Here is a 230,686-nt window from a genome sequence, read left to right on the forward strand (position 1 = left end):
ACAGCCTGCGTACCGCCTTCGGGCTCGGGCGCACCTTCAAGGCGAAGATCTTCCCGTGGCTGATCGTCGGGGTGGTCGGGGTGGTCGCCGCGGTGCTGACCGCCGTCCGGGCCCAGATCGGCGAGTCGCCGTTGAGCTACGCGGAGTTCCCCGAGACGCTCAGCGTGCTGATCATCTTCTTCTGCGCCATCGTCGCCCCGGAACTCGCCTCCCGGGACCTGCACAGCGGGGTACTGCCGCTCTACTTCGCCCGCCCGCTGCACCGCTCGGACTACGCGCTGGTCAAGCTGGCCGCGCTGATCTCGGCGACCTTCCTGACCATCGGCGTACCGCTGACCGTGATGTTCGCCGGCGCCGCGTTCATGGTCGACGGCATCGGGGCGGTCTGGGACGAACTCGGCGACTTCCTGCCGGCGCTCGGCTATGTCGCCGTACACGCGGTCGTCTACTCGGCGCTCGCGCTGCTGGTCGCCTCCCTGGTCCGGCGCCGCGCGGTCGCGGCCGGTGCGATCGTCGGCGCGTTCCTGCTGACCACCCCGGTGGTCGCGGTGCTGTCGGTGATGCCGTACGAGGCGGCGAACCAGCTCGCCGGGCTGGCCAGCCCGGTCACCCTGGTCGCCGGGATCGGTGACTGGGCGGTCGATGCGAGTAGTGACCTCGACGTCGGCCCGTACGGCCCGCTCTACGGCCTGGTCGCCGTCGGGTTCGTCGTCGCCGGCACCCTGCTGCTGCTCGCCCGTTACCGGAAGGTCGCCGCCCGATGAGCAACCTGGAACTGACCGGGGTCTCCCGCTGGTACGGCAACGTGGTGGCCGTCAACGACGTGTCGATGAATCTCGGCCCCGGGGTCACCGGGCTGCTCGGGCCGAACGGCGCCGGCAAGACCACCGTGCTGCACATGATGGCCGGGTTCCTGGCCCCCTCGAAGGGCACGGTGACGCTCGACGGGGAACCCACCTGGAAGAACCCGGAGGTCTACCGGCGGCTCGGCCTGGTCACCGAGCGGGAGTCGGTCTACGACTTCCTCAGCGCGTACGAGTTCGCGCTGGCCAGCGCCCGGCTGCACCGGATGGCCGAGCCGGAGGCGGCGGCGCGGCGGGCGATCGAGCTGGTCGAGCTGACCGACGCGCAGGACCGCCGGATCGGCACCTACTCCAAGGGCATGCGCCAGCGGGCCCGGGTCGCCGCCGCCCTGGTGCACGACCCGCAGGTACTGCTGCTGGACGAGCCGTTCAACGGGATGGACCCGAGGCAGCGGCTGCACATGATGGAGCTGCTGCACTCGCTCGGCGGGCAGGGCCGGACGATCCTGTTCAGCTCGCACATCCTGGAGGAGGTCGAGCAGGTCTCCGGCACCGTCCAGGTGATCGTCTCGGGCCGGCTGGCCGCCTCCGGCGACTTCCGGACCATCCGGCGGCTGATGACCAACCGGCCGCACGTCTTCGCGGTGCAGTCCAGCGACGACCGGCGGCTCGCCGTGGAGCTGATCGGCCAGCCCTCGGTCACCGGGGTGGACCTCAACCGGGACGGGCTGACCGTCCGGGCCGGTGACTACGGCAGCTTCACCCGGGCCCTGCCGAAGATCGCGCTGGCCTCCGGCATCCGGATACGCCGGCTGCTGCCCTCGGACGAGTCCCTGGAGAGCGTGTTCTCCTACCTGGTAGAGGCGTGAGGATCATGGCGACTGTTTCCTGGATCACCGCGCGTGGGCTGCTCGGCCGGCGCCGGTTCCTGCTGCTCTTTCCGCTGCCGCTGCTGCTGGTCGGGCTGGCCGTGCTGGCCCGGGTGACCGGCATCGCCCCGACCGAGTGGGGTCAGCCGGTCGTCTACGGGCTGGGGCTGGGCGTGGTGCTGCCGGTCACCGCGCTGATCGTCGGTACGGCGGTGCTCGGCTCCGAGATCGACGACGGCACGCTGCTGCACATCCTGACCAAGCCGCTGCCCCGGTGGCAGATCGTGCTGCCGAAGCTGGCCGTGGCGACCGGGGTCACCGCCCTGACCGTCGCCATCCCGCTCTACGTCGCCGGGGTACTGGTCGAGTCCGTACGGTTCGGGCTCGGGCTGGCCGCCGCGAGCGCGGTCGGCGCGCTGGCGTACTCGGCGTTCTTCCTGGCCCTGAGCCTGCTGACCCGCCGCCCGGTGCTGCTCGGCCTGGTCTACGTGCTGATCTGGGAGGGCCTGCTCAGCAGCATCGTCAGCGGTACCCGGGTGCTGTCGGTGCAGCACTACGTGGTGACCCTGACCGACCGGATCGCGCCGACGGCGCTGCTGGACGGTTCGGTGTCACTGCCGGTGGCGATCGTGATGAGCGGGGTCTTCACGGTCGGCTTCACCCTGCTGGCGATCCGCCGGCTGGGCAGGTTCAGCGTGGCCGGCGAGACGAGCTAGCCGGTCGGGTGGCGGCCCGGCGCTGCGGGCCGCCACTCCAGCGCCCGGCGTACCGTGACCGCCATCGCCCCTCCCGCTGCCTGCTCGACGTCCGGGTGACCTGTGGCCGGGACGCCCCGGCCGAGGGAGATCAGCCGGTGTTGCGCATCCCGGCGGCGATCCCGTTGACGGTGGTGAGCAGGGCCCGTTCCAGCGCCGTACCGTCGCCGGGGGCGCGCCGGCCGCCCGGAGCGGTGGCCATGGCCCGGCCGGCGGCACCCGAGTCGCGGTACTGCCGCAGCAGCGCCACCTGGAGGTGGTGCAGCGGCTCCAGATAGGTGTCCCGGACGGCGAGGGTGCGCTGGAGCACCGGAGAGTTCTCCAGCAGCGCGGGGGAGGCGGTGATGGCCAGCACCTCCCGTTTGGTCAGCTCGTACTCCGCCTCGATCATGTGGAAGATCGGGTGCAGCGGCTCCGGTACCAGGGTGTCGACGTACCGGCGGGCGATGTTCAGGTCGGTCTTGCTCAGCATCATCTCGACGTTCGACAGGAACGTGCCGAAGAAGTGCCAGGCCCGGTGCATCTCGGTCAGGATGTCGGCCATCCCGGCCTCGCGGGCGGCGGCCAGCCCGGACCCGACGCCGAACCAGCCGGGGACGATCTGCCGGGTCTGGGTCCAGCCGAAGACCCACGGGATGGCGCGCAGCCCGGCCAGCCCGGCCCCGGTGTTCGGCCGCTTCGCCGGCCGGGAGCCGATGTTGAGCGCGCCGAGCAGCTCGGTCGGGGTGGAGGCCCAGAAGTACGCCGGCAGGTCCGGGTTCTCCACCAGCGACCGGTAGCGCCGGTATGCCGCGCCGGAGACCACGTCCATGGTGGCGTCCCAGCGGTCCAGCGCCTCGGCGGGCTGCCGGGGGGTGGTGTGCAGCAGGGTGCTCTGCAACACCGCCGCCAGGGTGAGTTCCAGGTTCTCCCGGGCCAGCGAGGGGAGCGTGTACTTGTCGGAGATGACCTCGCCCTGCTCGGTCACCTTGATCTCGCCGTCCAGCGTGCCGTACGGCTGGGCGAGGATCGCCTCGTGGGTGGGGCCGCCGCCCCGGCCGACCGTACCGCCCCGGCCGTGGAAGAGCCGCAGCCGTACGTTGTGCCGGGCGGCCACGTCCCGCAGTGCCCGCTGCGCCCGGTGGATGGACCACTGCGAGGTGGTGATCCCGGCCTCCTTGTTGGAGTCGGAGTAGCCGAGCATCACCTCCTGCACGTCGCCCCGGGCCGCCACGATCGCCCGGTACGCCGGCAGCGACAGCATCTCGTCCAGCAGCTCGCCACCGGCGTCCAGCTCGGCCGGGGTCTCCAGCAGCGGCACGAAGCCGACCCGGGCCCGGCCGGTGTGCACGTCGACCAGCCCGGCCTCCCGGGCCAGCACCACGGCGGCGAGTACGTCGTCCACGCCGAGCGTCATCGAGATGATGTACGACTCGATCACCTCGACGCCGAACCGCTCCTGCACCTCGCGGATGGTGCCGAAGACGTCGAAGGTCTTCCGGGCCGGCTCGGTCAGCGGGGTGTCCATGGTGGAGAGCGGACGGCGTCCGGCCAGCTCCTCGGCGAGCAGCTTGGTCCGCTCGGTCCGGCTCAGCGTCGCGTAGTCCGGCACCTCGCCGACCTGGGTGTAGAACTGGGAGAGCACCACGTGGTGCGCCTCGGCGTGCTCCCGGATGTCCATCGTCGCCAGGTGCGGGCCGAAGGCGGCGACGGTGCGGATCGCCGAGGCGAGCCGGCCGACGGCGGTGAGCTGGCCGGAGTTGCGGGCCAGCGAGGCGCGCATCAGCTCCAGGTCGGCGAGGAGGTCGGCCGAGCCCCGGTAGTCCCGCCCCGGCACGTGCGCGGTGCCCTGGTTGAGCCGGCGCCGGGTGTTGGCGAGCTTGGCCCGGACGCAGCGCGCCTTGAGCCGGTACGGTTCCTCGGCGTTGACCCGGCGGAACCGGGGGGCCACCTCGGGGAGCGCGTCCAGGTCCTTGGCGAGGCTGGCGCTCAGGTCGAGGCTGACCCCGCGCAGCCGGCGGGAGACCGAGATCTCGTTGATCAGCGCCTCCATCGCCGCCTCGGTCGCCTGGATGCCGTGCTCGTACTGGATCAGCAGCACGTCCCGGGTGACCTGCGGGGTGACGAACGGGTTGCCGTCGCGGTCGCCGCCGATCCAGGTGCCGAAGGTCAGCGGCCGGGCGGTCGGCGCGGTCTCCACGCCGAGCCCGCGCAGGGTGTCGGCGAGGTCGTCGAGGACCTGCGGCGCCGCCTCGGCGTAGAGGTCGCGCAGGTAGTAGATGGCGTTGCGGGCCTCGTCGGTCGGGTCCGGCCGGTCGAGCCGCAGCTCGTCGGTCTGCCAGAGCAGGTCGAGCAGTTCGGCCAGCCGCCGGCTGGCCGGGCCCTCGTCGCTGGCGCCGTAGAGGATCGCGGCGGCGGCCTCGGCGTCGAGTTCGTCGGCGACGGCGCGCAGCTTGGAGAGGATCGACCGGCGGGCCGCCTCGGTCGGGTGGGCGGTGAAGACCGGCCGGACGGAGAGCCGGCGGGCGACCGAGGCGATCTCCTCCGGCGGCACCCCGCGCTCCCGGATCAGCCGGGCGGCCTGGTCCAGCCAGCCGCCGTGCGCGGCCCGCTGCCGGCGCAGGTCGCGGGAGCGGTGCACCTGTTCGGTGATGTTGGCCAGGTGGAAGTAGGTGGAGAAGGCCCGGGCCAGCTTGGTGCCGGTGGTCACGTCCATAGCGCCGAGCCGCTGGGCGGCCGCCTCCGCGTCGTGCCGGACCAGGGCGCGGACCTCCTCGACCAGGTCGAGCAGGGGCGGGCCCTCCTGGCGGGCGAGGGTCTGGCCGAGGAGCTTGCCGAGCCGGCGGATGTCGGCCCGCAGCGCGGCGTCGGGTCCGTCGTGATCATGCTGGTCGGTCACCGTGCGCTCCTTGATCGAGTACGGAGGACAGCGTTGTCCGACACAGTGGATGCTATCGGCGGCCGGTCCCGGAACGCTAACGAGGCTCGTGCCGTACTGGTTGGCCGCAGGTACTGGTAGAGCCTATCCGGTGCCGACAAAACGTACGTTATGTCGAGTCCCGGGCACCGGTACCCGTGATCGTTAATTTGCTCACGTCCTGCCCGTACGCCGCCGCCCACTAGCCTGGCGGAATGTCCGAGCGGTCCGGTCCGACACCGCGCTACCCGCCGAAGCCCCGCCCCGGCGACCGGGTCGCGGTGGTCTCCCCCTCCGCCGGCCTGCCCGGGCTCTTCCCCGAGGTCCACGAGCTGGGCCTGCGCCGGCTGCGCGACGAGTTCGACCTGGTGCCGGTCGAGTACCCGACCACCCGGGCGGTCGACGCCGACCCCCGGGACCGGGCCCGGGACCTCACCGCCGCCTTCGCGGACCCGTCGGTCACGGCGGTGCTGGCCACCATCGGCGGCGAGGACCAGATCACCGTCGTCCCGCACCTGGACGACGCGGTGCTGCGGGCGAACCCGAAGCCGTTCTACGGCTACTCCGACAACACCAACCTGCTGGCCCACCTCTTCGACCTGGGCATCGTCGGCTACCACGGCGGCTCGGTGATGGTGCACCTCGGCCGGGGCGGCGCGACCCATCCGGTGACGGTGGAGTCGCTGCGTACCGCCCTGTTCGGCGAGGGCTGGCACGAGCTGCTCGAGGTCGCCGAATACACCGACGAGTCCGGCGACTGGCGCGACCCGACCGGGTTGGCCCGGACCCCGACGATGTTCCCGGCCTCCGCCCGGCGCTGGTACGGGCCGGAGCGGCCGGTCGAGGGGCGGATCTGGGGCGGCAACCTGGAGGTGCTCTCCTGGCTGCTCCGGGCCGGCCGGGTCGGCCCGAACGAGGCGTACGCGGGCTGCGTGCTGCTGATCGAGACCTCCGAGGAGCTGCCCCCGGACGCCGAGGTCTACCGGATCCTGCGGGACATGGGGGAGCGGGGCCTGCTCGGCGGCTTTCCCGCCGTGCTGGTCGGCCGGGCCAAGGCCTGGGACCTGGCCCGACGGCACACCCCGGAGGAGAAGCGGGCGTACGCCGACGCCCAGCGGGCCGCCGTACGCCGGGCCTGCGCCGAATACGCCCCCGACGCGGTGGTCGTCTTCGACCTGGAGGTCGGGCACACCGACCCGCAGCTCGTCGTCCCGTACGGCGGCGAGGTCCGGCTCGACGCGGCGGCGAAGCGGATCAGCGTCCGCTACTGACCGGCGGCCTCGACCGCGCGCTGGATGCCGTCGAGCAGCAGGCGCAGCCCGAACCGGTAGGCGTCGGCCATCGCGTCCGGGGTGTCGACGAAGCCGCCCGCCTCCCAGGTGCGGTTCATCGCCGGATAACGCTCGACGTCGAAGTGTTCCGCCCAGAACGAGTCCCGGTCCGACCACCACTCGTCGGTCGACTGCCCGGTGGCCCGCTCCAACTGGTCCGCCTCGGCCTGCTGCCGGGCGGCGGCGTCGACGAAGTTGACGATCGCGTTCCCGGCGGCGACCGTCTGCCGGGCCGGCAGGCCGAGGTCGGCCAGGGCGGCCAGCAGGTACTCCTGCTGGGCGAGCAGGCCCGGCCCGAGCGGCGGGCGGACGGTGGAGACCTCCCGCAGCCACGGGTGGCGCTGGTACATCGTCCGGGTCCGCTCGGCGTACAGCTCGATCCGGGCCCGCCAGTCCGTCGGGCGTACGTCGCCCGGGCCGGGGAGGTCGCGGTCGGCCATCACCCCGTCGACCATCAGGTCGATCAGTTCGGCCTTGCCCGGGACGTACGTGTAGAGCGACATCGTGCCGACGCCGAGTTCCTCGGCGACCCGGGCCATCGACATGGTGGCCAGGCCCTCCCGGTCGGCGACCGTGATCGCGGCCTGCCGGATCTGCCCTACGGTCAGCCGGGGCGGGCGGCCCCGAGCGGGCCGGCCGGCGGCTCCGGGGGTGCCGGGCGGCGGCTGGGCGGTCCAGAGCAGTGCCAGGGTGCGGTCGGGGTCCCCGCCACCGCTGCGCTCCACCGGCATCGTCCGCCTCCTCCCGGGTACGGCCCGATGTTACTTCCCGTACCCGGTACGCGAATGTTGCCGCGCCCGGCGACCACCTGCCGACGGCCCGAGCGAAGTTGTCGGGTTGTCGCCTGATCCTGCCGGAAACGGCAGTCGGCTCCGCCACGGGCCGGACCTGCGGTGCCGGCCGTGCCGCAGGGTTTGTCGGGCTCAGGGGATAGGCTTGACGACGGCGTTGAGGAGGGGCCCTTCCGGCACGGCAACGCCCCGGGTCCTGCCTCACCCGCACCCCCCGCCCGCGTCGGGCGCGGGGCATTTTCCGCGTGCCCATCTGCAAGGTTGTGATCTGCGTGCTCACCGGTCTGCTCACCGCCGCGCTCCGCGATCCCGCGCTGGCCCGGGCCCGCTCGCTGGCCCGCACCGGCGGTCCGGACGTCGACGGGCTCGACCTCACCGCCCCGCCCGCGCTGCGGCCCTTCCTGGTCGCCGCCGTGGCGGCCGGTGAGGAGGCGGGCGGTGCCGGGCGCCCGGTGCTCGCCGTCACCGCCACCACCCGGGAGGCCGACGACCTGGCCGCCGCGCTGGGCAGCCTGCTCCCGCCGGAGCAGGTAGTGGTCTATCCGGCCTGGGAGACCCTGCCGCACGAGCGGCTCTCGCCGCGTTCCGACACCGTCGGCCGGCGGCTCGGTGTGCTCCGCCGGCTGGCCCACCCCGACCTCGCCGAGCACCCCGGCCCGGTCCGGGTCGTCGTCGCCCCGGTCCGCTCGGTGTTGCAGCCCCAGCTCAAAGGGCTGGGCGACCTGGAGCCGGTCCGGCTCGCCGCCGGGGCCGAGGCCGGGCTGGAGGAGACCGCCCGCCGGCTCACCGACCTGGCGTACGCCCGGGTCGACCTGGTCACCAAGCGCGGGGAGTACGCCGTCCGGGGCGGCATCCTGGACGTCTTCCCGCCCACCGACGAGCACCCGTCCCGGGTCGAGTTCTGGGGCGACGAGGTGGAGGAGATCCGCACCTTCGCCGTCGCCGACCAGCGGACCATCGAGGCCGTGCCCGCGCTCTGGGCGCCGCCCTGCCGGGAGCTGCTGCTCACCGACCCGGTCCGGCAGCGGGCCGCCGAACTGGCGGCGGAGCACCCCGAACTGGCCGAGATCCTGGACAAGCTCGCCGAGGGGATCCCGGTCGAGGGGATGGAGTCGCTGGCCCCGGCCCTGATCGGCGCGGACTCGCTCGAACTCGTCCTGCACTGCATGCCGGCCGGCAGCCACGTACTGCTCTGCGACCCGGAGCGGATCCGGACCCGGGCGCACGACCTGGTGCGTACCTCGGCGGAGTTCCTGGAGGCGAGCTGGGCCGCGGCCGCCGTCGGCGGCCAGGCCCCGGTCGACCTCGGCGCCGCCGCCTTCAAGACCCTGGCGGAGGTACGCGCCACCGCCGCGACCCTCGGCCAGCCCTGGTGGTCGGCATCCCCGTTCGGCCTGGTGGAGGCCGCGCCGGGGCCGGCCGCCACGGTCGAGCCGTGGGCGGTGGAGCCGGAGCCCGAGGTGACGGTGGTGCCGGACGTCGGCGAGTCGGTGGCGCTGGCCGCCCAGCCGGTGCCGCTCTACCACGGCGAGACGGCCCGGGTCGTCGACGACCTCAAGCGCTGGGTCGGCGACGGCTGGGCGGTGGCGCTGGTCTTCGAGGGGCACGGGCCGGCGCAGCGCGCCGTCGAGGTGCTCCGGGACGCCGGGCTCGGCGCCGCGCTGACCGAGACCGTGCCGGCACCGCCGGCCGCCGGTGAGCTGGTGGTGACCTGCGGCTCGCTCAACCACGGGTTCCTGGACGGCGCCTCCCGGATCGCGGTCGTCACCGGCAACGACATCACCGGCGGCCGGGGCTCGTCGACCCGGGACATGCGCAAGATGCCGAGCCGGCGGCGCAACACCATCGACCCGCTGGAGCTGCGGGCCGGCGACTACGTCGTGCACGAGCAGCACGGCATCGGCCGGTACGTCGAGCTGGTCCAGCGCACCGTCAACGGCGCCGACCGGGAATACCTGGTCATCGAGTACGCGGCCAGCAAGCGCGGCCAGCCCGGCGACCGGCTCTTCGTCCCCACCGACCAGCTCGACCAGCTCTCCCGCTACGTCGGAGGCGAGCAGCCGACCCTGCACAAGATGGGTGGCGCCGAGTGGCAGAAGGCCAAGGCGCGGGCCCGCAAGGCGGTCAAGGAGATCGCCGCCCAGCTCGTCCAGCTCTACGCCGCCCGCAAGGCGTCCAAGGGGTACGCGTTCGCCCCGGACACCCCGTGGCAGCGGGAGCTGGAGGACGCCTTCCCGTACACCGAGACGCCGGACCAGCTCGCGGCGATCGAGGAGGTCAAGCGGGACATGGAGCAGCCGACTCCGATGGACCGGCTGATCTGTGGCGACGTGGGCTACGGCAAGACCGAGATCGCGGTCCGGGCGGCGTTCAAGGCGGTGCAGGACGGCAAGCAGGTGGCCGTGCTCGTCCCGACCACGCTGCTGGCCCAACAGCACTACAACACCTTCGCCGAGCGGATGGGGCAGTTCCCGGTGCAGATCCGGCAGCTCTCCCGGTTCCAGACGCCGAAGGAGGCCGAGCGGACCCTGGAGGCCGCCGCCGACGGCAGCGCCGACATCGTGATCGGTACCCACCGGCTGCTCCAGTCGGCGACCCGGTTCAAGTCCCTCGGCATGGTGGTGGTGGACGAGGAGCAGCGGTTCGGCGTCGAGCACAAGGAGCACCTGAAGACGCTGCGTACCGCCGTGGACGTGTTGACCATGTCGGCGACGCCGATTCCCCGGACCCTGGAGATGGCGATCACCGGCATCCGGGAGATGTCGACCATCGCCACCCCGCCGGAGGAGCGGCACCCGGTGTTGACCTTCGTCGGGGCGTACGACGACAAGCAGGTCGCCGCGGCGATCCACCGCGAGCTGCTCCGCGACGGCCAGGTCTTCTACCTGCACAACCGGGTCGAGTCGATCGACCGGGCAGCGCGGCGGATCCGGGAGCTGGTGCCGGAGGCCCGGGTCGCGGTGGCGCACGGCCAGATGGGCGAGGACGCCCTGGAGAAGGTCATGGTCGGCTTCTGGGAGAAGGAGTACGACGTCCTGGTCTGCACCACGATCGTCGAGTCCGGCATCGACATCCCGAACGCCAACACGCTGATCGTGGAGCGGGCCGACCTGCTCGGGCTGGCCCAGTTGCACCAGATCCGGGGCCGGGTCGGCCGGGGCCGGGAGCGGGCGTACGCCTATTTCCTCTACCCGCCGGAGAAGCCGCTGACCGAGCACGCGCACGAGCGGCTGGCCACCATCGCCCAGCACACCGAGCTGGGCGCCGGGATGTACGTGGCGATGAAGGACCTGGAGATCCGGGGCGCCGGCAACCTGCTCGGCGGCGAGCAGTCCGGGCACATCGAGGGGGTCGGCTTCGACCTCTACGTCCGGATGGTCGGCGAGGCGGTGCAGGCGTTCAAGGGCGAGGCGCCGGAGGAGGAGGCCGACATCAAGATCGACCTGCCGGTCGATGCGCACCTGCCGCACGACTACATCGGGGTGGAGCGGCTGCGCCTGGAGATGTACCGCAAGCTCGCCGAGGCCCGGGACGCCGGCCGGCTGGCCGAGGTGGTCGCCGAGATGACCGACCGGTACGGCGAGCCGCCGGAGCAGGTCGCCAACCTGGTGGCGGTGGCCCGGTTCCGGCTGCTGGCCCGGGCGTACGGCCTCACCGACGTCTCGGCCCAGGGCCGGCACCTGCGGTTCTCCCCGCTGCCGCTGCCGGACTCGAAGCAGTTGCGGCTCAAGCGCTACCACCCGGACGCGGTCTACAAGTCGGCGACCGACCAGGTGAGCGTGCCGCGCCCGACTACCCGGCGGATCGGCGGCGAGCCGCTGCGTGACCAGGCGCTGCTGGACTGGTGCGCGCAACTGCTCAAGGACGTGCTCGGGGAGCCGGCGCGGGCGGCGACGGGTGAGCCCGCGAGGTGAGCGCCCGGGTGGGCCCGCGAGGTGGGCGCCCCGAGCGGGGGCGGGCCCCGGGTGGGTCCGACCCCGTGCCGCAGGCGGCCGGGCTGCGTGAGAGAGTGTCGAGCATGCAGCGTGCCCGTCGTCTGGCGTCGATCGCGGTCATCGCCGTGCTCGGCAGCACCCTCCTGTCCGCCTGCCGGTCCGACTCCAGCGTCGCCGTCTACCTCGGGGATAAGAAGATCACCGAGGACGAGGTGTCCTCGGTGCTCGACGACGTCCGGAGCAAGGCGGTCTCGCCGGCCCCCACCGAGCCGGGCGCCACGCCCGCCCCGGGCGCCCCCGCGCCCAAGACGCCGAGCCGGGCCGAGGTGGTCGGCACCCTGGTGATGCGGGAGGTCTGCCTCAAGCTCGCCACCGACAAGGGCTTCAAGCCGTCCGAGCAGGCTCCGATCGAGCGGATCGCCGAGGCGACCGGTCTGCCGGCGGACTCCCGCTACGTGCGGCTCTTCTCCGAGCTGGACGCCTGCCGGGCCGGCATTCCGGTCACCCAGCCGGTGGCGCCGACCCAGGAGGAGCTGATGGACGTGGTGGCCCGGGGCCGGGTCGCCGGGGTGATCCCACCGGACGCCAAGGACGGCGAGGCCGGGCAGCAGCTCGACGGTGACGTGCTGCGCCGCGCGCTGGCGATGCGCAACACCCTGACCGAGGCGCTGGAGGGTTCCGACGTCACGGTCAACCCGCGCTACCGGCCGCTGGAGTACCCGGTGCTGACCTTCTCGGACAGCAGCCCCGCGCTGGTCGTGCCGATCGGCCAGTCCGGCTCCGACACCGTGGTCGACGCCCGCTGAACGGCGCCCGAACCGCCAGCCCGCGCCACCGGCCGTGTCACGTGACTCCGCCGCCGACCAGGCCCGCCCGCCGATGACCGGCGTACCGCCCGGCCCGGCCGGCCGGATCGTGCTGCTGGTCACCTCGCCCCGGCTGCCGGCCGGGCTGCTGACCGCGTCCGCCTGGGACGTCGTACGCGGCTGTCCGGTGCTGGCCGGCGCGGAGAGCGAGCTGGCCACGGCGGTACGCGCGGCCGGCGCCGAGGTGAGGGTCACCGCGACTCCGGTCCCGGACCTGCTGGCCACGGTCGCCACGCACGGTACGGCGGTCTGGCTGGCCGGCCCGGCCGGGGACGAGGAACTCGCCCGGGAGCTCGGGCTGCGGCTGGCCCGGCAACCCGGGCTGGCCGAGCTGGAGTTGATGTACGGCTCCTGGGATCCGCCGGGCGCCCGGCTGCTCGACGCGGTCGAGGTGATGGACCGGCTCGCCTCGCCCGGCGGTGACCCGTGGAAGCGGGCCCAGACCCACGCCTCGCTGGCGCAGTACCTGCTCGAAGAGTGCTACGAGGCGTACGACGCCATCGCCGCGAACGATCTCGTGGCGCTCCGCGAGGAGCTGGGCGACGTGTTGTTGCAGGTGGTGCTGCACGCCCGGCTGGCGGAGAACCTGCCCGAGGCGGAGCGCTGGTCGATCGACGACGTCGCCGGCGGGCTGGTGGCGAAGATGGTCCGGCGCAACCCGCACGTCTTCGCCGGCACCGAGGTCGGCGGCATCGACGAGATCATCGAGAACTGGGAACGGATCAAGCGGGCGGAGAAGCCGCGTGCCTCCGTACTCGACGGGGTCGCGCTCTCCCAGCCGGCGCTGGCGCTGGCGGCGAAGGTGCTGCACCGGGTCGCCCGGGCCGGGCTCGACCTGCCGCCTGCGGAGCCGCCGGCCGGGGCGGACGAGACCGTCCGGCTCGGCGCGACCCTGCTGGAGACGGTGGCCCGGGCCCGGACGGCGGGGCTGGACGCCGAGGCGGCGCTGCGCCAGGCGACCCTGGCCTACGCGGCCACGGTGCGCGCGGCCGAACAGGATTCGATACCGCCGTCCTGACGCCGGGGCGGCGCGCGGGCGCGGCAGGTGCGCGGGATGGCATGATGAATCGAAGCCTGTAAATGGGAGTCAGCGTCATGACCATGCCCCGTTCCGGACGCGTAGCCGCCACCCGGGGGCGTACGACCCTCGCCGTCCTCGCCGTACCCGCCCTGCTCGCGGCGGCGCTCGGCGGCGCCGGTCCGGCCGGTGCCGTCAAGCCGCCGCACCTGCTGGGCAACCCGTACACCGGGGCCCGGGTGTACGTCGATCCCGAGTGGTCCGCCCGGGCCGCCGCCGAGCCCGGTGGCGACGCGGTCGCCCAGCAGCCGACCGCCGTCTGGCTGGACCGGATCGCCGCGATCGAGGGCGCGGACGGAGCGATGGGACTGCGCGACCATCTGGACGCCGCCGTGGCGCAGCGGGCCGACCTCGTCCAGTTGACCATCTACGACCTGCCGTCCCGGGACTGTGGCCGGCCCGTCCCGCACGGCGAACTCTCGATCGACGAACTCGACCGGTACCGGACGGAGTTCATCGATCCGATCGTCGAGATCCTCGCCGCCCCCCGCTACGCCGGCCTGCGGATCGTCGCCCTCGTCGAGCCGAACTCGCTGTCCAACCTGGTCGTCAACACGGATCCCCGGAACACCGCCACCCCGGCCTGCAACGAGGTGCGGGCCCGGGGCATCTATCCGGACGGGATCGGGTACGCCCTGTCCCGGCTCGGCGCCCTGCCGAACGTCTACCCGTACCTGGACATCAGCCACCACGGCGAACTCGGCTGGCCGGACAACTCCGGCCCGATGGCGGCGCTGCTGCGCCAGGCCGCGACCAGCGCGGGCAGCACGGTGGCGAACGTGCACGGCTTCGTCGCCAACACCGCCAACTACTCCGCGCTGCACGAGGAGTACTTCCGGGCCGACGACGTCGTCAACGGCCAACCGGTGCACCAGTCGAGATGGGTCGACTGGAACCCGTTCGTCGACGAGGTGCCGTACGCCCGACACATGCGGGAACTGCTGGCCGGGGTGGGCTTCTCGACCCGGGCGAGCCTGCTGGTCGACACCTCGCGCAACGGCTGGGGCGGCCCGAACCGGCCCACCGGACCGGCGCCGGTCACCGGCGACCTGAACGAGTACGTCGACCGAAGCCGGATCGACCGGCGAACGCAGATCACGAACTGGTGCAACCAGACGGGCTCCGGCCTCGGCGAGCGGCCAGCCGCCGACCCGGAGCCCGGCATCGACGCGTACGTGTGGGTCAAACCGCCCGGTGAGTCCGACGGTACCGGTGTCAGCCGGGAGGTGGGCCAGCCGTACGAGCCGATGTGCGATCCCACCTACGACCCGCCGGGCGAGTCCTACCGCAGCACCGGGGCGCTGCCGGACGCCCCGCCGTTGCGGCAGTGGTTCCCGGCGCACTTCCGGCAGTTGCTGGCCAATGCCTGGCCGCCGCTGTGACGGGCGCTCACCGGGATGGCGCGGCGCCCGGGGTCAGCGCTTCGGGCGGAGCGTGTCGACCCGGGCGACCGACTCGTCGATCCGCTGTTCGGTGAGGCGCCCGGAGCGGACCAGCCGGACGACGGTGTCGAGGGTGTGGCCGACGACGTTCGGGTCGTACTCCTGCTGGTTGCCGAAGACCAGCAGGTCGACGCCGGCCTCCAGGGCCAGCGCGACCGCCTCGTCCCGGCCGAACCGGCTGGTGACCGCCACGGCCTGCATGTCGTCGCTGACCACCGGGCCGCGCCAGCCGAGCCGGCCGCGCAGCAGGTCGGTGACGACCGCCCGGGACAGCGAGGCCGGCCGGTCCGGGTCGAGCTTCCGGTTGAGTACGTGGCCGACCAGCACCGAGTCGGCGGCGCCGGACGCGATCAGCCTCTGGAAAGGTTCGAGTTCGGTCTCCCGCCACGAGCCGGTGACGTCGACGGCGGTGAAGTCGGTGTTGCCGGTCGCGCTGCCCAGCCCGGGAAAGTGCTTGAGCGACGTGCGTACCCCGGCGGCCCGGTGCACCCGCACCTCCTCGGCCGCGTTCCGGACCACCACGTCCGGGTTGGCGGAGAAGCTGCGGTCGAGCTTGCCGACGGCGGGACCGTCCGGTCGCAGGTTCAGGTCGACCACCGGCGCGTAGTTGAGGTTGACGCCGATCGAGGTGAGACTCCGGACGAGTCCCTCCGCCCACTGCCGGGTGACCGGGATCGAGTCCGCCCGGCCGATCTCGGCCTCCGAGCGGGTGGCCGGGAAGCCGTTGCCGGGGTTGAGCCGGGCGACCCGGCCACCCTCCTGGTCGATCGAGACGATGAGCCGGCCGGGCGACGCCTGTTTCAGGGCCTTCACCAGCGCGGTCACCTGGCCGGGCGAGCTGATGTTGCGTACGGTGTCGGTCTTCAGGTCGCGGTCGAAGAGGATGACGCCGCCGAGCCCCTGCCGGATCGCCGTCAGCACCCAGCCGGCCTCGGTTGCCTGCTGGCCACGGAAGCCGACCACCAGCAGACTCGCGATCTTGCGGCGCAGGGTGGCCTCGTCGCGCCGGGCCGGTCCGGGCGGCCGGGACGGGGTGGGCGCGAGCCGGGCCGGCGTCCGCCCCGAGCCGCACCCGGCGGTACCCGCCGCCAGCCCGGCCGAGCCGAGCCCGGCGAGCAGCAGTCGGCGGCTGAGACGGGCATCCCTCACCCGATCCACGCTACGGTCGCTGACCGGGGCTGCGCGGCACAATGCGGACACCAGCCCGAGGTCCGGCCGGTCGACGCGGGTGGAGTTTCTGGCCCCCCGCCACAAACCCGGCGTCGCGCTCAGCGGCGTTGTCGAGGCTCCGCCGGACAATCGTGGTCGCAGTTGCCTGCTCCTGTTAGCTCACGCTGGAGTCGGACCGCGTGCGCGCCGCCGATGCGCTGATAGATGTCGTACGCCTGCCACAGAAAGGTCTTCCCGTCCGCGTCCCCCATGGCCAACGCGCACCGGCCGATACCTTCCAGGCTTGCTGCCTCTTCGTTCGGGCTGCGGATCGCCCGTGCCCATTCCAGTGCCTGCTGGTGCTGAGTCAGCCCCTGCGCGGGTTGCCCCGAGACCCGGTACAGCCTGCCGAGGTGGTTCAGAGCTTCGACCTCATGCCGCTGGGCGCCGACGCGCCGGCAGATGGCGAGGGCGCGGTCGAGCGCCCGCGCCGCACCGCCGTAGTCACCAACGGCCTGTCTGACGCCTCCCAGGTTGTTCAGGGAACCGACTTCACCGACGAGGTCACCGAGGTCCCGATAGATGCCCAGTGCCTCGTCGAGCAGTTCGGCGGCGGCAACGTAGTCGCCGGTCTGATGCCGCACGGCACCGAGGTTGCTCAGGGCGTTAACCTCGCCGGGCCGGTTGCCGAGAGCCCGGTGGATGCCGAGCGCCTCCCCGAGCACGTCAGCCGCGCTGGCGTAATCGCCGGTGGAGTACTGCACGCCGCCCAGGTAGTTGAGTGCGTGTGCCACACCCCGCCGGTCCCCCAGCCGCCGGTAGCGGCTCAGCGCCCGCTCCTGGGTCCTTCGGATTGGGGTGAGCGACGAATCTGTCGTCGCATTACTGGATGCGGCGGGCGGATCACGAGCCCGTGCACAGATTTATGTTCGGCGCCCCGGTTGGAAGGAGCAAGGGTAATTGCATCCGGAACCGTACGGGACGGTACGGGACGGGGCCGTACGGGACGGCTTCCGGCTTCGCGGGCGTCTCCGCCGGGACGGCATCGCCGCTACAGACGTTGAAAGGCAGAGGCTGTCGTGGAGTGTGCCCGGCGTGTCGCGCTGACGTGGTCGGGGTTGATCAACGGGACCGGTGGGTGGGGTATGCCGATGCTGGCGGCCCGAACGTCGCTTCCGGCTGCGCCGGGAAGCGGTACGGCGGCAGGCGACCGGAATGTTCGCCCTGGGGGAGACGCCCGCGTAGGTCGCGCAGTGGTTGCGGGTGTCGAAGAGGTCGGTGCGGCAGTGGCGGCGTGCAACGGTCCGCAATAACCGCCCCGCCGCCAGCCCACGGAGCCGAATCACCACCGAGCGCGCGTTCCCGAGACCGAATTGACATGATCGTCAAAGGAGATCCACGATGTGGTCATGCGGAGAATTGTCGTGCTGGACGCGGCGTCGAACCTCGGCCTGGTGCAGCCGAGAGACGGGCATGAGCCCGGCGTGCGCAAGATGCCTGACGCTTTACGGGGTCAAGGAATCGTTGCGCGGTTGTCCGCCGAGGACGGCGGTCGCGTTGTGCCGCCGCCGTACTCGTTCGACCTGGAGCCTGTCACCGGCTATCGGAACGCCCCCGCGATAGCGCAGTTCAGCGTCGATCTGGCGGACCGGCTCGGCGCCCTGCTCGACACCGGCGCGTTTCCCTTCGTGTTGGGGGGTGACTGCAGCATCCTCCTCGGCCCGGCGCTGGCACTGCGCCGTCGAGGGACCTATGGTCTGGCTTTCTTGGACGGACACGACGACTACTCGCCGCCGCGCTACCCGCCGACCGTCCCGGGCCGCTATACGGCGGCTGGCCACGATCTCGGCCTTGCCGCTGGACACGGCCCGAATCTGCTGACCGACCTCGATGGCCTGCGGCCCTACGTCGAGGAACGGCACGTCGTGCACATCGGGTTACAGCGCGAACCCGACAACGAACTGATCCGCACCGAGGACTTCGACGCTTCAGCCATCCGCAGCTACCCCGTCGAGCACATCCGCAGCCACGGCGCGGCCACCACCGCCGCACAAGCCCGCGCCGACCTCGACGCGATGCCGATCGGCGGCTTCTGGATCCACGTCGACGCCGACGTCCTGGACAGGACCGTTATGCCGGCGGTCGACTCCCCCAACTCCAACGGCCTGTCGCTCAGCGAGTTTTCGACGGTGCTGGCTGCCCTGCTGGCATCACCCCGCGCGATCGGTATGCACGTGGCGATCTACGACCCCGAACGCGACCCCACCGGCCAGGCTGCGGCGGCGCTGGTCGACGCCATCGTCAACGCTTTCCAGGATGCGAACGCCCGCCGCTGACCACGCCTCCTTCGTTCCTACGGCTCGCCCCGGGCGAGGACACCTCGCCCCACCGGTCTAGTCGATCGTCCGGCCCCGTCAGCGCGACACGCCGATCAGCCTCGACAACAGACCCCAGCCTTTCAGCCTCTGTAGCCGGCTCGGGCGGCGACGCCCTGCGGCGGGGTCCGGTCGCGGCGTCGACGGCCGGCGCCGAGCCCGACGGCGATGCCGAGCGCCGCCACCAGCACCCCGGTGGTCTGCCCCGGGTCCGGCAGCCGGCCGGCCTGGACGGCGGCGGTCAGCAGGGTGGCGATCGGCATCAACCCGACGAGCACCCCGGCCCGATCCACCCCGAGCTGGCGCAGCCCGGTGAACCAGGCGAGAAAGGCGACCACGGTCATCATCGCCGCCAGATAGCCGAACGCGGCGGCCTCGGTGGGAGTGGGCAGCCGCCACCGGGCCAGCTCACCCGCCGGGATCGCGGCCAGCAGCAACAGCGGTACGGCCAGCCCGCAGCTGTAGGCCGCCACCCGTACCGGCCCGAGCCGGGGCAGTACGGCCGCGGCCAGCAGCGAGAACGCGATCTCGCCGCCGAACGCCCCCAGCGAGGCGACGATGCCGACCGCGTCCGCCCGGCCGCTGCCCTGCACCAGTGCGGTACCGGCGACGACGATTCCGGCCGCCGCGACCAGTCGGGGTGCCGGACGGCGTCCGCCGGTGAGCGGACCGAGCAGGGCGAGCCCGAGCGGGGCGGCGCCGATGAAGGTGCCCACCACGGCCGGGTCGGCGTGCGGCAGCGCGACCAGGATGCAGGCGTTGAACCCGGCCATGCCGGTCAGCGCGAGCGTGGTCAGCACGACCAGTTCCCGCCGGTTCGGGCGGCCGGGCGGGGGCGTGTCACCGGCCAGCAGTCCGGGAAAGCGGCGGACCAGGGCGAAGAGTACGGCGGCGGCCAGCGCGTACCGGGCCGCCTGCCCGGTGAGGTGCGGATAGTCGAGGACCAGTTGGCTGAGCGAGACGGAGCTGCCGACCAGCACCATTCCGCCGACACAGAGCAGCACCGCGACCGGGTTGGAGAGCTTCACCCGATCGACGCTAGGGGCCGTTTGGCTCATGGGGCAGAGCCAAACGAGGGCATCGTGACAGGACCATTCGCTCGGGTACCGCCGGCACCGCGAGTGGTCGGGCCGATGTGCCGGCCGACGGAGGAAGAGCTGATCGTCTAGGTTTTTCCCATGCCACCATTCGTCCCGCTCGCCGAACGGATCGTCGACGCGCTCCTGGCGAGCGACCCCGAACTGGCCTCGTCGGTCGGCGAACACGGTTTCGACGACCAGTTGCCGGACCGTTCCGCCGACGCCGTCGCGGGGCGGGTGGCGATGCTGCGGGACGCCGCGCACGCGCTCTCCGAGGTGGACGCCGAGGAGTTGGACGTACCGGAACAGGTCGACCATGCCGTGCTCACCGCACTGGTGGACCGGGGGATCTTCGAGCTGACCGAGGTGCGGTCGCACGAGTGGAACCCGCTGGTGCACAACCCGGGACCGCTGCTGCACGCGCTCGTCGCCCGGCCCTTCGCCCCGGCCGAGGTACGGCTGACCAGCCTGGCCGGGCGGCTGGCCGCCGTACCGGACGCGTTGGCGACGGCGCGGGCCGTGCTGCACGACGTACCCCGGATCCACGCCGAGACCGCCGTCGGGCAGTTCGAGGGCGCGGCGACCCTGGTCCGGGACCAGGTGCCGGCCCTGCTGGCCGAGGCGCCCGAGCTGCGCGACCTGGTCGAGCCGGTCGCCGGGGCGGCGATCCGTGAGCTGACCGGGTTCGCCGAGCGGCTCCGCGCCGGGCTGCGCGACGACGCCGGGCCGGGCCGGGACCCCCGGCTGGGGCGGCGACTCTGGGAGGCGCGGCTCTGGCACACCCTGGACACCGAGCTGGGGGCCCGGCAGGTCCTCGACTCGGCCTGGGCGAACCTGGAGCGGGTCACCGAGGAGATCCGGGCGGCGGCGGTCGAGCTGGTCGGTGGTCCGGCCTCGGACGAGACGGTACGCCAGGCGCTGGCCCTGCTCGCCGACGAGCACCCGGACAACTCCTCGGTGGTGCCGCTGGCCCGGACCACCCTGGACGAGGTACTCGACTTCGTCGCCGACACCGACCTGGTGTCGCTGGTCGACGACGCCTGCGTGATCAGGGAGATGCCCGAGCACGACCGGGGGGTCGCGGTCGCCTACTGCGACGCGCCGGGTCCGCTGGAGCCGGCGGCGGTGCCGACGTACTACTGCATCGCGCCGACCCCGGCGGACTGGCCGGCGGCCCGGGTGGAGTCCTTCTTCCGGGAGTACAACGACCACATGATCCGCAACCTGACCGTGCACGAGGCGGTGCCGGGACACTTCCTCCAGTTGGCGCACGCCCGCCGCTACCGGGGCAGCAGCCGGGCCCGCGCGCTCGGCCACTCGGGGCCGTTCATCGAGGGTTGGGCGGTCTACTCCGAGGAGGCGATGGTCGAGCGGGGCTTCGGCGGCCTGGCGGTGCGGTTGCAGCAGCTCAAGATGCAGCTCCGGATGACCATCAACGCGATCCTCGACCAGTTGACGCACTGCGAGGAGCTGTCCGAGTCCGACGCGCTGGCGCTGATGACCGGGCGGGGCTTCCAGGAGGAGGGCGAGGCGGCCGGTAAGTGGCGCCGGGCCCTGCTCACCTCGACCCAGCTCTCCACCTATTTCGTCGGCTACCACCAGGTCGCCGGGATCGCCGCGCGCCGGCCGGCCGGGGTGCCGGTCCGGCAGTGGCACGACGCGATGCTGGCGCACGGTTCACCGGCGCCACGGCACCTGCCGGCGCTGCTCGGCCTGGACGAGTACGACCTGGCCTGAGGGTCAGGCGGCCGGTTGCCCCGCCCTGGCCCGCCGGTCGACCAGTCCGGCACCGGCGGGCAGGTCGAACGCGCTCTTCTCGACGGCGTCGCGGTAGCGGCTCAGCGCCACCTCCAGGTCGGTGCCGTCGACCGTACCGGTGAAGCTGCCCAACGCGCCCTCGCTGGTGATGCAGGCGTCGAAACCGGCCGCCGGGGCGTCGCTGAGCTGGTCGACCTCGACACAGGTGGCGTGCCGCCCGGCGACCGTGGTGTCGTACTGCCGGATCGTCGCGTCCGGGTCGAGCGCGGCGGCGGTGAGCAGGCCGACCACCACCGGCGGGCTGACCAGGCCGCGCCTGTTCATGTCGGCGAAGACGGTGACCGACGGCTTGGCGTTCGGGGCCGGCGGTGCGGTGACGGTGCAGGTCGGTTTCCTCGTGCTGGTGTCGCAGGCCGTGGTCGCGTCCGTGGTGACCGTCAACTTGCCACCCGGATAGGTGTACGCCGCGCGCAACGGGTCCTGCGACTGCGCGATGGAGGCGCTCCGGCCGCCCGGGAGCTGGTAGTCGGCCGAGTAGGTCAGCTCGTTGGCCCGGTCCAGTCGGGCGGCCAGGTCGTTGACCAGGTCTGCCCGACCGATCACCCGACCGGCGTCGTCCAGGGTCTGGCACCCGGAGACCGTCAGTACGGAAATGATCGCCCCCGCGAGTACCCGGAGTGAGATCGACACAGCCGGCATGGCCCACAGCCTTCACGATCGGGTCAAGCGCGCGCAAACCGGTTCCCACGTACTGTGAAGGATCTCCTCAAATGTCGGAGGGCCCCGCGCTCGGGCGGCCGGGCCCGGAGGCAGCGCCCGAAGCCCCGGGCCGGACCGATAGGCTGCCTGCGGGAGCCTGCGCCGCACCGCCGCGACGGGGACGGACCGCCATCGGCTATCGATGGACAGACTTCGATTTTGAGGAGCAGGACAGTGGCCACCATCGAGGGAATCGTCGCCCGGGAGATTCTCGACTCGCGCGGCAACCCGACCGTCGAGGTCGAGGTCGGGCTGGACGACGGTACGGTCGCCCGCGCCGCGGTGCCGTCCGGCGCGTCGACCGGAGCCTTCGAGGCGATCGAGCTGCGCGACGGGGACTCCGACCGCTACAACGGCAAGGGCGTGGAGAAGGCCGTCGCCAACATCGAGGACCGGATCGTCGACCAGCTCGTCGGCTACGAGGCCAGCGAGCAGCGGCTGATCGACCAGAAGATGCTCGACATCGACGGCACCGACGACAAGTCGGAGCTGGGCGCCAACGCCATCCTCGGGGTCTCGCTGGCGGTGGCCAAGGCGGCGGCGAACAGCGCCGAGCTGAGCCTCTTCCGCTACCTGGGCGGCCCGCACGCGCACCTGCTGCCGGTGCCGATGATGAACATCCTCAACGGTGGCGCGCACGCCGACTCCAACGTCGACGTGCAGGAGTTCATGATCGCCCCGATCGGCGCGCCCTCGTTCCGCGAGGCGCTGCGCTCGGGCGCCGAGGTCTACCACGCGCTCAAGTCGGTGCTGAAGAAGAAGGGCCTGGCCACCGGCCTCGGCGACGAGGGCGGCTTCGCCCCCGACCTGCCGACCAACTCCACCGCGCTCGACCTGATCGCCGAGGCGGTCGAGAAGGCCGGCTACCGGCTCGGCACCGACATCGTCTTCGCGCTCGACGTCGCCGCCACCGAGTTCTTCGACGACGGGGTCTACACCTTCGAGGGCAGCACCAAGACGGCGGACGAGATGACCGCCTACTACCACAAGCTGGCCGACGAGTACCCGATCGTCTCCATCGAGGACCCGCTCTCCGAGGACGACTGGTCCGGCTGGGCCGGGCTGACCGCCGCGCTCGGCGACCGGGTCCAGATCGTCGGTGACGACCTCTTCGTCACCAACCCGCAGCGGATCGCCCGGGGCATCGCCGAGCGGACCGCGAACGCCGTACTGGTCAAGGTGAACCAGATCGGTTCGCTGACCGAGACCTTCGAAGCGGTCGACATGGCGCACCGGGCCGGCTTCAAGTGCATGATGAGCCACCGCTCCGGCGAGACCGAGGACACCACCATCGCCGACCTGGCGGTGGCGACCGGCTGTGGCCAGATCAAGACCGGTGCGCCGGCCCGCTCCGACCGGGTGGCGAAATACAACCAGCTGCTGCGGATCGAGGAGGAGCTGGCCGACGCGGCGCGGTACGCCGGCACCGGCGCCTTTCCGCGTTACCGTTCGAACTGACGGGTCAGCCTTCGGGGGAGGGGTGCGACGGCGATGACGCAACGCCGTACGCCGAGCGGGCAGGGCCCGGCTCGACGGCCGGATCGTGCCGGCCGGGGCCGGCCCGCCCCGCCCCGCCCGCGCCTCGGGTCGGGAGCCAGGATCCCGGGCCGAGCCACGACAGGGTCAGGCGCGCTCTCCCGGAGCCACCCGGGCCACCGGTGCGACCCGGGCCTCCGGCACCGGCCGGAGCGCGGACGGCTCCCGCTCGGGCAGCCGGCCCGCGGCGGCCCGCCGGACCGTCGCCGCCCGCGCGGTGAAACGCACGTACGCCCAGCATCCCCGGCGCTACACCGGCCGGGCGACCGTACTCGCCGGGGTGCTGGTGGCGCTCGCGCTGGCCTACACCTATCCGGTGCGGGTCTATCTCAACCAGCAGGCCGACATCGCCCGGATCGAGGCGGCCCAGCAGGCGCAGCGGGAACTCATCGGTGACCTGACCGAGGAGGCGGCGCTCTGGGACGACCCGGAATACGTCAAGATCCAGGCGAGGGAGCGGTTCTACATGGTGGTGCCCGGCGAGGCGCCGTACGTGGTGCTCACCGACCACAAGGGCGCCGCCCGGGACGCCGGGGTCGACCCCAACGCGACCGAACGGGCCCCGGAGCCCTGGTACGACACTCTCTGGTCCAGCGTGCAGGCCGCCAACGAGCCGGACAAGGCGGGCCGGTGAGCGGTTCCGACCCGGTCGGCGTACCCGGTCCGGCGGGTCGGGCCGGCGCGGAGCCGGCGTCGGCCGGCGTGCCGGCACCGGTGCGGGAGCCGGCCACCGACGCGGACCTGGCGGCGGTCGCCGCCCAGCTCGGCCGGACCCCGCGCGGCACCCGGGCGGTGGCGCACCGCTGCCCGTGCGGCCAGCCGGACGTGGTGGAGACCACCCCGCGACTCGCCGACGGCACCCCGTTTCCCACCCTCTTCTATCTGACCTGCCCCCGTGCGGTGGCCGGGTGCAGCCGGTTGGAGTCCGCCGGACTGATGCGCGAGATGCAGGAGCGGCTCGGTGCCGACCCGGAGCTGGCGCAGCGCTATCTGGCGGCGCACCGGGACTATCTCGCCCGGCGGGAGGCGATCGGTTCGGTGCCGGAGATCGACGGCATCTCGGCCGGCGGCATGCCCGGCCGGGTGAAGTGCCTGCACGTGCACCTCGGGCACGCGCTGGCCGCCGGCCCCGGCGTCAACCCGTTCGGCGACGAGGTGCTGGAACTGCTCGAACAGTGGTGGGCCGCCGGCCCCTGCGTCGAGCCGGTCTCCTCGGCCCGCTCGGGGGAGCCGGCGACATGACCGGCGACGACGCCCCGGCCCCGGCCGAGCTGATCATCCGGCGTGCCCGGACCGCCGACGTACGCGGCATCCGCGACCTGATCGACACCTACAGCCCGGAGCGGCGGCTGCTCAGCAAGGCGACCGTCACCCTCTACGAGGACGTCCAGGAGTTCTGGGTCGCGGTCGACCCGGCGGACGACACGGTCGTCGGCTGCGGCGCCCTGCACGTGATGTGGGAGGACCTGGCCGAGATCCGGACGGTGGCGGTGCACCCGGCACACCGGGGCCGCAAGATCGGCCAGCGGATCGTGGCGGAACTGCTGACCACCGCCCGCGAGCTGGGCGTCGCCCGGGTCTTCGTGCTCACCTTCGAGACGCGCTTCTTCGCCGCATTCGGCTTCGTCGAGATCGACGGCGCACCGGTGCCGCAGGCGGTCTTCGAGCAGTTGCTCCGCTCGTACGACGAGGGCGTCGCCGAGTTCCTCGGGCTGGAACGGGTCAAGCCGAACACCCTCGGCAACGTCCGGATGCTGCTCCGGCTCTGACGATGCTGCTCCGGCTCTGACGACTCCGGCGCCCCCGCCGGGTGGACGACCTGTCGCCGCGACTGCGACGACGCGAGGTGGAGGACCACGTAGGGTGAAGATCGTGACGAACCGGGTGGCCGCGATCGACTGCGGCACGAACTCGATCCGGCTGCTCGTGGCCGACCTGCCGGACCCGTCCGCCGGGCCGACGGCCGAGCTGGCCGACGTGGTACGGCGGATGGAGATCGTCCGGCTGGGCCAGGACCTCGACCGGACCGGGCGGCTGGCTCCGGAGGCGCTGGAGCGGACCCGGCAGGCGCTGATCGGGTACGCCACCTCGATCGAGTCGCTCGGCGTGTCCCGGATCCGCATGTGCGCCACCTCCGCCTCCCGGGACGCCTCCAACGCGGGCGAGTTCCGGTCCATGGTGCTGGACACCCTCGGCGTCGAACCGGAGGTGGTGACCGGCGACGAGGAGGCACGGCTCTCCTTCACCGGTGCCGTACGCGGGCTGGGCGACGACGTCCAGGCGCCGTACCTGGTGGTCGACATCGGCGGCGGCTCCACCGAGTTCGTCGTCGGCGGCGGGCCGGCCGGCGGCGGTGCGGTCTCCGCCGACGCGGCGGTCTCGGTCGACGGGACCGTCTCGGTCGACGCGGCGGTGTCGGTCGACATCGGCTGCGTCCGGATGACCGAGCGGCACCTGCACGGCGACCCGCCGACGCCGGAGCAGTTGGCGGCGGCCGAGGCGGACATCGGCGCGGCGGTGGACCGGGCGCTCTCGGTGGTGCCGGGGCGGGAGGCGGCCACCCTGATCGGGCTGGCCGGCTCGGTGACCACGGTCGCCGGGATCGCGCTGGGCCTGCCGGAGTACCGCCCCGACCGGATCCACCACGCCCGCATCCCGTACGCCGACGTGGTGAAGGTGACCGGCGACCTGCTGGCCCGATCGTCGGCGGAGCGGCTGACCATCCCGGTGATGCATCCCGGCCGGGCCGACGTGATCGGTGCCGGCGCCCTGGTGCTCAGAATCGTCATGGAGCGGGCTGGGATGACCTCGGTGATCGCCAGCGAGCGGGACATCCTCGACGGCATCGCCTACAGCCTGCTGCCGGCGTAGCCCTGCGGGTCCGCAGGATGCGCCGCAGGAGGCGCACCGAGCCGGTCGTCGCAGCCGTGCACCGCCCTGCGGCTTGGTTGGCCGCCGCCCAGTTCATCGAGGCCGGCCGCTGACCGGCGGTTGACGTCCTCGACAACGGCGCGAGGCCGTCGACGAACGTCAACGCCCGATCCGTCCGCTGGTGGCCGTACACCTAACGTGCCCGCAGCGTGACGATCACCGGATGACTGCCGGAGAGGCTGATCGGACGGAGTTCCCGCAGCGCCAGTCCGGCGGCGTCCGCCGCCGGCAACTGGCCGTCCACATCCGAGACGAGCAGCACCGCCCGGCCGCCCGGACGCAGCACCCGGCGCAGCTCCGTCCAGAACCGCCGCTGCCGCCAGGCCAGGATGCCGGCGAACGGCACCTGCTGGTCCCACGGTGGGTTGCTGACCACCAGCTCGACGACGCCGTCCGGCAGCGGGATCCGGCCGGCATCCGCCACCACCCAGCCGACCGGTGCGGCCCCGCCGTTGCCGGCCGCGATCGCGACGACGGCCCGGTCGATGTCACTGCCCACAATAGACAGCGCTCGACCGGACCGGGTCGCCTCGACCGGTATCGTCCCGGCGCCGCAGCACGGGTCGAGGAGCAGATCCCCGTCGCGCGGCTCGGCGAGCCGGACCAGCGCGGCGGCCACCGGTGGGTGCAGGCTGCCCGGCCGGGACACCCGGCGGTACGCGCGGCGGTGCAGTGGCCGGCCCGCGATCCGCAGCGCCACCAGGGCCCGGTCGTCGACGAGGGTGACCCGCCACGACAGTCCACCCGGCGGCGGTGCGACCCCACCCCGCCGGCTGTGGTAGGGCGTCCCGAGTGCGGCGGCGAGCGGCTCGCCGACCACGTCCTCCAGGTCGAACCGGGTGAAGTTGCGCCGCCCGAGGAACGACGCGGAAACGTCGATCCCGGAGATCGGGCGGTCGCCACCGCAGCGGCGCCACCCCGTCAGCATCTCCCGCAGTGGCAGCGCCGTCGCGGCCTTGCCCAGCATCCGCAGGCTGGTCCGGCTCCGGCCGATTCCGTAGACCACCGCGCCGACCAGGAAGACGTCGTCGGCGCAGCGCAGCTCCAGTACCTCCGGACCGGGATCGACGCAGTCGAACCACACCTCACGGTGTGCGACCGCGCTGACCCGGCCCACTCCCAGCGTTGCTATCTCGTCGGCCACCACCGGCTCGATGCCCCGCACCGTCCGCGCCACCAGGCGCGCGGCCGTCACGACGTGACGACGGTGCCAGGACGCGGTGTGGCCCCGGCGCGGGTGTGCGCCGGCAACCGAAAGACCATTCGATCTTCTCCCACGTCGCGACTCGGGGCGACGCGTCGCCGCCCCGCATCGCTGGCGAGGGGTTATCCGCAACCCGCCAGCGGTCGCGTCAGGCGAGGAAGAAGAAATTCATGGGACGCAGCGTAGCAAACGATCGGGCCGCCACCAGGCGACGACCAGGGCCAGAGCCGAAGCATTGGATCTCGACCGACCTCGGCTTTCTTCCTACCGTGCGGGCATGGTTTGTGCGGGTGCACGCCCGGTGGTGGCGCCGGAGTTCGGCGGAACGGCGTCGGGGTGGACCGTCACCCCCGCCCGGCGGCAGCGGTATCGCCGGCCACCTGGCAGTGACGCGGTGTCGCTGTCGGACCGCCGGCACGACACGCGAGGGAGCCACCGATGATCAGCGTCAGCCCGCTGCACCCCGACGACCGCCGGGACTGGGAGGAGCTGTTCTCCGGCTACAACGCCTTCTACGGGCGTACCTGGCCGGCACAGAACTACGACCATGCGTGGCGGGAGTTCCAGCGAGACGACCGGATCCACGCCCTCGGCGCCCGGCTCGACGGCCGACTGGTCGGTATCGCCCACTTCCTCGTCCACGCCAGCACAACCTCGCCCGACGTCTGCTATCTCCAGGACCTGTTCACCGCCCCGCACGCCCGAGGCAGGGGTGTCGCCCGAACCCTGATCCAGGCGGTCGAGAAGTGGGCCCGCGAACAGGACTGTGCCCGGCTCTACTGGCACACCCAGCAGCAGAACCACACCGCTCGTCGGCTCTACGACCAGGTCGCGGACTTCCGCGACTTCATCCTTTACGCGATGCCGCTGGAGCCGGCGCCGGAGCCGCGGCCAGCGCCGCCCGTGCCTGGCCCGCAGTCCGTACCTACTGCGCCCGAGATCGTCAGCCGGTCGGCTGCGGATCGGGGTAGCACACCCCGCTGAGCTGTTCCGACACCTCCCAGAGCCGGGCCGCCGTCGCCTCGTCCAGGGCTCGGGTGGGGACCTGGGCCGGGGCGGGTCCACCGTGGAGTTCGCGGTAGCCGTCCGGGCCGTAGTAGCCACCGCCCTCGGCCGCCGGGCTCGTCGCGGCGAAGACCGCCGGCAGGGCACCGGACGGGATATCCTGCCAGATCCCGGGTACGAGGTAGATCAGCCGGTTCCGGATCCGGTTGAGCAGCAGCGAACCCCCGCCATGTGTCGGGCCGGTCACCTGGAGGTTGGTGACGGCGGCGCCCGGGTGCGCGGCGTTGCTGAGGATGCCCCAGCCGCCAACGGTGCTGCGCCGCTGGAGTTCCCGGGCGAACATCAGCATGGCCCGCTTGGAGAGCCCGTACGCCCGCAGCGGCTGGTAGCGGCGCTCACCCTGGAGATTGTCGAAGTCGAACCGGCCGAACCGGCTCATCATGCTGCCGATCGACACCACCCGGGCGGCACCGGCGGCGCGGAGCAGCGGAAGCAGGTGACCGGTCAGCGCGAAGTGGCCGAGATAGTTGACGGCGAACTGGAGTTCGTAGCCGTCCTCGCTGAGCGCCCGGGGACGCGGCGTCATGATCCCGGCGTTGTTGACCAGGATGTCGATCGGCCGGCCCTGCTCGGTCAGGGCCGTGCCGCAGGCGGCGATGCTGGCCAGCGACGCCAGGTCCAGGTGCTGGAGGCTCAGCTTCGCGCCGGGCACGTCGGCGCGGATCTCGGCGACGGCCCGGTCGCCCTTGACCTCGTCGCGTACCGCGAGGATCACCTCCGCGCCGGCTCGGGCGAGTCGATGGCTGACGCCGAACCCGATCCCGCTGTTGGCCCCGGTCACCACCGCGAGCTTGCCGGTCAGGTCCGGTACGTCGATGTCAGGTGCGCGGTGCGGCATACGATCATTATCGATGCTGAGCCGCCCTCCGTGGGGGCGGCGCGACGGCTGGAACCGGCTCCGGTGCGCGCTATCCGGCGCTCAGCGCCGCCCGGGCAGCCCGGCGACGAAGGACCGCCACGCGAGGGGCCGGAACGCCAGCGTGCCGCCGTCCCGATCCTTGGTGTCCCGCACCAGCACCCGGCCGGGTACATTCGCGGCCACCTCGACGCATGAGCCTTCGGCCCCGCTTCGGGTGCTCTTCCGCCAGTTCGGCACGGGCGGCTCAGTCATCGACGGCCTCCTTGATGATGGCGGCGAGCAGATCCTCGGAGTCTTCCTGGCTGAGGGCCAGCTCGCTGAGTCGCTCCCAGACCTGATCGTAGACGGCGACCTCGGTCGGCTTGTCCAGATAGAGCGCGCCGGTCAGGTTCTCGCTGTAGATCGTGGTCGGTTCCGGCGGTCGAGTGCCATGGGTTGGGAACTCGATGATGTAGAAGGCGTTCGTCATCGACGCCCAGTGTGGACCGGTCACGGACGGCAGTACCCGGACGGTGACCGTGGGGAGGCGGTTGCTGTTCGCGAGGTGGGCGAGTTGGGCCACCCAGGCGTCGTGGTCGGCGATGGGGCGGCGCAGTACCGCCTCGTCCACGATCACTTCCAGTTCGGGGGCCTTCGGCTGGCGTCGGGTCAGGATCCGTTGCCGTTCCAGACGTAGCGCGACCTTGCTGGCGACCTCCTGCTCGGTGACCCCGGGCTTGGTCCGGATCACCTCGGCGGCGTAGTCGGCGGTCTGCAACAGTCCGGGGATCAGCGACGACTCGAACTGGCGGATGCGTGCGGCGGTCGCCTCCATCCCGACGTACAACTGGAACCACGAGGGGATGACGTCGCCGTACGCGTGCCACCAGCCCTTGGCCTTGGACTCCTTCGCGAGGCTGAGCAGGACGTTGGTCATCTTCGGGTTGACGCCGTAGAGCCGGCACATCGCCTCGACGTCGTGCGTGCGTACCGTGGTCTCGCCGCGCTCTATCCGGTACATCCGGGCCCGGGACCATTCCAGCATCTTGGCCGCGGGTTCGAGATTGATCCCGGCCTCCTCCCGGGCGATCTTCAAATGCCGGCCGAGTTGACGTTGCGGTACGGATGATGCGCGGTCGGCCACGATCCGCTCCCATCTCTTCTGGACAGTTTCGAACGACTGGAACGAGACAGCGATATCGGGCCGGGCGTATCGATGTCAATATTTTCCGGCAAATCTCGCGCCATACTGCTGACCGCACGGACATTGATGTCCAGACTCCTCGGTAGTCGGGTCCGTGGAGATCGACGGCCCCCTTCCGCGATCCGGAGGTGACGATGCCGTCCGTCGTACGCCCGCACCTGCCGCAGCGGCCGATCTGGCTCTGCCGGGCCTGTGTGCGCCCGTGGCCCTGCCCGGTGGCCCGCGCCACCCTGGCGGTCGAGTACGCCGCCGATCCGGTTGCCCTGCACGTCTACCTCGCGACGGTGCTCCAGGAGGCGATCGACGACCTCTGTCGGCTCAACCCGCAGCCCGGCCCCGACCCGGCCGCCATGTACGTCCGGTTCCTTGCCTGGGCCACGCCCCGGTTGCGGCTGGCTGCGCCGTACAGTCCGTTGATGGTGCGGGCGACGGCGGTACCGGAGCGGCTGCGGTGGGCGGTCGACCTGTTGCAGGTGGCCCCGGACGACCAACTCCTGGAGATCGGTTGCGGCAACGGGGTCGCGGTGTCGCTGGTCTGCGATCGGCTGGTCGACGGGCGGATCGTCGCGATCGACCGCTCGGCGGCGGCCGTCCGGCAGGCGGAGCGGCGCAATCTCGAGCACATCTCGGCGGGGCGGGCGGTCGTCCGGCTCGGCACGCTGGAGGAGTTCGGGGCGCCGGAGGGAGTCGGTGCGCAGGCGGTGTCCGGAGGGGACGGTGCGGGGTTCGACAAGATCTTCGCGGTCAACGTCAACCTCTTCTGGACCCGCTCGCCCGCCGCCGAGCTGGCCCTGCTCCGCCGGCTCCTGCGGCCGGGCGGCGGACTCTACCTGTGCTACGAGCCGCCCGGGGCGACCCGGGTGGCGGAGCTGGTCAGGCGATTGCCGGCGACGCTGTCGGCGCACGGTTTCACCGCCACGGCGGTGACCTCGGCGACCACTGCCAGCACGTCACTGCTCTGCGTCAGCGGTCGCTCGGGCCGGCGGCCGGAGGGGGCGGGAGTGGGAGTCGGCTAACCGACCCCGAACGGTACGCAGCCGCCCACCGGCGGCTCGGGGTCGTCGGCGATGGCCTTCACCAGCAGCGCGCTGCAATGCGCGACGGTACGCAGCTCGTCGTCGGAGAGCCGGTCGAGGATCCGACGCATCTTCTGGGCGCCGGCCGTCACGAACCGGTCGACCAGATCGCGCCCCGGTCCGCTCAGCTCGATCCGGCGTACCCGGCGGTCGTGCGGGTCCTCGCGGCGGGTGACCAGGCCCTGCGCGACCAGCCGGTCCACCATCCCGGTCATGGTGGCCAGGCTCACCCCCAGCGCCGTACTGAGTTCCTGGCCGGCGATGCTGCCGTGCGCCGAGAGCACCAGCAGCACCTTGAGCTGCGGCAAGGTCAGATGCAGCGTGAACAGCGGGTTTGCCGGGTCGTTGGCGAAGAGGTGCTGCATCTCCCGCTGCGTCTGCATGATCTGGGCGATGAGATCGTGCCGGTTACCCATCGATCCCTCCAGAGCACGAGACGGCGGCAACGGTCGGCCGCAACGCGGCCACGCCCTCCGCGGTCAGCGGAGGCTACCAGGGAAGTGCCGGCCCCAGAATACTTCGCTCTGAGCGAACTGTTAGTGTCGGCCTAACTTTATGTCCACGGGGGAGAGGAGCGAGCCACATGTCCGTGGCCGTCCAACCTGACACCGGGAGCGACAAACTCGATCCCGGCGTCCTGAGGGTCGCCGGTGTGGTGGTGCTCGGCGCCATCATGTCGATCCTCGACGTCACCGTCGTCAGCGTCGCGATACCGACCTTCCAGCGCGAGTTCGACGCCACCTACGCCACCGTCGCATGGACGATGACCGCGTACACGCTGGCCCTGGCCACGGTGATCCCGATCACCGGCTGGGCGGCCGACCGGTTCGGTACCAAGCGTCTCTACCTGATGTCCCTGGTGCTGTTCCTCGGCGGCTCGGCGCTGTGCAGCGTGGCCTGGGACATCGGCCCGCTGATCGTCTTCCGGGCTCTCCAGGGTCTCGGCGGCGGCATGCTGATGCCGCTCGGCATGACGATCATGACTCGCGCCGCCGGTCCGCACCGGATCGGCCGGGTGATGGCCGTGCTCGGCGTACCCATGCTGCTCGGCCCGATCGGCGGCCCGATCCTCGGCGGCTGGCTGATCGACGCGGCCTCCTGGCACTGGATCTTCCTGATCAACGTGCCGGTCGGGATCGTCGCCTTCGTCTTCGCGCTGCGCGTCCTGCCGAAGGACGAGCCGCAGCCCTCCGAGTCGTTCGACTTCCTCGGCATGCTGCTGCTCTCGCCGGGTCTCGCGCTCTTCCTCTACGGCGTCTCCTCCATCCCGGAGGCCGGCACCGTCGCCGCCGCCAAGGTACTGGTGCCGGCGATCATCGGCCTGCTCCTGATCCTCGCGTTCGTGTTCCACGCCCTGCGCAAGGACCACCCGCTGATCGACCTGGGGCTGTTCAGGAACCGCAACCTCACCGTCTCGGTCGTCACGATGACGCTCTTCACCGTGGCGTTCATGGGCGCGATGCTGCTGCTGCCCAGCTACTTCCTCCAGGTACGCGGTGAGGGAACCCTCGACGCCGGCCTGCTGCTGGCCCCGCAGGGCATCGGCGCGATGCTCACCATGCCGATCGCCGGCCGGCTGACCGACCGGATCGGCCCCGGCAAGCTGGTGCTCGGCGGAATCGTGCTGATCGCCCTGGGGCTCGCCCCGTTCACCCAGATCACCGCCGACAGCTCGTACGGGCTGCTCCTCGGGGGCCTGTTCGTGATGGGCATGGGAATGGGCATGACCATGATGCCGATGATGTCGGCGGCGATGGCCAGCCTCACCCACCAGCAGGTCGCCCGGGGCTCCACGATGATGAACATCGTCCAGCAGACCGCCGGCTCCATCGGTACCGCCGTGATGTCCGTCATCCTCACCAACCGGGTGCTGGAGAGCCAGGCGGCCACCGCGTACAGCGCGGTCACCCAGGGGCAGGTGCCGCGCGACCAGGTGCCGCCGGAGGTACTCACCCAGGGGCAGGCGTCGCTGGCCGAGGCGTTCAGCCAGACGTACGTGATCGCGCTGGTGCTGATCGTCCTCTGTGTCGTCCCGGCGCTGCTGCTGCCGCGCAAGCGGATCGAGCCGGCGGCACCGGAGCAGGGCGAGATGCCCGTCCCGGTCGTCATGCACTGACGAGCACACCCCGGAGCGCCGCTCCGGGCGCCGCGAAGCCCTCCCGCCGGACCGGCCGGGAGGGCTTCGCCGTCCGCACCGGCCCCGCCGGGATGAATCGGCGTCCTCCGCACGGTTACTTCCGGCTTGTCCGGGTACCCCGGAGTGCACAGCAGGCCGGGACGGAGGCGAACCGATGACGACCAGCACGGGGCAGGAACGGGCCGCCGCCACGCCGGCCAGCCTCAGGCTGCCGGGGATCGTGCTGGGGGTGGGGCTCGGCGGATTCGTCGACGGCATCCTGCTGCACCAGCTCCTGCAATGGCACCACCTGCTCAGCAGCACCAACACCGACAACGTCGGGGTGCGGTACTACGACCCGAAGACCGTGCCGGGGCTGGAGATGAACACCCTCTGGGACGGCATCTTCCACGCGGTCTGCTGGCTGGCCGTCCTGATCGGCCTGGCCATCCTCTACTCCCGGGTGACCCACCACCGCCGCCGGGTCTGGACCTCCCGGGTGCTGTGGGGCTGGATCCTGGTCGGCTGGGGGCTGTTCAACCTCGTCGAAGGCATCCTCGACCACCACATCCTCGGCATCCACCACGTCTATCCCGGCCCGGACCAGCTCTGGTGGGACATCGCCTTCCTCGTCCTCGGCGCGCTGCTGGTCGCCGGCGGCTGGCTGCTCCAGCGCGGCGGGCGCTCGTTCGACCCCGCCCCCGGGCCCGACGCGCCGACCGGCGGGCGGGCACCCCGGAACGCCTGATGGGCCATGACCCGCACCACCTGCCGGAGCACGGGGCGGGCAGCGCCGGGTTCGGGGTACTGCTGCCCGCCCTTGTTCTGCTGCTCTGCGCCGGTCTCTACCTCTGGCTGGCCCACCGGGCACGGCGGCGCAACCCCGCGCTGGGCTGGAGCCGGTGGCGCACCCTCAGTTTCGGCGTCGGGCTGCTCCTGCTGGCGGTGGCGCTGCTGCCGCCGGTCGCCACCCTCGCGCACACCGACTTCCGGGGCCACATGCTCGGGCACCTGCTCGTCGGCATGTACGCCCCGCTCGCCCTGGTGCTCGGCGCCCCGGTCACCCTGCTGCTGCGTACGCTGCCCGCGAGGCACGGCCGGCGGCTGACGGGGCTGCTGCACAGCCGTCCCGCCCGGATAATGACCCATCCGGCAACCGCCTGGCTGCTCTCCACCGGCAGTCTCGTACCGCTGTACTTCACCCCGCTGCACGACACCGCGACGAGTCACCCGGCCGGGCACTGGCTGCTGCACCTGCACTTCCTGCTCGCCGGTTGCCTCTTCGCCCACGCCATCGCCGGGCCCGATCCGGCGCCCGCCCGGCCCGGCGTGCGTACCCGGCTGGTCTACCTCGGCTGTGGCATCGCGCTGCACGCCGCCGTCTCGCAACTGATGTACGGCGGCTACTGGGTGCAGATCGCCGCACCCGCCGCCGAGGTGCGCACCGGAGCCGAACTCATGTACTACGGCGGCGACATCGCCGAACTGCTGCTCGCCGCGGCCCTGGTCGCCACCTGGCGTCCGGTACGCCGCCCGCAATCCGGCGTCCGACCGGAGCGGCGGGCGGCAGGTCTCGGGGCGGGCGCCTGACCGCACCGCCGCCATGGACCGTGGGACCCGCCGCCGGGGACGGTCGGACCCGCCGCCGGAGTCGCCGGACGCGGGTTCAGCCGGTGCGGAACAGGTCGGCCCGGGACTGCTCCCGGGGTTCGCGCTCGTCCCGCGACCACCACCAGGCGTAGCTGATCGCCCCGGGGCGGGGCGTGGCCAGCACGATCCGGGCCACCAGCGGTCCCTCGTACGCGGTGAACTGCCCGGGGGAGCGCTGGGTGAAGCAGACCATGCCGGGCAGTTCGAGGCTGGCGACGTGCAGTTCCAGCCGACCGCCGGCACCGAGGACCAGCACGCTGTGCTCGACGTGGCGCAGCCCGTCGCTGTCGGTGGTCGCCTCGTAGTCCAGAATGGCGGCACGTCCGTCGAGGGCGCTCCCCACCACCATCCGGGCCACGAACGGCCCGCTCTCCGGGCCGTCGCCCCGGCCCCGGTACACCCCGGTCGCGGCGGTGAGCCGGTGCAGTACGTCGGTCTCGGCGGGCACGGCGACACCGTAGCGCCCGTGCGCCAGCCAATCCCGTCGCACTACTTCCGCGTTGACGGTACTGCGCATTGAATAGTAGTATCGCCGACGTGGACACGACCCAGTTGCTCAAAGGCGTGCTGGATCTCGCGGTCCTGGCCGTCCTGAAGGACGAGGACGGCTACGGCTACGACATCATGCGCCGGCTCCGCGCCGCCGGCCTCGAAGAGATCGGCGACGCCTCCGTCTACGGCACGCTGCGCCGGCTCTTCCAGGCCGGCCTGCTCACCACCTACGTGGTGCCCAGCGAGTCGGGCCCGCACCGCAAGTACTACGCGCTCAACCCGGCGGGGCGGGACCAGCTCCGCCGGTCCGGCAAGGTCTGGCGTTCCTTCGCCATCACCATGGACACGTTGCTCGACGACGAGGGGATCGCGGCATGACCGTCACCGAGCAGGAGATCGCCCGGTACGTCGGGCAGGTCCGCGAGGCGCTGGCCGACCTCCCGCCGCCGGTCCGCGACGAGCTGCTCGAAGACCTGCCCGAGCACCTGACCGAGGTGGCGGCCGAGGCGGAGGGATCGCTCTACGAGCGGCTCGGCCCGCCCGAGGCGTACGCGATGGAGCTGCGTACCGCCGCCGGGGTCACCCCGCCGGCCAACACCGTCAACCTCGACCAGCGGATCGGCGCGGCGGTCCGGAAGAGCCGGGAACGGATCCGCGCCGTCGACGGCCGGCTCGGCCCCGTCGTCGGCTACCCCCGGCTCAGCGACTTCCTCCGGCTGCTCCGCCCCGGCTGGTGGATCCTGCGCGGCTACCTCGCCGCGATGCTGATCACCGTGCTGCTGACCGGCACCTCGTTCGGCCTGCTGCCCCGGCTCGGCGGCAGCGGCCTGGCCGCGCTGCTGCTGCTGGCCGCGACCGTCACCGGGTCGATCTGGCTCGGCCGGCGTACCGAGCGGCTGGGCCCGCGCCCGAGGATGGTCCTCAACTTCGGCGCGGTATTCCTGGTCCTGTTCGGGCTGGCCGGCTTCGCCGAACTCGACAGCCGGGCCGGCGGTGGCGGCAACCCGGTGCCCTACGAGCAGGTCTACACCGACCAGTACTCCGGGGTGCAGGACGTCTACGTCTACGACGGCGAGGGCCGGCTGCTGGAGGGGGTACGCCTCTTCGACCAGAACGGTGAGCCGATCCGGCTCGGCCACCCGTGGTGTGCGGAGGCACGGGAACGGATCGTCCCCGGTCCGGACTACGTCGACCCGATGCGGCAGCCGTACCCGTACTGCCCGCAGGGGGCGCCGTTCCGGTTCGGGCCGACCTCCCCGCCGACCCCGGAACCGACCGTACCGGCCGAGCCGTCGGCGACCCCTGGCGGCACGGCGCCGAGCGCCACCCCGAGCGGTGCGCAAACCCCGACTCCTACCCCGACCGACTAGCTCGCAAACCCGGCCTGCCAGGCCGGTGACGACGTGGCGTACACCTGCGCGACAGGAGGTGTACGCCACGTCGCTGTTGGCTTCCGTCCCCTCGCCGGGCGTGGCAGGCTACCCGAACACCCGGCACGCAAGCCCCGGACCACCGGACTTTGGGTGGGTGAAACTGTGCGACCAGCCAACGATGACTGACCGACAGGAGGGCCACCGATGGGCGAGATGGTGAGTTACCGGAGTAACGGCGGGACCAGCGAGGGCTACCTCGCGCTGCCGGCCGGCGGCGCGACCGGTCCGGCCGTCATCGTGATCCAGGAGTGGTGGGGACTGGTGCCGCACATCACGTCGGTCGCCGACCGGTTCGCCGAGGCCGGCTTCGTGGCGCTCGCCCCCGACCTCTACCACGGCGCCTCCACCACCGAGCCCGACGAGGCCGGCAAGCTCCTGCTGGGTCTGGCCATGGACCAGGCCGCCCGGGACATCGCCGGTGCCGCCGACTATCTGGCGGAGCGCCCCGAGGTCGGCGGCGACACGGTCGGCTGCGTCGGCTTCTGCGCCGGCGGCAGCCTCGCGCTCTGGTCGGCGACGCTCTCCGAGCGGATCGTCGCCACCGTCGGCTTCTACCCGGTGCTGCCCTGGGAGCGGATGCGGCCCGAGTGGTCCAACTACACCGGCAAGGCCGCCGTGATCCACTGCTCGGAGGAGGACGGCACCTCCGCCGCCGAGGGCGTCAAGGCGGCCCGGCAGGCGATCGAGGCGGCCGGCGGCGACTGCACCACCCACGACTACCCCGGTACCCGGCACGCGTTCTTCAACGACGACCGGCCGGAGGTCTTCGACCAGCGGGCCGCGGCCAGCGCCTGGGCCCGTACCCTGGAACTCTTCCGGGCCCGACTTGGCTGAACCGCACCGGCCCGCCGGCCCGACCCGGCGGTCGCGTACCCCGGCGGACGTGCTCGCCCGCGCCGCGCGCGCGGGCGACCTGGCCGGGTTGGACGGCGCCGTCGCCGACTGCTTCGCCTGCCCCCGGCTGGTCGCCTGGCGGGAGGAGGTCGCCGCCGTCCGCCGGGCCGCCTTCCGCGAGCAGGAATACTGGGGCCGGCCCGTCCCCGGCTTCGGCGTCCCCGACGCCCGGATCGCCATCCTCGGGCTGGCCCCGGCCGCGCACGGCGGCAACCGGACCGGGCGGGTCTTCACCGGTGACCGTTCCGGCGACGTGCTCTTCGCCGCGCTGCACCGGGCCGGCCTGGCGAACCAGCCGACCAGCGTCGCCGCCGACGACGGACTCGCCCTGCGACACACCCGGATCGCCGCCGCGGTCCGCTGCGCCCCGCCGGAGAACAAGCCCAGCCCGGCGGAGCGGGACACCTGCGCCCCCTGGCTGCACCGGGAGTTCGAACTGATCAGGCCCACCCTGCGCGTCGTGGTCACCCTCGGCGCGTTCGCCTGGGCCGCGTGGTGGCCGGTGCTCCGCCAGGTGTACGGCGTGCGACCGCCCACCCCGCGACCCGCGTTCGGGCATGGGGCACACTGGTCGCAAGACGAGGCCGTCCCGCAGGTGCTCGGCTGTTACCACGTCAGCCAGCAGAACACCTTTACCGGGCGGCTCACACCGACAATGCTGGACGAGGTGTTCGCCCGGGCCCGGCACCTGGCCGGGCTCGACGAGGATCGCTAGACGGCTCAGGGGGGCGGTGCGATGACCGACGGGCACTCCGGTCGTGCCCGCCCGGCACCGCACCCACCCCGGTCCAGCCTCACCGCCGGCCTGCTCCGGACGCTGTGGCCGCTGGCGGCGGTCGCCGGGCTGCTGGCGCTGGCCGCGCTCGCCGCCGCGCACTCGTCGATCGGATTCACCCGGGTCGAGCCGCCGGCCGACATCGTGCCGACGATCGAGCAGCCGACCCCACCCACCGGACTGGACCAGCCGACCCGCAGCGCCGGGCCCGGCCAGCCCGGCGACTTCATCCCGCACTGGGTTTCGTACCTCGGCGCGGTGCTCTGCGGTGCCGTGGTGGTGGCCGTACTGGCCGCACTGGTCTGGGCGCTGGCCCGGGACCTGCTGCGCCGCCGCCGGGGACTGGCCCGCCCCGGCGCCCGGAAGCTCCGCTCCGCGCAGGAAACCGCACAGGAGGTGGTCGCCGCGCTCGACGCCGGCCTGGTCGACCTCTCCGACAGCGACGCCGACCCGCGCCGGGCGGTGATCGCCTGCTGGGTACGCCTGGAGCAGGCCGCCGCCGCGGCCGGGGTCGAACGCCGGCCCGGCGACACCCCGACCGACCTGGTGACCCGGCTGCTCGGCGCCGGCCGGCCGGTCAGCGCCGACGTGCTGGCCGCGTTCGCCGACGTCTACCGCGAGGCCCGGTACGCCACGCACACCGTCGACGAGCGGATGCGCGCCCAGGCGCTGGCCGCACTGCGCCGGCTGCGTACCGAACTCACCTCGCCGGTCGACCGGCTGGGCGGGGACGGCGGACGGGCGACGGCCGGAGGCGGGCACCGGTGAGCGGCTCCAGCGCCAGCATCTTCGACCTGCTCCAGCACGAGGAGGAGCAGCAGCCCGCGGTGACCCGTCGACGTGCCGGGGTGACCGGCTGGCTGCGGCTCGTGCTGGCCGCGGCCGGTCTCGCCGCAGCGGTCGTACTCGGGCTGCGCATGGTCGGGGTCGGCGTCTCCGCCGCCGCCGTCTTCGCCGGCTTCCTCGCCCTGCTGCTGCTGCGCCGGCTCACCCGGGCCCTCGCCCCGCCGCCCCCGGTGCAGGTACGGCTGCGCCGCCCCGCCGACCACGGCGAGGAGGACGGCAACTACGACTGGACCGTCCGGGACGCCCTGGGCAGCTCGGTCAACCGCTGGGAGAACAAACTCACCTGGTCGCAGGGGGAGCCGGATCGGTTCTCCCGGGCGGTGCTGCCGGTGCTCGCCGAACTCGTCGACGAACTGCTCCGGCAGCGGCACGGTGTCACCAGGGCCAGCGACCCCGAACGGGCCCGAGGGCTCCTCGGCGAGCCACTGTGGAACTTTCTCGACACGCCTCCCAAGCGCACCCCGGCGCCGCGCGACCTCGCGGCGATCGTCGCCCAATTGGAGAAGCTATGAAAGAAGCGGACCAGGTCAGCACCTTCGACGTGGGTCGGCTGGCGCAGGCCGTGCTGGACCAGGTCGGCACGGTGGTGGTGGGCAAGCGGGACGCCCTGGAACTGGTGCTGGCCGGGATCCTGGCCGGCGGGCACGTGCTGCTGGAGGATCTGCCGGGGCTCGGCAAGACGCTGACCGCCCGCTCCTTCGCCCAGGCGCTCGGGCTCGACTTCCGGCGGTTGCAGTTCACCCCCGACCTGCTCCCCGCCGACGTCACCGGGTCGTTCCTCTACGACCAGCGCACCGCCGACTTCACCTTCCGGGCCGGACCGGTCTTCACCAACCTGCTGCTCGCGGACGAGATCAACCGTACGCCGCCGAAGACCCAGGCGGCGCTGCTGGAGGCGATGCAGGAGAAGCAGGTCTCGGTCGAGGGCGTCACCTACCGGCTGGACCCGCCGTTCCACGTGATCGCCACCGCCAACCCGATCGAGTACGAGGGCACCTATCCGCTGCCCGAGGCGCAGCTCGACCGGTTCCTGCTCCGGGTCTCGTTCGGCTATCCGGGCGCCGAGGAGGAGTGGGACGTACTCCGCCGCCGGATGGCCCGCCGTCAGGAGGAGGCGGAGCTGAAACCGGTGGTCGACGCCGCAGTGCTCCGGGCGATGCAGGCGGCCCTGGAGAACGTGGTGGTGGAGGACTCGATCGGCCGCTACATCGTGGCGCTGACCGCCGCCACCCGGGAGCACGCCTCGGTACTCGTCGGCGCCTCGCCGCGCGGCTCGCTCGGGCTGCTGCTGCTGGCCCGGGCGATGGCCGCGTTCGCCGGCCGGGACTACGTGATCCCGGAGGACGTCAAGGCGGTGGCGGTGCCGGTGCTGGCGCACCGGATCACGCTGCGGCCGGAGATGTGGCTGCGCCGGGTCGACCCGTCGTTCGTGGTCAACGAGGTGCTGGAGACCACACCCGCGCCGGCCAGCGGTGCGCTGCCCAGCTACGCCGCCGGGCCGGCCGGGGCACGCGCGACGTGAGTTCCACCGGACCGACCCTGCGACCCGCCGTACCCGGGCAGCGGGCGGCCGCCCCGGCCGTGGCGGCGCCGCCCGGGGGCGCCCCCGGGCCGGACTGGGTCTCCACCCGGGCACTCGGCCGGGCGGTGCTGCTCACCGGGCTCTTCCTGGTGGCCGGTGCACTGCTCGGCCGGATCGACCTGGTGGTGCTGGCCGCGCCGTTCGCGCTCGGCACCGCTTACGCGCTGCGCCGCCGCCCGGTGCGGACACCGGAGATCGGGATCGGGGCCGAGGACACCAACCTGGTCGAGGGGGGCGCACTGGTCGGCGGGATCAGCGTCGGCAACCTCGACGACGTCGGCTACGACCTGGTGCTGGTCCGTACCGTCGTCTCGTCCTGGCTGCGGATCGACGAGGTCCGGTTCGCGCCCGGCGGTGCCGGCGCGGAGGGTTCCGTCCCGGCGGACGGCGTCGCGGCCCGGTCCGGTCGTCGGGACGCCACCGACCGTCCCTACGGTTTCACGGTGCCGGCCGGCACCGTCGCCGACCTGGAGTTGCGCGGCGGGACGCTGCGCTGGGGCCGGCACTCGCTCGGGCCGGCGGCGGTGCGGGCGATCGCCTGCGACGGGCTGCTGGCCAGCCAGACGGTGCGCAGCGAGGCCCGCGCGGTGCCGGTCTATCCGGTGACCGAGCCCTTCGACGCGGACGAGGCGATGCCCCGGGCCGCCGGCCTGGTCGGCGGGCACCGGTCGCGGCGCCCGGGTGAGGGCGGCGAGCTGGCCGGGGTACGCATCTTCGGGCCGGGTGACCGGCTGCGCCGGATCGACTGGCGGGTCTCGCTGCGGGCCCGGCAACTGCACGTGGCGGCGATGCTCTCCGACCGGGACGCCGAGGTGGTGCTACTGCTGGACGTGCTGGCCGAGGCGGGCCGGTCCGGCGGGATCCGGGGCAGCGCCTCGGTGCTGGACACCTGTGTCCGGGCCGCCGCCGCCATCGCCGAGCACTACCTGCACCGGGGCGACCGGGTCTCTTTGCTGGAGTACGGCCCGTCGGCCCGCAGGCTCCGCCCGGCGACCGGGCGGCGGCAGTACCTGACCCTGCTGGAGTGGCTGCTCGACGTCCGGGTCGAACAGTCCCCGCACGAGCCGTACGACCAGGTCTTCGGCCCGCAACTGCTCTCCTCCAACGCCCTGGTCGTGGTACTCACCCCGCTGGTGGACCCCAGGTCGGCGGCGATGCTGGCCCGGCTGGCCCGCTCGGGCCGGTTCGTGGTGGCGGTGGACACCCTGCCGCCGTCGGCCACGCCGCCGAAGCGGGGGCAGTGGACCGAGGTGGCGCACCGGCTCTGGCGGCTGGACCGGGACACCACGATCGGGCAGCTCCGCGAGCACGGGGTGCCGGTGGTCACCTGGGCCGGGGCCGGCAGCCTCGACCTGGTGCTCCGGGACGTCGCCCGGCTCGCCTCCGCACCCCGGCCGGCGCTGCGGTGAGCGCCGCCGTGTCGAACGGAGCGCCGCCGTGGTGAGCCGGATCAGGGCGCTCTACGCCGCGGTCGGCCGGATCACCCTGGTGCCGGTACTGGTCCGGGCCGGTGTCTTCGGCTGCGCGCTGGTCGCGCTGCTGCTGGCGTACCCGGAAAGGCCGTCGGACCCCCGCCTGCTCGGCCTGCTGGTGGTGGCGGCGCTGGCGCCCGCGGTGGCGCCCCGGCGCAACTGGCCCACCATGGTGCTGCTGGCCGCGGTCGGTGCCTGGGTGGCGGCGACCGGCTGGTACGACCAGCAGGTGGAACTCTGGCGGCTGCTCGCCCTGGCCACCTTCCTCTACCTGACCCACACCCTCGCGGCGCTCGCCGCCGTGCTGTCGTACGACGCGGTGGTCGCCCCCGAGGTGCTGGCCCGGTGGGTGGCCCGGGCGCTGGGGGTGGCGCTCGCCTCGGCGGTGCTCTCGATGCCGCTGCTGGCGATGGACGGCCGGTTCGGCGACCGGAGTTTCGTCGTCGCGCTGCTCGGCGGGCTGGTCCTGGCGGTCTGCGCCGCCGGGCTGCTCGGCTGGCTGTTCCGGCGCCGGTAAGGACCCTCTCTCGCCGGGGCCGGCCGCCCCGGGACCAAGATCGGCGCAAACCGGGGTAACGGGGGTCACTCGGCGTCGTCAATCACAGAAGGGGCATCTGGCCAGCATCCGGCGCCGGGTGGGGGAAAGATGGAGGCGTGAATCCGCAGCGGATCCTTGTGGTAGGTGCCGGTCACGTCGGCCTGTACGCGGCCCTGCGCCTGTCGAAGAAGCTCCGGTCGAGGGAGGCCGAGGTCATCGTCGTCGACCCTCAGCCCCACATGACCTACCAACCCTTCCTGCCCGAGGCGGCGGCCGGCAACATCTCCCCCCGGCACGCCGTGGTGCCGCTCCGGCGCGAACTGCGGCGCTGCACCATCGTCTCCGGCACGGTCACCCGGATCGAGCACGACCGGAAGACCGCCGTGGTACAGCCGATCATCGGCCCGGCCCGGGAGATCAGATACGACCACATCGTGGTGGCGCCCGGCTCGGTCTCCCGTACCCTGCCGATCCCGGGGCTGGCCGAGAACGGCATCGGGTTCAAGACCATCGGCGAGGCGATCTACCTGCGCAACCATGTGCTGGACCGGTTGGACGTGGCCGCCGCCACCACCGACCCGGACGTCCGGCGCTGCGCGTTGACCTTCGTCTTCGTCGGCGGCGGCTACGCCGGCATCGAGGCGCTGGCCGAGATGGAGGACATGGCCCGGGACGCGCTCAAGTACTACCCGGAGCTGAAGCCCGACGACATGCGCTGGGTACTCGTCGAGGCGACCCTGCGGGTGCTGCCCGAGGTCGACCGGGACATGGGCGCGTACACGGTCGCACAGTTGCTGAAGCGGAAGATGGACATCCGGCTGGAGACCCGGCTGGAGTCCTGTGTGGACGGGCTGGTCCGGCTCTCCGACGGGGACAGCTTCCGGGCCGACACGATCGTCTGGACGGCCGGGGTGAAGCCCTCGCCGATGCTGGCCCAGACCGACCTGCCCCGCGACGACCGGGGCCGGGTCACCTGCCTGCCGACCCTCCAGGTGGTCGACGGCGACCGGGTCGTGGACGGGGCGTGGAGCGCCGGTGACTGCGCGGCGGTGCCGGACCTGACCGGCCCGCCCGGGGCGTACTGCTCACCGAGCGCCCAGCACGCGGTGCGGCAGGCGGCCCGGATGGCCGACAACATCCGGGCGGTGATCCGGGGGCGGCAGCCGGTCGACTACAAGCACAAGCACGCCGGCAGCGTGGCCAGTCTCGGCCTGCACAAGGGCGTCGCCCAGGTCTACGGGATCAAGCTCAAGGGGCTGCCGGCCTGGTTCATGCACCGGACGTACCACATGAGCCGGATCCCGTCGCTGAACCGCAAGGTACGGGTGATCGTCGACTGGACCCTCGCCTTCGTCCTCCGCCGCGAGGTGGTCGCGCTGGGCCAGTTGCACGACCCCCGGGAGGAGTTCGTCGAGGCGAGCACGGCGGCGGGCAGCCGGCCGGGCGACCGCCGCCCGGTCTGACCCGAGCCCGGCGCCCGGCCCGTCCGCACGGTCGGGCGCCGGAGCGTCCGTCTTGGCGGCCGGCCGCCGGAGTTGCTCAGGTCGCCGGCTGCTCAGACCCGCCAGGTCCAGGCGTCGGCGACCCGGGTGCCCGGGCCGAGCAGCGCCTCCAGGGTGCCCCGCAGGCTGGCCGCGTTCGGGGCGTCGTCGGTGACCGCGACGCAGGAGGCACCCCAGAACTCGATGTCCCGCCGGGCCTGGTCACGCTGCTCCTGGCCGACCGCCGGTATGCCGCCGTTCTTGGCCACGTCGGTGAGCAGTTGCGAGGTCGGCTGCTTGTAGGTGCCCATCGAGGCTTGGCCGCCGGCCGCGTACGGGCCGATGAAGAAGCCCTCGGGCAGCGCGAACGAGGCGTCGGCGGCGGCGGCCCAGCGCATCGGCCAGGGCTCCTGCGGGGTCGGCAGCGGCACCGGCACCAGTACGCCGTTCGGCTCGACACAGTCGCGCCAGTGCCCGTCGGCGATGAACTGCGGCAGCGGCGGCCGGGCGGCGGTCGGGATCTGGGCCGGGAAGATCGGCAGCAGCGCGATGACCGCGGCCAGCGGCACCATGATCCGTACCGGCCGCTCCGCCGCGGCCAGTCCCCGGTCGACGGCGAGCACCAGCACCGTGGCGATCAGCGGGAGCAGCGCCAGGGCGAACCGCATCGGCAGCGCACCGTCCACCACGGGGAGCCCGAGGAGGAGTGAGTACGGTCCGGTGATCCCGGTCTGCTCCTTGTTGACCACGATCGTCGGCCCGAGCGAGAGCGCCGCCATCACGACGCCGGAGGTGACGCAGGCGATGACCACCGGTTTCCGGATCAGCCAGCCGGCGCCGATGACGGCGGCGAGCAGGAGCGGCCAGCCGAGGAAGGTGTTGTACTCGGCCGGTCCGGTGGTCAACTGGGCGGCCTCGGGCGAGCCGGCGATCGACATGGGGGAGATCGCCGGCCAGCTCGCCAGGTCGGCGTAGAAGTAGTGCGGGCTGAACATGCCGTTCGGCACGCTCTGCTCCCCGGCGAACTGGAACCAGAGCGGGTACGCCAGCACCGGCACGGCCAGCGCGACCGCCAGTACCATCCCGGCGAGGAATCCGGGCATCACCCGCCGGGCCAGCGACCAGTTCGCCGCGGCGTACGCCAGGGTGAAGACCACCAGGGCGACGGCGGCCAGGAAGAGCGTCTCCTCGCCGATGAAGACCTGCACCGTCACTCCGGCGGCGAGCCCGACCGCCGAGGTGACGATCCGGCGCCGATCGATCCCGGGCCGGTCCGGCCGGGCCTGCGGGTCGGCGGCCCGGACCATCCGGACGACCAGCCAGATCAGCACCGGCACCAGCCACTGCGCGGTCATGTGCAGGTGGCTGTTGGACTGGGAGACGATCCCGGGCCCGAAGCCGCAGAGCCCGGCGCCGAGCGCGGCGGCGAGCCGCCGGGCGCCGAGCAGCCGGGTGAAGAGCAGATACCAGGCGATCGCGGTACCGGCGAGGTTGCCGGCGGCGAGCAGCGCGAAGGTGACCGGTGCGCCGAAGGCGAGCGTGACCGGCGCGAAGAGGAAGCCGAGGGCGATGACCGTGGTGTTGGCCATCAGGTTCACCCCGTCCGGGGCGTTGAGCCGGTCGCTCAGCAGCGAGAAGTCGCCGTGCAGCACCCGGGAGTCGACGGCCAGGAACCACTCGTAGAGGGCCTGGTCCTCCGGGTTGAGCGCCAGCACCCGGGCGCCGGGGTCCGGCCACAGCCCGGCGGTGAGCCAGCCGGCGAGGACGACGAAGAGCAGGCACATCGCCAGGTCCGGCCAGTGCCGGTGCAGTGCGCCCAGCCAGCGCGCCCGGAAGGAGCTGGTGGGGCCGGAGACGGTCTCTGTCGTGGCCGGGCCGGGGTCGGCGTCCTGCGCCGCGCGGGCAGTGCTGGTCACGACAGTGACCCTAGTGCCGATCCGAGAACGGGGTGCGCCCGGTGGGGCTCCACCCGCTACCGTGGCAGGCACCAGGACCGAGGAAATTCGGCACCTGCCCGGGTGGTGGAAAGGCAGACACGGCCGCCTTAAAAGCGGCTGCCGCAAGGCGTGCGGGTTCGACCCCCGCCCCGGGCACTATCCGTGCTGCCGGCCGGCCGGGCCCCTCTGCCGGGTGGCCGAGTGACGTGGATCTCCACAACCTCGCCGGGGCGCATTACCCTGGATGGGGCACGGGCATTGTGCACCGACCTTTTCAGGAGGCTTGACAAAGTGAAGACGTCCAATCCGGTGCTGGCCCGACTCGGCCAGGCGGCCGAGCGGGAGCGGGCCGCGGGTTACGCCCCGGCCGGCGCATACGGACAGCCCGGCTACGGGCAGCCCTATCCGACGGACGCGGGCTATCCCGCCGCGCCGCCCACCGTGGCGCCGATGTCCATCGACGACGTCGTCGTCAAGACGGTCACCCTGCTCGGCATCACCGGGCTCTCCGCCGCGCTCGCCTGGGTCCTGGTGCCCGACAGAGCGATCGGTGCGGCCTGGATCGGCGCCGCCGTCGTCGGGCTGGTGCTCGGCCTGGTGATCTCGTTCATGCGGATCGCCAACCCGGCGCTGGTGATCACCTACGCCGTCGTCGAGGGCGTCTTCGTCGGCATGGTCAGCAAGTTCTTCGAGGTCATCGCCGGTTACCAGGGCATCGTCCTCCAGGCGGTGATCGCCACCTTCGGTGTCTTCTTCCTGATGGCCGGGCTCTACAAGGCCAAGGCCATCCGGGCGACCCCGAAGTTCATCCGCGGCGTGATCGCGGCGACCGTCGGCATCTTCGCGGTCATCCTGATCAACTTCGTGCTGATGCTCTTCGGCGTGGACACCGGGCTGCGCGATGGTGGCCCGGTCGCCATCGGGTTCAGCCTGATCTGCATCGTGATCGCCTCGCTCAGCTTCATCCTCAGCTTCCACGAGGTGGAGGAGGGCGTGCGGATGGGCCTGCCGCGCCGCTACTCCTGGACCGCCGCCTTCGGCATCCTGGTCAGCCTGGTCTGGCTCTACATCGAGATCCTGCGGTTGCTCAGCTACTTCCAGGGCGACGACTGAGCTGAGTCGACTCCCTGACCAGATCCCGGCGGCCGGTTGACGGTCCCGCCAGGTCGTTCCGACGCCCGTCCCCACCTTCAGGGGGCGGGCGTCGCGCAGGTGGCGCGGGGATGGATCAGGGTGCTGCCGGAGATGTCTAGTTTATTGTCGTAGGGCATGAGAAGTACCAACCCGGTGCTGACCCGCCTGGACGACACCGCCCGGGTGGAACACCGCGTCCTCGGTGCCGAGGTCACCCGGCCGATGACCATCGACGACGTGGTGGTGCGGACCGTCGGCCTGCTGCTGCTGACCGGCGCCACCGGCGCGGTCGCCTGGACGTACGTCACCGACGGCTGGGCCGCACCGGCCGCGCTGGGCTCGGCGCTGGCCGGGCTGGTCCTGGCCCTGGTGATCTCGCTGCGGCGGGTGACCAACCCGATCCTGGTCGGCGGGTACGCGGTGCTCCAGGGCGTACTGCTCGGCGTCGCCAGCCGGGGCTTCGAGGCGGTCTACCCCGGCATCGTGGTGCAGGCCGTCGTCGGCACCTTCGGAGTCTTCGTCGGGATGGCGGTGCTCTACGGGCTGCGGGTGCTCCGCGCCACGCCCCGGTTCGCCCGGCTGGTGGTCGGTGCGCTGATCGGGGTGGTGGTGCTGAGCCTGGTCAACCTCGCCGTCTACCTGATCTCCGGCCGGCAGGCCCTGGTGGTCTACAGCACCGGCAGCAAGGTCGGCTGGTTGCCGTACGTCTTCGCGCTGGTCTGCATCACGGTCGGCGCGCTGACCTTCATCCTCGACTTCGACCTGGTGGAGCGGGGGGTACGGGACGGACTGCCGGCCCGGTACGCCTGGTTCTGCGCATTCGGGCTGCTGGTCGGCCTGGTCTTCCTCTACTGGCAGATCCTCCGTCTGCTCAGCTACGTACGGCGCTGAGCCGACCGTAGACTCCCCCGCGATGAACGCACCCGAACCCGCCCGCCCGGCCGAGCCGCTGGTCCGGCAGCTCGACCTGCTCGTCCGTCAGGTGGGGCACTGGACCCCGCCGCGCTGGGCGGCGGCTGGCCCGTCCGGTGGGCCGGCCCGGGCGGACCTGGTGCACCGGCTGGTCCAGCTCCTGGCCGATCTGGGCGCGGACGCGGCCGGGGAGCCGCGCCGGCCGGTACCCCGGTTGGAGAACGACCTGGCCCTGCCCGACCAGCTCCGGGTGGTGGTGGCCGACCTGGTCGCCGCCGGACCGCCGACGCCGGTGCTGGCCGGCGCGGCCGACGAGGTGGCGACCGTCCGGCAGGCGCTCTGAACACCACCGGCCGCCGGACCGCTCCGGGCCCCGGCCGGTCCGGCGGGTCGGCTCAGCTCAGCCGCTCCAGCACCATCGCCATGCCCTGGCCGCCGCCGACGCACATCGTCTCCAGCCCGACGGTCCGGTCGTGCCAGTCCAGGGCGTTGAGCAGGGTGCCGGTGATCCGGGCCCCGGTCATCCCGAACGGGTGCCCGACCGCGATCGCCCCGCCCATCACGTTGAGCTTCTCCAGCGGGATGTCGAGCTGCCGGTACGAGGGGATCACCTGGGCCGCGAACGCCTCGTTGATCTCGACCAGGTCGACGTCGTCGATGGTCATCCCGGCGCGTCGCAGCGCCTGCCGGGACGCCTCGACCGGACCGAGTCCCATGATCTCCGGGGAGAGCGCGGTGACGCCGGTGGAGACGATCCTGGCCAGCGGAGTGATCTCCAACTCGCGGGCCCGTTCCGCACTCATGATGACGACCGCCGCCGCACCGTCGTTGAGCGGGCAGCAGTTGCCGGCGGTGATCCGGCCGTCCGGGCGGAAGACCGGCTTCAGTCCGGCCACCCCCTCCAGGGTCACCCCGGCGCGGGGCCCGTCGTCCGAGTCGACCCACTCGCCGGAGGGGAGGGTGACCGGGGTGATCTCCCGGGCCCAGAAGCCGTCGGCGATGGCCTTCTCCGCGAGGTTCTGGCTGCGTACGCCGAACTCGTCCATCTCGGCCCGGGTCACGTCGTACGCCTGGGCGAGGTTCTCGGCGGTCTGGCCCATCGTCAGGTAGATGTCCGGCAGCCCGCCGTCGAGCCGGGGGTCGGTCCAGACCGGTGCGCCGGCCTCGGCGCGGGCCGCCGAGCGGGCCCGGGCCGCGTCGAACCTCGGGTTCTGCCAGCCGCCGCCGACGAGTTCCTGCGCCTCCGGCGGCAGGGCGTCGGAGTTGCCCCGGGCGTACCGGGAGACGCACTCGACGCCGGCCGATACGAAGACGTCACCCTCGCCGGCCCGGATCGCGTGGAACGCCATCCGGGTGGTCTGCAACGAGGAGGCGCAGTAGCGGGTGAGGGTGGCCCCGGGCACCGTGTCCAGGCCGAGCAGGGTGGCCACCACCCGGGCCATGTTGAAGCCCTGCTCGCCGCCGGGCAGCCCGCAGCCGAGGTAGAGGTCGTCGATCTGGGTCGGGTCGAGCTGCGGGATCTTGTCGAGGGCGGCCTGCACGATGGTGGCGGCCAGGTCGTCCGCGCGCAGCTCGCGCAGGGAGCCCTTGTGGGCCCGGCCGATGGGGGAGCGGGCGGTCGCGACGATAACGGCTTCGCGGGGGGACGCGGTCGACATGAACCAACGTTAACCCGCTTCGGCTCCGGGGTCACCAGCGGGCGAGCCGCCGGGCCGGTCCGCCGGGCCGGGGTTCGGCGGGGCGGACGGGTACGGCATGGCCGCGACCAGCTCCTCGACGAACCGGTCGGGATCGTGGTCGAGGAGCTGGTCGCCGGCCGGGCCGAGGAAGGCGACCAGGAAGGCCCGGTAGAAGCAGGCCCCGAGGAAGAGGTTGGCCAGCGCCGCCGGGTCCGCCGTCGGGGCGAGCCGGCCCCGATCCCGCTCCCGCCGGAGGTACTCGGCGAGGACGGCGTTCGCGTGCTGCGGGCCGGCGCCCGTCTGGCGGAACAGTTCGCGCTGCCGGTCGAGCAGTACCGGTTCCGCGAAGAGCGCCATGGCGAGCTGTGCCGACTCCTCGTAGACCCGGAGCATCTGGTGGCCGAGTTCGGTCAGCCGGGCCGGGACGGTGCCGCGGCCGGCCTGGTCCGGCAACTGGACCATGAGCCCGATGAACGGGGCGAGCCGGATCCGCAGTACGGCGAGGAAGAGCTCCTCCTTGCCGGTGAAGTGCTTGTAGAGGGTGGCCTCGGAGTAGCCGGCGACCCGGGCGATCTCCTTGGTCGTGGTGTGCGCCAGCCCCCGCTCCCGGATCACCGTCGAGGCGGCGGCCAGGATGCGCTCGCGGGTCGCCTCGCCGCGGCCTCTGCTGGTCATCGCCCTCGTTCCGTCGGTGGTCTGGCGGGGGTGGGTCGACCCCGCTTGACAGGGGGTGAGTGCTCACTACTCTAAAGGTAAGTGAACACTCACTACCCCTCGGGAGCTGGAACCGACATGAGACTCACGGTCTTCGCGGCGAGTGGCGGAATCGGCCGACATCTGCTCCGGCAGGCCGTCGCCGCCGGTCACGACGTGACAGCGGTGGTACGCGACCCGGCGAGCCTGGCCGGCGAGCCGGACGGCGTACGGGTGGTTGCGGCCGACCTGAACGACCCCGATCGGGCGGTACTGGCCGACGCCGTCGACCGGGCCGACGCGGTCCTCTCCGGCCTCGGCCCCCGCTCGATGGCGGAGAGCGGGGTCGCCTCCCGGGGTACCGCCGAGATCGTCACCGCGATGCGGGTCCGGGGCGTACGCCGGATCGTGGTGGTCAGCGCCGCCCCGATCTCCACCTTCGCCGCTCCGGGTCGCCCGAAACCGCCGCCCGACCCCGGCGAGGGACCGCTGCTGCGGTACCTGCTGGGTCCGATCCTCAAGACCGTGCTCCGGAAGCCCTACGCCGACCTGGCGGTGCTGGAGGAACTGCTCCGGGACAGCGACCTGGACTGGACCGTCGTACGGCCGCCCCGGCTGACCGACAAGCCGCTGACCGGCGCCTACCGGACGGCGTACGGACGCAGTGTCCGGGGTGGGCTGGTCGTGCCGCGCGCCGACGTCGCGCACTGCATGCTGCGGGCGCTCGAACAGCCCGAGACGATCCGGCAGGCGGTCGCCGTCGCCACCTGACCGCCGGCCGGAACGACCGCTGCCGGGGTACGCGCGGCGGGTGGAACTACCGCTGCCGGGTCCCGGCGGCGGCCCGGGCCACGGCGGGGAGCAGGGCGTGCGCCCAGACCCGGTAGCCGTCGGCCGAGGGGTGGTAGCCGTCGTGGCAGAGCGTGCCCGCGTCGGCCCGGAACACCGCACCGGTCTCGGCGGCGAGGTCCACCACGGTGCCGCCGGCCTCCAGCACGGCGACGGCCTGCGCCCGGGCGGTCTGCCGGCCAAGCCAGCCGGCGACCTGCCGCAGCGGCGGTGCGATGGCCCGGACCGCCCCGAGATCGGGACAGGTGCCGACCACCACCCGGACTCCGGCGCCGCGCAGCCGGCGCACCGCCGCGCCGAGGTACGCCGCCGCCTCGGCCGGCCGGCGCAGCCCCATCACGTCGTTCGCGCCGACCAGGATCACCGCGACGTCCGGGCGCTCGCCGAGCAGTGCCCGGGCCACCTGGGTCGCCAGGTCGGTGGAGCGGGAGCCGGAGACGCCGACGCTGGAGAGCCAGACCTGACGGCCGCCGGCTCCACCCGGCCCGGTGCCCTCGGAGAGCAGCCGGGCGAGCTGCCCACCGACCGTGTCGTCGGCCCGGTCCACCCCGACGCCGAGCGCGGCAGAGTCGCCGAGCAGGACCAGGCGCAGCGGCGGTGCGCCGGCCCGGCCGACGGTGGAGCGCAGCGCCAGGCCCAGTTCCGGGCGGGCGTACCGCCGGTTGCGGGCCACGAACGCCTCGCCGGCCAGTAGCGCCACCCCGCCGACCGCACCGGCGAGCAGCGTGACCGCGGCCCCCCGGGCGATCCGAGTGGTCATCCCGTACGTCGCCGTGCCGATCGTGGTGTCGAGTCCCGTCATGCCCGTTCCTCTACTGTGGAGGTCGTCGCCTCGTCCAGCGGTGCCGGTGTCTCCGGTGGGCCTCCAGTCTCTCCCGGCCGGGGGTGGCCGAACCAGGCCCCACGGCGGCGGAGCTGTGCCCACCGCCCGCCGGGGCCGTGCTCGTGCCCGCCGACCCGGACACCCCGGACCTCCGTACCGGCGTGCCGGGCCGCCTCGTGGGCAGCCGCCGGCAGCGACCGTACGCCCTGGTCAGCGGCGACCGAGGGACGCCGCTCGGTACCGGCGCCGAGCGCGGCCAGTACGGTCGGCAGCAGGACGGCCGCCGCGATCGCGTACCCCTCGGCGGAGGGGTGGAAGTGGTCCCAGGCGAACATCCGGGTCGGTTCGGCGGCGAACCGGGGACCGAGCAGATCACCGAGGGAGACGGTCAGGCCACCGGCCTCGACCACCGCGACGGTCTGCGCGGCGGCCAGTTGCCGGCTCCACCGCCGGGCCAGCCAGCGCAACGGCGGCTTGATCGGCTGGATCGCGCCGAGGTCGGGGCAGGTGCCGACCACCACCTGGGCGCCGGCGGCCCGCAGGTCGCGTACCGCCTCGACGAGGTAGCGGACCGCCACCGCGTGTGGGGTGCGGTTCGTCACGTCGTTGCCGCCGATCAGGATCACCGCCACGTCCGGCTGGCGCTCCAGCGCCGCGTCGACCTGCGGGCGCAGCCCGGCGGAGAGGCAGCCGACCACGGCGAACCGGTACAGCCGGACCGGTCGGCGCAGCCGGCGGGAGGTGCCGGTGGCGAGCAGCGCCCCGGGCGTCTCCCGGGGCCGGTGCACCCCGTAGCCGGCGGCGGAGGAGTCACCGAGGATCACCATCGTGATCGGCTCGCCCGGGAACTTGGCACCGTAGACGCCGTCACCGCGCGGCGGCGGCGCCTCGGCCAGCGGGATCACCCGGCGGGCCTGCCGGGCCTGCCCGAGCAGCAGCCCGTAGCCGGCGGCGGTGGTGAGCGCGGTCAGTCCCACGCCCAGGGCGGTCGCCTTCGCCACCCGCCGGGCGACCGGCCAGGCCGACCACTCCGGCTGGGCCGGCTCCGCGCCCCACGCCGTCCGGTGCTGCCACGCCGGTCGCCGCGGCTGCCACCGCGACGCCAGGTTCCGCTGCCGCGACCGCTGTCGCCCTGTCGATCCGGCCGGACTCATCAAGGCCCCCCGCCTGTCACGCCGTACCCCTCGCGACCTTCGAGATTAACCCCGGTCGCCCACCCCGCGCTGTCAGCGTTCCGCCTGCGCCCGAGGGTGGCGGTCGGGTACCCGGCGAGCGCCGGTTCATCGCCGGCCGTCCGGCGTTTCTCCGATTCCGACCGAATTTCGATTCCGACCGGATTTCCCGACGAGCGGGCGGTTGCGTTCGGATGCATCATGAATCCAGAGGAGGGCGCCGACATGGCCACCAGGACACTTCGACGAACCGCCGCCTTCAGGGCGCTGTTCCGGGCACTGACCGCCGGCTCCCGGGGCGGACCGTCGCTGGGGAAGCGGATCGCCGCCCTGCCCCGCATGATCGCGGCGACCGTCCGTGGCGACTACGACGGCGGGCTGCGGCTCGCCCTGATGACCGCCGCGACCGCGTACGTGCTCTCCCCGGTCGACGTGCTGCCGGAACTCACCCTGCTGATCTTCGGCCTGGCCGACGACGCGATCATGGTGACCTGGCTGGCCGGTGCCGTACTCGCCGAGACGGAGCGCTTCCTCGCCTGGGAGGCGGCCCGGGACTCCGTCATCCCCGGCCGGGTGGTGCACTGATCCCTGCCCGGCAACCCCGGCCACGGGCCGGGCCGGCGGCACGTACGCTGGCGGGAGAACCCACCATCCTTCGCCCCGACCGCACGCCACCAGCACCGACCCTGTGCCCGGCCAGTGCCGTCCGGCCGGCGAGCACCGAGAAGGGCACAACGTCGTGCGCTACTACGACAACGTCATCGAACTGATCGGTGACACCCCGCTGGTCCGACTCCGGCAGGTGACCGCCGGCATCTCGGCGACCGTCCTCGCCAAGATCGAGTATTTCAACCCGGGCGGCTCGGTCAAGGACCGGATCGCGCTGCGGATGGTCGAGGAGGCGGAGCGGGCCGGGCTGCTCAAGCCGGGCGGCACCATCGTCGAGCCGACCAGCGGCAACACCGGTGTCGGGCTGGCGCTGGTGGCCCAGACCCGGGGCTACCGGTGCGTCTTCGTCTGCCCGGACAAGGTCAGCGAGGACAAGCAGAACGTGCTGCGGGCGTACGGGGCCGAGGTGGTGGTCTGCCCGACGGCGGTCGCCCCGGAGGACCCCCGCTCGTACTACAACGTGTCGGACCGGCTGACCCGGGAGATCCCGGGCGCCTGGAAGCCCAACCAGTACGCCAACCCGGCGAACCCGCGCTCGCACTACGAGACCACCGGTCCGGAGCTGTGGGAGCAGACCGGCGGCCGGATCACCCACTTCGTGGCCGGGGTCGGCACCGGCGGCACCATCTCCGGCACCGGCCGCTACCTCAAGGAGGTCTCCGGCGGGGCGGTACGGGTCATCGGCGCCGACCCGGAGGGCTCGGTCTACTCCGGCGGCACCGGCCGGCCGTACCTGGTCGAGGGGGTCGGCGAGGACTTCTGGCCGGAGACGTACGACCGGGGCATCTGCGACGAGATCGTGAAGATCTCCGACAAGACCTCCTTCGAGCTGACCCGGCGACTCGCCCGCGAGGAGGGACTGCTGGTCGGCGGCTCCTGCGGGATGGCGGTGGCCGCCGCCCTGGAGGTGGCCCGGCAGGCCGGCCCGGACGACGTGGTGGTGGTGCTGCTGCCGGACGGCGGCCGGGGCTACCTGTCCAAGATCTTCGACGACGAGTGGATGGCCCGCTACGGCTTCATGGACACCAGCGCCACCGAGCCGACCGTGGCCGACGCGCTGAACAGCAAGCCGAACGGCATCCCGGAACTGGTCCACGTGCACCCGACCGAGACGGTCCGGGACGCCGTCGACTACATGCGGGAGTACGCCGTCTCGCAGCTCCCGGTGCTCAAGGCCGAGCCGCCGGTGGTGACCGGCGAGGTCGCCGGCTCGATCGCCGAACGGGACCTGCTGGACGCCCTCTTCACCGGCCAGGCGAAGCTGCACGACACCATCGAGCGGCACATGGGCCCGCCGCTGCCGATGATCGGTGGCGGCCAGCCGGTGAGCGAGGCGGTCGGCCTACTGGAGAAGTCCGACGCCGCACTCGTACTGGTGGACGGCAAGCCGAAGGGCGTACTCACCCGGCAGGACCTGCTGGCCCACCTAGGCGCCCACTCCCGCTGAGCCGAGCTGAGGTGAAAGGAAGGGCCCCTTCTTATACAAAAAGCGATAAGAAGGGGCCCTTCCTTTCACCGGGGCAGTTCGGTGGGGACGGCGATCACGTCGACGAAGGCGCTCCGACGCAGCAGGGTCATCGGCAGCCGAGTGCCGATGGCCGGGCCGAGCATGAGCCGTTGCAGGCTCTGCCCGTCCGCCACCGGACGGCCGCCGGCCGAGACGATGATGTCGCCGAGGTAGATCCCGGCGACCCCGGCGGGGCTCTCCGGGACGACCTCCACCACCCGCAGCCCGCGCTGCTGGCCGGTGCGCTCGGCCACGGCCGGCGGCAGCGGTACCGGCACCCCGGCGACGCCGAGCCAGGCCCGCCGGACCCGTCCCGAGGTCACCAGGTCGCCGATGATCTGCCGGGTGGTGGAGTTGATCGGCACCGCCAGGCCGAGGCCGTACCCGGCGACGGCGGTGTTGATCCCGACCACCCGGCCGGCGGCGTCGGCCAGCGCCCCACCCGAGTTGCCGGGGTTGAGCGCGGCGTCGGTCTGGATGACGTCCTCGATCAGCCGGACGACCCGGCCGTGCCGGGCCGGCAATGACCGGCCCAGCCCGGAGACCACCCCGGCGGTGACCGAACCGGCCAGCCCCATCGGGTTGCCGACCGCCACCACGAGCTGCCCGATCCGCAGCGGGTCGGCGTCGCCGAGTTCGGCGGGCGGGGCGGCGGTGGCCCGGACCCGGAGCACGGCCAGGTCGGAGAGGGGGTCGGTGCCGACCACGTCGAACCGGGCCTCGGCGCCGTCGCCGAAGGTGGCCAGCCCGCCGGTCGCCCCGTCCACCACGTGTGCGCTGGTGAGCAGGAACCCGTCGTCGGTGAAGGTCACCGCCGAACCGGCACCCGCGCCGCGCGGCCCGCGTACGGCCAGCGCGGCCACGCTCGGCAGCACCCGGGCCGCCACCCCGGTCACCACCTGGGAGTACGCGTCCAGAGCGGCCCGCTCGGCGCGCTCCGGTTCTGCTCGTTCGGTGCTCATGTGCCGGTCAACGCCGGCACGATCCCGGTCGATCCCCGGCGCCGCTGCGCCCACAGCGAAATCCGTCGCCGGCCCGCCCACAGCGAAATCCGTCGCCGGCCCGCGCTAGGGCAGGTCGCGGGCGTAGCGCAGCTGTGGGGTCAGCGTCGCGCCGATGGCGCCCTCCCGCTCGACGCCGTCCGGTACCCAGCCGCCCCGGGCGTAGAAGTGCCGGGCGTGCGCGTTGTCGACGAGTACCCAGAGCACGGCGCGGCGCCACCCCCGGGCGTGCAGCTTCGCCAGCGCGTCGACCATCAGGGCCCGGCCGGTGCCCCGGCCCTGCTCGGCCGGGTCGAGGTGGATCGCGTACAGCTCGCCGACGTCCGGGCCGGCCGAGTCCGGTTCGGCGGGATCGTGCGGCCCGAGATAGCTGAAGCCGGCCAGCCGGCCGTCCCGTTCCGCCACCGTCATCAGGTGGGTGTCCCGCTCGTACGCCCAGCGCTCCGCCCAGTACCGCCCCATCATCTCGCCGGTCTGTGCCGCCAGCGCGTCCGCCGGGATGATCTCCCGGTACGCCGCCGCACGCGATCTGTGGTGAAGGTCGCCGATCGCCATCAGGTCGGCGGTCACCGCCGGGCGCAGAGTGAGGGTCATTAGTTGATCGTAGTAACGTGGCCGATATGGTCACCTGGGACAGAGTGTGTGATCTGGTGTCCGTGCTACCCGAGGTGGAACAGGGCATCTCATACGGGACGCCGGCCTGCAAGATCCGGGGCAAGCTCTTCGCCCGGCTGCTGGAGGACGGCGAGCGGATCGCGATCTTCACGCACGAGCGGGAGGCGCTGCTCGCGGCGGCGCCGCAGACCTACAGCGTGCCGGCGCACTACGCCAACTATCCGATGGTGGTGGTCGCGCTCGACACCGCCGATCCGGTCGAGCTGAGCGACCTGCTCACCGAGTCGTGGCGGATCAGGGCGCCGAAGCGGCTGGCGGCGACCCTGCCGCGCTGACCGGCGCTCGGGGCGGCACCGCCACCCGGGCCAGATCCTCGGCGATCACCAGGTCGCCGTCGAAGTGCTCCCGGGCCTCGGCCGCGAAACGCTCGGCGGCCGGTGGCAGCCCGGCCCGGGACGTCGGGGCGTACCGCTGGGAGAAGTGGGTCAGCACGAGCCGGCGTACCCCGGACTCGGCCGCCACCCGGGCGGCCTGGGCCGCGGTCAGGTGCCCGACCTCGGCGGCGAGGGCGGCGTCCTCGGCCAGGAACGTCGACTCGATCACCAGCAGGTCGGCCCGGTCGGCCAGCTCGAAGACCCCGTCGCAGAGCCCGGTGTCCATCACGAAGCCGAACCGCTGGCCCGGACGCGGAGCGCTCACCTCGGCCAGCGTCACCCGCCGGCCGGCCACGTGGACGTGACCAGTCCGGATCAGCTCGCCGATCGCCGGCCCCCGGATCCCGTACCCGGCCAGCCGGTCCGGCAGCATCCGCCGCTCGTCCGGCTCGACCAGCCGGTAGCCGTACGTCTCGACCGGGTGCCGGAGCCGGCGGGCGAGCAGCGTGCCGGCGGAGGTCTCGAAGGTCTGGCCGTCCCGCAGCACCGGAAGTTCCCGCAGCTCGGCGGTTTCGTAGAACGAGCTGGCGTGGCGCAGCCGGGCGAAGAAGTGTGCGTCGCCGCCCGGATAGTGCGCGTCGACCGGATGGGGCACCCGGTCCAGCGAGAGCCGCTGGACCACGCCGGGCAGCCCGAGGCAGTGGTCGCCGTGGAAGTGCGTGACGCAGATCCGGGTCAGGTCGCCGGCCGGGATGCCGGCGAACATCATCTGCCGCTGGGTGCCCTCGCCGGGGTCGAAGAGGATCACCTCGCGGTCCCAGCGCAGCAGGTACCCGTTGTGGTTCCGGTGCCGGGTCGGCACCTGGCTGGCCGTGCCCAGCACCGCCAGCTCACGTACGGACACGGCGGCCTCTTCGAGGGGGTACCGGTCGACGGCGTCGGCGGTCGACCGGAGAAATGGTCGACCCCCGGGGTCCGCGTGACGGTCGTCACACGGAGGCCGGCTGGACTTGGGCCGGCGCCCCGGGGGTCGGGTGGCTGTCGTGGATTCGCCGCACCGCTGCCACACGGTCTCGACGACTTGCAACTGCCCGCTTGCGGCGGACACCGAAACTGTCAAGGACAGCGGCTAGCGGACAGCCACCTCACGAGTCCTATTGCTATACAAAGCTCGGACCACCTCCCTTCCCGTGTACGGCCACGCTATCCATCCCCGGACGGCCCCGGCAACGGTTTTTGGCCACACTTCGCGCGGAGGGCGGGTCGCGGCGGTTACGCCCCGGTCCGGGCCACCCCGACCGGGCAGGTCATCCCGTTCGGCCCGTGGTTGCAGTACCCGTTCGGGTTCTTGGTCGGCGCCAGGTACTGCTGGTGGTAGTCCTCGGCGTAGTAGTAGTCGCCCAGTTCGGCGATCTCCGTGGTGATCTCGCCGTGCCCGGCCCCCGCCACGATCGGCGCGAACGCGTCCCGGGACGCCCGGGCGATCGCCGCCTGCTCCTCGGTGGTGGTGTAGATCGCCGACCGGTACTGCGTGCCGACGTCGTTGCCCTGCCGCATCCCCTGGGTCGGGTCGTGGTTCTCCCAGAAGACCTTGAGCAGGTCCTCGTAACCGATCTTCGAGGGGTCGTAGACCACCTGGACCACCTCGGCGTGCGCGGTCCGGCCCGAGCAGACCTCCTCGTAGGTCGGATTCTTCGTGTAACCGCCCGCATAGCCCGCGGAGGTGGAAACCACCCCGGGCAGCGTCCAGAACAGCCGCTCGGCTCCCCAGAAACAGCCCATCCCGAAGACGGCGACCTGGGCACCCTCGGGCCACGGTCCCCGCAGCGGGGTTCCGAGCACCTCGTGCCGGTCGGCGATCGGCATCGCGATCAGCCGGCCGGGCAGGGCCTGGTCGGGGGTGGGCAGCTCGGCATTGGTGCGCCGTAGGAACACGATGGAACTCCTCTCGTACCTCTGCCGGATGTAACACGACACGCACCCGGATCCTTACCCGCCCAGGCCCCCGGCACCCCACCCCGGACTCACCCGGGCGGGGGAGCGGGATGGCGCTGGGGCGGGAGGTGCCGGTGAGGGCTCCGGCGGATCGTGGGATGTCCGGGGAGGCCGGCCGGAGGGGGCGACGAGATGACGGTGGAGAGCATGGAGGTGCCGCGCTGGGCGGTCTGGGCGGCGTACGCGGTGCCGCTCTGCGTACTGCCGTCGGCGCTGTCCCGGCTGGCTCTGCTCGCCGGGCTGCTCGACGGGGGTGGCACGTCGGTGACGGTCACCCCGGGCGAGCGGCTCTACGTGCTCTGCCTCAGCCTCGTCTCGATGGGGCTGGCGCTGCTCACCGTCGGCCTGGTCCGGCCCTGGGGCGAGTGGCTGCCGGGCTGGCTGCCGCTGCTGGGCGGCCGACGGGTGCCGATCCGGGCGGCGGTGGTACCGGCCGTCACCGGGGCGACCCTGCTGATCGGCCTCTGCGGCTATCTGCTGGTCGAGTCCCTGTTCGACCTCGTCGGGCCGGTCCGGCCGGCGATCGGCGAGGCGGGCACGGCGACGCTGGAGGGCACCGCGCAGGTGGTGGTGGTCGTCACGTACGCCCCACTGGTGGCCTGGGGTCCGCTGCTGCTGGCGGTCGCCGTCGCATACCACCGGCGCCGCAGCCGGGTCGAGCGGGCGATCCCTGGCCCGGCCACCCCCGCCTCGGCTACTCGGTGAGCGCGGCGGCGATCCGGTCGGCGTACGACCCGGCCTCGACGTCCGAGGCGTACTTCGTGCGGGGCCAGAAGAAGCCGCGCAGCCCGTCGCCCTTTGTCCTCGGTACGACATGGGTGTGCAGGTGCGGCACGGACTGGGAGACCCGGTTGTTCATCGCCACGAACGTCCCACCGGCACCCAGCCCCTCCTCGACGGCCAGGGCCAGCCGCCGGACCAGCCGGAAGTAGCCGGGCAGCGCCTCGTCCGGCAGCTCGCCCAGCGTCTCGACGTGCGCACGCGGCACCACCAGCAGGTGTCCCTTGAACACCGGGCGTACGTCGAGGAAGGCCACCCCGTCGGGGGAGTCGACCACCCGGAACGCCGCCGCGCCCGCCACGATCCCGCAGAACACGCACCCCGCCACCAGTGCAGGCTAGCCTTCTGCAAATGAGTCACGGCTTCGAGACACTCGCCATCCACGCCGGCCAGGAGCCGGAGCCCCGCACCGGGGCGGTGGTGCCGCCGATATACCAGACCAGCACGTACGCCCAGGACGCCGTCGGGGCACCCCGGCTCGGCTACGAGTACAGCAGGTCGGGCAACCCGACCCGGGACGCGTTGCAGGAGTGCCTCGCCGCGCTGGAGGGCGGCCCGGTGGGGCTGGCCTTCGCCAGCGGGCTGGCCGCCGAGGACGCCCTGCTGCGTACCGTCTGCCGGCCGGGTGACCATGTGGTGATCCCGGACGACGCGTACGGCGGCACGTTCCGGCTCTTCGCCCGGGTCGCCGAGCGCTGGGGACTGAGCTGGACGGCGGCCCGGATCTCCGACGTCGACGCCGTCCGGGCGGCGGTCCGCCCCGGCCAGACGAAGGTGATCTGGGTGGAGACCCCCACCAACCCGCTGCTCGGGATCGCCGACATCGCCGGGCTGGCCACGCTGGCCGGCGACGTCGACGCACTGCTCGTCGTCGACAACACGTTCGCCTCGCCGTACCTCCAGCAGCCGATCGCGCTCGGTGCGGACGTGGTGGTGCACTCGACGACCAAGTACGTCGGTGGGCACTCCGACGTGGTCGGGGGCGCCCTCGTCGCGGCCAGCGCCGCGCTCGGCGAGGAGCTGCGCTACCACCAGAACGCGATGGGCGCGGTGAACGGGCCCTTCGACGCCTGGCTGACGCTGCGCGGGGTCAAGACCCTCGGGGTACGGATGGATCGGCACTGCGACAACGCCGAGCGGATCGCCGACTACCTCAACGGGCACCGGGCGGTGTCCCAGGTGCTCTACCCGGGCCTGCCGGAACACCCCGGGCACGAGGTCGCGGCGAAGCAGATGCGCCGGTTCGGCGGCATGATCTCCTTCCGGGCGGCCGGCGGCGAGGAGCACGCCGTACGGATCTGCGACCGGGCGAAACTCTTCGTGCTCGCCGAGTCACTGGGCGGAGTCGAGTCGCTGATCGAACATCCGGGCCGGATGACACACGCAAGTGCCGCCGGCTCGCCGCTTGAAGTTCCCGCCGATCTCGTGCGACTGTCTGTCGGCATCGAGACCGCCGACGACCTACTCGCAGACCTGGAGCAGGCGCTCGGCTGACCGCTGTCCGGCCGCCCGGACGGCGCTGCGGACAAGCCGATGGGGAGTTGGCCGTGCAGGACATCACGCCGAACTGGGTGGGCGCGACCGCGAAACAGATCGCCCGGGCCGTCCGCCGTGGGGACGCCTCCGCCACCCAGGTGGTGGCGGACCACCTCGACCACATCGACCGGGCGGACCGCGAGCTGTCCGCGTTCCGGGTGGTGCGGGGTGGCGAGGCGATCGTCGAGGCGGAGAAGGTCGACGAGCAGGACGATCTGGCGAACCTCCCGCTGGCCGGCGTGCCGATCGCGGTCAAGGAGAACACCGCCGTCGCGGGGCTGCCGACCTGGAACGGGTCGGCAGCCGCGCGTACCCCGGTCGCCGAGTCCGACCACGAGGTGGTCCGGCGGCTGCGCGGCGCCGGAGCGGTGATCGTCGGGGTGACCCGGATGCCCGAACTCGGGCTGTTCGGGTTCACCGACGACGAGACCGTGGCGACCCGCAACCCGTGGGCGACCGACCGCACCCCGGGCGGCTCCTCCGGCGGCTCGGCGGCGGCCGTCGCCTCCGGGATGGTGCCGATCGCGCACGGCAACGACGGGCTCGGCTCGATCCGGATCCCGGCCGCCTGCTGCGGGCTGGTCGGGCTCAAGCCCGGCCGGGGCGTCATACCGTGCCAGCTCGGCGCCAACGACTGGTACGGCCTCGCCGAGCAGGGCATCCTGGCCACCACCGTGGCGGACGCCGCGGTCGGCTTCGCGGTGCTCGCCGGGCGCCGGCCGGACAAGCTGGTACCGCCGGAGCGGCTGCGGGTCGCCGTGTCGCTCCGCTCGCCGGTGGCCGGGGTACGCCCGGACCAGCCCAACCGGGACGCGGTGGGCGCCGCCGCCAAGCTGCTGGCGGTGGCCGGACACGACACCGTCTCGGTCGACCCGGTCTATCCGACCTCGCTGGGGCTGCGTGGCGTCGCCACCTGGCTCGCGGCGGCGGCGAACGAGGTCGAGGCGGCCGGCCTGGATCCCGCTACCCTGCAACGGCGCAGCCGCCGGCACGCCGCTCTCGGCGGCTGGGCGCAGCGCCGTGGCCTGGTACGCGAGCAGGACCGCACCCGGTGGCGGGAGCGCAGCGTCAACTTCTTCGGCGACCACTCGGTCGACCTGCTGCTCACTCCCGCGCTGGCCAGCGCCCCTCCGCCGGCTCTCGGCTGGGCCACCCGCTCGTGGCGGTCCAACCTGCTCACCTGCATCCGCTACGCCCCGTACGCCGCGCCGTGGAACATCGCCGGCCTGCCGTCGCTGGTGGTACCCGTCGGGCTGCGCCCGGACGGGTTGCCGGTCGGGGTGCAGTTGGTCGGTCCGCCCGGCTCGGAGCTGCTGCTCCTCGGCGTGGCGGGGCAGTTCGAGCTGACCGGACCGTGGCGGCGGCACGCGCCCGACTGGCCCCGGGTGCCCACCCCGGCCGGCTGAGCGCGGCCGCCGGCCGACCGGTCAGCGGCCGAGGAGCGCGACGAGCAGGACGATCGCGCCGAGGACGACCGCCACGAGGAGGGCGCTGCCGACCCAGGTCAGCTCGGGCCGGATCAGCACCCCGGACCGGCGGCGCCGGGTGCTCAGCCAGGGCGCGGTCGGCTCGGGCAGCAGTACCGGACCGGTGGGCGAGAGGGTACGGCCGTCGACCGTCACCGTGCCCCACTGCCCGGGTACGGGCACACCGTGCAGTACCGCCGGGCCGGGTTCACCGCCGGTCGTCGGCGTGAGCCGCTCCCGTACCTCGATCTCGGTCAGCGGCATCACCTCCGGGCCCGTGCCGGCGTAGACGTACACCCGGTCGACGCCCTGGTGCACCCGTACCGCGCTGACCGGCTGCGGCCGGCGGAAGAACCGGCGGCCGGCGCGTACCCGGGCGGCACCGCGCCAGCCGACGCCGAGCCCGAGCAGTGCGAGTACCACCACGAGCGCCAGCCACGGCGTCAGGTCGTACGGCTCGGTGACGAGCTGCCGCAGGCCGGCGTCGTCCACCGCGACCTCGACCGTGGAGCCGACCGGGTAGGCGGCCGCGTCGAAAACGGGAAGCCGCGCGGCCGGCCGGCCGTCGGGGAGGTCGAGGTCGACCTCCCCCCAGGACGGGTGCGCGCGCACGGTCGCGGTGACGACCTCCGCCCGGCGCTGCTGGTCGTCGACCTCGCTCTGCCGCAGCCCGGTCCAGCCGGCGACGACCAGCGCGGCGACGAGCAGCGACGCGGCGGCGACCGCCGTACCCGGCGATGGGCGGGGCAGCCGAGCCGGCGGCGGCGGTACGGCGAGCCGGGCCCGCCGGTGCCAGTCGCGCAACTCGGCCCGGTACCGCGCAGGGCCCCGGGCCAGCCGGGCGAGCAGCCCGCAGCCGACCGCGTACCCGACGAGCAGCAGGTAGAACCACGGTGGCAGGTGCTCGGTCTGGGTCAGCTCGTAGCCGAGCGTGACGGCCAGCAACGTGCCGGTCCCCGCCACGGCGAACTCCAGCCGGACCAGGGCGAGCAGCGGGAGGCTGCCGACCAGCCCGAAGATGACGTTGCCGACCCGGTCGGGGTGGCAGGGCGCCGCCGCCGTGCAGGGGGTGGCCGGCACGACGATCAGGAACAGGCCGCCGAGCAGCATTCCGGCGCCGAAGCCGAGCCACCCGGCGTACCGGGACAGCGGCTCCGCCCAGCCCTGCGGTTCGGCCGCCAACCGGAGCCGGATGGCGTCCCGCCAGGGCAGCGGAGGCGGTTGCGCCCCGTCCGCCGACGCCGGATCGCTCCCGGAGACCCACTCGGTACCGGCGGACATCTGAGACTCCGTCCCCTGTGCGGTCCGGCCCGCCGGCGACCGGTCGGGGCACCGGGCGGAGGTGACGCCGTCCGGCGGACGGCCCGAGCGAGAGGGTAGAACGCCTCGACGGCGGCCGGTGGGGTGACCTCCGGCACGCCGGTACCGCCGACGCGAGCACCCCGGGGGCGGGATGCGACGATCGGGGGCATGACGGAGCTGGTCGGACTCGCCGAGGTCGCCGCCGCCCGCGAACTGCTCGCCGACGTCGTCCGGGTCACTCCGCTGGAGCCGTCCCGGCCGCTCTCCGCCGCGCTGGGCGGGCCGGTCTGGCTCAAGTGCGAGCACGTGCAGCGGGCCGGGTCGTACAAGGTCCGGGGCGCGTACGTGCGGATCGCCCGGCTCTCGGCGGCGGAGCGCGACCGGGGGGTGGTGGCGGCCAGCGCCGGCAACCACGCCCAGGGGGTGGCGCTCGCCGCCGGACTGCTCGGCGCCGCCGCCACGGTCTTCATGCCGGTGGGGGCGCCGCTGCCGAAGGTGGCGGCCACCAAGGGGTACGGCGCCCGGGTGGAGTTGGTCGGCAACACCGTCGACGAGTCACTGGTCGCGGCGGAGGACTTCGCGAACCGTACCGGCGCGGTTTTCATCCACCCGTTCGACCATCCGGACGTGATCGCCGGGCAGGGCACGGTGGCGCTGGAGATCCTGGAGCAGTGCCCGGAGGTGCGGACCATCGTCGCCGGGGTCGGCGGCGGGGGACTGGTCTCCGGGATCGCGGTGGCCGCCAAGGCGCTCCGCCCGGACGTACGGGTGATCGGGGTGCAGGCCGCCGGTGCGGCCGCCTTCCCCGCGTCGCTGCGGGCCGGCGAGCCGGTACGGCTGCCCGCCTTCGCCACGATCGCCGACGGCATCGCGGTCGGCCGGCCCGGTGAGGTCACCTTCGCGCACGTCAGCAAGCTGGTGGACGAGATCGTGACGGTAGCGGACGAGGACATCTCGCAGGCCCTGCTGATGCTGCTGGAGCGGGGCAAGCAGGTGGTGGAGCCGGCCGGGGCGGCCGGGGTGGCCGCGCTGATGTCCGGCGCGGTGCGGGTGGAACCGCCGGTGGTGGCGGTGCTCTCCGGCGGCAACATCGACCCGCTGCTGATGCTGCGGGTGATCGAGCACGGGCTCGCCTCGGCGGGCCGCTTCCTGCGGATCACCGTGCGCTGCGCGGACCGGCCCGGCCAGTTGGCGTCGCTGCTCGGCATGATCGCCGAGCACCGGGGCAACGTCGTCGACGTGGTGCACCAGCGGCAGAACCCGCACCTGCGGCTCGGTGAGGTCGAGGTGGCGCTCTCGGTGGAGACCCGGGGCGCCGAACACTCCGACCGGCTGATCAGCGCGCTGCGCGGCTGCGGCTACCAGGTCGACGTCGCCCAGCCGGGCTGAGCCGGCTGGGTCGGACGTCTCGGCCCGCCGCCTCCGGCGGGCCGCTGCCGTCAGCCGCCGTACGCCTCGAACCGGACCACGGTCACCTTGATCTCCGCGCCGCTGGGCGCCGTGTAGGTGACGGTCTGGCCGGGCCGGGCGCCGAGGATGGACTTGCCGAGCGCCGACTCCGGGCTGTAGACGGTCAGGTCGGTGGTCGCGGCGATCTCCCGGGAACCGAGCAGGAAGCTCTCGGTGTCGTCGGTGTCGTCGTCGAAGTGGATCGTGACGACGCAGCCCGGCGCCACCACGTCCGCGGCCGGCGCCTCGCCCACCTGGGCGGTACGGAGCAGCTCCTGCAACTGACGGATCCGGAACTCCTGCTTGCCCTGTTCCTCCCGGGCGGCGTGGTATCCGCCGTTCTCCCTGAGGTCACCCTCTTCGCGCCGGGCGTTGATCTCCGCGGCGATCACCGGCCGTCCGGCGATCAGCTCGTTGAGCTCCGCCTGCAGCCGGTCGTAGGCCTCCTGCGACAGCCAGGTGGCTGCCTCGCGGTCGGTCGTGGACACAGACGATCTCCTCGGGTAGTCGTGGACAGGGACGAATTACCAAGTTACCAGTGCGCTACACACCGGACGCCACGTCATTTATCGGGGGCCGGCGCAGGCCGGGGCGTTGCGGCCGGCCGGAACGGGGCCGGGCCGGGTGGCTCGGACCGCCGGTCGGCGAGGCTCGGCGGCGCTCTCCGGCCGGCCTTCGCGGGCGGCCGGTGCCGACCGGCGCTACCGGGCCAACCCGGGCCACGGGCCGACGCACTCAGCCGCTCGGGCTCACCCGGTGGGACGGCAGCGGAGCACCTCGCCGATGATCGGCCGGGCCGTGGTGACCAGCCGGTGCCGGACCGTCAGGTGCCGCTGCCCCGGCTCGGCGTGCACCCGTACCTCCTCGCGGGCGACCTCGGCGCCGTCCCTGGAGCGGGCCCGGAGCACACAGACCGCCGAGCCGCCGGCCGGCACGGTGACCCGGAAGTCGAGCACCAGCTGGCTGTCGGTGATCTCGGTGTAGGTGATCACCTGGGCGTCGTAGTTCGGGTCGCCGTACTGCCGGTAGAGGCGGTAGGAGACCGCGCTCATCACCGCCAGCAGGGCGACCGCCAGCAGTGCCGCGACCCAGGGCCGGCGGCGCCGCTGCGCGCGGCGGTGGCCGTACCGACCTGGTGGGAACACCGGGGCGGTCGGTACTGGTGTGGCGGGCGTCTCGGACACCGGCGGGTATCTCCTGGGACTGTTGTCGGTGGCATCGGCAAGAATGGGTACGCCCATCTTCTCATCGGCGGCCGGGCTGGCTCTGGCAGGTCCAAGACCGATCGCGGCCGATCCCGGGTCGGCGGAGGACGGGCGTTCAGGGGGACGGGGGCCGAGCCCGGCCCGGGGCATCACTGAGGGAGCACCTGAGTTGGCAGAGCAGCTACGTCTGATGGCCGTGCACGCCCATCCCGACGACGAGTCGAGCAAGGGCGCGGCGACCATGGCGAAATACGTCGCCGAAGGCGTGCAGGTCCTCGTCGTCACGTGTACGGGCGGCGAGCGGGGCAGCGTTCTCAACCCGAAGCTGGACCGGCCGGAGGTCTGGGCCAACATCGCCGAGATCCGCCGGGCCGAGATGGACGCCGCCCGGGCCATCCTCGGCGTCGAGCAGGCGTGGCTCGGCTTCGTCGACTCGGGGCTGCCGGAGGGCGACCCGCTGCCCCCGCTGCCCGAGGGCTGCTTCGCGCTCCAGGACGTCGAGGTCGCGGCGGCGCCGCTGGTCAAGCTGATGCGCGAGTTCCGCCCGCACGTCGTCACCACCTACGACGAGGACGGCGGCTACCCGCACCCCGACCACATCATGTGTCACAAGGTCAGCGTGGCGGCGTTCGACGCGGCCGGCGACCCGGAGCGCTTTCCGGAGCTGGGCGCTCCGTGGCAGCCGTTGAAGCTCTACTACGACATCGGCTTCTCCAAGGCGAAGATCATGGCGCTGCACGAGGCGATGCTCGCCCGTGGCGCGGAGTCGCCGTACGCGGAGTGGCTGGAGCGCTGGGAGGACCGGCCGGACAAGGGGCCGAGGATCACCACCCGGGTCCCCTGTGCGGACTACTTCCCGGTCCGCGACGACGCGCTGCGCGCCCACGCCACCCAGGTCGACCCGGACGGCTTCTGGTTCCACGTGCCGATGGAGTTGCAGCAGGCCGCCTGGCCGACGGAGGACTTCGAGCTGGTCCGCTCGGTGGTCGACAGTCCGCTGCCCGAGTCGGACCTCTTCGCCGGGGTTCGGGAGACCGCGCGGGTCCGGTGAGACGGAGCTAGGCGTACCGTGAAGGGGTAGGCCGCCACATCGGAGGATTTCCAGTCATGCTTACCGCTGCGCAGGTGCTCGCGGAGAACAACTTCGGTGACACCCGGACCGGCGGCCTGGCCGGACCGATGGGTCTCTTCCTGATCACCGTACTGGCCATCGCCACGGTTCTGTTGATCCGTAACATGAACGCCCGGTTGCGCCGGCTGCCCGAGCGCTTTCCGCACCAACGGGACGACGAGCCGTCGGCGGCCGAGTCGGACCCCGCGGAGGCGTCGGTCGAGGCGCCCACGGCCGAGGAATCTGCTGGAAGCGCTCCCAATGCCCCCCAGCAGGACAGGAATAGCCAGTCCGCGCCATGATTCACGCTAATCCGGCCAGGCGCCCCCTGTTGCGCTCAATCGGATTGGCTTAGCCTTCCGCCGGGGGACCAAAAGTCCCCGCACCGTGCGCGGGAGGGGGCGCCGATGAGAACCAGACCCGACGCCCAGCGCCGGTCGCGGCACGGCCACGTCCCGAGGCGGCCGCCGGCGAACGGCGGCGATCCGTGACGTCCGGGCGTCGGTCCGGGCGTTTCCTCGCCCTGGTCGGCATCGCGTCCGCACCCCGTCGGGTGCGCGCGCTCACCCTCACCGTCCTGCCCGTCGCGGTCGCCCTCGTCGCGGCCGGTCTGCTCATCCCCACCGACCTGCCCGCCGACGACCCGCTGCCGGCGGTCGCCCGGCTCGGCATCGCCACCGCCGTAATGGCGACGGCGCAGCTCTTCCGGCTGCGATTCCGGGTCGGCTCGGGCCGGGTCAGTGTCACCTGGGGCGAGGCGTCGTTCATCATCGGCCTCTCCCTGGTACCACCCGGCTGGCTGCCGGCCGCCGCCCTGCTGGGTGCGGTGGTGGCCTGGACACTGCTGACGATCTTCGTGGACCGGCGCTCCCTGCTGGACGTCGTACACACCGCCGCCTCGCTGACCATCTCCGTCGCGCTCGCCGTCGCGGTCACGCTGACCGTCGCCGGGGCACTCGGCGCGACCGTCCCGGACGTGCTCGGCACACGCTTCGTCACCGAGCTGACGCCGCCGCTGATCGCCGCGCTCGCGGTCGGGTCGATGACGTACCTGCTGGTCACCGCCGGGCTGGCCGGGTTCACCCTGTCGCTGCGGCACGGCGAACGGCTCTGGCCGGCGCTGCTGCGCGCCCTACAGGGCAAGTTGCTGATGTTCGTCGGCAACGTCTTCGTCGGGCTGGCCGTGGTGGCCGTGGTCGGGTACGACCCGCGCTGGCTGCTCTTCCTGCCGCCGGTGCTGTGGCTGCTCCAGCAGACGTACAGTCAGCGGCTCCGGGCCGACGACGAGCGACGCGCCTGGCGGGCCCTTGCCGAGGCCACCAGCGCGCTCAACCAGCTCGACGAGCACGGCGTCGCGACCGCCGGGGTGGCCGGCCCGCTGGCCCTGTTCGGCGCGGAGTGGGTCGAGGTGGACGTGCGGCGCGGCGACGGCCGGTGGCGGCGCTACCGAGGCGAGCCGGGCGGTCCGGTGGTACACCGCGACCTGACCACCGCCGAGCGGGCCGACACCGGCGACCGGGCCGGCTCCTCGGGGTCGTCGGACGACGGAACCGCCCGGCTCCCGTTCACCAGCCGGCTCGGTCTGGACCTGGCCGCCAGCCAGGTCGGCGGCGACCTGTCGGCCGGCCGCGCTGCCGGTGTCGGCGGACGGGCCGGCACCGAGCACGGCCCGGCGGCCACCGGACGGGCCGACCAGGAACTGACCCGACCGCTGGTGGTGGGCAGTTCACCGGTCGGCGAGCTGCGGGTGCGGTTCCCCCGCTCCGCCCTGCCGAGCCAGCGGGAGCAGGACGCGCTCTCGGCGTTCGGCGACGCGCTGGCGGCGGCCCTGCACGACGCGGCGACGCACCGGCAGCTCCGGCTGGTGACGGCCCGGTCGTCGTACGAGGCGGTGCACGACGCGCTGACCAACCTGATCAACCGGGCCGCCCTGCTGAGCAAGGGCGACGTGGCGTTGCACCAGCTCGGCCACGACCACCCGGTGGCCCTGCTGCTGCTCGACATCAACCACTTCAAAGAGGTCAACGACACGCTTGGACACGCCGCCGGCGACGAGCTGCTCCAGGTGACCGCCGACCGGCTGGACGCGCTGGTCCGCCCCGGTGAGCTGCTGGGCCGGCTCGGCGGTGACGAGTTCGCGCTGCTGATTCCCTCCCCGGCCGTACTGGCAGAGCCGGCCACCGACCGGTCGCCGATGCCGAACGTGCTGCGCCGGGCCCGCGAGATCGTCGAGCTGCTCGCCACCCCGATCGAGGTGGCCGGGGTGCGGATGTCGGTCGAGGTCTCCGTCGGGGTGGTGGTGGCCGGTGCGGGTACGGCCGACATGACCGAGCTGCTGCGCCGGGCCGACATCGCGATGTACCAGGCGAAGCAGGGCGGCGGCAGCGTCGCCTCGTACGACAGCGCCCGGGACGCGGCCAGCACCGACAAGCTCGCCCTGCTCGCCGAGCTGCGCGAGGCGCTGGACGTCGACGACCAGCTCGAGTTGGCGCTCCAGCCGGCGGTCGACCTCTGCACCGGGGAACCGACCGGGGTGGAGGCGCTGATCCGCTGGCGGCACCCGCGGCGGGGCCGGCTCACCCCGGCCGACTTCGTCCGGACCATCGAGGGCAGCGAACTGCTCGGCGCCTTCACCCGCTATGTGGTGGACAAGGCGCTCGGTGTCGCGGCCGACTGGGCCCGGCACGGTCTCGACGTACCGATCTCGATCAACCTGTCGGCGCGCAGCCTGCTCGATCCGAGGCTGCCGGCCGAGGTGGCCGAGTCGCGGCGCCGCCACCCGGTGCCGGCCCACCGGCTGGTGCTGGAGATCACCGAGACGGTGGTGATGAGCGAGCTGGAGGTCATCGACGAGGTGCTCTCCGCGCTGCGGGCGATGGGCGTGCAGCTGGCCGTCGACGACTTCGGCACCGGCTTCTCCTCGCTGACCTTCCTGACCCGGATCTCCGTGGACGAACTCAAGGTCGACCGGTCGTTCGTGATGAAGATGGCGGAGTCGCCGGAGGCGGCGGCGATCGTCCGGACCACCGTGGACCTCGGCCGGGAGCTGGGGCTGCGGGTGGTCGCCGAGGGGGTGGAGACCGCCGACCAGCGGGCCGCGCTCGCCGAGCTGGGCTGCACGGCCGCCCAGGGCTACCACTTCTTCCGGCCGATGCCGTCGGACAAGATCGTCGCGGTACTCCGGTCGCTCCTCGACTCCGCGCAGGCGCGGATCCTGCCGCTGCGCGCCGACGGCGCCTCGTAGCCGGTTCGACTGAGTATCCGGGCCCGGTCGCGGCCGTCGGCCGTACTGCACACTGTGCCGATGAGGCGGGTGAAGCTTTCGCTGGCGGTACTCCTGACCGCCGGAACACTGCTCGGCTGCGCCGGACCCGGTGCCCCGGGTGGGCCGGTGGAGATCCCGGACGAGGTGCTGCTGCGCAGCGACGACCTGGGCGGGGCGGAAATCTCCGCCGGTGGCCCGGAGGCTCCGCACTCGCTGCCGCCCCGGCCCTGCGCCGGCACGCCGGGCGGCCCGTCGTCGCCGGCCACTCCGCCGGCCACTCCGCCCGCTGCTTCCGGCGCTGTATCCGGCACCGTTCGCGCCGCGCCGAGTGGCTCCGCGTCGAGTGGCCCGGACCGGCCCGAGCCGCTGGCCGAGCGGACGATCAACGCCACGATGGGCCGGTACCGGATCTACGAGTACGTCGGCCGCTATCCGGCCGGACTCGTCGATCGCGCGATGGCGGCGCTCCGGGACGAGCTGTCCCGGTGCGGCCGTCCGGCCGAGGGCGAGGACTGGAAGGTACTCGCCGAGGAGACCGCCGGCCTGCTGCTCCTGCGTTCGTACTCCGGCGGTGACGCCACCGCCGCGTACTACGTCGGGGTGGCCGGGGACTACCTGGTGGCGGTACTCGTCACCGGCACCAGGATGCCGGACGGCGATCCGACCACCGCCTCCGGGCTCGGCAGCACGGCACTGGCCCGGGCCGGTGGCACCCGGGGTACCCCGGCGCCGCCGAGCACCGCAGCCGGTCCGGCGGAGTGGGGGACGTACCAGGCGGAGGTGACCGGTCTCCGGCGCGGGCCGGACCCGCGCACCCTGCTGGTCGACGTGGCGGTGCCGGCCGGCGGCCCGGACTGCGCCCGGAACCCGCGGGTCGGCTGGTACACCGAGGAGAACGGGCTGATCTACGCCAACATCGTGGTCGACTCGGCCGGAGCCGGACAGGTGGGCGGCTGTCCGACCCAGGCACCCGGGGTGGCCCGGCTCACCTCCCCGAAGCCGGTCGGGGACCGGGTGGTGGTGCTCAACCAGCAACCGTGGGCGCCGGACGGGACCGGCTACCGGCGCTGCTCCGCCGATCTCGGTTGCACACCGCCGGCCGACCACTGCGACTCGACCTGGGTGCTCGCGGCGATCAAGGGGATGGACGTACCCCGGAACAGCTCCCGGAAGATGGAGAGGTGTGACGGCACCTGGCTGGTGATGACGCTCGACCTGAACAGCACCCAGTGCGGTGCCGGCGGCCGTCCCGGCTGCTCGGCGCCGCCGGCCCGCTACCGGTACTTCCTCCGGTTCGAGTCGGCCGGCTGGCGGACCGTGCACCGGACCACCGCCCCGGGCTGCGCCGACGTGGCGACGGTACGGCCGGACTTCCCGCCCGCGCTCTGCCGTACGCTCCCCGCGCCGTAGTGACGCGCCCCGTGGTTTCCCGTCCGGGCGACCGCAGACCCGCCCGCCCGAGCGCCGAGCGCCGTCCCGGCGTAGCGGTTATGGTCGTCGGGTGAATCGACTGGCCGACGCGACCAGCCCCTACCTGCTCCAGCACAAGGACAATCCGGTCGACTGGTGGCCCTGGACGGCCGAGGCGTTCGCCGAGGCGCGCCGTCGGGACGTACCGGTGCTGATCTCGGTCGGCTACGCGGCCTGCCACTGGTGCCACGTGATGGCGCACGAGTCCTTCGAGGACGCGGCCGTCGGCAAGCTGGTCAACGACAACTTCGTCGCGATCAAGGTGGACCGGGAGGAGCGGCCGGACGTCGACGCCGTCTACATGACCGCCACCCAGGCGATGACCGGGCAGGGCGGCTGGCCGATGACGGTCTTCGCCGCCCCGGACGGTACCCCGTTCTTCTGCGGCACCTACTTCCCGAAGGCCAACTTCGTCCGGCTGCTCCAGTCGGTGACCGAGGCGTGGACCGGGCAGCGCGAGGCGGTGCTGCGCCAGGGCGCCGCGGTGGTCGAGGCGCTGGCCGGCGCCCAGGCCGTGGGCGGACCGCGTGCCCCGCTCACCGCCGAGACGCTCGACGCCGCGGCCGACCAGCTCGCGGTCGAGTACGACCAGACGAACGGCGGCTTCGGCGGCGCGCCCAAGTTCCCGCCGCAGATGAACCTGCTCTTCCTGCTCCGCCACCACCAGCGCACCGGCGCCACCCGCGACCTGGAGATCGTCCGGCACACCTGCGAGGCGATGGCCCGGGGCGGCATCTACGACCAGCTCGCCGGCGGCTTCGCCCGATATTCGGTGGACGGGCACTGGACGGTGCCGCACTTCGAGAAGATGCTCTACGACAACGCGCTGCTGCTGCGGGTCTACACCCAGCTCTGGCGACTCACCGGCGACCCGCTCGCCGCCCGGGTCGCCGCCGAGACCGCCACCTTCCTCCTCGACGACCTCGGCACCCCGGCCGGCGGCCTGGCCTCGGCGCTGGACGCCGACACCGAGGGCGTGGAGGGAGCGACCTACGCCTGGACCCCGGCCCAGCTCGTCGAGGCGCTCGGCGACGACGACGGCCGCTGGGCCGCCGACCTCTTCGCGGTCACCGAGGCGGGGAGCTTCGAGCACGGCACCAGCGTGCTGCGGCTGGCCCGGGACGTCGACGACGCCGACCCGCAGATCCAGGAACGCTGGCAGCGGGTCCGGGCGGCGCTCCGGGAGGTACGCGACCGCCGGCCCCAGCCGGCCCGGGACGACAAGGTCGTGGCGGCCTGGAACGGGCTGGCCGTCACCGCCCTGGTCGAGTACGCCACCCTCACCGCCGACCCGGTCGCCGGGGCGGCCGCCGTGCGGATCGCCGAGGTGCTGGCGGAGCGGCACATCGTCGACGGCCGACTTCGCCGGGTCTCCCGGGACGGGCGGGTCGGCGAGCCGGCCGGGGTGCTGGAGGACTACGGCTGCGTCGCCGAGGCGTTCTGCGCGGTGCACCAGTTCACCGGGGACGGGCGCTGGCTCGAGCTGGCCGGGTTGCTGCTGGACGTCGCCCTGGAGCGGTTCGGCACCGGCGAGGGCGGTTTCTACGACACCGCCGACGACGCCGAACAGCTCGTCAGCCGGCCGGCCGACCCGACCGACAACGCCACCCCGTCCGGGCTGTCGGCGGTGACGGCGGCGCTGGTGGCGTACTCGGCGCTGGGCGGCCAGGTGCGCTACCGGGAGGCGGCGGTGGCGGCGCTGGAGACCGTCGCGCCGATCGTCGCCCGGCACGCCCGGTTCACCGGGTACGCGGCCACGGTCGGCGAGGCGCTGCTCTCCGGCCCGTACGAGATCGCGGTGGTCACCGCCGATCCGGCCGGTGACCCGCTGCTGGCGCTGGCACACCGGCACGCCCCGCCCGGGGCGGTGGTGGTGGCCGGCGAGCCGGACCGGCCCGGCGTACCGTTGCTCGCCGACCGGCCGATGATCGAGGGTGGTCCGACCGCCTACGTCTGCCGGGGCTTCGTCTGCGACCGCCCGGTCACCTCCCCGGACGCCCTGCTCGCGCAGCTCGGCGTCGGCGGGAGTTAGGCTTGCCCGCGCTATGGATTCCCGCACGGGTCTGCCCGTTGTCGGCATGGTGGGCGGCGGCCAACTGGCCCGGATGACCCACCAGGCCGCGATCGCCCTCGGCCAGTCGCTCCGCGTCCTCGCGCTCAGCCCGGAGGACGGGGCCGCTCTGGTCGCCGCCGACGTCCGGTACGGCGAACACACCGATCTTGCCGCGCTGCGCGACTTCGCCGACGGCGCCGACGTGGTCACCTTCGACCACGAGCACGTGCCGACCGGGCACGTCCGGGCGCTCGCCGAGGCCGGGGTGACCGTCTACCCGCCCGCCGACGCGCTGCTGCACGCCCAGGACAAGCGGGTCATGCGGGAGCGGCTGACCGAACTGGGCGCCCCGGTGCCGCGCTGGCGGCCGATCACCGAACCGGGCGACCTGGTCGATTTCGGTGCCGAGCTGGGCTGGCCGGTGATCCTGAAGGCGTCCCGGGGCGGCTACGACGGCCGCGGCGTCTGGGTCGTCGCCGACCCGACCGAGGCCGCCGAGCTGGTCGGCACGCTGCGCACCGCCGGCACCGAGCTGATCGCCGAGGAGCGGGTCGCGCTGCGCCGGGAGCTGGCGGTGCAGGTCGCCCGCTCGCCGTTCGGCCAGGTGGCGGCGTACCCGGTGGTGGAGACGGTGCAGCGGGACGGCATCTGTGTGCAGGTGCTGGCGCCGGCGCCCCGGCTGCCGGAGGAGGTGGCGCTGCGGGCCCAGCAGCTCGCCATCGACCTGGCCACCGCGCTCGGCGTGGTCGGGCTGCTGGCGGTGGAGCTCTTCGAGGTGACCGGCCCGGACGGCGAGCCGGCGCTGGTCGTCAACGAGCTGGCGATGCGGCCGCACAACTCGGGGCACTGGACGATCGAGGGCTCCCGGACCTCCCAGTTCGAGCAGCACCTGCGGGCGGTGCTCGACTATCCGATGGGGGACACCGCGCTGACCGCCCCAGTGGTGGTGATGGCGAACGTGCTCGGCGGCCCGGACGGCGGCATGTCGATCGACGAGCGGCTGCACCACCTCTTCGCCGAGGACCCGGGCGCCAAGGTGCACCTCTACGGCAAGCAGGTCCGGCCCGGCCGGAAGATCGGGCACGTCACGGTGCTCGGTGACGATCTGGAGAAGGTACGCGCCCGGGCCGTCCGGGCCGCCTGGTGGCTGCGGGAGGGACACGAGTGACGGAGTCGGCGCCGCCGGTCGGTTTGATCATGGGTAGCGACTCGGACTGGCCGGTGATGGGGGCGGCGGCCGAGGCGCTGGCCGAGTTCGGCGTCGGCTACGAGGTCGGGGTGGTGTCGGCGCACCGCACTCCGGTGAAGATGATCGACTATGCCCAGGCCGCCGCAGGCCGGGGCATCCGGGTGATCATCGCGGGGGCGGGCGGGGCCGCCGCGCTCCCCGGCATGGTGGCCTCGGCCACCCCGCTGCCGGTGATCGGGGTACCGGTGCCGCTCAAGCACCTCGACGGGCTGGACTCGCTGCTCTCCATCGTGCAGATGCCGGCCGGCATCCCGGTGGCGACCGTGTCGATCGGCAACGGCCGCAACGCCGGCCTGCTGGCCGTACGGATCCTGGCCGCCTCGGACGAGACGCTCCGGGACCGGATGGTGGCGTACCAGGCCGAGTTGGAGGCCCTGGTCGCCCAGAAGGAAGCCGCGCTCCGCGCCAGCCTTTCGGGTTAGGAAGGGCCCCCCGTTATCGCTTTCTGCGGTGGAAGGGCCCCCGCTTAACTCCTCGTCCATCCGTTAGCACGCTGGCCGAGCCGTGTCGTGGGTGTGGCTGGGGCTGCCGGGTGGTGGGTGGTGGGCGTGAACAGGGGGCCCTTCTACAACAGAATGCGATAACGGGGGGCCCTTCCTTACACCTCAGCGCATGCCGCGTACCGCGCGGAAGCGCTCCTGTGTGCGACGCCGGTTCTCGTTGCTGGCCCCGAACGCCAGCAGCAGCAGACCGACCGGGATCAGCACCAGCCAGGGTCCGAAGCTGAACAGGGCGCGCAGTGCCGCCAGCGCGGTCACCACCGCCCCGATGATGACCGGAGCCTGCTGCCGCCGGTTGGATCCCCAGATCAGCGTGGCCACCCCGCCGAGCAGCAGCAACACCTGGCGGATCGCGCTGTCGTTGCCGGCCAGCACGATCACCAGGGTGGGCAGGAACGCCGCCACCAGCGCCGGCCCGTACGCCACCCAACTGCTCAGGTCGGCGCGGTGGCGCATCTCCAGCAGGCCGACCAGCAGGGCCAGTACGGCGAACGCCAGCGTGTACGCCTCCGGCAGCGCCACGTCGGCGAGCGCCATCAGCATCCACCAGGCGACGACCTCGCAGCCGACCGCCGACCAGAAGAGCGTGCGCCGCTCGGCGGTACGGCGGTACGGCCGTACCGCCGCCATTCCGAGTACGGCGCCCCAGGCGGCGAGCAGTGCGGCGATGTGCCGGGGCGAGTCGTAGGCGAGCGCGGCGGCGAGCAGCGCGGCAGCGTATCCGCTCCACTCCACCGTGGTCGCCTCGCGGATCGCCTCCGGCCGGCGCAGCCGGGGCAGCATCGCGGCGACCAGCAGCAGCACCGCACCCACCGCCAGCACCCCGAACGCGGACCAGGCCGGGTCGAGCCCGAGCACCAGCCCGAGGGTGAAGACGAACGTCTGGGCCATCACCGAGGCGAAGAGCCAGCCGAGGATGCGGGCGTTCTGGGTCCGGCCGCCGAGCGCGGCGACCGCGCCGACCCCCACCGCCGCGCCGAGGGTGAACAGGGTCAGATCCCGGCTGGCCAGCGCGCCGGCCAGTCCGGCCCCGCCGGCGGCCAGCCCGATGCCGAAGACCAGGATCCGGGTCAGCCGCAGCGAGCGGGCGACCTCGGCGTCCGGCGGTGGCGGGGTCAGGGCCAGCCCGAGCATCGCGATGGTGAAGACCGCGAGCGCCGCCAAGGTGCTGTTCGGCCAGGCCAGGTCGAGCGAGATCGGTGTGATCAGCAGGGTGATCGCGGCTCCGGGCAGCACCACCGGTACGGCCCGGGCCGGCCGTCCGCCGCTGAACCCGGTGGCGGCGAGCCCGGCAGCGATGGTCAGCAGCAGGGCCGCCAGCACGTTGCCGGGGTCGACGGCTCCGGGTTCCGGGTCGACGAGCGCGGCTGGCGGCCCGTCCCAGATCCGGGTCAGCGTCTGGTACGGCTCGACCAGTGCCACCACCAGGGCGGGGGCCAGCGCGGCCACGGCCAGTGCGGTCGGCAGCGCCGCCGCGAGCATCGCCCCGACGGCGGGGCTGACCGACCAGCGACCGCCCCGGGCCGGCTCGGGCAGCCGGCGCAGCGCACCGCCGAGCATCACCGACCAGCGCCGGATCGGCTCCCGCAGCGGGGTCGGGGCCGGGGTGACCGCCCGGATCAGCTCGGCGAGCACTCCGAGCAGTACGGCCGCGGCGGCGTAGACGCCCCAGGGCAGGCCGGTGAAGAGGGCCGCCACCGAGGTCGCGGTCGCACCGCCGACGATGCCCATGGTGGCGTACGGGAGGTATTGCGGAACCTGGCGGCGGACCAGTCCGACCATCGCGACGCCGAGGCTCGCCCCGGCGAGGGTGGCCAGCACCACCACCTCGGCCGGCCGGTGCAGCGCGGCGGCGAGCGAGGCGAGCGCCCCGCTGAGCGCGAAGAGCGCTCCACCGGCGGCCAGCCCGCCGATCTGGGCGGTCTGTGGCGGCATCGACCAGGTGTCGGCCTCGTCCGCCGGCCCGGAGAGGGTGCCGACGGCCCGGGCGAGGATGGCGACGACCGCGCCGATCAGCGCGACGATGCCGAGCGCGGCGGCGGTGGTCCACGGCCGGACCAGGCTCGCCCCGACCGCGTGCAGGGCGACCACGCCCGCCACGGTGGCCCGGGCCAGCCCGGCCCGGGGATCGCTGGCGACGACCGAACTCACCCCGTAGACGGTGGCGACCGCCCCGCCGACGACGATCGGGGACCACCAGGGCAGCCCGAACGCCGCCGGGGTGCCGATGGTGGCGAGTCCGACACAGACGGCGGCGACGTCGTACGCCCACGGCCGGGGCAGGGCGATCGCGGCGGCGCCGGCCAGCAGGAGCAGGGCGACCGGGGCCTGCCAGCCGGTGCCGGTCTCGCTGACGTGCCACTGGGCGAGGTCGGCCGCCCAGAGCCGGCCGGGGGTGGCCAGCACCTGGAGGCCGCCGCTGATCGCCGTCCAGCCGGCGAGCAGTGCGACGAGGCCGCCGGTCAGCGCGATGCCGAGGATCGGCCCGCGCCGCCAGTCGGCCGGCATGGCCCGGATTCCGGCCGCCACCACCAGGATGAGGAAGGCGGCGGCGGCCAGTTCGGCGCCGTCGCCGAGGATGCCGGCGATCCGGGCGAGGGTGCCCACCAGGGCGGCGGTGACCGCCGCGGCGGCGATGTCCGAGCCGTCGAGCAGCCGGTCCGCCCGCCGGCCGGAGTCGATCGACGGCGCCAGCACCAGCAGCACCGCGCTGAGCAGCAGCAACCCGCCGACCAGGGTGTCCGGCAGGGTGGCGCCGGGTGCGCCGAACGCCGCCGTGGTGACCGCGAGCGCGCCGAGGCCGGTGCCGACGGCCAGCGGCACGCTGATCTGCCGCTGGGCCACCTGGGTCACCGCCGCGTAGCAGAGCACCGCGCAGACGGCCAGGAAGCTGGCGGCGAGGACCGGTTCGGTGGCCTCCCGCACCGACAGGGCGGTCGGGGTCGGGTCGACGGGTACCGCCGAGGCGACGAAGGCCGCCACCGCGCCGGGGAACGCGAACGCCGCCCCGCCGGCCGCCCAGTCTGCGACCAGGCCGGACCAGCGGCCCGCCGGGGTCGTACGGGCGAGCGGGGCGAGCGTGACCAGCGCACCGCCGACGGCGAGCGCGAAGAGTACGGCCGCGGTCAGCCCGGGCCGGGCCACCGAGGCGGCCGCCCCGGCGAGTCCCACCACGGCGGCGGCGACGGCGTGGGTGAGCGCGGCCCGCCGGGTCTCGGCGGTGAGCCCGACCAGCCCGATGCCGATCGCGACCAGCACCGGTGGCCAGGGGGCGGCGACCCAGCCGAACCCGAACGAGGCGGGCATGGCGAGTGCGGTCAGCGCCGCGCCGACCACGGCGAACTCGCGGCGCACCTCCGGCGGCGAGGAGAGCACGGCGGCGATGGTGAGCAGCAGGGCGGTGACGGCGAGCTGCCAGGAGGTGTCGCCGACCCCGGCGGCCAGCTTTCCGGGGTATTCGGCGAGGTCGGCCTCCCAGACCGGTAGCGCGGCCCGGATCGGGGCGAGGGCGGCCCGCAGCGCCCCGCCGGCCACCACGATGCCGATGACGATCAGGGCGGCGGCGGAGGCCAGTTGCGGCCCGCGCCGGGCCGTCTCCGGGACCGCGCGTACGCCGAGGCCGGTCAGCGCGATGACGGCGGCGATCACCACCAGTGCCCGCCCCGGCAGGGCGACCGCGGCGACCCGGCCGGCGGCACCGATCACCGCCAGGGTCAGGATCCCGGCGGCGATGTCCGGCAGGGGTGGCCGGCGCAGCAGCAGCGCACCGACCATGCCGACCCCGGCGGCGAGCAGCAGCGCCAGGCCGGCCTGGGCGGCGCCAGGTACGGTGTCGGCGTTCACGAGCGCGATGACCGCGCAGACCACCGCGACGGCGAAGGCCAGCCCGTGCAGCGTCCAGGCCAGTTCCCGCAGCCAGGGTGTGCGGGTGGTCGGGCGGATGCCCGGGGTGCGGACCCGCTTCGTCGGCCCGCCCAGGGCCGGATCGGCCTGGACGACCGCGTCCGCCTCCTCGGGGAAGGTTTCCGGCCGATCCGGGCCGGTCGCGTCCGGGTCGGTCGGGTCGCCGCCCGCCCGTCCCGGCCGCTCGTCGGGGCGGACTCTCGGCGTGCCGGGTGGGGCGGTCACCGGCACGTCGGGCCCGAACCGGAACCGGGCCGGCCAGCCGGTCAGCCGCCCGTCGTCGCCGAAGAGCCGGCCGAGGTAGAGGTTGCCGACCGCCACCGCCGCCAGTACCACGGCCCAGCCGGCCGGTCCGGTGACGAAGTCGTACGCCAGCAGCGGCAGGATCGGCTGCACGGCGAGTACGGCCGCGTAGCGGGGGGCGTTCAGCCCGGTCACCGAGGCGTAGCCGGCGGCGACGGCGGCGGTGAGCAGGAAGGTCAGCCCGGCGAAGAGCGACCCGGGCAGGCCGCTGTCGCCGAACCGGTCGACGGTCCAGAGTGAATACCCGGTCAGCGGCACCAGCAGCAGCCCGACGGCGGCGATGGTCTCGGCGGTGGCGCTCAGTCCGCGCTGGGCGACCCGGGGCGGCACGGCCAGCATCAGCGCGGTGGCCAGCACCAGGATCGCGACCCGGCTGAAGTCGTCCAGCGAGCTGAGCGCGACCGCGACGAAGACCACCGCCGCGATGCCGAGCAGCAGTGCTCCGAGCCCGAGCAGGATGTTCTGCACCTCGCGGGTGGAGGCCTCGGGCCGGGCCTTTCCGTCGTCCCAGCTCGGTTCGGCGCCGGGCGGTGGTGGCGGCGGGGGTGGGGGCGGTGCGGTGGGTGTCGTCCGGTCGGGGCCGCCGCCCTTCGGCTGCCGGGGTACCCGGGGTGGCGGGGCGCCCGGTGCGGTGCCGGGCGCGGCGGTCGGCGGGCGGCGGTTGGCCTTGCGCCGGATCACCCGGCGTGGCTTGGTGTTCTGCTTGCGGCGCTGGTCTGCCGCGTGCGACAGGATGTCCCGCTGGAAGAGCGCCGCCTGCATCTGCGAGGCGATCGTCTTCTGCTCCCTGGCGAGCGCCGCCTCGCGGATCTTCATCTCGGCGATGGAGCGCTCGATCCGGGCGACGTCGTCGGCCCACCGGAGCTGCTCGGTCCCGCAGTGCGGGCAGTGTGGTGCCGGCTCGATCTCCCGGCCGCACGAGGAGCACTGGTACGTCGTACTCACGGCACCCCCTCCAGCCGGCGCGCAGGCCGCATTACGGGCTTCCACCGAAGCATGCCCACGGGAGGCTGCGGTTGAACAGCCCCCGGTCGCGTGCGAAACCCGGCTGAGGAGATCCTAAAAGGCCGGCCGTGGACCTGGTCGGGTCCACGGCCGGCAAGTCGGCGTCGAATTCACGATTGTCGCCGTCCGGCCGCTGCGCTATCGGCGGCCGACCGGGACGGCGGTTGGTGCTGCTACGGCCGGCCCATGCCCCGGTAGTCCCAGCCGGCCTGGGTCCACAGTCCGGAGTCGAGGCAGTTGCGGCCGTCCACGACCCGCCGTCCGGCGGCGAGTTCGCCGAGCGCCACCGGGTCGGCGTTGCGGAAGTCGGCCCACTCGGTGAGCACGCAGACCAGGTCGGCCCCGCGTACGGCGTCGTTCATGCTGGCCGTGTAGGACAGCTCGGGCCGCTCGCGGCGGGCGTTCTCCATGCCCTGCGGGTCGTAGACCTGCACGTCGGCGCCGGCCTTGTGCAGCGCGGCGGCGACGGCGAGCGAGGGGGCGTCCCGGACGTCGTCGGAGTTCGGCTTGAAGGTGGCGCCGAGCACCGCGATCCGGGTCCCGGAGAGGTCCGGCCCGGCCGGCCCGTACCGGCGGCCGAGCAGTTCGGCGGAGAGCTGGAGCACCCGGCTGCGGCGGCGCAGGTTGATCAGGTCGACCTCGTGCAGGAAGCGCAGCGCCTCGCCGGCACCCAGCTCCTGGGCCCGGGCCTGGAACGCCCGGATGTCCTTGGGCAGGCAGCCGCCGCCGAAGCCGACGCCGGCCTGGAGGAACCGGTTGCCGATCCGGGGGTCGTAGCCGATCGCCCGGGCGAGCTGGGTGACGTCGCCGCCGGCCACCTCGCAGACCTCGGCCATCGCGTTGATGAACGAGATCTTGGTGGCCAGGAAGGCGTTCGCGGCGACCTTGACCAGTTCGGCGGTGGCGAAATCGGTCACCACCAGCGGAACCTCCCGGTCCTCGGTGGCGGCCAGGTCGTAGACGCCCTTGTGCGCGGCGTAGAGCATGCCGTTGGCCCACTCGCTCTTGACGCCGACCACGATCCGGTTGGGTCGGAGCACGTCCTCGACGGCGAAGCCCTCCTGGAGGAACTCGGGGCTCCAGGCGACCTCGATCCCGAGGCCGACGTCGGCGTGCTTGCCGACGAGCTGCTCGATCCACTCGGCGGTACCGACCGGGACGGTGGACTTGCCGACGATCAGGGCCTTGCGGGTCAGGTGCTGGGAGAGCCCGGTGACGGCGGCCTCGACGTACGACAGGTCGGCACCCATTCCGTCGGCCCGCTGCGGGGTGCCGACGCAGATGAAGTGCACGTCGCCGAAGGCGGCGGTCTCGGCGATGTCGGTGGAGAACCGGAGCCGGCCGGCCGAGAGGTTGCGCTTGAGCAGCTCGTCGAGGCCGGGCTCGTGGAACGGCACCTCGCCGCCGGCCAGCTTGGCGATCTTCTCGGCGTCGACGTCGAAGCCGATCACCTCGTAGCCGAGTTCGGCGAAGCAGATAGCGTACGTCGCGCCCAGGTAGCCGGTGCCGAGGAAGGTCAGACGCGGGCGGACGGCGCCGGACGGCGGAGTCACCGCCGGGATCGCCGGCATGGGCTGAGTGCTCGGGTACGGAATCGTCACGCCTGTGTTCTCCGCTCGCAGTGGCGGCGCTTCATTGCGTCGCGGTGGGAGGTCGGCGCCGGAGGAGAGCGCCGATGTCGGACATTGTGGGCCTTGTTCACCTGGTGTCGAGGGTGCGCGGTCGGCGAGTCGGCCGCCCGCACCGGGATGACAAGCGCTGAGCCTACGCGGATCGCTCTTCCCGGTGCATCTTCGGTCGGGCTTTTCACAGCGTGCCCGCCGGCCCGGGTGCACCGCCTCCCGGCCGCCCGAGCCGCCCCTTCTCGGCGCTATTCCCCCGATTTCTGCTGCTAGGCGTGTTTGACAGCTGGTGGGCGAACGTCCTGCCTAGAAGATCTTGACCGTCGGAAATGGCCGCTCATAGGCTCCGAGCCACCTCCAAGCCGATCTCCGCCAGCCGCACCCCACCCCCGAGAAGGGAATCCGAACGTCAGATGACGCTTCCGAAGTTCCCCCCGACGCCCGCTCCGAAGCCTCCCAGATCGATCTCCCGCCGCCTCGGCGGGGCGGCGGTCGCCCTGCTGCTCGCCCCGCTGCCGCTGCTGCCCGGCACCCCGGCCGCCGCCCACCCGGGCAGGCCGCCGACCCCGGCCGGATGCAGCCAGGACCCGTCCGCCCGGCTTGCCGGGGTACCGAGCCCGGAGCGGCACCTCGGCTTCCCGCTCGGCCTCGGCCAGCAGCGGGTGGTCACCGACGACGAGATCCGCTCGTACCTCGGTGCCGTCGACGCCGCCTCCGACCGGGTGGTCACCGGCAACCTCGGCAACAGCGTGCGCGGCCAGTCGATGCCGTACGCGATCGTCTCCGACCCCGACCACCTGCGCCGGGGCGAACTGGAGAAGATCGCCGGGGACATCCGCGACCTGCGCGACCCGCGCAAGCTCCCGGCCCGCAGGGCCGCCGAGATCGCCGCCAAGGGCCCGGCGATCGTCTGGGTGACCGGCAACGTGCACGGCGGGGAGTTCTCCGGCGGCGACGCCGCGCTGAAGACCCTCTACGAACTGGCCGCCGGCCTCTCCTGCGAGGTACGCGAGCGCAACGAGAACCTCGTCACGATCATCGTGCCGACGCAGAACCCGGACGGCCGGGACGCCAGCCGCCGGCAGAACGAGTACGGCTTCGACCTGAACCGGGACTGGTTCTCCCGTACCCAGCCGGAGACCGACGCCAAGCTGGAGATGCTGCGCCGCTACCCGCCGCAGGTCTACGTCGACGCACACGAGATGGGCGGTGACGAGTACTTCTTCCCGCCGAACGCGGACCCGATCCACCACGAGATCTCCGACGAGGCGGTCGACTGGATCAACCGGATCGGCGCGGCCAACGCCGAGGGCTTCGGCTACAACGGCGCCTGCACCGAGACGGTCACCAGCGAGTGCTACTTCAACTACGACACCTATGACATGTTCTTCATGGGGTACGGCGACACGGTGCCGGCGACCGGCTTCGGCGCCGCCGGGATGACCTACGAGAAGGGCAGCGCCTCGGCGGTCCAGGACCGGGTGCAGCAGCAGTTCAACACCCAGTGGGCGACCGTCGGCTGGGCCTCGGAGAACCGGCGGGAGATCCTGTCCGACTACTTCCGGATCTGGTCCGACGCCCTGGCCGAGGGGCGGGCCGGCAAGCTCCAGCCGAACGAGGTCGTGCAGCCGACCAACGAGGTCCAGTTCCCGGTGCCGGACATCACGGTCCGGTCGTACTTCCTGCTGCCGAACCGGCAGCTCGGCGACGTACGCCAGCTCGTCGAGCGGCTGCGCCGGATGGACGTCGAGGTGTACCGGCTGACGAAGTCGACGAAGGTGCCGAACGCGAAGATCTTCGGCGGCCGGTCGGCCCGGGACCTGACGGTGCCGGCGGGCGCGTACTGGATCCCGATGGAGCAGCCGCAGAAGCACTGGATCCAGGCGATCCTGGGCGAGGACCCGTACGTCCCGTTCCCGTACTTCTACGACGTCTCGTCCTGGAGCAACCCGCTGCTGATGGGCGTGGAGACGGTCTACACCGGTGACCGGCTCTCGCCGAGGGCGGAACGGGTCCGCGGCATCGACGGCGGGCGCGACGGGTACGCACCGAGGCACGGCTCGTACGCGTACCCGCTGGATTCGGCGGCGGCGGCCGAGCTGACCTTCAAGCTGCTCGGCGCGGGCGTCGAACTGCGCCGCGACCAGCGCAGCGGCGTCGTGACGCTGCCGGCGGCCAGCCTGACCGGTGGGCGCGACCAGCTCGCCCGCTCCCTGGGGGTGACCCTGGCCGCCCGCCGGAGCGGACCTGCCGGCACCGCGCTGGCCCTGCCCGACGTCGGCCTGTTCGCCGGCACCGGCATCTCCACCACCGCCGGCTCGCACGGCGAGGCCCGGTACGTCCTCGGCGCCCAGTGGGGCCTCGACCTCAAGCCGGTCGGTACGGCGGACATCAACGACAACACCGCCGCCTTCACCGGCCGGACCGTCCTGCTGGTGCCGGACGGCAGCAACCCGACCGGTGGCCTCACCGCCGCCGGCCAGGCCAACCTGCGGGCCTGGGTGGCGGCCGGCGGCACCTACCTCGGGCTGCGCAACCAGGGCACCCGGATGGCCCGCGCCGCCGGACTGACCTCCACGGTCGAGCTGCCGAAGCCGACCGACTACACCGTGATCGGCTCGCACCTGCGGGTCGACGTCGACCGGAGCAGCCCGGTCGGGCTGGGCCGGCCGGCCGAGGACTTCGAGTTCAACAACAACGACTCGATCCTCTCGCCCAGCACCACGGGTAAGAACGTGTTGACGTACCCGGCCGACGGGCGGTTCTGGCACAACGGCTTCACCGAGCACGCGGACGCGCTCAAGGGCACGGTCGCGCTGGTCGACGAGCCGACCGGGGCCGGCCGGGCGGTGCTGTTCGCGTTCAACCCGCTGTTCCGGGCGTACAACGAGAGTGGGCTGCACCTCGTCGCCAACGCGCTGCTGGCACCGCCGGCGGGTCCGGCGGCTGCGGCGTCGCCGGGTGCCCGGGCGGCGGCTCCGGCCGTACCCCCGGCCCGGGCCTCCGCGGCGGCGGCACCGGCGGCGGAGAACCTGGGCGGCCAGTGGCGGCCGATCTCCATCCGGGTCGCCGCCGCCGATCTGGACCGGGCCCGGGCGATCGTCGCCCGGCACACCGGTGACGTCCGGGTCGGCACGGCGGGCGGTACGGCGTACCTGACCATTCCCAACCCGGAGGGCCTGACGTCGGACGAGCACCCGTTCCTGCGTGAACTGGTCCGGGAGATCCGCGCGGCGGGAATTCCGCTGCGCTCCGTCGTCGGCTGACCGACAGCGGTGAGTATGTGGAGGGTGGGAGTGATCTCCCACCCTCCACTGCTTTGTCGGTTGCGGAATCCCGCAATGGCTTCGAAACAGATTCTTTCCATCGACGGCCGTACCGACCTACGGTGGCGCCAGACTGCTCGCCTAGGAAGGTATGCGATGAAAACCATGCGTTCACTGCTGGCCGGCGTCGCCGTTTTCGGCACACTGTTGGTGCTCGTCCCCGGGGTGGCCCGGGCGAACCCGTCCGGGCCGGAGGTCGGCTCCCGCGCGGTCAAGGCGCCCGCCTCGGCCCTGACCGGGGTGGCGGACGTCAGGGAGATCGCACCCGGTGTCTACAGCGGACGGACCGTCGCCGCGTGGGGTTGTCAGTCCGGAGCCGTTTGCTTCTACACCCAGCGCGACGGCAACGGCGGCGTCTGCTGGTCGACGGGGAACGTGCCCTCGTCGAGCTGTGGCTACCGGGCCTCCTATTTCAACAACGGCGTGCCCTGCCTCGGCTGCGACCACGTCCGGGTGTACGAGGGCGCCAACTACACCGGCATGGAATTGGCCTGCCTGCACTACGGCTGGACCGAGGGCCGGGGCAACTTCTACATCTCGCTGCCGGTGAGTTCCTTCCGCTGGGGCGGCGAATGCTGACGCGGTGATTCCGGAATCCGGGCCCCCTCCTGTCGTCTCCGACCCGGGAAGGGGCCGCTCCTATTCCGAGGTACCCCACACCGGCCCGTCGTACGGCCGATCGTCGGCGGGTTCGGGATCCGACGATCCGGTTGTCGCGGAACGCGAGCAGCAGCGAGAGCCGGGCCGGCTGGCAGGGCGGCTCACCGCAGATGCCCGCGTCGCTCCTTGCCAGACAACAGGTCAACGGGGAGCAGCGCGCTCATACCTTCGGTTTCCGCGGGCAGGTAGGCGAGGTGGACGATCCCGTCGTCACCGCCAGCGTTCTCGTGGCAGAGAATCCAGTGCGCCACGTCGGACTCGCCCGGTCGAACGCAGAACTGGTCGAGCAGCCAGAAGAACTGAAACACGTAGCCGCCAGGGAGCAGGCGGCGGATCTGCTGCGGGCGGGTCGCCCTGAACATGCTCACCAGCACGGTCAGTTCGCCGAACTGCCGCGCGATGCCGCCGATCCGCCCCGGAGCCGGTGGGTACGCGGCGTCACCGGCGCCGAGTACGAAGTCGAGCACCTCGGCGCTGGTCAGCCGATGCCAGCCGGTGCGCGTAGTCATGCGCTGACCGCCGGCCTCGACTCTGCCGACATGGGCCACGACCAACTCGCGGGCCCATTCGTGTCGCGGGCCGGCCTGCGTGCGCTCGTAGGGCGATGAGTGGACGTCGTCCACGACTCCGTACCGGAACGAGATCAGGGTCGTCTGGCCTTCGGGAAACTCCGGGTAGTACCAGGAAACGGGCTCAGACCGCGGCTGCGGGCTCCGGCGGAGACGATCGAGCAGGCCCCGCCGTTGCGGCATGCTGGGATCGAACGTCTTGTCGTAGACCGCGAGGAATTCGTCGGAACTCATCGTGCTGAACGGTGGTCCGATGAGGTCGACGACCTGGTCTCGCGTCATTCCCCGCTCGATAGACACCACGGATCCGACCCCTCCCCGGCACACGGTCCGACCGACCAGCCGACCCGGCGCGACAGGTCAACGTTACGACGCCACGATGCCGATGCAGAGACCGCCGGCGACGACGACGCACGACAATTGCTCACGGGAAGATCAACGATCTCACGACTCGTCCCGCGCGGACTCGCAGCATACCTCGCAAACGGGAGCCCGCTTCTCTCGTGATCCCGTAGCGTTCGGCTCGCCATGGCCGGCCGGACGCTCCCTGATCACGGAAAGCGTGCCGACAGGGGTGGGTGGTTGGCGTGTTCGGGTCAGCCTGACCCTGTTGCTGGGTTCAGCCCTACGGACAGTGCGGCGGGTGGCAGGCGCGTGTGGCGAGGCCGCCGTACCGACGCTTGTGGACATTGAGAAGACACCGATCAAGCTGGGCGGCGTCGCGGTGCTGGCCGCGATGGTCGTACTGGCATCGACCGGCCGGAGCGCGACCGCCACCGGCCGCGGGCCACCCGGCACTTCGCGGCTGCGCGCGGTCGGACGGTCGGCGGGCCGGTGCGGTCTCCGGGTTCTCGCAGGGCGCCAACAGTTCGTTCCTGCTGGCCGGGGCTCTGCAACGGGGTGCCGACCGGAATTTCACCCTCGGCGCGCTGGCCCCGATCAGCGGTGGCTACCACCTCTTCGACGTCGAGTGGCCAGCGGCGATCGGCGAGGACGTGGACCCGAAGGCCGCGACCTACTACCTGGCGTACCTCACGGTGGCCCGCCCGGCGGCCCTTCCCGGCCCTTCCCGCGCTCAGCAGGCCGGGGAGGGCTGTCGGGACTAGGTTACTGGCGGGTATGGTTCGGATATCCGGGGCGTGGTGCCGCCGGGGACGAGTGCCGGGGAGGGCCGCGGTGACCAGTGAGCCGTCGTTCGACGCATACCTGCTGCCTGAGGAGCACCAGGCGGTCCGGGAGGCGGTCCGGGAGGTCTGCGACGCCAAGGTCGCGCCGAACGCGGCCGAGGCCGACGAGACCGGCGAGTTCCCGAAGGCGTCGTACGAGGCGCTGCGGGCCGCCGACTTCCACGCCCCGCACATCCCCGAGGAGTACGGCGGAGCGGGCGCCGACGCGCTGGCCACCGCGATCGTGATCGAGGAGGTGGCCCGGGCCTGTGCCTCCTCCTCGCTGATCCCGGCCGTGAACAAGCTCGGCACCATGCCGCTGCTGCTGGCCGCCTCCGAGGAGTTGAAGCGGCGCTACCTGCCGCAGGTGGCCCGGGGCGAGGCGATGTTCTCGTACTGCCTCTCCGAGCCGGAGGCGGGCAGCGACGCCGCGTCGATGCTCACCCGGGCGGTCCGGGACGGCGACCACTACGTGCTCAACGGCGTCAAGCGGTGGATCACCAACGCCGGGGTGTCGGAGTACTACACCGTCTTCGCGGTGACCGATCCGGCGGCCCGCTCGCGCGGCATCTCCGCCTTCGTGGTGGAGAAGTCCGATCCGGGGGTCAGCTTCGGGGCGCCGGAGAAGAAGCTCGGCATCAAGGGCTCGCCGACCCGTGAGGTCTACCTCGACAACGTGCGGATCCCGGCCGACCGCATGATCGGCGAACCGGGCAGCGGCTTCGGCACCGCCATGAGGACCCTGGACCACACCCGGGTCACCATCGCCGCCCAGGCGGTCGGGATCGCCCAGGGCGCGCTTGACTACGCCAAGGGGTACGTGCGGGAGCGGCGGCAGTTCGGCAAGGCGGTCGCCGAGTTCCAGGGCGTGCAGTTCATGCTCGCCGACATGGGGATGAAGCTGGAGGCGGCCCGGCAGTTGACGTACGTGGCGGCCGGCAAGTCGGAGCGCGGCGAGGCCGACCTGACCTACTTCGGCGCCGCCGCGAAGTGCTTCGCCTCGGACGCCGCGATGGAGATCACCACCGACGCGGTGCAGCTCCTCGGCGGGTACGGCTACACCCGGGACTACCCGGTCGAGCGGATGATGCGGGACGCCAAGATCACCCAGATCTACGAGGGCACCAACCAGGTCCAGCGGATCGTGATGGCACGCCAACTCCTCAAGGACTGACCTCGGGTGCCGGCGCGGGCCGCTGCCACGCCACGGCCGCGCAACGCTGACCGGCGTGGATGGCCTGCGGATAGTGATGGTCGCATTAGTGCGGAGGCGTTCGGCAGGGCCGGTCGACAGCGCCGGTCCGTCGCGAGCGGGCGGTGGACGGTGCTGGGGCCGTCAGCGGTCGCCGAGGCGGCGGGTCGCCCCGTCCATGCCGTCGTCGTCCGGGCCGCCGGTGAACTGGGTGGTCTCGTCGGAGCGCCCACCGAACTGGGTGGTCTCGTCGGAGCGCCCGAACCGGGTGGTCTCGTCGCTGCCCGGCTGGCCGGACCGGGGTGCCGGGGCCGGCGGCGTCAGCGGGCTGAAGATCGGCGGCTGCGCCGGCGCGCTCGGCACCGGCGGGCCGGAGATCGGTGAGCCCGGCGGGCGCCCCAGGTTGCCCGGCACGGTCGGCTGACCGTACTGCGGTGCGCCCGTCGGGGCGTTGTACGGCGGTGCCGAGGGCGCCTGGTGGTGCGGCCCGGCGGGGCCGTAGTTCGGCGGTACGGCGGGGCCGAAGTTCGGCGGTGCGGACTGGGCGTAGCTCGGGGCGACCGAGGGGCCGTAGTTCGGCGGGTGCGTCCCCGGGCCGCCGGGCGGGAACTGCCCGGCCGGGAACTGCCCGCCGGGCGGCATCTGGCCGGCCGACGGGTGGGGAGCGAAGCCGGGCTGGCCGGTGCCGCCGGGGAAGCCGGCCGCGGCCGGGCGGGGCGAGCGCCAGCGCTGCGGTACGAGCAGGGTCGCGCCGAGCAGCACGGCCAGCAGCGTGGCGAAGGCCCCGGACGGTGCGGTGAGGGCGAAGTCGACGCCGGCGAAGGAGCGCGGCAGCAGGTCGATCATCGACCTGAAGTCGATCATTGACCAGAGCGCCATGACCATGAAGAGCAGGCCGGCGACCGCCGTACCGACCGGGGACCACCGGGGCAGCAGCAGCGCGGCGAGCAGCCCGGCGACGACCACGATCGCGACGAACCCGAGGATCATGTCCCCGGTCTGCTCCCGGGAGATCCCGCCGTTGAACCTGACCAGCCCGATCCCGGACAACACCCAGATGATCGGCGCACTGACCAGCCCGAATACCAGCGATCCAAGGTGTCGCACTGCAACCTCCCCAGCCGGGTGCCTCCCGGCACCGTACCCGGACCGGGCAACGCCGGCCTCGGCGTGTCGGTCCGGGGCGGGTCGACCGGACGACCCGCCCCGGCATGGATCAGCCGGCGGTGCTGCCGGCCGCGTCGTCGCGCTTCGTCGCGGTCCGGGGTGGCGCCGACCACGGCGAGCCGGCATCGCGGCGCGGCAGTGGCGGCAGCGGTTGGGTGTCCGGCTCCGGGTAACCCAGCGTCGGCGGCTTGATGTCGCGCTCCGGCGGGTTGTTCAGCAGGGACCAGTCGGTCGGGGTCGGCTCCTCCGCGTCGTCCGGGGCCGGTGCCGGCGCGGCGGCGACCGGGCCGGGCCAACGGCGCCAGCGCTGGACACTGAAGATGGCCATCAGCAGCAGTACGCCGACCAGGAACGTGGTGCCGTTGTCCAGCACCTGCACCAACGGCAGCGGGTCGCCGAACACCTTCCAGTTCGCCGGCACCGCGTCTCGCACGGTGAAGGGGTCGACGAACAGCCCGACGTACGGTGCCGCCAGCAGCAGGCCGGCGACGAGCGGACCCGCCGGGGAGAGTCGCAGCGTGCCGAGCAGGCCGAGCAGGATGCCCGCGACTCCGAGGTAGACGGCCCCCTGGATCAGGTTGGCCGTGTTGAAGGTACCGACTTCCTCCCAGCGGGTGACGGTGCGGGCGGACCCGTCCTGACCGAGCGCGATCAGGGCCCAGGTCAGTGGCGCCGCCACCACTCCGGCGAGGAAGCTCCAGAGATGTCGCATCCGCGCACCGTACCGTTTCGGCGGCCGCCCGGCAGCCTGCCCGGGCGCGTCTGGTATCGATCTTGCTGACTGTCACCGCGGGATGACCGGGTGACCCGGGTAACCGCCGTCACCGGCGGGGGCGGCGGCACGGCGCGTCGCCGTACCGTTGCGGGCATGACCGAGCAGCTCTCGCCGCCGCCGGCCGGCAAGCCGACCTCGTACTCGCGGGTCACGCTGAGCCGGATCATGACGGCGGTCGACGTCAACCTCTACGGCACCGTGCACGGCGGCGTGCTGATGAAGTTCGTCGACGACGTGGCCGGAGCGTCGGCGGCCCGGCACTCCGGCGGTACGGCGGTGACCGCCGCGATCGACGAGATCGTCTTCGCCGAGCCGGTCCGGGTCGGTGATCTGGTGCACGCGCACGCCCAGGTCAACTGGACCGGGCAGACCTCGATGGAGGTCGGCGTCCGGGTGGTCGCCGAGCGCTGGGACAGCGCCGAGGACGCCCCGATCCTGGTCGCCACCGCCTATCTGGTCTTCGTCGGGGTGGACGTGGCCGGCAACCCGCGCCCGGTCCGCCCGGTGCTGCCGGAGACCCCCACCGACCAGCGCCGGTTCCGCGAGGCGGAGATCCGCCGGGAGCACCGGCTGGCCAAGCGCAAGGCGATCCAGGCACACCGGGGTGCCGGCGACACCTCCGTCGCCGGCTGACTCACCCCCGGGACCGACCACCCCGGGCCGGCCCACATGATCCGGGGGCCGGAGATGTGCGCCGGGCACGCGTACCGGCGCCGCCTTCCCGGCGGAGAATTGCGGGTCGGGTACGGCAGTATGGCGACCGGGCCCGGCACACCGGCGTGCCGGCCGTAGGGAGGGGCAGGACCATGGTTGGCGAGGTGCTCTGGACGCCGCCACCGGCCGGCGACGACCGGTCCCGGATCGGCGACTACCTGCGCTGGCTGCGCCGGCACCGGGGCCTCGACTTCGACGACTACGCCGCGCTGTGGCGCTGGTCGGTCACCGACCTCGACGGCTTCTGGCGGTCGATCTGGGACTACTTCGACGTCGTGTCCCACACCGAACCGACCGCGACCCTGGTCGACGCCACCATGCCCGGCACCCGCTGGTTCCCCGGCGCCACCCTCAACTACGCCGAGCACGTGCTCCGGATGCCCGGGATGGCCGACGACGAGCCGGTGGTGATCGCGCGGAGCCAGACCCGCGCGCCGGTCACGCTGACCGTCGCCGAGCTGCGCGAGCAGGTACGCCGGGTCCGGGCCGGACTGGTCCGCCTCGGGATCGGCCCCGGCGACCGGGTGGCGGCGTACGCCCCGAACATCCCCGAGACGTTCGTGCTGATGCTCGCCACCGCCAGCCTCGGCGCGGTCTTCTCCTCCTGCGCCCCCGAGTTCGGCACCCGCAGCGTGCTCGACCGCTGGCGGCAGATCGCCCCGACCGTGCTGGTGGCCGTCGACGGCTACCGGTACGGCGACAGGCCCGTCGACCGCCGCGCCGAGCTGGCGACGATCCGCGCCGAGCTGCCGTCGCTGGTACACACGGTGGTGCTGCCCTATCTGGAGCCGGACGCCGCGCCGCCGGAGGCCGCCCTGAGCTGGGCGGAGCTGGCGGTCCCGACCGACGAGCCGCTGGCCTTCACGGCGGTCCCCTTCGACCACCCGCTCTACGTGCTCTATTCCTCCGGCACCACCGGGCTGCCGAAGCCGATCGTGCACGGGCACGGCGGCATCCTGCTCGAACATCTCAAGATGCTGGCGCTGCACCACGACCTCGGCCCGGGGGACCGGTTCTTCTGGTTCACCACCACCGGCTGGATGATGTGGAACTTCCTGGTCTCCGGCCCGGCGGTCGGGGCCGCGATCGTGCTCTTCGACGGCAACCCGGCGGTCCGGGCCGAGCCCGGGCAGCCGGCCGAGCCGGACCTGGGCACGCTGTGGCGGCTGGCCGCCGACACCGGCACCAGCTACTTCGGCACCTCGGCCCCGTTCCTGCTGGCCTGCCGCAAGGCCGGGCTGCGCCCGGCGGAGTCGTTCGACCTCTCCGCCGTGCGCGGGGTCGGTTCGACCGGCGCGCCGCTGCCGGCCGAGGGCTTCCGCTGGGTGTACGACTCCGTCGGCGCCGACCTGCGGCTCGACTCGATCTCCGGTGGCACCGACGTCTGCACCGGTTTCGTCGGCGGCGTGCCGCTGCTGCCGGTCGTCGCCGGTGAGATCACCTGCCGCTGCCTGGGTGCCCGGGTGGAGGCACGCTCGGCCGACGGCGACCCGGTGATCGACCAGCTCGGCGAGTTGGTGATCACCGCGCCGATGCCGAGCATGCCGGTCGGATTCTGGAACGACCCGGACGGCCGCCGCTACCGGGAGGCGTACTTCGACGTCTATCCCGGGGTGTGGCGGCACGGGGACTGGATCACGGTCACCGAGCGGGGGAGCTGCGTGATCACCGGCCGCTCCGACGCCACCCTCAACCGGGGCGGCGTGCGGCTGGGCACCGCCGAGTTCTACTCGGTGGTCGAGGGGCTGCCCGAGGTGACCGACTCGCTGGTCGTGCACCTGGAGGACGACGAGGGCGGGGCGGGCGAGCTGTTGCTCTTCGTCGTACTCGCCCCGGGGCTGGAGCTGGGTCCGGAGCTGACCGCGCGGATCAACCGGGAGCTGCGTACCGGGCTGTCGCCCCGGCACGTGCCGGACGAGATCCACCAGGTCGGGGCGGTACCGAGGACGCTGTCGGCGAAGAAGCTGGAGGTGCCGGTGAAGAAGATCCTCACCGGCGCGGCGGTGGACTCGGCCGCCGCCACCGGCGCACTGGCCAACCCGGAGTCGCTGCTCGCCTTCGAGCGGTTCGCCCGGCAGCGGACCGCCGGGCGGCAGGGCGGCACCGGGTCGCCGGCGGGAACCGCGTCGACCGGGACGGCGCCGGCCGGCGCGGTGTGACGTGCGTTACGTCAACCGAACCGTGACCTTCTCCGCCGCCGCCCGGTCGGCGAGCCGGGCCGGGTCGAGACTGCCGCAGAGCACCGTGCTGGCCCCGGCGGCCAGCGGGGCGAGCAGCCAGTCCACCGGGTCCGGGTAACGAGCGGCGTCGACCAGTACCCGGTCGCCGGCCCCGATGCCCAGCTCGGCGGCGCGCTGGGCCGCCAGGTCGGCCAGTACCGGATCCTGCGGGCCGGCCGCCGGGTACGGCGTGAAGTGGTCGCCGTGCCCGCGTACCTCGACCACGTAGTCGGCCCAGCCGGACGGCAGCTCCCGTACCGGCGCGGCGAGCGGGGCGAGCGCGAGGGCGTACCGGTCACCGGCCGGCCAGGCGGTCGCCTCGCCGACCCGGTCGACCGAGGCGAAGAGCACGTCGACCGGCTGCGGATCGTCCGACTCGCCGGGCCGGGCACCGCAGACGGCGGACCCGACCGACCAGCAGCCGAGCAGTACGGCGGCGGTCTGCCAGTGTGGCGGCAGCAACACCCCGACGGGATCGGCCGGAGCCAGCCCGGCCGAGTCGACCAGCAGGTTGGCCGTCTTGGCCACCCAGTTGGCCAGGGTCGCCCCGGAGAGTTCGGTCCGGTCCCCGGTGGCGTCGTCGTACCAGGTCAGCAGCGGTCGGGTCGGGTCGGCGGCGATGGCGGCGGCGAAGAGCCCGGCAATGTTCTCGGTCATCGCCCGCGACGATACCGACCCGGCCGGCCGGTGACGGCGACCCCGGACCGGTCGTGACGATCTCCGGACCCGAGCGGAAACCCGTGGATCGCACCCGCCGTGACGGTCCCGTCGGGTACCTGTCGGAGTCACCGGAAAGACAGTTGCCCGACGGGTCGCAGTCGACGCGTCCGGGGCGGCGCGGCGTAGGCTTGGAGGAAGTGTTCCGCACATCACACCCAGCCGAGGAGTCGCCCAGTGACCGCCGGTCGCCCGCCCCGCGTGCTCATTGACGCCACCAGCGTCCCCGCTGACCGGGGCGGCGTTGGTAGATACGTCGACGGCCTGCTCGGCGCCCTGGGCAAGGTGATCGGACCGGGTCTGGAACTGGCCGTGGTCGGGCTGCGCACCGACGCCGAGCGCTACTCCCGGATGCTGCCGGCGGCCGAGGTGATCGCCGCACCGGCGGCGGTGGCGCATCGACCGGCCCGGCTGGCCTGGGAGCAGACCGGGTTGCCGCTGCTGGCCCAGCAGGTCGGCGCGCACGTGCTGCACTCGCCCTTCTACACCTGTCCGCTTCGGGCCGGCTGTCCGGTCACGGTCACCGTGCACGACGCGACCTTCTTCACCGAGCCGGAGCACTACGACAAGTCGCGCCGGACCTTCTTCCGCAGTGCGATAAAGACTTCGCTGCGCCGGGCCGACCGGGTGATCGTGCCGAGCAAGGCGACCCGGGACGAGCTGATCCGGCTGCTGGACGCCGACCCGACCCGGATCGACGTGGCCTACCACGGCGTCGACCAGGCGGCGTTCCACGCGCCGAGCGACGAGGAGAAGGCCCGGGTACGCGCCCGGCTCGGCCTGGGCGGGCACAGCTACGTGGCGTTCCTCGGCGCCAAGGAGCCGCGCAAGAACGTGCCGAACCTGATCCGGGGCTGGGTGCTGGCGGTCAAGGACCGGCCGGAGCCGCCCGCCCTGGTGATCGCCGGTGGCCAGGGGCACGACGACGACATCGACCGGGCCGTTGCCGACGTACCGGCGCACCTGCGGCTGCTTCGTCCCGGCTACCTTCGCTACGCCGACCTGCCGGGCTTCCTCGGCGGTGCCCTGGTCGCCGCCTACCCGTCGTACGGGGAGGGTTTCGGGCTGCCGATCCTGGAGGCGATGGCCTGCGCCGCTCCGGTGCTCACCACGCCGCGACTGTCGCTGCCGGAGGTGGGCGGCGACGCGGTCGCCTACACCAGCGAGGATCCGCAGCAGATCGCGACCGATCTCGGTGCGCTGCTCGACGACGAGGCGCGGCGGCTGTCGCTGGCGAAGGCGGGCTTCGACCGGGCCAAGGAGTTCACCTGGGAGTCCAGCGCCGAGGTGCACCTGGCGGCCTGGGGTCGGGCCCGGGCGTGACGGGAGTTCCGGGCTGGAATCGGTGGTTATCAGACGGTGTGTGCGTCTGGCACCTGACGTCTCGGGCATGATGTGGCGATGTTCTACGCCGTGATCCCGGCCGGCGGCAGTGGCACCCGTCTGTGGCCACTCTCGCGCGCCGGCCGCCCCAAGTTCCTCCTCCCACTGACCGGCTCGGACGAGTCGCTGCTCCAGGCGACGGTCCGCCGGGTGCGCCCCCTCGCCGGCCCCGAGAGCACGTACGTGGTCACCGGTGCCGCGCACGCGGTCGCGGTGGCCCGGCAACTGCCCGACGTACCGGAGGAGAACGTCCTGGTCGAGCCCTCCCGCCGGGACTCCTGCGCGGCGATCGGACTGGCGGCGGCGATCATCGCGCGCCGCGACCCGGACGCGGTGATGGGTGCCTTCTCCGCCGACCACGTGGTCGGCGACCAGACGCGCTTCCTGGAGGTGCTCGGCGCGGCGATCTCGACCGCGCAGGACGGGCTGATGGTCGCGGTCGGCATCACGCCCACGCATCCGGAGACCGGCTACGGCTATCTGGAGTCGGGCGAGCCGATCGGGGCCGGCCCGGCCCGGCAGGTCGTCCGGTTCAAGGAGAAGCCGGAGTACGACCTCGCGGTCAAGTACGTCGAGTCCGGCCGCTTCTACTGGAACGCCTCGATGTTCGTCTGGCGGGTCGACGTCTTCCTCGGCGAACTGGCCCGGCAGCGGCCGGAGCTGCACGCCGGGCTGACCGAGATCGCCGCCGCCTGGGGCACCCCGGAGCAGGCGGCGGTGCTGGACCGGGTCTGGCCGGAGCTGACCAAGATCTCGGTGGACTTCGCGGTGATGGAGGGTGCGGCGGAGCGTGGTCTGGTCGCCACCGTGCCGGCCGACTTCCGGTGGAACGACGTCGGCGACTTCCACACCCTCGGCGAGGCGCTGACCGGCGACGACGCGAGCAACGTGGTGCTCCGGGAGGGACCCGACGGCACGCCCCCGGCCGGCCGGGTGGTGCTCCGGGACACCGCGCGTACGGTCGTGGTGACCCAGTCCGATCGGCTGGTGGTGACCCTGGGGATCCAGGACACCGTGGTCGTCGACATGCCGGACGCACTGTTCGTCTGTGACCGGTCCCGGGCCCAGGAGGTCAAGGAGATCGTCGCCGCGCTGGAGGCGGAGGAGGCGCACCCCTACCTGTAGGTGCGGGTGACCTCGGGTGCCGGACGCGGGTGGTTCCGCGCGAAGACCGCGAGCGCCGGTGCCACCAGTTGGGCGGTGGCGCCGGCCAGCGGCTCGGGGAGCGCGTCCGGCGGAAACCAGCCGAGTTCCACCGACTCGGCGCTGACCCGTTCGACCGCGCCGGCCGGGGCGACCGCGGCGAAACGTACGTCGTGGTGCAGCGAGCCGCCCTGGCAGGAGACCGGGTGGATGTCCAGGTCGATCGGGGTCGGGTCGAGCCACAGCCCGGCGATGCCGGACTCCTCGGTCGCCTCCCGCAGCGCCGCACCGGCCAGCGTCCGGTCATCGGGCTCGCAGTGCCCGCCGAGCTGCACCCAGCGGCGGAACCGGCCGTGCAGGCAGAGCAGCACCCGGCTGCCGGTGGCGTCCAGCACCAGTGCGCTGGCGGTGACGTGGCCGGCCCGGTGGCCCCGGGTCAGCGCGGCCGGGCCGCCCTCGTCGAGCAGGCGCAGGGTCCGGGCCAGCGCGTCCGCCGCCTCGGCGGTGGGCGGCTGCCAGCCGGTGAGCAGGGCTGACGCGTCGGCGTAGAGGGCATCGGGCACGACGCCACCCTAGTGCGCGGCTCGTAGCATGATCGGTATGACGTGCCTTCCGCGTACGGTCGAACTGGCGGTCGCCGGCAACGAGGCGAGTGACCTGCTGCCGGTACGCGCCCCCGAACTGCTCGCCGCGTACGGCGCGCGGCGGGGGTTCTGGACCGTACTCGACGAGGGACCGGTCGAACACTGCCTGGCCCTGCTGGTCGAGCGGTACGACGGCGGCTGGTTGACCGTGCACGTGCCGATGGACGCCGGTGCCGAGAACGGCCGGACCGAGGACGGCGAGGCGCTGGCCCGCCACGACGGCTGGGTCTACGTCTTCGGCTCGCACTTCGGCTCCAAGCGTGGGCCGTTGCGCCCCCGCCGCGCCTTCGTGGCCCGGTTCCGGGAGGCCGAGGCCGCCGCCCCACTGCCCCGGCTGCACGTGGTACGCAACCAGTTCCGGCTGCACCGGGCGGTGAACGACGCCCTGCTGGCCGCCGGGATCGGGGTACTGCCGGCCGGCGAGCGGGTCCGGCACCTCTTCATCGCCGCTACCCGGGCCCGCGGCACCGCCCGGGCGAAGAGCTGGGTCGACCGGCTCACCGACGACGACCTGCCGGTCAACGTGGAGGCGGCGGCCTTCACCCCGGCCGGCACCGTCCTGCTCGGCCTGCGGTTTCCGGTGACCGGGCGGGGCGAGCCGGTCTTCGTGGAGCTGGCGGACGTGGCCGGGATGTTCGACCGGCGGAGCTGGCCCCGGGTCGTCGGCGGGTACGCGTTGACCGGGGTGACCCGGCCCGGCGAGCTGACCGGCTTCCGCGCGCTGTCGGCCCGGGACGACGGCGGTTACGACGCGGTGATCGGCTCGATCGACGCGCTCGACAAGCGCTCCGCGCTGCTCGACGACCATCCGACCGGCGGCGACGTGACCAGCCGGCACGTCCGGTTCCGTTGGCCGGCCGAGCCGGCGGGGCCCGCCGTCGCCGGTGAACTGGTCGCCGACCTCGCCCCGCTGCACAACGTCGAGGGACTGGCCGAAGTGGACGGCGCCCGCTACTACGTGACCGACGAGGACCACCGGGTCGCGCTGATGATCGCGCAGGGTCGGCAGGACTGAGTCCCGGCAGGCGGTGCGGGGGCGGCCTGGAAAGCGACAACCCGGACGATGTCCTCCGCGGACAACCGTCCGCGAACCCTCGTGGCAACCGTCCGGGTGCCGCGTTCCTCCCCTGCCCCCCGGCATGCCGCAGGGTCACCCGGCGTCCAGGACGCCAGTGACCCCGATATCGGCCTAGTGAGCATGCACGTTGGCTCCGCCGGCCGTCGAGGTCTTTCAGTTCACGCTGAAAGACGCTGATAGATGGCGCCCGGTAGAGTGCGAACTGGTTGCCGGGCAAACCCCATCCGGCGATTCGGGGAGTGCGTGCCATGCTGCGGATCTTCTTCTCCAGCGAGGACATCGCCCGGACCCGGGTCGCCCCTGCCGCGGACCAGGTCTGGGAGCTGGTCCTCAGCCTGCACCTGTTGCAGGGGCGCGGCCGGGATCCGATGATGGCGGGCTGGCAGCGGGGCGTCTCCGGCGGGCTCCGCCGGGACACCGCGCCGGGACAGTTGCGGCTGCTGCTCGCCCTCAACCCGCCCCGCGGCTACTTTCCCGACTTCCTCACCCCGTACCACAGCATGTACGGCCTGGCGGCGGGGCTGGACGCCGTACGCTCCACTCCGGTCAACGCGCTGGAGCGGGACCTGACCGTACTGGCCGGGGAGAGCCCGCTGTCGCTGCCCGGATCGGCCAGCGCGCTCGCCCGGGGCGACGTCGAGGTGCTGGAGCACCTCACCGACTCGATGCGGCTCTACCAGGCGACCGCGATCGAGCCGTACTGGGACCGGATCCAGGCGGCCGTGGAGGCGGACCGGGCGCGGCGGGCCCGAGCCCTGCTCGACGGCGGCACCGAGGGACTGCTGGCCAGCCTCCGCCCGGCGATGCGCTGGAACGCGGGGGTACTGGAGGTGCCGGACTATCCCGCCGACCGGGAACTGCACCTCGACGGGCGCGGCCTGCTGCTGGTGCCGTCGTTCTTCTGCGCCCGCATTCCGGTGACCCTGCTCGACCCGGAGCTGCCGCCGGTGCTGGTCTATCCGGTCGACCGGTTGGGCGGGCTGATGCCGGCACCGGGCGAGGGCGCCGGTCCGGTGCCGGCGACCGGCGGGGAGGCGGGCCGGGCGGCCCTGGCCGCGCTGATCGGGAAGACCCGGGCCCGGGTACTGGAGGTGGTCGGCGACGGCTGCTCGACCGGCGAGGTGGCCCGCCGGCTGAACATCTCGGCGGCGGCCGCGAGCCAGCACACCACCGTGCTGCGCAACGCCGGGCTGCTGGTCAGCCACCGCGACCGCAACACCGTGCTGCACAGCCTGACCCCGCTGGGCCGGGCCATCCTGACCGGTTGAGGACTCCGGGCCGGGGCGGTCAGCGCCCGATCGCGGTGTCCGGCGCGGCGTCGACCAGCAGGGTCGCCCCGACCTGGCCGGCGGAGGCGGGCAGGACGGCGGAGCCGAGACCCTCGGCGGCCAGTGCGGCCCGCAACCGGTGCAGGTCGGCGCCGAACCGGATCAGCACAGCCGGGTCGGTGCCGGCCGGTCCGGGTGGCGCGCAGTCGAGCAGCGCGACGGTCCCGGGTGCCCGGGGCGGAGCCGTCCCGCCGAGCCGGTCGCGTACCCGTCGATCGTCGGTGACCAGCGTCCAGACCGTGCCGGGCGCCACGACCTCGGCCACCGTGCGCAGCGCCCGGTCCAGCGCCGCGCGGTCCGGCCCGGCGTCGGTGCCGTCCGGCACCGCCGGCACCACGGGTGCGGTCGGCCCGCCGGCCGTCGACTCGGCGAGGGTGGCGGCGGCGCGGAGCCCGTCCGCCCGCGCCTCGGCGGTACCGAGGGCGAACAGGTCGTGCTCGGCGTCCCGGACCAGCGCCGCCGCGCCGGGCCCGTCGTCCTGGTCGGCGGCACCGAGATAGCCCCGGATCACCGCCACCGGCACCTGATCACACTTGCCCTTGACCAGTTCGCCCGCGCCGGCCAACTCGTCGACCACGGCCATCTGGGTGATGTTGAGCTTGTTGCCGTACGGGTCGACCTCGCCCCGGTGGTCGCGGACCGCCGGCATCCCGGCCACCCCGAGCGCCACGTCGGTCAGGCCGTTGCGCCACGGCCGGCCCATGGTGTCGGAGATGATCACCGCCACGTCGGCGCCGTGCCGCTCGCGGATCGCGGCCCGCAGCGCCCGGGCGGAGGCGTCCGGGTCCTTGGGCAGCAGGACCAGCCGGGAGCGGTCCACGTTGGAGGCGTCGATCCCGGCGGAGGCCATCACGAAGCCGTGGTGGGTCTGCACGATCCGGGTCGCACCGCGCCGGGCCACCGGGCGGGCGGTCTCGCCGGCCAGCACCTCGGCCCGGGCCGCCTCCCGTTCCGGCCCGTCGACCGGTACGTCGACCAGCCGACCCTCCGCCTTGGAGACGATCTTGCTGGTCACCACCAGCACGTCGCCGTTGCGCAGCCAGGGCGCGGCGGTCGAGATCAGCGCCGACAGGTCGTCGCCCTCGGTGACGTCGCCGATGCCGAGCACCGGCAGCACCTCAAGTCTCATCCCAGCTCCACGACTTCCGCGACCACCGCTCAGGCCAGTTCCACGGCGGTCCGGACCATGGTCGCGGTCGCCGCCTCGTCGGTCATCCACAGCGGGGTCGCCCGCACGGTAACCCCCTCGACCTCGGTTCCGGCATCGGTGCTGTCCACCAGCCAGGCGTCCAGGATGCCACCGGCCGACCGGGCACCGTAGAGGCCACCCACCCCGGCCGCGGTGCAGGGCACGCCGAGCACCGCCAGGCAGCGGTCCGCCATCCCGCGTACCGGGGCGCCGCCGATGATCGGTGACACCCCGACCACCGGCGCCGGGCCGGCGACCAGCGCGTCCCGCAGTTCCGGTACGGCGAGCACCGGCGCGACGCTCACCACCGGGTTGCTCGGGGCGAGCAGCACCACGTCGGCTCCGGCCAGCGCGTCGAGCACCCCGGCCGCCGGCTTGGCCGCCTCGGCGCCCACGAAGACGAAACGGGAGGTGGGCAGTTGGCCACGGTGGCGTACCCACCACTCCTGGAAGTGGATCGCCCGCTGCGTGCCCGGGTTCGCCCCGTCGGGGTCGTCCACCACGACGTGCGTCTCCAGGCGGTCGTCGGTGGCGGGCAGCAGGCGTACTCCGGGCTGCCAGCGGGCGCAGAGCGCCTCGGTGACCGCCGAGAGGGGATAGCCGGCGTTCAGCATGGTGGTCCGGACCAGGTGTGTCGCCACGTCCCGGTCGCCGAGGCCGAACCAGGTCGGCTCCGCGCCGTACGCGGCGAGTTCCTCCTTGACGGTCCAGGTCTCGCCGGCCCGGCCCCAGCCCCGTTCCCGGTCCGCCCCACCGCCGAGGGTGTACATCACGCTGTCCAGGTCGGGGCAGATCCGCAGGCCGTGCAGGACGACGTCGTCGCCGACGTTGACCACCGCGGTCACCTCGGCGCCCACCTCACGGGCGTACGCGCGGACGCCGGTCAGGAAGCGGGCCCCGCCGATGCCGCCGGTCAACACCACGATGCGCATGGCTTCCATCCTCGCCCATCGGCTCGGGACAGGCGGCGGGCGGGCCGGCCGACTAGGCTCAGGCGACGCAGGAGTCCGTCACCGCCTTCAGGGGGAGAGTTGACCAGCCAGCCCGGGCCCGCGCCGGCCGACGCGCCGCAGGCCAGTTCAGTAACCAAACCGCTGCGCGAACTGATCGCGCTGGTGCTCCTCGGGGCGAACGCCTTCTTCCTGTTCAGCGGGCTGATCGAGCTGTTCTTCGGCGGCTGGCAGAACTCCGACTTCGGCGACCGCTCGCTGAGCTACTTCTACGCGTTCGTCGGCCTGGAGCAGGTCGCGCTGCCAGTGCTCGCGGTGCTGCTCGCCACCCACGTACAGCCGGTGGTCGGGCAGGCCCGGGTGATCACCCTGGTGGCGCTCGTCGAGTACGCCGTCTCGGTGCTGTTCGGCGGGATCACCCTGCTGGCCGGGATCTTCGGGCTGCTGGCCGAGACACAGTTCCGGCAGGCCTTCACCCGCACGCTGGTCTTCGTCGGGGCGTACGTGATCCTGCTGGCGGTGGCCTTCCTGGTCTTCCGGGTGTGGCGGGCGCTCTTCCACGTGCCGAAGCCGAAGCCGCAGCCCGGCCTCTACGGCCAGCCCCAGCCGTACGGCCAGCCCGGCGGCTACGGGCAGCCCGGCGGCTACGGACAGCCGACCGGGTACGGCCAGCCGGGAGTGCCGTACCAGGGCTACCCGCCGGCCGGGCAGCCCGAGCCGCACCTCTACGGCCAGCCGACGGTCTACGGCCAGCCGACCGACTACGCCCCGCCCGCCGGCTACGGTCAGCCCGGGTACGCCCCGCCCGCCTCCGCCCCGCCCGCGTCGGCTCCGCCCGCGCCGTCGTCGGCTCCGCCCGCGCCGTCGTCGGCTCCGCCCGCGCCGTCGTCGGCTCCGCCGGCACCCGCCTCCGCGCCGCCGGCCTCCGCGCCCCCGGCACAGCGCCCCGAGCCGTCCGCGCCGCCGGCCGGCCCGGCTCCGTCCGGCACGACGCCGTCGGAGCCGGACGAGGAGGAGACCGGACGGACCCAGGTGATCCCACAGCGGCCGCCGGTCGCCGACCTTACCCAGCGGATCAACCCGGCCAGCCAGCAACCGTCGGCCGGTGCCCAGCCGCCGGCGGCGGACCGGGACGACGACCCGACCCAGCCCCGCTGAGCCCGACCGCGACGCCCGACCCGGCGGCCCGCGCACCGGGTCGGCCGGGGGTTGTGACAGCCCCGGGTCGCCCGGGCCTGTGACCGGACCCACGCCGGTTCCGCCGCCGGCTGTGGGGTCGGCGACCGCAGACCCGCCGAGGTTGCGCCTAGGCTGCACGAGTGGCTGATGGGACTGATCAACCGACTGTCGCGAGCCTGCGCCGGGCGCTGCGTCGGGCGGCCGACGGCCGGGCGCTGGACCCGGACGAGGCGACCGCGCTGCTCGCCGCGCGCGGCGAGTTCCTCGACGAACTGCTGGCGACCGCCGGCCGGATCCGGGACGCCGGACTGGTCGACGCCGGCCGGCCGGGCGTGGTCACCTTCTCCAAGAAGGTCTTCGTCCCGCTGACCCGGCTCTGCCAGGACCGCTGCCACTACTGCACCTTCGCCACCGTCCCGCACCGGCTGCCCGCCGCCTTCCTGGAGCGGGACGAGGTGCTGGCGATCGCGGCGGCCGGTGCCGCGCAGGGCTGTAAGGAGGCGCTGTTCACCCTCGGCGACCGGCCCGAGCAGCGCTGGCCGCAGGCCCGGCAGTGGTTGACCGAGCGGGGCTTCGACTCGACTCTGGACTACCTCCGGGCCTGCGCGATCGCGGTACTGGAGGAGACCGGCCTGCTGCCGCACCTCAACCCGGGCGTGCTCTCCTGGGCCGAGCTGCAACGGCTCAAGCCGGTGGCGCCGAGCATGGGGATGATGCTGGAGACCACCGCGACCCGGCTCTGGTCGGAGCCGGGCGGGCCGCACTACGGCTCGCCGGACAAGGAACCGGCCGTCCGGCTGCGGGTGCTGGCCGACGCCGGACGGGTCGCCGTACCCTTCACCACCGGCATCCTGATCGGGATCGGCGAGACGCCCGCCGAGCGGGTCGACTCGATTTTCGCCATCCGGCGCAGTGCCCGGGAGTACGGCCACATCCAGGAAGTCATCGTGCAGAACTTCCGGGCCAAGCCGGACACCGCGATGCGCGGGATGCCCGACGCCGAGCTGCACGAGTTGGCCGCCACCGTGGCGGTGACCCGGATCCTGCTCGGGCCGGGCGCCCGGATCCAGGCGCCGCCGAACCTGATCGAGGGGGAGTACGACCTGCTGCTGCGGGCCGGCATCGACGACTGGGGCGGCGTGTCGCCGGTGACCCCGGACCACGTCAACCCGGAGCGCCCCTGGCCGCACCTGGACGAGCTGGCCGCGCGTACCGCCGCCGCCGGGTTCACCCTGCGGGAGCGGTTGACGGTCTACCCCGAGTACGTCCGGCGGGCCGACCCGTGGCTGGATCCCCGGCTCGCCGCGCACGTCGCCGCGCTCGCCGACCCGGTGACCGGGCTGGCGGTCGAGTCGGCCCGGCCGGTCGGCCGGTCCTGGCAGGAGCCGGACGACGCCTTCGTGCCGGGTGGGCGTACCGACCTGCACGCCACCATCGACACCACCGGTCGGAGCGCCGACCGGCGCGGTGACTTCGACTCCGTCTACGGCGACTGGGCGGAGGTGGGCGCGAAGGTCCCGACCGCCGTCCCGTCCTCCGACACGGAGGTGCGGGCCGGGCTGCGGCTGGCCGCCGACGACCCGGCCGCGCTGCTGGAGCCCCGGCACGAGGCGGCGGCGCTGGCCCTCTTCGCCGCCGACGGGGCGGCCCTGGACGAGCTGTGCCGGATCGCCGACGACGTACGCCGGGACGCCGTCGGTGACGACGTGACGTACGTGGTCAACCGCAACATCAACTTCTCGAACGTCTGCTACGTGGGCTGCCGGTTCTGCGCCTTCGCGCAGCGGGAGCGGGACGCCGACGCCTACCGGCTCTCGGTCGATCAGGTCGCCGACCGGGCCGAGCAGGCGTGGACGGCGGGCGCCACCGAGGTCTGCATGCAGGGCGGCATCGACCCGAAGTTGCCGGTCACCGCGTACGCCGACCTGGTGCGGGCGATCAAGGCCCGGGTGCCGGGCATGCACGTGCACGCGTACTCGCCGATGGAGATCGTCACCGGGGCGGCCAAGGCCGGCGTGCCGGTCCGGGAGTGGCTGACCGAGCTGCGCGACGCGGGGCTGGACACCATCCCGGGCACCGCCGCCGAGATCCTCGACGACGAGGTGCGCTGGGTGCTCACCAAGGGCAAACTGCCGGCCGCCACCTGGGTCGAGGTGGTCGGCACCGCACACGAGCTGGGCATCCGGTCCAGCTCCACCATGATGTACGGCCACGTCGACCACCCCCGGCAGTGGCTGGGCCATTTCCGGGTACTGGCCGGGTTGCAGGACCGGACCGGCGGCTTCACCGAGTTCGTGGCGCTGCCCTTCGTGCACACCAACGCGCCGATCTACCTCGCCGGCATCGCCCGACCCGGTCCCACCTGGCGGGAGAATCGGGTGGTGCACGCCATGGCCCGGCTGCTGCTGCACGGCCGGATCGACAACATCCAGTGCTCCTGGGTCAAGCTCGGCGACACCGGTACCGCCGAACTGCTCCGGAGCGGCTGCAACGATCTCGGCGGCACCCTGATGGAGGAGACGATCTCCCGGATGGCCGGCTCGGACCACGGCTCGGCGCGTACGGTGGCCCAGCTGATGCGGATCGCGGCCGCCGCCGGCCGGCGGGCCCGCCCCCGGACGACCGTCTACGGGTACGCCGGCTGACCCCCTCGCCGGCCGTCCATCGGGTGCCTTCGGCAGGGCGCGCCGGCCGCGCCACGCCGGATATCCGACGCAACTCGCCGGGCGGGCGTTACCCGCACCGGGTCTGAATCGATAGGGCAGGTGTTGCGAGACCCGATGACTCCCCGAGTCGTCAGGGCACGCGGTAGGGGTGACTCCACCTAGCAGGTTCGGCTTGACGACGCACGTATAACACACGTGTAATTTCAGTGGGGTCGTTCGTACGGAGCGCATCAAATCGCTACCGGACGGACAAACACGCCTTCCGCGTGGGGGGTTGCGCCGGCTGCCGCGCCGGTGCGCGATAAGGAGGCAACTGGATGGACGGCCGACTCGAGGTGGCCGACCTGCTCGGAAATGCTCCGGAGTGGCAAGAGCGGGCGCTCTGCTCGCAGACCGATCCGGAAGCGTTCTTTCCCGAGAAGGGCGGCTCGACCCGCGAGGCGAAGCGGATCTGCTCCCGGTGTGAGGTCAAGGCCGAGTGTCTGGAATACGCACTCGGACACGACGAACGGTTCGGAATCTGGGGCGGGTTGTCCGAACGCGAACGGCGCAAGTTGAAGCGTCGCGTCGCCTGAGCGGCCGCGCCCGGGTGGTGGGGGCCGCCCGGGTCAGGCCAGTTCGTCGGGATCGACGCCGAGCAGGTTCGCGACCTGCTCGATGATCACATCGTGCACCAGGTCGGCGAGGTCCTCGCGGTCGATCGCGCGGAACTCCAGGGGGCGACGGTAGAGCACGATCCGGGGCGGCACCTCTTGGCGCCCCGGGCGCCCGGGCAGCAGTCGGGCCAGCGGGACCTCGCCGTCCTCGAGTACGTCCGAGTCGTAGACGTTGAGGTCCGGCGGTACGTCCTCGACCGCGAACTCGACCCCGGCCAGTTCCTTGGCGAACCGCCGCTCCAGGGTCTCCACGGTGTCCAGGACCAGGTCGTCGAAGATCTCCGATTTGGTCCGGGCCAGCGGGACGGTGGCCGGAACGAGTCGGCCACGCAGCCCGCGCCCGTGCCGGTCCCGGCGCGACCGGCGCCCGGAACCTGGCCGGCGGTTCTCCGGACTGGTCATCTGCACCCCGCTTCACTCGTCGTGGACAGCCGCCCACGACGACAGGGTAGACCTGGTCCGTTCAAGATCGGCTCGGGGATTCGGCCGTGTCGGAGCGGGACGCCCGAGATGTGATCACCGCTACCGGCGTGTCGCATGCCCAAGCGTGGTGGCGGAGCCGGTAATGGAGATACCGTGCCGCCGTGAGGTCACCACGGCGTTGCTCCCGCAACGGCTGCCCCCGACAGGCCGTAGCCACGCTGACCTATGTCTACAACGAGTCCACAGCCGTGGTGGGCCCGCTGGCGGCCTTCGCCGAGCCGCACACCTACGACCTCTGCGAGCCGCACGCCCGGAGCCTGACCGCCCCCCGGGGCTGGGACGTGGTCCGGCACGAGGGCGAGTTCGAGCCGCCTCCGCCGACCACCGACGACCTGGTGGCGCTCGCCGAGGCGGTCCGGGAGGCGGCCCGACCCGCGCCGCCGCGCCCGGAGGAGATCGAGGGCGGTCAGCATCCCGGCCAGCAGACCGGCCGGCGCGGCCACCTCCGGGTCATCCCGCCCAGCCACTGATCGGTCGCCCTACCGGACCCGGGGTGCCACCGCCGCCAGTTCGCCGACGCTGCCGGACATGATCGTGCGGACGTGCGCGGTGATGTGTTCCAGCGGCCAGTCCCACCAGGCCAGCGCCAGCAGCCGGCTCACGTCCTCGTCGTCGAACCGGCGCCGGATCAGTCGTGCCGGGTTGCCGCCGACGATGCCGTAGTCGGGTACGTCGTCGACGACCACGGAGCCGGCGGCGACGACCGCCCCGTTGCCGATTCGGACCCCGGGCATCACCGTCGCCCGGTAGCCCAACCAGACGTCGTGGCCGACCACGGTGTCGCCCCGGCCCGGCAACCCGCTGATCAGGTCGAAGTGCTCCGTCCAGGAACCGCCCATGATCGGGAACGGGAAGGTCGACGGCCCGTCCATCCGGTGGTTGGCGCCGTTCATCAGGAACCGGACGCCCTCGCCCAGCGCACAGAACTTCCCGATGACCAGCCGCTCCGGCCCGTAGTGGTAGAGCACGTTGCGGGTCTCGAAGGCGGTCGGATCGTCCGGGTCGTCGTAGTACGAGAAGTCCCCCACCTCGATCAACGGGGAGGTGACCAGCGGTTTCAGCAACACCACCCGGGGCTGCCCGGGCATCGGGTGCAGCACGGTCGGGTCGGCGGGAATCCCGGGCAAGACGGATCAGCTCCTGCGGTGACGGCGGGTCGGGCGGCGGCGGATTGGACGACGGCCACGCGGGTCGAACGCGGCGGCTGTGGGCAGCCGGCCGTCGCCGGCTGCCCGCCGGGCAGGCATCTCCCTCCCGGCGGTGATACCACCACGTCATCATGATGAATCAGTGGCATCACGCTCATTCGGCATATCCCCGTCGGCGAGGCCCGACGATCGGGGCCGTCGATGGCCCGGCCCGCCGCCGGCCATGTCCGGTGCCGCCAGGAAGGCGAGGCAGGCGCCCTGGTCGGCGTCGACGCCGGCGTCGGCGTAGTCGAGCAGCCGGGTCATCTCGCCCAGCCGGAGCCACGCGGCCGCCTGGCCGAGCATCAGGCGGTAGGTCCTAGGTGGACCCGCCGACACCGGTCCTGCCGAAGACCTCCCGGAACGCCGCGAGGGTCGGCTGGCCACGCTCCCGGTCGAGTACGGCGAAGACCACCCGCTCGAACCACGGGCTGTCCCGGAGTGCCTCGGCGAAGGCCGCCGCCACGGTCGCCGGGTCGTTGCCGAAGACGCCGCAGCCCCACGCGCCGAGGACGAGCTGCCGGTGCCCGTGAACGGCGGCGACCGCCAGTACCCGGGCGGCCCGACGGCGCAGCAGGGCCGGGACGTCCGCGACCCGGTCGGGCTGGTTGCGCCGCATCGCGGAGAGGTTGGGCGCCGCCGAGGTCAGGAAGGAGACCGGGTACGGCGCCGCCAGCGCGACGCCCGCGTCGTCCCGGAACACGGGTACGTCCGGCGAGTAGACGACCCGGTCGCTGTAGCCGAGGTCGGGGTCGGCCCGGTGCGCGAGGTAGAAGTCCCAGGCGGCCCGGAGACACGGGTAGAGCGCCGAGGCGCGGGCGATGCTCTCCTCCTGGGCCTGGGCGCCGTTGAGGAAGCCGCCGCCGGGATTGCGGGCCGAGGCGAAGACCAGGCAGGCCCGGTCGCCGTCGAGCCGTCGGCACGCCGCCAGGCTGGACTCGCCGGTCACCTCGATCACGGGCGGGTCGGGTAGCGGCTCCGGCGCGCGCAGCGGTTCGTCGGGCAGGAACAACCGGGTGCCGGCCACCGCCCGGGCCACCTCGTCGCCGATAACCACCTGCCCGCCCTGCCCGGTCAGGTAGGAACCCCGGTCCAGCGCCGCCACCGTCTCCTGGGCGATCGCCCTCAGCCGCCTGCTCACCCTGCCATCCTGCTCGGTCGTCGACGCGGTCACGACCGGGTTTCGCGTCCGGGCCGCAGGTCCGTCCCGGCGGCTGCCGGATATCGTCGGCGCATGGATGCGCACGTGCTGCTCGGCGCAGGCCGGGACGCGGACGTCTTCGCCCTGGACGAGAGGCGGGTGCTGCGCCGCTACCGGGACGGATCCGACGTGACCGGTGAGGCCGAGATCATGCGCTACGTGGCGGAGCGCGGATTTCCGGTACCCCTGGTCGACCGCGCCCTCGGCGGCGACCTGGTGATGGAGCGGATCGACGGCCCGACCCTGGCCCGGGCCATGGTCGACGGTGACCTCGACCTGCGGGCCGGGGCGGAGATCCTGGCCGACCTGCATCGGCGACTGCGCGCGGTGCCGGCCCGACCGGGCAGCAAGCCCGGCAGCTGCCTCGTGCACCTCGACCTGCACCCGGAGAACGTCATGCTCGGTCGCCGGGGACCGGTCGTCATCGACTGGCGCAACGCCCGGAACGGCCAGCCCGACCTGGACGTCGGGATGACGGCGCTGATCCTGGCCGAGGTGGCGGTCGGCGACACGTTCGGACTGGGCAGGCAGGCTCGCGGGGTGTTGACCGCGTTCGTCGGGCTGGCACCCGGCGATCCGGTGCGGCTGCTGGAGTCGGCGGTGGCGATGCGGCGGGCCAACCCCACCCTGGACGCGGCGGAAAAGGGTCGACTCGGCGCGGCGGCGACCCTGGTGCGGGACGACTACGACCGACTGCACCGGGCCGGCTGACCCACACACCCGCGACCGGACCCGTCGGGGTACGGCGGGCTGGTGTGCCCGCCGTACCCCCTCCGGCCGGTCAGGGCTGGGCGCGCGGCCCCTCCGGATCGAGACTGTCGATGAACTCGTGCGGGTGGTCCGCCTCGACGCTGGTCCGGGCGGCCTTCGCCTCCGCCGTCATCTGCGCCGCGACCCGGTCGGTCGGCACCCCCGCCTGGCGGGCGCCGTCGACCACCTCGCCGTACGCCTGGTCGGCGTAGGCGTGCGCGGCGGCGTACTCGTGGCCGGCCAGGGCCGCCTTGGCCCGGCCGAGCAGCCGGTCCGCCGCCGCCAACTCGTTCCGGGCCCGGTGCGCACGGGGCGAGTCGAGGACGTCCGCGGCGAGCCGGTTGGCCGCCTCGTTGTACGCCGCGGTCAGGAACCGGTCGCTGTTGTCATGGTCGAACTGGCTGAAGTCCCAGTTGAGATCGATGTAGCTCATCATCGAGTTGGTCTGGTCGCCCGCGCCCACGAAGTAGAACTCGTCGGCCGGGCCGTAGTCCACACCGGACGCGCTGTCGTACCCGTCGTGCGGGTGGCTCATCCCGAGGTGGTGACCCACCTCGTGGATGAGTGTCGTGGTGAGCCCGTACCCGGACTCCACGATCTCCGGCGAGATGAACCCGAAGACGTACGTCTGGGTGCCGTCGACGTAGTTGTCGTCGGCGAAGCCGAGGGCCGGGGTGACGGTGCCCGCCGGTACCGCGTAGCTGAACATCGGCAGCTCGTAGTCGACCCGGCCCTGGTCGTCCTGGGTACGGGCCAGCTCCTTGCGGTTCTGTAGGTAGAAGTTGGCAAAGCCCGGGAAGCCGGTCTCCGGGTAGCAGGAGACGTCCTCCTCGACCGCCAGCCGGTAGCAGCGCTCGGCCTCACCGGTGAACGGGAGGTCCTGGCTGTCGTAGTCGAGCCTGTTGCGCCAGCGCAGCTCGCGCAGTTCGGCCAGGAGCAGATCCGGCTTGACGTAGCTCTTCGAGGCGTCCACACCCGGCCAGCCCTCGTAGACGTTGCTGTCCAGGTTGATCGAGCGCGGCGGCTGCGGCGTGGGCAGCTCCGCCGGGTAGAGCGGCGAGCTGGTGAAGAGCAGGTTCAGCGCGACGTACCGGGTGATCAGGCCGAGGTCGCCGGCGAGCCTGTCGGGCGCCCGGTAGCCGTCGGCGGTGTACTCCCAGGTCGGCGGCATCCGGTAGTCCTCGACGCCGTTGCCGTCGAGATCCTTCTCGTCGACGTTCCAGTTGGAGGTCCAGGACTCCGGGCCGGCCGACAGGTCGTGGAACCAGACCCGGTGGGTGGAGCCGAGCCCGTCCTCCTCGTCCCGCGCGGTGGTGCCGCCCCAGGCGATGATCTTCCGGCTGTCCCGTTCCACGCCGAAGTTGTATCCGGTGTCCGGGTCCGGCTCGTTGGTCTTGGTGTAGACGTGGAACCGGAAGTCGGGCCGCCCGTACCAGTTGATCAGGAAGACGGTGTTCCGTCGGGTGTCCACCCCGGCCGGCGGGTTCCTGACCAGCCAGCGTTCGACGCTCGGCGCGTCGATGTGGTGGTTGGCGGTGATGTCCAGGACGTTGCGCTGCTGCGCGTTGTACTCCGCCTGGAGCGTGGTCAACGGGGCCGGTCGGGACAGCCGGGCGAGTTCGCCGAAGAACCGGTCCTCGTACCGCCGGTCGGCGTAGCTGATCCGGTAGTCGTACGTGTAGTGCAGACCCAGCTTCTCCCGGACGTCGTACATCAGCCGGGACCGGACCACCGGTTCGTAGCCGCGCGGCAGTTCCGCCTGGTACGCCGGGCGGGGCACCTGGTGCGGCTCGTAACCGACGAAGACCACGTTGACCGGGACCCGTTCGGTCAGCCGTGGCTGGCCGCCCGGGTCGAGGTGGGGGTACCGCGCCGTCGCGGCCTGGCTCGCCGGTGCCAGCGACAGCGACAGCACGGTGAGCATCGCCGTGGCGGCCGCCACGGCGATGGTGCGTCTCGTTCTCATTCGGTGACCTTCCGCCGTCCGAGGGGTCGACGGTCCGCGCCGGCCCCGCAGGCAGCGGATGGTGAGCCCGTCCCCGGGCCCGGCGGGCTCGTCGTGGAACTTGCGTCGCCCGAGCGTACGTCCCCTGTGGATGGCAGGCCATCCGTCGGCGTCAGTTTCTTCCGGTCAGCTCGGCGAGGTCCTCGGCGGTGAGGTGCAGGTCGGCGGCGGCCATGTTCTCCGCCAGGTGCTCGGGCGAGCCGGTGCCCGGGATGGCGAGCAGCACCGGCGAGACGGCGAGCAGCCCGGCCAGGGCCACCTGGGCCGGGGTCGCGCCGTGCCGGGCCGCGACCCGCCGGTACCGCTCCGGGTCGATCGGCCGGTCGCCGCCGCCGAGCGGGAAGAACGGCACGTACCCGGTGCCGGTGGCCGCGCACCGGGCCAGTAACTCGACGTCGTCCCGGTACTGGAGGTGGAAGTGGTTCTGCACCGCCACGACCGGTGCGACGGCGTTCGCCTCGGCGTACTGCGCCGCGTCGACGTTGCTGACCCCGAGGTGCCGGATCAGCCCCTGCTCGCGGAGCGCCGCCAGCGCCTCGAAGCGCCGGGCGATCGACGTGCCGCCGACCGGGCCGAGGCCGCCCACCCGGAGGTAGACCAGGTCGAGCCGGTCCAGCCCGAGCCGGCGCAGGTCCTCCTCGACCAGGCCGCGCAGCTGGTCGGCGGTCGCCTCGCCGGACGGCATGCCGGTGGCGTCCCGGAGCGGGCCGACCTTGGTCGCGATCACCAGCTCCGCCGGGTACGGCGCCAGCGCCTCCCGGATCAGTTCGTGGGCGTGCACGGTGCCCCGCCCGTAGAACCCGGCCGTGTCGATGTGGTTGACGCCCAGCTCGACCGCGCGCCGCAGCACGGCGACGCCGGTAGCCGGATCCCGGGACGGCCCGTGCAGGCTGTTCGCGGCGAGCCGCATCGCGCCGAAGCCGAGCCGGTTGATCCGCAGGTCGCCGCCGAGCAGGAAGGTGCCGGTGCCGGTGGGTGTGTCAGTCGTCATGCCGTCGAGCCTCTGCCGCGCCGGTGCCATCCGGCCAGCGGTGGCAGGAAGTGGCCAGCCGGGGCCAGACTGGCGGGGTGGCCGACGACCGGGTGATCACCGTACGCGGGGAGGACGAGCTGGTCCGGCGGGCCGGGCACCTCTTCGCGGGCGCCCGGACCGAGTTCGTCTGTGCCGCGACCGACCTGGAGACCTGGTCCCGGACCACCGCCCGGATGGGAGTGGCGGCGGCCACCCGACGCAACGTCCCGGCCGGCCTGGCCGTGCGGAAGCTCTACACCCCCGCCGCGCTCGTCGTGGACGAGCAGCGCGCCGAACTGGCCACCGCGGTGGCCTCGGGAGTCCGGGTACGCATCTGCGCGGCCCCGCTGCCGCACGAGACGATCGTCATCGACCGGAAGGTCATGATCCTGGCCGGTGCGGTACGCGGCGCGGACCGCGAGTTCACCGTGACCACCGTCGCGGCACTGATCGAGGGCGTCCACGCGCTGTTCGAGGCCGCCTGGGACGCGGCCGACGAGGTCGACGGCTGGCTGCGCGCAGACGCACCCCGGCTCGACCCGACCGGCCGGAAGGTGCTGCGTGCCCTCGCCTCCGGGCTCACCGACGAGGCCGCGGCGCGACGGCTCGGCATGCCGCTGCGGACCTACCGGCGGCGGGTGGCCGAGCTGCTGCGCGAGCTGGGGTCCGAGTCCCGGTTCCAGGCCGGCCTGCGCGCCGGCACCCTGGGCCTGGACCGCTGACCCGGCGGCCCGGGACGACCCCGCCGGCCGCTACGGGAACGTGCGCCGCCGCGGTCAGTTCGGGCTGCGCGGTGCGAGCATCGCCGCGACCGGTGTCTTCGCGAAGTCGGTGCTGCTGTCGTAGTCGGTACTCCGGCTGACGTCGGCCCAGGCGGTGGCCTCCCGGGAGCGGAACCGCGCCGACTCCTCGGCCAGCCGCAGCGCGTCGGAGCCGAGCAGCAGCCGCAGCGGCGGTACGGCGAGCCCGACGAGGTCGGCGATCACCCGGGCGGCCCGCTCCGGATCACCGGCCTGCTGGCCGTCCATGTCCCGGCGCAGCGCGTGCAGCCGCCCGACGGTCTGCTGGTAGTCCTCGCCCACCTCGGCCATCCGCATCGACGCCCCGCCCCAGTCCGTACGGAAGGCGCCGGGCTCGATGATGGTGACCCGGATGCCGAAAGGCTTGACCTCGTTGTAGAGCACCTCGGAGAAGCCCTCCACGGCGAACTTGGCGGCCTGGTAGGCGCCGAGCCCCGGTGTCCCGCCGACCCGTCCGCCGATGGAGGAGAACTGGAGGAAGTGCCCGGAGCGGCGGGCCCGCAGCACCGGCAGGGCCGCCCGGGTGACGTTGACGACGCCGTACAGGTTCGTCTCGACCTGCGCCCGGAAGTCCTCCTCGGCCATCTCCTCGATCGGGGCGCTGTTCGCGTACCCGGCGTTGTTGGCCACCACGTCCAGGCCGCCGAAGGTCTCCACGGCGGTCCGTACCGCCGCCCGGGCGGCGGCCGGGTCGGTGACGTCCAGGGCGTACGGCCGCACCTGGTCGCCGTACCGGCTGACGAAGTCGTCGAGCTGCTCGGGCTGCCGGGCGGTGGCGAGCAGGTTGTCACCCCGGTCCAGCACCTCCTGGCTGAGCGCCCGGCCCAGGCCCCGGGAACTCCCGGTGATCAGCCACGTCTTCGCCATGCTGTCGATTCCCTTCGGCGCGGGTCGTCGGGTGAGACCGGCTCGGCTCCTCCGTGCTCGACTCTGCTACGCCCGCCGCCGCAGGCGCCGGAAAGCGGCCCGCCGCCACCCGTCCGGCTGATCCGCCGGTCCGTTCGGTCGGCGGGGTGGGCCCTGCCGGAAGGTGCGGGGAGTTCGAGTCGACCGCCCCGCCGTGCGGCCCGCCGCGCCGGCTCGCCGCCGCCGAGCGTTCACCAGGCCCACGCCTCCGGACCCGGCCCACCGGAGCCGACCGGCGGAAACAGCTCGTCGAGCCGGTTCAGGGTGCCGGGGTCGAGCGTGGTCCGCACCGCGCGCAGCGCCAGGTCGAGCTGGTCGGCCGCCCTGGGGCCGACGATCGGCGCGGTGACGCCGGGACGGGACAGCAGCCAGGCCAGCGCGACGGTGGTCGGCTCCTCGCCCAGTTCGGCGCAGAGCTTCTCGTACCCGGTCAGGGCCGCCCGGTGCGGCTCCACCCGCTCGGCGGCGTGCAGCACGCTCCGGCCGGGCACCCCGTCCCGGATCTTGCGGATCGCTCCGGAGAGCGCCCCGAAGTGCAGCGGCGAGTAGGGCAGGATCCCGATGCCGAGATCGATCGCCGCCGGTACCACCTCCAGCTCGACGTACCGGGTGAGCAGGTTGTATTTGCACTGCTCGGAGACGAGGCCGAGGAAGTGCCGCCGGTCGGCGGCGGCCTGGGCCCGGGCCAGGTGCCAGCCGGCGAAGTTGGACGAGCCGACGTACCGGATCTTGCCCTGGGTGACCAGGGTCTCCATCGCCTGCCAGATCTCCTCCCACGGCGTCTCCCGCTGCACGTGGTGCATCTGGTAGAGGTCGATCCAGTCGGTGTCGAGCCGGCGCAGCGACGCCTCGCAGGCGGCGATGATGTGCCGGGCGGAGAGGCCGCCGTCGTTGGGCCAGTCGCTCATCGGGGCGTAGACCTTGGTTGCGAGGACGATCCGGTCCCGCCGGCCGGTACCGGCGAACCACCGTCCGATGAACCGCTCGGTCAGGCCGTCGCCGTCCTCCCGGCCGTACATGTCGGCGGTGTCGACGAAGTTGATCCCCTCGTCGTACGCCCGGTCCAGCACGAGGTGGCTCTGCTCCTGGTCGAGCTGCCAGCCGAAGTTCATCGTGCCGAGGCAGATCCGGCTGACGGTCAGGCCGGTCCGGCCGAGGTGGGTGTATTCCATGCCGGGGACGGTACGTCCGGGTTCCGGCTGGTCGGGAGCCGTTCGAACGTGCTCGAATGGCAGCATGCTCCGGATCGAGTTCGCCCCGGCCGACCTGGTCCGGCTCAGGTTCGCGCACTCGCCGATGGTCGAGGTGCTGACCAGCCTTTTCGTGCTGGACCGGCCGACCAGGTTCTGGATGTACGCCGGCTGGCGGAAGAGCGTCCTGCCGGCGCTCGACGGCGCCGCGCTGGGTACCCTCCGGGCGCTGGCCGCCGCACCGACCTGCCAGGTGCCGGACTTCCTCACCCCGGTACCGGCCACCGCCCGGCCGACCCTGGACGAGGAACTGCGGGTGATCGCCGGCACGGCGCTGGACGTCGTCGCCGCCGAGGTGCACCGGACCTGGGCCGGGCATCCGGCGCCGCCGGAGATCGTCCGGTTCGGTACCGACCCGGCCGGCGCCCTGACCGAGCTGGTCCGGGAGATCCGGCGGTACTTCGGGTTGGCGATCGCGCCGGTCTGGCCCCGGCTGCGGGCGGCCGCCGAGGGTGAGATCGCGCACCGGGCGCTGACCGCCGCCGAGCGCGGCCCCCGGGCGCTGCTGCGCGGCCTGCACCCGGAACTGGACTGGGACGGTACGGCGCTGCTGCTCGGTTCGGCCAAGGAACGGTGGTGGAGCCTGGACGGGCACTCGCTGACCCTGCTGCCGGCCGGGTTCGCCGGCCCGATGCTCTACCCGGTCACCGACACGCCGACCGGCCGGGCGCTCTGGTATCCGCCCCGGGGGTACGGGCGGCTCTGGGAGGCGCCGCTGCCGGCCGGACCGGGTGTACCGGCCGAGCCGCCACCGCCAGCCGAGCCGGCTGCGCCGGCCCTGGCCGCGCTGCTCGGCCCGACCCGGGCGGCGGTGCTGACCCTGCTGGCGGTGCCGCACAGCACCGGGGAGGTGGCCGACGCCCTGCGGCTGGCCCCGGCGACCGCCTCGCACCACCTGACCACGCTGCGGGACGCCGGTCTGGTGGTCGGCGAGCGGGTCGGCCGGCGACTGCGCTATCTGCGTACCGGGCTGGGGGAGCAGCTCGGCGGCGGAGCCGGTACGCCCCCGGCGGGGCGGGTGTAGCCGGTCCGACCGTCTGTCCGCGGCCCGAGAGTCCCGGTGGTCGGTTGGCGGAGTTCGGCGGCCGGCCCGGTCAGGTCAGGGTCGCCGTGGCGACCGCGCCCGGCTCGGGTCCGGCCTCGGCGACGACCCTGCCGTCCGGAGCCCAGATCCTCGACCGTCCGGCCGCGTCGGTGTAACCGCCGCCGGTGCGCCCGGCGAAGCTGGCGATCGCCACCCAGACCCGGTGTGCGGCGGCGACCCGGCGGGCCCGCTCGTCCTGCACGTGCCACTGCGCCGCCGAGTCCAGCGCACCCGCGAGGTACGCGTCGATGCCGAGCGCGGCGGTGTCGGCCGCGTGCCGGGACACCCCGGTGTCCTTGCAGACCGCGAGCCCGAGCCGCCAGCCGGCCACCTCGACCGCTGCCGGAGCGTCGCCGGGAGCGAAGTGCTCCGGCTCGGCCCCGCCCAGCCACATTTTCCGGTACGCCACCCGGGCCCCGTCGGCGTCGACGGCGAGGACGCCGATCCGCGGCCGTCGCCCCGGTGTCCCTGGCACCGGGGCACCGACCAACGCCGTCGAGCCGGTCTCCGCGCAGGCCGCCACGATCGGAGCGAGTCGGGGGTCGTCGGCGTCGACCGGCGCGGCGTCGAACTCGTACCCGGTGAGCGACATCTCGGGGAAGACCACCACCCGGGCCCGGGCGGCCCGGACCGCCTCGGCGTGGCTGCGGGCGTTCGCCAGCACGTCGTACGCCAGGCAGTCCGGCTGGGCAACGGCGATGGTCAGCGGCTCCCGCACCCGCCGATCGTAATCCCGCCGCGCACGTCGCCCGGGCCGGAGGTGGTGGGTCCGTCCGGCCCGGACGACGCCGCGGATCAGACCAGAGTGGACCTCGGCGTGCCGGCCGCGACCCGGGTGGCCGGCTCGGGGCGTTCGAGGGCGACCCGGGGCAGCCAGCGGCCCAGCCAGGACGGCAACCACCAGGCGCGGGCGCCGAAGAGCTGCATCACCGCGGGCAGGATCAGGCAGCGGATGACGAAGCCGTCCACGAAGATCGCGACCGCCAGGCCGAGCCCGAACTGTTGCAGCATCCGGCCCGGGTCGAAGAGGAAGGCACTGAAGACGACGATCATGATGGCGGCGGCGGCCGTCACCACCCGACCGGTGGTGGCCAGACCCTCCCGGATCGCGCCGGAGGCGTCGCGGTGCCGCTCCCAGTGTTCGTGCATCCGGGACACCAGGAAGACCTCGTAGTCCATCGAGAGCCCGAAGACGATCGCGAAGATCAGTACGGGTACGAACGCCTCGACGGGACCGGGCTGGACGCCCAGGTTGCCGTACTGGAACACGTAGGTGATCACCCCGAGGGCGCTGGCCACGCTGAGCAGGTTGAGCAGCGCGGCCTTGACCGGGATGAGCAGGGACCGGAAGACGAGTACCAGCAGCAGCGCAGACAGGCCCACCACCACGACCACGAAGAGCGGCAGCCGGTCGGAGACCGCGTCGGCGAAGTCGACCGCCGCCGCCGTACCGCCGCCGATCAGGACCGGTGCCCCGGTGCTCCGCTCCACCGGCGGCAGCACATCGGTACGGAGCCGTTCCACCAGGTCCATCGTGGCCGCGTCCTGCGGGGCGGAGGTCGGGAAGAGCAGCAGCGTGTGCAGTTGCCCGTCGGGTGCCGGGAACGCCGGGGTGACCGCCGCGACCCCGGCCGCCCCGGACAGGGCGCTCCGCACCTCGGTCGCCGCCGGCTGGCCGCCCTCGACCACCACCACCAGTGGACCGTTCTGTCCCGGGCCGAACCCGGTCGAGATCAGGTCGTACGCCTGCCGGCTGGTCGAGGTCGGCGCGTCGCTGCCGGCGTCGGCGAAGCCCAGCCGCATGTCCAGGGCGGGTACGGCGAGCAGCACCAGCAGCGCCGTGGGCAGCAGCATGGCCAGCCAGGGGCGGCGCTGCACGAACCCGGACCAGCGCCGCCACCCCGCGCCCTCGGCCCGCTTCGCCCGCTCGGCGCGGCGCCGGACGGCGCGCTCGACGCGGCCGCCGACGATGGCCAGCAGCGCCGGGAGCAGGGTCAGCGAGGCGAGCATGGTGACCAGCACCGTCAGCGCCACCGCCACGGCCACACCCTGGAGCGAGCCGAGGCCGAGGACGACGAGGCCGAGCAGGGCGATCACCACGGTGCAGGCGGCGAAGAAGACGGTACGGCCGGCGCTGTCCAGGGCGATCCGGGTGGCGGTGGCCCGGTCGGCGCCGTGCAGCAGCTCGGACCGGAAGCGGGAGAAGACCAGCAGCGCGTAGTCGATGCCGACGCCGAGCCCGACCAGCGCCATCAGCGGGGCGGTGTAGTCGGCGACCGTCGCGACGTGCGAGGCGAGTACGACCAGGCTGAGGGTGCTGCCCACCGCGAAGATCGCGATTCCGATCGGCAGCGCGGCGGCGAGCAGGGAACCGAAGAGGATCACCAGGATGACCAGGGCCGCCAGCAGGCCGGCGCCCTCCGCCGCGCCACCCTCGGACTCCTGGGCGGCCCGGACCGGGTCACCGGCCAGCTCCACCCGCAGCCCGTCTCCGGCCGCCGCCCGGGCGGTCTCGATGACGGCCCGTACGTCCTGTGCCGGCACCTCCTCGCTGGGCTTGTCCAGGGTGGCCGTGGCGTACCCGACGGTGCCGTCGGCGGAGACCGCCTGCGGGTCGTCGTACGGGCTGGTCAGTTCGGCCACCGAGGCCATCGCGCGTACCTGGCCGAGCATCGGCTCGACGCGTTGCCGGACCTCGTCGGTGCCGATGCCGCCGGGGTGGTGCAGGACGATCTGGACGCTGCCCGCCGTCTGCCGCGAGCCGTGCTCCCGGAGCGTGTCGGTGGCGGCCTGTGACTCGGTGCCGGGCAGCGAGTGGTCGTTGTGGTAGTCGGCGCCGACCGCCTGGGCCGCCCCGGCCAGCCCGACCAGCACGACGACCCAGCTCAGCAGGGCGACCCAGCGCCGCCGGTACGCCCAGCCGGCCATCCGGGCGAAAAAGCCGGCCCTGGTCGCCCCGGCTCGCCCCGTCCGGTCCGGCGGTGCCTTGCCGTCGGGCCCTTCGGCAGGAGTTGATTCGGTGTGCATTGTCCGCTCTCCTCGCGTTCTCGGGTCCGCCCGCTGCTCGCTCCGCGCCCCGCTCGTCAATGGGTTAGCAATCTACATGTAGCATAACTACGTAAGCGTCGACGGTTCACCGAGGCGCGCAGTGGCACGGGGTGGGGGCGGGAAGGCGATGGGCGGCAGCCGGTGCACACCGTCCACGATGGACGGAGGGGTCAGCCGGGTGGGCGAGGTCTCAGCGGAACCGGGAGATCAGCGGGAGGACGCCGCGCGGGCCGTCGCGAGGCAGCGCGCCCCGTTGCGGGCCACCAGGAGCATCGGCAGGATCAGCACGACCACGGCGATCGGCAACCGGGCCAGGGCGATCGGGCCGTTGATCGGGCTGACGAGCGCGAGCAGCACGCCGATCGTGCTGAAGGTGCCCGCCACGGCGAAGGCGAAGATGCCGGTGAGCCGGATGCGCCGGGGATCGGTGCCGAGCCGGCGTACCCCGGTGCCGGAGGCCCAGACGGCGAGCAGTGCCACCGCCACGGCCAGCATTCCCAGCCAGCTCACCAGCACGTCGAGGACGCCGGCCAGTCCGGGCATCGGGTCGGGTTCGGCCGTCTGCCAGGCGACCAGGTGCCAGATCGGCGGCTGCGCGACGAGGATGCCGAAGGCCAGCAGCGCCGTCCGCCGGCCCTGGGCCAGCGCGAGTTCGGCCTGGTATCCCGGGGCGATCCGGGAAACCTCCCCGAAGTCGTGCACCGCACGGCGGGCCGCCGCCTCGGGCGGCAGACCGAGTTCGGCGTACGCCTCGGTCGCGTCCACCAGGCTGTCCCGAGCCTCCCGGAGCAGGCCGCTCTTGACCCGGCGTGGCCCTCGCAGGGCACGGTCGAGTTCGGCGAGGTATCCGTCTATCGGGGCGGCCACGGCTCACTTTCTCTGGGTACCGGTGCCCCAGTATGCCCGGCTCGGGCCGCCGGGTGGAACATGGCCGACCCCGAGATTCCCCTGAACCGCACCCTGAGGGCGCGGCGGGCCGGACCCCTGGGACCGCTCTGCCGCCCCGGCCTGACCCTGCCGCGCAGGGGGCACGGTCAGCATGGATTCCAGTCCCGACCGGACGTCGAGTCCGGGCCATGGCGCCCGGCTGTCTCGTTCGAGACCGGAACGCCGGCTGCTCCCGCCCGGTAGTCATATGTTCAGCGGGCCGCCGTTGCGTTGGGCGTCATCCTTGATCGCGATGAGATTCGCGGAGACGTACGGGATGTTGTGTGCCCGGTGCCATTCGCTCGGGAAGTACGTGACCAACCGCGACGCCTGGAATCGGCATTTGATTTCAGGTACGAACCGAGAATAGTTGACGTCCGTGAAATACCAGAACGAGTTTTCGTTGTAGAACGCCACATGTGTCGGATCCTGGTAGGCACCCCGACCGTCGGTGCTGGGTGTCAGCGACAACAGCATCCCGTTCGGCGCGAGCAGTCGGTAGAGTTCGTTGAATAGTGCGATCTTGTTCGGAATGTGTTCCAGGAAATCCACCGCCCGAATGACCCCGACGCTGTTGTCCGGCAGATCGACCCCCTTTGTCACGTCGCAGACCATGTCGACGTCCGATCCGTCGCGGCAGTCCAGACCGAGATATCCTTCCGGCTTGTTGTGGGCCGCGCCCAAGTCGAGTGCCAGGAGTCCCTGCCGCCGTGACCACGCCAGCGCATTCTGTTGAATGTTCCGGTCATATATCTCCACCGTACGCTGCTGGATACGGGCGTTGAAGTCCGGAATGCGCTGCGTGTTCTTCGCATGCATGCGCTGCAGGTACAGGCATTTCTGAATGTGATGGAACTCGCTCACCTGGTAGATCCGAGCCATCAGATCGGCGTCGTCCGCGACGTCGAGCGACTCGTCGTATCCGCCGACCTTCTCGTAGACGTCCCGGCGGAAGGCCCGCACATGGTTCGGTGCATACCAGATGTAGCTCACGTTGTGCGGCGTCGGCGGCAACGCCCGGCAGACCAACACCTCGCGGCCGTCCACCTTCTCGTCGTAGTGCCGCCAGCCGAATGAACTCGCAAAACGGTCTTCGCAGCGGCTGCCGTCCTCCTGGATCTGCGCGGTGTCGCTGTAGACGAATCCCACCTCCAGGTTGGAGTCGAAGGCGTCGACGATGTTTTGTAGACAGTCGCTGCTGAGCAGATCGTCGTCGTCGAGCTCGACCAGGATGTCCCCGGCGGCCTCGGCGCAGGCGTACCCCTTCACGGCGCCAATGCCGTCCAGGTTGTCCTGGACGATGAGCCGGACCCGATCGTCGTGCCTCTCGGGCCGCCAACGAGACCCCTGGTTGAGAACGACCACCCATTCCCAGTCGGTGAAAGTCTGTGCGACGAGCGACCGGAAACATTCGTCGATGAAACGGGTGCGGTTGCTCCCCGTAAAGACCGTTACGCGCGGTGTACGCATTGGGCAATCACCTACCGGTTGGAGCCGAGGACCGAGCGGTCAGGGCCGCGCGGTACTCCGTTGGAACGGCTGGGGCGAGCCCTTTGTCCAGCCGGATCGCCACCTTGAAGGCGGCCCGCGCTTCCGCGTCGTCGCCGGATTGGGACAGCAGTAGGCCCAGTCGGAGGTAGGCGGTTGACGCCTTGCTGTCGATCGACACGATCTTGCGGTAGATGTCCATCGACGTCGTCGGGGCCTTACTTTCCAGTGCAATGGCCTTGTTGTAAAGGGCCGGCTTGTAGTTGGCGTCGGCCTCCAACGCCTTGTCGTAGTTGCTGATCGCCTCGTCAGCCTGGTTACGCGACTGGGCGATGTAGCCCAGGTTGAACCAGGCAAACTTGTTGTTGGCCTCGCCTGCCAACACCTTCTCGAAGGTGGCCTTGGCCGCGTCGAGGTTACCGGCCTGGCCCTGCTCGACACCGAGCTTCAGCAGGTCCGCCGGCGCGGTTCCGGTGTTGGTGGTGCCATTCGCCTCGTCGCTGTTGCTGCTGTCAGACTTGCTCCTCTGCGGCTTCTTAGCGGGCTCCTCGCTGCATGCCGCGACTCCGGCCAGCAGGACCATGCCACAGGCGAGTGACCCGAACATCTGACGGGTGTTCATTTCTTCTCCTTGACCGTAACGGGGCGGTGCGACTTGCTGTTCGGCCGGCTGGCCTTGCTACCGTTGGCCGTCGCCCGGCCCGATGTGTTGGCCGGAGCCACCACTGGTGTGCTGAGCGAGATGCAGGAAACCCAGATGTCGGCCCCTCCGCCGGTGAAGGTGAACTGGTAGCCACTGGTTGAGAGCGGCTGGATCAGCACCGGGTTGACGCCCGCACCCGAGAGTTGGTATCCGGTTCCGACAGCGATGTCTCCGGCCTGGCACCCGAAATTCACGGGGGTGTCCGCAATCACGGTCAGCGGGCCCTGGATGTAGGCGGACTCGATTCCGTTGCCCGTCACTCCCTGCACGCCCTGGTTGCCTTGTGGGCCTTGGGCGCCGACTTCGCCTTGGGGTCCTTGTGTGCCCGTGTCGCCTTGGGTGCCTTGTGGTCCTGGGGCTCCGGTGTCGCCTTGTGGTCCTTGTATGCCCTGCAGGCCCAGCGCACCTTGGGTGCCTTGTGGGCCTTGGGCGCCGACTTCGCCTTGGGGTCCTTGTGTGCCCGTGTCGCCTTGGGTGCCTTGTGGTCCTGGGGCTCCGGTGTCGCCTTGTGGTCCTTGTATGCCCTGCAGGCCCAGCGCGCCCTGGGTGCCTTGTGGGCCTTGGGCGCCGACTTCGCCTTGGGGTCCTTGTACGCCTGCGTCGCCTTGGGTGCCTTGTGGTCCTGGGGCTCCGGTGTCGCCTTGTGGTCCTTGTATGCCCTGCAAGCCCAGCGCACCTTGGGTGCCTTGTGGGCCTTGGGCGCCGACTTCGCCTTGGGGTCCTTGTGTGCCCGTGTCGCCCTGGATGCCTTGGGCGCCGGTGTCGCCCTGCGGTCCTTGTATGCCTGCGTCGCCCTGGGGGCCTTGTGGGCCTGGGGCACCGGTGTTGCCCTGCGGTCCCTGTATGCCCTGCAAGCCTGGCGCGCCCTGCGGTCCTTGTATGCCTGCGTCGCCCTGGGGGCCTTGTGGGCCTGGGGCACCGGTGTTGCCCTGTGGTCCCTGTATGCCCTGCAAGCCTGGCGCGCCCTGCGGTCCTTGTATGCCTGCGTCACCCTGGACACCTTGGGCTCCGGTGTCGCCCTGTGGTCCTTGTATGCCCTGCAAGCCTGGCGCGCCTTGGGTGCCTTGTGGGCCTTGGGCGCCGGTGTCGCCTTGGGGTCCTTGTACGCCCGCGTCACCCTGGACGCCTTGGGCGCCGGTGTCGCCCTGCGGTCCTTGTATGCCCGCGTCACCCTGGGCGCCTTGTGGTCCTGGGGCACCGGTGTTGCCTTGTGGTCCCTGTATGCCCTGCAGGCCCGGCGCGCCTTCGGTGCCTTGTGGGCCTTGGGCGCCGACTTCGCCTTGGGGTCCTTGTATGCCCGCGTCACCCTGGACACCTTGAGCACCCTGCGGTCCTTGTACGCCCTGCAAGCCCAGCGCACCTTGGGCCCCCTGGGCACCTTGGGCGCCCGTTTCGCCCTGCGCACCTTGAGCGCCAACTTCGCCTTGAGCACCCTGAATTCCCTGGTGGCCTTGAGCGCCTTGAGCGCCTTGAGCGCCTTGAGCGCCTTGAGCGCCTTGGGGGCCTTCAGTGCCCTTGGAGCCATGCGAACCGTGCGGATTCGGCTGCTTGCCCGGATCGTGCCCATCCCACGGGCCCTGCCAGCCCTGCGGGCCGTAGTCCGGCCGGCTGCCGTCAGGGTCCCCCGCATCGTCAGGTCCGTCGTCTTGGCGGACAGTCGACCAGAACGACGGCCACCCGCCGTATTGGCCGAGCGGACCGGGCGTACCGATGTGCGCGCCCTGGGCAGACAATTTCGCTTCCACGGGTTGCGCGACGGCTGCGGGCCCACCCGTCATCCCGACTGCCAGCAGGGCAGAACTCAGCCCTGAAGCGGCGCGGCCAGCCTTCAGCCCCCGCCGCAGCCGTCGGTTGTTGCTCATGACCCCTCCAGAGCCGCCAGATACACCTAGAGCTACTTACTAGTTACATATGGTATTAACGGGCGATTTGTAGCGTATGTGGTGATTCGCTGAACCAGAGAGGTTTCAGCTACAGCTAGCTATCTTTTTGGCCAAAGTGGATTTTGTTTCACGACCAGGTTGCATAAGTCCCGGCCACCGCGTCCCGAAGCGGGCGATGCGGGCCGCTCATCCCAAGGACTCGCCACCGTCCGCCATGGATCACCGCCACGATCTGGAAGGTCTGGCCGGTGCCCGACCGGCCCTCGGGGTGGCCGTTCCCGTAGTCCGCGCTCGGGGCGCGCGAGCGCGCGTACGGATCCAGCTCCGAACGCCGCAGGAGCCTGGGCGTAACGATCAGCATCTCCGGGTCGACCCGGGCGCGCAGCATCGCAGCCTCGTGTGACGGGGCGACGACGCCGTGGCAGCCCGCGCGCTATTCAGGAGCGCCAGACGGACAACCTGAGCCGAGCAACCAGCGTCTCGGCGTTCGGCGGCGCCGGAGTCGAGCACGACAATCATGCGACCTGAGTCGGTCCACGCCGGAGTTCGCGGCAGTCGAGAGCGCGCATTCGTCGGCGGGGTTGCCGGCCGCGGTTGGTAACACTCCGCTGGTCGCAGCAGTCGTCAGGCGGCCACGATCGTTCCGGCGGAACCGGCTGGGCCGCCCACGGAGCCGTCGTTCGCCGAGATCCGGGCCGCATAGCACCGCGATCGGCTCAACGCGCCACGATCAGCGATCGATCGACCGGCTTGCGCCTGTGCGTTCTGTGATGTGCCCCCGGCAGGATTCGAACCTGCGCCCCCGCCTCCGGAGGGCGGTGCTCTATCCCCTGAGCTACGGGGGCTCAGCGACCCAGGAAGAGTAGCAGGCATCGCCGCCCGGGCACGAATCGGTATCCGCCGTGTCGGTTCCGCCTGCCGTACCAGGGCAAACCGCTACCGGCCGCAGCTCGGAAGAGGGTGCAGCACGATCCGGGGCGGGAGCCGGCGGGGCCACTCGGCCCGGGTCCAGGAGCCGTCGACCACGACGTGTACGGCTTCCCCCTCCGCCCCGCTGAGCCGGAGCAGGAAGTCCCGGGGGAGGGCCGGGTCGACGTTCGGGGTGGTGATGAGGAAGCGCACCCGACCGCGTACGGAGACCGCGGAGAGGACGTCGGCGGCGGGTACCACCCCGTGCAGCCGGGTACGGCCGATCCAGCACAGTTCGGCCCGGTGCTCCTGGGCGGAGCGGACGATCGCCGGGTACTCCCGTTCCACCCAGAGGGCCACCGCGTCGACGCAGAGCCCGCAGGCCCGATCGGTGGGCTGGCGGGGGCCGAGTCCCCAGGCCCGCAGGTAGCCGCCGACCTCGCTGCTCTCGACGGGCAGGCCGTACCGGCGCTGTACGAGGCTGGCGACGCTCTGCCGGGTCCAGAGTTCGTCGTCCAGCCCGAGCTGGTCGGGATAGCACCCGCGCAGCGTCTCGATCAGTTCGAGTTCCTGGTCGCGGCTGAGCGTCCCCGCCTCGCCGGACCGTTGTCCTCGCCGGACGGCCGCAACCGCGCCGTCCCCGCCGATGGTGTGTCGACGGCACCAGCTGGTGACCGAGCGACGTCCGTCCCGGAGAGCAACCGTCATGTCTAGGACAACGACGGCAGATCCTGACTGGTCACGTTATGTATGGAGAAAGCTCGCCAAACCGGGCAAGTCACCAAAGTCATCCTCAATCGGCCATCGAGACCCCCTGTCCGGCCCGCAACGGAACCGGCGACCGCCCCGAAGGGACGGCCGCCGGATCAAGCGGTGCGGGTCACCCGGGTCAGGGAGTGCCGATCCTGCCCTGGAGGCTGCGGACCAGCTCGATCTCCTTCTTCTGCCCGGCGACCATCGACTCGGCCATCTCGGTCACCTGCTCGTCGTCGGAGAGGTCCAGGATGCCCTCGGCCATGTGGATGCCGCCCAGGTGGTGGTCGAGCATCAGCTTCAGGAAGAGGGCGTCGAAGTCCCGCCCGGTGGCGGCACGCAACTCGGCCCGCTGGGCGTCGGTGGCCATCCCGGGCATCAGCCCGTTCTTCACCGCGCCCGCGGCGTCCGGCATCCAGGCCATCCGGGGCTGGCGGCCGGTCGGGCCCAGACCCCACTCCTTCAGCCAGGTCTGCATGACACCGATCTGGCCCTGCTGGGTGAGCGCGATGTCCGCCGCCAGGACCCGTACGTCCGGGTCGGCGGCCTTCTCGTGGGCGAGGATCGCCATCTCGACGGCCTGGGCGTGGTGCGACGACATGTCCCGGGCGAACCCGGCCTCGGGCGAGCTGTCCCCGGGGCGGAGCAGGCCCGGGGCGAGCAGTCCGCCCGCGAACCCGAGCAGCAGGCCCAGCAGGATGGCGAGGGCCAGCGCGGCGGTGCCGGCGCTCCACCGGCCCGAGCCGCGGCCGGCGACCTCGTCATCCGGGGCGGCGGTCGCCACCGCCCCTTGTTCGGTGGTCACGCCGATCAACCGCCCGCCGGGGGCACCGGCTGCTGCTGGTCACCGGGGACGTTGTCCCGTGGCGTCGTACCGGTGGCGGTGATGCCGCCGGAGCAGGTCGCCTGCGGCTCCATGGTCGCGTTCTGCCGCAGTGCCTCGATGAAGTCGTCGATCCGGCCGTCGGTGGCGCTGTCGAGCTTGAGCTGGTAGCCCCACGCCTGCAACGAGATCGGCTTGTCGAGGTTCTCCACCGGGCTCATCATCATGAACTCGTTGCCCCGGACCTTGCTGGCCAGCTGCTCCACCTGGTCGGCGGGGAGGTCGGACTTGTAGGTCACCCAGACCGCGCCGTGCTCCAGGCTGTGCACCGCGTGCTCGTTGGCGATCGGCGCGTCGTAGACGTCGCCCATGCAGTTCTGCCAGGCGATGTTGTGCGAGCTGCCGACCGGCGGGTTGATCTTGTAGGTGAGCGGGCCGGCCACGTGGGACTCCTTGCCGGGCAGCGGGTTCACCGCCGACGGGTCGCTCTCCCGGAAGTTCACGATCCCGTCGATCGCGGCCGCCTTGTCCTCCCACTTCTTGCCGTTCTGGATCACCGCGTACGCGCCGTACCCGATGATGGCGGCCGTGACGACGCCGACCGCGACGAAGAGGCCGATGGAACCCCACGAGCGGCCCTGGCTGACCTTGACCGGCGTGATCGGACGCCGCTGCTGGGGCTTCTTCCCACCCCCGCCGCCGGAACGGCCGGCCGGCACCCGGGCGCCGGACTTACCGGTGGAGCCGGACTTGGCGGCCGTCCCCGCGGGCTTGGCCCCGGCCCCCTTCTCACCCTCGGCGGGCTTACCGCCGGCCGGCGCCTTCTTGCCGGTGCTGACCACGGACGGACGGCGTTGTTCGCCGCCCGAGGTGCTGATGCTCATGGTCCCTCGTCAGGTCGGTCGGTCAGGGGATGGCGGGCCACACACGCGCAGGGTCGCCACCGAGTGACCGAGTCTACCCCCGCTAGCATGGTTCGGTGACTCCCGCCAACCTCGCCGAGGCCGTTCTCGCCGCCGCCCACGCCGTCTTCGACCGGCGTGAGCTGGATCACTCGGTACTGCCCGAGTCCGTGCCGCTGGAGCGACCCCGGAACCCCGAGCACGGCGACTACGCCTCCAACATCGCGCTCCAGTTGGCCAAGCGGGTCGGCCTGCCGCCCCGGGAGCTGGCCGCCGCCCTCGCCGAGGAACTGGCCCGGACCCCGGGTGTGAAGTCCGTCGACATCGCCGGGCCCGGATTCCTCAACCTCCGGCTCGACCCGGCCGCCGCCGGAGCGCTCGCCCGCGAGGTGGTCCAGGCCGGTCAGGCGTACGGGCGCAGCGACCGGCTCAGCGGGCAGCGGGTCAACCTCGAGTTCGTCTCGGCCAACCCGACCGGCCCGATCCACCTCGGGCACACCCGGTGGGCGGCGGTCGGCGACTCGCTGCGGCGGATCCTCGCCGCCGCGGGTGCGGAGGTGACCAGCGAGCACTACGTCAACGACGCGGGCGCCCAGATCGACCGGTTCGGCCAGTCGCTGCGGGCGGCGGCGTTGGGCGAGCCGACGCCCGAGGAGGGCTACGCCGGCGAGTACGTCACCGAGATCGCCGAGCGGATCGTCGCCGAGCGCCCCGACCTGCCCGACCTGCCCGCCGAGGAGGCGGTGCCGGTCTTCCGGGACCGGGGCTACCAGCTCATGCTGGACGAGATGCGGGCCAGCCTGGAGCGGTTCGGCGTGCACTTCGACGTCTGGTTCTCCGAGCGCACCCTGCACAGCAGCGGCGCGGTCGAGCACGCTCTGGGCCGGCTGCGCGAGCAGGGCCACGTCTACGACGCCGACGGCGCCATCTGGCTGCGCACCACCGACTTCGGTGACGACAAGGACCGGGTGCTGATCCGGAGCAACGGCGAGCTGACCTACTTCGCCGCCGACTCGGCGTACTACATCGACAAGCGGGAGCGCGGCTTCGACAAGTGCGTCTACCTGCTCGGCGCCGACCACCACGGCTACGTCAACCGGCTCCGGGCGATCGCCGCCTGCGCCGGGGACGACCCCGACTTCAACATCGAGATCCTGATCGGCCAGCTCGTCAACCTGGTCCGCAACGGCGTACCGGTCCGGCTCTCGAAGCGGGCCGGCAACATCATCACGCTGGACGAGGTCGTCGACGCGGTCGGCGTGGACGCGGCCCGCTACTCGCTGGCCCGCTCCTCCACCGACTCGCCGCTGACCCTCGACATCGAAGTGATCACCAAGCACTCGAACGACAACCCGGTCTACTACGTGCAGTACGCGCACGCCCGGATCGCCTCGCTGCTGCGCCAGGCCGTCCAGCTCGGGGTGACCCGGGGCGCCGAGTTCGACCCGGGGCTGCTCAGCCACGAGAAGGAGAACGACCTCCTCAAGACGCTCGGCGAGTTCCCCGGTGTGGTGGCCACCGCCGCCGAACTGCGCGAGCCGCACCGGATCGCCCGCTACCTCGAGGAGTTGGCCGGCACGTACCACCGGTTCTACGACGCCTGCCAGGTGCTGCCGCGCGCCGGGAAGCCGGTGCCGGAGCAGCTCACCCAGGCCCGGCTCTGGCTGGTCGAGGCGTCCCGGATCGTCCTGGCCAACGGCCTGGCGCTGCTCGGCGTCTCCGCGCCGGAGCAGATGTAGGTCCGCTCCGGCTCCCGGCGTAGCGGGCCGGTCGGCAACACGCGCGTAGCGAAGGGAAACGACAGATGCGCGCTCACGAAGCGGGGGCACTGCACGGCGACCTCGGGGTCCGAGGGCCGGCCTGGCTGCGTACCCCGGAGGACGTCAACGCGCTCGTGCCGCAACTGTGGCCGCGCAACGTGGCGCGGGACGCCGACGGCGCCCTCGTGGTCGCCGGCCTCGGCGTCCGCGAACTGGCGGCGGAGTTCGGCAGCCCGGCCTACGTGCTCGACGAGGACGACCTGAGGTCCCGCTGCCGCGACTTCCGGGCCGCCTTCCCGGACCAGGACATCTACTACGCCGGCAAGGCCTTCATCTGCCGGGCCGTGGTGCGGGTGATCGCCGAGGAGGGGCTGTTCCTGGACGTCTGCTCCGGCGGCGAGCTGGCGGTGGCGCTGGCCGCCGGCATGCCGCCCGAGCGGATCGGCTTCCACGGCAACAACAAGTCCCCGGCCGAGCTGGCCCGGGCCGTCGACGCCGGGGTCGGCCGGATCGTCGTCGACTCGTTCCACGAGATCGACCGGCTCACCGCGCTGGCCCGGGAGCGGGGCGTCCGGCCTCAGGTGCTGCTCCGGGTCACCGTCGGCGTCGAGGCGCACACCCACGAGTTCATCGCCACCGCGCACGAGGACCAGAAGTTCGGCTTCTCGCTGGCCGGCGGGGCGGCGGCCGCCGCCGCGTTCCGGATCCTCGACGAGAACGTCCTCGACCTGCGCGGCCTGCACTCGCACATCGGCTCGCAGATCTTCGACACCAGCGGATTCGAGGTGGCCGCCCGGCGGATCCTCGGCCTCCAGGCGCAGATCCGGGACGCGCGCGGGGTGGAGCTGCCGGAGCTGGACCTCGGCGGCGGCTTCGGCATCGCGTACACCACCCAGGACGACCCGGCGACGCCGCACGACCTGGCGAAGCGCCTCAACAAGATCGTCGACGGGGAGTGCGAGGGGCTGCGGCTGGCGGTGCCCCGGCTCTCGATCGAGCCCGGCCGGGCGATCATCGGCCCGGCCGTCTTCACCCTCTACGAGGTCGGCACGGTCAAGGACGTGGACGGGATCCGGACGTACGTCAGCGTCGACGGCGGAATGAGCGACAACATCCGTACCGCGCTGTACGGTGCGTCGTACTCGGCGACGGTCGCCTCCCGGCGCTCGACCGCCGAGCCGATTCTGGCCCGGGTGGTGGGAAAGCATTGCGAGGCCGGGGATGTGGTGGTGAAGGATGAATTCCTGCCCGCCGACGTGCAGCCCGGAGATCTTCTCGCAGTGCCCGGAACGGGCGCCTACTGCCGGAGCATGGCCAGCAACTACAACCATGTGCCCCGGCCGCCCGTGGTGGCGGTCCGGGACGGCCGCGCGCGGCTGATCGTCCGGCGGGAGACCGAAGACGATCTGCTGGCATTGGATGTGGGATGACGACACCGGTCCGTCTGGCTCTGCTCGGTTGCGGCACCGTCGGCGCGGAGGTGGTACGCCTCCTGCACGAGCAGGCCGCCGACCTCGCCGCGCGGGTCGGTGCGCCGCTGGAACTCGCCGGCATCGCCGTACGCCGACTCGGCCGCGACCGGGGTGAGCTGCCGATCGACCCGGCGCTCTTCACCACCGACCCGCTCGGCCTGGTCAAGCGGGACGACATCGACCTGGTGATCGAGGTCGTCGGCGGGATCGAGCCGGCCCGGAGCTGGCTGGTCGAGGCGCTGCGGGCCGGCAAGAGCGTGGTGACCGCGAACAAGGCGCTGCTGGCCGAGGATGGCGGCGCACTGCACGACGCGGCCGCCGAGGGCGGGGCCGACCTCTACTACGAGGCGGCGGTGGCCGGCGCCATCCCGCTGCTCCGCTCGCTGCGCGAGTCGCTGCACGGCGACTCGATCACCCGGGTCACCGGCATCGTCAACGGCACCACCAACTTCATCCTCTCCGCGATGGACGCCACCGGCGCCGGCTTCGCCGAGGCGCTGGACGAGGCGACCGAGCTGGGCTACGCGGAGGCCGACCCGACCGCCGACGTGGAGGGCTTCGACGCCGCCGCAAAGGCGGCGATCCTGGCCTCGCTGGCCTTCCACACCCGGGTCACCGCCGCCGACGTGCACCGGGAGGGCATCACCGAGGTCACCGCCGCCGACGTGGCCAGCGCCAAGGCGATGGGCTGCACCATCAAGCTGCTCTGCATCGCCTCCCGGGGGCCGGACTCGGCCGGCGCCGAGTCGGTCAGCGTCCGGGTGCACCCGGCGATGATCCCGGTCAGCCACCCGCTGGCCAGCGTCGGCGACGCCTTCAACGCGGTCTTCGTCGAGGCCGACGCCGCAGGTGAGCTGATGTTCTACGGGCGCGGGGCCGGGGGAGCGCCGACCGCCAGCGCCGTACTCGGCGACGTCGTCGCGGCGGCCCGCAACCACCTGGCCGGGGTACGCGCACCGAGCGAGTCGGCGTACGCCGCGCTGCCGATCCGGCCGATGGGCGAGGCGGTCACCCGCTACCACATCAGCCTCGACGTGGCCGACCGACCCGGGGTACTCGCCGCGGTCGCCGGGGTCTTCGCCCGGCACGACGTGTCGATCGCCACCGTGCGGCAGGCGCCCGCCCCGGCGGCTCCGGCGGACGGGGCGGCCGGACCGGTGCGCCGGGGCGGTGACGCGATCCTGGTCATCGTCACGCACGCCGCACCGGACGCCGCGCTCGCCGCCACCGTCGACGAGCTGCGCCGGCTCGACATCGTCCGCTCCATCGCCAGCGTGCTCCGGGTCGAGGGCGGCGACCGTTAGCCGGGCAGGTCGGCGACGGCTGGCCGGGCGTACCGCCTGATCGGTCACGTCCCGCCAGATGGTTAGCGGGTGGTGCGGGTGCAGCCCGTCGGCGACGCTGGGTCACCGTGGAGGAGGTGCCCGCCGCAGGCCGGCGGGCGGGACCGTGACGCGAGGAGAGCGAGATGTGGCGGGGCTTGATCGAGGCGTACCGGGACCGGCTGCCGGTCAGCGAGGCCACGCCGGTGATCACCCTCAACGAGGGGAACACTCCGCTGCTGCCCGCGCCGGTGCTCTCGGCCCGGCTCGGCTGTGACGTCTACCTCAAGGTGGAGGGCGCCAACCCGACCGGCTCGTTCAAGGACCGGGGCATGACGCTGGCGGTCTCCCGGGCGGTCGAGGCCGGCAACAAGGCGATCATCTGCGCCTCCACCGGCAACACCAGCGCCTCGGCGGCGGCGTACGCGGCCCGGGCCGGGCTCACCTGCGCGGTGCTGGTGCCGCAGGGCAAGATCGCGCTGGGCAAGATGGCCCAGGCGCTGGTGCACGGCGCCAAGCTGCTCCAGATCAACGGCAACTTCGACGACTGCCTGGCGCTCGCCGCCAAGCTCGCCACGGACTATCCGGTGGCCCTGGTCAACTCGGTCAACATCTACCGGCTGCACGGCCAGAAGACCGCGGCCTTCGAGATCGTCTCGGCGCTCGGCGACGCCCCCGACATCCACTGCCTGCCGGTCGGCAACGCCGGCAACATCACCGCGTACTGGATGGGCTACTCGGAGGAGGCCGAGGGGGGCAACGCCACCCGCCGCCCGAAGATGTACGGCTTCCAGGCCTCCGGCGCCGCCCCGATCGTCACCGGCGAGGCGGTCCGCGAGCCCTCGACCATCGCCACCGCGATCCGGATCGGCAACCCGGCGAGCTGGACCAAGGCGGTGGACGCCCGGGACGACTCGGGCGGACTGATCTCGGCGGTGACCGACCGGGAGATCCTCTCGGCGTACCGGCTGCTCGCCCGCGAGGTGGGGGTCTTCGTCGAACTGGCCAGCGCGGCCAGCGTCGCCGGGCTGCTGCAACAGGCCGCCGAGGGGCGGGTGCCGAGCGGCTCCACCGTGGTCTGCACGGTCACCGGGCACGGCCTCAAGGACCCGGAGTGGGCGATCTCCACCGCCCCGTCGCCGATCACCATCCGTAACGACGTGCCGACCGCGGCCCGCGCTCTCGACCTGGCCTGAGCCGGGGCGGACCTCCTCGCCACCCGGAGACGGAGACCGTGGGCTGCTGAGAGGTGGCTGAGCCGAAGTTGCCGCCCGGGCCGGCCGGCCCGCAGGCTGCGGCCAGCGCCCCGACGCCGGGGTGGTGTTCCGGGTCAGGCAGACTTTCCCTGCCGCGCCGAGTCGGAACTCGCGTGATCCCCGTTCTCGCGCCAACCCGATAACAGGAGTAGAGCCGCTGATGTCGTTCCTCGCCAGACTCAGTCTCGCCAACCGAGGGCTCGTCGCGCTCATCGCGATCGTGATCACAGGGTTCGGCGTGTACGCCGTACCGTCGCTGAAGCAGCAGCTCCTGCCCTCGCTGGAGTTTCCGGCGGCCTTCATCGTCGCGCCGTTCCCGGGCGCCGGGCCGGAGGTCGTGGAGGAGCAGGTCGCCGAGCCGATCGAGAACAGCATCCAGGGGATCGCCGGGCTGACCAAGGTCACCTCCACCTCGCAGGAGGGCAGCGCCACCCTCCAGGTCGAGTACGAGTTCGGCACCGACCTCGATGACGCGGTCAACAAGATGCAGACCGCGCTGAACCGGCTCTCCCTGCCGGAGAACGTCGAGCCGCAGGTGATCGCCGGCAGCACCGACGACCTGCCGGCGCTGGTCCTCGCGGCGGCCGGCAACGGTGACGAGCGCGCCCTGGCGGAGAAGCTCACCGAGACCGTCGTCCCGGAGCTGGAGTCGATCGAGGGGGTCCGCACCGTCGAGGTGACCGGCGCCCGCGACGAGCAGATCGTGATCACCCCCGACCCGGCGAAGCTGGCCGCCTCCGGGGTCGCGCCGACCGCGATCGGCGAGGCGCTGCGGGCCAACGGCGTCACCATCCCGGCCGGGGCGCTGACCGAGGCCGACCAGACCCGGACGGTCCAGGTCGGCGGCCGGATCGGCTCGGTCGAGGAACTCGCCGGGGTCTTCCTGACCGGGCGGGCCGGCGGCCAGCCGGTCCGGCTCGGCGACGTGGCGACCGTACGGCAGCAGCTCGCCGCGCCGACCTCGTTCACCCGGACCGACGGCACGGACAGCCTCGGCATCATGGTCACCGCCACCCCGGACGGCAACGCGGTGCGGATCTCGCACGACGTCCGGGACCGGCTCGCCGACCTCTCCGCCGCCTCCGGCGCCACCCTCAGCGTGGTCTTCGACCAGGCGCCGTTCGTGGAAAAGTCGATCGAGAGCCTGACCACCGAGGGCCTGCTCGGCCTGGTCATGGCGGTACTCGTGATCCTGGTCTTCCTGCTCTCGATCCGCTCCACCCTGGTCACCGCGGTCTCCATCCCGCTCTCGGTGCTGGTGGCGCTGATCGCCCTCTGGGTCGGCGACTACTCGCTCAACCTGCTCACCCTCGGCGCGCTGACCATCGCGGTCGGCCGGGTCGTCGACGACTCGATCGTGGTCCTGGAGAACATCAAACGACATCTCGGGTACGGCGAGGAGAAGCGCACCGCCATCCTCGGCGGGGTACGCGAGGTGGCCGGCGCGGTGGTCGCGTCCACCCTGACCACGGTCGCCGTCTTCACCCCGATCGTGCTGGTCGGCGGCTTCGTCGGGCAGCTCTTCGCACCGTTCGCGATCACCGTCACGGTGGCGCTGCTCGCCTCGCTGCTGGTGTCGCTGACCATCATCCCGGTGCTGGCGTACTGGTTCCTCCGGCCGGCGAACGGCGGTGCGACCGAGGAGGCGGTACGGCGGGCGGCCGAGGAGAAGGAGCTGCGCAGCCCGCTGCAACGCGGGTACCTGCCGGTGATCCGGTTCGCGACCCGGCGGCGCTGGCTCACCGTCGGCCTCGGCCTGGTGGTGCTGCTCGGCACCTTCGGCCTGGCCACCCGGCTGGAGACGAACTTCCTGGACGACTCCGGGCAGGACACCCTGAGCATCAGCCAGGAGTTGCCGGTCGGCAGCAGCCTGGCCACCACCGACGCGGCCGCCAAGCAGGTCGAGCGGGTGCTGGCCGACGCCGACGGGGTGGAGTCGTACCAGGTGACCGTGGGCGGAGGCGGCGGCAACCCGTTCGGCGGGGGTGGCGGCGCCAACGAGGCGAGCTTCTCGGTGGCGCTGGACGAGGAGGCCGACGCCGGGAAGGTCGAGGACGCGCTCCGGGCCGAGTTCGACAAGCTGTCCGGTGCCGGTGAACTCAGCTTCGGCGGGGCCGGCGGGCCGGGCGGCGGCGCGGTCGACGAGATCCAGGTGATCGTCCGCGCCGCCGACCAGGAGGTGCTGGCCCGGGCGAGCGAGCAGGTCAGCAAGGCGATGTCGGAGGTCGCGGACGTCACCGACGTACGCAGCAGCCTGGCCGACAGCGCCCCCCGGATCGACGTCACGGTGGACCGGGCCGCCGCCGCCCGGCTCGGGCTCTCCGAGGCGGCCGTCGGGCAGCTCGTCGCGCAGCAGTTCCGGGGCAGCCCGCTCGGCCAGGTGACGCTGGACGGCCGGCAGCTCGACGTGGTGCTGCGGACCGGGCAGCCGCCCGCCGGGATCGCGGCGCTGCGGGCCCTGCCGGTGGGGCCGCCCGGCCCGGCCGGTGCGGTGAAGCTGGACGACATCGCCGACGTGACCGAGGTGCAGGGCCCGCTCGCGGTGACCCGGATCGACGGTGAGCGCAGCGTGACGGTCAGCGGTACGTCGACCGGCTCCAACCTGGGTGCCACCACCACCGCGCTGCGGGAGAAGCTGGACGGGGTCGAGGTGCCGGGGGCGACCTTCGAGATCGGCGGCGTCAGCGCCGAGCAGCAGGAGGCCTTCGCCGACCTGGGGCTGGCGGTACTCGCCGCGATCGCGATCGTCTTCGTGATCATGGTCGCCACCTTCGGCAGCCTGCTCCAGCCGCTGATCCTGCTGGTCTCCATCCCGTTCGCGGCGACCGGTGCGATCGGCCTGCTGCTGGCCACCGGCACCCCGCTGGGCGTACCGGCGCTGATCGGTGTGCTGATGCTGGTCGGCATCGTGGTGACCAACGCGATCGTGCTGATGGACCTGATCAACCAGTACCGGGCCCGGGGGATGGGCGTGGTCGAGGCGGTGGTCGAGGGCGGCCGGCGCCGGCTGCGGCCGATCCTGATGACCGCGATCGCGACCATCTTCGCCCTGCTGCCGATGGCGCTCGGGCTGACCGGTGAGGGCGGCTTCATCTCGCAGCCGCTGGCCATCGTGGTGATCGGCGGTCTGATCAGCTCGACCCTGCTCACCCTGGTGCTGGTGCCGACCCTCTACACGATGCTGGAGAACACCAAGGAGCGGATCCGGCGTCGCCGGTCCGGGAGGGGATCGGCGGACGCCGACGAGGCGGCCGGTCCGGGCGTACCGGCCGGTGAGCCGGTACCGGCGGGTGCCGCCGCCGGCTCACCGGGTGGCGGGTCGCCGGGGCCGGTGCCGGCCCGCCCGTCGGGTGCGCTGGTGGACGGTACCGACCAGTTCGAGGTACTCCGGCTGCCGAAGAGCCGCCGGTCGCCGCTGCCGCCGACGGAGAGCTGACCGCCGGCCCGCGACACGACGAGGGACCGGTCCCGGGTGGCCCGATACCGCCACCCGGGACCGGTCCTTGTCCGTGCACGGGTGGCGTGGCGCGGCCGGGTAGGGTCCCGGTACGTGTCGTCTGCCGTTTCAGTCCTTACCCGGAACCGGGACTTCCGCCGTCTCTTCAGCGCCGAACTCGTGGTCTTCGGAGCCGACTGGTTCGTGATGGTGCCGCTGCTGGTGCTCCTGCCGGAGCTGACCGGCAGCGGGGTGTGGGGAGCCCTGGTGCTCGCCGCCGACAACAGCATCCTCGCCCTGCTGCTGCCGTACGCCGGCACGGTCGCCGACCGGCTGGACCGCAAGCGGATCCTGATCGCCTCGAACCTCACCGCGCTGGCCGCGATCGTGCTGCTGCTCGGGGTACGCGATTCCGGCACCGCCTGGCTGGCGCTGGTGGCGGTCGGCGCGGTGGCGGTGGCCAAGGCGTTCTACTCGCCGGCCGCCTCGGCCGCGCTGCCGAACGTGGTCGACCCGGAGGATCTCGCCGGAGCCAACGCGATCGCCGGTTCGGCGTGGGGCACGATGAGCATCGTCGGGGCGTCCCTCGGTGGTGTGCTGACCGCCGCCGTCGGGCCGTACGCCTGTTTCTGGGTGGCCGTGGTCGGCCTGGCGGTGGCGGCGGGCCTGACCCTGCTGATCCGCCGCCCGATGCAGCAGCCGCGCGACCACAGCCTGCCGGTGCCGCACCCGTGGGCGGCGCTCGGCGAGGCGGCGCGGTACATCGGGCACCGTCCCCGGGTGCTGGCCCTGGTCACCGTGAAGAGCGCGGTCGGGCTCGGCAACGGTGTGCTGACCGTCTTTCCGCTGCTGGCCGCACTCTACGGAGTGGGTCCGATCGGCACCGGCCTGCTCTTCGCGGTACGCGGTGCCGGCGCGCTCGTCGGCCCGCTGCTGATGCGCCGGGTGCTGAAGCACCGGTCCTGGCTCTTCACCGGCCTCGCCCTGTCGATGTCGCTGTACGGGCTCGGCTACCTCGGCGTGTCGGTGACCCGCTGGTTCCCGCTGGTGCTGGTGCTGGTCTTCGTCGCGCACCTGGCCGGCGGCAGTAACTGGGTGATGTCCAACTACGCGTTGCAGGCCGAGGTGCCGGACCGGCTGCGGGGCCGGGTCTTCGCCACCGACATGATGCTGGCGACGGTGGCGATCGCGCTCAGCCAGCTCGTGGTGGCCGGCGTGGTGGACCACGTCGACCAGCGGGTGGTGCTGGCCGGCTGCGGCCTGACCACCCTGGTGTACGCGCTCGGCTGGTGGGTCGCCACCCGCCGCCTCGACCCCACCGACGACGAGGACCCCTCACCCGCCGCGTCCCCGGCATGACCGCCGTCTCCGGGGCGTGACCGTGCTGCTTCCCTGATACAGGAGCCTCGGGACCGCGGGAGGGCCCTACTTCCCGGAAGTAGCCGGCGCCCCCAGCCGGCGGGTTCGGTTGCGGGGTGGCGGGGTATGGGTGGGGCATCGAGACGATGGACGTAGCGGTGTCGAGCCGCCTCGCGCGCTGGCGGGGCGGCCGGCTGCTGCACCCGCGTGGGGTCTCCTTCACCGGCGAGGTCGAGCTGTGGGGGCCGCTCGCCGATCCCCTGGCCGGCGGCTCCGGCCGGTACCCGGGGACCGTGCGGCTCTCCCGGGGCACCCCGACCCCGGAGGGCTGGCCCGACCTGCTGGGGCTGGCCGTCCGGCTGCACACCCCCGGTGGCCCCTTCGACCTGCTGCTCTCCGGTACCGGCCGACCGCCGCTGCTCCGACACCTGCCGCTGCCGCACCGCGACTTCGCCGGGCCGTACGGGAGCCTGCTGGCGTACCGGTTCGGCGGTCGCCGGGTCTACCTGCTGGCCCGGGCCGACCGTCCGCTGGGGGCGTCCCTCGACGCGGTGACCGAGGTAGCCGTCCGTGGTGAGGCCCGGCTGGAACTGCTGGCGGCCGGGTGGGGCCGCCCGTGGCGCGCCTTTGGTCGGGTCGTCCTCGGTACGCGACTGCCGGCCGAGGTCGACGCGGCACTCGCCTTCGACCCGGACGGTCGGCGCGGCTCGGCGCTGCGGCCGAGGGGCCTGCTCCAGTGGACGCGGGTGCGCAGCTATTCGTCCTCGCAGCGGGGCCGGGGCGCCGCAGAGGACCAGACCCGGCTGCCCTGACGACGTCCGACGTCTCGCCGGGCCCGGTCGTGCCGGGTCGACTCCGACTCCTGTTCCGATGTCTCCGCCGGTCGCTGCCGGTCGGCTCGTGTTCGCCGGCCGCTGCCCGGGTCGACAGTTTCCGCAGGCGGGGGCCGGGGTCGACGGGTGGGCGCTTGTTCGATATCCTCGTGATATCACATCGCTATCAAGGAGATGTCATGGAACGAGCCGCCTTCCGGATCTCCGGGTTCATCCCCACCGCGGTCATGCTGATCCTGGCCGCCGTCGGGATCGCCAGCATCGTGCCGGTGCTCGGCGAACCGGGCGTCGACCTGCGGATCACGGTGGCCACCGTCGGCTACGCCGCCCTCGCCGCGCTGGTGGCCACCGGCTACACCGTGGTCAACCCGAACGAGGCCCAGGTGGTGCAGTTCTTCGGCCGCTACGTGGGCACCGTCCGGCAGGCCGGCCTGCACTGGACCTGGCCGCTCACCGCGCGGCAGAAGGTCACCCTGCGGGTACGCAACTTCGAGACCGCCCGGCTGAAGGTCTCCGACGCCGACGGCAACCCGGTGGAGATCGCCGCCGTCGTCGTGTGGCAGGTGGTCGACTCCGCCCGGGCCGCCTTCGCGGTCGACGACCACGTCGAGTACGTCGCCGTGCAGTCCGAGGCGGCCGTCCGGCACCTCGCCACCAGCTACCCGTACGAGGCACACGACTCGGGTCGGGCGAGCCTGCGGGACAGTGCCGTGGTCAGCGACGAATTGACCTCCGAGCTGCGCGAACGGGTCGAGCTGGCCGGGGTGGAGGTGCTGGAGTCCCGGATCACGCACCTGGCGTACGCCCCGGAGATCGCCCAGGCGATGCTGGCCCGCCAGCAGGCGAGTGCGATCGTCGGTGCCCGGTTCAAGATTGTCGAAGGGGCGGTGGGCATGGTGTCGAACGCGCTGGAGCGGCTGCGCGAGGAGCACGTGGTCGAGCTGGACGAGGAACGGAAGGCGCAGATGGTGGCGAACCTGCTCGTCGTACTCTGCGGTGACCGGGCCGCCCAGCCGGTGGTGAACACCGGTTCCCTCTACAGCTAGGTTCCCGCTCCGATGGCGGAACGCAAGAAACTCCTGCTCCGGCTCGACCCGCAGGTCTACGAGGCGGTCGCGAGGTGGGCGGCGGACGACATCCGCAGTGTCAACGCCCAGATCGAGTACGCACTGCGACTGGCCCTGCGTTCCGCCGGCCGCGCGGGCAAGCCGGCCCGGGGCGCCGACCCGGCGGGTTCATCCGCGGAGCCGGCCGGCACCGGCCCGGACGGCGCACAGCCGGACGGTACGGAGTCGGGAAGCGGCGCGTCGGACGACGCCGAGCCGGCGTGAGCGCCCCGCCGGGCCCCGGGGAAGGGTCGGCGACGTCCCAGGGCCCGGACGCTGGCCCCGGCACCGCGCCCGGGCCGCCTAGCATGAGCCGATGCGGCCGACCTTCGTTTCCGAACCGGTCCGGGTCCGGGTGCCGGCGACCAGCGCCAACCTCGGCCCGGGCTTCGACGCGCTCGGTCTCGCGCTGGCGCTCCACGACGACGTCAGCGCCCGGACGACGGCGGGCGGTTGCCGGGTCGAGGTGACCGGTCAGGGGGCCGGGGAGCTGCCGACCGGCGACGACCATCTGGTCGTCCGGGCCATGCGGGCCGGTTTCGACGCACTCGGCGGTCAACCGCCGGGGCTGGCCGTGGAGTGCGTCAACCGGATCCCGCAGGCGCGCGGCCTGGGCTCCTCGTCCGCGGCGATCGTCGCCGGGATCCAACTGGCCCGGGCGCTGGTCGAGGACGGCATGCGGCAACTCGACGACGCGGCGGCACTGCGGCTGGCGGCCGAGTTGGAGGGGCATCCGGACAATGTCGCGCCGTGCCTGCTCGGCGGGTTCACCATCGCCTGGACGGAGTCGGGCGGTACGGCCCGGGCGGTCCGGTTGCCGGTGGCACCGCAGGTCCGGGCCACGGTGTTCGTACCCGAGGAGCGCGGGTTGACCACGGCCGCCCGCGCGGCCCTGCCGGCGACGGTGCCGCACGTCGACGCGGCCCGCAACGCCGGCCGGGCCGCGCTGCTGGTGCACGCTCTGACCACCGATCCGGCGCTGCTCTTCGAGGCCACGGAGGACCGGCTGCACCAGCCCTACCGGGCGGCCGGAATGCCGGGCACCGCCGCCCGGTTGGCGCAGTTGCGTGCGGCTGGTGTGCCGGCTGTGGTCAGTGGGGCGGGGCCGTCGATTCTCGCGTTGACCAGCAGCGAGGAGAAATTCGAGGCGGGAATGGGTTGGACCGCGCAAAGGTTGCCAATAGACGTAGCCGGCGCCCGGGTTCATGGGGGTAGACTGGGACACGCCGAGCGGGGCCCTGTTGCCGCAGGTCGGAAGAGTTGATTACGCTCTAGACTTAGCACAGCCGCGAAGCAATGCGACTCCTGCGGGTCGGTGCACCCCCGAAGCTCTCGGCGGTCAGCCCGTCTCACCCCTGCCTAGGTCTACGCCGCACCGCAGTTTCCACAGGTCGCCGCAGGCGGCGAGACCTGCCCACCGATGTTGGTGGGTCGGGAAACCAACCGGCTGCTGTGTTACAGACTCCCGTGACGCGTCAAGCGAGACGGGTGTACCGAGGCCGCCCGGCCAGCCAGCACTTCGGGCCACGGGCAGCCCCGGCCTTATCGAGGGAAGGAATCCATTGAGCGACACCACCGACGTGACGTCGGATGTTTCCAACGTCGCTGGCGAAGCCACCACCGGCGCCACCCGTCGTCGGCGGACCGGCACCGGGCTGTCGGCGATGCTGCTGCCAGAGTTGCAGAGCCTGGCCGCGTCGCTCGGCATCTCCGGTACGGCCCGGATGCGCAAGGGCGAGCTGATCGCCGCCATCTCGGAACGGCAGGCTGGTGCCACCAACACCGCGGGCGGCGGCGCGCCGCGCCCGCGCGCCGAGGTGTCGGCCGCTGCCGCGCCGGCTCGCGAAGAGGTCCGGGCCGAGGTGCGGGACAGCGCCGACCGGCCGGACGGTGAGCGTCGGGCCGCCGAGCAGGCGCCTGCCGCCGCTGGCGGCGAGGGTCGCACCAGGACGTCCCGCCGGTCCAGCCGGACCGCTGCCGCCACCGCCGAGGTCGAGACCGCGGCGCCGACGGAGCGGAACGAGCGTCCCGAGCGGAACGAGCGGGCCGAGCGCCCGGAGCGGGCCGAGCGCGGTGACCGTGCGGAGCGGGCCGAGGGTGCCGAGCGGACCGACGGTGGCGAGCGCGGCGACCGCGCGGACCGGGGCGAGTCGCGCAACGGCCGGGACCGCAACGAGCGGGGTGACCGGGGCGAGCGCGGCGAGTCGCGGAACGACCGTGGGCAGCGTTCGTCGGATCGGGACCGTTCGTCAGACCGGGACCGTTCGTCGGACCGGGACAGCGACGGTGACGACGACGGCGAGGGCGGCGGCCGGCGCAGCCGGCGGAGCCGCTTCCGTGACCGCCGTCGGGGCCGGGGCGACCGGGCGGAGAACGGCGAGGGCGGTGGCGGCCGGGAGCCGCAGGTCAACGAGGACGACGTGCTCGTACCGGTGGCCGGCATCATCGACGTGCTCGACAACTACGCCTTCGTCCGGACCACCGGCTACCTCTCCGGCCCGAACGACGTCTACGTGTCGATGTCCCAGGTCAAGAAGTACGGCCTGCGCCGCGGTGACGCGGTCACCGGCGCGGTACGGGCGGCCCGGGAGGGCGAGCAGCGGCGGGACAAGTACAACCCGCTGGTCCGGCTCGACACCATCAACGGGATGGACCCGGACGAGGCGAAGCGGCGTCCCGAGTTCTACAAGCTGACCCCGCTCTACCCGCAGGAGCGGCTCCGGTTGGAGACCGAGCCGCACATCCTGACCACCCGGGTCATCGACCTGGTGACGCCGATCGGCAAGGGTCAGCGGGCGCTCATCATGTCGCCGCCGAAGGCCGGTAAGACGATGGTGTTGCAGGCGATCGCCAACGCGATCACCCACAACAACCCCGAGTGCCACCTGATGGTCGTGCTCGTCGACGAGCGGCCCGAAGAGGTCACCGACATGCAGCGCTCGGTCAAGGGCGAGGTCGTCGCGGCCACCTTCGACCGTCCGCCGCAGGACCACACCACGGTCGCCGAGCTGGCGATCGAGCGGGCCAAGCGCCTGGTCGAGCTGGGCCACGACGTGGTCGTACTGCTCGACTCGGTGACCCGGCTCGGCCGGTCGTACAACCTGGCCGCGCCGGCCAGTGGTCGGATCATGTCCGGCGGTATCGACTCCACCGCGCTCTACCCGCCGAAGCGGTTCCTGGGTGCGGCCCGGAACATCGAGAACGGCGGCTCGCTGACCATCCTCGCCACCGCGCTGGTGGAGACCGGTTCCGTGATGGACACGGTCATCTTCGAGGAGTTCAAGGGCACCGGTAACGCGGAGCTGAAGCTGGACCGGAAGATCGCCGACAAGCGGGTCTTCCCGGCCATCGACATCCACACCTCCGGCACCCGTAAGGAGGAGATCCTGCTGGCCCCGGAGGAGTTGGCCATCACGCACAAGCTGCGCAAGGTGCTGCACTCGCTCGACTCGCAGGCCGCGCTGGATCTGCTGCTGGACCGGCTCAAGCAGTCCCGGACCAACATCGAGTTCCTGATGCAGATCGCGAAGTCGACGCCGGGGGAGTAACACCCGGCGACATTTCGAGGGCACGTTCGTGGGGCCCGGCCGAGTTCGGCCGGGCCCCACGCCGCGTTCCGGGCCGGTTCAGCGGAGCGGCAGGTCGATCACGTGCTCGGTGCCGGATATCCCGACGACGGCGGCTGATGGAATTTTCCTTCGGTTCAACCGGCAACTATTGAAACTTCTATACGTCGTCCGGTTGACTACCGGGCATGGTGACCCGCCGCCGATCCGCCCGCCTCGCCGGGCTGCTGCTCCTGGTGCCGTCCCTCACCCTCGCCGGGCCGGTCCCGGCGTACGCCGAACCGGTGCCCGTGGTGTCCCGGCCCGTACCGGCCGCCGCCACCGCACCGGAGGAGGCCCCGGCCGCCTCGTCGTACCCGGCGCCGTCGTCCGCGCCGGTCCCGGCCGCCGCCGCCGACGGGATCGTGACCGACACCCGGACCCGGCCGGTCGCGCCCGGGCTCGACCTGACCTCCTTCGACCGGTACGACGCCAACGGCTGGCTCCGGGCCGACGCGCTCACCGCCGACCTGTCCGGCGGGATCGGCATCGACTACGTCAACTCCGGCGAGGTCACCCGGGCCGAACCCCTGCGCCGGGCGGTCGACCGGGCCGGTGCGGTGGCCGCGGTCAACGGCGACTTCTTCGACATCAACAACTCCGGCGCGGCCCAGGGCATCGGCATCCAAAGCGGGGAACTGGTCCAGTCGCCGGTCGCCGGCCACCACGAGGCGGTCGGGGTGACCGCCGAGGGCGTGGGCCGGGTGGTCCAGGTGCACTTCGACGGCACCGCCACCGGACCGGCCGGACCGGTGACGCTCACCCAGTTCAACAACATGGTCGCCTCCGGCGGCATCGGCGTCTTCACCCCGCTCTGGGGCTCGTACCCCCGGACCCGGGCCGTCGAGGGCGCCACCCGGGTCAGCGAGGTCACCCTGGTCGGTGGCCGGGTCGCGACGGTCAGCCCCGCCGCCGGCAGCGGCCCGATCCCCGCCGGTACGACGGTGCTGCTCGGCCGGGAGGCCGGCGCCGACGCGCTCGCCGCGCTGCGCCCCGGCGACCCGGTCGACCTCCGGTACGCGCCGAAGCCCTCGGACGGCAGCACGCTGCGCGCCGCGGTCGGCGGCAACCGGGTACTGGTCCGGGGCGGGGTGCCGCAGGAGATCGGTGACGTCAACCCCGAACCCCGGACCGCGGTCGGGTTCTCCGCCGACGGACGGAAGATGTTTCTGCTCACAGTGGACGGACGGCAGGCGGACAGCCGCGGCGTGACCCTGACCGAACTGGGCCGGATGATGGCCGAACTCGGCGCGCACGACGCGCTCAACCTCGACGGCGGGGGCTCCTCGACGCTGCTCGCCCGCGAGCCCGGCCAGCCGGCGGTCCGGGTAGAGAACAGCCCCTCGGACGGCTCCGAGCGGCCGGTGCCGAACGGGCTCGCGCTCTACGCGCCGCAGGGCAGCGGGCGGCTGCGGGCGTACTGGGTGAAGACGCTGCTCGACCCGGCGGCCGCGCCCGGCGTCGGGCCCGTGCGCGGCGGACGCCCGGACCGGGTCTTTCCCGGGCTGACCCGGCGGCTGGCGGCGGCCGGCTACGACGAGACCTACGGCCCGGCGGCCGGCACGCCGGCCTGGCGGGCCGAGCCGTCGTCCCGGGGCAGCGTCGACTCCGCAGGGGTCTTCCGGGCCCGACGCTCCGGCGAGGTGAGCGTGACCGCGTCCCGGGGGCGGGCGAGGGGCGAACTGCCGCTGACCGTGCTCGGCCCGCTGGCCCGGATCGACGGCACCGTCGACCGGGTCGGGCTGGCCGGCGCGGGCGGCACCGGCTCGTTCGGCGTGGTCGGCTACGACGCCGAGGGGAACACCGCGCCGATCGAAGCGGCCGACCTGCGCCTGGACTACGACCGGGACCTGCTGGAGGTCACCCCAGCCGCCGACGGCACCCTCGCGGTGAAGGCCAGAGTGGACAGCGGTGCCGGGTTGGTCACGGTACGGGTCGGCGCGGCCAGCACCGTACTGCCGGTGACGGTCGGGCTCACCGACGTACCGGTGGCGACGTTCGACGACGCGGCGAGCTGGCGGTTCAGCGCCGCCCGGGCCACCGGCTCGGCGACCCCGGTGCCGGGCCACACCGGCACCGGCCTGAAGCTGGCGTACGACTTCGGCCAGTCCACCGGCACCCGGGCCGCGTACGCCGACCCGCCCGCCTACATCCCGGTCGAGGGGCAGCCGCAGTCGTTCGGGATGTGGATCCACGCGAACGGGCACGGCGAGTGGCCCAGCCTGCACCTGCACGACGCGCTCGACCAGCAGCACGTGCTGCGCGGCCCCTACCTGGACTGGACCGGCTGGCGCTACGTCGAACTGGCCGTGCCGGCCGGGGTGGTCTATCCGGTGCGGATCCGCCGGTTCTACGTCGCCGAGACCGACGCGGCGGCGGCGTACACCGGGGAGGTGGTGATCGACGACATCGTCGCCCGGGTACCCGCCGAGGTGACCGCGCCGGCCGAGCCGCTCCGCACCGACCGGGTGGTGCTGACCGACGGCACCGTCGACCGGGCACCCTGGCGGTTCGCGGTCCTCTCCGACGCCCAGTTCGTGGCGGCGAACCCGGACAGCGACCTGGTGGCCCAGGCCCGCCGTACGCTCCGCGAGGTGAAGGCCGCCCGGCCGGACTTCCTGGTGATCAACGGGGACTTCGTGGACACCGCCTATCCGGAGGACTTCGCGCTGGCCAAGCGGATCCTGGACGAGGAGTTGGGCGGCACGCTGCCGTACCACTACGTGCCGGGCAACCACGAAATCATGGGAGCCCCGATCACGAACTTCCGCTCGGTCTTCGGCGAGACGTACCGGGTCTTCGACCACAGCCCGCCCCGGGGCGGCACCCGTACCCGGTTCGTCACCCTGGACACCTCCACCGGCAGCCTGCGCGGCGGCGGCTTCGCGCAGGTACTGGCGCTGCGTACCGCCCTGGACGGTGCGGCCCGGGACCCGGCCGTCGGCTCGCTGGTGGTGTTGGAGCACCACGCGCCCCGGGACCCGACGCCGGCCAGGGCGAGCCAGCTCGGCGACCGCAAGGAGGCGGCGCTGCTGGAACGCTGGCTCGCCGAGTTCCAGCGCGCGACCGGCAAGGGCGCGCTCCTCGTCGGCGCGCACGTCGGCAGCTTCTCCGCCGAACGGGTCGACGGGGTGCCCTATCTGATCAACGGAAATGCCGGCAAGAACCCGTCGACCGCGCCGCACCTCGGCGGGTTCAGCGGCTGGACGATGTTCGGGGTCGACCCGGTCAGCCCGGCCGAGGCGGCGGCGGCCCGGCGCGACCCGCTGGCCGAGGGGCCGGAGTGGGTGAGCGCGCAGACCCGGGCGCACGTCGACGGGCTCACCCTGGCCGCCCCGGCGACCCTGCCGGCCGGCTCGGCGGTCACGGTCACCGCCACGGTGATCCAGCCCGGTGGCCGGCAGGTACCGGTCGCCGCCCCGCTCTCGGCCGACTGGTCCGGCTCGCCGAACCTGCACGTCGGACCGGCGCGCGGCCTGCGCCCCTGGCACGCCGCCTGGTTCGACCCGGCCACCGGCCGGCTGACCGCGCTGCGTCCCGGTGGTGCCGTCCAGCTCGCCGTCACCGTCAACGGCGTCACCGCCCGCGCCGCCGTTCCGCTCACCCGGCGGTAAGGAAGGGCCCCCGCTTATCGTTTTCTGTTGTAGCGGGGGCCCTTCCTCACACCTCAGGCGGGCGGGGGAGCCGGGCGCGCGGCGTGCCGTGGGGGCGGGGCTAGAAGTCGCCCTCGGCGACCTGGAAGACGGTCAGGCCGAGGCCGCGCCACATCTTGACCACCTGCATCCGGTCGTCGAAGACCCCGACCACCCGGTAGCGGTCGCGGATCTCCCGGTCGAAGATCTCCCGCTTGACCACCGAGTCGCGGCGCTGGTCGCCGACGGCCCGCATGTGCAGGGCGAGGTACGGCACGTCGACGTGTTCGGCCAGCCACCGCTCGGTCTGCTCCCGGCAGGAGGCGTCCCGCCCGGTGCAGAAGACCACTCCGTAGCCGGCCGCGTGCATGGCCCGGACCGCCGAGATGACGGCGGTGTTGGGCCGGTCCTCGCCGACCCGGGTCATGTCGTACGGGCTGCGTCCCGCCATCAGCGCCACCGTGCCGTCGATGTCCACCAGTACGATCTCCGGCACCTCGTCCGACGGCGGGGAGTAGACGGCCGCCGGCCCGCCCGGCTCGACGGTCGGTACCGGCAGCGGCAGTGCCCGCCCGGCCAGGTAGCGCTCGTGCAGCCGCCGGATCGCCTCCTCGCCGACCCGGTCCTGCTCGGGCCGCTCGGCGTCGCGCCGGACGCACTCGTCCACCGGTACGTCGGTGAAGTCGTGCACCTCGAAGGCGGCCCCGAACCGGGCGGCGAGTTGCGCCCAGTCCCGCAGGGTCCGGGACCGCAGGTTGGTGTCGTCGACGCAGACGTCCGCCCCCGCCCGCAGCAGCGCCTCGACCTGGGCCCGCTGTACGACGGTGACCTGGCCCTCGGCCCACTGGGTGAAGAGCCGCTCGCCGTGCAGCATCCGGCGCAGGTCGTCGCGGTTCACCCGGACGACGCCGGGTTGCAGCTTCCGGGCGAAGGTGGTCTTCCCGGAGGCGGGGAGCCCGCGGGTGACGATCAGTCGGGTCATGCGCTCTCCTCGTTCCGCTCGTCACCCGTCATGATCGTCCACTCCGCGGGTGGGCGGGCCTGCTGCCAGAGCTGCGGACGGTAGTCGCGGCCGTCGAGACGCAGGAAGAGGAAGGCGCGCTCCGGGTGCCGGGCGGCCCGCTCGGCGAAGTCGCGGCGGCTCCATCCGGCGGGCAGTTCGGCCACGATCTCACCGTACGCCTGCTCGATCTTCGCGGCCCGGGCCTCGACGGTCGCGGTCAGTTCGGCCACGACGGCGTGGACCCAGCGGTGGAACTCGTCCGGCAGCGGCGCGACCCGGGCCGGGAGGTCCCGGCCGGTGACCAGGTCCTCCCAGACCACCCGGGCGTTGAGCCCGAAGGTCAGCCGGTGCAGCCGGACGTACTCCGGATATTTGATCTTGACCCGCTGGTCGGTGTCCGGCCAGTGCACCACCAGCCCTTCCCGACCGTCCCTGGGCGGCGCGGCCATCGCCTCGGCCAGGGTGTGGTGCGGCAGCCGCTCGACCACCGGACCGGGCCAGTCCGGCACCGCCTCCGGACCGGAGCTGCGCCCGGTGGCGATCTCCACCGTGCCGAGCAGCACCAGGTCGTCCAGGCCGCCGTAGTCCAGCACGATCCGGTTCGCCGGATAGACGATCTCGACCAGCACGGTCCGCCCCGGCGGCGGGGTGAATTCGGGGTAGCGGGTGCGCAGCACGGCGGTGGCGTGCCGGGCCTGCTCGGAGGCGAACGAGCCCCGGGTGGCGACCGCGAAGCCGTCGCCGTCCGGGTACAGCACGCCGAGGCTCCCGTCGGCCTTGTCCGTGATCACCGCCGGTGCGTCCGGCCGGAGCGCCGGTGCGCCCGGCTGGTCGTGGTTGAAGAACTTCGGGTACGGCCGCGCCACGACCGCGCCGGTCGACTCGTCCACGATCAGCCCCCGGCAGGCCAACGTCACCGGTGTCCAGTTTCCGCCGTAGGTGCACGCCTCGGTGTAGTTGTAGATCGCGAGCGGGCGCTCCGGATGCCGCTGTACCCGGACGTGGCCGTCGACGAGCGCGGCGGCCAGCGCCGCCGGGTCGACGACGTCGGCGAGCGGGGTGGCCAGGGCGAGCAGGGAGTCGGGCGCAGGGGTGACCACGGGTGTGTGCCTTCCGGCGGGGTGGGAATGCGAGAGGAAGCAGTGACGTTAACCCTCACGGATCACGTGTGCAGCCCGATTTCGGGCCGGCCCAGCCGGCATGGCACACTGGTCAGTCGGCCACCGGTTCCGGTTCCCGCCCGAGTCCGCCATCGCACCACGACACCCCGGCGTCGTGGACGACGGACGCCGAGGGCGACCCGGCGACCACCCACGAAAGGACCGAGGCGACATGAAGCCCAACATCCACCCCGAGTACGTGACCACCGAGGTCACCTGCTCGTGCGGCAACACCTTCACGACCCGCAGCACGGCGAAGGGCGGCTCGATCCACGTCGAGACCTGCAGCGCCTGCCACCCGTTCTACACCGGCAAGCAGCGCGTGCTCGACACCGCCGGCCGGGTCGCCAAGTTCCAGCAGAAGTACGCCAAGGTTCAGGCCAAGAAGGGCAAGTAGCCGCGTCGACGGCGCCCGCCTCCGGTTCGTCGCCGGAGGCGGGCGCCGTCGTGCCGTTTCCCGGTCCCTTCCACCACCCGCGTTCGGCAGCAGAGGGAGTACGAGCATGAGCGGCGACCGGCTGGCCAGCCTCCTCGACGAGTACGCGGAGCTGGAACGGCGCCTCGCCGACCCGGCGATCCACGCCGACCAGGCCACCGCCCGCCGGGTGGGCCGACGGTTCGCCGAGCTGACCCCGTTGCACAAGGCCGCCGGTGAGCTGGAGCAGGCCCGGGCCGACCTCGCCGCCGCCCGCGAACTCGCCGCCGAGGAGCCGTCGTTCGCGGCCGAGGCGGAGTCGCTGGCCGAGGCGCTGCCCGCGCTGGAGGGCCGGCTCGCCGAACTGCTCATCCCGCGCGACCCGCACGACGCCAAGGACGTGATCCTGGAGATCAAGGCGGGCGAGGGCGGCGAGGAGTCCGCACTCTTCGCCGGTGACCTGCTCCGGATGTACCTGCGCTACGCCGAGCGGCACGGTTGGGCGACCGAGGTGCTCGACGCACAGGACTCCGACCTGGGCGGGGTGAAGGACGTCTCGCTCGCGGTGAAGGCCAAAGGGGTGCCCGAGGGCGGCAACGGGGTCTGGTCCCGGCTCAAGTGGGAGGGCGGCGTGCACCGGGTACAGCGGGTCCCGGTCACCGAGTCGCAGGGGCGGATCCACACCAGCGCGGCCGGCGTACTGGTGCTGCCGGAGGCCGAGGACGTCGACGTCACCATCGACCCGAACGAACTGCGGATCGACGTGTTCCGCTCCTCCGGGCCGGGCGGGCAGTCGGTGAACACCACCGACTCGGCGGTGCGGATCACTCACCTGCCGACCGGGATCGTGGTCTCCTGCCAGAACGAGAAGTCCCAGTTGCAGAACCGGGAGCAGGCGATGCGGATCCTCCGGGCCCGGCTGCTGGCCAACGCGCAGGAGCAGGCCGACGCCGCCGCCTCGGACGCCCGCCGCTCCCAGGTGCGTACGGTCGACCGCTCCGAGCGGATCCGGACGTACAACTTCCCGCAGAACCGGATCACCGACCACCGGATCGGCTACACGGCGTACAACCTCGACCTGGCGCTCGCCGGTGAGCTGGACGGGGTGCTCGACGCGCTCGCCGAGGCGGACCGCTCGGCCCGGCTGGCGGGCGAGACGGAGCTGTCCCGCCGCTGAGCCGCGCCCGGTCCCGCCGGCACCCGGCTCACCGGGCTGTCGCCGGCCCGGTCGTGGCCTGTGGTCGTGCCCGCGCGGCCAGCTCGAAGGCGGCGCGCAGCGCGTCCCGTGGCCCGGCGCCCGAGCCGTGCACCTCGGCGAAGCCGACACTCACCCCGACCCGGGTGCCGGGGACGATCGACTCCCAGTCCTCGGCGGCGACCGCCGCGCTGATCCGCCGGCCGACCTCACCCGCCTCGGTCATCCCGGCGCCCGGCAGCACCACCACGAACTCGTCGCCGCCGTACCGGGCCACGAAGTCGCCGCGCCGCATCACCCGGTTGATCACCCCGGCGATGCGTTGCAGCACCAGGTCGCCGCAGTGCCGGCCGTGCGCGGTGTTCACCGCCCGGAAACCGTCGAGGTCGCAGACACCGATCACGGCGCGCTCGCCCCGGCCGGCCATCCCGGCGACGTACCGCTCCAACCGGCGGCGGTTCGGCAGCCCGGTGAGCGGGTCGGTCAGCGCCTCGCCCTCGTGCCGGACCGCCTCCCGGCGCATCTCCTCGTGCTCGATCCGGGCCGCGATGCCGTCGACGTAGACGTCCCGGAGCCGGTCGTTGCGCTGGGTCGCCAGCCGGAACGCGTACCGGTCGGCCCGGTGCGCCGCCGCGTGGTCGCCGACCCCGGCGTACGCGAGGCTGGAGAGCCGGGCGTGCTCGGCCGCGCCGAGCGTCTCGGCCGAGACGTGCACCGTCTCCAGCCGGGCCAGCGCCTCGGCGGGCCGGCCGGCGGCGATCGCCAGGCACGCCCCGCCGAGCTGCCGCATGTCCCGGGTACGCGCGCTGTCCCCGCCGTTGCGGAGCAGCCGGTCGGGGTCGAGGTCCGGTACCGCCGACCGGCCGGTCGCGGCGCCGAGGGCGGCCCGGCGGGCGAGCGCGTACCCGTACGCCGCCCGGCTGCTCGGCCGCAACTGGCCCGCGGTGCCGGCCTCGACGAACCGTTCCAGGTCGCCGCCGACGTCCCTGAGGACCCGCAGGCAGCCGTCGCTGTCCCCGTGGTGGTCCAGCGCGACCGCGTTGCGCAGCCGGATGCCGGGTGCGGCGAAGGTCTCCTCGGGAATGCCGACGGCCAGCCCCAGCCGGCGGGCCCGCTCGATGGCGCCCAGCGCGTAGCCGTGGAAGCCGAGGTAGGAGTAGGCCATCGCCAGGTCGTGCCAGCCCCAGGCGGTCTCCCGGTCGGGCTCGTCCACCGAACCGAGTGCCCGGGCGCCCCGGACCAGGTGGGTGACGCAGCGGTCCAACGCGCCCTGGATGTGCGCGGCCAGCGCGGCCAGGGCGTGCAGGTGGCCGTGCAGGTAGGGGTCGGGCAGGTCCCGGGCGGCGTCGAACGCCTGCTCCACCGCCCGGGTGTATTCGGCGGTACGGCCCAGGTTGAGGATCGCGGAGAGCCGCTGGAGCAACGCCTCGGCCCGGGAGTAGAGGTCGTCGGTGGTGTCGAGCACGCGTTCGAAGATCAGGCACGCCTCGGCGGACCGGCTGCTCTCCATGAGGGAACGGGCGTGTCTCAACTCCTCGGCCCGGTCACCGACCCGGTCGAGCCAACTCACGCACAACCTCCATCGCCGTCGCCAGCCAGACCCCGTGAAAGTCGAGGAGCCGACCGGTCGCCCGGAGGCACGGTGCCCTCCGGGGACGCTCGACCGGTCTGAGCACCCAGTCGATCCGGGTCGGAAACGTGCCCGCGACGCGATGATTCCCGGCCGACGTTTCATGATTATGTCGTGACGCGTATTCCCCGGCATCCCCGTGAAGCGACAGAACGGACCCGACCGTCGGTCGCGGTCGCGGCGGCGACGTCCGCACTGGCCCGGGCCGGTGTCGGACCGGCCCGGACCGAGGCGGAGCTTCTGTTGGCGTACGTCCTCGGCGTGTCGCGTGGGGCGCTGGCCGTGGCCGGGCCGCTCACCGCCGAGCAGCGGGACCGGCTGGCGGAGCTGGTCGAGCGGCGTGTCCGGCACGAGCCGCTCCAGTACCTGCTCGGCTCGGCGGCGTTCCGCTACCTGGAGCTGGCGGTCGGCCCCGGGGTCTTCGTCCCCCGGCCCGAGACGGAACTGCTGGCCGGCTGGGGCATCGAGCAGGCCCGGCGGCTCGGCGGGCCCGGGACCGGCACCGAGCCGGCCGGCACCGAGCCGGCCGGCACCGAGCCGGCCGGCGGCGGACCGCTGGTGGTCGACCTGTGCAGCGGCAGCGGTGCGATCGCGCTCTCGGTCGCCGGGGAGGTGCCGGCGGCCCGGGTGGTCGCGGTGGAGCGGTCGGCGGCGGCGCTCGACTGGCTGCGCCGCAACGCCGCCGAGCGGGCCGCTGCCGGCGACCGGCCGATCGAGGTGGTGGCCGGGGACGTCGCCGACCCGGAGCTGCTGGCCGGGTACGCCGGCCGGGTGGACGTGCTGCTCTGCAACCCGCCGTACGTGCCGGACGGCACCCCGGTACCCCCGGACGTGGCCGGGCACGACCCGGCGGACGCGGTCTTCGGTGGCCCGGACGGGCTCGCCGTGATCCGGCTGGTACTCGACCGGGCGGCCCGGCTGCTGCGCCCCGGCGGGGTGTTCGGGGTGGAGCACGACGACACGCACGGTGCGGCGGTTCCGGAGCTGCTGCGTGCCGACGGCCGGTTCGTCGAGATCGCGGACCATTCCGACCTGGTCGGGCGGCCCCGTTTCGCCACCGCCCGCCGGGCCGACGCCGGCTCGTAACCGGCCGGAAGTCCCCGTGCCACGGTGGGCGCTCCGGCGTGGCAGACTGGCTCCTCGTGATGCTCTACGACTGCCGGTCGCTGGCGGACCGTGACCGAGGCATCGCCGCGGCCGTCGAGGCGGTCAAGAACGGCGAACTGGTCGTGATCCCGACCGACACGGTCTACGGGGTCGGCGCGGACGCGTTCACCCCCTACGCCGTCAAGGCGCTGCTCAACGCGAAGGGTCGGGACCGGCAGCATCCGCCGCCGGTGCTGGTCGGCTCCCGGCGCACGCTGGACGGGCTGGTCTTCATGCTGCCGAGCACCGCCCGGGACCTGGCCGACGCGTTCTGGCCCGGCGCGCTGACGATCGTCGTCGAGCACTCGCCGAGCCTCCAGTGGGACATCGGCGACACCGCCGGCACGGTCGCGGTGCGGATGCCGCTGCACCCGGTCGCCCTGGAGGTGCTCCGGGAGACCGGGCCGATGGCCGTCTCGTCGGCGAACAAGACCGGCCAGCCGGCGGCGGTGACCGCCGAGGAGGCGCGGGAGCAGCTCGGCTACGCGGTACGGGCCTACCTGGAGGCCGGGCCGTGTCCGGAGCCGGTGCCGAGCACCATCGTCGACGTCACCGGCGAGGTGCCCCGGGTGCTGCGCCAGGGCGCGATCCCGCTGGAGAAGCTCCGCGACGTCGTACCGGACATCCAGGGCCAGGTGACCTGAGTGCCGCCGTTCACGGTCCTGCACGTCTGCCTGGGCAACATCTGCCGGTCGCCGATGGCGGAGCGGCTGCTCGCGCTGGCCGTACGGGAACGGTTGGCCCGCCGGGGCGCGGCCGACACCGACGACGTCGACCGCCTGGTGCACAGCCACAGCGCCGGCACCGGCGGCTGGCACGCGGGTGAGGAGATGAACCCGCCGGCCGCCCGGCAGGTGCGCTCCCGGGGCGGGGACGTTGCCGACTTCGGCGCCCGCAAGCTCCGTTCGGAGCACATCGACGCGGCCGACCTGGTGTTGACCGCAACCGCCGACCAGCAGGAATACGTCGTGGCGCTGCGTCCCGACGCCGCCGACCGCACCTTCGTGCTCGGCGAGTTCGGCCGGCTGCTGCCCACCGTGGACGCCGCGGTCCTGCCCCCGGCCGACCTGGCCGACCCGGACGCGGTCTACGCCCGGGGAACCGCGCTGGTGGCCGCGGTGGCGGCGGCCCGGAGCGGGTCGTCCCCGCTGCCCGGCGACGACCTCGACGACCCGTGGGGCCGGGGCGACCAGTGTTTCAGTCGGGTCGCCGACGAGATCGAGGACGCCGTCCGGCCGCTCGCCGCCGTCCTGCTGCCCTGAGGCGGCGCAGCCGGCCTGCCCGTTGAGTCGGCGCAGCCGGCCTGCCCGGTGCGGCGACGCGGTGGGATTCCGCCGTCGTCACTCCGACTTGTGAATCTGATGCGGTTTGCGGTGAAACGGGTGCGGCGCCCGAAATCAGCCGTCAGGCTGACGGAGTCTCCGAGCCCGGCCGATTGTCCGGGTCGCGCCGATCGCTGTCCCGCCCGGGAGGTACCGCATGCTCCGGCTGCGGCTGAACCAGCTCTGGACCCTGACCCTGGCCGGAATCCTGGCCGGGACGATCCTGGCCGCCGCCGCGCTGCCGGCCTCGGTCCTGGCGGCGGTGGGGCTCAAGTCGATCGGCGCCCGCTACGAGGACCTGCCGCAGGACCTGCGTACCCCGCCGACGGCCCAGCGCTCCTACCTCTTCGCCGCCGACGGCCGTACCCCGATCACCTCGTTCTACGACGAGAACCGGACGAACGTGCCGCTGTCCCAGGTCGCCGAGGTGATGCGCCAGGCGACGGTGGCGGCCGAGGACGCCCGCTTCTACTCGCACGGCGGCGTCGACCTCAAGGGTGTGCTCCGGGCCGCGGTGGCGAACCGGGTGGGTGGGGAGGTGCGGCAGGGCGCCTCGACGCTGACCATGCAGTACGTCCGCAACGTGCTCAAGAGCGATCCCGGACTCACCGCCGAACAGCGTGCCGAGGCGACCGAGACCAGCGCCGGCCGCAAGATCCAGGAGATGCGGTACGCGCTCGCGCTGGAGCGCCGGCTCGGCAAGGACGAGATCCTCAGCCGCTACCTGAACATCGCCTACTTCGGTGCCGGGGCGTACGGCGTCGCCGCCGCCAGCCAGCGGTACTTCTCCAAGCCGGCCCGGCAGCTGACCCTGGCCGAGGCGGCCCTGCTGGCCGGGCTGGTCCGCTCGCCGGAGACGGACAGCCCGATCGGTGGCGACACCGAGGCCGCGCTGGCCCGCCGGGGCTACGTCCTGCGGCAGATGGCCGAGACCGGGGTGATCTCCGCCGAGACCGCCACCCGTACCCAGTCGGAGCCGATCAGGCTGCGGCCCGGCGCCGAGCCGAACGACTGCGCCGGCATCCCGGACGGGCGCTCCGACTGGGGCTTCTTCTGCGACTACTTCCGGCAGTGGTGGAACGCGAACCCGGCGTTCGGGCTCACCGTCGACGAGCGGCAGCAGACGCTGCGCCGGGGCGGCTACCGGATCACCACCTCGCTCGACCCGGCGATCCAGGCCACCGCGCTGCGCCAGACCCTGACCGTGTACGACTACGCCGACCGCCGGGCCGCGCCGATGGCCGTGGTGCAGCCCGGCACCGGCCGGGTACTCGCGCTCGCGGTCAACCGGCACTACTCGCTCGATCCCAACCCCCGGGGGCAGCGCAACCACCCGAACACGGTCAACCAGTTGATCGCCGGTGGCGGCGGTATCGACGGCTACCAGGCCGGCTCGACGTTCAAGATCTTCACCATGCTGGCCGCGCTGGAGGAGGGGATGCCGCTGGCCTCGGGCTATCTGGCACCGTCCCGGCTGGTGACCAGCTATCCGGTCGACGGGCCGAACGCCTGCGGCGGCTACTGGTGCCCGGCCAACGCCAACCCGGAGTGGATGAACGGCTACCGCACCATGTGGACCGGCTTCGGGCGGTCGGTCAACACCTACTTCGTGGCGCTGCAACAGCGGATCGGCGCGGACCGGGTGGTGGGGATGGCCGAGCGGCTGGGCATCGTGTTCCGGGCCGACGACGATGCGCGGCTGGCCACGTACGGGGCGAAGGGCTGGGGGGCGTTCACCCTCGGCGTGGCCGCCACCACGCCGCTGGATCTGGCGAACGCGTACGCGACGCTGGCGGCCGAGGGGACGTACTGCAAGCCGCTGCCGGTGCTCTCGATCGTCGACGCCACCGGTCGGGCGCTGCCTGCCGCCGCGCCGAGCTGCGGGAAGATGCTCAGGGCGGAGGTGGCGAGGGCGGCGACCGACGCGGCCCGTTGCCCGGTCGGCGGCCAGTCGGCGTACGCCCAGTGCGACGGCGGCAGCGCGCCCGAGGTGACGAGGATCCTCGGCGACCAGCCGGTGGCCGGCAAGACCGGCAGCGCGGAGGGGTACGCGACGGAGACCTTCGTCGGTTTCACCCCGCAGCTCGCGGCGGCGGCCATCGCCGCGAACCCGGACGACCCGAGTGACGCGGTCGGTCAGCCGGTGCAGCGGAAGGTCATCGCGGCGGTCGCCACGACCATGGCGATCGCGCTGAAGGGCAGCCCCCGCCGGGACTTCACGCCGCCGGGCCGGGAGATCACCTTCGGGGACGGACCGGGTGATCTCGGTCCCGCCCCGGCCGGCCCGGGCCCGGACCCGTTCGCTCCGGCTCCGCCCCCGGTGGTGCCGGTGCCCGTGCCGACGCCGCCGGCCCCACCACCCACCGCCGTGGTACCCCGGCCGACGCCGGTGCCGCCCCGGCCTACCGCCACCGTGCCGCGTCCGGTACGCCCGGTGCCGACCTCGCCCCGCCCGGTCGTACCCCGGCCGACGCGGCCGGCACCACCGCCGCCCACGTCCCGCTGACCGACCTGCCCGGCTGTCGCCGAGCGGCCCCCGACTCGTCGGTGGCTGCCGGCAGGTCGTCGGGCGCGCTCCGGGGTGCCCCCATAGACTCGGAGCCGGCCCAATGCCGAGCGCGACGAGAAGGTGCCGGGGTGAGCGAGCTAATCGAGCGGGCAGGTCGGCCCGGTGCGGCGGAGCCGACCTTCTGGGGGCCGGACTTCGACGAGCTGGCCGGCACCGATCCGGAGATCGCCGAGGTGCTGCTGGACGAACTCGACCGGCTGCGTGGCGGGTTGCAGTTGATCGCCAGCGAGAACCTCACCTCCCCGGCGGTACTGGCGGCGCTCGGCTCGACCCTGACCAACAAATACGCCGAGGGCTACCCGGGCCGGCGCTACTACGGCGGCTGCGCCGAGGTGGACCGGGCCGAGCAGATCGGCATCGACCGGGCCAAGGCACTCTTCGGGGCCGAGCACGCCAACCTCCAGCCGCACTCCGGGGCGAGCGCCAACCTGGCCGCCTACGCCGCACTGGTGCAGCCCGGCGACACGGTGCTGGCGATGGACCTGCCGCACGGCGGCCACCTGACCCACGGCAGCCGGGTCAACTTCTCCGGCAAGTGGTTCGCCCCGGTCGGCTACCAGGTGCGCCGGGACACCGAGCTGATCGACTACGACGAGGTACGCGAGCTGGCCCTGGCGCACCGGCCCAAAATGATCATCTGCGGCGCCACCGCGTACCCCCGGCTGATCGACTTCGCCCGGTTCCGGGAGATCGCCGACGAGGTCGACGCGTACCTCATGGTGGACGCGGCGCACTTCATCGGGCTGGTCGCCGGGCGGGCGATCCCGTCCCCGGTGCCGTACGCCGACGTGGTCTGCGCCACCGCGCACAAGGTGCTGCGCGGGCCGAGGGGCGGGATGATCCTGTGCCGGGAGTCACTCGCCGAGCGGGTCGACAAGGCGGTCTTCCCGTTCACCCAGGGCGGCCCGTTGATGCATTCGGTGGCGGCCAAGGCGGTCGCGCTGCGCGAAGCGGCGTCGCCGGCCTTCCAGGCGTACGCTGCCCAGGTGGTTTCGAACGCGCAGGCGCTGGCCGCCGCCCTCGCGGCGGAGGGGATGCGCCCGGTCTCCGGCGGCACCGACACCCATCTCGCGCTGATCGACCTGAGCGAGACCGGGATCACCGGCAGGGACGCCGAGGCGCGCTGCGACGCCGCCGCGATCACCCTGAACAAGAACGCCATCCCGTACGACCCGCAGAAGCCGATGGTCGCCTCCGGCATCCGGGTCGGCACTCCGAGCGTCACCACCCAGGGCATGGGCGGGGCGGAGATGCGCCGGATCGGTGAACTGATCTCCCGAGCCGTCCGGACCGACCCGGCCGCGCCCGGCGGTACCGCCGCCCTGGCGGAGATCCGTGCGGACGTCGCCGACCTGGTGACCGCGTTCCCGGCGTACCCCCGTGGTTGAGCGGGAGCCGGTCGAGGTGGCCGACCGGCCGGCGGAGCAGGACCGGACCGGCCCGGACGGACCCGCTGGGTCGCCGCCGGCCGGCGCTCCTGGCGCGGCGGACCGGCACTGGCGGCTGGCCCACCTGCCGGTGGTACTCGGGGCGTCGGTCGGCCTGCTGCTGCTGGCGACCGCGCTCGGTGGCCTGCTGGGCGGTGGAATCGGCGCGGTCGGAGCCGCGGCCGGGGTCGGTGTGGTCACGTTGAGTTATCTGGCCTCCACGCTGGTGATCGCCTGGGCCGACTCGGTCAACCCGGCCCTGGTGCTGCCGTTCGGCGTGGCGATGTACGTCGCCAAGTTCAGCGTGCTCGGCGTGGTGATGGCCGGGGTCGCCGGCCGGGGCTGGGCCGGGCTGGAGCCGTTCGGCTGGGGCGTCGTCGCCGGTGTGGTCGCCTGGACCGGCGCGAACATCTGGTGGATCGTCACCGTGCACGCCGTGCGGACGCACCGCCCGCCGCAGGCGTGATCCAGGTCACCCACCTCGGAGCGGACCTGCACCGAGTCCCGTGCACGGGACGGCACAGGAAACTGTCAGTGATCGGTCATTTTCCCGGTGGCGGAACCGGAGTAGCGTGCCCACAGACGACGCGCCCGCCCACCGGCCCACACAACCACGTTGTGCGGGGGGTGAGGCACAGCCTCGTATCCCCGGCTGATATCGTTCGCCCGTCATGACCGGTGACCAAACCCCCCAACCCCCCGGCGGCTCGGGCGCTCCCGAAGCCGGCGAGGGTTGGACCGCGCTGGCCTACCTCATCGGAGGTCTGGCGGTGTGGGGCTTCATCGGTTGGTTGGTCGACCAGTGGCTCGAAACCGATGGCCTGGCCACCGGGATCGGGTTCCTGCTCGGCGGGGCCGGGGGTGTCTACCTGGTCATCCGCCGGCTGGGCACCCCTAGCTAGGGAAGGGACGCGGTGATCGGACAGTCGACCATTCTCGCGGAGGATGGCAAGGTTCCGTTTCCACCCAGCGTGGAAGACTTCTTTCTGCCGAGCATCGTGCCGTGGGGCGGGCACAACTCATACTGGATCACCAAGTTCACGGCGCTGGTCTGGCTGGGTGTCGCGCTGCTGATCATTTTCTTCCTGGTCACATACCGGAAGCCGAAGCTGGTGCCGACGAAGGGCCAGTGGATCGCCGAGTCGATCTACGGATTCGTCCGGAACAACATCGCGGTCGACATGATCGGTCACCGGGGTGTGGCCTTCGCGCCGTACCTCACGACGCTCTTCCTCTTCATCTTCATCAACAACCTGTGGCAGATCATTCCGTTCGTGCAGATCTCGCCGATGGCGCACATCGCGTTTCCGGCGTTCCTGGCGATCATCAGTTACGTGATGTTCATCTGGGTCGGCATCCGGCACCACGGTTTCGGAAAGTTCTTCAAGCATTCGCTGATGCCGCCGGCGCCGTGGTTCATGCAGCCGCTGCTGATCCCGATCGAACTCTTCTCCACGTTCATCGCCCGGCCGGTGTCGCTGGCGCTGCGGTTGTTCGCCAACCTGTTCGCCGGGCACATCATCCTGCTGGTCTTCACCCTCGGCGGCTTCGTTCTGCTGAACTCGGAATCGTTCTTCCTGAAGCCGATCTCGGTGCTCTCCTGGGCGGTGTCGATCGCGATCACCTTCCTGGAGGCGCTGGTCATCGTCCTGCAGGCCTACATCTTCACCGTGCTGACCGCCAGCTACGTGCAGGGCGCGCTCGCCGACGAACACTGACCCGCACCCGACGAACACCGACCCGCACACAACCGCACACCCGTTGTCGTCCCGCGTGAGCCGTCACGCGTGATTTCAGGAGGAACCAACCAATGTTGTCGTCGACCCTCGCCGCCGTCGAAATTACCGGCAGCCTCAGCGCCATCGGCTACGGCCTCGCGGCCATCGGTCCGGGTATCGGTGTCGGCCTGGTCTTCAGCGCCTACATCCAGTCCACCGCCCGGCAGCCGGAGTCGTCCCGCATCACCCTGCCGTACGTCTGGATCGGCTTCGCCGTCATCGAGCTGCTGGCACTGCTGGGCATCGCCTTCGGCTACGCCTTCGGCGCATAACCGTCCCCTCGAAACGGGAGGTTCCGATGTACCTCATCTTCGCCGCGGAGGGCGGCACCGAGCACAACCCGATCATCCCGCTCTGGCAGGAGATCGTCGTTGGCTCGATCGCCTTCGCCATCCTCTGCTTCATGCTGATGAAGTTCGTCTTCCCGCGGATGGAGCAGACCTTCCAGGCTCGGGTGGACGCGATCGAGGGCGGGATCAAGCGCGCCGAGGCCGCCCAGGCCGAGGCCAACCAGCTCCTCGAGCAGTACCGTGCGCAGCTCGCCGAGGCGCGGACCGACGCGGCGAAGATCCGCGACGACGCCCGGGCCGACGCCGAGGGCATCCGGCAGGACGTCCTGGCCAAGGCCCGGGAGGAGTCCGACCGGATCATCCAGGCCGGCAAGGACCAGCTCGCCGCCGAGCGGGCCACCATCGTGCGCGAGCTGCGTACCGAGGTGGGCACGATCGCGGTCGACCTGGCCAGCCGGATCGTCGGTGAGTCGCTGGCCGACGAGGCCCGGCGCAAGGGCACCGTCGAGCGGTTCCTGACCGACCTGGAGAGCGTCGGCGCCGGCAACGGCTCGCCCAACGGCTCTGCCGTACGGACGAGCTGATGCAGGCCGCCAGCCGGGAGTCGTACGCCGCCGCACGGCAGCGTCTCGACGCGTACGCCGGCCAGACGGACGGGGAGCGGATCTCCGCCACCGGTGACGAGCTGGGGTCGGTCGCCGGCCTGCTGCGGCGGGAGCCGCGGCTGCGCCGGGCGCTCTCCGACCCGGCACGGTCCGGCGAGGACCGGGCCGCGCTGCTGGATTCGCTGGTCGGCGGCAAGGTCGGCGCGGACGCCAAGGAACTGCTCGGCGTGCTGGTCTCCGGCCGCTGGTCGGCGCCGTCCGAGCTGCTGGAGGCCACCGAGCGGCTCGGCGTGGAGGCGCTGCTGGCCAGCGCCGACCGGGCCGGCGAGCTGGGTGAGGTGGAGGACGAGCTGTTCCGCTTCGGTCAGGTGGTCGCCGCCGACGCGGAGCTGAGCAACACGCTCTCCGACCCGATCGCGCCGGTGGCGCAGCGGGCCGAGCTGACCGGCGCGCTGCTGCGCGACAAGGCGAGGCCGGTGACGGTCAAGCTGGTCGAGGTGGCGCTCGCCGGGTTCGGCGGGCGCTCTTTCTCCGGGGCACTCACCCGGCTGGTCGAACTGGCCGCCGACCGGCGGGACCGTCAGGTGGCGTACGTCACCGTCGCGGCCCCGCTGGCCGAGGAGGAGGAGCAACGGTTGGGGCGCAAGCTCGCCGCGCTATACGGTCGAGAGGTCACCGTCAAGCAGTCGGTGGATCCGACGGTGCTGGGCGGGCTGCGTGTCCAGATCGGCTCCGATCTCTACGACGGCACGATCCTGCGCCGCCTCACCGACACCAGAAACGCGCTCGCGCGGGGCTGAGCGACACCGACGCCTCATGCGCAGCGCCGAGAAAGACATCCACGCCGTTCCGGTTAACCGGGCCCTGAATAGAGGAAGAAGAGGATGGCCGAGCTGACCATCTCGTCGGAGGAGATCCGCGGCGCGCTGGAGCGCTACGTCTCCTCCTATTCGCCCGACGTCTCCCGTGAGGAGGTCGGCACCGTCGCCGACGCCGGTGACGGCATCGCCCACGTCGAGGGCCTCCCCTCGACCATGACCAACGAGCTGCTGGAGTTCGAGGACGGCACCCTCGGCCTGGCGCTCAACCTCGACGTCCGGGACATCGGCGTCGTGGTGCTCGGTGACTACGGCGGGATCGAGGAGGGCCAGCGGGTCAAGCGCACCGGCCGGGTCCTCTCGGTGCCGGTCGGCGACGCGTTCCTCGGCCGGGTGGTCAACCCGCTCGGCCAGCCGATCGACGGCCTCGGCGACATCGCCAACGAGGGCTACCGCGAGCTGGAGCTGCAGGCGCCGAACGTGATGGCCCGGCAGAGCGTCAACGAGGCGCTGCAGACCGGCATCAAGGCGATCGACGCGATGACCGCGATCGGCCGGGGCCAGCGGCAGCTCATCATCGGTGACCGGCGGACCGGCAAGACCACCGTCGCGCTGGACACCATCCTGAACCAGCGGGACAACTGGCGCTCCGGCGACCCGGCCAAGCAGGTCCGCTGCATCTACGTGGCGATCGGCCAGAAGGGCTCGACCATCGCCTCGGTGAAGGGCCTGCTGGAGGAGCAGGGCGCGATGGAGTACACCACCATCGTCGCCTCGCCCGCCTCCGACCCGGCCGGCTACAAGTACATCGCCCCGTACGCCGGCTCGGCCATCGGCCAGCACTGGATGTACGCCGGCAAGCACGTCCTGATCGTCTTCGACGACCTGACCAAGCAGGCCGAGGCGTACCGGGCCGTGTCGCTGCTGCTGCGCCGCCCGCCGGGCCGCGAGGCGTACCCGGGTGACGTCTTCTACCTGCACTCCCGGCTGCTGGAGCGCTGCGCGAAGCTCTCGGACGAGATGGGCGGCGGCTCGATGACGGGTCTGCCGATCATCGAGACCAAGGGCAACGACATCTCGGCGTTCATCCCGACCAACGTCATCTCGATCACCGACGGCCAGATCTTCCTGGAGACGGACCTGTTCAACCAGGGTGTCCGGCCGGCGATCAACGTCGGTACCTCGGTCTCCCGGGTCGGCGGTGCCGCCCAGGTGAAGCCGATGAAGAAGGTGGCCGGCCGGCTCCGGCTGGACCTGGCGCAGTACCGGGAGCTGGAGGCGTTCGCCGCGCTCGCCTCCGACCTGGACAAGGCCTCCCAGGACCAGCTCAGCCGGGGCGCGCGCCTGGTCGAGCTGCTCAAGCAGAGCAACTACTCGCCGTTCCCGGTGCAGGAGCAGGTGGTCTCGGTCTGGATCGGCACCGAGGGCAAGCTGGACGACGTGCCGATCGGCGAGGTCCGGCGCTTCGAGTCGGAGTTCCTGGAGTTCCTCCGCCACCAGTACAAGCCGACGATGCAGTCGATCGCGGACAACAACTGGGACGACGACATCATCAACGCGCTGAACGAGGCGGTCGCCCGGTTCAAGCAGATGTTCCTCGGCAAGGAGGACGAGGTGCGGATCAACGAGGCACCGGCCGAGGCGATGGAGGGCGAGCAGGACCGGGAGACCGTGACCCGGTACCGCGACAGCGCGCCCGCCCAGGCCGAGAAGCAGTAGGGCCGACCGGTGGCTGCCCAGGTACGCGTTCTTCGTCAACGGATCCGCTCGGCGAAGTCGATGAAGAAGATCACCAAGGCGATGGAGCTCGTCGCGACGAGCCGGCTGGCCAAGGCCCAGTCCCGGGTCGCGGCCTCGTTGCCGTACGCCCAGGCCATCACCGGCGTGCTCACCGCGCTGGCCTCCAACGCGGCCATCGACCACCCGCTGCTCAGCGCCCGGCCGAAGGTCCGCCGGGCCGGGGTGGTCGTGGTCACCAGCGACCGGGGCCTGGCCGGCGGTTACACCTCCAACGCGATCAAGGCGGCGGAGTCGCTGATCGCCCGGCTGAAGGCCGACGGCAAGGAGCCGGTGCTCTACGTCATCGGCCGCAAGGGCGTCGGCTTCTACCGGTTCCGCCAGCGGAAGGTGGAGGCGAGCTGGACCGGCTTCTCCGAGCAGCCGACCTTCGCCGATGCCAAGCAGGTTGGCGAGACGCTGATCAAGGCGTTCGTCTCCGGCGCGGACGACATGGAGGGTGGTGACCCGGGGATCGACGGCGTGCTCGGCGTCGACGAGCTGCACATCGTCTACACGCAGTTCAAGTCGCTGATGTCGCAGACCCCGGTGGCCCGGATCATCGGCCCGATGGAGGTCGAGGACCGGCCGCGCTCCGAGGCGAAGGGGCTGCTGCCGGCGTACGAGTTCGAGCCCGAGGCGGACGCGCTGCTCGACGCGCTGCTGCCGAAATACATCAACACGCGGATCTACGCGGCGTTGCTCGAGTCGGCGGCCAGCGAGTCGGCCTCGCGTCGTCGGGCGATGAAGAGTGCGACGGACAACGCCGAAGAAATGATCGAGACCTACACGCGTGAGATGAACTCGGCCCGTCAGGCCGGGATCACCCAGGAGATCAGTGAGATCGTCGGCGGCGCGAACGCGCTGGCCGCGTCGGGAAGTGAAGTGTGATGACTGCTCCTTCAGAGACCAAGACCGCGACGGGCCGCGTGGTCCGGGTCATCGGCCCGGTCGTCGACGCCGAGTTCCCGCGCGACGCCATGCCGGAGATCTTCAACGCTCTCAAGGTGGACGTGACCCTCTCCGGTGGCGAGAAGACGCTGACCCTGGAGGTCGCCCAGCACCTGGGCGACAACATGGTCCGGACGATCTCGATGCAGCCGACCGACGGTCTGGTCCGGGGCACCGAGGTCCGGGACACCGGCTCGCCGATCACGGTGCCGGTCGGTGACGCGGTCAAGGGCCGGGTCTTCAACACCATCGGTGAGGTGCTCAACCTCAAGGAGGGCGAGACCTTCGAGGCGGCCGACCGCTGGCAGATCCACCGCAAGGCCCCGGCCTTCGCGGACCTGGAGCCGAAGACCGAGATGCTGGAGACCGGCATCAAGGTCATCGACCTGCTCGCCCCGTACGTCAAGGGCGGCAAGATCGGCCTGTTCGGCGGTGCCGGCGTGGGCAAGACGGTGCTGATCCAGGAAATGATCACCCGGGTCGCGAACAACTTCGGTGGTACCTCGGTCTTCGCCGGGGTGGGTGAGCGGACCCGTGAGGGCAACGACCTCATCCACGAGATGACCGAGTCCGGCGTCATCGACAAGACGGCGCTGGTCTACGGCCAGATGGACGAGCCGCCGGGCACCCGGCTCCGGGTGGCGCTCTCCGCGCTGACCATGGCGGAGTACTTCCGGGACGTGAACAAGCAGGAAGTGCTGCTCTTCATCGACAACATCTTCCGGTTCACCCAGGCCGGTTCGGAGGTCTCCACCCTGCTCGGCCGGATGCCGAGCGCGGTGGGTTACCAGCCGACCCTGGCCGACGAGATGGGCGAGCTCCAGGAGCGGATCACCTCGGTCCGGGGCCAGGCGATCACCTCGATGCAGGCGATCTACGTGCCGGCGGACGACTACACCGACCCGGCGCCGGCCACCACCTTCGCCCACCTGGACGCCACCACCAACCTGGAGCGGTCGATCTCCGACAAGGGCATCTACCCGGCGGTGGACCCGCTGGCGTCCTCGTCCCGGATCCTCGCGCCGGAGTTCGTCGGCGCCGAGCACTTCGCGGTCGCCTCCGAGGTGAAGCGGATTCTCCAGCGCTACAAGGACCTCCAGGACATCATCGCCATCCTCGGTATCGAGGAGCTCTCGGAAGAGGACAAGCTCACCGTCGGCCGGGCCCGCCGGATCGAGCGCTTCCTCTCCCAGAACACGTACGCGGCCGAGGTCTTCACCGGCATCAAGGGCTCGTACGTGCCGGTCAAGGACACCGTCGAGGCGTTCCGGAAGATCAGCGAGGGTGAGTACGACCACTTCCCCGAGCAGGCCTTCTTCATGTGCGGCGGGCTCGACGACCTGGAGCGCAACGCCCGCGAGCTGATGAAGGACTAGTTCGCGGCGATCACTCAGACAGCCGCACCGGCAACCGCCGGTGCGGCTGTCGTCGTCTTCACCCGCTGTTCACCCGGGTGCCTGGTTGATTTGTTCGTTCTTGATCTGGTTCCGGTGCTTTGGTGACGCAGCTTCGCCGGGTACCGTCGTGGGCGGCCCGCGACCTCCCGGCCGGCCGGCGACGTCTCGCCGCTCCGTGTCGGCGCTGGTCACGGGCGCGACGAACGGAGATGTCTGGTGGGTGAAGGCGGCAGGGGCGTGGGTCGGTCGGGCGGCAGCGCCCACCGGCTGGGCCGGCAGCGGGGCGACTCTTCCGGCTACCCCGGCGCCGCAGCGGTGCCGGAGCGGGGGTCCGAGGGCGGCCGGCGGCGGCGGAACAGGTCCCGCGCGCCCCGCTGGGCCCGGGTCTGCACGATGCTCGGTGCCCTGCTGGTGCTGGTCAGCGGCGCCGGGCTGGTCGGCTTCGAGGCCGTACTCGCCCGGTACGAGGGGGCGGTACAGGAGGCCGACCTCTTCGGCGACGAGGCGGCCGGCACGGTGCCGGAGAAGAAGTCGGACATCAAGGGTCCGTTGAACATCCTGCTGGTCGGGATCGACCCACGTACCAAGGAATGGTCGCCGCTGGCCGACTCGATCATGGTGCTGCACGTGAACGAGACACTGGACTCGGCGTACCTCTTCTCGCTGCCCCGGGACCTGTTGGTGCGGATCCCGGCCTTCGACAAGGCCGACTACCACGGCGGTACGGAGAAGCTCAACGCCGCGATGGCGCACGGCAGCAAGGTGCCCGGCGCGAAGCTGCCGAGCGCCGCCCAGGGCTTCGAACTGCTCTCCAAGACCGTCTCGGAGGTCACCGGCATCCAGCGCTTCGACGCCGGGGCGATCATCAATTTCAACGGCTTCCAGAAGATCGTCGACGCGATGGGTGGCGTCGACATGTACATCGACACGAACGTCAAGTCGGAACACCGCCAGCCGAACGGCAAGATGCGCACCCTGAAGCCGGGTGGCGGCGGCTACACCGGGCCGCAGGCGCAGTACAAGAAGGGTGACGCGCACCTGTCCGGCTGGCAGGCGCTGGACTACGTCCGGCAGCGGTACGGCCTGCCCAACGGTGACTACGACCGGCAGCGGCACCAGCAGCAGTTCGTCCGGGCCATGGCCGACCAGGCGCTGAGCAAGGACGTGGTGACCAACCCGATCAAGCTGGACTCGGTGCTCCGGGCGGCCGGCGAGTCACTGATCTTCAACGGCCGCGGTCACGACCTGGTGGAGTTCGCCTTCGCGCTGCGCGGGCTCCGGTCGGACTCGATCCAGATGATCAAGTTGCCCGGTGGCGGGGTCATCGAGGGCGGCTCCTACCAGGGCGAGCGGTTCCAGCCGGTCGCCGAGGAGTTCTTCGCCTCGATCCGGGCCGGCACCGTCGACAGCTTCGTCATCAACAATCCCGAACTCCTGAACAGGGCCAGGTAGCCGCCGGGCACCGGAGTCGGCCCGGGGGAGCCGTCTCCGGCCACCGCGGGTCGATCGGGTACCGGCGACACAGGCACCAGGATCCATCGCTAGTCTCTGCAACATTTCCGCCCCGTCGGCCCGTCTCTATTGACGGGCGCAGAATTCCGCGAGGCGCGCGACGGATGGAGACGCAGTGAGCGAGGGTGGCAAGGGCGCTGGCCGGTCCACCAGGGGGACGGGTCGGCCGGCACGCGGCCGGGACGGTGGCGCCGGGCTGATCGACGACAGTTCGGTGGGCGACCTGTCCAGCGGCGCGCGGCCGATCAGGGAGGGCCGGCGCAAGAAGTCCTCCGTGCCGACCTGGGCCCGGCTCTGCACGATCCTCGGTGCCGTACTGGTGGTGCTCAGCGGCGGCGTGCTGGTCGGCCTGGAGGCGGTGCTGGCCCGGTTCGAGGGCGCGGTGACCGAGGAGGATCTCTTCGGTGACCAGGCCGCCGGGGCGCCGGTGGCGGAGAAGAAGTCGGACATCAAGGGCCCGTTGAACATCCTGCTGGTCGGCATCGACCCGCGGAAGCCGGAGACGCCGCCGCTGGCCGACTCGATCATGGTGTTGCACGTGACCGAGACGCTGGACTCGGCGTACCTCTTCTCGCTCCCCCGGGACCTGCTGGTCGACATCCCCCGGTTCGACAAGGCCGATTTCCCCGGTGACCGGACGAAGCTGAACGCCGCGATGTCGTACGGCAGCAAGGTGCCCGGCGAGAAGCTGCCGAGCGCGGCCCAGGGCTTCGAACTCCTCTCCCTGACGGTCTCGAAGGTGACCGGGATCAAGCGGTTCGACGCGGGCGCCATCATCAACTTCGGCGGCTTCCTGAAGATCGTCGACGCGATGGGCGGCGTCACGATGTACATCGACCAGAACGTCAAGTCGGAGCACCGCCGCCCGGACGGTACGCACCGGACGCTGAAGCCCGGCGGTGGCGGCTACCTCGGCCCGCAGGCGCAGTACAAGAAGGGCACCCGGCACCTGGAGGGGTGGCAGGCGCTGGACTACGTCCGGCAGCGGTACCCGGAGAACGGGGTGACCGACGGTGACTACGGTCGGCAGCGGCACCAGCAGCAGTTCGTCCGGGCCATGGCCGACCAGGCGCTGAGCAAGGACGTGGTGACCAACCCGCTCAAGCTGGACAAGGTGATCCAGGCGGCCGGCAAGTCGCTGATCTTCAGTGGTCGCGGGCACAAGCTGATCGACTTCGGCTTCGCGCTGCGCAACCTGAGGTCCGACTCGATCCAGATGATCAAGTTGCCGGGCGGTGGTGTCGGCACCGGCAGCAACTACAAGGGTGAGCGGTTCCAGCCGATCGCGAGCGAGTTCTTCGCCTCGATCAAGGCCGGCACCGTGGACAGCTTTGTGATCAACAACCCGGAGTTGTTGAACAAACTCAAGTGAGCGGTCCCGGACGGAGCCACCCGGCTGGGGGCGGCGGCGGGAGCCGGACTAGACTTTCCCCAATCCCGCCGCCGCAGCAAGGAGACAGCGTGGCACAGCTTCAGGTCGAACTCGTCGCCGTCGAGGAAAAGATCTGGACGGGCGAGGCCGAGATGGTCGTCGCACGGACGACCGAGGGCGAGCTCGGAGTGCTGCCGGGACACGCGCCGCTGCTCGGGCAGCTCGCCGAGCCCGGTCAGGTACGCATCAAGTTGGCCGGCGGCGAGCAGTTGACCTACGACGTGAACGGCGGCTTCCTCTCGGTGACCGGATCCGGCGTCACGGTCCTGGCCGAGAGCGCCAGCCCGGCGACCGAGTCCACGAGCCGCTGACCCGACACGTCGATGCTGGTCTTGCGTTGGATCGGAATCGGCGTCCTGGTGCTGCTCCTCGCGGTTGCGGCCCTCTTCGCCCGGCGTGCCCTGATGGCCCGTTCCGGTGGCATCATCCGGCTCAGCGTGCGGGTCTCGACGATCCTCGACGGCCGCGGCTGGTCGCCGGGCTTCGCCCGGTTCGCCGAGACCGAACTCCGCTGGTACCGGATGTTCAGCTTCGCGCTCCGGCCGAAGCGGGTGCTTTTGCGGCGGGGCCTCGCGGTGGAGCATCGGCGGCTGCCGGAGGGGCAGGAGCGGCTCATCATGCCCGCCGACTGGGTGATCCTGCGATGTGTCAGTCACCAGGCACCCGTGGAGATCGCTATGGCGAAGTCCACGGTCACCGGCTTTCTCTCCTGGCTTGAGTCCGCCCCTCCGGGGGCGGTTTCTCATTTGGTCCTACGCGACTGACGGTCCCACCCGACTGACGGTCCCACCCGACCGAGCCCGAGCGGCCCCGGCGTCGACCAGGTGTGGCCGGGGCGGGCGGGATCAGGGGCGGCTCGGCTCCGGCCCGCGCGAGACGGGGCGGGTTCCGGGGCGGGCCGGCCCGGGGTGCCGGCCGGGTCCGCCACGCTCCTCGACGGCCGGCTGCTGCCGGACCGGCCGCCGGCAGTGGTAGACCACCGCGGGCGGCAGGTTGGCCCAGACCGTCCCCCCGACCACGACCTCCTCGAAGAGTTCCCGCAGGTTGCGGTGCAGCCGCCGGGCCGGTGGTGACCAGCGGGCGTGCTGGTAGGCGAAGGTGGTGAAGACCCCGTCGTCGGCGAGCGCCGTGACGACAGCGGCGAGGATCTCCCGCTGCCGCTGCGCGGTGAAGACGGCCCAGGGCAGGCCGCTGACGATCACCTCGGCCGGTGGCAGGTTCCGTTCGGAGAGCAGCCCGGCCAGTGCCCCGGCATCGGCCTGGAGCACGTCGACCGCCGGATGCTCCCGGGCCAGCCGGTCCGCGAAGGTGGCGTTGACCTCCACCGCGAGGTGCCGGCCCTGGCCGGCGAGCCGGCGCTGGATCACCCGGGTGAACGCTCCGGTCCCGGGGCCGAGTTCGACCACCAGCGGCTGACCGCTGCGGGGGATCGTCGCGGTGATCCGCTCGGCGAGCGGCGTTCCGCTGGGTGCGATGGCACCGACCGCCCGGGGGTCGCGGGCCAACTGGGCCAAAAACGAGATCATCTCGGTGGGCACGGACCGAAGCTAGGCGACGTGATCAATCTCCGATGTCGTTCGGCCGGTCGGTGTACCGGCCACTCGGAGGAGGCGCCGTGACCGGTGGCAGGAGTCGCAGCCGGAGTCGCGGCTCCGTATCGTTGCCGGCGTGCGGGTACGGCGGAGATGGTGGCCCGATGTGCTGATGGGCCTGGTCGGAGGTGCCTTCGGGCTGGCCAAACTGGGCTGGCCCGTGGTGCAGAGCAGACCGCTGCCCCTGCTGGTGACGGTGGCCGCCGGCCTGATCCTGGTGGCGGCCCGTCGCTGGCCCTGGCCGGTACTGCTGATCGAGTGCCTGCTGCTCAGCTCCGCCAACTGGACCGCACCGCTGGGCGGCGACGTCGCCCAGTTCGGCGCCCTGACCGCGCTCGGGATCATCGCGTACGCCGCGACCTGGCCGGCCACGGCCGTGGCACTGGGGCTGTCGTACGCGGCGTCGCTGGTGCACCTGATCGGCCCGGACAGCGAGGGGTTGCTTCCCGGGCAGCAGGGCTTCGTCCAGCTCGCCGGCTTCTTCGGGATCGCCGTCGCCCCGGTCGCCCTGGCCCGCTACCTCGGCCGGGTGCGCCGGGTGGCCCAGTCGGCCGAGGAGCGCGCCCGGGAGGTGGAGGCGCAGCAGGAGGTGCAGACCCGGGCCGCGCGCCTGGCCGAGCGGGCCGCCATCGCCCGCGACCTGCACGACATCGTCGCGCACCACGTGGGGGCGATCGCGTTGCAGGCCGGCGCGGCGCAGTACGCGGCCAGGCGTACCGGCCGGGTGGACGACGCCGTACAGGCGCTGGGGGAGTTGCGAATCACCGCCGGCCAGGTGCTCGACGAACTGCGGGCGCTGCTGGAGGTGCTGCGTGACCCGGACGCGATCGTGGCGGGCGGGCCGCCGATCGAGCCCGAGCAGTTGATCATGGATGCGGAGCAGCGGGTCAGGGCGGCCGGGGTGACGGTAGAGATGAACCTGGCCAGCGACGTCGGCGAGGCGCCGCTGGTGGTGCGTACCACCGCCGCCCGGGTGGTGCAGGAGGGGCTGACGAACACGCTCAAGCACGCCGGACCGGGCGCGACCGCCTCGGTCGACATCCGGCCGGACGGCAGCGGCCTGCTGGTCGAGGTCCTCGACACCGGCCCGGAGCAGCCCCGGCCGTCACTGCTGCCGCCCTCCGGGCACGGGCTGGCCGGCATGCGGGAGCGGGTCCGGCTGCTCGGCGGCACGCTGCTCGCCGGCCCCACCGGCAGCGGTGGCTGGCGGCTCGCCGCGCACCTGCCGATCCGGGAGAAGACGGCGGCGATCTGCGCGAAGCCGGCGCCCCGGGTCGTCGACGCGGAGCCGACCGGACGGTCCCGGTGACCGTACGAGTCCTCGTCGTCGACGACCAGGCCCTGGTCCGGGCGGGCGTGACCCTGCTGCTCCGCACCGCCGGCGGGTTCGACATCGTCGGTGAGGCCGGCGACGGCCGGGAGGCGGTCCGGCTCGCCGAGCGGCTCCGCCCGGACGTGGTGCTGATGGACCTGCGGATGCCCCGGATGGACGGCATCGAGGCCACCCGGCGGATCCTCGACCAGCATCCCGCGACCCGGGTGCTGGTGCTGACCACCTTCGCCGACGACGCCAACATCTACGGGGCGCTCGGCGCCGGGGCGATCGGCTACCTGGTCAAGGACGGCGCCCCGGAGGACCTGGTGGACGCGGTCGGCCGGGCAGCCCGGGGCGAGCCGCTGCTCGCGCCGGCCGTGCTGGCCCGGATCGTGCACCGGGCGTTGCAGGCGCACACCGAGGACACCGAACGAGGTTCGGCGGGCGTACGGCCGTCGGGGCGCCGGCTGCTCAGCGGCCGGGAGCGCGAGGTGCTGGCCCTGGTCGGCGCCGGGCTCTCCAACGCCGAGATCGCCTCCCGGATGCATCTGGGGGTCACCACCGTCAAGACGCACGTCTCAGCGGTGATGGAGAAGCTCGGGCTGCGCAACCGGGTCCAGGCCGCGGTGGTGGCGCACCGGCTCGGTCTGGTCGACGACGACTTCCGACCGGTCGGCCTGGACGGCCCGGCCCGCGACGAGGCCCCCTCGGGCCCCACCGGTGCCGTTCCGCCGGGGTTCCGGTGATCCCGACGGGGTCTGCCCCTAAGGGCCGACGGTCGGGTACCGGCCAGTCGGCGGAGCCGGTACGGCTTGCGGCACGACGCGGGCCGGTGGACGTACCGGGCACGGTGTAGGGGTGGATCCCGCCGTCGGACTCGTCGACCGGCTCACCGGCCTGCCGCCGGGCTGGCTGTATCTGGCCGCCGGGGCACTGCTCGCCGCCGAGGTGGGCGTGCTGGCCGGCATCCTGGTGCCGGCCGCCGGCACGATGCTGGCGATCGGCCTGCTCGCCCGGAACGGCTATCTCGACCTGGTCACCGCGCTGGTCGTCTGCACCGTGGCCGCCTTCGCCGGTGACCAGCTCGGCTACTTGCAGGGTCGGCTGGCCGGCACCCGGCTCCAGGCCGGTCGGCTGGCCCGGTGGATCGGCGTCGAGCGCTGGCGACGCGCCGAGGCGATGGTCGTCGACCGGGACGGCTCCGCGATCCTGCGCGGCCGGTGGCTGACCTTCGGGCGTACCCTCGTGGCCCGGGTGGCCGGGGCCGCCGGAGTGCCGTACCGGCGGTTCGTGCTCTTCGACGCGATCGGGGTCGCGGTCTGGGTGCCCGGCACCGTCCTGCTCGGCTACGGGATCGGGGTCTCCTACACCGGGCTCACCGCGGTGGTCGGGCCGGTCGCCGGGCTGGTGCTGGTGGCCGCCGCCGTGGTGCTGGCCGGGGGCTGGCTGCACCGCCGGCTCCGGGCCGGTCCGTCCGGGTACGCCGCCGGCCCGTCCCGGCCCGCCGGTACCGGTCGACCGGCCGCTCCGGACCGGGGTGGCCGGCAGCCGAGGCGGGGCGGGTCGAGGTCCGGGCCGGCGGTCCGGGCCCTGCCCCAGCGGCTCCGGTCGGCCCGCTTCTCCCCGCTGCGGCAGCCGCCCCGGCCGACCGGGCCGGCGGGGCGGCGGCGTGTCCCGGGCGGCCGGGAGGCACCGGGTCGGTCAGACGCCGGGGACGGGGACTGACGAGGCGCAGAGTTCCACCTCGTACCCGGACCCGTCGGTCAGGTAGCCGGCGTAGCTCTGCGGCCCGCCGGCGTACGGGTGGCGGTCGGCGAAGAGCAGCGACCAGCCGTACCCGGGGGCCTGGGCGACCAGCCGGTCCACGGCGGCGGGCGGGCCGGCGTGGAAGGCCAGGTGGTTGAGGCCGGGCGCGAGCCGGTCGTGCCGCCGGGAGGAGAGCGCGGGGGACTCCTCCAGCACCAGGTAGGTCGGGCCGTGCCGCCAGGATCGCCCCGCCGGCCAGCTCTGGTACGGCGTCCAGCCCAGCTCGCCGAGCAGCCAGCCCCAGCTCGTGGCGGCCCGGCCGAGGTCCGGCACCCAGATCTCCACGTGGTGCAGCCCGCCGGGCGGGCCGGACGGGTGGTCCGGGGTCACACCGCCCGGGGCGTCACCGGGCTCGGCCGGTTCAGCGCTGGCCACCCGGCACCCATAGCACATCGCCGGCCGGATTTGCGGTTCTTGCCAGGATGAAGAGCAGATCCGAGAGACGGTTGAGATACTTTGCCGGGAGAGGGCTGGTTCGATCTTGTTCTGCGCTGACCAGGGCCCACGCCGAGCGCTCGGCCCGCCGAGCGGTCGTGCGGGCCACGTGTAGCAGAGCCGCTCCCGGAGTGCCGCCGGGCAGGACGAAGGAGTCGAGTTTGGCCAGTCGCGCGTTGTACCGATCGCACCACTCCTCCAGACGCGTCACGTACTCGTCGGTGACCCGCAGCGGCGGGTACGCCGGCTCCGGTTCGACCGGGGTGGCGAGGTCGGCGCCGACGTCGAAGAGGTCGTTCTGGACCGTGCCGAGCACGGCGCGGACGTCCTCGTCGAGCTGGCCGAGGGCCAGCGCCACCCCGATCGAGGCGTTGCACTCGTCGACGTCGGCGTACGCGCCGATCCGTGGGCCGGTCTTGGCGACCTCTTCGTTGTTGCTGAGCCTGGTCGTGCCGGCGTCGCCGGTCCTGGTGTAGATGCGGGTGAGGTGGACGGCCATGACGAACAGCGTACGGACGTCGACGGCGGCCGCGGCGGCCCGGCCCGAGCCGGCCGCGGGGCAGGGCTGGCCCGACGGCACCGGGCCGGGTGGGGCGGACGACTCTACGATTTGCGACGTGGACGTGATCAGAGTCAGTGGCGGCGCCCGGCTGGAGGGCCAGGTGCACGTCGTGGGTGCCAAGAATTCCGCGTTGAAACTGATGGCCGCGGCGCTGCTCGCACCGGGACGGAGCGTGATCACGAACGTACCCCGGATCACCGACATCGCGATCATGGCCGAGGTGCTGCGCCGGCTCGGCTGCGCGGTCTCGTTCGCCGACGACGAGGGTGTCGACGGCGGGGACGACGGTCCGCCCCGGTCCTGTTCGGTGACGATCGACGTGCCGACGGATCCGGGCACCGAGGCGGACTACGACCTGGTACGCCGGCTGCGCGCCTCGATCTGCGTGCTCGGCCCGCTGCTGGCCCGGCGCGGGTACGTCAGGGTGGCGCACCCCGGTGGCGACGCCATCGGCTCACGCGGGCTGGACATGCACGTGGCCGGGCTGGCCCGGATGGGCGCGGAGATCTCGGGTGAGCACGGCTTCGTCATCGCCTCGGCGCCCCGGGGGTTGCACGGCGCGACGATCTGGCTCGACTTCCCCAGCGTTGGTGCCACCGAGAACCTGGTGATGGCGGCGGTACTGGCCAGGGGTGTCACCGAGATCGACAACGCCGCCCGGGAGCCGGAGATCGTCGACATCTGCGAGATGCTGACCCAGATGGGCGCCAGGATCGACGGCGCCGGCACCTCCATGCTGCGCATCGAGGGGGTCTCCGAGCTGCGTCCGGTCCGGCACGCCACGGTCGGCGACCGGATCGTCGCCGGCACCTGGGCGTTCGCGGCGGCGATGACCCGGGGCGACGTCACGGTGACCGGCGTGGACCCGGCCTTCCTGGAGATCGCGCTGGACAAGCTGGTTTCGGCCGGCTGCCTGGTCGAGACCCGGCCGGACGCCTTCCGGGTGCGGTTGGACCGGCGGCCGTCGGCGGTGGACGTGGTGACCCTGCCGTTCCCGGGCTTCGCCACGGACCTGTTGCCGATGGCGATCGGGCTGGCCTCGGTGAGCGAGGGGGCGTCGCTGGTCACCGAGAACATCTTCGACGGCCGGTTCATGTTCGTGAACGAGATGGCCCGGCTGGGTGCGGACATCAAGACCGACGGGCACCACGCGGTGGTCCGAGGGCGGGAGCGGCTCTCCAGTGCCCCGGTGCGGGCCACCGACATCCGGGCCGGCGCGGGTCTGGTGATCGCCGGGCTCTGCGCCGACGGGGTCACCGAGGTCTCGCACGTGCACCATGTGGACCGGGGCTACCCGGACTTCATCGCCGACCTGCGCAGCCTGGGGGTGGAGGTGGAGCGGGCGACCGCTCCCGAAGAGCCGGCGTTCACCTTATGAGGGGGCGGCCGGCCCGGTCAGGAGGCGGACCCGGACTCCGGGGCCGAGTGCTCCGCGCACCGGCCGGTCGTGGCGAACCGGCGCAGCGCGTTCGCGAGCTGCCCGAGGTCCAGCCCGTCGAGGTGGTCGACGACGTGCCGCCGGACGCTGGCCAGGTGGGTCGGGTAGGCCGCCTCGAGCCGGGTCAGCCCGGCGCCGGTGAGCACCGCGTTCCAGCCTCGGGCGTCCTCGGAGCAGCGGATCCGTTCGACGAAGCCCTGCTGCTCGAGCCGGGCGACGATCCGGGTCATCCCGCTGAGCGAGAGGTCGCAGGCGGTGGCGAGTTCGTTCATCCGCATCCGGCGGTCGGGCGCCTCGGAGAGGTGCATCAGCGTGTTGTATTCGTTGATCGACAGGCGCTGTTCGCGGGTCAGGTCGGCGTCCAGCGCGCGCGGCACGACGATGATCGCCCGGCCCAGGGCCCGGACGACGGCCTCCTCCTCGCTGCTCAACGGAGGCAACGCGGCTGTCATACAGAACACAGTAGCACGGCGGTTGCTTGACAAAGCAAGTATCAGGGCATTTCCTTGACGCGGCAAGCACATGTGTGCTGCTCATTCCGGAGGGGAACAACCAGCAATGACCAGAATTGCCATCATCCTCGGCAGCACCCGCCCCGGCCGCAACGGCGAGGCCGTGGCCCGTTGGGTGTACGACATCGCCAGCCAGCGCAGCGACGCCGAGTACGAGCTGATCGACCTGCTCGACTTCAAGCTGCCGCACCTCGACGAGGCGATCCCGCCGAGCATGGGCCAGTACGCCAACCCGCACACCCTGGAGTGGGCAGCCAAGATCGCCTCGTTCGACGGGTTCATCATCGTGACCCCGGAGTACAACCACTCCACCTCGGGTGCCCTGAAGAACGCCATCGACTTCCTCTTCGCCGAGTGGAACAACAAGGCGGTCGGGTTCGTCAGCTACGGCTCGGTCGGCGGAGCCCGGGCGGTCGAGCACCTGCGCCTGGTCGCCGGCGAGCTGATGATGGCCGACGTACGGGCCCAGGTGGCGCTCTCCCTGCACACCGACTTCGAGAACTACAGCGTCTTCAAGCCCGGCCCGCACCAGGCGGACGCCCTCGGCGCCGTACTCGACCAGACCGTCGCCTGGAGTACCGCGCTCGCGCCGCTGCGCGCCAGCTGACCCGTCGCGGCCCCGCGACGACCGCTCGGGCCGGCGACACCGCGGACATGCCCCCGCGGTGTCGCCGGCCCGAACCCTGTTACCGACCGGTAGTGGCGCCGGGGTCGACCGTTAAGGTGCTCTGCGAGGACACAATCCAGCCGAAGGAGTGAGCACATGGCGGGTCGACTCGCGGTCATCGGGGCCGGTCTGATGGGTTCGGGCATCGCCCAGGTCGCGGCGCGGGCGGGCTGGCAGGTGACCCTGCGCGACCTCGACGACGCCGCCACCCGCCGCGGCCTGTCCGGCATCCGCACCTCGCTGGAGAAGTTCGCGGCCAAGGGCACGATCGAGGCCGACGAGGTCGAGGCGACCCTGGACCGGATCACCCCGACCACCGAACTGGAGGCGGCGGCCGACGCGGACATCGTGGTCGAGGCGGTCTTCGAGCGGCTGGAGATCAAGCAGGAGGTGTTCCGGGCACTGGACCGGATCTGCGCCCCCGGCGCCGTGCTGGCCACCAACACCTCGGCCATCCCGGTCACCCAGATCGCCGCCGCCACCGACCGGCCGGAGTCGGTCGTCGGCACCCACTTCTTCTCCCCGGTGCCGATGATGAAGCTCTGCGAGCTGGTCCGGGGCTACAAGACCAGCGACGAGACGCTGGCCACCGTGCGCACCTTCGCCGAGGAGATCGGCAAGACCTGCGTGGTGGTCAACCGGGACATCGCCGGCTTCGTGACCACCCGGCTCATCACCGCGCTGGTGATGGAGGCGGTCAAGCTGGTCGAGTCCGGGGTGATCTCGCCGGAGGACCTGGACACCGCCTGCAAGCTGGGTTTCGGACACGCCATGGGGCCGCTGGCCACCACCGACCTGACCGGCGCCGACGTGCTGCTGCACGCGACGAAGAACATCTACGCCGACACCGCCGACGAGAAGTTCTTCCCGCCGGAGCTGTTGCAGCGGATGGTCACCGCCGGTGACCTGGGGCGGAAGACCGGAAAGGGCTTCTACTCGTACTGAGCGCAGCTCAGCCGTCGCGGCGGCTGGTCCACCGGAAGGTGGTCAGGCAGAGCACCAGACCGGCGACGCACCAGAGACCGAGGACCAGGGCGACCCGGCCGAGTTCGAAGGAGCCGGCCGGCTCCTGGGCGCCGAACGACCCGGGCAGGAAGACCGAGCGCAGGCCCTGGCACATCCACTTCAGCGGGAAGATCGCCGCGACCTGCTGCATCCAGCTCGGCAGGTCGGTGAAGACGAAGAAGACCCCGGAGATGAACTGGAGTACCAGGGCCACCGGGGTCACCGTGGCGGACGCACCGCGCCCGGTACGGGGCAGCGAGGAGAAGGCGATGCCGCAGAGCGTGCAGGCGGTGATGCCGAGTACCGAGACCCAGAGCAGGGTGAGCCAGGCGTCGGCGGACTGCGGCAGCGTGAGGTCGAAGAGCAGCACGGCGACGGCGAGCAGCAGTACCGTCTCGGCGAGGCCGATCACGGCGACCATGATGATCTTGCCGACGAAGTAGACCCACTTCGGCATCGGGGTACCGCGCAGCCGCTTCAGCACGCCCCGGTCCCGCTCGATCGGGATCTGGATGGCCAGGCTCTGGAAGCCGACCGTCATCAGGCCGGTGGCGATCATGCCGGTCACGAAGTACTGCGTGAACCGGACCCCGCCGCCGATCTCGCCCTTGAAGATCGAGGCGAAGATCAGGATCATCACCACCGGAAAGAGCATGGTGAAGACCACGGACTCGCGGCTGCGCAGGAACTGGCGTACCTCCAGCCGGCCCTGACGCAGGCCGAGCGCGACCGGCCCGACCCGCCGGGCCGGCGCGGCGGCCGGCGGCCTGCTGGCGGTCTCCGCCGCGGTGGTCGACATGCTCATCGGTGCCCGATCATCCGTAGGTAGACGTCCTCCAGGGTGGGCCGGGTCACGGTCAGCCCCGGCACCTCGCCGCCGGACCGCGCCGCCAGCTCCGTGACCAGCGCCGACGGCGTCGCGGTCTCGACGCGCTCCACGGCGCCCTCCGGGGTACGCCAGGAGACCGTGGCCAGCGCGTCGGCCCGGTTGCCGAGCCGGGCCGGGGCGGCCACCTCGACCAGCCGCCCGCCGGTGATCACCGCGACCCGGTCGGCCAACGCCTCGGCCTCGTCCAGGTAGTGCGTGGTCAGCACGATCGTGGTGCCGGCGGCGGCCAGGTCGCGGATCAGCTCCCAGAACTCGCGGCGGGCCTCCGGGTCGAAGCCGGTGGTCGGCTCGTCCAGGAAGAGCAGCTCGGGCCGGCCGACGATGCCGAGCGCCACGTCCAGCCGGCGCTTCTGCCCGCCGGAGAGGGTGTGGGTGCGCGCCTTCGCCTTCTCGGCCAGCCCGACCCGTTCGAGCACCTTGTCTGGATCGTCCGGGTCCGGATAGAAGCCGGCGAAGTGGTGCACCACCTCGGCCACCGTCAGGTCGTCGAACTCGCCGGTGCCCTGGAGCACGATGCCGACCCGGGACCGCCACTGCCCGTCCGCACGGTCCGGATCGACCCCGAGCACGCTGACCTCGCCCGCGTCCCGGCGCCGGTAGCCCTCCAGGATCTCCACCGTGGTGGTCTTGCCGGCGCCGTTCGGGCCGAGCAGGGCGAAGACCTCGCCTCGGGACACCGCCAGGTCGACGCCGTCCACGGCGACGTTGCCGCCGTACGCCTTGCGCAACCCCCGTACGGAGATCGCGAGCTGCTCTGCCATGCGTCAACTATGCGTGACGGAGCGGTCGTACCGGCCACCGGGTCGGCCGGATCACCCGCCCGCCAGCACCTCCGACAGCGGCGCCGGGCGCAGCCCCCGGTCCCGCAGCCCGGCCAGGATGTGCGGCAGCGCCTCGTCGGTCATCGCCGCGTTCTCCTCGGTGACGTGCAGCACCACGATCGAGCCCGGCCTGACCTTCGACAGCACCGCCCGGACGATCGGCCGCCAGGCCCCGGCGAAGGGATCGCCGCTGACCACGTCCCCGTCGACCACGGTCAGGCCGAGCGGGGCGAGCGCGTCCAGCGCGGCGGCGTCGTGGCAGAGCCCGGGGAACCGGAAGTAGCGGGTCTGCCGGCCGCCGTACGGCTCGACCAGCCGGAACGTCCGCGCCACGTCCTCGGTCATCCGGTCCGGCGGCAGCCGGGGCAGGCCGTAGCAGTCCGGCGTGAAGGCCAGGTGCCCGTACGTGTGGTTGGCCAGCTCGAAGCGCGGATTGCCGGCCAGCCGCCGGGTCAGCTCCGGATAGCGCTCGACCCACTTGCCGGTCAGGAAGAACGTCGCCGGGACCTGTTGCCGCTCCAGCAGTTCGACGATCCGCAGGTTGGCGTAGGAGCGCGCCCGGCCGCTGCGCAGGTTGCCGAGCATCGCGTCGGTCATGTCGGCGTCGAAGGTCAGCGCCACCAGGTCGCCCGAGCGGGGTCCGTGGTCGACCACCGGCGGCCGGGTGCCGGGCCGGGTCGCGCCGGGCCGCTCCGTGGGGTCGGGCCGAGGCGTCGGAGCGGTGTCGGCGGTCCGGCTCGGGGTGCTCGGCTCCGGGGCGACCGACGGCGGGGCGGTGGGTGTGCCGCCGGTCGCCGCAGCGGTGGCCCGGACCGGATCGAACCGGGCCGGCGTCGCCGACGTGCCGTCCCGGACCACGGTCACCACCAGGACGAGCGCGCCGACCAGCGCAGCGGCGGCGACGGTGACCAGGGACACCCGAAAGATCTTCGCGAGCACCCGGACGAGGATGCCAGCCCCGGCGCGTCCCCGTCGCCCCGGAGCGTCAGTACTCCACCATGGACTGCTCCCGGGCGGCGGCCCTGGCGGCTCTCCGCTCCGCCCGGCGGCGCCGGCGTCGGCGTACCACCCAGACCACGAAGAGCGGCACGACCAGCAGGAAGAGCAGGACCAGCACCGGCAGCAGGATCGCCGCCAGCGAGAAGACCACGCTGGTCGCGTCCTCGGCGGTACTCGCCACCGGGGCGCCGAAGCCGGCCGTACCGGCGTTGATGACCGGCCGGGCGGCGGCCTTGACCCCGTGCACGCCGAGCGCGATCAGCACCCCGATCACCACCGGCACCCACTGGCTGGAGCCGAAGAACTGGCCCGGGTCGCTGACCGTGACCGTCTCCGCCCCGGAACCCGCCCCGAAGGCGAGCCCACCGGCGGTCGGCCGGACGACGGTCTGCACCACGTCGTTGACGTGGTCGACCACCGGCACCTTGTCGGCGACCATCTCGATCGCGAGCAGCACGACCAGGATCGCCACTACCCAGCCGTTGGATATCCACTGCCAGCCGCTGGGCAGGTTCACCACGTCGGTGTACCTGGCGAGCAGCCCCATGGTGAGCAACGGGATGTACGCGTTGAGTCCGGCCGATGCCGCGAGACCGGTTCCGGTGAGGGCTTCCAACACGGATACCAGGATGGCACCGACTCGCCAGGACGGCGCGCCCAGCGGGATTCGGGCCCTCGGCTACCCTCGTCGGGTGCGGTTGGTGATTGCGCGGTGCTCCGTGGACTACGTCGGACGACTCTCGGCGCACCTGCCGCTGGCGACCCGGTTGTTGATGGTCAAGGCGGACGGGTCGGTCTCGATCCACGCCGACGACCGGGCCTACAAGCCGTTGAACTGGATGAGCCCGCCGTGCCGGCTGGAGGAGGCCCCCGGGGTGTGGCGGGTGGTCAACAAGGCGGGCGAGGAGTTGCGGATCACCCTGGAGGAGATCTTCCAGGACACCTCCTACGAGTTGGGTGTCGACCCGGGGCTGCGCAAGGACGGCGTGGAGGCGCACCTCCAGGAGCTGCTGGCCGCCAGCCCGACCGAGCTGGGCGAGGGGTTCACGCTGGTCCGCCGGGAGTACATGACCGCGATCGGCCCGGTCGACCTGCTCTGCCGGGACGGTGCCGGTGCCGCCGTGGCGGTCGAGGTGAAGCGGCGGGGCGAGATCGACGGGGTGGAACAGCTCACCCGTTATCTGGAGCTGCTCAACCGTGATCCGCTGCTCGCACCGGTCAGCGGGATGTTCGTGGCCCAGGAGGTCAAGCCGCAGGCCCGGGTGCTCGCCACCGACCGGGGCATCCGGTGCGTGGTGGTGAACTACGACCGGCTGCGCGGCATCGAGCGGGACGAGCTGACGCTCTTCTGAGGCGTAGGCACGGCGGGGCCGACCGTCCGTAGGCACGGCGATCCGACCGCCCGCACGGCGGGTCCGACCGTCCGCACGGCGGGGCGCTCAGGCGTGCGGGCCGACGGCCACCTCGCCGAGGGTGAGCCGGGGGTTTCCCTCCAGGATCTCGCCGACCCGCTGCACCTGGTCGTCCAGTTCCCGTAGCTGGCGGGCGGTCAGCTCGGCCAGCGACTCCACGGTCACCTCGATCCGCCGGCCGGAGCGGCGCTGGTGCCAGACGCCGGCCACCTGCCCGTCGACCAGCAGCACCGGGAAGTTGCCGGCCTGCCCGCCGGCCAGCGCGCGGGTGGCGGCCCGACCGGGGAAGACCTCCGCGCGGGGAAAGCAGCCCACCGGGTACGCGTCGAAGTACGGCAACAGCCGCACCCCGCGCGGCGGCTCGGCCGGCAGTTCGGTGTCGCCGGCCAGTACCCAGGCCGGATTCTCCGCCACCGTCACCGGTTCCAGTTCGTCGCCGAGCGAGTCGAACAGCTCGGCGGCCCACCGTTTCGGCGCGGCCAGCCACTGCGCGAAGTGCGCCGGGGTGGCCGGCCCGTACGCGTGGAGATAGCGGCGCAGCACCTCGGCGAGCGCGGTAGCCCCGTCGGCGGGCCGGAACCCGGGCAGCCACCGGGCCGGGTTGGTGTACGTCACCAGCCGCCCCCGGTTCGGGCCGAAGCACATCGCGCCGCGCCGGGTGGCCAGCGACATCGCCTCCACCCAGCGCGGCCACCAGCCCTGGAACGCCGCCATCGCCGGTTCTCCCGCCCACGGCCCGGTACGCGCGACCACCGCCTCGGTCAGCTCGTCGGTGGTCAGTTCGGCGTCCCGCAGCGCGTCGGCGATCGCCGTGACGACCTGCTCGGCCTGTTCCTCGGTGAGCAGTTCCAGTGGGCGTACCGGCAGTTCGGCCAGCGCGCCGGTCCAGATCGGAAGGTCGGCGGTGGCCAGCAGGTGCACGGTGAGCCGGGGGCCACGGGTCTTGACCAGGGCGCGCCGGTCCCAGAGTGCCGCCCGTACGTCGCGCCGGGTGGTCCCGGCGGTGCGCAGCCCGATCCCGAGTTCGGCGGCGGAGAGCACCTGGGCGTGTACCCCGCCGAGCCGGGCCGGCACGTCGGCCAGGGCGGTCGCCGGCAGTGGGGTCAGCAGCGCGTGCCGGTCGAGGCGCCGGGCGTGGACCTGCCCGATCGTGAACCGCCGCATCAGCGGGTCCCGGCGGGGCGGGTCTGCGAGGGGTGGGTTCCGGGCGTCGTCATGCCGGCAGGCTAGCGGGGATTGCGGTCAGTTCCTGGCAGCTTTTCGCTGGCGTACCGGACGGGGACGGTGCCGAGGAGCCGGTCGTGAAGTTGAAGAAAACTTTCAGAAGCATCGATTGACTCTGTGGATTTCCGCCGTAATAATTGTCGTCAATATTGATCAATGTCGTTTCCCTTAACCCCCGAAGGGAGGACCGATCATGGCAGCTGTGACCGGAGAGGTGTCCTGGTTCTGTTGCGGCAGCGCCTGGGGCCCGTGCGCGTCGACCGGCCGGGGCGCCTGCGGCACCTGCACGTCCGGCAACTTCCAACACGCCTGGCCGAACGCCTCGGCCGCCTGCCTCGCGATCACCCGTCCCGACGTCTGCGGCACCCCCCTCTCCCGCCGGACCTGCGGGTTCGTGCACTACACCACCAACCTCTGCACCGGGGCCCGGGTCGGCACCTCGATCGCCGACTGCGGGCCGCAGACCGACCTGTTCTGCGGCGAGCGCGCCTGCTGCGGCTCGGCCTGCGGAACCAACCGCATCATCGACCTGACCCCGGCCGCGTACAGCGCGATCGCCAGCCTCTCCACGGGGCTGCGGCCGTGCTCGGTCGACACGGTGTAGGGAGGAGCACACGATGGCGACCACGATGGACCGTCGGCGACTGCTCAGCACGGCCGTACTCGGCGGCGCCGGCATCGCCGGAGCCACCGCGCTCGGCTCGCTCGCCCCGGAGGCGGCCTTCGCCGCCGAACCGGTGAAGGTGGCACCCGGCGCACCGGACCCGAACTTCGCCGAGGGCCGGGTCACCTCGATCACCGGCAGCGTGGTGCTGCTGGCCGGCTCGGACGGTGCGCTGCACCGGATCCAGGTCACCAACGGCACCAGCATCTGGAAGTTCCAGCCGACCACCTTCGACCGGCTCGAAAAGGGCGACGGGATGTACGTCCGGGGCGTACGGCTGCCCGACGGCACTCTCGCCGCCGACTCGCTCTGGGCCAACATCGTCAACCTGACCGCGCACATCGTCTCGGTCGGCCGCAACCTGCTGCACCTCGACCACCACGGCAAGCGGCTGGTCGGACACGTCGTGCCCGGCACCACCGCCGCGGTCTACAACGGCACCCCGGCGATCTCCGACGTCTCGCTGCTGCGGGTCGGCGGCCACGTCCAGGTGATCGGCGCCTGGCACCCGGACACCAACGAGATCAGCATCGCCACCGTCTACGCCGCCAACTGAGGTGTAAGGAAGGGCCCCCGCTACAACAGAAAACGATAAGCGGGGGCCCTTCCTTACACCCGAGAGGAGGGCAACATGGTTCAGTTCCTAGCGGCGCTCCAGTCTCTGCTGGTCGGCGTCGTGTTGATCTGGTCGGCCCGGATCAAGCTCTTCGACCGGCGGGCCGCCGCTCAGGTGGGTAGCACGGCGCTCGGCACGCTGCTCGGCGCGGACCGGGCGCTGCCGGCGTACCGGGTGCTCGGCGGGGTCGAGCTGCTGCTCGGCGTCCTGCTGGTGCTGCCACCGGCCCCGGTCGCCGAACCGGTGGCGGCCGCCGCGCTGGCCGCCGGCTTCGTCGGCTATCTCTGGTACGCCCGCCGCGTCGCACCCGACGCCTCGTGCGGCTGCCTGAGCGCCAAGGCCACCCCGGTCACCGGGCGCGGCATCGCCCGGGCCGGAGTGCTGGTGCTGGCCGGGCTCTTCGGCATCGCGGCCGGTGGCGCGTACTGGCTGCCGGCGCTGGCCGCCGCCCCGGTCGCGTCGGTCGGGCTGCTGCTGGCCGAGGCGGCGCTGATCGTCGCGCTGTCGCCGGAGTTCGACGCGTACTGGCTGCTGCCGCTGCGCCGGCTCCGCGCCCGGCTCACCCATCCGCTGCGCGGCGGTGCCGGGGTTCCGCTGCTGGCCAGTGTGCAGCAACTCCAGCTCAGTACCGCGTACCGGCAGGTCGCCGGGCTGCTCACCTCGGACGTACGGGAACACTGGCTGGAGGAGTCCTGGCGGATGGTCTGCTACTCGGCCCGCTACCAGGGCCGGCCGGCGACGGCGGTCTTCGCGGTACCGGCCGCCGAGGTGGCGCCGGGCCGGGTCCGGGTCGCCCTGGTGGACGACTCGACCGGAGCCACCCTGGTCAGCCTGGCCGATCCGGCGTACGCGAGCTGACCTCCGGTCAGCCGGCGCTGCGGACCGCGATCAACGACTTGATCAGCCCGGCCAGCCGTTCGGCCCGGATCTGGGAGTGCGGGAAGTAGTGCCGCATCTGGGAGCGGTCCACCAGTTCGGTCCAGAGCACCTGCTGGACCGCCGTCTCCCGGCAGTCCGGCCGGGTGTGCGCCAGCGGCCAGTGGCGGGCCAGCGCGATCCGCAGCCGGACCGGGGTGAACTGCATGCCCGGGGCGATCCAGTGCGGCTCGATCGGAAAGTACCGGTAGGGGGTCTGCACCCAGTGCGCGTCGGCGAGCGCGTGCACCGTCTCGGCGAACCGCAGCCGGCGCTCGTGCCCGCCGACGTGCTCCAGCACCGAGTTGGAGAAGACGAGGTCGTAGCGGCGGTTGGCGATGTGCCGGGGTAGCGCGCAGGCGTCGGCCCGGTCCACCTCCGCCCAGTCCGGTACGTCGGTCGGGGCCTGTTCGAGGTTGACCACGTGGACGTGTTTCGGGCGTACTCCGGCCTGCGCCCAGGTGCTCACCCGTCCGCCCAGGTCGATGACGGACATCTGGGCCAGGTCCGGGAACGTCTCCGCGAGCCATCCGGCCCGACGCGCCCGCCGCCGGGCACCCCAGGAATTCTCGCCGTCGACCAGGCGGAATCGCAACGCGTGCAGCCCCATTGGGCGAACGGTACCGATGCGGGAGGCGGCCAGGGATGCCTTAGTCGTCCTTTTGTCCCTACGATCGGTCAGATCAGGGTCACCGCCCGTACATAATTTTGGCGGCCTTGACGATGCGGTCCACCTGGGCCGGAGTCCGCTCGAAGGTCATCGCCGGCAGGAGCGACCGTCCGCGCCGTCTGGTCACCGCCTTGCTCCGGGCGAACTCGCGCAGCCCGTCGGCGCCGTGGATCCGGCCGAAGCCGGAGTCGCCGATCCCGCCGAACGGGAGTGTCGGCATCCCGACGAAGGTCAGGGTGGAGTTGATCGCCGTCATCCCGGAGCGCATCCGGTCGGCGATCTCGGCGGCGCGGCGCCGGCCGAAGACGGCGCCGCCGAGGCCGTACCGGACGGCGTTGGTGCGGCGCAACGCCTCGTCGACGTCGGTCACCCTGTTGATGGTGAGGGTCGGCCCGAAGGTCTCCTCGCGGACCGCGTCGGCGTCCTCGGGTACGTCGAGAAGGATCGTCGGGTGCACGTACGGCGGCTGGACCGCCTCCGGGCCGCCGAGCACGGCCCGCCCGCCCCGGTCGATGGCGTCCTCGATGTGCCGGCGGATCGTGGCGATCTGCTCGGGCATGGTGATCGGGCCGAGGTCGGTGCCGGCGGGTCCGACGGTGAGCCGGCCGGCCTTGGTCACCACCTTGTCGACGAAGGCGTCGTAGACGGGTGCGGTGACGTAGGCGCGTTCGATGCCGATGCAGGTCTGGCCGGCGTTGGTGAGGGCGCCCCAGACGCAGGCTTCGGCGGCGGCGTCCAGGTCGGCGTCGTCGTCTACGATCACGGCGTCCTTGCCGCCGGCCTCGACGACGAGCGGGGTGAGCGTCTCGGCGCAGGCCGCCATCACCAGTTTGGCGGTACGGGTCGAGCCGGTGAAAGCGATCTTGTCCACGCCGGCCCGGCACAGCGCGGCACCCACGTCACCGAGGCCGTGCACCGCCTGCAACACCGGCTGCTCTGGAACGATCTCCGCGAAGGTGTCGACCAGCCACTGCCCGACGGCGGGGGTGTACTCGCTGGGCTTGAGCACCACCGCGTTGCCGGCCGCGAGCGCGTAGCCGAAGGCGCCCAGCGGGGTCAGTACCGGATAGTTCCACGGCGCGATCATCCCGACCACGCCGTACGGCCGGTATTCCAACCGGGCGGAGAACTCGGCCACCACCAGTCGGGAGCGCATCCGGCGGGGCCCGAGCACCCGCTTGGCGTTCCGGGCCGCCCAGTCGAGGTGGTCGATCGCGCTGAACGCCTCGACCACGGCGTCGGCGACCGGCTTGCCGGTCTCCAGGTGGGACAGCTCGGCGAGTTCGGTGATCCGGTTGGCCAGCAGCGCCCGCCAGCGCAGCAACCGGGCCCGCCGGCCGGCGAAGTCGAGCCCGGCCCACCACTGCCCGGCCTCCCGGGCCCGGGCGACGGTCCGACCGACGGCCTCGGCGTCGGCGACCGGGAACCGCCCGGCCAGTTCCCCGGTGGCCGGATTGGTGGAGACCAGCTCGCCGTCGGCGATCCCGGGTACGCCGGGAGCGTTCACGGTCGTCATGGCGGAAGTCTAGACCCGAAGATTACCCACGGGTAGGCATACGGATCGCCGGACCCCGATGTCCCCTCGGCCGAACCGGCGAGCCCCGATCCGCTCCCTGGCCAGCAGGACTCGGACCGGCAGGACGTGGAACCGGACCGGGTCGGATGGGAAGCTGACCCGGGGGCCGACGTTGCCGCGTCGGTGGGGGGCGAAGCCGGATGGAGAAATCCATGTCCGACCAACTTGAGCTGTTACCGATACTGACCGTGACCTCTGGGCCACTGCGCGGGGCCAGCTTCCGGCTGCGTCCCGGCGTACGCCGGATCGGCCGGGAGGACGGCGCCGACGTACTGCTGGACGATCCCAAGGTCAGCCGCTGGCACGCCACCGTCGAACTCACCGCCGGCCGGGTGCTGCTCACCGACACCGGGTCGACGAACGGGACCTGGCTCAACGACGAGCGGCTCTCCGGGCACACCGAGCTGCGGGACGGCGACCGGATCCGGCTCGGCAACCTGGAGCTGCGGTTCTTCGACCCGGGCGCCGCCGCCACCGACCAGCTGGGAACGTACCGTCGCCAGCTGGCGCCGCCGGCCGCGGACCCGCCGCCCGCGGACCCGCTCGCCGGCGTGCTCACCGAGCCGACCCGGTTGCTGGACACGTCGGTCCGGCGCGCTCGGCGGGTACTGCTGGTGATCGGTGGCTGTGTCGCCCTCCTCGGCGGGATGACCTGGGTGTACCTCGCCCTGTAGTGACCGTCCGGCGCCACCCGCGCCCGGCCGGGCGGAGTGGGTGCCCGGACGGTCTCCGGCGCCGGGATATGGCGGGCGGCCACATGTCCGGCGCCCGGGCCGGCTGGCATCATCGCTGCGATGGAGATCCGGCGACACGAGATCACGGCGAACGGCATCCGGCAGCGGGTGCTGGTGGCGGGCCCCGAGGACGGCCGACCGGTACTGCTGATCCACGGCAACTGCTCGTCCGCCGACTTCTGGCAACCGCTGATCCGGCACCTGCCGACCGACCTGCGGCTGGTCGCCCCCGACCTGCGCGGCTACGGCGGCACCGAGGTCGCGCCGGTGGACGCGACCCGTGGCCTGGGGGTCTTCGCCGACGACGTCGCCGCGCTGCTCGACGAGCCGGCCCTGTTCGGCGCGGCGGACGCCCGGCCGGTGCTGGTCGGGCACTCGCTGGGCGGGGGAGTGGCGATGAAGTTGCTGGTCGACCACCCCGACCGGGTGGCCGGGCTGCTGCTGGCGGCACCGGTCTCGCCGTACGGCTTCGGCGGCACCCGGGACCTGGTCGGCACCCCGACCACGCCGGACTTCGCCGGTACCGGGGGCGGCACCGGAAACCTGGACTTCGTCGCCCGGCTCGCCGCCGGTGACCGCAGCGCCGCCGAGCGGACCAGCCCGCGCATCGTACTGCGCACCGCGTACGTCGCCGACCCGGCCAGCCTCGGCGCCGACGAGGAACTGCTGCTCGACTCGGTGCTCTCCACCGCGACCGGCGACGACAACTACCCGGGCACCATGGCGCCCAGCGACAACTGGCCGGGGATGGCGCCGGGGGACCGGGGCGTGCTCAACACCCTGGCCCCGAAGCACTTCCGGATCGCCGACGAGCTGGTCGACCTGCCGGTCAAGCCGCCGGTCACCTGGGTACGCGGCGACTCCGACGTGATCGTCTCGGACACCTCCCTCTTCGACCTGGCCCAGCTCGGTGCGCTCGGCGTACTGCCCGGCTGGCCGGGTGCCCAGGCGTGCCCGCCCCAGCCGATGGTCGGGCAGACCCGCGCCGTACTGGACCGGTACGCGGCGGCGGGCGGCAGCTACCGCGAGATCGTCTTCACCGGCTGCGGCCATTCACCCAACATCGAGCGCCCGGTCGAGTTCGCCGCCGCCCTGCTGGACCTGCTGTAGGGGCCGGTGCCCCGACGGGATCCTCCGCAGGGCGGAGGCGGCGGCCGGCGGAGGGGCTCCGGCGCACCGTGGCAGACTCGCCACGGGTGACCTAGCGGCCGTTCAGTCGGCCGCCGCAACGGAGCAGGAGGTCAAGGGGTGGCAGACGAGACGACCGGTGCCGGCGGCACCATCACCACCGTCGGCGTCATCGGGCTGGGCACGATGGGCGCCGGGATCGCGGAGGTCTTCGCCCGCAGCGGTCTGCGGGTGGTCGCCGTCGAGATCACCGCCGAGGCACTCGAACGTGGCCGGGAGACTCTCGCCCGCTCCACCGACCGGGCGGTGGCTCGGGGCCGGCTGAGCACCGACGACCGGGACGCGCTGCTCGGCCGGATCACCTTCGCCGTCGGGCTGCCCGCGCTGGCCGAGGTCGACCTGGTGATCGAGGCGGTACCCGAACGGCTCGACCTCAAGCGGCGGCTCTTCGCCGACCTGGACCGGATCTGCCGGCCGAGCGCCATCCTGGCCAGCAACACCTCCTCGCTGAGCGTCACCGAGATCGCCGTCGCCACCGGCCGCCCGGACCGGGTGGTCGGGATGCACTTCTTCAACCCGGCGCCGGTGATGCGGCTGGTCGAGGTGGTCCGGACCGTCACCACCTCGGCCGAGGTGGTCGGCGCGGTGCAGGCGCTCTGCGCCCGGCTGGGCAAGGTCGGCGTGACCATCGGCGACCGGGCCGGCTTCGTCGCCAACGCCCTGCTCTTCGGCTACCTCAACCAGGCCGTCGCGATGGTCGAGTCACGGTACGCCGGCCGCGACGACATCGACGCCGCGATGCGGCTGGGCGCCGGGCTGCCGATGGGGCCGCTGGCGCTGCTCGACATGATCGGCCTGGACACGGCGTACGAGATCCTGGAGACCATGTACCGGCGGGGCGGCCGGGACCGGCGGCACGCCCCGGTGCCGCTGCTGCGCCAGATGGTCACGGCGGGACTGCTCGGCCGCAAGTCCGGCCAGGGTTTCTACCGGTACGAGCGGCCCGGTTCGGGCACCGTCGTACCCGACGGGCAGACCCCGGAGGCGGCGCCGCCGGACGGCGCCCGGCCGGTGCGCACGGTCGGGGTGGTCGGCGCGGGTGACGGCGTCGCCGGGCTCGCCGAACTCTTCGGGGCTGCCGGCTACGACGTGCTGGTCGCCTCCCCGGGAGAGTCCCTGGCCGGGCTGGTTGACGCCGACCTGGTGGTGGAGTCGGTGGCCGAGGAGCTGTCGGTCAAGCGGGCGCTCTTCGCCGAGCTGGCCGAGGTCTGCGGGCCGGAGACGGTGCTCGCCACCACCACCTGCACGCTGCCGGTGACCGAGATCGCGATGACCGCCCGACAGCCGGCCCAGGTGGTCGGGCTGCACCTGCTCGACCCGACCCGGGCCGGTGCGCTGGTGGAGATCGTGCGTACCGTCCGCACCTCGGCCGAGGCGGTCGGCACGGTCCGGTCGGTCGTCGCCGGGCTGGGCCGGACCGCCGTGGTCTGCGGGGACCGGGCCGGCTTCGTGGTGCGGGCGCTGCTCTTCCCGTACCTGAACGACGCGGTGCGGATGCTGGAGGCGTCGTACGCGACCGTGGACGACATCGACCACGCGATGACGCTCGGCTGCGGCTATCCGGCTGGCCCGTTCGAGGTGCTGGACACGATCGGTCCGGACGTGGTGCTGCGGGTCCAGCGGGCGCTCTACCGCGAGTCCCGGGAACCGGGGCTCGCCCCGGCGCCCCTGCTGGAGCAGCTCGTCACCGCCGGCCGGCGGTTCCGCCAGGTGGCCGCCGGCCCGGATGTCAGCGGGCGATCCGCAGGCTGACCGCCGCGCTGCTGGTCCGCCCGGAGTCGGTGAGCCGGTAGACGAACCGGTCGGAGCTGGCCCGGTGCCCGGGGTACGGCCGGTAGATGACCGTCCGCCCGGTGGTGACCTGCACCGTGCCGTGCGCCGGCCGGGTCACGATGGTGACCCGGGTGCCAGCGGTGGCGAAGTCGTTGTCGAGTACGGGGATTCCGGTCGCCCGGACCGCGCTCACCCGTGGGTTGTCCCGGATCGCCGTCGGGGCCGGCACGAAGCTGCCGGTACCGGTGCCGATGAAGACGCTCCGTGTCCCGGTCACGTCGCTGGTGGTGATCACGTCGAGCCGGCCGTCGCCGTTCACGTCCGCCACCGCGACCGTCCAGTAGTCGTCGCCGTAGGCGTCACCCTGGAGGTTCACCACCGTGCCGTTGTCCAGCACCACGACCACGCCGGTGAAGTACGCGCCGCACCCCTCGGCGTACGCCAGGGTCACGTCCATCGCGCCGTCGGCGTCGAAGTCGGCGAGGTGGTACTGCGGCCGCCCGGAGCAGTACCGCACCGGGCCGGGGGTCAGGGCGCCGGTGCCGGTGTTGAGATAGGTGCTGAAGCCGTCGCCCTGGTCGGTCCACTCGTAGACGTCCTGCCGCCCGTCGCCGTTGAAGTCGGCCGTGCCGATGTAGCTGGGCTGGTCGATCGTGTCGAAGCCGGCCGAGACGGCGAAGCTGTCCAACACCAGCAGGGTGTCGTCGATCGACGACGGCGGGCCGGCGAACCAGGTCACCGCCAGCTCGTCCGCGGCGTCGCTGTCGAGGTCGAGCCCGACGCCCATGTCCGGGCAGTAGGACGCCGACGTCAGGTACGGGTAGGAGAGGGGGGCGCCGTAGCCGCCGCCGGCCAGCCCGAGTTCGACCCGGACCGCGCAGTCGGAGGTGCCGGGCAGGGCGCCGAGGGTGTTGCGGTCCGCGCGGCCGTCGCCGTTCACGTCCGCGATGATCGGCTCGTCCTGCCAGCCGGCCCGGGCGGCCGGTGCGGCCACGGCGGTGGCGGCCATCATCGCGACGGTGAAGGTGGTGATGCGTCGGCCCCACATGGTTCTCTCCTCGGACCTCGGTTCCCCGCCCTGCTGACCGTTCTCAGAGGAGAGTAGGGCGTACGCATTCTGATATAGCCTGGTTTGACCGTAATCTGACACGGTGTTTGGTAGGGCTTGAGCTGGGTAGGAAGGCCGGGTTGACCTTGGTAGGAAAGACCGGTCGGGGGACGATCCGGACCAGAACCGTGGCGTCGCTGGTCCGGCCGTCCTGGGTGATCCGATAGACGAAACGATCGGTGGCGCCGACGGTCGCAGCGGGACGATAGACGATCATTCGGCTGCTGGTGACCTCGGTGCTGCCGGTGGCCGGTGGCACGACGACGCTGATGCTGGCCCGTCGGCTGGCCCAGTCGTTGCCGAGCACCGGGATCCGTACGGAACCGGTGACCGTCACCGTGGCGGTGTCCCCGATCGCCAGTGGGGAACTGACGAAGCTGCCGTTGCCGGTACCGAGGAACGTCCATATCCGACCGATCGGCTGGCGGTACAGGAGTAGGTCCGGGTTGCCGTCGCGGTTCGCGTTGAGGGTGTCGACGGTCCAGCTCTGCCGGTCGTCGTAGCTCTGTTGGAGTCTGACCACCGTGCCGTCGTCGAGCACGACCGCGACCCCGTCCGATCCGTCGCCACAGTGCTCGGCATAGGCGATCGCCACGTCCATCGCCCGGTCCCGGTCGAAATCGGCCAGCCGGTACTGGACACGACCGGCACAGAACCGCACCGGACCCGGGGTCAGGGTGCCCGTGCCGGGGTTCAGATAGGTGGCGAATCCCTGACCTTGATCCGTCCAGAGATATACGTCCGGCCGCCGGTCCCCGTCGAAGTCGGCCAGTCCCATGTAGTTGGGCCGGTCGATCGCCGGCACCCGGGCCGACACGGTGAAGTTCCGCAGCACCAGCAGGTCGTAGTCGGGGCGGCTGGGTGGCCCGTCGTACCAGCCCACCACCAGTTCGGCCGGTCCCGGGGTCGTCGGCGAGGCGGGGTCGAGATCGACGGCGACGCCGAGTTGCGGGCAGTCGGCCGACCGGGTGCCTCCCGGCAGTTGGTAGGGGTGCCGCTGCGGCGGCAGGTAGCCGCCACCGGGCCGGCCGAACTCCACCACGACGGCGCAGGCACGGCGCGTACCGTCGAGCCGGGCGCGGTCGAGCACGCTGTCCCCGTTCAGGTCGCCGAGGAAGGGCTCGCTCGGGCCGCCGGCCCGGGCCACCGGCGCCCCCGCGACGATCGTGACGACCATGGCCGTGGCGGCCAGTGCCGCGATCGATCTTCTCCACATGGCGGTCCTCCAGTGGTACAGGCCGGCGGACATCGACTGGTCAATCGACGATCTTGAGGCTGACCGCAGCGTTGCTCGTCTTGCCGTCCTGGGTGATCCGGTAGACGAACATGTCGGTCCGGGGGTGGACCGGATTCGGGGTGTAGATGATGGTCTGGTTGGTGGTGACCTTGACCGTGCCGTACCGGGGAGGGGTCCAGATCGTCACCTTGGCCCGGTCGCTGGCGTAGTCGTTGGCCAGCACCTGGATGCCGGTGGCCCGACGCCCGCTCACGGTCGGATAGTCCCGGACCGCCACGGGCGACCGGACGAAGTTGCCGTTGCCGAGCCCGATGAAGGTGGTGATCTCGTTGGTCAGCTGGTTGTAGGTGGTCACGTCGACCAGGCCGTCGCGGTTGACATCACCGGTCTCGACGGTCCAGCTCGTCAGCCCCTCCACGTCGGAATGCAGGTGGCGCTGGCTGCCGTCGTCGAGGATCACCACCACTCCGCTGAAGTAGGCGCCGCACCCCTCGATGTACGCGATCACCACGTCCATCGCACGGTTGCGGTTGAAGTCGGCGAGCCGGTGGGTGAGCGGGCCCGAGCAGTACCGGACCGGGCCGGGGACGAGCGCGCCGGTACCGGGGTTCAGGTAACTGGCAAACCCTTCGCCCTGGTCCGTCCACTCGTAGATGTCCAGCCGCCGGTCTGCGTCGAAGTCGGCGACGCCGATGAAGCTGGGCTGGAAGATGGCGTTGAACCCGCGGCTGACCCGGAAGTTGTCCAGCGCCAGCAGGGTGTGGGCTACCGTCGTCGGCGGGCCGGCGAACCAGGTCACCGCGAGTTCGGCCGCCGGATCCGTGTCGAGATCGAGCCCCACCCCCATGTCCGGGCAGTTGGGCTCGTTCGCCGGCAGGGACAGGAAGGGGTACGGGTGGGCCGGCCCCAGCCCACCGCCGGCGAGGCCCAGGTTGACCACCGCGCGGCAGGTGGTCGCGGTGCCCGTGGTGACGAGGTCGAGCACCACCCGGTCCATCCGGCCGTCCCCGTTGACGTCGGCGACGATCGGCTCCGCCGGCCCGCCCGCGACGGCGTCGGCCACCACCACGCCCACCCAACCCGCTGTCGTGATGGTTACCGCCACGGCAACGACGGTGATCCGCCTACCCCTCATGGCTCCGCTCCTCAGGCCTGCCAACCCGCCGAGGGTTGGGCTATCCGGTCCACCGGAGGTACACGACCGCGCTGCTCCGGCGGCCGCCCTCGGTGAGCTGGTACGTGAACCGGTCGGTCGCGCCATGGGCCGCCCGAGGCGTGTAGATGATCCGGCCGCCGCTGATCACCCGGACGGTGCCGTAGCGCGGCGGGACGGTGATGGTGACGGTAGCGGCGGCGGTCGCCTGGTCGTTCGCGCGTACGTCGATCGTCACCGGCTTGGTGCCGGTGAGCGTGACGGAATCGGTGTTCGCCTTCGGCGACTGGACGAACCGACCGCTCGGGGTGCCGATGAAGTATTCGACCGTTCCGGTCAGCCGGGAGACCGTGCGGATGTCGGGGATCCGGTCGCCGTTGACGTTGACCACCGCGGTGTCCCAGGTTTCCAGGCCGGCCGGGTCGCGCTCGAGTTCCTGGGAGGTACCGTCGTCGAGCACCACCGCGACCCCGCTGACCGGTTGCACCGACAGGCAGCGTTCGATGTAGCTGTTGACCATGTCGGTCGCGCCGTCGAGGTCGAAGTCCGCCAGGTCGTACTCGAGCGGTCGGGCGCACCACTGCTCGGGACCGTGGGTCAGTCTGCCATTGCCCAGGTTCAGGTACGTCTCGATGCCCTGGCCCTGGTCGGTGATCGAGTAGACGTCCTCCCGGCCGTCGCCGTTGAAGTCGGCGGAGCCGAGATAGAACGGCGCGAAGATCGCCGAGACCAGGCCGAACGACGGCTGGAACGACTCGTTGAGCACCATCAGGTTGTACGGCACAGTCGGCGGCGGTCCCGCGAACCAGGCCACCACCAGCTCTTCGCGCCGGTCGGTGTCCAGGTCGACGGCGACGCCCAGCTCCGGACAGCGGGTGCCCATGCCGGATCCGCCGGGCCGGAGGTAGACGTACGCCACCGGCAGGCGGTAGTCGCCGGACGCGGTGCCGCGCTCCACGATCACCGAGCAGAGGTCGGGCTGGACCAGACCCAGGGTGACCCGGTCACCGAAGCCGTCCCCGTCGACGTCGCCGAAGATCTGCTCACCGCGGCCGCCGGCCCAGGTGGGGGCCGGCGCCGGCCCGGCGATCCCCAGCGAGGCCACGAGCACGATCACGACCGTCATGGCAGTACGTCTGCGCCACATGGCCCCTCCCAGGTACGTCGGTGTGCGGGCTCGGTCAGCCCGGGGATCGGAGGTGGACGGTGCACCGGTCGCGCCGGTCCTCCTCGGTCACCCGCTGGGTGAACGGGTCGGCACGGCGGTGCTTCCAGGTCGGGGCGTGGGGGAACCGGTCGATGTCGGCGACGGCGACGAGGGTCCCATCCGGGCCGACCGGGTACGGGGTGGGCGTGGCGCGGAGGCTGGACGTCGGGACGCCGATGTATGTCGGGCGGTGGTCGCGGTGGTCGGGTCCGTGCCCGTGGTGGCCCGTGGGCATGTCGGCCGGGACCACGGGGGCCAGCACGCCGACGGTGCCGACCGCGACCAGGATCGCGGTGCTGAGGCGTCCGCTCCACATAGTGCTCCCCTATGTAGTGCTTTGGTGGGTCAGTCGGATCGGCCCATGTTTGGGACGCTAGACCGATTCTGGTGATATCGACTGATGCTGACCGTGATCCGACACCGGAGTGGCACGACGAAACAGCAGCTCAGATGCTATTGGTCGGCCGAGCTGCCGTACTCGACGACTGGTTCGGCGAGCATCTTCGAACCGGATTCGTCTCGCGGGCCCGGGCACCTAGACCGACGGGAACCTGATGGTGACCACCGCGCTGGATCTCCCACCCGATCCCTGTAGTTGGTAGGTGAAGCGGTCGGTCCGGCCGTGCTGCTGCCGGGGGGTGTAGAGGACCCGGCGGTCGCTCAGCACCCGTACGGTGCCGTACCGGGGCGGAACGGTGATCACTACCCGGGCCTCCGAGGAGGCGTAGTCGTTGGCCAGTACGTCGATCGCCACCGGCTTGACCTTGGCCAACTGGACGCTGTCCGTGTTCGCGTCGGGCCCCCGCACGAAGGTGCCGGTCCCGGTGCCGTGGAAGTAGTTGACCTCGTCGGTGGTCAGGTTCTGGGTACGGATGTCAGGGAACCGGTCGTCGCCCAACTGGCCCACCTGGATCCGCCAAATCGTCCGGCCGGTCGGGTCGAGTTCCAGTTGCTGGATGTTGCCGTTGTCCTGCACCACCACCACGCCGTTGCCGTGGTCCGCACAGCCGTCCGTGTAGGACAGCACGGCATCGGCGCGCCGGTCGAAGTCGAAGTCGGCGTGCCGGGCGGTCGGCGTCCCGGCCGAGCACCAACGACCCGGGCCGAGGGCCGCGACGCCGTCCGTGAGGACGCTCGTGTAGTAGCCGCCCGGGCCGACGGCCCAGGGCGTGACGACGCCGTTGCCGGTGAAGTCGGCGGTGGCCATGAAAAGCGGATTGGCCAGCGGCGACGTGAACGTGGTGATCGTCCGGAAGTCGTGGTCGATGGCGAGCCGGTTGTAGGTGACGTCGGACGGCACCCGGTCGCTCCAGGCGAGCCAGAGCTCATCGAACCGATCGTTGTCGGCGTCGAAGGCGGTGCCGATGTCCGGGCAGTTGGTGCCGATGGGCCCGCCGGGCCGCTCGTAGACGTACGCGATCGGCGGCAGGTAGACCCCGGGGGCCGAGCCGTACTGGACGACCAGCGAGCAGAGGTTGGGATGGATGGCTCCGAGAACCGCCCGGTCGATGGTGCTGTCGTCGTTGAAGTCCGCCAGGATCGGCTCGCCGGGGCCGGCCGCCCGGGCCGGCGGTGCCGCTCCGGTCGCGATCACCGCCGTCGCCAGCAACACCGTTCCGATACGTCTCTTCCACATGGCGGCCTCCTCGCTCCGAGTACGGATCCTCGCCATAGGGGAGTAATTGGGACGTTAACCTTGTTTGTGCCAGTGATGCGTGCGCTGACCGTGATCCGACAGCTACTTGCTGTGACGTAGCCGCAGGTCAGCGGGCTTGATCAGCGTGAGCCGGCGGAGACGTATCCTGGGAACGTGAGTCCCCGTCGCAACCGTCCGCGTCCCGACGACGCGCCGCCGCTGGACCGCACCCGGCTGGAGCGCGGCGTCGGCTCGGTGCAGACCTGGCGGGACGGCGACTGGCAGGTACGCAACATCCCGGGCAGTGCGGCGACCAAGAACTACCGCTGCCCCGGCTGTGTCCAGGAGATCCGCCCCGGGGTGGCTCACCTGGTCGCCTGGCCGGCCGACGGGCAGGGTGACCTGACCGACCGCCGGCACTGGCACACCGGCTGCTGGCGCGCGCGGGACCGGCGCGGCCCGGGCGTGGAACGCTCCCGCAGCGCCCCCCGGTACGGCTGACCGCCACACGATCCGAGGGATCTTCGTCACGCTGCCCCGGGTTCGCTGCCGGGTCGGGCCGGACCGGGTAAGACTGATCCCTGTGAGTACAGCCATCCGCGCCGCCAGCATCCTGCCCGCCCGCCGGGAGGAGATCGAGTTGCACACCGCCGACGGCCTGCGGCTGGTCGGCGAACTGGCGCTCCCCGCGGACCGGGACCCGGTCGCCACCCTGGTCTGCCTGCACCCGCTGCCCACCCACGGCGGGATGATGGACAGCCACGTGTTCCGCAAGGCCGCCTGGCGGCTGCCGGCGCTGGCCGACCTCGCGGTGCTGCGCTTCAACACCCGGGGCACCAGCAGCGTGCGCGGCACCAGCGAGGGCACCTTCGACGGCGGCGAGGCCGAGCGGTACGACGTCGCCGCCGCGATCGAGTACGCCGAGTTCGCCGAGCTGCCGGAGATCTGGCTGCTGGGCTGGTCGTTCGGCACCGACCTGACCCTGCGGCACGGATGTGACCCGGGAATCGCCGGCGCGATCCTGCTCTCCCCGCCGTTGCGCAGCAGCACCGACGCCGACCTGGCCACCTGGGCCGAGTCCGGCAAGCCGCTGACCGCGCTCGTCCCGGAGTTCGACGACTACCTGCGGCCGGAGGAGGCCCGTCGACGCTTCGCGGCCGTACCCCAGGCCGAGGTGATCGGCGTGGCCGGAGCCAAGCACCTCTGGGTCGGCGACGCCGAGACCGTACTCGACGAGGTGGTCCGGCGGGTCAACCCGGCGGTGCCGGTACCGCTGCCGTCGGAGTGGGACGGGCCGATGGAGACCGGCGACGCCAGCGCGTACGCCGACCGCACGGTGGCGGCCTTCGCCGACCTGCCGGCGCCGGGACCGACAGGCCCGGCCGAGGCGGGCTGACCGCCGAGTCTCCTGTGCTCCAGCTGAACAACAGGACGTCGCGTTGCAGGCAAAGGACGATTTGACGACGGCCCACAACGACGCGCCGGTCGGACCCCGTTCACGAACCTGCCCGCCGAGCTGGGTGGTACGACTCTGACCGAGGGTGTCTACCGGATCGGAGCGGCGCAGTTGACCGGGCGGCTGACCCTGGACGCGCAGAACAATCCGACGGCACGCAGCCGAGTCCTGACCGGTGGCCCGGCCGGTGACTGCCGGCCGGCCCAGCCCGGAGTACCCCGGAAGGTGAATCGGACGGATCCGAGGCGCGGCCCGGTCCCCCGCCCGGTCCGAGCCGCTACACCGGTGCGGCGGGCTGGCCGCCGGACGGCGGGACCGGCTCGCTGGCCTCCACCGGGGAGAGTCCGGCGGACGGCGGCCAGCCGCCAAGCCAGGTCTGCCGCTGCCGCCACACCTCCCGCCAGTAGCGGGCCCGGCCGGTCAGCCGGGCAGCCATCGCGCGGACAGCGATCCCGACCAGCAACAGCGCCCGACCCGCTGCCGCCCGGGACGGGGACCAGCGCAGCCGGAGGAAGGTCACCTGACCCCGCAGCAGCATGACCCGCTTGCCGGCACTGGTCGACGCGGCACCGCCCACGTGCACCACCCGGGCCGTCGGCACCAGGATCGGCCCGGCGCCGATCGCGGTGGCCCGCAGACAGAGGTCGAGGTCCTCGCAGTACATGAAGTAGTCCGGGGTGAAGCCGTCGAGTTGGGCGAAGAGGGACCGGCGCACCAGCAGCAGGCAGCCGGACGCGGCCGGCACCCGGACCGGCGCGGACCGGTCCAGCCAGGGCAGCGCCTCCCGGTTGAAGAGCCGGGACCGGGGGAACACCTTGGACAGGCCGGTGGCGAAGCAGGTGAGCGTCCAGAGCGACGGCGGACCGAAGACCGAGTGGCCGTCGTCGGTGCCGTCCGCCCCGAGGGTGCGGCCGACGTAGATGCCGTGCCCGGGCCGAGCCCGGGTGAAGGCCAGCAGTTCGCCGATGACGTTGCCGACCGGTTCGGTGTCCGGGTTCAGCAGCAGCAGCCAGTCGCCCCGGGCCCGGGCCGCGCCGACGTTGACCGCCCGGCCGAAGCCGACGTTGCGGGCCAGCCGCACCACCCGGGCCTCCGGGAAGGCCGCCGCGACCGCCGCCGCCGACCCGTCGGTGGAGGCGTTGTCGACCACGATCACCTCGTACGGCTCGGCCGGGCAGGCGGTACGGAGCGTGGCCAGCGCGGTCAGGATCAACTCGCGGGTCTGGTAGGAGACCACCACCACGCTCACCACCGGGGTCACGGCGCCGCTCCGGTCATCCCGTCGGCCTCGGCCGTGACCCGGCTGGACTCGTCGCGGCCCCACCGGTCCCGTACCGCCGGTCGGCGGGCCGACGCCGCGGCCAGCAGGGTCAGCCCGAGGTAGCAGAGGCCGGCCGGCAGCAGCCACGGCCGGGGCAGCACCACGTCGACCAGCCAGGAGGTACGGCCGGCCCGGCGTACCCGGTCGTCGGTGGCGCGCAGGCTGGCGTTGCCGGCCCGGACCCGGCCGAGCCGGCGCAGCAGGTCGGCGGTGCGCCGGGGCGTTGCCACCACGGTCGCCACCTCGGCCACCTCCCGCTTCTCCGCCTCGGTGAACTGCCCGTCCAGGAAGAGGTCGTCGGCGACCACGTCGGGAAACCGGCCGAACCGGGCCCGGCCGGCGGCCGAGAGCGCGATCGCGCCCCGGCCGAAGAGCGCGTTCCGGTACGCCGGATGCCGCCCGTTGATCGCGTAGTAGCCGCGTACCAGCAGGGGCCGGCCGGTGGTGTCGAGCCGGCGGCGCGGCGCGGCGGCCAGTGTCCCCGGCACGGCGACCGCGGCGGCCAGCGCGCGGGCACCGGCGGTGTCCAGGGTGATGTCGGCGTCGAGGTAGATCCGGGGAAAGCCGCTGACCGCCTCGTCGCCCGCGTTCAGCGCGGCCGGCTTGCCCGGTTCGGGCAGTTCCCGCACGGTGACCCCGGGCACCGACCGGGCCACCGCCGCCGTCGCGTCGGTGCAGCCGTTCGCCACCACGACCACCTCGAACTCGCCCGGCTGTGCGTCGGCGAGCAGGGCCCGCAAAGTCCGGCCGAGCACCGCCGCCTCGTCGTGCGCGGCCACGACCACACTGGTCACCACGGCGCCCGCCCGGTCAGCGCGAGCCGGATCCGTCGGGTGGCGTTGCGGCGGCGCAGCCGCCAGCCCTGGTATTCCCGCAGGTCGAGCGGGGCGGCCTGGACCACCCGGGCCGAGTGCCGCATCTGCTGCGTCCACTCCGCCACCGTCGTCACCCCGGTACGCCGGGCCGACAGCGGCCGGCGGGCCAGGAAGTCGGCGTCGGTGCGGTAGATGGTGTGCGGGCTGCGCGGGTCGTCCAGGTGGTCCTCGGGCAGGAACGGGTGGTACCAGCCGTTCAGCCAGCCGAGCCGGGCGGCCCGCAGGCACCAGGCGGTGAAGGTCTCGGCACCGGCCAGCGGGCCGACCTGTTCCAGCGTCTCCCGTTTCAGCAGATAGCCGCTGCCCTGCACCCAGTGGTTGCGGAACAGTTGATGCCCGTTCGGATAGTCCGCCAGTTTGGCCGCCACCAGCGCCCGGTCGACGTCCTCCGGCGGGAAGCGCCAGGTGCCGATCACCCCGAAGCCCGGTACGTCCCGGTGTGCCTTGCGCAGGATGGTCAGCCAGTCGGGATCGGGCAGGCAGTCGTCGTCCACCTTGCTCAGGTAGGAACCCGTCGCCTCGGTCCAGAGCCAGTTGGTGGGCTCGGTCAGCCCGGCGTTGACCGGGCTGTGCCGGAACCGGTGCACCCGGGGGTGGTGCCGCAGTTCCTCGACCGCCTCCAGGGTCGGCTGGTCGGTGCCGTTGTGCCAGAGCCACACCCGGGCGTCCGCCGGGCAGGTGCCGAGCAGGTGCGGCAGCGACAGCCGGACGTACTCCGGCCGGTCGTACGTGATCATGAGGATGTCGATGCCACCGTCGCCGGTCATCCGACCGCCCACCTCCGCTCGGTTGCCTGGAACTGGCCGCTGCCGGCGCCCCGCCCCGTCATGGCTGTGCCGCCGCCGGCACCGGTCCGGGTTCGTCGGGCTGCCGGCCCGGCCGGCCCGACTCGATCAGGTTGGCGCGTTCCGCCCTGGTCAGCCGCCACAGCGCCCCGGTCAGGCCGAGCAGCACGTGCACGGTGATGAAGAACGTCGTGAAGTACATCGAGTCGAAGGTGAACCCGGAGACGCCGGCCACGCCGATCGCCACCGCCAGCACCGCCGCCAGGTCGCGGTCCCGTTCGGTACGGGCGAACCGGCGTACCCGGCCGGCGACCACCACTCCGGAGAGGAAGAAGACGGTGAGCCCGGCCACCCCGATGATGCCGCCCTGGACCAGGGTGGTCAGCCACTGGTTGTCCAGCAGTTGGTACAGCTCCGGCAGGAAGGTGCCGACCCCGCGCCCCAGCCAGGGCCGCTCCCGGATGAACGGGGTCACGTAGTCGTAGTCCTCCACCCGGGCCTGCACGCTGGGGTCGTTCTCTCCGGCCAGCAGCAGCGACTTGATCGCGGCCAGCAGGCCGGGCCGGGCCACCTGGATCAACGCGGTCAGGAAGGCGCCGACCACCAGCACGTTGAAGGTGGTCCGCAATGGCCAGACCAGGACGAAGAGCAGCATCGCGGCGCCGAGGGCGAGCACTCCGGTGCGGGACAGCGAGATCGGGATGACCGCGGCCTGGAACATCGCCAGCGCGCCGTAGATCTGCCGGTCCCGACGGGTCGACGAGAACCGGGCGAAGTGGATCGCCACCACCAGGCCGATCACCATCAGTACGCTGAACTCGATGTAGTGCCCGGCGGTGCCGGCAACCCGGACCAGCCCGTCGCCGCCCCGGTCGCGGAACCCGACCACCTCCTTGTGGAAGGTCAGCAGCGGCGGCAGCTTCAGGTAGGTGGTGAGGTCGATCCGGGTCACGAACTGGACCAGCGCGACGAAGGCCATGAAGGTGGCGCCCCAGCAGAACCAGCGCAGCACCTTGTCGATGCGTTCCCGGGTCAGCACCCCGTCGGCGGCGGCGAGCAGGATCCCGGCTCCGGCGAGCGCCATCAACAGGGTCCGCTCGGCGCCGTTCGCCTCCAGTACCGGCATCCCGCGTCCCTGCCCGGCGACGTAGGAGAGGAAGAGGCTGACCAGGTAGATCGCCATCGCCCAGCGCATCGGCTGCTGACCCCGGGTGACCAGTGTGGGGTGCAGCCGGCTCAGCGCCCACCAGACCAGCAGGCCGAACCCGACCATCAGCCCCGGCTTGCCCAGGTCGCTCAGCGGGGGGAAGACCAGCCGGAAGGGGAGCAGGTAGGCGAGCATGATCGACGCGATCACCGCTGCGGTGGCGTCCGGGAAGTGGCGTACGGCGGGGGTGATGCCGTCGTACACCGTGTCGGACCGCCGCGCGGATAGGTAGGTCGGCACGTCGCTCGTCTCGTCCGTGCGCCGTCAGCCGGCGCTCGTAGGCTTCCCGGTGGTCATCGGCTCGGATCGTCCACGACGTGCCGGGCGGTGGTGGTGAGCAGGATCGTCTCCTCGCTCGCGGCCCCGGCACCGCGTCCGTTGCCACCCTGCTCGGCCCGGTCGTCGGCCGGCGGACCGGGATACCGGTCCTCGGCCGGGTGCGCCGGGATCCGGTCGTCGGCGCCGCGCCCGCCGCGCCGGGAGGGCGACTGGGTCGGCTCGCGGCCGGGACCGGGGGAGACCGGCGCTATCCGGGCCGCCGGGGCCGGCGAGACCGCCGGGGTGGGACCCGGGCGCGGCGTGTTGACCACCGCCTGGCCGGCGTTCCAGGCCATCGGGGTACGCGCGTCGCGGCGCTGACCGAGCCGGCTGCTCGCCCGGCGGCGGGCCACCGCGTCGTGGATCACGGCGGCGACGGCGGCCAGCAGGATCCCGATCGCCGTGATCACGACCTGTGCCCGCAGCACGTTGGAGCGGGACGGCACGATGTTCAGCCCCGGATCCAGCACCTCGGTGGTGATCTGCTCACCCGGGTTCGGCTTGTACTGCGCCTGCTGCCCGGCGACCTCGTCGTGGATGAGCTGGGTCACCGCCTCGACGGTCTTCCGGGCGCTCTCCTCGCTCGCCGCCGTCACCGCGACGGTCAGGATCGAGCTGCGGGTGACCAGCCCGACCTCGTAGTCGGGGTCGCCGCCGGCCGCCGCGATCCTGGTCCGGGCGTCGTGCGCGGAGGTGGAGATCTGCACGGCCTGGGCCATCGCGTTCTCGCCGATCCGCAGCCACGGGTTGCCGGGCCGGGGTGCGGCGTCCTCGGCCGGTGCGGCCGAGGTGGTCGGTGGCACGAGCAGGATCGCGACCTCGGTCTTGTATTCGGGCTGGATCGCCACTCCGAACGCGAGGGCCGCGCCGAGCGTCACGACGACGATCGGAGCCGAGACGTACCACCGCCGAAACATGAGCTTCAGCAGGTCGAGAAGGTCCATCGGGCGGCCCTTTCGAAAGGTGCGGAAGTACGGTGCGAGTGGTCAGATCGGCAGACGCGCGGCATCGGCCCCGTTACCGTGTGAAACTTCGTTGTAGTCGCTGAGCGACGGGCGGAGCAATCGATCCCACAGTCGGATGTACGACTTCACCTGGTGGTCCCAGGCGAGTTCATCGACGAACCGCTGTCTCCCGGTCGCACTCATCGCGGCCCGGGCGGAGCCGTCACTGAGCAGCTGGTCGATCACCTTGGCGAATTCGTCCGGGCTACCGGTCTGCACATAGCTCGCCGCCGCCTCGGCGGTACGCCGGGTCTCCAGCAGGTCGACCGCGACCACCGGCACGCCCCGGGCGACGTACTCCACCGTCTTGGCCATCGTGTACATCTCGGCCATCCGGCTCGGCCGGTCCGGCTGGATGGCGATCGAGGCGGAGCAGAGCAGCGCGTCGACCTCGTCGGCCTCCAGCCAGCCGGTGAAGCGCACGACGTCGTCCACGCCCCGCTCGGTGGCGAGCCGGCGCAGTTCCGGCATGCTCTCGCCGTCCCCGGCGACGACCAGCTCCCAGTCGTCGGTGCCGCGCAGCCCGGCCAGCCGCTCGGCGGCCAGCACGGTCGCCTCGACGTTGTCCTGCGGGTTGATCACGCCGACGTAGACCACCTTCTGCCGGGCGTCCTCCGGCGGCTGGTCGTCGCCGTGCCGGACCTCGGCCAGGGCCGGGCCGTTGCGCACCACCACGACCTTGTCGGGCGGGCAGCCACCCCGGCCGATCGCGAGTTCCTTGAACGACTCGTTGGTGGCGACCACGGCGGTGGCGGTACGCCAGGAGAGCCGTTCGAAGAGCCGGAGCATCCACAGCACACTCGGCCGGGGTTCCCCCGCCTTGCACTCGTAGAGTTCCGGGCTCAGGTCGTGGTGGTCGAAGACGAAGGGTCGGCCCAGGGCCCGCATCAGCAGCCCGACCACCCAGAAGACGTCCGGGGGGTTGCACGCCTGGACGGCGTCCACCCGGGTCCGCAGCATCAGCCCGAGCAGCCGGGTGGTGACGGCGATCAGTGCCCAGGCGAACTCGGCGGCGAAGGAGAGCACCCCCTTGCCCGCCAGCGGCTGGGGGAACGAATGGATCCTGGTGGCGGTGGTGCCGGGCAGCACCGTGAGCCGTCGTGGTCCCCGTGGGCAGATCACCGACGCCTGGTAGCCGGCCGCCTCCAGTGCCTGGCACTCCCGGATCACTCGGCGGTCCCGCTCGGCTGGCAGATTTACCACCACGATCACCACGTGGGGGCGTCGATCGGCCATCTCTAACTCCCATCCGCGCAGCTCGGACGACGTTTTCGATGGAAGGTCGCGGCGTATGCGATTACGCCGCGACCCGAATGAACTTTGTTCTCGCACCCGGCTGTTCCGCTTACCGGCCCGGTGCCTACCAAGACATTGCTCTACCGACCGGGTCCGGGCAAGGACCGAGGATTGGTGGATGTGTCGAGTTACTTACAAGGTCACGACCGATCGTACGATTGTTCCTTCCCGGACTCGTCCGCGTGTCGGGGCTCGAACGGCAGGTCGGCGGCCTGATCAACACCAATTCGGCGGCGTCGTGGGCGAACCGTCGGGGAAGTGGGTTTCATTGATCTTCGTCCCGATTCGCGATTAGACGCGTCCCGGTCGCAAGTGTTGCGCCGGAGCCTACTCTGTGCCGACGAAGGTGAGCCGCGGTGCACGGTCGGGTTCGAGACCGCGGCTCTCCATGGGGAGAGGAAGTGGGCATGCGGCTGCGGCGCGGCTTGCGACTGGGTCTGGTGGCGGCACTGCTGGCGAGCGTACTGGCGCCGCTGGGCGGAGCGCCGGCCTCGGCGGTGACACTGCCGGCCGGCTTCCAGGAGCAGGTGGTGTTCAGCGGGCTGGACCAGCCGACCAACATCGAGTTCGCCCCGGACGGGCGGATCTTCGTCGCCGAGAAGGGCGGCCGGATCAAGGTCTACGCCGACCTGGCCGATCCCACCCCGACCGTCTTCGCCGACCTCTCCACCAATGTGCACCACCAGTGGGACCGCGGCCTGCTCGGGCTGGCGCTGCCGGCCGGCTTCCCGGCGGACCCGTGGGTCTACGTGCTCTACACCTACGACGCGCCGCCGGGCCGGACGGCTCCGGTGTGGAACGACACCTGCGGCGACGCCAACAACGGCCGCTGCGTGGTCACCGGCCGGCTCTCCCGGCTGCGGGCCGGCGGCGACGTGATGACCGGTACCGAGCAGGTGCTGATCTCCGACTGGTGCCAGCAGTACCCCAGCCACTCGGTCGGCGACCTGCGGTTCGGTGCGGACGGCATGCTCTACGCCACGGCCGGCGACGGGGCCAGCTTCAGCGCCATCGACTACGGCCAGTTGGGCAACCCGGCGAACCCGTGTGCCGACCCGCCCGGCGGCACCATGACGCCGCCGACCGCCGAGGGTGGGGCGCTGCGGGCCCAGGACGTCCGCAGCGGCGCCGACCCGACCGGACTGGACGGCGCGGTGCTGCGGCTCGACCCGGCGACCGGGGCGGCGGCGCCGGGCAACCCGGCGATCGACGCGGCCGACCCGAACACCCGGCGGATCGTCGGGTACGGCACCCGCAACCCGTACCGGTTCACCATCCGGCCGGGCACCAACGAGATCTGGCTCGGCGACGTCGGCTGGAACAGCTGGGAGGAGGTCAACCGGATCGTCGACCCGAGGGCGGGGGTCAGCAACCTCGGCTGGCCCTGCTACGAGGGTGCCGCCCGGACGGGCAGCTACGACAACGCCAACCTGAACCTCTGCGAGACGCTCTACACCGGGGCCGGGCAGACCGCGCCGTACTACGCCTACCACCACGGTGCGGCGGTGGTGCCGGGGGAGAACTGCGGCTCGGGCGGGGACGCCGTCTCCGGGCTCGCCTTCTATCCGGGCAGCGGGGGGAGCTATCCGGCGGCGTACGCGGGGGCGCTCTTCTTCGCCGACTACTCGCGCGGCTGCATCTGGGCGATGCGCCCGAGCAGCCCGGGCGGGCTGCCGGACCCGGCCAACCTCCAGGCGTTCGGGCAGGCCGCCGCCGGGCCGGTCGACCTGGCCGTCGGTCCGGGTGCCGAGCTGTACTACGCCGACCTGACCGGCGGGACCGTGCGCCGGATCCGGTACTTCCCCGGCAACCAGCCGCCGACGGCAGTGATCAACGCGACCCCGACCAGCGGCCCCGCCCCGCTCGACGTGACCTTCGATGGCACCGCGTCGACCGACCCGGACCCGGCCGACGCCGGCCGGCTCAGCTACGGGTGGGACTTCACCAGCGACGGTACGGTCGACGCCACCGGTCCGACCGCCACCTTCCGCTATCCGAGCGCCGGCCGGCACACCGCGACGCTGACCGTCACCGACACCCTCGGCGTCTCGGCGAGCGGCACCGTCACCATCCAGCCCGGCAACGCCGCCCCGACCGCCCTGCTGGAGAGCCCGACGGTCGGCACCACCTGGCAGGTCGGCGAGACGCTGCGCTTCGCCGGCCGGGCCACCGACCCGCAGCAGGGCACCCTGCCGGCGTCCGCGCTGCGCTGGAAGCTGCGGATGGAGCACTGCGAGTCGGTCGGGAACTGCCACACCCACCACCTCCAGGAGTGGCCCGGGGTGGCGTCCGGGTCCTTCGTGGCGCCGGACCACGAATACCCGTCGTACCTGGAGTTGGAGCTGACCGCCACCGACGCGCAGGGTCTGTCGAACACCGTGGTACGCCGGCTCGACCCCCGGACCGTCGAGCTCAGCTTCGCCAGCGACCCGCCGGGGCTGCGGCTGACCGTCGGCGCGACCACCGGGACGGCGCCGTTCACCCGTACCGTGATCGTCGGCTCGACCAACACGGTGAGCGCGCCGAGCCCGCAGACCTTCGGCGGGCTGCCGTACTCCTTCACCGGCTGGTCCGACGAGGGCGCGGCGACGCACGTCCTCACCGCACCCGCGACGGCGACCACCTACACGGCGACGTACGCCGGAGCGGCCGGTTGCGGGACCACGGCGTTCTATGCCTGCGGCACCGCGACGGGCCGGCCCTGGGTGCCGGCCGACACGGTGCTGCCGCTCACCGGCGACGACGCGGTGACCCAGGTGACGCTGCCGTTCCCGGTGCCGTTCTTCGGACAGACCTACCGCACCGCCTGGGTCTCCGGAAACGGCTTCGTCTCCTTCACCGACCCGGGCGGGCCGCAGCCGGCCAACACGGTGCTGCCGGCGGCCGGCGCGCCGAACGCGGCGCTCTATCCGTTCTGGGACGACCTCTGGATGCGGGCGGAGTCCAGCGTCCGGATCGGGATGACGGGTACCGCGCCGAACCGCCGGTTCGTGGTGGAGTGGCGCGACAGCGGCATGTACGGTTCCAGCTCCGCGCGGATCAGCTTCGAGGCGCTGATCGCGGAGAACGGCGAGATCGTCTTCAACTACCGGGACCTGAACGCCAGCGGGCGGGAGCGCGGCGACTCGGCGACGGTCGGCATCGAGAATCCGGCCGGTACCCTCGCGCTGCCGTACTCGGTCAACCACCCGGCGCTGACCGACGGCACCTCGGTGGTCTTCCGGCCGGTCGAGTCGCAACCCTTCGTAGCCGATCGGGGTGAGCGTCGCCAGTCGCCGATTCTCGACCGACGGCCCAGGTAGCGGCTGTGCGAACGGTTGACCAGGGAAGCTGATTGGTCGTTAAGGAGCATCCGGTCAGTTAGCCGCCCTGGTCAACCTCGCGACAGCCCGCTCCGCTACGGACGGTGATCCTGGAGCGCGGCAGTCGCCGTCGGCGGCGCCGTGGAGGGAGGCCGCCATGTCCCGAGCGGTACGGCGAATCTGGGTCCTGGCCCTGGCACTCGTGCTGGGCGTACCGGTCGTGGTCGGGCTGTCCCCGTTCGCACCCGAGCCGGCGGCGGCGATCCCGCCCGGCTTCACCCAGCAGGTGGTCTTCACCGGGCTGACCCGCCCCACCAAACTGGTCTTCGCACCGGACGGCCGGGTCTTCGTCGCGGAGAAGAGCGGCATCGTCAAGGTCTTCGACAGCCTGGCCGACAACACCGCCACGGTCTTCGCCGACCTGCGCGCGAAGGTGTACGACTACGAGGACCTCGGCCTGATCGGCCTGGCCCTGCCGCCGAACTTCCCCACCGACCCGTACGTCTACCTCAGCTACACCTACGACGGCGTGGTCGGCGGCGGCGCGCCGACATACCACGACAGTTGCTCGGTGGTCGGGAACTGCAAGGCCAGCGCCCGGGTCTCCCGGCTGCGGGCCAGCGGTGACGTGATGACCGGCAGCGAGCAGGTGCTGCTGCACGACTGGTGCCACCAGATCGAGAGCCACTCCATCGGCGACCTCGCGTTCGGCCCGGACGGCGCGCTCTACGTCACCGGCGGCGACGGCGCGTCGGCGACCTTCACCGACTACGGGCAGGCGGGCAGCCCGTCGAACCCGTGCGCCGACCCGCCCGCGCCGCCCGGCGCCGCGATGACGCCGCCGAGCGCCGAGGGCGGCGGGCTGCGGTCCCAGGACATCCGTACCCCGGCCGACCCGACCGGGCTCTCCGGCACGCTGATCCGGATCTCGCCGTCGGACGGGGCGGCGCTGCCGGACAACCCGCTGGCGGCGAGCAGTGACCCGAACAACCGGCGAATCCTGGCGTACGGGCTGCGCAACCCGTACCGCTGGACGTTCCGGCCGGGCAGCAACGAGGTCTGGATCGGTGACGTCGGTTGGCGTACCTGGGAGGAGATCAACCGGGTGGTCGACCCGGCGGTCGGACCGGTCCGCAACTACGGCTGGCCGTGTTACGAGGGGAACGCCCCGCAGGGCGGCTACAACGCGGCGAACCTGACGCTCTGCGAGACCCTCTACACCCAGCCCGCCGGCACGGTCACCCCGCCGCACTACACCTACCAGCACAGTCAGCAGGTGGCGGCCGGCGACGGCTGCCCGACCGGCGGCTCCTCCCCGGCCGGGGTGGCGTTCTATCCCGGCGCGGGCGGCGGCTATCCGGCGACGTACGCGGGAGCACTCTTCTTCGCCGACTACTCCCGGGGCTGCATCTGGGCGATGCGCACCGGCGCCAACGGCCTGCCGGACCCCGCCCGGATCGTGCCGTTCGCGATCGCCCCCGGCGTGGTGGACCTGCGGATCGGCCCGGAGAACGACCTGTACTACGTCGACCTGCTCGGCGGCACCGTCCGCCGGTTCCACTACAGCTCCGGCAACCAGTACCCGAGGGCGGTCATCGAGGCGACCCCGACCAGTGGACGGGCACCGCTGACCGTCACCTTCGACGCCGTCAACTCGAGCGACCCGGACCCGGGCGACATCCTGGAATACCGCTGGGACTTCACCGACGACGGCACCGTCGACGCCACCGGACTGACCGCGACCCACCGGTATACGGCGGTGGGCACGTACACCGCCCGGTTGCAGGTGGTCGACTTCGGCGGGCTCACCCACAGCGCGACGGCGCAGATCAGGGTGGGCACCGCCGCCCCGGTGCCGGTGATCGACACGCCCACCGCGGCGCTGCGCTGGTCGACCGGCCAGACGGTCGCGTTCAGCGGTGGGGCCAGCGATCCGGAGCAGGGCGCGCTGCCCGCCTCGGCGCTGCGCTGGACCCTGGTCAACATGCATTGCAGCACGCCGGAGAACTGCCACAGCCATCCGGTGCGCGAGGTGGCCGGAGTCGCCTCCGGGACCTTCCTGGCCCCGGACCACGAGTATCCGTCCTATCTGGAGCTGACGTTGACCGCCACGGACAGCGGTGGGCTGACCGGCAGCACCACGCTCCGGCTGGACCCGAGGACGGTGCAGCTCAAGCTCGCCACCACTCCCGCCGGGCTGCGGGTCAACCTCAACGGCCGCAGTCTCACCACCCCGTACGCCGTGCAGGTGATCGTCGGTTCCACCAACACGATCAGCGCGCCCGGGCCGCAGCGGCTCGGCCCGGGGACGTACACCTTCCAGAACTGGTCGGACGGCGGCGCCGCGACCCACGTGATCACGGCGCCGGCCGTCAGCACGGCGGCCTACGCCGCCGGCTACGACGGCGCGCCGGGTAGCTGCGCGGACGGTTTCGGCTACGCGTGTACGACGCACTCCGGCCGGGCGTACCTGCCGGCCGGCCCCACCGAGCTGCCGTTGACCGGGGACAACGACACCGCGTCCGTGGCGCTGCCGTTCCCGTTCCCGTACTACGGGCAGAACCACTCCCGGGCGTGGGTGGACGTCAACGGCGTACTCTCCTTTGTGGATCCGCGCGGCTCCTGGCCGGCGAACCGGGCGCTGCCGTACGCCGCGACACCGAACGCCGCGCTCTATCCGTTCTGGGACGACCTGGTGCTGCACCCGGAGTCCCGGGTCCGGACCGCCGTGCTGGGCGCCGCACCGGACCGGCAGTTCGTGGTCGAGTGGAAGGACGTGGGGTTCTCCGGGGCGCCGACGGCGCGGGTCAGCTTCCAGGTGGTGCTCTCCGAGTGGGGGCAGATCGTCTTCAACTACACCGCGCTGAACGCCGGACGGGAGCTGGGCAACTCGGCGACGATCGGCATCGAGAACCCGACCGGGACGGACGCGGTGCAGTACTCGGTCAACCAGTTGGTGCTGGCCAACGGCAAGGCGATCGTCTTCACCCCGCCGGCCGCGATCGTCGGGGCGGTACCGACCGGCTAAGGCTACTTTCCGTTGATCAACTGACTACGCTCGGGCATCGATGGTGTGGCTGCATTCTGGGAGGACCGATGGGTAACCCGTTCAACGAGTTCCTGCTCCGGGAACTGCGACGGATCCGGCACGTCCCGGCCTGCTCCAGACCGAGGAGTATGCCCGCGCGGTGTTCTCCCGGTGTGGGCTGCTCTCGCACGTCGAGGTCGAAAAGCGGGTGGCTGCTCGACTGGAGCGGCGGCAGGTGCTCGACGTCGACGATCCGCCGCAGGTGGTGGCAGTGCTCGACGAGGAGGCGTTGCGCCGGCCGGTCGGCGGGGCCAAGGTGATGCGCGAGCAGTGCCTCGAACTGGCCCGCCTCGCCGCCGAACATCCCCGGGTCCGGTTGCATGTGGTGCCGGGCGGGCGTTGGCGCCTATCCCCGGACCGGACGGGCAGTTCACCATCGCCACCATGCCGGACGACGAGGAGGTCGCCTACCTCGACAACCCGCTGCGCGGGCAGGTCACGGTCCGTCGGGAGGACGTGGAACTCCTCCGACGTTTCTGGGAGGCGATACTGAGTGAAGCGCAGGGTTCCTGCCGCCGTCATGATTCCTGAGACGGAACTCCACCATGCCAACGAGCGCCACCGCGCGGGTGCCGCTTCTTGCCGGCCGCGCCGCACCACCCGTCGCGCCATGCTCGAACCTCGGTCAACAGGAATGGTTTCGGATGTTGTCTTGGTGACATCGCCCGCAGCGTGGCCCGAATCCGCCGGTCCGTGCGTCTCATCAATTGCAATTCATCCGCTCCGGAAGGTCAAGGTATGCCGCGCGTCGTCCCTGGAAGATTTGTGACTCGATGGTCCCGTCGAGGCACGAGTAGCTGCTCGCGGCAGGTTGCCGAGTGCTAGCCGTGTCCCATCAGCCTGCCGCCGTGCCGTTGATGTGCGGGAAGGGGTCGAAGCAGGACCGAACGGGGGAGGCATGTCCGGGACCGAGTTCGTCACGCGGTTGGTCGAGCTGATCCGGCCGATGCGACCGGCGCATCCACTGCGGGTCGCCGTGGACGGTCCCGACGCCGCCGGAAAGAGCAGCCTGGCGGCGGAACTCGTCGGGCGACTCTCCCCGGTACGGGAGACGATCACCGCCAGCCTCGACGGCTTCCACCGGCCCAGGACCGTACGCCGGCGCCGGGGCGAACTCTCCCCGGAGGGCTACTACCGCGACTCCTTCGATTATCCGGCCCTGCGTGCCGCGCTCCTCGATCCGCTCGGTCCCGGGGGCGGCCGGCGCTACCGCAGCGTGGTCTTCGACCACCGGACGGATCGGGCGGTCGATCGGCCGCCGGAACAGGCCGCCGACGATGCCGTACTGGTCTTCGACGGCGTCTTCCTGCTGCGTCCCGAGTTGCGCGATGCCTGGGACCTCCGCGTCTACCTGTCGGTCAGCCCTGCCGAGTCGTTGCGCCGGGCGCTGGTCCGGGACCTGGAGCTGTTCGGCGACGCCGAGGTGGTACGGGAACGCTACGAGGCGCGCTACCTGCCCGGGCAGCAGATCTACCGTGCCGAGGCGGATCCGGCGGGGCGGGCGGACGTACTGGTCGACTACGACGACCCGGCCCGGCCGCAGGTACTGCGCTGGCCCGGCGACTGAGCGCTCGACCACCCGGCACCGGACCCGGCGAGCAACTGGTGCTCTCCGAGTGGGGCAGGTCGTCTTCAACTACACCGCGCTGACCGTTGATCAACTGACCACGCTCAGGTACCCGCGTCCCTGGGGCGCTGTTGATCTTCCACGTTGATTGCACACCGATCTGTTCTGATGCTCCCACTCGTCGATGTTTGGGGGTCGGGGATGAACGGCGGACTCTGGCGTCGCACCGGACTCATCGCGGCATTGGTGCTCGCGATGGTGTTGCCCACCGGCGGAGTGGCGCTCGCCGCCGCTCCGCTACCCATCATGGTCGTCGGCGACTCGATCACCCAGGGATCGTCGGGCGACATCACCTGGCGCTACCACCTGTACCAGCATCTGCTGAACGCCGGGGTCTCGTTCGACCTCGTCGGTGACCGCACGGACCTCTACAACAACATCACGAACCAGCACGGCGACCAGACCTACGCGTATCCGTTCGACCGGCACCATCACGCGCAGTGGGGACGGCCGGTGACGTCGGAGAAGGACACCATCCAGGCCGCTGTGTCGAGCACCGGAGCGCAGGTCGTCCTGGTCCTGCTGGGCATCAACGACCTGATGTGGTTCGCGCACAGCCCGGCGAGGGTCGCCGACGACATGCGCACCTTCGTCAGCAACGCGCGCGCGGCCAACCCCTCGGTCACCATCGTCATCGGGCACACCCTGTCGCGCTACGACATCTTCGAGAAGGTGTACCTCAACCAGGCCGACACGGCTGATCTCAACGCCCGGTATGACGCCCTTGCGGCGTCGATGTCGACCTCCGCCTCCAGGGTGGTGACCACCACCGACCCGGCCGGCTGGGATCCGGCGGTACACACCTGGGACGGCACGCACCCGAACTCCACCGGTGAGGCGCGGATCGCAGCGGCGTTCGCCAACGCGCTGAACCGGGTAGGCATCGGCCGCAGCTTCACCGGACCGACGAATGTGGCGTGGCCGTCGACCGGCCCGGCGGTGGGCACCACGTCGTTGAACCGGGCGGCCCGGCTCAACTGGTCGGCCACGCCGGGTGCCACCGGCTACCTGATCGAGCAGCGGGTCGTCAAGCCGTCGAACGAGTCGACCTTCACCCGGCTGCCGTACCCCGTCGCGGACACCACATGGACCACAGAGGGCCTGGCCGGTGCGCAGGTCGACTACCGTCTGGTGCCGACCAAGGGGCTGATGACCGGCCAGCCGGGCAACCATTCGCGCGCGGTGTTCGGCGGTGTCGCGCCGGGGCGTGTGACGCTGAACGGCTCGCCCGGCCCCACCGACAACGATTCTCAGTTGTGGTGGTCATCCACCGCGGAGGCCACCGGTTACTACATCGAGGTGATCGACCTCGCGCGCAACCCTGCCGACTGGACCCGGCTGCCCTGGGCGGTTTCCGCGACGTCGTTCAACCCCGGGCTGTTGTACCCCGGGAACTGGTACCGCTGGCGCATCGTGCCGGTCAACGGGGTGTTGGAGGGGCCGGCCTCCGTGCCCATCGAGATACGTACCACCGGCGTGCCGCAGTACACCAGGTTCTTCGCGCTGGGCGACTCCTACTCGGCCGGGATCGGCAACCAGGACTCGAAGGCCGACGCGCAGTGCGGAGTCTCGCCCAACACCTGGGCTTACCTGGCCAAGGCGCCGTGGGACCCGCAGCCCGAACTGCTCGCCTGCTCCGGCGCCACGACCCGGGACGTGGACCTGTACCAGAAGGGCCTCATTCCGTGGCACGTCCCCGGCCCCACGCTGATCACCATGACGATCGGCGGCAACGACGCCGGGTTCGCGCCGGAGCTGACCAACTGCATCCTGCTTCCGGTGCAGTGCACCCACCGGGAGCCGGCGCTCAACGCAACGGTCGACGCGCTCTACAACCCGCTGCGGCTGCTCTACCGGGACCTGCGGCTACGGGCGCCGGGCGCCGACATCTTCGTGGCCGGCTATCCGCAGCTTGTTGCGCCAGGTCTGCCCTGCCCGCTCGCCATCAACGCGGCGCTCGATGACGACGAACGGCGGATGATCGTGCGACTCGGCGTGCGGTTGAACAATGTGATCCAGCAAGCCGCCTTCGACGCCGGCGTGGTGGCGTTCACCGGCGAGGTGACGGCCCGGTTCGCGGGCAACCAGCACGCCGCGTGCGGCAACGATCCGTGGATCAACGACCTCGTCTTCAGCTACCGGGAATCGTCGTTCCACCCGTTCGAACCCGGGAATCTGGCCTACGCGCTGGCGCTCAACGACCGGCGTGTGCTGGTGAACACCAACGGCGCGGTGCGTCACGCGCTGTGAGCGGCGCGAGCAGGCTGCTGTCCAACGGTGCTCAGGACCTGGCGCCCGTGCCGGTGTCGCCACCTCCGGCGCTCCGGCGGCGGGGGAGTCGGGTCAGCACGAGTCGGCGTAGCCGGGCGTCGGTGGCCCAGAGCAGCACCCCGGCGACCAGCCCGGCGACCCCGCCCAGCACCAGCAGTTCGACCACCGGCCCGGTGTCCAGGCCGGTCCGGGCCACCGCCAGCGGGACCAGCGCGGCGGCCACCGCGGCCAGGATCGCCGGCACCGTCGGCGCGAGGAAGGCCGCGACCGACGCGTTCGCGGCCCGGCGCACGGTGACCCAGACCGCCAGGGCGGTCACCACGACCTGCATGCCGACTCCGGCCAGCGCCACCGCCGTCGCCTCGGCCACGTCGCCGTACCCGGTGAAGAGGGTGCCGACGGCGGCCAGGGTCGCCACCCCGAGTACGCCCCGGGTCCAGAGGATCGCGGCGAGCTTGCCCGGCTGTCCGATCGCCTGGAGTGCCGGACCGAGCAGCACCCCGTACACGTTGACGGCGCCGAAGAGACAGAGCAGCCGCAGCGGCACCTCGGTGCCGGCCCACTGCGGACCCAGCAGCGTGACCAGCGGATGCGCCGCCGCCGCCAGGATGCCGAGCACCGGCAGCCCGGCCAGCGCGCCGAGGTGCTGGAGCTGGTTGAGCTGTGCGACCAGCGCCGCCCGGTCCCGCTGCAACCGGGACAGTGACGGCAGCGCCACCTGCTGGAGCGACCGGACCGTCACGTCGACCAGCATGTCCGGCAACCGGGCCGCCAGCCGGTAGATCCCGGTCGCCACCGGCCCGAAGAAGAGGCCGGTGAAGAGGATGTCGGCCTTGGAGCTGAGCATCAGGCCCAGCCCGGCGTTGGCCGAGTGGGCGGAGAAGACCAGCAGGTCCCGGATGCCGGCGAGCCGGGGGCGGCGGCTCGGCCGCCACGGGCAGACCCACCAGAGCACCGCCAGGCCGACCGCCGCGTTCACCAACTGCTGCGCCACCAGGGCCCAGATGCCGGCCCCGGCCAGCGCCAGCACCACCCCGACGGCGCCGCTGAGCAGCGAGGCGAGCAGGGTACGGATGGCGACCGCCCGGAACCGCAGTTCCCGGCGGAGCACCGCCTCGGGCACGATCGACAGCCCCTGCAACAGCACCAGCGGGGAGAGCGCGACGCAGATCGCGGTCAGCTCCGGCGCCCGGTTCGCCATCGCCCACAGTGGACTGGCGGCGGCCGTGAGGCCACCGATCACCACCCCGGCCAGCACCAGCACCACGAAGGCGCCGTCCAGATGCTCCGGGGTGAGCCTGTCCCGCTGCACGATCGCGGAGACCAGCCCCTGCTGGATCAGCGTCTGCGCCACCGTGATGAAGACGGTGGCCATCGCCACCAGTCCGAACTCGCTCGGGCCGAGCAGCCGGGCCAGCAGGAAGGTGACCAGGATCGACGAGCCGATCCGGCCGGCGGTGAGCACGTACGACCAGCCGATCGCCGAGCGCAGCCGGCCGCCGCCTCCCGACGGGGACGACGTGGCGTCGGCTACCGCGGTACCGGCCGGGCCCGGAGCCGTCCGGGCGGGTTGAGCCGTGGCCACCCTAGGCGCTGCCCTTCGCCGCGCTGGCACGCCGCCGGATCACCCGGTCCAGCCACACCCGGGCCCGGCGGCGCAGCCGGCCGAGCCGGACCCGGACCCGGCGGGCCCACCAGGTGGCCAGGAACGCCGCCGCCGAACTGACCCGGGTGCCGAGCGGCTCGGAGCCGGTGGAGAGGGTCCGCAGCGTCTCGGCGAGCATCCGCAGCCTCGGCGCCCGGACCCGCTTGCCGCTCTGGGCGAACCAGGCCAGTGCCGAGGCCGGGGTGGCGTCCTTGGCCTGCCGGGTCGAGGCGCCGTGCATCCGGCGCAGGAAGAGCGGCTCGGCCACCTCGTGGATCTCGCCGAGCCGGGCCACCTCGGCGATCAGCGTGTAGTCGGAGGAGAGGAACGGGCGGATCATCCCGGTCCGGCGCAGCGCCGACATCCGGAAGACCCCGAAGTGCGCGTGGCAGAGGTTGATGTTCCGGGCCACCCCGGCCACCCGACGCCACGGCCGCCGGTCGCGCAGGTCCAGCCGGTCGTCGTACGGGCCGATCACCGCGCCGGCCTCGTCGATGAGAACGGTGCGCGGATAGGCGAGTACGGCGTGCGGCCCGGCCGCGTCCAGCGCCGCCACGCAGGTGCGCAGGTACGCCGGCAGGCAGACGTCGTCGTACGCCACCCACTTGAACAGCTCACCCCGGGCCAGCTCGACGACCCGGGTGTAGTTGACGTGCCCGCCGAAGTTGCGCGGATTGCGGTAGAGCCGGATCCGTGGGTCCCGCGCGGCATAGCCTTGGCAGATCTCCCAGGTCCGGTCGGTGGAGGCGTTGTCGCTGATGATGATCTCGAAGTCGGGGTAGTCCTGGGCGAGCAGGGCGTCGAGGCAGCCTTCGAGGTAGCGCTCCGCGTTGTAGAGGGGTACGCCCAGACTCACCCGTGGCGCTGGCTCCATCGTCTCCTCCGCTCAGGCGACCAGCAGCTCGGCCCGCACGCCGAGCTGGCGCAGCGCGGCGTCGATCTCGTCCCGGTAGGCCGGGTTGGTGATGATCACCGAGCGGGTACCGGAGCCGGCGAGGGTGGCCGGATCCCGCACCTGGTGCCCGGTCACCGGCAGGTAGCGGCCCCACTTGCGCGGGTTGACGTCCACCACGGCGGCGAGCCGGCCGTCCGGGTCGGCCAGGTGCAGGAACTGCACCCCGCGCGAACCGGCCCCCCAGAGCACCGGCCGGTCACCGGCGGCCACCAGCCGGTCGATGGTGCTCCGCCAGCGCTCCCGTTCGGCGGCGTGCCGGTCGGCGAAGCCGGCGATCGAGGCGAGCTGACGGTCCCGGTCGGCCGGGCCCGGCGACTCGGCCCCCGGCAGCGCGGTGCCGGTCACCGGGGGTGCCGCGTTGACCGAGATCTCGACGTACCGGAACATGCCGGAGAAGAGTCGCCCGGTGGCGACGACGCGCCAGCCGGCCCGCTCGACGATCCGGCCCAGCGAGTAGCCGTCGAAGTAGGAGACGTGCGGATAGATCACCTCCCAGCCGGCGGTGGCCAGGTCGTAGCCGGCGTCCGGCACCTCCAGATAGCCGTAGACCGGCCGGTCGCCGGCCAGTTCGCGGAGCCGGACGAGGAAGGCGTACGGGTCGTCCAGGTGCTCGAACCAGTGTCGGGAGGTGACCAGGTCGAAGGCGGGAGTGTCGCCGTCGAGCGGGGCATGCCCCCGGTGGAAGGTCGCGCCGGAGGGGTCCGGGCCGGGCGGACCGGCGTACATCGCGTCGTAGCCGACACCCCGGCAACCGGCGACGTGGCACAGCTCGCGGAGGAACTCGCCCTGACCGCAGCCGACGTCCAGCACCGTGCCGCCGCGCAGTGGGAACCGCCCGGCGAGGTGCTTGACCAGATCCGCCGAGAAGACGCCGAAGGCGGGCGAGTGGTGCAGGTTGGTGTCCATGGTGGTGTCGTAGACCAGAACGGCCGGGTCGAAGGCGAGGTTGCGGACGTACCCGCACTCCGGGCAGTACGCCAGCCACATCCGGCCCAGCGGGCTGGCCAGCGCCTCGGCCCGGCTGGCCCAGTGCACCCCGCAGTAGACCGGGATCTCGCCCAGGTCGGCGAAGGGCACCAGGTCGTGCCGCCCGCAGGCCGTGCACCGGTGCACCGGCTGCCGGCCGCCGGAGCCACCGGCACCGGTCACCGGGCACTCCAGCGCAGCTCGGCGTCGAGCCGGCCCGCCTCGGTGAGCGCCCGGATCCGGCGCAGCCGCTGGTGCCGCTCGCCCCGGAACGACTCGATGGTCAGCCCGTACCGCTGGTACGCCTCGACCAACTCCTCGATCCCCTTGCGTACCGTCCAGCGGGGCCGGAACCCGGGCACCTCGGCGGCGACCAGGTCGCAGCTCACCCGGTAGTTGCGGGTGTCCGCCGAGGCGCCACCGGCGAAGGTGACCCGGGAGCCCGGCACCACCTCGGCGACGAGTTCGGCGACGTCCCGGATCAGGTAGTTCTCCCCGGTGACCCCGATGTTGTACGCCCGGCCGTGCACCGCCTCCCGAGGCGCCTCCAGCAGGGCCAGGAAGGCCGCGCAGATGTCCTCGGCGTGCACCAGCGGCCGCCAGGCCGAGCCGTCGGAGAGCAGCCGTACCTCTCCGGTGAGCAGGGCGTGCGCGGTGAGGTCGTTGACCACCAGGTCGCCGCGGAGCCGGGGCGAGAAGCCGTACGCGGTGGCGTTGCGCAGGAAGACCGGGGAGAAGTCGTCGTCGGCGAGCGCCGCGAGGTCCTGCTCGGCCCGGATCTTCGACTCGCCGTACGGGGTGACCGGCGCGAAGCCGGCCGTCTCGTCCAGCGGCCGGTCGTCGGTGCCGGCACCGTAGAGGCTGCACGAGGAGGAGAAGAGGAACCGGCTCGCTCCGGCGGCCTTGGCGGCCTCGGCCAGCCGCACCGTCGCCCGGTGGTTGATCTCGTAGGTCAGCTCCGGGTTGAGGTTGCCGATCGGGTCGTTGCAGAGCGCGGCGAGGTGGCACACCGCGTCGAATCCGGCCAGGTGCTCCGCGTCGACGTCCCGCAGGTCCATCGCGAGGGAGGGTACGGCCGCCGGTGCGGGGCCGAGCAGGCAGTCGGAGAAGTAATCGGTGTCCAGGCCGGTCACGTCGTGTCCGGCGGCGCGCAGCATCGGGGTGAGTACGCCGCCGAGGTAACCATGGTGGCCGGTCACGAGAACACGCACGGCAAAGCTCCCGTCGTCGCCCGGGTGAGAAGGCGAGTTTATGGGTGGCCCCTTGGTCGGCCGGGCTATTGTCGGACTTTTTACTCAAGCGCTCCCGCCGCGCCGGAGTGCTGGCTAGCGTGGCGCGCAGGCGGGCGGGCGCCGCGCCGGTATTCCGATCATATCGGGGTGGGTGGGGCATGACCGATGCCAAATGCCGGCTGTGTTCGGCGGCATTGACCGAAACGTTTGTCGACCTCGGCATGTCGCCGCTCTGCGAGAGCTATCTCGACGCCGGTCGACTGGATTCGCCCGAGACGTTCTATCCACTGCACGTCCGAATCTGTTCCACCTGTCTGCTCGTGCAACTTCCGGCGTACGTGTCCGGAGAGGAAATCTTTTCCGACTATGCCTATTTCTCGTCGTATTCCGACTCGTGGGTGGCACACGCCAGGCGGTACGCCGACACGATGACCGAGGCGCTCGGTCTCGGGCCCGACAGCCTGGTGACCGAGGTGGCGAGCAACGACGGATATCTGCTCCAGCACTTCGTCGCGGGCGGCGTACCGGTGCTCGGAGTGGAGCCGGCCGGCAACGTCGCCGAGGTGGCCCGGCGCCGGGGCATCCGGACCGAGGTGCGGTTCCTGGGCGCCGAGACCGGTGCCGAACTGGCGCAGCGCTACGGCCGGGCCGACCTGGTCGCCGCCAACAACGTCTACGCGCACGTGCCGGATTTGATCGGCTTCACCGCCGGGCTGGCCGCACTGGTCAAGCCGACCGGGCTGGTCACCTGCGAGGTGCCGCACCTGCTCCGGCTGATCGAACGACGGCAGTACGACACCATCTACCACGAGCACTACCAGTACCTGACGCTGCGTACCGCGATGCGGGCGCTGGCCACCGCGGGGCTGATCGTGGTCGACGTGGACGAACTCTCGTCACACGGCGGCTCGCTGCGGGTGCACGCCCGGCCGGCCGCGGCGGCGGGAGAGCCGTCCGGCAACGTCAAGTCGGTGCTGGACGCCGAGACCGAGGCCGGGCTGCACACCGTCGCCGGGCACCTCGGCTTCGCCGACGCGGTATTCGAGATCAAGCGGGAGCTGCTCGACTTCCTGCTCACCGCCCGCGCCCAGGGCCTGAAGGTGGTCGGCTACGGGGCACCGGGCAAGGGCAACACCCTGCTCAACCACTGCGGCATCCGCGCAGACCTGCTCGAATACACGGTGGACCGCAGCCCGCACAAGCAGGGGAAGTTCCTGCCCGGCACGCACATCCCGATCCACCCGCCGGAGCGGATCGCCGAGGACCGCCCCGACTACGTACTCGTGCTGCCGTGGAACCTGCGCACCGAGATCTCCGCGCAGCTCGCCTACGTACGCCACTGGGGCGGGCGGCTGGTCTTCCCGATCCCCGCCCTGGAGGTGGTGTGATGAAGGTCGTCCTCTTCTGCGGCGGCCTGGGGATGCGGATGCGCGAGGACGCCGCCTCCGCGCCGAAGCCGATGGCGATGATCGGGGACCGCCCGCTGCTCTGGCACGTGATGCGCTACTACGCCCACTTCGGGCACACCGACTTCATCCTCTGCCTCGGCTACGGCGCCGTCGCGGTCAAGGACTACTTCCTCCGCTACGACGAGACGCTCTCCAACGACTTCAGCCTCGCCATGCACGGCCGGGACGTGCGGCTGCACTCGGCCGACATCACCGACTGGAACATCACCTTCATCGACACCGGCCTCGGCACCAGCATCGGCGAGCGGCTGATGCGGGTCCGCAAGTACGTCGAGGACGAGCCGATGTTCCTGGCCAACTATGCCGACACCCTGACCGACGCGCCGCTGCCGGAGATGGTCGACCGGTTCCGCTACACCGACGCGGTGGCCAGCCTGCTCGCCGTACCGGTGCAGTCCACCCACCACGTCATCGACATCGCCCCCGGCGACCAGGTCACCCGGGTACGCCCGATCCGCGAGCTGATGCAGTGGGAGAACGGCGGCTACTTCATCCTGCGCCCGGGAATCTTCGACGTGCTCCGCGAGGGTGAGGACCTGGTGCCGCACGGCTTCGACCGGCTGCTGCCGGAACAGCGGCTGATCGCCCAGCGCTACACCGGGTTCTGGCGGGCCGCCGACACCTTCAAGGACCGGGCCGAACTGGAGCAGCTCTACCACTCGGCCCGCTGCCCGTGGATGCTCTGGGACGCCAACCGCAACCGGGGCCGCCGCCCGGCGACCCTGGAACCGGTACTCGCCGCCGCAGGCAGCGCCGCCGTACCCCGCGACCTGGGGATGACCGGCTGATGATGCCGCTGCGCCTCTCCGCGGCCCGCTCGGTGGTGCTGCTCGGGGCACACCCGGACGACATCGAGATCGGCGCCGGCGGGCTGCTGCTCGCCCTCGGCGACGTACCCGGGCTCCGGGTGCACTACGTGCTGCTCACCGGTTCGCCCGCCCGGCAGGCCGAGGCGCGGGCGGCGGCCGCGGCCTTCCTGCCCGCCGCCCGGCTCAGTTTCGCCCTGCACGACCTGCCGGACGGCCGGGTGCCGGCCCGCTGGGGCGAGGCGAAGGAGATCGTGAACGCCGCCGCCACCACCCTGAACGCCGACCTGGTGCTCGCGCCCAGCCCCGACGACGCGCACCAGGACCACCACACACTCGCCGCCCTGGTGCCCACGTCGTTTCGGGACGCCACGGTGTTGTACTACGAGATCCCCAAGTGGGACGGCGACCTGGGCCGGCGCAACGTCTACCTGCCCCTGACCGAGCAGCGGGTACGCCGCAAGGTCGAGCTGCTGCACGCGAGCTATCCGTCCCAGAAGGCCCGGGACTGGTGGGACGACGACGTCTTCCTCGGGCTGGCCCGGCTGCGGGGGATGGAGTGCCGGTCCCGGTACGCCGAGGCGTTCCGGTGCGAGAAAGCGGTGATCGAGCAGTGACCGAGCTGACCGAGACGACCGGGCCGAGCGCCCGGACCAGAGCACTGTCGGCCTGCCTCTTCGGAGTGCCCGGCGCACACCTGAACCTGGGGGTCGGCGCGCTGCGGGCGGCCACCGTGGGCGGACTGCTGGCCCGGGAGCCGGACGCGGACGTCACCGTCTTCGACGACGGCTGGGGGCAGCGCATGGGACACGCCTTCGTGGCCGGTCGGCCCGTGCCGATCTCGCTGGCCGGTGCCCGGCACTCGCGCCGCTACCACCGGCCCGAGTCCTATTTGAACATGCGGATCAGCGCGGCGCTGGGCGGGCTCGGCAACGCCGGACTGGCCCGGATCGACGCCGCCGACGTGGTGCTCGACGTCAGCGGCGGGGACAGCTTCAGCGACATCTACGGCGAGCACCGGTTCCGTACCGTGGCCTGGCCGAAGCGGCTGGCGCTGCTCCGGCGTCGCCCGCTGGTGCTGCTGCCGCAGACGTACGGGCCGTTCCGGTCGGCGCGGCTGCGGGCCGAGGCGGCGGCGCTGGTCCGGGGCGCGCGTACGGCCTGGGCCCGGGATCCGGAGAGCTACGCCGCGCTGGCCGACCTGCTCGGCCCCGACCTCGACCCGTTGCGGCACCGGGAGGGCGTGGACGTGGCCTTCGCGCTGGAGCCGAGGGTCCCGGACGAGCCGGCGTACCAGCGGTTGGCGGGGTGGTTCGAGGCGGACCCGGGGCCGGTGGCCGGGATCAACGTCAGCGGGCTGATGTCCCGGCCGGAGGGCCGGGTCCAGTTCGGACTCGCCGGGGACACCTCCCGGGTGGCCAACCGGCTCTGCGAACGCCTGCTGGAGCAGCCGGACACCCGCGTGATCATCGTCCCGCACGTGCTCACCCCCGGCGGGGCCGACGACGACCGGGTGGCCAGTGAACGGCTCTACGCCGCGCTCGCCCCCCGGTACGGCGACCGGGTCGCGCTCGCCCCGTCCGGCCTCGACCCGCACCAGAGCAAGTGGGTGATCGGGCACACGAGCTGGTTCTGCGGGATGCGGATGCACTCGACGATCGCGGCGCTCTCCTCCGGGGTACCGGCGGCGGTGGTCGCGTACAGCGACAAGGCGCGGGGCGTCTTCGCCAGCGTCGGGCAGCGCCGGCACGTCGCCGACGCCCGGCGACTCGCCGACGACGCGCTGCTCGACGCCCTCTGGACCTCCTGGACTGGCCGGGCCGAGACCGCGGCCGAGCTGGCGGTGCGTACCCCGGCGGCGGTCGGCCGGGCCGCCGCCCAGATGGACGAGTTCGTGGCGCTGGCCCGGGCCGAGCGGGACCGCCGGGCGCCCGCCGGGGTGCGCTGATGGCGCGGCCCCGGACCGTGCACGAGGTCGCGGCCGGCAAACTCTGCACCGGGTGCGGGGTCTGCGCCTACCTGGCGCCGGACGAGGTGCGGATGGTCGACGTCCTCGACCACGGCCGGCGACCGTTGCCGATCACCCCGGTCGGGGCGGCAGCCCGGGGAGCGGCGGCCGGCAGCGGCGCGGCGGCGGCGCTGGACTGCTGTCCGGGTGTGCGGCTGGGGCACGACAGCAGCCGGCCGGCACCGGGCGAGATCCCCGAACTGCGTGCGGCCTGGGGACCGGTCCGGGCGATCTGGGAGGGGTACGCCGCCGACCCGGCGA

202 protein-coding genes, 2 tRNA genes and 4 pseudogenes (2 of these 208 only partly in view) are annotated in these 230,686 nt (G+C 72.5%); 126 read left to right on the forward strand and 82 right to left on the reverse strand.

Going from position 1 to position 230,686, the window contains the following annotated elements:
• The 3 genes in view from V1634_RS03590 to V1634_RS03600 are tightly spaced (at most 5 nt apart) and all read left to right on the forward strand, a layout consistent with a single transcriptional unit that may run on beyond the window.
• Positions 1-764: the 3' portion of an ABC transporter permease subunit gene (locus V1634_RS03590; RefSeq protein ID WP_331206288.1), read on the forward strand. 121 nt of this gene lie to the left of the window's left edge; only the last 764 of its 885 coding nucleotides appear in the window; the start codon falls outside the window, past its left edge; its stop codon occupies positions 762-764.
• Positions 761-1,672, forward strand: a complete 912-nt coding sequence (locus V1634_RS03595; protein ID WP_331206289.1) for an ABC transporter ATP-binding protein — start codon at positions 761-763, stop codon at positions 1,670-1,672. Before V1634_RS03590 ends, V1634_RS03595 begins: the two co-directional genes overlap by 4 nt.
• 5 nt (positions 1,673-1,677) lie before the next feature.
• Positions 1,678-2,388, forward strand: coding sequence for an ABC transporter permease (locus V1634_RS03600; RefSeq protein WP_331206290.1), 711 nt, complete (start codon positions 1,678-1,680; stop codon positions 2,386-2,388).
• A 130-nt stretch (positions 2,389-2,518) separates the two neighbouring features.
• Here the strand turns inward: V1634_RS03600 and ppc are convergent, their stop codons facing one another.
• Positions 2,519-5,305 carry a phosphoenolpyruvate carboxylase gene (gene ppc, locus V1634_RS03605; protein ID WP_331206291.1) on the reverse strand — a complete coding sequence of 929 codons (2,787 nt, stop codon included), beginning with the start codon at positions 5,303-5,305 and terminating at the stop codon, positions 2,519-2,521.
• Positions 5,306-5,538: 233 nt separating this feature from the next.
• Here ppc and V1634_RS03610 point away from each other — a divergent pair, with 233 nt between their 5' ends.
• The gene (locus V1634_RS03610; RefSeq protein ID WP_331206292.1) at positions 5,539-6,594 is read left to right on the forward strand and encodes a S66 family peptidase; all 1,056 of its coding nucleotides are present in this window, start codon (positions 5,539-5,541) and stop codon (positions 6,592-6,594) included.
• On the opposite strand, the gene V1634_RS03615 is transcribed toward V1634_RS03610, so the two are convergent.
• Positions 6,588-7,385: a TetR/AcrR family transcriptional regulator gene (locus V1634_RS03615; RefSeq protein WP_331206293.1), complete on the reverse strand. Its 798-nt coding sequence runs from the start codon at positions 7,383-7,385 to the stop codon at positions 6,588-6,590. The two genes, V1634_RS03610 and V1634_RS03615, sit on opposite strands and share 7 nt — an antisense overlap.
• 332 nt (positions 7,386-7,717) lie before the next feature.
• On the opposite strand from V1634_RS03615, the gene mfd reads away from it, so the two are divergent.
• The 4 genes from mfd (at position 7,718) to V1634_RS03635 (ending at position 14,706) form a co-directional block, all read left to right on the forward strand.
• On the forward strand, positions 7,718-11,359 hold the full coding sequence (gene mfd / locus V1634_RS03620; protein ID WP_331206294.1) for a transcription-repair coupling factor: 3,642 nt from the start codon (positions 7,718-7,720) through the stop codon (positions 11,357-11,359).
• A 104-nt stretch (positions 11,360-11,463) separates the two neighbouring features.
• Positions 11,464-12,186 (forward strand): hypothetical protein, encoded by a 723-nt coding sequence (locus V1634_RS03625; RefSeq protein WP_331206295.1) that lies wholly within the window; start codon positions 11,464-11,466, stop codon positions 12,184-12,186.
• 73 nt (positions 12,187-12,259) lie between these two features.
• Positions 12,260-13,264 (forward strand): nucleoside triphosphate pyrophosphohydrolase, encoded by a 1,005-nt coding sequence (locus V1634_RS03630; protein ID WP_331206506.1) that lies wholly within the window; start codon positions 12,260-12,262, stop codon positions 13,262-13,264.
• Between the two features lie 77 nt (positions 13,265-13,341).
• A complete protein-coding gene (locus V1634_RS03635; RefSeq protein ID WP_331206296.1) occupies positions 13,342-14,706 on the forward strand; it encodes a glycoside hydrolase family 6 protein in 1,365 nt (454 codons plus the stop codon).
• Positions 14,707-14,739: 33 nt separating this feature from the next.
• Here the strand turns inward: V1634_RS03635 and V1634_RS03640 are convergent, their stop codons facing one another.
• Complete coding sequence (locus tag V1634_RS03640; RefSeq protein ID WP_331206297.1) at positions 14,740-15,915, reverse strand: glycoside hydrolase family 3 N-terminal domain-containing protein; 1,176 nt, start codon at positions 15,913-15,915, stop codon at positions 14,740-14,742.
• Between the two features lie 119 nt (positions 15,916-16,034).
• On the reverse strand, positions 16,035-16,838 hold the full coding sequence (locus V1634_RS03645; RefSeq protein ID WP_407951715.1) for a tetratricopeptide repeat protein: 804 nt from the start codon (positions 16,836-16,838) through the stop codon (positions 16,035-16,037).
• Between the two features lie 486 nt (positions 16,839-17,324).
• On the opposite strand from V1634_RS03645, the gene V1634_RS03650 reads away from it, so the two are divergent.
• Positions 17,325-18,251 carry an arginase family protein gene (locus tag V1634_RS03650; RefSeq protein ID WP_331206299.1) on the forward strand — a complete coding sequence of 309 codons (927 nt, stop codon included), beginning with the start codon at positions 17,325-17,327 and terminating at the stop codon, positions 18,249-18,251.
• A gap of 122 nt (positions 18,252-18,373) precedes the next feature.
• Here V1634_RS03650 and V1634_RS03655 read toward each other — a convergent pair whose 3' ends face one another.
• Positions 18,374-19,318 (reverse strand): DMT family transporter, encoded by a 945-nt coding sequence (locus V1634_RS03655; RefSeq protein WP_331206300.1) that lies wholly within the window; start codon positions 19,316-19,318, stop codon positions 18,374-18,376.
• A gap of 150 nt (positions 19,319-19,468) precedes the next feature.
• Here V1634_RS03655 and V1634_RS03660 point away from each other — a divergent pair, with 150 nt between their 5' ends.
• Positions 19,469-21,106, forward strand: a complete 1,638-nt coding sequence (locus V1634_RS03660; RefSeq protein ID WP_331206301.1) for a DUF885 domain-containing protein — start codon at positions 19,469-19,471, stop codon at positions 21,104-21,106.
• Between the two features lie 3 nt (positions 21,107-21,109).
• Here V1634_RS03660 and V1634_RS03665 read toward each other — a convergent pair whose 3' ends face one another.
• A complete protein-coding gene (locus V1634_RS03665) occupies positions 21,110-21,826 on the reverse strand; it encodes a hypothetical protein (protein ID WP_331206302.1) in 717 nt (238 codons plus the stop codon).
• Between the two features lie 234 nt (positions 21,827-22,060).
• On the opposite strand from V1634_RS03665, the gene eno reads away from it, so the two are divergent.
• From eno to V1634_RS03690, 5 genes and pseudogenes are all read left to right on the forward strand, one after another.
• Positions 22,061-23,344, forward strand: a complete 1,284-nt coding sequence (gene eno, locus V1634_RS03670; protein ID WP_331206303.1) for a phosphopyruvate hydratase — start codon at positions 22,061-22,063, stop codon at positions 23,342-23,344.
• Between the two features lie 33 nt (positions 23,345-23,377).
• Positions 23,378-24,056: pseudogene (locus V1634_RS03675) on the forward strand (FtsB family cell division protein).
• Positions 24,053-24,664: a DUF501 domain-containing protein gene (locus V1634_RS03680; protein WP_331206304.1), complete on the forward strand. Its 612-nt coding sequence runs from the start codon at positions 24,053-24,055 to the stop codon at positions 24,662-24,664. The pseudogene V1634_RS03675 and the gene V1634_RS03680 overlap by 4 nt, the downstream one beginning before the upstream one ends.
• A complete protein-coding gene (locus V1634_RS03685; protein WP_331206305.1) occupies positions 24,661-25,191 on the forward strand; it encodes an amino-acid N-acetyltransferase in 531 nt (176 codons plus the stop codon). The genes V1634_RS03680 and V1634_RS03685 overlap by 4 nt, the downstream gene beginning before the upstream one ends.
• A 115-nt stretch (positions 25,192-25,306) precedes the next feature.
• Positions 25,307-26,293 (forward strand): Ppx/GppA phosphatase family protein, encoded by a 987-nt coding sequence (locus tag V1634_RS03690; protein ID WP_331206507.1) that lies wholly within the window; start codon positions 25,307-25,309, stop codon positions 26,291-26,293.
• A gap of 193 nt (positions 26,294-26,486) precedes the next feature.
• On the opposite strand, the gene V1634_RS03695 is transcribed toward V1634_RS03690, so the two are convergent.
• Complete coding sequence (locus V1634_RS03695; protein WP_331206306.1) at positions 26,487-27,548, reverse strand: methyltransferase domain-containing protein; 1,062 nt, start codon at positions 27,546-27,548, stop codon at positions 26,487-26,489.
• A gap of 447 nt (positions 27,549-27,995) precedes the next feature.
• Here V1634_RS03695 and V1634_RS03700 point away from each other — a divergent pair, with 447 nt between their 5' ends.
• The gene (locus tag V1634_RS03700; RefSeq protein WP_331206307.1) at positions 27,996-28,541 is read left to right on the forward strand and encodes a GNAT family N-acetyltransferase; all 546 of its coding nucleotides are present in this window, start codon (positions 27,996-27,998) and stop codon (positions 28,539-28,541) included.
• On the opposite strand, the gene V1634_RS03705 is transcribed toward V1634_RS03700, so the two are convergent.
• The 3 genes from V1634_RS03705 to V1634_RS03715 all read right to left on the reverse strand — a co-directional run bounded on the left by V1634_RS03705 (position 28,501) and on the right by V1634_RS03715 (position 30,604).
• On the reverse strand, positions 28,501-29,460 hold the full coding sequence (locus V1634_RS03705) for an SDR family oxidoreductase (protein ID WP_331206308.1): 960 nt from the start codon (positions 29,458-29,460) through the stop codon (positions 28,501-28,503). The two genes, V1634_RS03700 and V1634_RS03705, sit on opposite strands and share 41 nt — an antisense overlap.
• A gap of 81 nt (positions 29,461-29,541) precedes the next feature.
• Positions 29,542-29,733 (reverse strand): DUF397 domain-containing protein, encoded by a 192-nt coding sequence (locus V1634_RS03710; protein WP_331206309.1) that lies wholly within the window; start codon positions 29,731-29,733, stop codon positions 29,542-29,544.
• Positions 29,726-30,604 carry a helix-turn-helix domain-containing protein gene (locus V1634_RS03715; RefSeq protein WP_331206310.1) on the reverse strand — a complete coding sequence of 293 codons (879 nt, stop codon included), beginning with the start codon at positions 30,602-30,604 and terminating at the stop codon, positions 29,726-29,728. Before V1634_RS03715 ends, V1634_RS03710 begins: the two co-directional genes overlap by 8 nt.
• A 194-nt stretch (positions 30,605-30,798) precedes the next feature.
• Between V1634_RS03715 and V1634_RS03725 the strand changes: the two genes are divergently transcribed.
• Positions 30,799-31,680, forward strand: a complete 882-nt coding sequence (locus V1634_RS03725; protein ID WP_407951716.1) for an SAM-dependent methyltransferase — start codon at positions 30,799-30,801, stop codon at positions 31,678-31,680.
• Here the strand turns inward: V1634_RS03725 and V1634_RS03730 are convergent.
• Positions 31,677-32,156, reverse strand: coding sequence for a MarR family winged helix-turn-helix transcriptional regulator (locus tag V1634_RS03730; RefSeq protein WP_331206311.1), 480 nt, complete (start codon positions 32,154-32,156; stop codon positions 31,677-31,679). The two genes, V1634_RS03725 and V1634_RS03730, sit on opposite strands and share 4 nt — an antisense overlap.
• A 167-nt stretch (positions 32,157-32,323) precedes the next feature.
• On the opposite strand from V1634_RS03730, the gene V1634_RS03735 reads away from it, so the two are divergent.
• The 3 genes from V1634_RS03735 to V1634_RS03745 all read left to right on the forward strand — a co-directional run bounded on the left by V1634_RS03735 (position 32,324) and on the right by V1634_RS03745 (position 35,446).
• Positions 32,324-33,856 carry a DHA2 family efflux MFS transporter permease subunit gene (locus V1634_RS03735; RefSeq protein WP_331206312.1) on the forward strand — a complete coding sequence of 511 codons (1,533 nt, stop codon included), beginning with the start codon at positions 32,324-32,326 and terminating at the stop codon, positions 33,854-33,856.
• 175 nt (positions 33,857-34,031) lie between these two features.
• Complete coding sequence (locus tag V1634_RS03740; RefSeq protein ID WP_331206313.1) at positions 34,032-34,604, forward strand: DUF2243 domain-containing protein; 573 nt, start codon at positions 34,032-34,034, stop codon at positions 34,602-34,604.
• Positions 34,604-35,446, forward strand: coding sequence for a cytochrome c oxidase assembly protein (locus tag V1634_RS03745; RefSeq protein ID WP_331206314.1), 843 nt, complete (start codon positions 34,604-34,606; stop codon positions 35,444-35,446). Before V1634_RS03740 ends, V1634_RS03745 begins: the two co-directional genes overlap by 1 nt.
• Positions 35,447-35,522: 76 nt before the next feature.
• Here V1634_RS03745 and V1634_RS03750 read toward each other — a convergent pair whose 3' ends face one another.
• The gene (locus V1634_RS03750) at positions 35,523-35,954 is read right to left on the reverse strand and encodes a hypothetical protein (protein WP_331206315.1); all 432 of its coding nucleotides are present in this window, start codon (positions 35,952-35,954) and stop codon (positions 35,523-35,525) included.
• Between the two features lie 89 nt (positions 35,955-36,043).
• Between V1634_RS03750 and V1634_RS03755 the strand changes: the two genes are divergently transcribed.
• The 10 genes from V1634_RS03755 (at position 36,044) to V1634_RS03800 (ending at position 45,001) form a co-directional block, all read left to right on the forward strand.
• Complete coding sequence (locus V1634_RS03755; RefSeq protein ID WP_101371525.1) at positions 36,044-36,376, forward strand: PadR family transcriptional regulator; 333 nt, start codon at positions 36,044-36,046, stop codon at positions 36,374-36,376.
• Positions 36,373-37,368 carry an HAAS signaling domain-containing protein gene (locus V1634_RS03760; protein WP_331206316.1) on the forward strand — a complete coding sequence of 332 codons (996 nt, stop codon included), beginning with the start codon at positions 36,373-36,375 and terminating at the stop codon, positions 37,366-37,368. Before V1634_RS03755 ends, V1634_RS03760 begins: the two co-directional genes overlap by 4 nt.
• A 207-nt stretch (positions 37,369-37,575) precedes the next feature.
• A complete protein-coding gene (locus tag V1634_RS03765) occupies positions 37,576-38,265 on the forward strand; it encodes a dienelactone hydrolase family protein (RefSeq protein ID WP_331206317.1) in 690 nt (229 codons plus the stop codon).
• Positions 38,266-38,314: 49 nt separating this feature from the next.
• On the forward strand, positions 38,315-39,040 hold the full coding sequence (locus tag V1634_RS03770; protein ID WP_331206510.1) for a uracil-DNA glycosylase: 726 nt from the start codon (positions 38,315-38,317) through the stop codon (positions 39,038-39,040).
• A 21-nt stretch (positions 39,041-39,061) separates the two neighbouring features.
• A complete protein-coding gene (locus V1634_RS03775) occupies positions 39,062-39,868 on the forward strand; it encodes a DUF4129 domain-containing protein (RefSeq protein WP_331206318.1) in 807 nt (268 codons plus the stop codon).
• The gene (locus V1634_RS03780) at positions 39,865-40,458 is read left to right on the forward strand and encodes a hypothetical protein (protein ID WP_331206319.1); all 594 of its coding nucleotides are present in this window, start codon (positions 39,865-39,867) and stop codon (positions 40,456-40,458) included. Before V1634_RS03775 ends, V1634_RS03780 begins: the two co-directional genes overlap by 4 nt.
• Entirely contained in the window at positions 40,455-41,468 is a 1,014-nt protein-coding gene (locus V1634_RS03785) for an AAA family ATPase (RefSeq protein WP_331206320.1), read from the forward strand. Before V1634_RS03780 ends, V1634_RS03785 begins: the two co-directional genes overlap by 4 nt.
• A 59-nt stretch (positions 41,469-41,527) precedes the next feature.
• Positions 41,528-42,937: a DUF58 domain-containing protein gene (locus tag V1634_RS03790; protein WP_331206511.1), complete on the forward strand. Its 1,410-nt coding sequence runs from the start codon at positions 41,528-41,530 to the stop codon at positions 42,935-42,937.
• 31 nt (positions 42,938-42,968) lie between these two features.
• Positions 42,969-43,517 (forward strand): hypothetical protein, encoded by a 549-nt coding sequence (locus V1634_RS03795; protein WP_331206321.1) that lies wholly within the window; start codon positions 42,969-42,971, stop codon positions 43,515-43,517.
• A gap of 137 nt (positions 43,518-43,654) precedes the next feature.
• A complete protein-coding gene (locus V1634_RS03800) occupies positions 43,655-45,001 on the forward strand; it encodes an NAD(P)/FAD-dependent oxidoreductase (RefSeq protein WP_331206322.1) in 1,347 nt (448 codons plus the stop codon).
• Between the two features lie 92 nt (positions 45,002-45,093).
• On the opposite strand, the gene V1634_RS03805 is transcribed toward V1634_RS03800, so the two are convergent.
• Positions 45,094-46,935 carry a hypothetical protein gene (locus tag V1634_RS03805; protein ID WP_331206323.1) on the reverse strand — a complete coding sequence of 614 codons (1,842 nt, stop codon included), beginning with the start codon at positions 46,933-46,935 and terminating at the stop codon, positions 45,094-45,096.
• Between the two features lie 96 nt (positions 46,936-47,031).
• Here V1634_RS03805 and V1634_RS03810 point away from each other — a divergent pair.
• The 4 genes from V1634_RS03810 (at position 47,032) to V1634_RS03825 (ending at position 49,345) form a co-directional block, all read left to right on the forward strand.
• A tRNA-Leu gene (locus tag V1634_RS03810) sits at positions 47,032-47,112 on the forward strand.
• Positions 47,113-47,247: 135 nt separating this feature from the next.
• Positions 47,248-48,069 (forward strand): Bax inhibitor-1/YccA family protein, encoded by an 822-nt coding sequence (locus tag V1634_RS03815; RefSeq protein ID WP_331206324.1) that lies wholly within the window; start codon positions 47,248-47,250, stop codon positions 48,067-48,069.
• Positions 48,070-48,225: 156 nt separating this feature from the next.
• Positions 48,226-48,981: a Bax inhibitor-1/YccA family protein gene (locus V1634_RS03820; RefSeq protein WP_331206325.1), complete on the forward strand. Its 756-nt coding sequence runs from the start codon at positions 48,226-48,228 to the stop codon at positions 48,979-48,981.
• 22 nt (positions 48,982-49,003) lie between these two features.
• A complete protein-coding gene (locus V1634_RS03825; RefSeq protein WP_331206326.1) occupies positions 49,004-49,345 on the forward strand; it encodes a hypothetical protein in 342 nt (113 codons plus the stop codon).
• Between the two features lie 52 nt (positions 49,346-49,397).
• On the opposite strand, the gene V1634_RS03830 is transcribed toward V1634_RS03825, so the two are convergent.
• Positions 49,398-50,660 (reverse strand): acetyl-CoA C-acetyltransferase, encoded by a 1,263-nt coding sequence (locus tag V1634_RS03830; protein ID WP_331206327.1) that lies wholly within the window; start codon positions 50,658-50,660, stop codon positions 49,398-49,400.
• Positions 50,661-50,669: 9 nt separating this feature from the next.
• Positions 50,670-51,356, reverse strand: coding sequence for a TetR/AcrR family transcriptional regulator (locus V1634_RS03835; protein ID WP_331206328.1), 687 nt, complete (start codon positions 51,354-51,356; stop codon positions 50,670-50,672).
• A 117-nt stretch (positions 51,357-51,473) separates the two neighbouring features.
• Between V1634_RS03835 and V1634_RS03840 the strand changes: the two genes are divergently transcribed.
• The gene (locus V1634_RS03840) at positions 51,474-52,145 is read left to right on the forward strand and encodes an NAD(P)-dependent oxidoreductase (protein ID WP_331206329.1); all 672 of its coding nucleotides are present in this window, start codon (positions 51,474-51,476) and stop codon (positions 52,143-52,145) included.
• A 46-nt stretch (positions 52,146-52,191) separates the two neighbouring features.
• On the opposite strand, the gene V1634_RS03845 is transcribed toward V1634_RS03840, so the two are convergent.
• Together V1634_RS03845 and V1634_RS03850 are read right to left on the reverse strand one after the other, a co-directional pair.
• Positions 52,192-52,983 carry an SGNH/GDSL hydrolase family protein gene (locus V1634_RS03845; protein ID WP_407951717.1) on the reverse strand — a complete coding sequence of 264 codons (792 nt, stop codon included), beginning with the start codon at positions 52,981-52,983 and terminating at the stop codon, positions 52,192-52,194.
• A 38-nt stretch (positions 52,984-53,021) separates the two neighbouring features.
• A complete protein-coding gene (locus V1634_RS03850) occupies positions 53,022-54,200 on the reverse strand; it encodes an SGNH/GDSL hydrolase family protein (RefSeq protein ID WP_331206331.1) in 1,179 nt (392 codons plus the stop codon).
• A 219-nt stretch (positions 54,201-54,419) separates the two neighbouring features.
• Here V1634_RS03850 and V1634_RS03855 point away from each other — a divergent pair, with 219 nt between their 5' ends.
• Both V1634_RS03855 and V1634_RS03860 read left to right on the forward strand, forming a co-directional pair.
• Positions 54,420-54,803: a YkvA family protein gene (locus V1634_RS03855; RefSeq protein ID WP_331206332.1), complete on the forward strand. Its 384-nt coding sequence runs from the start codon at positions 54,420-54,422 to the stop codon at positions 54,801-54,803.
• Positions 54,804-54,957: 154 nt separating this feature from the next.
• Positions 54,958-56,334, forward strand: coding sequence for a cystathionine beta-synthase (locus V1634_RS03860; protein ID WP_331206333.1), 1,377 nt, complete (start codon positions 54,958-54,960; stop codon positions 56,332-56,334).
• A 65-nt stretch (positions 56,335-56,399) separates the two neighbouring features.
• Here V1634_RS03860 and V1634_RS03865 read toward each other — a convergent pair whose 3' ends face one another.
• Both V1634_RS03865 and V1634_RS03870 read right to left on the reverse strand, forming a co-directional pair.
• On the reverse strand, positions 56,400-57,356 hold the full coding sequence (locus tag V1634_RS03865) for a S1C family serine protease (protein ID WP_331206334.1): 957 nt from the start codon (positions 57,354-57,356) through the stop codon (positions 56,400-56,402).
• A gap of 105 nt (positions 57,357-57,461) precedes the next feature.
• On the reverse strand, positions 57,462-57,989 hold the full coding sequence (locus tag V1634_RS03870) for a GNAT family N-acetyltransferase (protein WP_331206335.1): 528 nt from the start codon (positions 57,987-57,989) through the stop codon (positions 57,462-57,464).
• A 56-nt stretch (positions 57,990-58,045) separates the two neighbouring features.
• Here V1634_RS03870 and V1634_RS03875 point away from each other — a divergent pair, with 56 nt between their 5' ends.
• The gene (locus V1634_RS03875; RefSeq protein ID WP_331206336.1) at positions 58,046-58,345 is read left to right on the forward strand and encodes an MmcQ/YjbR family DNA-binding protein; all 300 of its coding nucleotides are present in this window, start codon (positions 58,046-58,048) and stop codon (positions 58,343-58,345) included.
• On the opposite strand, the gene V1634_RS03880 is transcribed toward V1634_RS03875, so the two are convergent.
• Both V1634_RS03880 and msrA read right to left on the reverse strand, forming a co-directional pair.
• Positions 58,305-59,288 (reverse strand): ribonuclease Z, encoded by a 984-nt coding sequence (locus tag V1634_RS03880; protein WP_331206337.1) that lies wholly within the window; start codon positions 59,286-59,288, stop codon positions 58,305-58,307. The genes V1634_RS03875 and V1634_RS03880 overlap by 41 nt on opposite strands.
• A gap of 368 nt (positions 59,289-59,656) precedes the next feature.
• A complete protein-coding gene (msrA, locus tag V1634_RS03885) occupies positions 59,657-60,319 on the reverse strand; it encodes a peptide-methionine (S)-S-oxide reductase MsrA (protein WP_331206338.1) in 663 nt (220 codons plus the stop codon).
• Positions 60,320-60,511: 192 nt separating this feature from the next.
• Here msrA and V1634_RS03890 point away from each other — a divergent pair, with 192 nt between their 5' ends.
• Entirely contained in the window at positions 60,512-61,084 is a 573-nt protein-coding gene (locus V1634_RS03890; protein ID WP_331206339.1) for a hypothetical protein, read from the forward strand.
• On the opposite strand, the gene V1634_RS03895 is transcribed toward V1634_RS03890, so the two are convergent.
• A complete protein-coding gene (locus V1634_RS03895) occupies positions 61,074-61,487 on the reverse strand; it encodes an HIT family protein (RefSeq protein ID WP_331206340.1) in 414 nt (137 codons plus the stop codon). The two genes, V1634_RS03890 and V1634_RS03895, sit on opposite strands and share 11 nt — an antisense overlap.
• Before the next feature lie 23 nt (positions 61,488-61,510).
• On the opposite strand from V1634_RS03895, the gene V1634_RS03900 reads away from it, so the two are divergent.
• Both V1634_RS03900 and V1634_RS03905 read left to right on the forward strand, forming a co-directional pair.
• The gene (locus V1634_RS03900) at positions 61,511-62,653 is read left to right on the forward strand and encodes a cystathionine gamma-synthase (RefSeq protein WP_331206341.1); all 1,143 of its coding nucleotides are present in this window, start codon (positions 61,511-61,513) and stop codon (positions 62,651-62,653) included.
• A gap of 47 nt (positions 62,654-62,700) precedes the next feature.
• Positions 62,701-64,101, forward strand: coding sequence for an amidase (locus V1634_RS03905; protein ID WP_331206342.1), 1,401 nt, complete (start codon positions 62,701-62,703; stop codon positions 64,099-64,101).
• Between the two features lie 21 nt (positions 64,102-64,122).
• Here the strand turns inward: V1634_RS03905 and V1634_RS03910 are convergent, their stop codons facing one another.
• On the reverse strand, positions 64,123-65,442 hold the full coding sequence (locus V1634_RS03910; protein WP_331206343.1) for a hypothetical protein: 1,320 nt from the start codon (positions 65,440-65,442) through the stop codon (positions 64,123-64,125).
• Positions 65,443-65,631: 189 nt separating this feature from the next.
• On the opposite strand from V1634_RS03910, the gene ilvA reads away from it, so the two are divergent.
• Positions 65,632-66,852 (forward strand): threonine ammonia-lyase, encoded by a 1,221-nt coding sequence (gene ilvA, locus V1634_RS03915; RefSeq protein WP_331206344.1) that lies wholly within the window; start codon positions 65,632-65,634, stop codon positions 66,850-66,852.
• A gap of 50 nt (positions 66,853-66,902) precedes the next feature.
• Here the strand turns inward: ilvA and greA are convergent, their stop codons facing one another.
• Both greA and V1634_RS03925 read right to left on the reverse strand, forming a co-directional pair.
• Positions 66,903-67,400 (reverse strand): transcription elongation factor GreA, encoded by a 498-nt coding sequence (greA, locus tag V1634_RS03920; protein WP_331206345.1) that lies wholly within the window; start codon positions 67,398-67,400, stop codon positions 66,903-66,905.
• Between the two features lie 261 nt (positions 67,401-67,661).
• On the reverse strand, positions 67,662-68,096 hold the full coding sequence (locus V1634_RS03925; protein WP_331206346.1) for a DUF4307 domain-containing protein: 435 nt from the start codon (positions 68,094-68,096) through the stop codon (positions 67,662-67,664).
• Positions 68,097-68,286: 190 nt separating this feature from the next.
• Between V1634_RS03925 and mca the strand changes: the two genes are divergently transcribed.
• From mca to purE, 7 genes and pseudogenes are all read left to right on the forward strand, one after another.
• Positions 68,287-69,168, forward strand: coding sequence for a mycothiol conjugate amidase Mca (gene mca / locus V1634_RS03930; protein WP_331206347.1), 882 nt, complete (start codon positions 68,287-68,289; stop codon positions 69,166-69,168).
• Positions 69,169-69,224: 56 nt separating this feature from the next.
• The gene (locus V1634_RS03935) at positions 69,225-69,530 is read left to right on the forward strand and encodes a hypothetical protein (RefSeq protein ID WP_331206348.1); all 306 of its coding nucleotides are present in this window, start codon (positions 69,225-69,227) and stop codon (positions 69,528-69,530) included.
• Positions 69,531-70,540: 1,010 nt separating this feature from the next.
• A pseudogene (locus V1634_RS03940) lies at positions 70,541-72,472 on the forward strand (putative bifunctional diguanylate cyclase/phosphodiesterase); the annotation flags it as partial.
• 60 nt (positions 72,473-72,532) lie between these two features.
• Positions 72,533-73,903 carry a hypothetical protein gene (locus V1634_RS03945; protein WP_331206350.1) on the forward strand — a complete coding sequence of 457 codons (1,371 nt, stop codon included), beginning with the start codon at positions 72,533-72,535 and terminating at the stop codon, positions 73,901-73,903.
• A gap of 91 nt (positions 73,904-73,994) precedes the next feature.
• Positions 73,995-75,995 (forward strand): thioredoxin domain-containing protein, encoded by a 2,001-nt coding sequence (locus V1634_RS03950; protein ID WP_331206351.1) that lies wholly within the window; start codon positions 73,995-73,997, stop codon positions 75,993-75,995.
• Between the two features lie 13 nt (positions 75,996-76,008).
• On the forward strand, positions 76,009-77,184 hold the full coding sequence (locus tag V1634_RS03955; protein ID WP_331206352.1) for a 5-(carboxyamino)imidazole ribonucleotide synthase: 1,176 nt from the start codon (positions 76,009-76,011) through the stop codon (positions 77,182-77,184).
• Positions 77,185-77,213: 29 nt separating this feature from the next.
• Positions 77,214-77,687 carry a 5-(carboxyamino)imidazole ribonucleotide mutase gene (gene purE, locus V1634_RS03960; protein WP_331206353.1) on the forward strand — a complete coding sequence of 158 codons (474 nt, stop codon included), beginning with the start codon at positions 77,214-77,216 and terminating at the stop codon, positions 77,685-77,687.
• 183 nt (positions 77,688-77,870) lie between these two features.
• Here purE and V1634_RS03965 read toward each other — a convergent pair whose 3' ends face one another.
• On the reverse strand, positions 77,871-82,916 hold the full coding sequence (locus V1634_RS03965) for a zinc ribbon domain-containing protein (protein ID WP_331206354.1): 5,046 nt from the start codon (positions 82,914-82,916) through the stop codon (positions 77,871-77,873).
• 233 nt (positions 82,917-83,149) lie between these two features.
• Positions 83,150-84,577: a UDP-glucose dehydrogenase family protein gene (locus tag V1634_RS03970; RefSeq protein WP_331206355.1), complete on the reverse strand. Its 1,428-nt coding sequence runs from the start codon at positions 84,575-84,577 to the stop codon at positions 83,150-83,152.
• Positions 84,578-85,011: 434 nt separating this feature from the next.
• Between V1634_RS03970 and V1634_RS03975 the strand changes: the two genes are divergently transcribed.
• Positions 85,012-87,864 carry a M14 family zinc carboxypeptidase gene (locus V1634_RS03975; RefSeq protein ID WP_331206356.1) on the forward strand — a complete coding sequence of 951 codons (2,853 nt, stop codon included), beginning with the start codon at positions 85,012-85,014 and terminating at the stop codon, positions 87,862-87,864.
• A gap of 156 nt (positions 87,865-88,020) precedes the next feature.
• Entirely contained in the window at positions 88,021-88,503 is a 483-nt protein-coding gene (locus V1634_RS03980) for a peptidase inhibitor family I36 protein (RefSeq protein WP_331206357.1), read from the forward strand.
• A gap of 182 nt (positions 88,504-88,685) precedes the next feature.
• Here the strand turns inward: V1634_RS03980 and V1634_RS03985 are convergent, their stop codons facing one another.
• Entirely contained in the window at positions 88,686-89,387 is a 702-nt protein-coding gene (locus tag V1634_RS03985; RefSeq protein WP_331206358.1) for a hypothetical protein, read from the reverse strand.
• Positions 89,388-89,842: 455 nt separating this feature from the next.
• Here V1634_RS03985 and V1634_RS03990 point away from each other — a divergent pair, with 455 nt between their 5' ends.
• Both V1634_RS03990 and V1634_RS03995 read left to right on the forward strand, forming a co-directional pair.
• Positions 89,843-90,259, forward strand: a complete 417-nt coding sequence (locus V1634_RS03990) for a hypothetical protein (protein ID WP_331206359.1) — start codon at positions 89,843-89,845, stop codon at positions 90,257-90,259.
• A gap of 70 nt (positions 90,260-90,329) precedes the next feature.
• Positions 90,330-91,493 carry an acyl-CoA dehydrogenase family protein gene (locus V1634_RS03995; RefSeq protein ID WP_331206360.1) on the forward strand — a complete coding sequence of 388 codons (1,164 nt, stop codon included), beginning with the start codon at positions 90,330-90,332 and terminating at the stop codon, positions 91,491-91,493.
• Positions 91,494-91,655: 162 nt separating this feature from the next.
• Here the strand turns inward: V1634_RS03995 and V1634_RS04000 are convergent, their stop codons facing one another.
• Both V1634_RS04000 and V1634_RS04005 read right to left on the reverse strand, forming a co-directional pair.
• Positions 91,656-92,618, reverse strand: a complete 963-nt coding sequence (locus tag V1634_RS04000) for a hypothetical protein (protein ID WP_331206361.1) — start codon at positions 92,616-92,618, stop codon at positions 91,656-91,658.
• 109 nt (positions 92,619-92,727) lie between these two features.
• A complete protein-coding gene (locus V1634_RS04005) occupies positions 92,728-93,390 on the reverse strand; it encodes a hypothetical protein (protein ID WP_331206362.1) in 663 nt (220 codons plus the stop codon).
• Between the two features lie 156 nt (positions 93,391-93,546).
• On the opposite strand from V1634_RS04005, the gene V1634_RS04010 reads away from it, so the two are divergent.
• Complete coding sequence (locus V1634_RS04010) at positions 93,547-94,086, forward strand: acyl-CoA thioesterase (RefSeq protein WP_331206363.1); 540 nt, start codon at positions 93,547-93,549, stop codon at positions 94,084-94,086.
• Positions 94,087-94,259: 173 nt separating this feature from the next.
• Positions 94,260-96,326, forward strand: coding sequence for an acetoacetate--CoA ligase (locus V1634_RS04015; protein ID WP_331206364.1), 2,067 nt, complete (start codon positions 94,260-94,262; stop codon positions 96,324-96,326).
• Positions 96,327-96,332: 6 nt separating this feature from the next.
• Here the strand turns inward: V1634_RS04015 and V1634_RS04020 are convergent, their stop codons facing one another.
• Entirely contained in the window at positions 96,333-97,043 is a 711-nt protein-coding gene (locus tag V1634_RS04020) for a TIGR03089 family protein (RefSeq protein WP_331206365.1), read from the reverse strand.
• Between the two features lie 237 nt (positions 97,044-97,280).
• Here V1634_RS04020 and V1634_RS04025 point away from each other — a divergent pair, with 237 nt between their 5' ends.
• Both V1634_RS04025 and V1634_RS04030 read left to right on the forward strand, forming a co-directional pair.
• Positions 97,281-98,426, forward strand: a complete 1,146-nt coding sequence (locus tag V1634_RS04025; RefSeq protein WP_331206366.1) for a glycosyltransferase family 4 protein — start codon at positions 97,281-97,283, stop codon at positions 98,424-98,426.
• A 78-nt stretch (positions 98,427-98,504) separates the two neighbouring features.
• Positions 98,505-99,611, forward strand: coding sequence for a mannose-1-phosphate guanylyltransferase (locus V1634_RS04030; protein ID WP_331206367.1), 1,107 nt, complete (start codon positions 98,505-98,507; stop codon positions 99,609-99,611).
• Here the strand turns inward: V1634_RS04030 and V1634_RS04035 are convergent.
• Positions 99,602-100,192, reverse strand: coding sequence for an NUDIX hydrolase (locus tag V1634_RS04035; protein ID WP_331206368.1), 591 nt, complete (start codon positions 100,190-100,192; stop codon positions 99,602-99,604). The genes V1634_RS04030 and V1634_RS04035 overlap by 10 nt on opposite strands.
• 37 nt (positions 100,193-100,229) lie before the next feature.
• Between V1634_RS04035 and V1634_RS04040 the strand changes: the two genes are divergently transcribed.
• Together V1634_RS04040 and V1634_RS04045 are read left to right on the forward strand one after the other, a co-directional pair.
• Positions 100,230-101,288, forward strand: coding sequence for a hypothetical protein (locus V1634_RS04040; protein WP_331206369.1), 1,059 nt, complete (start codon positions 100,230-100,232; stop codon positions 101,286-101,288).
• A 311-nt stretch (positions 101,289-101,599) separates the two neighbouring features.
• Positions 101,600-102,619, forward strand: a complete 1,020-nt coding sequence (locus V1634_RS04045; protein WP_331206370.1) for an ArsR/SmtB family transcription factor — start codon at positions 101,600-101,602, stop codon at positions 102,617-102,619.
• A gap of 19 nt (positions 102,620-102,638) precedes the next feature.
• On the opposite strand, the gene V1634_RS04050 is transcribed toward V1634_RS04045, so the two are convergent.
• Positions 102,639-103,808, reverse strand: a complete 1,170-nt coding sequence (locus V1634_RS04050) for a coenzyme F420-0:L-glutamate ligase (protein ID WP_331206371.1) — start codon at positions 103,806-103,808, stop codon at positions 102,639-102,641.
• Positions 103,809-103,837: 29 nt separating this feature from the next.
• Entirely contained in the window at positions 103,838-104,800 is a 963-nt protein-coding gene (gene cofD / locus V1634_RS04055) for a 2-phospho-L-lactate transferase (RefSeq protein ID WP_331206372.1), read from the reverse strand.
• Positions 104,801-104,899: 99 nt separating this feature from the next.
• Between cofD and V1634_RS04060 the strand changes: the two genes are divergently transcribed.
• From V1634_RS04060 to V1634_RS04070, 3 genes are all read left to right on the forward strand, one after another.
• On the forward strand, positions 104,900-105,976 hold the full coding sequence (locus tag V1634_RS04060) for a cation:proton antiporter (protein WP_331206373.1): 1,077 nt from the start codon (positions 104,900-104,902) through the stop codon (positions 105,974-105,976).
• A gap of 161 nt (positions 105,977-106,137) precedes the next feature.
• A complete protein-coding gene (locus V1634_RS04065) occupies positions 106,138-108,642 on the forward strand; it encodes a bifunctional FO biosynthesis protein CofGH (protein ID WP_331206374.1) in 2,505 nt (834 codons plus the stop codon).
• Positions 108,643-108,980: 338 nt separating this feature from the next.
• The gene (locus V1634_RS04070) at positions 108,981-109,238 is read left to right on the forward strand and encodes a WhiB family transcriptional regulator (protein WP_101367926.1); all 258 of its coding nucleotides are present in this window, start codon (positions 108,981-108,983) and stop codon (positions 109,236-109,238) included.
• A 33-nt stretch (positions 109,239-109,271) separates the two neighbouring features.
• On the opposite strand, the gene V1634_RS04075 is transcribed toward V1634_RS04070, so the two are convergent.
• Positions 109,272-109,721: a metallopeptidase family protein gene (locus tag V1634_RS04075; protein ID WP_130462161.1), complete on the reverse strand. Its 450-nt coding sequence runs from the start codon at positions 109,719-109,721 to the stop codon at positions 109,272-109,274.
• 182 nt (positions 109,722-109,903) lie between these two features.
• On the opposite strand from V1634_RS04075, the gene V1634_RS04080 reads away from it, so the two are divergent.
• Entirely contained in the window at positions 109,904-110,272 is a 369-nt protein-coding gene (locus V1634_RS04080; RefSeq protein ID WP_331206375.1) for a DUF3499 domain-containing protein, read from the forward strand.
• A 9-nt stretch (positions 110,273-110,281) separates the two neighbouring features.
• Here V1634_RS04080 and V1634_RS04085 read toward each other — a convergent pair whose 3' ends face one another.
• From V1634_RS04085 to V1634_RS04095, 3 genes are all read right to left on the reverse strand, one after another.
• Positions 110,282-110,890: a CatB-related O-acetyltransferase gene (locus V1634_RS04085; protein WP_331206512.1), complete on the reverse strand. Its 609-nt coding sequence runs from the start codon at positions 110,888-110,890 to the stop codon at positions 110,282-110,284.
• A 189-nt stretch (positions 110,891-111,079) separates the two neighbouring features.
• Positions 111,080-111,295 (reverse strand): hypothetical protein, encoded by a 216-nt coding sequence (locus tag V1634_RS04090; RefSeq protein ID WP_331206376.1) that lies wholly within the window; start codon positions 111,293-111,295, stop codon positions 111,080-111,082.
• Between the two features lie 13 nt (positions 111,296-111,308).
• Positions 111,309-112,130, reverse strand: a complete 822-nt coding sequence (locus V1634_RS04095) for a TIGR02452 family protein (RefSeq protein WP_331206377.1) — start codon at positions 112,128-112,130, stop codon at positions 111,309-111,311.
• Between the two features lie 93 nt (positions 112,131-112,223).
• On the opposite strand from V1634_RS04095, the gene V1634_RS04100 reads away from it, so the two are divergent.
• Positions 112,224-112,901, forward strand: coding sequence for a phosphotransferase (locus V1634_RS04100; protein WP_331206378.1), 678 nt, complete (start codon positions 112,224-112,226; stop codon positions 112,899-112,901).
• A gap of 70 nt (positions 112,902-112,971) precedes the next feature.
• On the opposite strand, the gene V1634_RS04105 is transcribed toward V1634_RS04100, so the two are convergent.
• Positions 112,972-114,906, reverse strand: a complete 1,935-nt coding sequence (locus V1634_RS04105; protein WP_331206379.1) for a zinc metalloprotease — start codon at positions 114,904-114,906, stop codon at positions 112,972-112,974.
• A 151-nt stretch (positions 114,907-115,057) separates the two neighbouring features.
• On the reverse strand, positions 115,058-115,936 hold the full coding sequence (locus V1634_RS04110; RefSeq protein WP_331206380.1) for an oxidoreductase: 879 nt from the start codon (positions 115,934-115,936) through the stop codon (positions 115,058-115,060).
• Between the two features lie 77 nt (positions 115,937-116,013).
• On the opposite strand from V1634_RS04110, the gene V1634_RS04115 reads away from it, so the two are divergent.
• A complete protein-coding gene (locus V1634_RS04115; protein WP_331206381.1) occupies positions 116,014-116,679 on the forward strand; it encodes a hypothetical protein in 666 nt (221 codons plus the stop codon).
• A 54-nt stretch (positions 116,680-116,733) separates the two neighbouring features.
• Here V1634_RS04115 and V1634_RS04120 read toward each other — a convergent pair whose 3' ends face one another.
• Both V1634_RS04120 and V1634_RS04125 read right to left on the reverse strand, forming a co-directional pair.
• Positions 116,734-117,624: an oxidoreductase gene (locus V1634_RS04120; RefSeq protein WP_331206382.1), complete on the reverse strand. Its 891-nt coding sequence runs from the start codon at positions 117,622-117,624 to the stop codon at positions 116,734-116,736.
• Between the two features lie 230 nt (positions 117,625-117,854).
• Entirely contained in the window at positions 117,855-118,835 is a 981-nt protein-coding gene (locus V1634_RS04125; protein WP_331206383.1) for an aldo/keto reductase, read from the reverse strand.
• A gap of 64 nt (positions 118,836-118,899) precedes the next feature.
• Here V1634_RS04125 and V1634_RS04130 point away from each other — a divergent pair, with 64 nt between their 5' ends.
• On the forward strand, positions 118,900-119,937 hold the full coding sequence (locus tag V1634_RS04130) for an ArsR/SmtB family transcription factor (RefSeq protein WP_331206384.1): 1,038 nt from the start codon (positions 118,900-118,902) through the stop codon (positions 119,935-119,937).
• A 70-nt stretch (positions 119,938-120,007) separates the two neighbouring features.
• Here the strand turns inward: V1634_RS04130 and V1634_RS04135 are convergent, their stop codons facing one another.
• The 6 genes from V1634_RS04135 to V1634_RS04160 form a co-directional block, all read right to left on the reverse strand.
• Positions 120,008-120,715, reverse strand: coding sequence for a carbon-nitrogen hydrolase family protein (locus tag V1634_RS04135; protein WP_331206386.1), 708 nt, complete (start codon positions 120,713-120,715; stop codon positions 120,008-120,010).
• A gap of 77 nt (positions 120,716-120,792) precedes the next feature.
• On the reverse strand, positions 120,793-123,024 hold the full coding sequence (locus tag V1634_RS04140) for an MMPL family transporter (protein ID WP_331206387.1): 2,232 nt from the start codon (positions 123,022-123,024) through the stop codon (positions 120,793-120,795).
• A gap of 228 nt (positions 123,025-123,252) precedes the next feature.
• Positions 123,253-123,912 (reverse strand): permease prefix domain 1-containing protein, encoded by a 660-nt coding sequence (locus V1634_RS04145; RefSeq protein WP_331206388.1) that lies wholly within the window; start codon positions 123,910-123,912, stop codon positions 123,253-123,255.
• A 264-nt stretch (positions 123,913-124,176) separates the two neighbouring features.
• A complete protein-coding gene (locus V1634_RS04150) occupies positions 124,177-125,442 on the reverse strand; it encodes a glycosyltransferase (RefSeq protein WP_331206389.1) in 1,266 nt (421 codons plus the stop codon).
• Positions 125,443-125,449: 7 nt separating this feature from the next.
• Positions 125,450-126,082, reverse strand: coding sequence for a tetratricopeptide repeat protein (locus V1634_RS04155; RefSeq protein WP_331206390.1), 633 nt, complete (start codon positions 126,080-126,082; stop codon positions 125,450-125,452).
• On the reverse strand, positions 126,079-126,432 hold the full coding sequence (locus tag V1634_RS04160; RefSeq protein ID WP_331206391.1) for a hypothetical protein: 354 nt from the start codon (positions 126,430-126,432) through the stop codon (positions 126,079-126,081). Before V1634_RS04160 ends, V1634_RS04155 begins: the two co-directional genes overlap by 4 nt.
• Before the next feature lie 246 nt (positions 126,433-126,678).
• Between V1634_RS04160 and V1634_RS04165 the strand changes: the two genes are divergently transcribed.
• Complete coding sequence (locus tag V1634_RS04165; RefSeq protein WP_331206392.1) at positions 126,679-127,974, forward strand: hypothetical protein; 1,296 nt, start codon at positions 126,679-126,681, stop codon at positions 127,972-127,974.
• Positions 127,975-128,819: 845 nt separating this feature from the next.
• Here the strand turns inward: V1634_RS04165 and V1634_RS04170 are convergent.
• The 4 genes from V1634_RS04170 to V1634_RS04185 form a co-directional block, all read right to left on the reverse strand.
• Positions 128,820-128,891: transfer RNA gene (locus V1634_RS04170), tRNA-Arg, on the reverse strand.
• 91 nt (positions 128,892-128,982) lie between these two features.
• Positions 128,983-129,663, reverse strand: coding sequence for a winged helix-turn-helix domain-containing protein (locus tag V1634_RS04175; RefSeq protein WP_331206393.1), 681 nt, complete (start codon positions 129,661-129,663; stop codon positions 128,983-128,985).
• Positions 129,664-129,844: 181 nt separating this feature from the next.
• A complete protein-coding gene (locus V1634_RS04180; protein WP_456238610.1) occupies positions 129,845-130,519 on the reverse strand; it encodes a DUF305 domain-containing protein in 675 nt (224 codons plus the stop codon).
• On the reverse strand, positions 130,519-131,415 hold the full coding sequence (locus V1634_RS04185; RefSeq protein WP_331206395.1) for a DUF3105 domain-containing protein: 897 nt from the start codon (positions 131,413-131,415) through the stop codon (positions 130,519-130,521). The genes V1634_RS04180 and V1634_RS04185 overlap by 1 nt, the downstream gene beginning before the upstream one ends.
• 95 nt (positions 131,416-131,510) lie before the next feature.
• Between V1634_RS04185 and argS the strand changes: the two genes are divergently transcribed.
• From argS to V1634_RS04245, 12 genes are all read left to right on the forward strand, one after another.
• Positions 131,511-133,172, forward strand: a complete 1,662-nt coding sequence (argS, locus tag V1634_RS04190) for an arginine--tRNA ligase (protein WP_331206396.1) — start codon at positions 131,511-131,513, stop codon at positions 133,170-133,172.
• 65 nt (positions 133,173-133,237) lie between these two features.
• Entirely contained in the window at positions 133,238-134,623 is a 1,386-nt protein-coding gene (gene lysA / locus V1634_RS04195) for a diaminopimelate decarboxylase (protein ID WP_331206397.1), read from the forward strand.
• Complete coding sequence (locus V1634_RS04200; RefSeq protein ID WP_331206398.1) at positions 134,620-135,969, forward strand: homoserine dehydrogenase; 1,350 nt, start codon at positions 134,620-134,622, stop codon at positions 135,967-135,969. The genes lysA and V1634_RS04200 overlap by 4 nt, the downstream gene beginning before the upstream one ends.
• Before the next feature lie 164 nt (positions 135,970-136,133).
• On the forward strand, positions 136,134-137,183 hold the full coding sequence (thrC, locus tag V1634_RS04205) for a threonine synthase (protein WP_331206399.1): 1,050 nt from the start codon (positions 136,134-136,136) through the stop codon (positions 137,181-137,183).
• Between the two features lie 220 nt (positions 137,184-137,403).
• Positions 137,404-140,679: an efflux RND transporter permease subunit gene (locus V1634_RS04210; protein WP_331206400.1), complete on the forward strand. Its 3,276-nt coding sequence runs from the start codon at positions 137,404-137,406 to the stop codon at positions 140,677-140,679.
• A gap of 114 nt (positions 140,680-140,793) precedes the next feature.
• Complete coding sequence (locus V1634_RS04215; protein WP_331206401.1) at positions 140,794-142,038, forward strand: MFS transporter; 1,245 nt, start codon at positions 140,794-140,796, stop codon at positions 142,036-142,038.
• Positions 142,039-142,196: 158 nt separating this feature from the next.
• The gene (locus V1634_RS04220; protein ID WP_331206402.1) at positions 142,197-142,850 is read left to right on the forward strand and encodes a phosphodiesterase; all 654 of its coding nucleotides are present in this window, start codon (positions 142,197-142,199) and stop codon (positions 142,848-142,850) included.
• 200 nt (positions 142,851-143,050) lie between these two features.
• Positions 143,051-143,917: an SPFH domain-containing protein gene (locus V1634_RS04225; RefSeq protein WP_331206403.1), complete on the forward strand. Its 867-nt coding sequence runs from the start codon at positions 143,051-143,053 to the stop codon at positions 143,915-143,917.
• A gap of 12 nt (positions 143,918-143,929) precedes the next feature.
• Positions 143,930-144,202, forward strand: coding sequence for a hypothetical protein (locus V1634_RS04230; protein WP_331206404.1), 273 nt, complete (start codon positions 143,930-143,932; stop codon positions 144,200-144,202).
• Positions 144,203-144,293: 91 nt separating this feature from the next.
• On the forward strand, positions 144,294-145,241 hold the full coding sequence (thrB, locus tag V1634_RS04235) for a homoserine kinase (protein ID WP_331206405.1): 948 nt from the start codon (positions 144,294-144,296) through the stop codon (positions 145,239-145,241).
• A gap of 298 nt (positions 145,242-145,539) precedes the next feature.
• Entirely contained in the window at positions 145,540-147,525 is a 1,986-nt protein-coding gene (gene rho, locus V1634_RS04240; protein WP_331206406.1) for a transcription termination factor Rho, read from the forward strand.
• 206 nt (positions 147,526-147,731) lie between these two features.
• On the forward strand, positions 147,732-151,196 hold the full coding sequence (locus tag V1634_RS04245) for a phosphodiester glycosidase family protein (protein ID WP_331206407.1): 3,465 nt from the start codon (positions 147,732-147,734) through the stop codon (positions 151,194-151,196).
• A gap of 100 nt (positions 151,197-151,296) precedes the next feature.
• Here V1634_RS04245 and V1634_RS04250 read toward each other — a convergent pair whose 3' ends face one another.
• Together V1634_RS04250 and V1634_RS04255 are read right to left on the reverse strand one after the other, a co-directional pair.
• Positions 151,297-152,196, reverse strand: a complete 900-nt coding sequence (locus V1634_RS04250; RefSeq protein WP_331206408.1) for a phosphatase domain-containing protein — start codon at positions 152,194-152,196, stop codon at positions 151,297-151,299.
• Complete coding sequence (locus tag V1634_RS04255; RefSeq protein WP_331206409.1) at positions 152,193-153,317, reverse strand: RNA ligase; 1,125 nt, start codon at positions 153,315-153,317, stop codon at positions 152,193-152,195. Before V1634_RS04255 ends, V1634_RS04250 begins: the two co-directional genes overlap by 4 nt.
• Positions 153,318-153,549: 232 nt before the next feature.
• Between V1634_RS04255 and rpmE the strand changes: the two genes are divergently transcribed.
• Positions 153,550-153,774, forward strand: coding sequence for a 50S ribosomal protein L31 (rpmE, locus tag V1634_RS04260; protein ID WP_012184056.1), 225 nt, complete (start codon positions 153,550-153,552; stop codon positions 153,772-153,774).
• Positions 153,775-153,880: 106 nt separating this feature from the next.
• A complete protein-coding gene (prfA, locus tag V1634_RS04265) occupies positions 153,881-154,969 on the forward strand; it encodes a peptide chain release factor 1 (protein ID WP_331206410.1) in 1,089 nt (362 codons plus the stop codon).
• Between the two features lie 28 nt (positions 154,970-154,997).
• Here prfA and V1634_RS04270 read toward each other — a convergent pair whose 3' ends face one another.
• Complete coding sequence (locus tag V1634_RS04270; RefSeq protein WP_331206411.1) at positions 154,998-156,557, reverse strand: GGDEF domain-containing protein; 1,560 nt, start codon at positions 156,555-156,557, stop codon at positions 154,998-155,000.
• Between the two features lie 174 nt (positions 156,558-156,731).
• On the opposite strand from V1634_RS04270, the gene prmC reads away from it, so the two are divergent.
• The 18 genes from prmC (at position 156,732) to V1634_RS04360 (ending at position 174,404) form a co-directional block, all read left to right on the forward strand.
• A complete protein-coding gene (gene prmC / locus V1634_RS04275; RefSeq protein ID WP_331206412.1) occupies positions 156,732-157,703 on the forward strand; it encodes a peptide chain release factor N(5)-glutamine methyltransferase in 972 nt (323 codons plus the stop codon).
• 59 nt (positions 157,704-157,762) lie between these two features.
• The gene (locus V1634_RS04280; protein WP_107264210.1) at positions 157,763-158,407 is read left to right on the forward strand and encodes an L-threonylcarbamoyladenylate synthase; all 645 of its coding nucleotides are present in this window, start codon (positions 157,763-157,765) and stop codon (positions 158,405-158,407) included.
• The gene (locus V1634_RS04285) at positions 158,408-159,025 is read left to right on the forward strand and encodes an arsenate reductase/protein-tyrosine-phosphatase family protein (RefSeq protein WP_331206413.1); all 618 of its coding nucleotides are present in this window, start codon (positions 158,408-158,410) and stop codon (positions 159,023-159,025) included.
• Between the two features lie 217 nt (positions 159,026-159,242).
• Entirely contained in the window at positions 159,243-161,591 is a 2,349-nt protein-coding gene (locus V1634_RS04290) for a transglycosylase domain-containing protein (protein ID WP_407951710.1), read from the forward strand.
• A 131-nt stretch (positions 161,592-161,722) separates the two neighbouring features.
• Positions 161,723-163,042 (forward strand): serine hydroxymethyltransferase, encoded by a 1,320-nt coding sequence (locus V1634_RS04295; RefSeq protein WP_331206414.1) that lies wholly within the window; start codon positions 161,723-161,725, stop codon positions 163,040-163,042.
• The gene (locus V1634_RS04300) at positions 163,035-163,547 is read left to right on the forward strand and encodes a hypothetical protein (RefSeq protein WP_407951711.1); all 513 of its coding nucleotides are present in this window, start codon (positions 163,035-163,037) and stop codon (positions 163,545-163,547) included. Before V1634_RS04295 ends, V1634_RS04300 begins: the two co-directional genes overlap by 8 nt.
• 205 nt (positions 163,548-163,752) lie before the next feature.
• A complete protein-coding gene (locus V1634_RS04305; RefSeq protein WP_107260460.1) occupies positions 163,753-163,983 on the forward strand; it encodes an AtpZ/AtpI family protein in 231 nt (76 codons plus the stop codon).
• 12 nt (positions 163,984-163,995) lie between these two features.
• Positions 163,996-164,799, forward strand: coding sequence for a F0F1 ATP synthase subunit A (atpB, locus tag V1634_RS04310; RefSeq protein WP_331206415.1), 804 nt, complete (start codon positions 163,996-163,998; stop codon positions 164,797-164,799).
• 92 nt (positions 164,800-164,891) lie between these two features.
• A complete protein-coding gene (locus V1634_RS04315) occupies positions 164,892-165,131 on the forward strand; it encodes an ATP synthase subunit c family protein (protein ID WP_107268707.1) in 240 nt (79 codons plus the stop codon).
• 26 nt (positions 165,132-165,157) lie between these two features.
• On the forward strand, positions 165,158-165,733 hold the full coding sequence (locus V1634_RS04320) for a F0F1 ATP synthase subunit B (protein WP_331206416.1): 576 nt from the start codon (positions 165,158-165,160) through the stop codon (positions 165,731-165,733).
• Complete coding sequence (locus tag V1634_RS04325) at positions 165,733-166,554, forward strand: F0F1 ATP synthase subunit delta (RefSeq protein ID WP_331206417.1); 822 nt, start codon at positions 165,733-165,735, stop codon at positions 166,552-166,554. Before V1634_RS04320 ends, V1634_RS04325 begins: the two co-directional genes overlap by 1 nt.
• A gap of 84 nt (positions 166,555-166,638) precedes the next feature.
• The gene (atpA, locus tag V1634_RS04330) at positions 166,639-168,291 is read left to right on the forward strand and encodes a F0F1 ATP synthase subunit alpha (protein WP_331206418.1); all 1,653 of its coding nucleotides are present in this window, start codon (positions 166,639-166,641) and stop codon (positions 168,289-168,291) included.
• 9 nt (positions 168,292-168,300) lie between these two features.
• Positions 168,301-169,239: a F0F1 ATP synthase subunit gamma gene (locus tag V1634_RS04335; protein WP_331206419.1), complete on the forward strand. Its 939-nt coding sequence runs from the start codon at positions 168,301-168,303 to the stop codon at positions 169,237-169,239.
• Positions 169,239-170,675, forward strand: coding sequence for a F0F1 ATP synthase subunit beta (gene atpD, locus V1634_RS04340; protein ID WP_331206420.1), 1,437 nt, complete (start codon positions 169,239-169,241; stop codon positions 170,673-170,675). Before V1634_RS04335 ends, atpD begins: the two co-directional genes overlap by 1 nt.
• A gap of 336 nt (positions 170,676-171,011) precedes the next feature.
• Complete coding sequence (locus tag V1634_RS04345; protein WP_331206514.1) at positions 171,012-172,148, forward strand: LCP family protein; 1,137 nt, start codon at positions 171,012-171,014, stop codon at positions 172,146-172,148.
• 283 nt (positions 172,149-172,431) lie between these two features.
• Positions 172,432-173,580 carry an LCP family protein gene (locus V1634_RS04350; protein ID WP_407951718.1) on the forward strand — a complete coding sequence of 383 codons (1,149 nt, stop codon included), beginning with the start codon at positions 172,432-172,434 and terminating at the stop codon, positions 173,578-173,580.
• Between the two features lie 89 nt (positions 173,581-173,669).
• Positions 173,670-173,951 (forward strand): F0F1 ATP synthase subunit epsilon, encoded by a 282-nt coding sequence (locus tag V1634_RS04355; RefSeq protein ID WP_331206421.1) that lies wholly within the window; start codon positions 173,670-173,672, stop codon positions 173,949-173,951.
• Between the two features lie 12 nt (positions 173,952-173,963).
• Positions 173,964-174,404, forward strand: a complete 441-nt coding sequence (locus V1634_RS04360; protein WP_331206422.1) for a DUF2550 domain-containing protein — start codon at positions 173,964-173,966, stop codon at positions 174,402-174,404.
• Between the two features lie 81 nt (positions 174,405-174,485).
• On the opposite strand, the gene V1634_RS04365 is transcribed toward V1634_RS04360, so the two are convergent.
• Positions 174,486-175,178, reverse strand: coding sequence for a class I SAM-dependent methyltransferase (locus V1634_RS04365; protein ID WP_331206423.1), 693 nt, complete (start codon positions 175,176-175,178; stop codon positions 174,486-174,488).
• A gap of 130 nt (positions 175,179-175,308) precedes the next feature.
• Between V1634_RS04365 and V1634_RS04370 the strand changes: the two genes are divergently transcribed.
• The 3 genes from V1634_RS04370 to V1634_RS04380 all read left to right on the forward strand — a co-directional run bounded on the left by V1634_RS04370 (position 175,309) and on the right by V1634_RS04380 (position 178,272).
• Positions 175,309-176,541 (forward strand): sensor histidine kinase, encoded by a 1,233-nt coding sequence (locus V1634_RS04370; RefSeq protein WP_331206424.1) that lies wholly within the window; start codon positions 175,309-175,311, stop codon positions 176,539-176,541.
• Positions 176,538-177,293 (forward strand): response regulator transcription factor, encoded by a 756-nt coding sequence (locus V1634_RS04375; protein ID WP_331206425.1) that lies wholly within the window; start codon positions 176,538-176,540, stop codon positions 177,291-177,293. The genes V1634_RS04370 and V1634_RS04375 overlap by 4 nt, the downstream gene beginning before the upstream one ends.
• Before the next feature lie 112 nt (positions 177,294-177,405).
• Positions 177,406-178,272: a DedA family protein gene (locus tag V1634_RS04380; RefSeq protein WP_331206426.1), complete on the forward strand. Its 867-nt coding sequence runs from the start codon at positions 177,406-177,408 to the stop codon at positions 178,270-178,272.
• Here the strand turns inward: V1634_RS04380 and V1634_RS04385 are convergent.
• Together V1634_RS04385 and V1634_RS04390 are read right to left on the reverse strand one after the other, a co-directional pair.
• Positions 178,249-178,683 carry a VOC family protein gene (locus tag V1634_RS04385; protein ID WP_331206516.1) on the reverse strand — a complete coding sequence of 145 codons (435 nt, stop codon included), beginning with the start codon at positions 178,681-178,683 and terminating at the stop codon, positions 178,249-178,251. The genes V1634_RS04380 and V1634_RS04385 overlap by 24 nt on opposite strands.
• A gap of 31 nt (positions 178,684-178,714) precedes the next feature.
• Positions 178,715-179,287: a cob(I)yrinic acid a,c-diamide adenosyltransferase gene (locus V1634_RS04390; RefSeq protein WP_331206427.1), complete on the reverse strand. Its 573-nt coding sequence runs from the start codon at positions 179,285-179,287 to the stop codon at positions 178,715-178,717.
• On the opposite strand from V1634_RS04390, the gene murA reads away from it, so the two are divergent.
• Positions 179,286-180,728, forward strand: a complete 1,443-nt coding sequence (gene murA, locus V1634_RS04395) for a UDP-N-acetylglucosamine 1-carboxyvinyltransferase (protein ID WP_331206428.1) — start codon at positions 179,286-179,288, stop codon at positions 180,726-180,728. The genes V1634_RS04390 and murA overlap by 2 nt on opposite strands.
• A 17-nt stretch (positions 180,729-180,745) precedes the next feature.
• On the opposite strand, the gene V1634_RS04400 is transcribed toward murA, so the two are convergent.
• On the reverse strand, positions 180,746-181,240 hold the full coding sequence (locus V1634_RS04400; protein ID WP_331206429.1) for a MarR family winged helix-turn-helix transcriptional regulator: 495 nt from the start codon (positions 181,238-181,240) through the stop codon (positions 180,746-180,748).
• 106 nt (positions 181,241-181,346) lie between these two features.
• Between V1634_RS04400 and V1634_RS04405 the strand changes: the two genes are divergently transcribed.
• Positions 181,347-181,907, forward strand: a complete 561-nt coding sequence (locus tag V1634_RS04405) for an NADPH-dependent FMN reductase (protein WP_331206430.1) — start codon at positions 181,347-181,349, stop codon at positions 181,905-181,907.
• Positions 181,908-182,063: 156 nt separating this feature from the next.
• Positions 182,064-182,912, forward strand: a complete 849-nt coding sequence (locus V1634_RS04410) for a 3-hydroxyacyl-CoA dehydrogenase family protein (RefSeq protein WP_331206431.1) — start codon at positions 182,064-182,066, stop codon at positions 182,910-182,912.
• Between the two features lie 7 nt (positions 182,913-182,919).
• Here V1634_RS04410 and V1634_RS04415 read toward each other — a convergent pair whose 3' ends face one another.
• Genes V1634_RS04415 through V1634_RS04430 form a run of 4 tightly spaced genes read right to left on the reverse strand, consistent with a single transcriptional unit; the run spans position 182,920 to position 186,300 of the window.
• Entirely contained in the window at positions 182,920-183,771 is an 852-nt protein-coding gene (locus V1634_RS04415; protein WP_331206517.1) for an ABC transporter permease, read from the reverse strand.
• A 2-nt stretch (positions 183,772-183,773) separates the two neighbouring features.
• Complete coding sequence (locus V1634_RS04420; protein ID WP_331206432.1) at positions 183,774-184,622, reverse strand: ABC transporter ATP-binding protein; 849 nt, start codon at positions 184,620-184,622, stop codon at positions 183,774-183,776.
• A gap of 51 nt (positions 184,623-184,673) precedes the next feature.
• Positions 184,674-185,621 (reverse strand): polysaccharide deacetylase family protein, encoded by a 948-nt coding sequence (locus V1634_RS04425; protein ID WP_331206433.1) that lies wholly within the window; start codon positions 185,619-185,621, stop codon positions 184,674-184,676.
• 46 nt (positions 185,622-185,667) lie between these two features.
• Positions 185,668-186,300, reverse strand: coding sequence for a DUF4126 domain-containing protein (locus tag V1634_RS04430; protein ID WP_331206434.1), 633 nt, complete (start codon positions 186,298-186,300; stop codon positions 185,668-185,670).
• Between the two features lie 73 nt (positions 186,301-186,373).
• Here V1634_RS04430 and nucS point away from each other — a divergent pair, with 73 nt between their 5' ends.
• A complete protein-coding gene (nucS, locus tag V1634_RS04435; protein ID WP_331206435.1) occupies positions 186,374-187,033 on the forward strand; it encodes an endonuclease NucS in 660 nt (219 codons plus the stop codon).
• Positions 187,034-187,120: 87 nt separating this feature from the next.
• On the opposite strand, the gene V1634_RS04440 is transcribed toward nucS, so the two are convergent.
• The gene (locus V1634_RS04440) at positions 187,121-188,257 is read right to left on the reverse strand and encodes a winged helix DNA-binding domain-containing protein (protein WP_331206436.1); all 1,137 of its coding nucleotides are present in this window, start codon (positions 188,255-188,257) and stop codon (positions 187,121-187,123) included.
• A 253-nt stretch (positions 188,258-188,510) separates the two neighbouring features.
• Here V1634_RS04440 and V1634_RS04445 point away from each other — a divergent pair, with 253 nt between their 5' ends.
• The 3 genes from V1634_RS04445 (at position 188,511) to V1634_RS04455 (ending at position 190,455) form a co-directional block, all read left to right on the forward strand.
• Complete coding sequence (locus V1634_RS04445) at positions 188,511-188,921, forward strand: RlpA-like double-psi beta-barrel domain-containing protein (protein WP_107260414.1); 411 nt, start codon at positions 188,511-188,513, stop codon at positions 188,919-188,921.
• A 13-nt stretch (positions 188,922-188,934) separates the two neighbouring features.
• The gene (locus V1634_RS04450; protein ID WP_331206437.1) at positions 188,935-189,537 is read left to right on the forward strand and encodes a cell wall protein; all 603 of its coding nucleotides are present in this window, start codon (positions 188,935-188,937) and stop codon (positions 189,535-189,537) included.
• 75 nt (positions 189,538-189,612) lie between these two features.
• The gene (locus tag V1634_RS04455; RefSeq protein WP_331206438.1) at positions 189,613-190,455 is read left to right on the forward strand and encodes a MauE/DoxX family redox-associated membrane protein; all 843 of its coding nucleotides are present in this window, start codon (positions 189,613-189,615) and stop codon (positions 190,453-190,455) included.
• Positions 190,456-190,462: 7 nt separating this feature from the next.
• On the opposite strand, the gene V1634_RS04460 is transcribed toward V1634_RS04455, so the two are convergent.
• Positions 190,463-191,122 carry a class I SAM-dependent methyltransferase gene (locus tag V1634_RS04460; RefSeq protein WP_331206439.1) on the reverse strand — a complete coding sequence of 220 codons (660 nt, stop codon included), beginning with the start codon at positions 191,120-191,122 and terminating at the stop codon, positions 190,463-190,465.
• Between the two features lie 79 nt (positions 191,123-191,201).
• A complete protein-coding gene (locus tag V1634_RS04465; protein ID WP_331206440.1) occupies positions 191,202-192,698 on the reverse strand; it encodes an aldehyde dehydrogenase family protein in 1,497 nt (498 codons plus the stop codon).
• A gap of 212 nt (positions 192,699-192,910) precedes the next feature.
• On the opposite strand from V1634_RS04465, the gene V1634_RS04470 reads away from it, so the two are divergent.
• The 3 genes from V1634_RS04470 (at position 192,911) to V1634_RS04480 (ending at position 196,432) form a co-directional block, all read left to right on the forward strand.
• A complete protein-coding gene (locus V1634_RS04470) occupies positions 192,911-193,432 on the forward strand; it encodes an FHA domain-containing protein (protein ID WP_331206441.1) in 522 nt (173 codons plus the stop codon).
• Between the two features lie 120 nt (positions 193,433-193,552).
• Complete coding sequence (locus tag V1634_RS04475) at positions 193,553-194,602, forward strand: alpha/beta fold hydrolase (RefSeq protein WP_331206442.1); 1,050 nt, start codon at positions 193,553-193,555, stop codon at positions 194,600-194,602.
• A 138-nt stretch (positions 194,603-194,740) separates the two neighbouring features.
• Entirely contained in the window at positions 194,741-196,432 is a 1,692-nt protein-coding gene (locus tag V1634_RS04480) for a 3-hydroxyacyl-CoA dehydrogenase family protein (protein WP_331206443.1), read from the forward strand.
• Here V1634_RS04480 and V1634_RS04485 read toward each other — a convergent pair.
• From V1634_RS04485 to V1634_RS04510, 6 genes are all read right to left on the reverse strand, one after another.
• Positions 196,410-197,501 carry an FG-GAP-like repeat-containing protein gene (locus V1634_RS04485; RefSeq protein WP_331206444.1) on the reverse strand — a complete coding sequence of 364 codons (1,092 nt, stop codon included), beginning with the start codon at positions 197,499-197,501 and terminating at the stop codon, positions 196,410-196,412. The genes V1634_RS04480 and V1634_RS04485 overlap by 23 nt on opposite strands.
• A 43-nt stretch (positions 197,502-197,544) precedes the next feature.
• The gene (locus V1634_RS04490) at positions 197,545-198,777 is read right to left on the reverse strand and encodes an FG-GAP-like repeat-containing protein (protein ID WP_331206445.1); all 1,233 of its coding nucleotides are present in this window, start codon (positions 198,775-198,777) and stop codon (positions 197,545-197,547) included.
• Between the two features lie 40 nt (positions 198,778-198,817).
• Positions 198,818-199,903: an Ig-like domain-containing protein gene (locus tag V1634_RS04495; protein ID WP_331206446.1), complete on the reverse strand. Its 1,086-nt coding sequence runs from the start codon at positions 199,901-199,903 to the stop codon at positions 198,818-198,820.
• 70 nt (positions 199,904-199,973) lie between these two features.
• Positions 199,974-201,077 carry an FG-GAP-like repeat-containing protein gene (locus V1634_RS04500; protein WP_331206447.1) on the reverse strand — a complete coding sequence of 368 codons (1,104 nt, stop codon included), beginning with the start codon at positions 201,075-201,077 and terminating at the stop codon, positions 199,974-199,976.
• Positions 201,078-201,132: 55 nt separating this feature from the next.
• Positions 201,133-201,474, reverse strand: coding sequence for a hypothetical protein (locus V1634_RS04505; RefSeq protein ID WP_331206448.1), 342 nt, complete (start codon positions 201,472-201,474; stop codon positions 201,133-201,135).
• A 219-nt stretch (positions 201,475-201,693) separates the two neighbouring features.
• A complete protein-coding gene (locus V1634_RS04510; RefSeq protein ID WP_331206449.1) occupies positions 201,694-202,794 on the reverse strand; it encodes an Ig-like domain-containing protein in 1,101 nt (366 codons plus the stop codon).
• A gap of 219 nt (positions 202,795-203,013) precedes the next feature.
• Between V1634_RS04510 and V1634_RS04515 the strand changes: the two genes are divergently transcribed.
• Both V1634_RS04515 and V1634_RS04520 read left to right on the forward strand, forming a co-directional pair.
• Positions 203,014-203,295, forward strand: a complete 282-nt coding sequence (locus V1634_RS04515) for a hypothetical protein (protein ID WP_407951719.1) — start codon at positions 203,014-203,016, stop codon at positions 203,293-203,295.
• 82 nt (positions 203,296-203,377) lie between these two features.
• Positions 203,378-204,190: an alpha/beta hydrolase gene (locus V1634_RS04520; RefSeq protein ID WP_331206451.1), complete on the forward strand. Its 813-nt coding sequence runs from the start codon at positions 203,378-203,380 to the stop codon at positions 204,188-204,190.
• A gap of 337 nt (positions 204,191-204,527) precedes the next feature.
• Here V1634_RS04520 and V1634_RS04525 read toward each other — a convergent pair whose 3' ends face one another.
• From V1634_RS04525 to V1634_RS04550, 6 genes are read right to left on the reverse strand one after another with little or no spacing between them, the layout of a single operon-like run.
• On the reverse strand, positions 204,528-205,511 hold the full coding sequence (locus V1634_RS04525; protein ID WP_331206452.1) for a glycosyltransferase family 2 protein: 984 nt from the start codon (positions 205,509-205,511) through the stop codon (positions 204,528-204,530).
• Entirely contained in the window at positions 205,508-206,365 is an 858-nt protein-coding gene (locus V1634_RS04530; protein WP_331206453.1) for a glycosyltransferase, read from the reverse strand. Before V1634_RS04530 ends, V1634_RS04525 begins: the two co-directional genes overlap by 4 nt.
• The gene (locus V1634_RS04535) at positions 206,362-207,213 is read right to left on the reverse strand and encodes a glycosyltransferase family 2 protein (RefSeq protein ID WP_331206454.1); all 852 of its coding nucleotides are present in this window, start codon (positions 207,211-207,213) and stop codon (positions 206,362-206,364) included. Before V1634_RS04535 ends, V1634_RS04530 begins: the two co-directional genes overlap by 4 nt.
• Before the next feature lie 58 nt (positions 207,214-207,271).
• Positions 207,272-208,678, reverse strand: a complete 1,407-nt coding sequence (locus V1634_RS04540; RefSeq protein ID WP_331206455.1) for an O-antigen ligase family protein — start codon at positions 208,676-208,678, stop codon at positions 207,272-207,274.
• 53 nt (positions 208,679-208,731) lie between these two features.
• Complete coding sequence (locus V1634_RS04545) at positions 208,732-209,700, reverse strand: hypothetical protein (protein ID WP_331206456.1); 969 nt, start codon at positions 209,698-209,700, stop codon at positions 208,732-208,734.
• 42 nt (positions 209,701-209,742) lie between these two features.
• On the reverse strand, positions 209,743-210,996 hold the full coding sequence (locus tag V1634_RS04550) for a glycosyltransferase family 4 protein (RefSeq protein ID WP_331206457.1): 1,254 nt from the start codon (positions 210,994-210,996) through the stop codon (positions 209,743-209,745).
• 467 nt (positions 210,997-211,463) lie between these two features.
• On the opposite strand from V1634_RS04550, the gene V1634_RS04555 reads away from it, so the two are divergent.
• The 7 genes and pseudogenes from V1634_RS04555 (at position 211,464) to V1634_RS04580 (ending at position 221,323) form a co-directional block, all read left to right on the forward strand.
• Entirely contained in the window at positions 211,464-214,358 is a 2,895-nt protein-coding gene (locus V1634_RS04555; protein ID WP_331206458.1) for a PQQ-dependent sugar dehydrogenase, read from the forward strand.
• A gap of 157 nt (positions 214,359-214,515) precedes the next feature.
• A pseudogene (locus V1634_RS35405) lies at positions 214,516-215,526 on the forward strand (PQQ-dependent sugar dehydrogenase); the annotation flags it as partial.
• A 318-nt stretch (positions 215,527-215,844) separates the two neighbouring features.
• Entirely contained in the window at positions 215,845-217,386 is a 1,542-nt protein-coding gene (locus V1634_RS35410; protein WP_407951720.1) for a PKD domain-containing protein, read from the forward strand.
• Between the two features lie 160 nt (positions 217,387-217,546).
• Positions 217,547-217,729: pseudogene (locus tag V1634_RS04565) on the forward strand (Scr1 family TA system antitoxin-like transcriptional regulator); the annotation flags it as partial.
• A 56-nt stretch (positions 217,730-217,785) separates the two neighbouring features.
• The gene (locus V1634_RS04570; RefSeq protein WP_331206460.1) at positions 217,786-217,977 is read left to right on the forward strand and encodes a Scr1 family TA system antitoxin-like transcriptional regulator; all 192 of its coding nucleotides are present in this window, start codon (positions 217,786-217,788) and stop codon (positions 217,975-217,977) included.
• Positions 217,978-218,344: 367 nt separating this feature from the next.
• A complete protein-coding gene (locus tag V1634_RS04575) occupies positions 218,345-219,013 on the forward strand; it encodes a nucleoside/nucleotide kinase family protein (protein WP_331206461.1) in 669 nt (222 codons plus the stop codon).
• A 201-nt stretch (positions 219,014-219,214) separates the two neighbouring features.
• Complete coding sequence (locus V1634_RS04580) at positions 219,215-221,323, forward strand: GDSL-type esterase/lipase family protein (protein WP_331206462.1); 2,109 nt, start codon at positions 219,215-219,217, stop codon at positions 221,321-221,323.
• A 31-nt stretch (positions 221,324-221,354) separates the two neighbouring features.
• Here V1634_RS04580 and V1634_RS04585 read toward each other — a convergent pair whose 3' ends face one another.
• Genes V1634_RS04585 through V1634_RS04600 form a run of 4 tightly spaced genes read right to left on the reverse strand, consistent with a single transcriptional unit; the run spans position 221,355 to position 226,121 of the window.
• The gene (locus tag V1634_RS04585) at positions 221,355-222,929 is read right to left on the reverse strand and encodes a lipopolysaccharide biosynthesis protein (protein ID WP_331206463.1); all 1,575 of its coding nucleotides are present in this window, start codon (positions 222,927-222,929) and stop codon (positions 221,355-221,357) included.
• A gap of 1 nt (position 222,930) precedes the next feature.
• Positions 222,931-223,863 carry a glycosyltransferase family 2 protein gene (locus V1634_RS04590; protein WP_331206464.1) on the reverse strand — a complete coding sequence of 311 codons (933 nt, stop codon included), beginning with the start codon at positions 223,861-223,863 and terminating at the stop codon, positions 222,931-222,933.
• A 12-nt stretch (positions 223,864-223,875) separates the two neighbouring features.
• A complete protein-coding gene (locus V1634_RS04595) occupies positions 223,876-225,093 on the reverse strand; it encodes a class I SAM-dependent methyltransferase (protein WP_331206465.1) in 1,218 nt (405 codons plus the stop codon).
• Complete coding sequence (locus tag V1634_RS04600) at positions 225,090-226,121, reverse strand: NAD-dependent epimerase/dehydratase family protein (protein ID WP_331206466.1); 1,032 nt, start codon at positions 226,119-226,121, stop codon at positions 225,090-225,092. Before V1634_RS04600 ends, V1634_RS04595 begins: the two co-directional genes overlap by 4 nt.
• Before the next feature lie 179 nt (positions 226,122-226,300).
• Here V1634_RS04600 and V1634_RS04605 point away from each other — a divergent pair, with 179 nt between their 5' ends.
• The 5 genes in view from V1634_RS04605 to V1634_RS04625 are tightly spaced (each overlapping or abutting the next) and all read left to right on the forward strand, a layout consistent with a single transcriptional unit that may run on beyond the window.
• Positions 226,301-227,530, forward strand: a complete 1,230-nt coding sequence (locus V1634_RS04605; RefSeq protein WP_331206467.1) for a class I SAM-dependent methyltransferase — start codon at positions 226,301-226,303, stop codon at positions 227,528-227,530.
• A complete protein-coding gene (locus V1634_RS04610) occupies positions 227,530-228,399 on the forward strand; it encodes a glycosyltransferase family protein (RefSeq protein ID WP_331206468.1) in 870 nt (289 codons plus the stop codon). Before V1634_RS04605 ends, V1634_RS04610 begins: the two co-directional genes overlap by 1 nt.
• Positions 228,399-229,034: a PIG-L deacetylase family protein gene (locus tag V1634_RS04615; protein WP_331206469.1), complete on the forward strand. Its 636-nt coding sequence runs from the start codon at positions 228,399-228,401 to the stop codon at positions 229,032-229,034. Before V1634_RS04610 ends, V1634_RS04615 begins: the two co-directional genes overlap by 1 nt.
• Positions 229,031-230,365, forward strand: coding sequence for a polysaccharide pyruvyl transferase family protein (locus V1634_RS04620; RefSeq protein ID WP_331206470.1), 1,335 nt, complete (start codon positions 229,031-229,033; stop codon positions 230,363-230,365). The genes V1634_RS04615 and V1634_RS04620 overlap by 4 nt, the downstream gene beginning before the upstream one ends.
• Positions 230,365-230,686, forward strand: the 5' portion of a protein-coding gene (locus V1634_RS04625; RefSeq protein ID WP_331206471.1) for a Coenzyme F420 hydrogenase/dehydrogenase, beta subunit C-terminal domain. The gene runs 968 nt beyond the window's last position; only the first 322 of its 1,290 coding nucleotides appear in the window; it begins with the start codon at positions 230,365-230,367; the stop codon falls past the right edge of the window. The genes V1634_RS04620 and V1634_RS04625 overlap by 1 nt, the downstream gene beginning before the upstream one ends.

This window comes from Plantactinospora veratri (assembly GCF_036421995.1).
GTDB classification, from domain to species: Bacteria; Actinomycetota; Actinomycetes; order Mycobacteriales; family Micromonosporaceae; genus Plantactinospora; species Plantactinospora veratri.

What these genes read in the sequence shown, in the direction of transcription:
- V1634_RS03820 (WP_331206325.1), top strand. Translation starts at nt 48,226, where the DNA reads ATGAGAAGTACCAACCCGGTGCTGACCCGCCTGGACGACACCGCCCGG.
- V1634_RS04315 (WP_107268707.1), top strand. Translation starts at nt 164,892, where the DNA reads ATGTTGTCGTCGACCCTCGCCGCCGTCGAAATTACCGGCAGCCTCAGC.
- V1634_RS03890 (WP_331206339.1), top strand. Translation starts at nt 60,512, where the DNA reads ATGACGGTGGAGAGCATGGAGGTGCCGCGCTGGGCGGTCTGGGCGGCG.
- thrC (WP_331206399.1), top strand. Translation starts at nt 136,134, where the DNA reads ATGTGGCGGGGCTTGATCGAGGCGTACCGGGACCGGCTGCCGGTCAGC.
- V1634_RS04105 (WP_331206379.1), bottom strand. Translation starts at nt 114,906, where the DNA reads ATGAGAACGAGACGCACCATCGCCGTGGCGGCCGCCACGGCGATGCTC.
- V1634_RS04050 (WP_331206371.1), bottom strand. Translation starts at nt 103,808, where the DNA reads ATGAGACTTGAGGTGCTGCCGGTGCTCGGCATCGGCGACGTCACCGAG.
- V1634_RS04550 (WP_331206457.1), bottom strand. Translation starts at nt 210,996, where the DNA reads ATGGCCGATCGACGCCCCCACGTGGTGATCGTGGTGGTAAATCTGCCA.
- V1634_RS03935 (WP_331206348.1), top strand. Translation starts at nt 69,225, where the DNA reads ATGCTTACCGCTGCGCAGGTGCTCGCGGAGAACAACTTCGGTGACACC.
- V1634_RS04250 (WP_331206408.1), bottom strand. Translation starts at nt 152,196, where the DNA reads ATGACCCGACTGATCGTCACCCGCGGGCTCCCCGCCTCCGGGAAGACC.
- V1634_RS04085 (WP_331206512.1), bottom strand. Translation starts at nt 110,890, where the DNA reads ATGCCCGGGCAGCCCCGGGTGGTGTTGCTGAAACCGCTGGTCACCTCC.
- murA (WP_331206428.1), top strand. Translation starts at nt 179,286, where the DNA reads ATGACGAACAGCGTACGGACGTCGACGGCGGCCGCGGCGGCCCGGCCC.
- V1634_RS04155 (WP_331206390.1), bottom strand. Translation starts at nt 126,082, where the DNA reads ATGAACACCCGTCAGATGTTCGGGTCACTCGCCTGTGGCATGGTCCTG.
- ilvA (WP_331206344.1), top strand. Translation starts at nt 65,632, where the DNA reads ATGACGGAGCTGGTCGGACTCGCCGAGGTCGCCGCCGCCCGCGAACTG.
- V1634_RS04010 (WP_331206363.1), top strand. Translation starts at nt 93,547, where the DNA reads ATGACCGAGCAGCTCTCGCCGCCGCCGGCCGGCAAGCCGACCTCGTAC.
- V1634_RS03600 (WP_331206290.1), top strand. Translation starts at nt 1,678, where the DNA reads ATGGCGACTGTTTCCTGGATCACCGCGCGTGGGCTGCTCGGCCGGCGC.
- thrB (WP_331206405.1), top strand. Translation starts at nt 144,294, where the DNA reads ATGCGGCCGACCTTCGTTTCCGAACCGGTCCGGGTCCGGGTGCCGGCG.
- V1634_RS03740 (WP_331206313.1), top strand. Translation starts at nt 34,032, where the DNA reads ATGACGACCAGCACGGGGCAGGAACGGGCCGCCGCCACGCCGGCCAGC.
- V1634_RS04440 (WP_331206436.1), bottom strand. Translation starts at nt 188,257, where the DNA reads ATGCGGCGGTTCACGATCGGGCAGGTCCACGCCCGGCGCCTCGACCGG.
- prfA (WP_331206410.1), top strand. Translation starts at nt 153,881, where the DNA reads ATGAGCGGCGACCGGCTGGCCAGCCTCCTCGACGAGTACGCGGAGCTG.
- V1634_RS03910 (WP_331206343.1), bottom strand. Translation starts at nt 65,442, where the DNA reads ATGTCCGCCGGTACCGAGTGGGTCTCCGGGAGCGATCCGGCGTCGGCG.
- V1634_RS04590 (WP_331206464.1), bottom strand. Translation starts at nt 223,863, where the DNA reads ATGGAGCCAGCGCCACGGGTGAGTCTGGGCGTACCCCTCTACAACGCG.
- V1634_RS04460 (WP_331206439.1), bottom strand. Translation starts at nt 191,122, where the DNA reads ATGGGGCTGCACGCGTTGCGATTCCGCCTGGTCGACGGCGAGAATTCC.
- V1634_RS03850 (WP_331206331.1), bottom strand. Translation starts at nt 54,200, where the DNA reads ATGAGTCCGGCCGGATCGACAGGGCGACAGCGGTCGCGGCAGCGGAAC.
- V1634_RS04415 (WP_331206517.1), bottom strand. Translation starts at nt 183,771, where the DNA reads ATGTCGACCACCGCGGCGGAGACCGCCAGCAGGCCGCCGGCCGCCGCG.
- V1634_RS03660 (WP_331206301.1), top strand. Translation starts at nt 19,469, where the DNA reads ATGCCACCATTCGTCCCGCTCGCCGAACGGATCGTCGACGCGCTCCTG.
- V1634_RS04490 (WP_331206445.1), bottom strand. Translation starts at nt 198,777, where the DNA reads ATGTGGAGAAGATCGATCGCGGCACTGGCCGCCACGGCCATGGTCGTC.
- V1634_RS04140 (WP_331206387.1), bottom strand. Translation starts at nt 123,024, where the DNA reads ATGCACACCGAATCAACTCCTGCCGAAGGGCCCGACGGCAAGGCACCG.
- V1634_RS03785 (WP_331206320.1), top strand. Translation starts at nt 40,455, where the DNA reads ATGAAAGAAGCGGACCAGGTCAGCACCTTCGACGTGGGTCGGCTGGCG.
- V1634_RS03665 (WP_331206302.1), bottom strand. Translation starts at nt 21,826, where the DNA reads ATGCCGGCTGTGTCGATCTCACTCCGGGTACTCGCGGGGGCGATCATT.
- V1634_RS03705 (WP_331206308.1), bottom strand. Translation starts at nt 29,460, where the DNA reads ATGCCGCACCGCGCACCTGACATCGACGTACCGGACCTGACCGGCAAG.
- V1634_RS03775 (WP_331206318.1), top strand. Translation starts at nt 39,062, where the DNA reads ATGACCGACGGGCACTCCGGTCGTGCCCGCCCGGCACCGCACCCACCC.
- V1634_RS03610 (WP_331206292.1), top strand. Translation starts at nt 5,539, where the DNA reads ATGTCCGAGCGGTCCGGTCCGACACCGCGCTACCCGCCGAAGCCCCGC.
- V1634_RS03725 (WP_407951716.1), top strand. Translation starts at nt 30,799, where the DNA reads ATGCCGTCCGTCGTACGCCCGCACCTGCCGCAGCGGCCGATCTGGCTC.
- rpmE (WP_012184056.1), top strand. Translation starts at nt 153,550, where the DNA reads ATGAAGCCCAACATCCACCCCGAGTACGTGACCACCGAGGTCACCTGC.
- atpD (WP_331206420.1), top strand. Translation starts at nt 169,239, where the DNA reads ATGACTGCTCCTTCAGAGACCAAGACCGCGACGGGCCGCGTGGTCCGG.
- V1634_RS04150 (WP_331206389.1), bottom strand. Translation starts at nt 125,442, where the DNA reads ATGCGTACACCGCGCGTAACGGTCTTTACGGGGAGCAACCGCACCCGT.
- V1634_RS04445 (WP_107260414.1), top strand. Translation starts at nt 188,511, where the DNA reads ATGGCAGCTGTGACCGGAGAGGTGTCCTGGTTCTGTTGCGGCAGCGCC.
- V1634_RS03635 (WP_331206296.1), top strand. Translation starts at nt 13,342, where the DNA reads ATGACCATGCCCCGTTCCGGACGCGTAGCCGCCACCCGGGGGCGTACG.
- V1634_RS04290 (WP_407951710.1), top strand. Translation starts at nt 159,243, where the DNA reads ATGCTCCGGCTGCGGCTGAACCAGCTCTGGACCCTGACCCTGGCCGGA.
- V1634_RS04580 (WP_331206462.1), top strand. Translation starts at nt 219,215, where the DNA reads ATGAACGGCGGACTCTGGCGTCGCACCGGACTCATCGCGGCATTGGTG.
- V1634_RS03760 (WP_331206316.1), top strand. Translation starts at nt 36,373, where the DNA reads ATGACCGTCACCGAGCAGGAGATCGCCCGGTACGTCGGGCAGGTCCGC.
- V1634_RS03615 (WP_331206293.1), bottom strand. Translation starts at nt 7,385, where the DNA reads ATGCCGGTGGAGCGCAGCGGTGGCGGGGACCCCGACCGCACCCTGGCA.
- V1634_RS03685 (WP_331206305.1), top strand. Translation starts at nt 24,661, where the DNA reads ATGACCGGCGACGACGCCCCGGCCCCGGCCGAGCTGATCATCCGGCGT.
- V1634_RS03625 (WP_331206295.1), top strand. Translation starts at nt 11,464, where the DNA reads ATGCAGCGTGCCCGTCGTCTGGCGTCGATCGCGGTCATCGCCGTGCTC.
- V1634_RS04200 (WP_331206398.1), top strand. Translation starts at nt 134,620, where the DNA reads ATGACGACACCGGTCCGTCTGGCTCTGCTCGGTTGCGGCACCGTCGGC.
- V1634_RS04360 (WP_331206422.1), top strand. Translation starts at nt 173,964, where the DNA reads ATGCTGGTCTTGCGTTGGATCGGAATCGGCGTCCTGGTGCTGCTCCTC.
- V1634_RS04575 (WP_331206461.1), top strand. Translation starts at nt 218,345, where the DNA reads ATGTCCGGGACCGAGTTCGTCACGCGGTTGGTCGAGCTGATCCGGCCG.
- V1634_RS04455 (WP_331206438.1), top strand. Translation starts at nt 189,613, where the DNA reads ATGGTTCAGTTCCTAGCGGCGCTCCAGTCTCTGCTGGTCGGCGTCGTG.
- V1634_RS04410 (WP_331206431.1), top strand. Translation starts at nt 182,064, where the DNA reads ATGGCGGGTCGACTCGCGGTCATCGGGGCCGGTCTGATGGGTTCGGGC.
- V1634_RS04405 (WP_331206430.1), top strand. Translation starts at nt 181,347, where the DNA reads ATGACCAGAATTGCCATCATCCTCGGCAGCACCCGCCCCGGCCGCAAC.
- V1634_RS04210 (WP_331206400.1), top strand. Translation starts at nt 137,404, where the DNA reads ATGTCGTTCCTCGCCAGACTCAGTCTCGCCAACCGAGGGCTCGTCGCG.
- V1634_RS03735 (WP_331206312.1), top strand. Translation starts at nt 32,324, where the DNA reads ATGTCCGTGGCCGTCCAACCTGACACCGGGAGCGACAAACTCGATCCC.
- V1634_RS03830 (WP_331206327.1), bottom strand. Translation starts at nt 50,660, where the DNA reads ATGTCGACCGCGTCCCCCCGCGAAGCCGTTATCGTCGCGACCGCCCGC.
- V1634_RS03710 (WP_331206309.1), bottom strand. Translation starts at nt 29,733, where the DNA reads ATGACTGAGCCGCCCGTGCCGAACTGGCGGAAGAGCACCCGAAGCGGG.
- V1634_RS04100 (WP_331206378.1), top strand. Translation starts at nt 112,224, where the DNA reads ATGGATGCGCACGTGCTGCTCGGCGCAGGCCGGGACGCGGACGTCTTC.
- V1634_RS04510 (WP_331206449.1), bottom strand. Translation starts at nt 202,794, where the DNA reads ATGTGGAAGAGACGTATCGGAACGGTGTTGCTGGCGACGGCGGTGATC.
- V1634_RS04045 (WP_331206370.1), top strand. Translation starts at nt 101,600, where the DNA reads ATGCTGCGGATCTTCTTCTCCAGCGAGGACATCGCCCGGACCCGGGTC.
- V1634_RS04320 (WP_331206416.1), top strand. Translation starts at nt 165,158, where the DNA reads ATGTACCTCATCTTCGCCGCGGAGGGCGGCACCGAGCACAACCCGATC.
- V1634_RS03945 (WP_331206350.1), top strand. Translation starts at nt 72,533, where the DNA reads ATGAGGCGGGTGAAGCTTTCGCTGGCGGTACTCCTGACCGCCGGAACA.
- V1634_RS04225 (WP_331206403.1), top strand. Translation starts at nt 143,051, where the DNA reads ATGGAACGAGCCGCCTTCCGGATCTCCGGGTTCATCCCCACCGCGGTC.
- atpA (WP_331206418.1), top strand. Translation starts at nt 166,639, where the DNA reads ATGGCCGAGCTGACCATCTCGTCGGAGGAGATCCGCGGCGCGCTGGAG.
- V1634_RS04535 (WP_331206454.1), bottom strand. Translation starts at nt 207,213, where the DNA reads ATGACCGGCGACGGTGGCATCGACATCCTCATGATCACGTACGACCGG.
- V1634_RS04175 (WP_331206393.1), bottom strand. Translation starts at nt 129,663, where the DNA reads ATGACGGTTGCTCTCCGGGACGGACGTCGCTCGGTCACCAGCTGGTGC.
- V1634_RS04040 (WP_331206369.1), top strand. Translation starts at nt 100,230, where the DNA reads ATGACGTGCCTTCCGCGTACGGTCGAACTGGCGGTCGCCGGCAACGAG.
- V1634_RS03870 (WP_331206335.1), bottom strand. Translation starts at nt 57,989, where the DNA reads ATGACCCTCACTCTGCGCCCGGCGGTGACCGCCGACCTGATGGCGATC.
- V1634_RS03975 (WP_331206356.1), top strand. Translation starts at nt 85,012, where the DNA reads ATGACGCTTCCGAAGTTCCCCCCGACGCCCGCTCCGAAGCCTCCCAGA.
- V1634_RS04475 (WP_331206442.1), top strand. Translation starts at nt 193,553, where the DNA reads ATGGAGATCCGGCGACACGAGATCACGGCGAACGGCATCCGGCAGCGG.
- V1634_RS03745 (WP_331206314.1), top strand. Translation starts at nt 34,604, where the DNA reads ATGGGCCATGACCCGCACCACCTGCCGGAGCACGGGGCGGGCAGCGCC.
- V1634_RS04030 (WP_331206367.1), top strand. Translation starts at nt 98,505, where the DNA reads ATGTTCTACGCCGTGATCCCGGCCGGCGGCAGTGGCACCCGTCTGTGG.
- V1634_RS04420 (WP_331206432.1), bottom strand. Translation starts at nt 184,622, where the DNA reads ATGGCAGAGCAGCTCGCGATCTCCGTACGGGGGTTGCGCAAGGCGTAC.
- V1634_RS04230 (WP_331206404.1), top strand. Translation starts at nt 143,930, where the DNA reads ATGGCGGAACGCAAGAAACTCCTGCTCCGGCTCGACCCGCAGGTCTAC.
- purE (WP_331206353.1), top strand. Translation starts at nt 77,214, where the DNA reads ATGGGTAGCGACTCGGACTGGCCGGTGATGGGGGCGGCGGCCGAGGCG.
- V1634_RS03840 (WP_331206329.1), top strand. Translation starts at nt 51,474, where the DNA reads ATGAGACTCACGGTCTTCGCGGCGAGTGGCGGAATCGGCCGACATCTG.
- V1634_RS03630 (WP_331206506.1), top strand. Translation starts at nt 12,260, where the DNA reads ATGACCGGCGTACCGCCCGGCCCGGCCGGCCGGATCGTGCTGCTGGTC.
- V1634_RS04070 (WP_101367926.1), top strand. Translation starts at nt 108,981, where the DNA reads ATGGACGGCCGACTCGAGGTGGCCGACCTGCTCGGAAATGCTCCGGAG.
- V1634_RS04020 (WP_331206365.1), bottom strand. Translation starts at nt 97,043, where the DNA reads ATGACCGAGAACATTGCCGGGCTCTTCGCCGCCGCCATCGCCGCCGAC.
- V1634_RS04305 (WP_107260460.1), top strand. Translation starts at nt 163,753, where the DNA reads ATGACCGGTGACCAAACCCCCCAACCCCCCGGCGGCTCGGGCGCTCCC.
- V1634_RS04075 (WP_130462161.1), bottom strand. Translation starts at nt 109,721, where the DNA reads ATGACCAGTCCGGAGAACCGCCGGCCAGGTTCCGGGCGCCGGTCGCGC.
- V1634_RS03595 (WP_331206289.1), top strand. Translation starts at nt 761, where the DNA reads ATGAGCAACCTGGAACTGACCGGGGTCTCCCGCTGGTACGGCAACGTG.
- V1634_RS04450 (WP_331206437.1), top strand. Translation starts at nt 188,935, where the DNA reads ATGGCGACCACGATGGACCGTCGGCGACTGCTCAGCACGGCCGTACTC.
- V1634_RS04005 (WP_331206362.1), bottom strand. Translation starts at nt 93,390, where the DNA reads ATGCGACATCTCTGGAGCTTCCTCGCCGGAGTGGTGGCGGCGCCACTG.
- V1634_RS04500 (WP_331206447.1), bottom strand. Translation starts at nt 201,077, where the DNA reads ATGACGGTCGTGATCGTGCTCGTGGCCTCGCTGGGGATCGCCGGGCCG.
- V1634_RS04325 (WP_331206417.1), top strand. Translation starts at nt 165,733, where the DNA reads ATGCAGGCCGCCAGCCGGGAGTCGTACGCCGCCGCACGGCAGCGTCTC.
- V1634_RS03845 (WP_407951717.1), bottom strand. Translation starts at nt 52,983, where the DNA reads ATGACCACTCGGATCGCCCGGGGGGCCGCGGTCACGCTGCTCGCCGGT.
- V1634_RS03955 (WP_331206352.1), top strand. Translation starts at nt 76,009, where the DNA reads ATGGATTCCCGCACGGGTCTGCCCGTTGTCGGCATGGTGGGCGGCGGC.
- V1634_RS04015 (WP_331206364.1), top strand. Translation starts at nt 94,260, where the DNA reads ATGGTTGGCGAGGTGCTCTGGACGCCGCCACCGGCCGGCGACGACCGG.
- V1634_RS04185 (WP_331206395.1), bottom strand. Translation starts at nt 131,415, where the DNA reads ATGAGCATCAGCACCTCGGGCGGCGAACAACGCCGTCCGTCCGTGGTC.
- V1634_RS04465 (WP_331206440.1), bottom strand. Translation starts at nt 192,698, where the DNA reads ATGACGACCGTGAACGCTCCCGGCGTACCCGGGATCGCCGACGGCGAG.
- cofD (WP_331206372.1), bottom strand. Translation starts at nt 104,800, where the DNA reads ATGCGCATCGTGGTGTTGACCGGCGGCATCGGCGGGGCCCGCTTCCTG.
- V1634_RS03765 (WP_331206317.1), top strand. Translation starts at nt 37,576, where the DNA reads ATGGGCGAGATGGTGAGTTACCGGAGTAACGGCGGGACCAGCGAGGGC.
- V1634_RS03700 (WP_331206307.1), top strand. Translation starts at nt 27,996, where the DNA reads ATGATCAGCGTCAGCCCGCTGCACCCCGACGACCGCCGGGACTGGGAG.
- V1634_RS04610 (WP_331206468.1), top strand. Translation starts at nt 227,530, where the DNA reads ATGAAGGTCGTCCTCTTCTGCGGCGGCCTGGGGATGCGGATGCGCGAG.
- V1634_RS04125 (WP_331206383.1), bottom strand. Translation starts at nt 118,835, where the DNA reads ATGGAATACACCCACCTCGGCCGGACCGGCCTGACCGTCAGCCGGATC.
- V1634_RS04615 (WP_331206469.1), top strand. Translation starts at nt 228,399, where the DNA reads ATGATGCCGCTGCGCCTCTCCGCGGCCCGCTCGGTGGTGCTGCTCGGG.
- V1634_RS04280 (WP_107264210.1), top strand. Translation starts at nt 157,763, where the DNA reads ATGCTCTACGACTGCCGGTCGCTGGCGGACCGTGACCGAGGCATCGCC.
- V1634_RS04130 (WP_331206384.1), top strand. Translation starts at nt 118,900, where the DNA reads ATGCTCCGGATCGAGTTCGCCCCGGCCGACCTGGTCCGGCTCAGGTTC.
- V1634_RS03855 (WP_331206332.1), top strand. Translation starts at nt 54,420, where the DNA reads ATGAATCCAGAGGAGGGCGCCGACATGGCCACCAGGACACTTCGACGA.
- V1634_RS04110 (WP_331206380.1), bottom strand. Translation starts at nt 115,936, where the DNA reads ATGACGACTGACACACCCACCGGCACCGGCACCTTCCTGCTCGGCGGC.
- V1634_RS04485 (WP_331206444.1), bottom strand. Translation starts at nt 197,501, where the DNA reads ATGTGGGGCCGACGCATCACCACCTTCACCGTCGCGATGATGGCCGCC.
- V1634_RS04120 (WP_331206382.1), bottom strand. Translation starts at nt 117,624, where the DNA reads ATGGCGAAGACGTGGCTGATCACCGGGAGTTCCCGGGGCCTGGGCCGG.
- V1634_RS03730 (WP_331206311.1), bottom strand. Translation starts at nt 32,156, where the DNA reads ATGGGTAACCGGCACGATCTCATCGCCCAGATCATGCAGACGCAGCGG.
- V1634_RS04545 (WP_331206456.1), bottom strand. Translation starts at nt 209,700, where the DNA reads ATGGACCTTCTCGACCTGCTGAAGCTCATGTTTCGGCGGTGGTACGTC.
- V1634_RS04605 (WP_331206467.1), top strand. Translation starts at nt 226,301, where the DNA reads ATGACCGATGCCAAATGCCGGCTGTGTTCGGCGGCATTGACCGAAACG.
- V1634_RS04390 (WP_331206427.1), bottom strand. Translation starts at nt 179,287, where the DNA reads ATGGCCGTCCACCTCACCCGCATCTACACCAGGACCGGCGACGCCGGC.
- V1634_RS04555 (WP_331206458.1), top strand. Translation starts at nt 211,464, where the DNA reads ATGCGGCTGCGGCGCGGCTTGCGACTGGGTCTGGTGGCGGCACTGCTG.
- V1634_RS03980 (WP_331206357.1), top strand. Translation starts at nt 88,021, where the DNA reads ATGAAAACCATGCGTTCACTGCTGGCCGGCGTCGCCGTTTTCGGCACA.
- V1634_RS04400 (WP_331206429.1), bottom strand. Translation starts at nt 181,240, where the DNA reads ATGACAGCCGCGTTGCCTCCGTTGAGCAGCGAGGAGGAGGCCGTCGTC.
- V1634_RS04245 (WP_331206407.1), top strand. Translation starts at nt 147,732, where the DNA reads ATGGTGACCCGCCGCCGATCCGCCCGCCTCGCCGGGCTGCTGCTCCTG.
- V1634_RS03825 (WP_331206326.1), top strand. Translation starts at nt 49,004, where the DNA reads ATGAACGCACCCGAACCCGCCCGCCCGGCCGAGCCGCTGGTCCGGCAG.
- lysA (WP_331206397.1), top strand. Translation starts at nt 133,238, where the DNA reads ATGCGCGCTCACGAAGCGGGGGCACTGCACGGCGACCTCGGGGTCCGA.
- V1634_RS03650 (WP_331206299.1), top strand. Translation starts at nt 17,325, where the DNA reads ATGCGGAGAATTGTCGTGCTGGACGCGGCGTCGAACCTCGGCCTGGTG.
- V1634_RS03835 (WP_331206328.1), bottom strand. Translation starts at nt 51,356, where the DNA reads ATGACCAGCAGAGGCCGCGGCGAGGCGACCCGCGAGCGCATCCTGGCC.
- V1634_RS03865 (WP_331206334.1), bottom strand. Translation starts at nt 57,356, where the DNA reads ATGAGCACCGAACGAGCAGAACCGGAGCGCGCCGAGCGGGCCGCTCTG.
- V1634_RS03985 (WP_331206358.1), bottom strand. Translation starts at nt 89,387, where the DNA reads ATGAGTTCCGACGAATTCCTCGCGGTCTACGACAAGACGTTCGATCCC.
- V1634_RS04505 (WP_331206448.1), bottom strand. Translation starts at nt 201,474, where the DNA reads ATGTGGAGCGGACGCCTCAGCACCGCGATCCTGGTCGCGGTCGGCACC.
- V1634_RS03900 (WP_331206341.1), top strand. Translation starts at nt 61,511, where the DNA reads ATGAGTCACGGCTTCGAGACACTCGCCATCCACGCCGGCCAGGAGCCG.
- V1634_RS04470 (WP_331206441.1), top strand. Translation starts at nt 192,911, where the DNA reads ATGTCCGACCAACTTGAGCTGTTACCGATACTGACCGTGACCTCTGGG.
- V1634_RS04090 (WP_331206376.1), bottom strand. Translation starts at nt 111,295, where the DNA reads ATGCTCGGCCAGGCGGCCGCGTGGCTCCGGCTGGGCGAGATGACCCGG.